Raw genomic sequence first — 213914 nt, forward strand, 5'->3', positions numbered from 1 at the left:
CAGCGTGGAGGACCCACATCATGGCGAAGGCTCTGTTTGGCCACGTCGGCGGCTCCGACCCTCGGATGGTCTCGGAGATGCGACGGCTTCAGAAGCGGGTACGCGACCTTGAGGACGAGATCAGCCGTCTTCAGGCCCAGAACGACCAGCTCAGCATGGCCGTCACCGACGTCGCCGCCAGCGCGACCGACCGCGAGCCCGCGCTCGCCTGACACCGTGTCGTCGTGAGGGACCGTGGTACCGGCCCGGACACGACACACCGTTGATGATCCACTGACGGGGACGCCGAACGCACGACTGGCGTCCCTGGCCGGATCACCACACGGCACCCGGTGCTCACCGAGAACGCGGTGTTCACCTGCGGCAGTGCTTACCTGAACACATGACGATCCGCCGCTTTTTCTTTCCCTTCACTTGCGGCTTCTTTTACCGTTGTACCCGGCGGGCTTTTACGCAACCCTCCGTGCCCGCCGGACATCCCCCCTTCCGGGCATTCCCTCGCATTCCCCATGCCCCGGGTCCGTGCCGAGGCCACGGTGGCGCAGCTCATCGGCCCTGTGTGCGCTCAACGACCCCCTTCGGTCACCGCTTCATGGCACCCTTGTTGTCGGCCCCGAGGTGAACCGCCCGTGGCGAGAACGGTGACCGTCGTGGGAGGCGCGGGTGTACCTGAAGAATCTGACGCTTCGCGGCTTCAAGTCGTTCGCGTCGGCCACCACCTTGCGCTTCGAGCCCGGCATCACCTGTGTGGTGGGGCCCAACGGCTCCGGTAAGTCCAATGTCGTCGACGCCCTGTCCTGGGTGATGGGCGAGCAGGGTGCCAAGTCCCTGCGTGGCGGCAAGATGGAGGACGTGATCTTCGCGGGCACCTCCACCCGCCAGGCGCTCGGCCGCGCCGAGGTCAGCCTCACCATCGACAACACAGACGGCGCCCTGCCGATCGACTACACCGAGGTCACCATCAAGCGGACGATGTTCCGCAACGGTGGCTCGGAGTACGCGATCAACGGCGACACCTGCCGTCTGCTCGACATCCAGGACCTGCTCAGCGACTCCGGTATTGGCCGCGAGATGCACGTCATCGTCGGCCAGGGCCAGCTGGACACCGTCCTGCACGCCGGCCCCGAGGAACGCCGCGCCCTCATCGAGGAGGCGGCCGGAATCCTCAAACACCGCAAGCGCAAAGAGAAGGCGATCCGCAAGCTCAACGCGATGCAGGGCAACCTGGACCGCGTCACGGACCTGACTGCCGAACTGCGCCGCCAGCTCAAGCCCCTGGGTCGCCAGGCCGAGCTCGCCCGCAAGGCTGCTGTCATCCAGGCCGACCTGCGTGACGCTCGACTGCGCCTGCTCGCCGACGACATCGTCACCCTCACGGAGCAACTGGCCAAGGAAGAGGCGGACGAGAAAGAGGTCCTGACGCGTCGCAGAGCCGCCGAGACCTCCCTCAACCAGGCCCAGGAACGCGAGACCGAGCTGGAGGAGGCCGCCCAGCAGGCCGCCCCCGCCCTGGCCAGGGCTACCGAGACCTACCACGCGCTGTCCCGCCTCACCGAACGCCTGGACGCCGTCCGGGGCCTGGCCACCGAACGCCACCAGAACCTGGTCGCCGTGCAGGGCGAGGTCATCCAGCGCCGCGACCCCGAGGAACTGGAGATGGAGGCCGAGGAGGCCGCCGCCCAGGAGGAGGAGCTCCAGACCCGGCTGGAGGAGGCCCGCGAGGTCCTGGAGACCAGCGTCACCGAGCGGGCCGCCGCGGAGGACGCCCTGCACCGCGAGGAGCGCCGACTCGAGTCCGCCTCCCGTGCCGCCGCCGAACGCCGCGAGGGCATCGTCCGGCTGAGCGCCCGGACGGAGAGCCTGCGAGGACGGCTGGCCTCCAACGAAGCCGAGATCACCCGGCTGGAGGAGGCCGCCCAGCAGGCCGCCGAGCGTGCCGCCACTGCCCAGGCCGAGTACGAGATGGCCGCGGAGGAGTCCGCCGGACTGGACGAGGGCGACGCCGAACTCGACCAGACCCAGGAGCGCTTCGCCCGCCGGCTGTCCGCCGTAGACGCCGAGCTCAACCAACTTCGCGATGCTGAGCGCACGGCGGAGGGTGAACGCGCCGCGCTGGCCGCCCGCAAGGAGGCCCTCGAACTGGGCCTGGCACACAAGGACGGTGCCGGAACCCTGCTGGAGGCTGGGCTGCCCGGCATGCTCGGCGGCCTCGCCGCCCTCGTGCAGGTCGACCCCGGTCACGAGACCGCCGTCGCCGCCGCCTTCGGGGTGGCCGCCGGGGCGGTCGCCGTCCGCGACGAGGCCAGTGCCACCGCCGCCCTGGAATTGCTCAAGTCCGAGGACGCGGGCCGGGCCGGGATCGTGATCGCGCGGGCCATCCCGGCTGTTGATCGTGCTGAGTGGCCGTCCCCGCCCGGCGGGGTCCGCTACGCGGCTGACGCCGTCGCCGCTCCGGCCCACCTGTCCGACGCCGTCCACGCGCTGCTCGACAGGGTGGTCCTGGCACCTGGCGCAGAGGTGGCACGGGAGCTGGTCAGGGCCCTGCCCGGCGTCCGGGCGGTCACCCCCGAGGGCGACGTGTTCGCCGCCGAGATGGTCCACGGCGGCACCGCCGCGGCGCCCAGCCTCCTGGAGGTCCAGGCCGCCGTCGACGAGGCCGCCGAACGCCTGGAGGCCGCCACCGAGTCCGCCAAGCGCGTTGCCGTGGAGCTGGAGGCCAAGAAGCGCGAGCGTGCCGAGACCGCCGCCGCCGCGGACGAGATCACCGCCCGCCGCCGTCAGAGCGACCGCAAGCGCAACGAGTCCGCGCAGCGCCTGGGCAAGCTGGGCGGCCAGGCCCGCTCCGCTGAGGCCGAGTCCGAACGCTACGCCGCGGCCGCCGCCAAGGCCGCCGCCGCGCGCGGTGAGGACGCCCACAAGCTCGAACGCCTGGAGGAGGAGCTGGCGGAGGCTGAGGAGATCGCCGCCGCGGTGGAGGAGGAAGCACCCGACGCCGACCACCGCGACGAACTCTCCGCCCTGGCCTCCCGGGCCCGCGCCACCGAGATGGAGCGGCGGCTGGCCGTGCGCACCGCCGAGGAGCGGGCGCGTTCGATCGCGGGCCGCTCGGACGCGCTGCTCGCCCAGGCGGCGGAGGAGCGCCGGGCCGTGGAGCGCGAGGCCGAGCGGCGCCGTAACCGGGCAGCCCAGGCCACCGTTGCCCAGGCTGTCGTGGAGAGCGCCCGGCTGTCTCTGGAGCGGATCGCCGTGTCCCTGGCGACGGCTGAGACCGAACGCGTGGCGGCGGAGACCGAGCGCGAGGCCCGCGACGGCGAGCTCAAGACGGTGCGGGCCCGGGTCCGGGAGCTCTCCGTGGAACTGGAGAAGCTCACCAGCTCCGCGCACAGCGGCGAGGTCGCCCGCGCCGAGCGAAGGATGCGTTTGGAGCAGTTGGAGACCAAGGCGATGGAGGAGCTGGGTGTGGACGTGCCCACCCTCATCGCCGAGTACGGGCCCCGTGTCCCGGTGCCCCCGGCGGCCGATGCCGACGAGCACGCGGTCCCGCTGCCGTACGTGCGCGAGGTGCAGGCCAAGCGGCTCAAGGTGGCCGAGCGCCAGCTCAACCAGCTCGGCAAGATCAACCCGCTGGCCCTGGAGGAGTTCGCGGCGCTGGAGGAGCGGCACGCCTTCCTCAACGCGCAGCTGGAGGATCTCAAGAAGACCCGCCGGGACCTGATGGACATCGTCGCCGAGGTGGACGCCCGGGTGCAGGAGGTGTTCTCCTCCGCCTACCTGGACGTGGAGCGCGAGTTCGCGGCGATCTTCGGCCGGCTGTTCCCGGGTGGTGAGGGCAAGCTGGTGCTGACCAGCCCGGAGGACATGCTCACCACCGGCATCGAGGTGGAGGCCCGCCCGCCCGGCAAGAAGGTCAAGCGGCTGTCGCTGCTGTCCGGCGGCGAGCGCTCACTGACGGCGGTGGCCTTCCTCGCCGCCATCTTCAAGGCCCGGCCCTCGCCGTTCTATGTGATGGACGAGGTCGAGGCGGCCCTGGACGACACCAACCTGCAACGGCTGCTGGTGATCTTCGAGGAACTGCGGGAGTCCTCGCAGCTCATCGTGATCACCCACCAGAAGCGCACGATGGAGGCGGCGGACGCGCTTTACGGCGTCACCATGCAGGGCGACGGCATCTCCCAGGTGATCAGCCAGAAGCTGGACCGTCCGGCCTGAGGAAGCGGACCATGTTGACGCTGCGCTCTTCGCTGTTCTTCGGCACGCTGCTGATGATCGGGCTCATCGTGCTCCTGGTGTGGGTCGTCCGGCGCAACTGGGGCCCGGCCCGCAGGGCACCCGTGTACGCGTCCTTCACCGGGGTGGTTCTGCTGCTCGTCATCCTGACGCTGCCGCCCGTCGCCTACCGTTCCGCCGAGGGAAACCTGCGGTGCGCCCCGGTCCTGGTCGCCGGGCACCCCTTCACCACGTCGGACGCGGGGTGGGATCGCGGAGCGCGTGTCCTGGCGGACGAACACCTGGTGCGCGAGCTCTGCGGGCAGGCCCGGACCCAGCGCCTGGGCGTGGGGCTGCTGGTGGCGGTCCCCACCGCCGCCGCGATCGCGGTCGCGTGGCGGAGGTCACCATGACTCGGGCACCCTGGTGACGGCTCGGGTGGGGCGGGCGCTCTAACCTGGCGGTTGGCCTGAACCCTTTCTGGAACGGACACCGTGTTCTTCATTCCCCTCCTGCTGTGGGCCCGACAGCGGATGCGCGACTACCCCGGCGCGGTCCGGGCCAGTCTGGTCGCCGGGGGTTCCGGTGTGTTCGTCATGATGCTGCTCCTGGGCACCTCCTACGGGGTGCAGCCCCCTCCGGGGGAGGAGGACCGGTTGCGCTGCTCTCCGGTCGTGTGGGTGGGCCCCGCCTGGTGGGACGACCGCCGTGACTGGGACGAGGACATCGAGCAGATGCTCCGCCAGGAGTGGGTGGACAGCTCCTGCTCTGAACGCCAGAAACAGCGGGCTCTGCTGTCGCTGGCCCTGGCGGTGCCCTCGACGGTGTGCTTCGCCTACGCCGTCATCCGGCTTCCCCGCGCCAAGGACGGGGAGTCCTGATCGGGTGCGCCCTTCTCACACACGTGAAGGGCCGCCCTCCCGGAACTGCGAAGGACGGCCCAGGTGAGGCTGTGGATCAGCCCCGGTCGAGGGTGATGACCGGGGAGGTCCAGGTCTCCCAGTGGTCCGGGTTGGCCGGGTCGCCGAGCGCCTTCAGAGCTCGGGCCTCCAGCCGGTAGTTACCGTCGCGGACCTCGGTGACGCGGTCGCGCGAGTCCACCACGGTGCCGTCCCAGGCGTAGCTGAAGAAGGCGGTGCTGCTGGCGCTGCGGTTGACGTAGTCCACGTCGACCGCCACGTTGCGGTCCGGGTGCACCGGGCGGCCGGTGCGCTCGTTGATGACGATCATCTCGAGCTTGGTCACGTGGTGGTCGAAGTGCGCGATCACGTACGGGACGTCCGGCAGACCGTCCACCCAGTCCAGCGTGTAGGTGGCGCCGTCGGGCTGGTTCTCGAAGGTGCCGCCGTTGCTATCGGCGCACTCCAGGCCGGTGAACACGTCGCAGCCGGTGATGCGGGTCAGCCACGGCAGCTCGTGTACGTTGCCGTCCCCGTCGGTGATCGGGGTCATCGCCTCGATCTCCTGGTAGTCGCCGTTGTAGGCGGCGTAGGGGACGCGGACGGCCTCGCCCTCGCCCTCGGTCACCGTGAGGTAGCCGCCGTAGAGCATCTGCGCGTAATCCCGAGCGGGCGGGGTGATGGTGACGTCGACGTCCACGGAGGCGCCGGGCTCGACGGTCACTTCGGTCCTGCTGAAGGCCGCCTCGGCGTAGGCGTCGTTGAAGGACGGCGCGAAGGTGCTGCCGTGCGTGCCCAGCGCGGGCTCGTGCGAGATCTCGTAGGTGGCCTTCTCGTCACCGTCGTTGGCGATGGTGAGTGTCTCGGTCACCGGGCCCTCGGTGGCGCCCAGGGGCAGCTTCGAGGGGTAGAGGTTGGTGGTGGACAGGATCGAGCCGGGGACGTCGAGCATGCCCGCGCCCTGGCGGTGGACGTTGTCCAAGGCGTCCATGCCCGGGTTGCCCCACCAGGCGGTCGGGTCGGCGGTGTTCTGGAGGACGCCGCGCACGTCGTGCGCGTCCAGGTCGGGGCGGGCCTCCAGGAGGAGGGCGACGCCACCCGCGACGTGCGGGGCGGACATCGAGGTGCCGCTGACGGTCGCGTAGCCGCCCTTGGCCATCGGGTAGGTGGAGTTGATCAGACCGCCCGGGGCGCCGATGTCCGGCTTGAGGTCCAGGTCGGGGGACATGCCGTAGGAGCTGAAGCTGCTGATCAGTCCGCCGGTCGGGTTGGGGATCGTGGTCTCCTCGCCGGTCCAGGTGAGGGTGACCGGCCCGCCGTCCTCCAGGAGTTCGCGGATGTGCGCACCGGACTCGTCGGAGATACCCACGGCGAAGGCGCCCTGGTCGACGATGCCGCCGCCCGCGAACATGCCGGGGATGTTGTTGTACATCACGACACCGGTGGCACCCGCGCCGAGGGCGGCGTCGTACTTCTCAGCGAAGGTGCACTCGCCGCGGACCATGAGCGCGGTCTTGCCCTCGGGGTCGCCTTCGAGTTCGTCGCCGAGGGACAGGCAGCCCCGGCCGATGTACACGAGCTCGTCGGTCTCACCCGAGGCAGGAGGCGGGGTCGCCTCGCCCATCTCCATGTAGGCGACGGTCTCACCGCTCTGGGTGACGTCGGCCGAGGAGGCTCTGATGTGGGTGTTGTCGTAGGCCGCGACACCGATGACGTCGGCGCCCAGGCCCGGGGCTCCGGCGGAGTACAGGCCGGTGGCACCGGAGTTGCCGATGGAGGCGACCACGACCATGCCCTCGTCGACCAGGTTGTCCGAGGCGACGGCGGTCGGGTACTGGGGCCAGGAGTGAGCGGAGCCGATGCTCATGTTGAGCACGTCCATGTCGTCGGCCAGCGCCTGCTCCATGGCGGCGATCATGATGTCGGCCGTGGTGGAGCCGGTGCAGCCGAACACCTTGTAGGCACCGAAGACGACGTCGGGCGCCACCCCGGTGACTTCGCCCTCGGCACCGACGATGCCCGCGACGTGCGTGCCGTGGCCGTTACAGTCCTGGGGGTCGTCGCCGGGAGCCGGGGTGCTGTTGTTCGGGTCGCCGGCGTTGAAGTCGTCGCCGACGAAGTCGTACCCCGCGACCACGCGCTCGGACGGGAAACTGCCCGGGCCACCGAGGTCGGGGTGGGTGTAGTCGACCCCGGTGTCCATGATGGCCACGCGCAGGCCCTCACCGGAGTACCCGAGTTCGTTCTGTGCGATGTCCGCGCCGGTCATGCCGAGCGCGGTGTCCATCTCCGGCTCGCTGTCGTCGTGGTCGGGGATCTCGTGACGGACGACGGGGTGGATGGCGGCGACGCCGGGGATCTCCCGGGCCGTGCTCACCTGGGCGTCGTCCATCTCCACGGAGAGGCCGTTCCACAGCTCGCTGAAGGACAGTCGCTCGGTGTACTCGAGCCCGTGGTCCTCGGCCTCGGCGTGGAATTCGGCGTGCTCGTCGTCGATGAGCGTGGAGGCCGTTCCCTCTGAGGCGGGCGGGCTCTCCAGTTCGATGAACCACAGGTCCTGAGCCTGGTGGGTCAGTTCGCCGTTTTCCGCGGTCGGGGCCGGGTGGAGGGGTGCGAGTTCCGAGCCCTCGTTGGCGCTGGCCGGTGTGACCGCTACCAGGCCCGCGATCATGGTCAGCCCGGCGAGCGGCGCCAGGCGTGATCGGTGGGGTGCCACCTTGTCAACACATCCCTTCTCGTGCGCGCCTCAGGACACTGGGGGAACGACGCCCCACGGGGTACGGGTGTACACGCACGGGGGATACGCCGCTTCATGTCCGTAGTCGGATAATCGGCGCGCATGGCAACGAGATCATTGCTGTGTGCGATAAAGGTGTCAATGTGGATTGAGACTCAATATGGCCACGCAGTGGGTTCTAGTGGTGCACGTTTCCCCTGAGGGCTCAGTGGTCAATAAAGCGGACATAAAGTACTTGCAGGTAATAATCTCCGTATAAGGGTCGCATTGGGGACTCGGTTCCGAATCCCGTTCCGTAGTGGGTCGGCCCAAGAAAAGCACAGGTCGGAGCAGGAATCACGGAGGGGCAGGGGCGTGGGGCGCCCCCTGGTGCCGCTGTGGCCCCCCAGTACAGTGGAGGGGTTGCGCCGCCCTCCGGCGGCACGACCGGTGTCGAACGAGCGAAGTCCGGTCCGGCGGCCGCAACCGGCCGCCCAACCCGGCGCTGTCCCGCAACTGTGAGGCCCCGTGTGCGAGCACGGGGACGAGCCAGGCCGCCTCGTCGGTTCCGACGAACCCGTCCTCGTGGGAAGGACCGGCCGTCCCCGACCGGGCCGTGCTCTTCCCCGGCTCACCGAAGGAGCACCGCACCGTGCGGATCGCCCACACACTTCCCGTCGCACTCCTGGGCGTCACGCTCGCCCTCACCGCCTGTGGCACCTCCGACCCCGAGCCCGACTCCGGCTCCGGGACCGAGCCCGCCGGTGACGGCGCCTTCCCGGTCACCGTGGAGCACGTGCTCGGCGAGCTCACCATGGACGAAGAGCCCGAGCGCATCGTCTCGCTCTCGCCCAGCAACACCGAGATGCTCTTCGCGATCGGCGCGGGAGAGCAGGTCGAGGCGGTCGACGAGTACTCCAACTACCCCGAAGAGGCCCCCACCACGGACCTCAGCGGCTTCACACCCAGCGTCGAGGCGATCAGCGAGTACGACCCGGACCTGGTGATCCTCTCGGACAGCGCCATCGACACCGCGGAGCAGCTCGACGCCGTGGGCATCCCCACCCTGGTCCTGGGCGGTGCCGCCGACCTCGACGGCGTCTACGAACAGATCCGCCTGCTCGGCGAGGTCACCGGCAACACCGAGGAGGCCGACGCCGAAGCCGAGCGGGTCGAGACCGAGTTCAACGAGGTCGTCGAAGCCACCCTCGCCGAGCTCGGCGACGTCGATCTCACCTTCTACCAGGAGCTCGACGAGACGCTCTTCTCGGCGACCTCCGGCACCTTCGTCGGTCAGATCTACGACGCCTTCGGCCTGGTCAACATCGCCGACCAGGCCGACGACGACGAGAGCGGCGGCTACCCGCAGCTGTCCGCGGAGTTCGTGGTCGAGGAGAACCCCGACCTGATCTTCCTGTCCTACGGGGACGAGGCCGCCGCCGAGGCCGTCGCCGAGCGCCCGGCCTTCGACACCGTCTCCGCGGTCGAGACCGACTCGGTCTACCTCCTCGACGCCGACATCGCCTCCCGATGGGGACCGCGCGTGGTCGACTTCGCCGAGGCCGTCGGCGAAGCGGTCAGCGAGACCGCCAACCAGTAGCGGCAACGGCAGCAGCGGCCGGAGAACCGGCAGCACGAAGATCGGGGAGAGCAGGGCGTGAAGGGCTTCGGGGTGCCGTTGGGCTGGCTCCTGGGCAGTGCGGTCGCACTGTTCGTGGCCGGGGTCTTCGGTATCTCCGCGGGTGCCGCCTCGATCTCCGCGGCGGACATCCTCCGCCACCTGCTCAGCCTCCTGCCGTTCGGGGTGGAATCACCGCTCACCGAACGGCAGGAGGCGCTCCTCATGGAGCTGCGCCTGCCCCGCGTGGTGATGGGTGCCATCGTGGGCGCCCTCCTGGCCACCGCGGGCGGCGCCTACCAAGGTGTCTTCCGTAACCCGCTGGCCGACCCCTTCCTCCTCGGCGCGGCCTCCGGGGCCGGGCTGGGCGCCACCATGGTGATGGTCTTCGGTCAGGAGCTGACCGCCGACCCGCGCGCACTGGTCCCCGTCGCCGCCTTCTTCGGCGCCCTCGCCGGGGTGGCCGCCGCCTACATGCTCGGCTCCACCGCAGGGGGAGGGGGAACCGCCGCCCTGGTGCTGGCCGGGGTCGCCGTCTCCTCCTTCCTGTCCGCCGCGCAGACCCTCGTCCAGCAGATGGGCGTGGACCAGCTCCAGCGCATCTATGCCTGGCTGCTGGGCGGACTCGGCCGCGGCGGTTGGGACGACGTCCGCCTCATCGCGCCGTACGCGATCGTGGGGCTCGTCGTCCTGCTGCTCAGCGGCTATCTGCTGGACATGCTGGCCCTGGGCGACGACAAGGCCGTTAGCCTCGGACTGAACCCCGGGGTCGTGCGGATGGTCGTCATCGCCGCCGCCTCCCTGGCCACCGCGGCCGCCGTCTCGGTGAGCGGGCTCATCGGCTTCGTCGGCATCGTCGTCCCGCACATCGTGCGCCGCCTCGTGGGCTCCAACTACCGGGCCATCCTGCCGGTCACCGTGCTGATGGGCGGCGCGTTCCTCGTCACGGTGGACATCGTGGCGCGCACCATCGTCGCCCCCGCGGAACTGCCCATCGGGGTGGTCACCGCCTTCCTGGGCGCGCCCTTCTTCGTCCTCATCCTGCGCACGACCCGCCACCGCGGCACCTGAGCCGGGCAGGGTTGTGCCCGGCGCGCCACCGGAGCGTGACGCGAACGCGTCGGACACTCTGGGAGACTGGTGCACGCTATGGACATCACCTTGCTCGTAAGCATCATCGTCGTCGTCGCCCTCCTGGCGGTTGGCGGGTTCTTCCTGGTCAGGACCCGAAGCTCGGTCGAGCCGGGCAAGGAGGAGACCAAGCCCGAGGTCACCCAGGAGCCCAAGGCCGCCCCGCCGCAGGAGGACCGAGAACGGGAGGAGGGGGCGGTCAGCACGCCCCCCGCCCACGCGCCCCCCGCGGAGGACACCGCCGCTCCGGCACCCGTCGAGCCCGCCGCCCCCGAGATCGAGACCCCGCCCCCGTCGGCCGGGCGCATGGTCCGCCTGCGCGCCCGCCTGGCCCGTTCGCAGAGTTCCTTCGGGCAGGGCCTGCTCACCCTGCTCTCCGCCAAGACCCTGGACGAGGACACCTGGGAGGAGATCGAGGACACCCTGATCACCGCTGACATCGGTGTCACCTCGGCCACCCAGATCGTCGAGAACCTGCGCACCCGCGTCAAGGTGCTCGGCACCCGCGACACCGAGGAGGTCCGCGGCCTGCTCCGCGACGAGCTCCTCAAACAGCTCGGGACCGACACCGACCGCGTCGTGCGCACTGAACCGCACGGCGACCGCCCGGCCGTCATCATGATCGTGGGTGTCAACGGCACCGGAAAGACCACCACCACCGGCAAGCTCGCCCGCGTCCTGGTCGGTGACGGCCGCAGCGTGGTCCTGGGCGCCGCGGACACCTTCCGCGCCGCCGCCAGCGAACAGCTCCAGACCTGGGGCAGTCGTGTCGGCGCCCCGGTCGTGCGCAAGGACGAGGGCGCCGACCCCGCCAGCGTCGCCTTCGACGCCGTGGCACGCGGCATCGAGGACGGAGCGGACACCGTCATCATCGACACCGCCGGACGCCTGCACACCAAGACCGGCCTGATGGACGAGCTGGGCAAGGTCAAGCGCGTGGTGGAGAAGAAGTCCCAGGTCGACGAGGTCCTCCTCGTTCTGGACGCCACCACCGGCCAGAACGGCCTCCGTCAGGCGCGCGTGTTCGCCGAGGTCGTCAACGTCACCGGCATCGCCCTGACCAAGCTCGACGGCACCGCCAAGGGCGGCATCATCGTCCAGGTCCAACGCGAGCTCGGTGTGCCCGTCAAGCTCGTCGGGCTCGGCGAGGGCCCCGACGACCTCGCGCCCTTCGACCCCGAGGTCTTCGTGGACGCCATCCTCGGCTGACCCCGAACCGCCGACGAAGAACGGCCGGACACCCGCACACGGGTGTCCGGCCGTTTGCTGTTGGGGGCCACAGGCCCTGGGCCTCGGATCGCTGGGCTCGGCCCCGCGAGCGGGTTCAGCGGCTTTATCCGGGGGCAACCCCGGTGAAACACCGGGCGCCGCATACCTGACACCGTCGTCGTTATTGATGTGAGATCTCACTCCATGTGTTTGGAGTACTCCGCTCCGCTCATGTGAGGTGTGCCTCCTGTGCCGATGCATGAGCATTTGCGCGACCTGCACGGTCTGTTCACGACCCCTTAACACTTCTGTCTGTCCTTTTACGCCCGCGCAACATGTCGCATCCGGCCGAGAAACACCCCGGTCAGACAGTTGTCGCCGTGGTGATCTGCATCGGGCCCGATGATGCGCTCGCTGACTGCCGCCCTTCCAGACAATCCCCCGTCCGTCCCATGGAGGCGACGAAATGATTGACACCGGCAACACCGCGTGGCTGCTGATGAGCGCCGCGCTGGTGATGCTCATGACCCCGGGCCTGGCCTTCTTCTACGGAGGTATGTCGCGGGCGAAGAGCGTCCTCAACATGATGCTCATGAGCTTCAGCAGCATTGCGATCGTCAGCGTTCTCTGGGTCCTGGTCGGCCACTCACTGACCTACGCACCCGGTCAGGGCGCGCTCGACATGTTCATCGGCGGTTTCGACTACGTCGGCCTGAGCAGCATCCTGACCGAGGTCGAGCCGATCGACGGCACCGACGGAGGCTTCCCGCTGCTCGTCGACGCCGGCTTCCAGCTCATGTTCGCGGTCATCACTGTGGCCCTGATCAGCGGTGCCATCGCCGACCGCGCTAAGTTCGGCGCCTGGCTGCTGTTCGCCCCGGTCTGGGCGCTCCTGGTCTACTTCCCCGTCGCTCACTGGGTCTGGGGCGGCGGCTGGATCGCCAGCATGCACGAGTGGACCGGCCTGCCCGAGGTCATCGACTTCGCCGGCGGTACCGCCGTCCACATCAACGCCGGCATCGCGGCCCTGGCCCTGGTTCTCGTCCTCGGCCGCCGCAAGGGCTTCGGCTCCGAGTCGATGCGTCCCCACAACCTGCCCTTCGTCCTGCTGGGCACCGCACTCCTGTGGTTCGGCTGGTTCGGGTTCAACGCCGGATCCGCCTATGGTGCCAACGAGCAGGCTGCCCTGGCACTGGTCAACACCCAGGTCGCCACCGCCGCCGCCACCGCCGCCTGGATGCTCGTCGAGCGCTTCCGCTACGGCAAGATCAGCGCCCTGGGCTTCGCCTCCGGTGCCATCGCGGGACTGGTCGCCATCACCCCGGCGGCCGCCAACGTCACCCCGGTCGGCGCGATCATCGTCGGTGCCCTGTCCGGTGCGGTCTGTGCCTACGCGATCAGCTGGAAGTTCAAGTTCAAGTACGACGACGCCCTCGACGTCGTGGGCATCCACATGGTCGGCGGCATCATCGGCTGCCTCGCGCTCGGCTTCCTCGCCGCATCGGCGGTGCCCGGCGGCGGCGACAACGGCCTGTTCTACGGCGGCGGCATCGGCCTGCTCGCCGCCCAGGCCATCTCGGTCGTCGGCGTGATGGTCTACACCTTCATCGTCACCTTCATCATCGCCAAGGTCATCGACCTGCTCATCGGCTTCCGGATCGCCGAGGAGGTCGAGACCAACGGACTCGACCACGAGCTGCACGCGGAGTCGGCCTACGCCTTCGACGAGCTCGACGAGCTGGAGGAAGAAGCGGTCTCCTCGTCGACGCCTCCGGGCGGGGAGACGGCCTCACCGCAGGTCAAGTCCTAGGACCTCAATGTCGAGGCCGCGGGCCTTGCACCGCTGACGCGGTGAGGTGATTCAGGGGCCGACGGGGAATCCCCCCGTCGGCCCCGTTCGCGTTCTCCCTGCTCCTTCCTGCTGCCCTGGTTCGGAACCGATGGAATCGGCGCATATGTACGTGTTCATGGAGTGGTGTTGGCCGTGAGCCGTGCCCGCGTTCGATACTCTTTCGAAGCGATGCGGCAGCCGGCCCGGTGCTACGGGGAACGGCGAAGAGCGTCGAGGGAGGGCTGGAGACAGGCCCATCGGACGCAACCGGCAGGCCCGCAGCCGCATCTCATGTCATGGAGAGGTCAGGCGGTGACGGCACCGCCCGGGACCCTCCCGATGACCCAATCTTCACGCGCATTCGGATCAGCACCCCACAGGTTCGGGGTCAGGAGGCAAGATGGCGCCGGTTACTCGCAACAGGGGCCCCAAGGGCGCAGGACTCGCCCTCGTCGCGGTGGGCACGATCGCCGCGCTGGGACTGGCCGGCTGCGGCTTCGGCGGCGACGACGACGAACCGCAGCCCACCGAGGAAGCCGCCGAGCCGGTCGACGCCGCGCCCCTGCTGGAGGAGGCCCTGGCCGACCTGGCCGGCTACCCCGCGCTCACCGCGGACGGGCAGGTCGCCACCAGCGTCGGCGGGGAGATCCAGGAGACCACTCTGACCGTCGCCGACGGCGGCGCGTCCAGCGGAACCGTCCGCGCCAACGGTGTCGAGGCGGAAATGATCGCCGCGGACAACAAGATCTTCCTGCGCGCCGACGAGGAGTTCTGGCTCGACAAGGGGGTCTTCGGCCCCGACAGCGACCAGTTCGGCGGCACCTGGGTGCGCTCCAGCACCGGCCAGGCCGGTATCAACCCCCAGAACACGCTCGCCCCGCCCGCGCTCGCGGCGATCCTCGAGGAGATCGGGCTGGAGGGCGACGAAGCGGTCGAGGAGAACCTCGACGACACCCGCGCCTACAAGATCGACCTCAACGGCGAGCGCAACCAGCTGTGGGTCGACGCCGAGACCAACCAGATCCTGCGCATCGAGATCGAGGAGCTGATCCCCGAGGGCGGTGAGTCCGGCCCCCAGGTCCGACTGGACCTGGCCCAGGCCGACGAGGCCGCCGCCGAGGAGCTGTACACCAGCCTGACCACCACCACCGAGGAGGAGCTCACCGGCTCCCGAGACGCTCGGATCGAGGTCAGCTGGGACGGACAGCCCGCGATGGAGTGCGAGGCCGGCCCGCACTGCACCTGGTCCGGCACCGTGCGCGACGCCGGCGCCTCCGGCAGCGGAACGGTCCTGGTTCGCATGGACGTCACCTTCAGCCAGGAGGAGATCGGCGAGGAGGAGTGCTCCGACAACGGGTCGCTCGAGGCGGGCGGCACCCTTGCTTTGTCCTGTGACGCCAACTACAACATCGTCACCTCCGAGCCGCAGACCTACGAGGACATCCAGGGCGAGGCCCGGCTGTCCACCCGCGGGCTGAGCGCCGACCAGCAGGAGGAGATGCTCGCCGCCCTCGCCGAGCAGCGCGAGGCCACCCTCGCGGGCGACACTGGGGACGCCGAGGACGCTGAGGGTGCCCAGGACGGCGAGGGCACCGACGGCGGAGAGGGTGCCGACGGCACCGAAGAGGGCACCGAGGAGACCGAGGGCGAGTAGTTCTCGGTCGCTGAACGACTGACGAAGCCGGGGCGGGGGCCTGGTCCCCGCCCCTTCCTCTGCCACCTCCCGAGCCCTCTCTCGGGCCCCAGGCCCGGATATCGTTCCGGGTGACGGGTGGGAGGTAGGCTAAGGAGTCAATTCCGACGACGAAGGACTGGCCAAACTCGTGTTCGAGACGCTTTCCGACCGGCTCACATCGGTCTTCTCCTCGCTGCGCGGCAAGGGGCGGCTGTCCGAGGAGGACATCAACGCGACCGCGCGGGAGATCCGTCTCGCGCTGCTCGAGGCGGACGTCGCGCTGCCGGTGGTCCGTGAGTTCATCTCGCGGATCAAGGAGCGCGCCCGCGGCGAAGAGGTCTCCAAGGCCCTCAACCCGGCGCAGCAGGTCATCAAGATCGTCAACGAGGAACTGGTTCAGATCCTCGGTGGCGAGACCCGGCAGATCCGCTTCGGCAAGACCCCGCCCACCGTGATCATGCTCGCGGGTCTGCAGGGCGCTGGTAAGACCACCCTGGCGGGCAAGCTCGCCAAGTGGCTCTCCGACGACCGCAACACCCCGCTGCTGGTCGCCGCTGACCTCCAGCGCCCCAACGCCGTCACGCAGCTCCAGGTGGTCGGTGAGCGCGCGGGCACGCCCGTGTTCGCCCCCGAGCCCGGCAATGGCGTGGGCAACCCCGTCGAGGTCGCCCGCGAGTCCATCGAGCACGCGCGGCGCAACAACCACAACGTCGTCATCATCGACACCGCGGGCCGCCTCGGTGTGGACACCGAGATGATGCAGCAGGCCGCGGACATCCGCGACGCGGTCAACCCCGACGAAATCCTCTTCGTCGTCGACGCCATGATCGGTCAGGACGCGGTCAACACCGCCCAGGCCTTCCTGGACGGTGTCGGCTACGACGCGGTCGCGCTCACCAAGCTCGACGGTGACGCCCGCGGTGGTGCGGCCCTGTCCATCCGGCACCTCACCGGCCGCCCGATCATGTTCGCCTCCACCGGCGAGAAGCTCGAGGACTTCGACCTCTTCCACCCGGACCGGATGGCCTCGCGCATCCTGGACATGGGTGATGTCCTCACCCTCATCGAACAGGCCCAGCGCACGTTCGACGAGGCCGAGGTCGAGAAGATGGCCTCGACCATGGCCTCGGACGACGACTTCACGCTGGACGACTTCCTCCAGCAGATGGCGATGGTCCGCAAGCTCGGCCCGATCGGCAACCTGCTCGGCATGATGCCCGGCATGGGTCAGATGCGCGAGCAGATCGACGGCATCGATGACAAGGACCTGGACCGCATCCAGGCGATCATCCAGTCGATGACTCCGGGCGAGCGCGCCAACCCGAAGATGATTAACGGCTCCCGTCGTCTGCGCATCGCGAACGGTTCCGGTACCCAGGTCAGCGACGTCAACGGCCTGGTCACCCGTTTCTTCGAAGCGCAGAAGATGATGCGCAAGATGAAGAACGGCGGCGGCATCCCGGGGATGCCCGGGATGCCGGGCATGGGCGGTGCCAACAAGAAGAAGGCCAAGGCCCAGGCGAAGAAGGCCAAGAAGGGCAAGCAGCGCAGCGGCAACCCGATGAAGGCCCGTCAGCAGGAGGCCGAGCGCGAGGCCGAGCGCAAGCGGCGCCAGGAGGAGGGGCCGCAGGAGATGCCGCAGCTGCCCCCGGGCCTTGGCGGTGGCGGCGGTGGCCAGCCCAACCTCCCGCCCGGCTTCGGCGGCCCGAACATGCCGGACCTGTCGAACTTTAAGCTGCCGAAGAAGTAGCGCGAAGCAGCCCGTCTCAAACTGCCGAAGTGGCAGCGGTGGCGGTGTGGTGAGAGTGAGACCGACCACGGCCCGCACCGGGACTTCCCGGGCGGGCCGTGTCTGTTCTCTGATAAAGCCGGGCGGGTAGTGGTGTCCTGTCCAAGGAACACGTCCGCGTCTGGCACAATGAGTAGTCGACTAACGGTGGACGGGCCGGCCCTCTAACTAGCCCGCCACCCACGTCCTGCCTCGACGGGTTCCACAACCCCACGTGGGCCGCCTGTCAGGCGCCTAACACCGTTAATCGGGAGAAGACCACTCCAGTGGCTGTCAAACTGAAGCTCAAGCGTATGGGCAAGATCCGTACGCCCCAGTACCGTGTCATCGTCGCCGACGCCCGCAACAAGCGTGACGGCAAGGCGATCGAGGAGATCGGCAAGTACCACCCCAAGGAGCACCCGAGTCTCATCGAGATCGACTCCGAGCGGGCCCAGTACTGGCTGTCCGTGGGCGCCCAGCCGTCCGACGCGGTGAAGGTCCTCCTGCGCAAGACCGGTGACTGGCAGAAGTTCAAGGGCCTTGCCGCCCCGGCTCCGCTCCAGGTCGCCGAGGCCAAGGACCCCGAGGCCCAGGAAGCCGCCTTCCAGGCCGCGCTGAAGGAGCTCGTGCTCCCCGGCCAGGAGAAGAAGGCCAAGAAGGCCGAGAAGAAGGCCGACAAGGCGGAGAAGGCGGCTGACAAGCCCGCCGACAAGCCCGCCGAGGCCGCTGAGGCTGAGAAGAAGTCCGAGGGCGAGGCCTAATCGTGCTGGAAGAGGCGCTTGAGCACCTCGTGAAGGGGATCGTTGCGAACTCCGACGACGTCCAGGTGAGAGCCAAACGGCTCCGCAAGGGCAAGGTTCTGGAGGTCCGGGTCCACCCAGACGACCTTGGCAAGGTCATCGGCCGCAACGGCCGGACCGCCAAGGCACTGCGGACCGTCGTCGGCTCTCTCGCCGGCGGCCGTTACGTCCGTGTGGACCTGTTGGACCTGAACGAAGTGCGCTGACGCGCCTCTTGGGGCGCCGACCGCTGACGGTCGGCGCCCCGCACTCGTGCCCGGGGACCGTGCGAACGGCCCCGGGCACGGCCTTCCCAGGGGGAGGCATCCCTTCTTCCGGAGCGGGGACCGACACCCGGAAGAACCCGGAAGAACTCAGAGACGATCGAAGGAAAGCACTCATGCGACTCGTGGTGGGCCGGATCGGCCGCGCGCACGGTATCCGCGGCGAGGTCGCCGTCGAGGTGCGCACCGACGACCCCGACGCCCGGTTCACCGTCGGCGCCGAGCTCCAGACGGACCCGGCGAACGTCGGTCCGTTGAAGCTCGCCGCGATCCGCCGGCACAGCGGCAAACTGCTCATCCGCTTCGAGGGCACGGCCGACCGCGACGCCGCCGAGACGCTCCGGGGCACCCTCCTGCTGGTGGACTCCGCGGACATCGCCCCGCTGGACGACCCCGACGAGTTTCACGACCACGAGCTGATCGGCCTGACCGCCGTCACCACCGGGGGCGAGACGGTGGGCAGTGTCGATGACGTCCTCCACCACGCCCAGGACGTGCTGGTCATCACTGCCGAGGCCGGCGGACACGAGGTCCTGGTGCCGTTCGTCGCCGCCCTGGTTCCCGAGGTCGACGTCGCCGGCGGCCGCATCGTGCTCGACCCGCCGCCCGGCCTGCTCGACCTCCAGAACACCGACTGAACGAGTACGCAGTGCGCATCGACATCATCAGCATCTTCCCCGACTACTTCGCTCCGCTGGAGCTGTCGCTGATCGGTAAGGCGCGCGAGGCGGGCCTGCTCGACGTGCGCGTCCACGACCTGCGCGGATGGACCCACGACCGGCACAACACCGTGGACGACACCCCCTACGGCGGCGGTCCCGGCATGGTGATGAAGCCCGAGCCGTGGGGCGAGGCCCTCGACGAGGTCATGGCGGAGCGGCCCGCGAGGCTCATCCTGCCGACCCCGAGCGGGCGCCCCTTCACCCAGGCCGACGCCGAACGGCTCGCCGGGGAGGGGCACCTGGTCTTCGGCTGCGGGCGCTACGAAGGCATCGACTCCAGGGTGGCTGTCGACGCCGCCCAGCGCATGCCGGTCGAGGAGATCAGCATCGGTGACTACGTCCTCAACGGGGGCGAGTCCGCGACACTGGTGATGGTGGAGGCGATCACCCGGCTGCTGCCCGGTGTGCTCGGCAACCGGGAGTCGCACGTCCAGGACTCCTTCGCCTCCGGGGGGATGGAGCACCTGGTGGAGGGGCCGGTGTACACCAAGCCCGGCACCTGGCGCGACCAGGAGGTCCCGCCGATCCTGCTCTCCGGGAACCACGGTGCGGTCGACCGCTGGCGCCGGGACCAGGCGCTGCGCAAGACCGCGCGCAACCGCCCCGACCTGATCGAGGCCACCCCGGCGGAGGGTTTCGACAAGCGCGACCGCGAGGTCCTCGCCGAGGTGGCGGAGGCCGAGGCGGCCAGGACCGCTGGGGCTGCTGAGGTAGTCCAGACGGCGAAGTCGGCCGGTACCGACTAGCGCGTCCGGGCAGTGACGAACAGCCGGTTCGGGTCGGCCGGGATCATATGGCAAACTAGGTGAGTTCCCCCCTGGTGGCCCCAAGGCATCCGCATGCCGGCGGCACGACGTCGGCCTCTGTGTTGGTCACCGGGTGGTTCGACTGTTCAGACCCAACAGGGCCTCGCCCGCGCACCCCCTCCCCGGAACAGCTGGGGGGCAGGACGCGGCGCGCTATTGATGAGGATTCGCGAGATGCACACCGCCATTCAGGAGCTTGAGAAGGCTCAGCTTCGCACCGACGTTCCGGACTTCCGCCCGGGCGACACCCTCAACGTTCACGTCCGCGTGACCGAGGGCACCCGCACCCGTGTCCAGGTCTTCAAGGGCGTTGTCATCCGCCGCCAGGGCTCGGGCAACCGCGAGACCTTCACCGTTCGCAAGGTGAGCTACGGCGTGGGCGTGGAGCGTACGTTCCCCATCCACACCCCGGCCATCGAGAAGTACGAGGTCGCCGCCCGCGGTCGCGTGCGTCGCGCCAAGCTGTACTACCTGCGCGACCTGCGCGGCAAGGCCGCCCGCATCCGCGAGCGCCGCGAGCCCATCAACAAGTAGGTCTTGCCTGATCCGGCCGGAACCGCGCCGCTCCCTCGGGTGGCGGTATAGGCTTCGGCCGATGAGCAAAGACGAGAAGGACCTCGGCGCGGACGGGGTCCAGGACGAGGATTCCGCCCGGCCCGGCCCGGAGGAGCACAGCTCCGCTACTGGCTCCCAGACGCATCAGCGCCTGGGAGCCAGTGGTGTATCCGACGCGGCTGGTCAGGAGCCGGAGGAAGAGGCGGGCGCCGACATGAGCAAATCCCAGAGCAGTGCCAAGAAGGGGTCGTTCTGGAAGGAACTCCCCATCCTGATCGTGATCGCCCTGGTGCTGGCGTTCGTGATCAGGACCTGGGTGATGCAGGCGTTCTACATCCCCTCGTCGTCGATGGAGAACACCCTTCTGGTGGGTGACCGCGTCCTGGTGAACAAGGTGGTCTACCAGGTCCGCGACATCGAGAGAGGCGAGGTCATCGTCTTCAACGGCGACGGGTCGTGGGACGACCCGACCGTCGTGCAGCCCCCGGAGTCGAGCAACCCGATCAGCCGCGGGTTCACCTGGGTGCAGCAGCAGCTGGGGGCGGCGCCCACAGGCAAGGAGTACATCAAGCGGGTCATCGCCCTGCCGGGCGACACCGTGGAGTGCTGTGACGACCAGAACCGTGTGCTGGTCAACGGGGTGCCGCTGGAGGAGGACGACTACCTCTTCCCGGACAGCGTCGCGAGCCACAGCGAGTTCGGCCCCATCGAGGTGCCGGAGGGGCACCTGTGGCTGATGGGCGACCACCGGGCCATCTCCTACGACTCCCGGGCCAACCAGAACAACCCCGGCGGCGGTGCCGTGCCGATCGACCACGTCGTGGGCCGGGCCTTCGTCATCATCTGGCCGTTCAGCCAGGCCGGGTCGCTGAGCGTCCCGCCGTCCTTCGACGAGCTGAACGCCGCCGACTGACCTTGCTCTCGATCATCGTTGCAGGTCACGGCGTTTCCTCCGGTCCGGGTGATTGATTCGTCCAAGGAAATCCGCTCGACGGGGCACAAAAGTGCGTTCCGTGACGCATGATGGATCTCGGATCGTATCGGCGTTCTTCGAACACGTGGCCCGGGTCCATCGGCGGGAACAAGCTGGACGGCCGCGGTGTCCACGTGAGGGGAACCGGCACACCATGACCGGAGAGTGCTGACGAAAGCGAGCGCGCACATGAGTTCTGAGGACCTGGAGAAGTACGAGGCCGAGATGGAGCTCCAGCTCTATCGCGAGTACCGCGACGTCGTCGGCCTGTTCGGCTACGTGGTGGAGACCGAACGGCGTTTCTACCTCACCAACCACGTGGACCTTCAGCCCCGCTCGACCGAGAACGGGGAGATGTACTTCGAGGTCGTGATGGAGGACGCGTGGGTCTGGGACATGTACCGTCCCGCCCGGTTCGTGCGCAACGTGCGCGTGGTGACGTTCAAGGACGTGAACGTCGAGGAAATTACCAAGTCCGACCTCGAGATGCCCCCTACCGATGGTGGACGCCCCAGTGAGTAGAGGTTCCGCCGAGTAGGGCTGTGACCTGGGAACGACCCCTTCTGTTCCCTGTTGTCGAGTCGCTCCGCGGCGGAAGTTATCCACAGAAAAAACTGACCCCTGGTGCGCCACCTCCCGATGACCGACCGTTGTCATCGGGAGGTGGTCTCCGGTGGATCGGTGGGCCGAGTACCGAAGGAAGACGGGACGCCGCGGCGAGGAACTCGCCGCGGCGTACCTGGAACGCGCCGGGATGCGGGTGGTGTCCCGTAACTGGCGCGCCCCGGGCAGGGCCGGGGAGATCGACATCGTGGCCAGGGACGGGCCGGTCCTGGTCGTCGCCGAGGTCAAGACCCGCACCTCGCTGCGGCACGGCCATCCTGTGGAAGCCATCACCGCGGACAAGCGGCGCCGCCTGCGCGCACTGGCCCGGTCCTGGGCCGAACAGTACCGCTGCCCGCCGTTCCCGCTGCGGATCGACGGGGTCTGTGTGCTCGTCGTCGGCGGCCGGGTGTTCGTCTCCCACGAGCGGGGGATGACCTGATGTCCCTCTCCCGCACCTACTGCGTCAGCCTGCTGGGCGTGCAGGGGCACATCGTCGAGGTGGAGGTCCACCTGGGCGGCGGCGACCCCGGAGTCACCCTGGTGGGTCTGCCCGACGCCGCCCTGCGCGAGGCCCGCGACCGGATCCGCGCGGCCGTGGCCAACAGCTCCGAGAGCTGGCCCAGCGGGCAGATCACCATCAGCCTCTCCCCGGCCAGCCTGCCCAAGTCCGGCAGCCTCTTCGACCTGGCCATCGCTGGCGCCGTCCTGTCCGCGGCCGGTGAGGTGCCCGCGGACCGGCTCTCCGACGCCGTGCTCCTGGCCGAACTCGGCCTGGACGGCCGGGCCCGCCCCGTGCGCGGGGTACTCCCCGCCATGGTCTCCGCCGCCGACCAGGGGTTCAAACGATTCGTGGTGGCCACCGGCAACGCGGCCGAGGCCCGCCTGGTCCCCGAGGTGGAGGTCACCGCGGTAGCCGACCTCGCGCAGCTCTGCGACTGGCTGCGCGGGGGAGACGAACCGGAGAACCCCGAGGAACCGGGACCGGCCCGGGAGGAGACGGGGGACAGGGGCCCGGACCTGGCCGACGTACTGGGCCAGCCGGTGGCCCGGCGGGCGGTGGAGATCGCCGCGGCGGGCGGCCACAACCTGATGATGTTGGGCCCGCCCGGAACAGGGAAGAGTTTGCTTGCGGAGCGCCTGCCTACGGTGCTGCCCGCCCTGTCCTCGGCCGAGGCGCTGGAGACCACGGCGATCCACTCGGTGGCCGGGCTGCTGCCGCCGGGCGCCCCGCTGGTCACCGTGCCGCCCTTCGCCGCACCGCACCACACCTCCAGCCGGGCCTCGATCATCGGGGGCGGCCACGGGAACCCTCAGCCGGGCTGGGTGTCCAAGGCCCACCACGGAATCCTGTTCGTCGACGAGGCGCCGCAGTTCGGCCGCGGGGTGCTGGACTCGCTGCGCGAACCGTTGGAGCGCGGCGAGGTGGTGATCGCCCGCGCCTCCTCCACAGTGGCCTTCCCCGCCCGCTTCCAACTGGTGATGGCGGCCAATCCCTGCCCCTGCGCCAAACCGGGCAACCTCTGCACCTGCCCGGCGGGCGATCGGCGTCGCTACCTGTCCCGGCTGTCCGGTCCGCTGCTGGACCGGGTCGACCTCAAGGTGGACCTCCAGCCGGTGGCCCGCGCCGAGCTGCTCGCCGACCGGGCCTTCGCGGAGTCCTCCGAAACCGTGGCGGCCCGGGTGACGCAGGCCCGCAGCCGGGCCCGGGAGCGGCTGGAGCGCACCCCGTGGAGTACCAACGCGGCTATCCCCGGGGCCCGCCTACGCCGGGACTTCCCGGTGGAGCAGTCGGCCCTGCGCGTGCTGGGCCGGGCGATGGACCGGGGTCAGATCAGCGCCCGGGGTGTCGACCGTGCACTCCGGGTCGCCTGGACCCTGGCCGACCTCGTGGGCCGTGACCGCCCGGGCGAGGAGGAGACCGCCTACGCCTACGCCCTGTGGTCCGGAAGGGCCTGGTGACGCCGGTGGACGCCGTACTCACGGAGTTGTGGCGCCCCGGCCCGGAGCTCGTGATCCTCGTGTTCACGTTGGTGACGTTCGACCTGATCCTCGTCCTGGCTGTGGCCTGTCTGGTCATGACCGCGCGGGCCCGAGACGACGACGAGGACCCCCGAAGACCCGGGGCCGGACATGGACGCGGGGCGTGCAGGGGAGTCGGTGGGGCCGGAGTGGTGGGAGGTCGTGTGGGGGACGAGGACGAGGTGCGGGCGCGGGTGTGTCTGACGGCGGTGGGGCCGCCGAGCGACCCGTGGCTGGGGACGATGGTCGCCGAGCACGGGGCCGGGGCGGTGTGGTCGGCTCTGGTCTCCGGGGGACCGCCGCCCGGGGCTCCGCCGTTCGGGGGCGAGTTGCCTGGCAACCTGTTGCTGCGCTGGCAGCGCTGGTCGGCGCGGTCCGGGAAGGCGGATCCGGACCGGTTGCTCGACGCCTCGGCCGAGGCCGGGGTGCGGTTCGTCGCCCCGGGCGACCCGGAGTGGCCCGGGCGGCTCGACGAGCTTCCGGGCGGGCGGCTCTGCTACGGGCTCTGGGTCCGGGGCCGGGGCGACCTGCGCAACCTGTGCCTGCGGGCGGTGTCGGTGGTGGGAGCACGGGCCGCCACCTCCTACGGGTTGCACGTGGCCTCGGAGCTCTCCTACGACCTGGCCGGGCGCTCCTTCACGATCGTCTCCGGCGGGGCCCTGGGGATCGACGGGGCCGCGCACCGGGCCGCGAACACGGTGGGCGCAACCGTGGTGGTGCTGGCCTGCGGGCTGGACGTGCACTACCCGAGCGCGCACTCGGCCTTGTTCGCCGATGTGGCGGGCAAGGGGGTGCTGGTCAGCGAGTGGCCGGTGGGCCGCACCCCGCGCGGCCCGGACTTCCTGGTCCGCAACCGGCTCATCGCCGCGCTCACCCCCGGCACAGTGGTGGTGGAGGCGGGCAGGCGCAGCGGGGCCCTGAACACCGCCGCCCACGCCGTCGAACTGCATCGGGCACTGATGGCCGTGCCCGGCCCGGTGACCTCCGCGATGTCGGTGGGCTGCCACCGCCTGTTCCGCGAGGGCAAGGCCGTCTGCGTCACCCGGGCGGACGAGGTGGTGGAGCAGATCGTCCCGTTGGGCGAGGCCGAACCGGAGGAGCCGGGGCCGCTGCTGGTCCCGGCCGCGTTGGACCAGGGGACCGCGGAGGTCCTGGCCGCGGTCACCCGCAAGGGCCTGGGCCCCGCCACGGTGGCCAGGAAGTGCGGTCAGGACCTGCCGGACGCCATGCGGTCACTGGGTCTACTGGCCGCGGCGGGTCTGGTGGAACGCTGCGAGGCCGGCTGGCGCCTCCCCGCGAGGAGTCCGCGGATGCCTCCGGTCTGATCCGACGGCGGCGCCGCGCATCCCGCGGGGCGCCGCCGTACGGGCGAGGAGGCGAGCGGTGATGGGCCCGGAGCGTGGTGGGGCAGCATGCGCCGTGGCCGACTTCAGTCCGGATAAAGCGTGCAGTAGGCGTGCTGTAAATGCGATCAGGGACAGTGAAGAGCGTCGATCACTCGACATCTGGTCAATGCTTCGAAGAAGAAAGGAGGAAAGTTATGTCCATTGACGCCAAGGGTCTCTCCAGTAGCCTCGGCGACCTCCCGGTTGAGGAATTCAGCGCGAGCAGTGAGGGTGTCGTCGGCTTCGGTGCCAACCAGCCCGGTGGTATCGAGTCGCTCGGTTCCACGCTGGCCATGATGGAGGTCGGCGCTTCGGGCAGCGGTGAGTGCTGCAGCTGCTGTAGCTGCTGCCCGTGCTGCTGCTGCAGTTGATACGTCAGACTGGGCGTTTGCTTGGCGGCCGCAGCGGTGAGCGGCCCGGTCTGACGGAGTGAGGGCTGGCGGGCCGGTCGGGGCAGATTCTCCGATCGGCCTGCTGGTCCCGTGTTCGGGACCGGAGCCGCTGCGGACCAGGCGTGCCGGGCGCGCCTTCAAACACACGGATCCATTATCCGGATGCTTTCCGTGCGGCCCGAACGAAGGTGCAAACCCGGTGTAGGCGTGCTGTAAGTAGGTGCGGGGATCATGGTTGCACGCCGACACCTTTCGGTTTCGGCGGTTCATTCAAGGAAAGGGAACGGTTTCCATGTCGATCAAGGCTGACCAGCTTTCCGCTGGCCTCGGTGACCTTCCGGTCGAGGAGTTCAGCACCAGCAGCGAGGGCGTCCTCGGCTTCGGTACTGACTCCCCCGGTGGTATCGAGTCGCTCGGTTCCACGCTGGCCATGATGGAGGTCGGCGCCTCCGGTGGCGGCGGTTGCTGCAGCTGCTGCAGCTGCTGCCCGTGCTGCTGCTGCAGCTGACCCGGTGGGACGGTCCCGGCGCGGTTCCCCGTGCCGGGGCCGTCCCCTCGCAACGGTGAGAGAGAAGAGAAGGGCGCGGATGCGACCGAAACTCCGGCCAGACGTCTACTACGTCCCTACCTCCGACGGGGCCTTCATCATCGACAGCGTTCGATCGGTGAATCTGCGCGGTGGATCGATTTATCAGTGGGTGGAACTGCTGGCGCCGAGCCTGGACGGCTCCGCGCAGCTCGACGACCTGGTCTCCGGGCTGTCCCCCGCACATCAGAAGATGGCCCGTGACCTGGTGGCGTTGCTCGAACGCAACGGGTTCGTACGGGACGTCGGCGACGACCTGCCGCACACGCTGACCGAGTCGGAACTGACGCGCTACCAGGCAGAGATCGCCTACGTGGACTTCCGGTGCGAGTCCGGGCCCGCCCGGTTCGAGCGCTGGCGCGGCACCCGTCTCGTGGTCGTTGGCCAGGCCCCGCTCGCCGACTCCGCCGCACGCGCCGCCTGGCACCTGGGCTGTCGCCGGGTGGAGGTCGTCGACTCCGCGGAGGATGCCGGCGCCCGCGCCTCGCGCGCCGCCGACGTCGAGGCGCTGAGGGAGGAGGACCCCTCGCTCGAACTCGTCGAGACCCCGGTCGCTGACCTCGCCGCGAGCGTGGCCGCCGCCGATTTCGTGGTCGTGCTGACCGAGGACCCGGCGTTGGTCGACACCGTCGCGGACGCCTGCACCGCACCCCTGCTGCCGGTCCTGGTCACCCGGGACACGGCGTGGGTGGGCCCGGTTCCGGGCGGCGCCGCCGGTTGGGCCGACGCCAAGACGAGGCTGACCGACACCGGGGCGCTACCCGTGGGCCCCTCCACCTGGCTGCGCGGTCCCGCCGTGGGAGTACCCGCTAATACTGCGCTCTTCTCGGTCTTTCGGGCCGTCACCGGTGCCTACCCGGAACCGGTCGCCGGTGAAGTGGAGCGCATCGACCTGCAGACCCTGGAGTCCCAGACCGGGCGTGTGCTCGCGGTCGGCTCCGACGCGGCGCCCGGGACCCGGGAGTCGTCGGCACCGGTCGACAGCGAGTCGTTCTCCCGGGCCGCGGCCGAGCTGTTCGACGCGCTGACCGGCCCCTTCCTGGAGATTGAGGAGCACCCGGTCCAGCTGCCGCTCCGGGTCGCCGTGGCGCGCATGGTCAAGGGCGGTGAGACCAGCGACGTGCTCGGTGCGGCCGACGCCTTCGTCGAGGCCCGGCACAGTGCCACGCTGGCCGCGCTCGGCCGCCTGGCCGCCGCCCATCCGTCGAGCGGGCCCGCCCGGGACCTCGTCAGTGGCGAGCCGGGGCCGGTGGTCGCTCCGGTGGGAATCCGGCACCCCTACGTTCCCGGCATCGGGGCCGCGCTGGACCGTGAGAGCGCGCTTTCCCAGGCGGTGTTCGACTACGCGGCCGAACGGGCCGTGCCGGTCCCGGAGGAGGCCCCGCTGATCGGTCGGGACGACCTCCCCGAAGCCGTCGCCGAACAGGCGCACCGACTGGACCTGCTGACCCGGTCGACCGTACGCCTCTTCCAGCTGGACGCCGAGTTGCCGACAGTCCTGGTCGCCACCGGCGGCCAGCCGCTGGCACGGGCCTCGGGCAAGGACCTGGCGAGCGCCGCCGAGCTGGCCCTGATCCGGGCCACCACGGCGGTGCAGTGCGCGCCGGAACCGGGCACCGCGCCACCGCCCCCGGACAGGATGCCCGAACCGGTGGGCACGGCCGCTGCACTGGACGGACACCTGCTGACGACGGAGGGTGCGGTCAAACTGCTGGCCGCGCGCGGGATACGGCTCGGAGCCGTGGAACTGGACGGTGAGCCGGCCCTGCGGACGGCAACGCCGCACCTGGTCAGGGTGGTGGAGCTGTGACCGAGTCGATGACGGCGGCCCCGACCGTGGTCGGGACCGGTGTTCTTGCCGAGGCCCTGCGTGCCGCGGTTCCGCCGGAGTACACGGTGGTGGTCGGCGAGGCCGGGGTACTGCCGCAGATCCCCGCCGGGAGCGGACCGGTACTGCCGGTGCTCGCGCGCCGGGACCGGCTCTACATCGGCCCGGTGGTCCGTGAGGGCCGCCCCGGGTGCCCCGAGTGTCTGGAGTCGCGTCTTCTGCTGGCCCGGGAGTTCCCCGAGCCCATGGCCGAGATCGACCGGCGGGACCCGGAGCTCCTACGCCGGTGGCGGCCGCCGGCGCTGACCGGCCTCCACGCCGGGCTCGCGGCCCAGGTCGCGAGCAGGCTCATCGAGCTGGACCGGGAGGCCGGGGACCGGCTGCCGGTGATGGTGGTGCGGCTGGTCGGCCTCGGCGTGCGGCGTGCCGTGCTCCTGCCGGACCCGCTGTGCGCCGTGTGCGGTGCGCTTCCCGAGGACAACCCCGAGGACACCGAGGTGCTCATGCCGAGCGCCTCGCTGTCCCGCAAGCCGGGTTCCATGCGGACCAAGTCCCTAGTGGACGACGAGTCCTTCCTCCCGACCTACGTGGACCGGGACATGGGCCTCGTGCGCACCCTCTTCAAGTACGGCGGCGGCGTGTTCCCGAACATGACCGCGCCGCTGGGTCTGCGCAACTCGACCGACGTCGAACAGGGCATCGGGCGCACCCCCTCCTACCGGGAGTCGGGTGCCGCCGCGGTCGCCGAGGCGGTCGAACGCTGGGGTGGGATGAGCCCGTCCGGCCACCGGAGCGTGGTCACGGGCGCCTACCGGGACCTTCCCGAGGCGCTCGACCTGCGGCGGCTGGGCCTGCACGACGAGCACCGCTACGACGAGGAGGGTTTCCCCTGGCAGCGGTGGACCGAGGAGTCGGAGCTGGACTGGGTCTGGGGCAGGTCCCTGACCCGTGACGCACCGGTGCTCGTGCCGGAGACCTACGCCTACTACCGCACCCGCCTGGTCCGCCCGGACCGCCCCCGGTTCCTCTACGAGGTCTCCAACGGCTGCGCGGTCGGCGGTTCGATGCCGGAGACGATCCTGCACGGGCTGATGGAGGTCATCGAGCGTGACGCCTTCCTGATGACCTGGTACTCGCGCCGCACTCCGGAGCGGATCGACCTCGGCACTGCCCGCGGCACCACGGTTCCCCTCCTGCTGGAGCGGATCGAGCGGCTGACCGGGTACACGGTGCACGCCTGGGACACCACGGCCGAGCACGGCGTCCCCAGCGTGTGGATCGGGGTCGTCGACGAGCAGGAACGCGACGGGTACGCCCGCTTCCTGTGCGCGGCCGCGTCCCACTTCGACATGGAGGAGGCGGTAGCGGCCGGGCTCCTGGAACTCGCCCCGATCATCGCCCAGCACCAGGACGAGCCAGCCGAGGTCCAGGACCTGGCCCGTCGCATGGTCGACGACGGCGACCTGTGCACGTCGATGCTGCACCACAGCCAGCTCAACGGTCGGCCCGAGGCCCAGGACCGCCTGGCGTTCCTGTTCGGTGGCCCCGAGCGGTCGATGGCCGCACCGGATCCCCGGTTGCACACGGGCGAGCCGACCGACCTGAAGGCTCTGCTCGACGACACCGTCGAGCGGCTGGGACAGCACGGTCTGGAGGTTCTGGTGGTCGACCAGACCACCCCCGAACACCGGGCGGGCGGCCTGTTCTGCGTGAAGGTAATCGTCCCGGGGATGCTGCCGATGACCTTCGGGCACAGGTTCCGCCGCGTGCGCGGGCTCGACCGGGTGTTCGAGGCGGCGGCCGAGCAGGGCTTCGACGATGTGAACCCCGACCCGCACCCGTTCCCATGACGAGGACCCATCCGAACACAACGGCGGTACCCGTGACCGGCGACGGGGACGCGGCCCTGGTACGCGAGTACCTGTACGACGTGCACTACCGGTGGCAGGCGATCCACGCGCAGGGGCAGGGCGGGCTCGACGACCCCGCCCGCCCCCCGCTGTTCACCCGCCCCGCCGAGCCGCGGCGCAGGTTCCGGCTCCCCGCCGGGCCGCGTCACCGGATCGGCCCGCTCGGGGCCGCGCTCCGGGAGGAGCAGACGCCCCCCGGAGCCGGCGCCGACCGCGCCGGCCCCGGCCACGTGTCGGACCTGGAGCGGTTGGGCGAGCTGCTGTTCTACGGTTACGGCTTCTCCCGGATGGACATCGGCCCACAGGTGGAGTGGCCCTGGCACCGGACGGTGGCCTCGGCCCGGTGCTTCTATCCGGTGGAGCTGGCGGTGTGGTCGGACGCGGCGCCGGGCGGGGTCCACCGTTACGACCCGGCGCATCACGAGCTCTCCGAGTTGCGCGAGGACGTGGGACGGTCCGACCTGGCCGCCGCCTCGGCGGCACGGCTCGACGGAGCGCGGACCGTGCTGATCGTCACGGCGAGGCTGGGCAAGACCGCCTTCCGGTACCGCAACTACGCCTACCGGCTGGCCACCCAGGAAGCCGGGCTGGTCCTGGGCAACCTCCGGGTCGTGGCCTCGGCCCTGGGCCTGGGCGGCCACACGCGGCTCCGCTTCCTCGACGAGGCCCTCGCCGAACTGCTGGCGCTGCCCGACGACGACTCCGAGTCCGTTCTGGCCCTCCTGCCGCTGTGGGACCGCGCAAACGCTCCGACTGAGCCGGGCTACCGCCCGGCGGCTCCGGTTCCGCCGAGGCGGACCGTGGTCCCCGTGGCTGGCGGAAGCGGCCTCGAACCGGTGCTGAGCCACCGGACCCTGGCGGTCGAGCGGGCCTCGCGGCTGCACGACCCGGCGGAGCTGGAACCGGTCAGGGCGGCGGCCGGTCCCCCGCTGGCCGGTGCTGAACCGGCGGCGGGCTGCGACACCGACCTGCCGCTGGCGCCGCTGCGGCAGGAGAGCGGAACTGACACGGGGGCGGCGGTGCTGCGCCGCGACTCCGGCCCGGACGTGTTCCTGCCTGCCGCCAAGCCGGTGCCGCTGGGGGTCGTGGCCGACATCCTGCTCGACGCGGTCCGGCCGGACGCCGATGACCTGTGGCACGAGGCGGCCCCGCCCGAGGTGGGGCTGCACGTGATCGCGGGAGCGGTCACCGATCTGCCGCAGGGGCACTACCGCTACGTGGACGGCGCTCTGCGCACCGTGAGCCGCGCAGACCTGCGCCTCCCGTTCCAGACCATGGACGTGTGGCGGACGGAGATCAACGTACGGACCGCGCCGCTGATGGTAGCGGTCACCGCGGACACTGCGCGGCTGCTCGAACACCACCCCAGGCGTGCCTTCCGGGCGACCCAGCTGCTCACCGGAGTGGTGGCGCAGCGGGTCTCGCTGGCCGCGGCCGCACAAGGCCTGTCCGCGCGGGTGACCAACAGCTACGACGCCGACGAGTGCGCCCGCCTGCTGGGGCTGGACGGTGAACGGGAGATACCGGTGTTTCTTCTGGTACTGGGCGAGCCCAACGCGCCCTGGCACCTGGGGATGAGGGTGCGGCCTTGATCGTCGTACGCGTAGCGGGCCTGCCCAGCGGCAGCGCACGGGTAGGCGAGCTGCCCGGCACTGCCCGCCTTCTGAACGACCTCGACGCCCTCCGGGGGGACCTGGGCCGCCGGGGCGAGGAGTTGGCGGACCTGATCCACACGGCGGTGGGCGGCTGCGAGGACCGGACCGTGCGCCGGGCGCTGCTGGCCTGCCGCCGGGCGGTGCACAACGGCCGAGCTCCCGGTGCACTGCCGCAGGACGCCCTGACCCGGTTGCCGGAACCGGCGCGCAAACTCCTCGGCCAGCTGGGTTCCGACCACGAAGCGCTGGCCCGGGGCCGGGAGCGGGCCCGTGCGTCTTTTCGCGCGGAGAGGTCCCAGGCCGAGCACCGACTGGCCGGCCTGGTCGGGGACCCGGACTTCCGACGTGCCCTAGCGATGGCCAGCGACGCTCTGTTCCCCGACGTCGAGGCGTGGCTCTCGGGCCCTCCGGACGCGCCCGAACACCTCAACACCCGCAGGCGCGTGGTCAACTACGTGCTGCGGACCGCCCTGAAGACCAGCCCCTTCTCCACCCTGACCACCGCCGGGCCGTTTCCCGCCGCGGGCGGGGCCGCGGGGGAGGGCGTGCCCGGCGCTCCGGAGGCGTATCAGGTCCCGGCCCCGGCCGGGCTCTCCCGCCGCCTGGAACTCAACGCCGAGGTCGAGTTCCAGCTGGAGCGCCTTCTGGTGTCCGAGCACGGACCGCTGTTCCTGCGCACCAACCCGACCCTGACCCTCACGGGGGAGCGTGCCGTGGTCGCGCACGCGGACGGGCGCTGCGTGGGGGTCCCCGCCCGCCCGTGGCTGCTCGCGCTGGTCCGGCGGGCCCGGGACGGCGCCTCCCCGGCCGAGCTCACCGGATTCCTCACCACCGAGTTCGGTGCGGCGGCTACCGAGGCCGAGGCGATGCTCGGCCGGCTGGTCACGGCCGGGGTCCTGCAGAGCGACCTCGGCGTGCCGGACCAGGCGCCGGACCTGCTGACCGAGGCGGCCGACCGCCTCGGGCTGCCGCCGGACTCCCCGATCCGGCGGGTCGGCGATACGGTCCGCGAGGCCGAGGCCGCCGAGGCGCCGGCGGACCGGTGGCGGTCCCTGGGCCGGCTGCGCGCGAGGGTCGGGGAGGCCATGACCGCCGTCGGGGGCGATGCGTCCCTGATCCCCGGCAAGTACCTGTGCTACGAGGACGTCCTGCCCAGCTGGCCCTCCCCGCCCCGGACCCCGGACTGGTCGGCGCTCGACGACGACCTGCACCGGGTCCGGCGCCTGGTGTCGGTGTTCGACGGTGCCCTGCCCGGCCGTCTGGCCATCGCGGAGCTGCTCCGGCGCCGGTTCGGGGACGGCGCCCGTGTGGGGCTGTTGGAGGCATGGCTGGCCTGGAACGAGGACGATTCCCCCGGCGATTCCCCGGACGGGTGGCCGGAGAGGGCCCGGCTGCGCGGGCTGCGCGACAACCCCTTCTACCTGGCGGACAGCGGTGTGCCTGGGGTCGAGGAGCTGCGCCGGATCCAGAGCGGGCTGCTGGAGCTCCTCACCCCGCCGCTTGACTGCGGCCCCGGCTTCGACGCCGACACCGACGCCGTGGACCGGCTGCTCGACGCCCTGCCCGCCTGGCTGCCCCGCGACCACCCCACGACCCTTTTCCTCCAGCCCTTGGCCGATGGCACCGTGGCCTTCAACGCGGCCGCTCCCGGACACGGGACGGCGGGCTCGCGGGTCCGCCGCTGGTCAGGTTCGCCCGCACCGCGGGGGGACGAGGCAGGGCCCCTTCTCGTCGAGGTGGCGGGCCTGTTCCGCAGCTCCCTCAACCGGGTGGCGCCCTACGCCGCCCACGAGCTGGTCTGGCCCGGGTGCGTCCCCTCCCTGCCCGCGGAGCGGCGCGTGCGCCCCGCCGACCTGGAGATCCGACTGGACCGGACCGGGCTCCCGGACCTGTGGTGGCGCCCCGAGGACCGCCCGGTGCGCCTCATCCACCGGGGGACCATGGGCCGGTACTGGTTCCCGCCGGTACTGCGCTTCCTGCTCGACCTGACCACACCCATGTCCGAGGCGTGGGCTCTGGTCGGCCGGGCCCGCGCTCTGCACGTGGACCCTCGACCGTCCGAGGTCTCGGTCCTGCCGCGGCTGCGGGTGGGCGGGGTCCTCATGGAGCGCCGGAGTTGGATCGTGCCCCGCGCGGAGCTGGATCCGGGCGAGGGGGGCGACGACTTCGACCGCTTCGCCCGCCTCCGCCGCGGGGTCCGGGAACTGGGACTGCCCGACATCGTCTTCGCGCGGGCCGCCGACACCGTCGACTCCACCGAACGGGTCATGGAGAAGGCCAAGGACCGCAGGCCTCGCCCGCTGGACCTGTGTTCCTGGTGGGGCGCCGAGGAACTGGCCCGGTTGTCCAGGGGGCGGGACCTGCTGTTGTTCCAGGAGGCCGCGCCGGCCGTGTTCGGCCCTGAACGGGTCGTGGAGTACGCCGTCGAACTACCGGGGGACCGCCCATGAGCAGCTGGATCGCCGCTCACTGCTACTACCACCAGGACCCGTCGGAGGTGGTCACCTCCGTTGTCGCGCCGACCGTGCGGGCGCTGGGCGACCGGGCCCCGCGCTGGTTCTACGTCCGCTACTGGACCGGCGGGCCGCACGTCAGGTTCCGCCTCCGGGTGCCCGACCCCGCTCACCGTGAGTTCGCGCGCCGACAGGTCCGGGACCGGTTCGCGGAACTGGTGCGCACGCACCCCTCGCGAACCCGCGCCGACCCCGCCGAGTACCGGCGGCTCGTCGGTCTGATCGGTGAGCCGGGCGAGGAGTCGGGCGGCGACCTGCTGCCGGACAACACCCTCACCTGGGAGGAGTACCGGCCTGAGACCGGGATGTACGGCGGCCCCGAGGCCATGGAGCACGTCGAGGAGTTCTTCACCGCGTCGAGCCGTGACGCCCTGGCCTACGCCGGAACCCCGACCGACTCCGTGGCCCGCGCCGTGTGGTGCATGGCCGGCGGACTGGCGGCGGTCGGTGACGCGGACTGGGCGCACGGGTTCGTCGATCACATGGTCGGGCGCTGGATCGGTGAACGGATCGGTGCCCGGTGGCAGGGGATCGTCGACCAGTCGTGGCAGCGCTCCGGGGAACGCGTCCGCCAGCTCGTCCGACACGCCCTGACCGCGAAGCCCACAGGCGGCGAGGGGGAGTGGCTGACGGCCTGTCGGCGGCTCCAGGACGGGCTCGGGGACGTAGCGGCGCGTGGTCTGCTGAGACCGCCCGAGGGCAGCGCACCGCACGACATCGAAGACCTGGACCGGGGGATGGTGACTCTTTCCGCGCTGCACATGCACAACAACCGACTCGGGGTTCACATGGAACGTGAAGCACTGGTGATGGAACTGCTCAGGCTGGCCCTGGCCGAGACCGTGTCGGTGAAGCCGTGACGGCTTCCCGGCGGCTCCGGGTCGCCTACCACGACCCCGACCCCGCGCCGCTGCTGCGGTCCGGGGTACGACCGCTGATCGGGGAACTGGCGGCCGCGGGCCTACCCGCCTTCTGGACACGGCACTGGCGCCGGGGACCGCACCTGAGGATCGTCGTGGACGCCGATGACGCCGCCTGGGAGCGGATCGTGCGACCCGCCGCGCAACGCCACCTCCGGCCCGCGCTCGCCGCCCACCCGTCCACCACCGTGCTCGACCCCGAGCCGCTCCGGGAGACCTACCGGCAACTGGCCGAACGGGAACGGGAGCACGGCCCGCTGGAACCCCAGCAACCCGACAACACCGTCGAGGAGGAGCCGCACGACCCGCGCCTGCACGTACTCGGTACGCACGACGCGGTGGAGCTGTTCGAGGGCTTCCAACAGCGGACCGGCGAGGCCGCGCTCACCATAGCGGTGGGCGAGGGCCCCCCGCAGAGCACCCACGTCGTCGACCTGATGCTGCTCATGGCGCGGCAGGTGGGCGGCTACCTCGAACGCGGTTTCGTCTCCTACCGCTCCCACGCCGAGGCGCACATCATGGGCAGCCCGGATCCGCGGGCGGTCCGGTCGCTCTTCGACGAACGCTCGGCCCGACTGCGCGACCCCCTGGTGCGCCGGGTACGGGCCCACGCCGAGGGGCCCGCCTCCCACGTGGACCCGCTGACCGCGTCCGTGGGCCGGGAGCTCGTCAGGGCCGCCGACGACGCCCGACCGCTGCTCGCGGACGGCCGGCTCGACCTCGACGGGCCGATCGCGACCGGCGGGGGCGGTGAGGGCGGCGGCGCGACAGTGGAACAGACGCGCCACAGCGCCTTCCACCGCACCCTGCGCGCTTCCGGGGACTTCGAGCAGACCCTCCGCGAGGCCCCCTGGTTCCTCCGCTACCGGGTGGCGCTGAACCTGCTGTACCTGCACCTGGCGCGGATCGGCATCCGCCCGGTGGACCGATTCCTGTACTGCCATGTCGTCGCCGACGCGGTGGAGCAGGCCTGTGGGGTCGACGCCGTGGCGATGGTGGCCGCGGGCAAGACCGAACTCGTAGAAGGGCATTCATGAGCACGGCCGAGCGCACGAACGCGACCGACGCCGACCGGGACACCGTCCTGGCCTACCTGGCCGACCGCGAGCTGCCACAGGTGTCGGGGGCGTACCAGCTCTATCCGACGAGGGCGGGCCGACCGGGCATCGGTGAGCACCCCCTGCCCCGCCCCGTCCGCCGGCCAGCCGGACCGGTCGACCGGATCTCCCGCATGCTGGCCACCGGCAACGGTCTCGCGCGGCACCGCTTCCTGACCGTCTCTGGGGCACGGGCCTTCCTGCCCACCGGAGCTCCGGGGTGGGGCTTCGACGAACAGCACGTGATGACCACTTTGCTCCGGCTCGTCGCCAGCGGCGGTGCGGCCTACCCGGTCGATCTGTGGCTGCTCTCGGGCGGGGTGCCGGGGCTGCCGACCGGCGCCCATCGCTACAACCCCGTCCACCACGCGCTGACGCGTGTCACCACCGGCGATCCGCGGCCCCGGCTGGCGCGGGCCCTGGGCGGACCGGTCTCCGACCTGACCATCGTGCTGACGACCCGGCTGGAGCGCACCACCGGCCGGTACGGGAAGTTCGCCCACCGGCTGCACCTGCTGGACACCGGCCACACACTGGCCCAGCTGCTGATCGCCGGTCGCGACCTGGGCTGGGAGTGCGCTCCCCGGCTGTCCTTCGCCGACGACGAGATCGAGTATCTGCTGGAGCTCGGCGACGAGACCGAGATCGCCTTCGCGGTCGTCACAGTCGGGCCGACCCACGAGGTCGCGCCCGCGAGCGAGCCGGCCCCGGTGCGGGTGCCGCCGGTTCCCGACCGCTACCCCCAGGACGTCCTCATGGCCGCCCGCCGGTCCGCGCCGGGGCCGGAACTGGAGTTCGGCGAGATCACGATGCCCCGTGACCCTGAGCGGGCCATGCTGCGCCGCCGTAGTCCGGTAGGCGGATTCGTGGCGCCGCCGCCGTCAGCCGACGACCTCGCACCGGTGGCTGCCGCGGTCGACTCGGTACTGGCGCCGCTGGGCGGCTACGGGGAACTGGTACCGCCGAAGGACCCGCGGGTGGCCACCCGGATCGGGGCTCCGGGCCACCGACTCAACCTCTCGCTCGCCGGGGTGGTGGTACCGGTCCTGGACCTGCCCGCGCTGGTCCAGGAGCACGGGCCGGGCGCCTTCAGGGTGGGGGCCGTCGCCACCGGCGTCGCCTTGCAGGCGGCGGCACTGGTTGCGGCGGACCGGGGCTTGGGAACCTTCCCGCTCTGTGCCTACGACGGCCCGGGGATCGAGGGGAACCTGGAGTTGCCCGACGCCTCCACAATGTGCGTGGCACCGATCGGTGTGGCCGCCCACGTGGGGGCCTCACTGGAGGTACCGCTCTAATAAATCGTTGACGGGAGCTTTTCGGAACTCCTGCGCCCACGCCCGAGGGCGTCGAGGACCGGTGTGTGATGACCGGCCCCGGCGCCCTTACGAGCACGCTCCACGCCTACCTGGACGACCACGTCCTACCCTGGCGTGCCGGCCCACGCCTGGGCAGAGACGCCTTAGCCCCCATATTCCCCGTGATCTTGCTACCAGGAGCAAGTTCGGCGCCGAACTTGCTCCTGGTAGCAAGATCATCTTCGAAAAGGGGGCCGTGTTGCGGTCCCGGGGTGCGTCAGGCGCCCTCGAAGAGAGCGCGCACCTGCTCCCTCGTCCTCGGTTGCAGCGGCTCGGACCAGGCCCGCCATGTCTGCTCGGTCAGCTCCTCGGCGGTGGTGTCCAGGCCCAGCTCCTCGAACTCGGTGGGGAAACCCCACCGCCGCAGGAGGCCGACCAGGGCGTCGGCGGCTTGCGTCGGGGTGACCGAAGCCCCCGTGAGGCCCAGCGCGCGGCCGCCCAGATCCGCGAGCCGGTCCGCGTGCCCGGCCAGTTTGTCGCCGTCGACGACCAGGCGCGCCCACCGGGTCAGCAGAACACCCAGGGCCGGGCCCTTGCGCAGGCCGTGCGCGGTGAGTGTGTTCGTCGGGTACCAAATCCAGAACGAGTGCTGGTGGCGGCCGATCTGGTGAACAGTGAACGTGCTGACGCTGGCGGCCAGCGCGATTGTGCCCCGCGCCTCAAGGTCGTCTCCATCGGCCAGGGCCCGGTCCGCGGCCGGGACCACCGCTCTGATCTGGCCGACCGCGATCTCGTCGGGCAGGGCCGTGGTGGGCGGGTCCGACACCATGGGGACCAGGAGCCGGGCGACCGTTTCGAGGGCCCCCTCCGCGGTCAGGGCGGGTGGCAGTGACGTGTGCAGAATCGGGTCGATCACCGCGACTCTGGGGAACAGGGACCAGTGGACCAGGAAACGGCGGTCTCCACCGTCGGCCAGGCTCGCTTTGGCGTTGACCTCGCTACCGGTCGCCGCGGTGGTGGGCACCGCCACCACTGGCAGACCGCCGCGCGTCACGGGCTGGGGGAGGACGAATCCGCCGCCGGGTCGCCACCCCGAGAGCAGCCCGGGCAGTGCAGCTGCGGCAGCGGCCGCCTTGGCCAGGTCCAGTACCGTTCCGCCGCCGACCGCGCAGACGGAGCGGACACCGGACTCCCGCAGACGCTTGGAGAGTTCTTCGGCCTCCTGCCGGGTCGGCGTGCTGGCCGCACGGCGGATGAGCAGTTCGGGCGAGAGACGCTCCAACAGTGGTGCGATCCCGGGAGCTGCCGCCTCGGCGCGCTCGTCGACGATGACCGCGACCGGGCGGCCGGCCCGCTCGACCTCCAACGGTACGTCGCGTAGGCGGCCAGCACCGAAGTCGATTCTGGTGGGCACCCACCAGTGGGGGTTGGTTCCAGCACTGGTGGCTGTCATCGCGACCTCACCGCCTTCAGCGCTCCGGTCAGCCGGGCCGCTATCTCGTCCACTTCGGCGTTGGTGACTACGAGCGGGGGGAACAGCAGGAGGCACCGGCGGCTCAGATGGACCAGGAGGCCGTTGCGCTGGCACAGATGGCTGACCATCGCCATCTCCATCGGGGACAGCGGCTCCCTGCTCCGGGAGTCCCGCACCAGTTCCACGGCCAGGGCCAGACCCTCACCGCGAACCTCGCCGACGATGTCGAGTTGGAGGAGGGAGTCGAGGTGCTTGCGCAACCGGGCCCCGGCCTCGGCCGATCGCCGCACCAGGTTCTCCTTCTCCACGACCTCCAGCGTTGCGAGCGCGGCGGCGCAGGCGGCGGGGTTGCCGGACTGGGTCTCACCGTGGGTGAGGTAGGCCCCCGAGCTCTCGTAGGCCTCGTAGACCTCGGCAGGGAAGAGCGTGGCGGCCAGAGGGAGGTAGCCGCTGTTGATCCCTTTGGACATGGTGACCACGTCCGGCCGGATACCGGTGTGCTCGGCCCCGAACATTCTTCCGGTGCGGCCGAAACCCGTCGCCACCTCGTCGACGATCAGGTGGGCCCCCATCCGTTCGGTGGCAGCGGCGACCTCCTCCAGGAAGCCCTCCGGCGGCATGAGGACGCCGCCAGAACAGAGGATCGGCTCGACGATGACCGCCGCGACCCGGTCTCCCTCGGTCCGTTCCAGTTCGGCCAGGGCCTCTCGGCAGGCCGCCTCGTCCGGCCCCAGCCCGCGCTCGGCGGCGAACGAGTCCGGGAAGGGGAGCAGACGGTTCCACCGGCGGTCGACCCCGTACTCCTCCTGGTCGAGGTCCTCGCCGGTCAGAGCCATGGCGCCGATGCCTGTGCCGTGCCAGGAGTGGGTGTCGAACGAGACGACCAGGCGGCGTTCGGGCTGGCCGATGAGGCTGCGGTAACGGCGCAGCACCTTGACCGCGGTCTCGTTGGCGGAGGACCCCGAGGTGGAGAAGTAGACCCGCTCGAAGCGGCCGGGCGCGATGTCCAGAAGCCGTGCCGCGAGGGTACGGGCGACGTCGTGGTCGTATCGGAACAGGGTCCCGTAGGAGAACCGGCGCAACTGCTCGGAGACGGCGTCGACGATCACGGGGTGGTTCCACCCGCAGGTCACGTTCCACAGGCCCGAGGTCGCGGAGAGATAGCTGTTGCCCGCGTCGTCCCGGACGCGCACTCCCTCACCGGCGACGAGGGTGGTCCCTCCGCGTTCGAACATGTTCATCGAGGTCATCGGCAACCACAGGGGAGAGGGTGCCGATGCTTCTGGGGGAGCGGCGGGCCGCCCGTTAGCGTTCATCTCGCACTTTCTTCCCTGGGTTCGGTCGGCGCTGGACCCAGCATGGGTGAAACCACTTACACCTCGATTACTGCCCGGTTGCACCGTAAGAGGTATTCGTCCTATTTTCTTCACGTACAAACGTCACCACCGGCGATGACTGGACACGGAAAGTGATAAGTAGGCTGGCCTGTTCCGGACACATGGAGTTGGGTAAAGCATCTCCCGACAGGAGGCGACGTGATTGAGTTCGGCATTCTCGGCCCACTCGTGATTTATCGGGACGGCGTTCCCATTGAACTCCGGGCCCCCATGCTGCGCCGCCTGTTGGCGGTGCTGTTGAGCCAGGGCGGGGACCGCCTGTCCCTGGACGAACTGGCCGAGGCCCTCTGGGAGGGGAACCCGCCGGGCGGTGCCCGCAGCACCTTGCAGGTGTACGTGCACCGGCTGCGCAAGGCTTTGGGCGACAGCGGCCGCCTGGCGCGGGACGGCCTCGGCTACCGTATGGAGCTGTGCAGCGCCCAGGTCGACGCGAGGTATTTCGAGACCACCGTGACCCTCGCCCGCAGGGCTCGAAGCCAGGGCGAGCTGGGGCAGGCCGCCGAACTCTACGGCCGGGCCGCGGGGCTGTGGCGGGGCAGACCGTACTCCGACATTCCCAACAGCGGCGTCGTGGGGAACGAGATCAGGCGGTTGGAGGAACTCCGGCTGCTGGCCAGCCAGGAACGGATCGAAATCGACCTGGACCGGGGGCACCACGCACGGCTGGTTCCCGAACTCGCGGAGCTCGCCTCCGCACATCCCTACCGTGAGAGGCTGCTCGCCCTGCTGATGCTCGCGCTGTACAGGTCGGGCCGCCAGGCCGAGGCACTGGAGGTCTACCGCGCGGCCCGGATCCGCCTGGCCCGGGAGCTGGGCATCGATCCCACCTCGGTCCTGCGCAGACTCCATGAGGCGATCCTGCGGGCCGACAACCAGCTCCTACTGATCACCTCCGACACGCTCGACGGCAGATGGGAACCGAGCGCCGCCTAACAAGCTTCTCCGCGCCCTGCCGTGGCACTGGGAGCGATCCCGGTAACGACTCCGGGTGGTTTCTGGAGAGTTTCGAACGTTTCAGTGTCCCATTAATGCGGCGTTTTTCTTCTCCGGAAAGGAATCCCCTCCCGGAACCAGGGGTGCAGATGTTCTGCGCTGTTTCGCCCGACCGTTGAGAACACCGGGGAGTTCACGGACTCGCCCGGCTGGGCCGCCGCGCCTGGTGGCGTGTCTTCCCGGCCGCCGGGCACCGAACACCGGAGAAGTCGCTGGCCGGGGCCTTCGTGCAGCAGCTGGAGAAAGGAGGGAGCGGCACGGGTCCCGCCCGGCTGACGCGCACCGGGGTACCCGTGTCGTGGGTTGGGTACGGTCCAGCTATGGCCAAACCCTACAGCGACGCCCTGGTGGCCGACGGTCCGCTCCTGTTCGTCTCCGGGCAGACCCCGCAGGCCCCCGACGGCGGTGTCGTCGGTGACGCAGGCGGGCAGACCCGGCAGATCTTCCGGAACATGGAGGCCATCCTGGCTCGACACGGGGCCGACCTGAGCCACGTGGTGAAACTGACCTACTATCTCCGGCACATCGCCGACCTGGACGAGTTCCGCTCCGCGCTCCTGGACTCCCTGCCCGACGGACACCGGCCCGCGGCCAGCCTGGTGGAGGTGAGCGGCCTGGTCGACCCGCGCTTCCTGGTGGAGATCGACGCCGTCGCCTGCCTGCCCAGGGAGAACGCTTGACCGCCCCCGAACCCTCCGTCGGGGTCCTGGAACGCTTCGCCGCGCACCTGTCCAGTGAACTGGGCCGGTCCCCGCACACCGTGCGCGGCTACCTGGCCGACGTCAGGTCCCTCCTCCGCGATCTCGACTCCCGCGGCCACACCCCGGCCGACCTGGACGTCCCCCTGATCCGCGCCTGGCTCTCCCGGGCGCGGTCCACCGGGGCGAGCCGTTCCACGGTGGCCCGCCGGGTGGCGGCGGTGCGCGCCCTGACCCGCCTCCTGCACCGCGAAGGGGTCCTGGCCACCGACCCGGGTCCCCGTCTGTCCGCGCCCAGCCAGCAGCGCTCCCTGCCCGCTGTGCTGGACGAGGAACAGGCGGCGGCCGCGCTGGAGGGCTTCGTGCCGCAGACCCCGGTGGAGCTGCGCCGTCACGCGGTCGTGGAACTGCTCTACGCCACCGGTATCCGGGTCGCCGAGCTGTGCGCCCTGGACCTGGACGACCTCGACCGCTCCCGGAACACCGTGCGGGTGCTGGGCAAGGGGGACAAGGAACGCACGGTCCCGGTGGGCGCTCCGGCCCTGGACGCCCTGGACGCCTGGACCGCCCGGGGCCGCCCGGAACTGGCCGCCGGTGCCAGCGGAGCCGCACTCCTCCTGGGTGCCCGCGGCGCCCGCCTGGGTGTACGCCAGGCCCGTGAGGACGTGCACGCCCACCTCCGGGCGGCGGGCCTGGACAGCGCCCCGCACGGTCTGCGCCACAGCGCCGCCACCCACCTGCTGAACGGCGGAGCGGACCTGCGCAGCGTCCAGGAGTTCCTGGGCCACTCCAGCCCGCGGAGCACCCAGATCTACACGCACGTCTCCGTGGACCGCCTGCGCAGCGCCTACCAACAGGCCCACCCCCGCGCCTGAGCTGCTGCGGCGCCGCTTGCATCAACGGTGACGGGCCCAGCGGGAGCAGACGGACCTCACCCTGGCCCACCAGGCCCAGGGGGTCGAGGTAGGTGGTGTCGCGGAGCAGGCCCCAGTGCAGGCAGGGGCGGTGCGGGCAGTGCTGCGGGGCGGCGGACAGGGTGCCCAGGGGTTGGTCGCCGACCGGGTCCCCCCGGGTGACGGCAGGGTCCACCGGGAGGTAGGTGGTGCGCAGGTCGCCGTGCGAGACGCTGACCACGCCCACACCGGCGACCCTGCCGGCGAAGTGGACCCGGCCGGGGCCCGCCGGGTGGATCGGTTGGCCGGGGCGGGCCGCCAGGTCCACGCCGAGGTGGCCCGGCAGCCAGCGCTGCGCGGGCGGGTCGAAGCGGCGCAGGACCTCCACGGGAGCGTCCACCGGCCAGCGCCAGGAGGGCTCGGGCGAGGTCGCCGAAAGCGCGGTTCGGTGAGGGAAAACGGGGAAGAGCAGGATCGAGAGCGACAGCAGGAGGTGCCAGATGCGGCGGATGCCCATGAATCCAGAATGCGCTCGCCGACCGCTCTTCGCCAGAGGAAGAGCGGGCCTGTGGACAACCCCCGCCCGAGCCCTCCGGACGAGTGTCGCGCTCTCGGAGATCTGCCTGGACACAAGGCTGTTCCGTGGTGTGTCCGACGGAGGATAGAATCATCCGTGGCCCGTAGGGCCAACCCACAATACGCACGCCCACCCGCCTCCTCCGGGAGGGGTCGCACCCACGGTCCACACCGCTTCGGCGGGGTGGCGGTACGGCCGGGGCGTCAGGATCAACCGAAGGCGGAGAAAGCATCCGCCACCGCAAGGAGGACCAGTCATGGCCACAGTCGTGACCATCCGCCAGCTCCTGGAGAGCGGCGTCCACTTCGGGCACCAGACCCGTCGCTGGAACCCCAAGATGAAGCGCTTCATCTTCACCGAGCGCAACGGCATCTACATCATCGACCTCCAGAAGTCGCTGGCGTACATCGACCGCGCCTACGAGTTCGTCAAGCAGACGGTCGCCCACGGTGGCACCATCCTGTTCGTCGGCACGAAGAAGCAGGCGCAGGAGGCCATCGACGAGCAGGCCCGCCGCGTCGGCATGCCTTTCGTCAACCAGCGTTGGCTGGGCGGCATGCTTACCAACTTCTCCACCGTGCACAAGCGGCTCCAGCGCCTCAAGGAGCTGGAGGAGATCGACTTCGACGACGTCGCCGGCTCCGCGCTCACCAAGAAGGAGCTGCTGAACCTTCGCCGTGAGAAGGACAAGCTCGAGCGCACCCTCGGTGGTATCCGCGACATGTCCCGCGTGCCCAGCGCCGTGTGGATCGTGGACACCAAGAAGGAGCACATCGCGATCAGCGAGGCTCGCAAGCTGAACATCCCGGTCGTCGCGATCCTCGACACCAACTGCGACCCGGACGAGGTCGACTACCCGATCCCGGGTAACGACGACGCCATCCGCAGCGTCAGCCTGCTCACCCGCGTCGTCGCCGACGCCGTCGCCGACGGTCTGCTGGTCCGCTCCGGCGCCTCCGGCGCGACCGAGGAAAAGGCCGCCGAGGAGCCCCTGGCCGAGTGGGAGCGCGAGCTTCTCGAGGGCAAGAGCGAGACGGCTGCCGCCGAGGCCGCCGCCGAGCAGGCCCCGGCCGAGACCGCCACCCTGGCTCCGGCCGACGAGGTCGCCGCCGAGGCTCCGGCCGAGGTCACCGCCGAGGACTCCCCGGTGGACGCCCCCGAGCAGGCCCCCGAGGCTCCGGCCGAGGACAAGGCCGAGGACAAGGCCGCCGAGTAGTCAGCGGTTCCTTCCGGGAACTCAGCGGCCCGGGAAGACCGTCGCCTGTGTGCCGCCTCGCCCCTGTGGGCGGGGCGGCCCGCGCGGTACTCACCCGGGCCGTTCCACTGCCAGATCAGACTTCACTTCAAGGGAATCCGAGAACAGTCATGGCGAACTTCACCGCCGCGGACGTCAAGAAGCTGCGCGACGCGACCGGCGCCGGCATGATGGACTGCAAGAAGGCCCTGACCGAGGCCGACGGCGACTACGACAAGGCCGTCGAGGCCCTGCGGATCAAGGGCGCCAAGTCCGTCGACAAGCGCGCTGACCGCACCGCAGCCCAGGGCATGGTCGTCCTCAAGCAGCAGAGCGAGGGCAAGGCCACCCTCATCGAGCTCAACTGCGAGACCGACTTCGTCGCCAAGAACGACGGCTTCATCGCCCTGGCCAACGAGGTCGCCGACTTCGTCGTCGCTCAGGACAGCGATGACATCGCCGTCGTCGCCGCCGCCGAGATCGAGCCGGGCAAGAGCCTCCAGGCCTACATCGAGGCCAAGAGCGCGATCATCGGCGAGAAGCTCGAGTTCCGTCGCATCGCCAAGTTCGACGGCGCCTTCGTCGCGAGCTACCTGCACAAGTCCGACCCGGACCTGCCCCCGACCATGGGTGTCCTGGTCGAGCTGGACAAGAAGGACGAAGAGGTCGGCAAGGACCTCGCCCAGCAGATCGCCGCTCTGGCTCCGCAGTACATCAGCAAGGACGAGGTCCCCGCTGAGGTCGTGGCCAACGAGCGTCGCATCGCCGAGGAGACCACCCGCGAGGAGGGCAAGCCCGAGCAGGCTATCCCCAAGATCGTGGAAGGCCGTCTCAACGGTTACTTCAAGGACGTGACGCTGCTCGGCCAGCCGTTCGTCAAGGAGAACAAGAAGACGGTCCAGAAGGTCGTCGACGAGGCCGGCGTGACCGTCAAGCGCTTCGTCCGCTTCAAGGTCGGCCAGGCCTAGGGGTTTTGACATGATGGAGGTGCCGGGGAGACTTCTCTCCCCGGCACCTTCTGGTGGATATGGGCGAATTCGAGGCGCTGAATGCCTCGTCCGCCCGCAGCAGGAGTACTCGGGGGACCCTGTGCCACTCGGGGAGAACAAGGGAGGCCACAGGCCGTGTCGGAGAACGAAGCGTTGACCAGCGAACCCGCCATGCACGATTCCGGTTGGAAACGCGTCATGCTCAAGCTCTCGGGGGAGGCCTTCGCCGGTGGCGGCGGGCTCGGTATCGAGCCCGAGGTCGTCCAGTACGTGGCGGAGTCCATCGCGGAGGCGGTCTCCGAGGGGATCCAGGTCGCCGTCGTCGTCGGCGGCGGCAACATGTTCCGCGGAGCGCAGCTCACCGAAGGCGGGATCGAGCGCGGCCGTGCCGACTACATGGGGATGCTCGGCACCGTCATCAACTGCCTCGCCCTCCAGGACTTCCTGGAGCGCCTGGGCGTGGACACCCGCGTGCAGACCGCGATCCACATGAGCCAGGTCGCGGAGGCCTACATCCCGCGCCGCGCCATCCGCCACCTGGAGAAGGGCCGCGTGGTCATCTTCGGTGCCGGCCTCGGTTCGCCGTTCTTCTCCACCGACACCACCGCCGCCCAGCGCGCGCTGGAGATCGGCGCCCAGGCGGTTCTCAAGGGCACCCAGGTCGACGGCGTCTACGACGCCGACCCGCAGCGCAACCCGGACGCGGTCAGGTTCGACAAGCTCAACTACAACGAGGTCCTCACCCGCGGCCTCAAGGTCATGGACGCCACGGCCGTCAGCCTGTGCATGGACAACGGGCTGCCCATCGTCGTCTTCGACCTCATGAGCCAGGGCAACATCCTGCGCGCGGTCCGCGGTGAGAAGATCGGCACCATCGTCGGTCCGGCCCCCGCCTAGGCGGCGGACCGGTCGGACGCGACAGTAAGCCACGAACACCCAGCCGAGAACCCGGGAGCGCCACAATGATCGAAGAAACCCTCCTTGAGGCCGAGGAGAAGATGGAGAAGGCCGTGACCGTGGCGAAGGAGGACTTCGCGACGATTCGCACCGGCCGCCCCACCCCGGCCACCTTCAACAAGATCACCGTCGACTACTACGGTGCCCGCACGCCGATCAACCAGCTGGCCTCCTTCTCTGTGCCCGAGCCGCGCATGGTCGTCATCTCCCCGTTCGACGTCAACGCGCGCACCGAGATCATCAACGCGATCCGCAACAGCGACCTGGGCGTCAACCCCTCCGACGACGGCCAGGTCATCCGCGTGGTTTTCCCGGACCTGTCCGAGGAGCGCCGCAAGGAGTACGTGAAGGTCGCGCGCACCAAGGCCGAGGACAGCAAGGTCTCGATCCGCAACGTGCGCCGCCGTGCGAAGGACAGCTTCGAGAAGGGCGTCAAGGCGGGCGAGCTCGGCGAGGACGAGGCGCACCGCGCCCAGGTCGAGCTGGACGAGCTCTCCCAGAAGTACGTCGCCGCCATCGACGAGCTGTTGAAGCACAAGGAATCTGATCTTCTCGAGGTTTAGCCGGTGAGCACACCTTCCAAGGGCTCCGGAGGCGATGACCACTCGCTGGAGCACAGACCCGACGACAATCCCCCGTCCGGGGCGGGCGACCCCGCCGCGGACACGGCCGCCGGGCAGCGCTTCGTGCTGCACAAGCCGGGGGGTGAACCGGTCAAGACCGGTCGTAACCTCCCGGTGGCCATCGCCAGCGGGTGCGCCCTGGGCGCACTCGTCTTCTTCTCGATCTTTCCGTGGCCGCAGCTATTCACGATCATCACCTCCCTGGGGGTGCTGATCGGGCTCCGCGAGCTCAACCGGGCGTTCGGCGGCAAGGGCATGACCCTGGCCGTGGCCCCGTTGGCCGTGGGCGGTGTGGCCATGCAGGCCGGGGCCTACTTCGGTGGGGCGGACTGGCTGGTGGGCATCACCGCCGTCACCGCCATCGCCTGCCTGGCCTGGCGGTTGAGGGGAGGGGCCGAGGGGTTCGTCGCCGACGCGTCGGCGAACCTGTTCGTCCTGGTGTACCTGCCGTTCCTGCTCGCCACGTGGATGCTGCTCATCGCGCATCCCGAGGACGGTCAGTACCGGCTCGTGGTGTTCATCGTCGTGACGATCTCCAGCGACATCGGCGGTTACTTCGCCGGGATCCTGCTGGGTCGGCACAAGATGGCGCCGGTGATCAGTCCGAACAAGACCTGGGAGGGCTTCGGCGGCTCCGTGGTGGGCTGCGCGGTGGCGGGCGCGCTGTGCGTGACCCTGCTGTTGGACGGCCCCTGGTGGGTCGGCGTGGTCCTGGGTCTGGCCGTGGTCCTGGCGGCCACGGTCGGCGACCTCATCGAGTCGCTCTTCAAGCGCGACCTCGGGGTCAAGGACATGGGCCGGTTCATGCCGGGCCACGGCGGTCTGATGGACCGCATCGACTCGCTGCTCATCGCGGGTCCCGTGGTCTGGATCGTGCTGAGCCTCCTGTTGCCGTAGGTAGTGACAAAGCCGGGCCCCCGGCCTCGTTGCACCCAGCGATGGGCTGGGCGCCACGAGACCGGGGGCCTTCGCCGTGTCCGGCGCCTGAGCCCACCGGGAGCCGGGGTGCGGGGGATGCCCTCGCGCAGGCGTGTGGATACGCTCGACGGGTGGAAGAACCGCTGATCGAGAGAATGCGCGAGTACGGCGAGACGATCTTCGCCGAGATGACTCGCCTGGCAGTCGAGACCGAATCCGTCAACCTCGGGCAGGGTTTCCCCGACACCGACGGGCCGCGCTCCCTCCTGGAAGGCGCGACCCGCAACATCATGGCGGGGGTGAACCAGTACCCGCCCGGCCCGGGCCGCCCCGAGCTTCGCCAGGCGGTGAGCCGCTACCGCTTCCGCCACTACGGGCTGGACTTCGACCCGGACTCCGAGGTCTACGTGACCGTGGGCGCCACCGCCGGGATCGCCGCTTCGATGCTGGCACTGGTGGAGCGCGGGGACGAGGTGGTCGTCTTCGAGCCGATGTACGACTCCTACGCCGCGATGATCTCCCTCGCGGGCGGGGTGCGCCGCCCGGTCGCGCTGCGCCGCGAGCCGTCCAGCGGACGCTTCACCTTTGATCCCGCCGAACTCCGTGCCGCGATCACTCCGCGCACCCGGCTGATCATGGTCAACACCCCGCACAACCCCACCGGCACGGTCTTCACCGAGGCCGAGCTGGCGGAGGTCGCCAAGGTGTGCCGCGAGAACGACCTGATCGCGGTCACCGACGAGGTGTACGAGTTCCTCACCTTCGACGGCCGCCCGCACATCCCGCTGGCCTCGCTGCCGGGCATGCGCGAGCGGACCCTGTCGATCTCCTCCGTGGGCAAGATGTTCGCGGTCACCGCCTGGAAGACCGGCTGGGTCACCGGCCCCGAGCCGCTGGTGCGCGCCGTGCGCACGGTCAACCAGTTCCTCACCTTCTCCGCCAACGGCGCCCTCCAGCTGGCCATCGCCGACGCGATGGACAACGAGTGGGAGTGGATCCAGCGACAGCGGCGTGCGCTCCAGGACAAGCGGGACCGCCTCGCCGAAGGGCTGACCGCGACCGGGTTCGACGTGAACGTGTGCGAGGGCACCTACTTCCTGATGGCCGACATCCGGCCGTTGGGCTACCTGGACGGCGAGGACGTCGCCCGCGCCCTGCCCCGCGAGGCTGGGGTGGCGGCCGTTCCGGCCAAGGTGTTCTACGACCACCAGGAGGAGGGCCGGCACCTGCTGCGCTTCGCCTTCTGCAAGAAGGACGAGGTCCTCGACGAGGCGGTCCGCCGCCTGACCACCTGGCACAAGCGCGAGAACTAGACCGGGCGGGCGGGGACGGCCCGCCCGGCCCGGTCAGCCGAGCCTGCCGAACACTGGTGCGGCCGGGGGCAGCCGGTCGCCGTCCCCGCCCAGCTGCGCGGTGAGCCGTGCGGCGGCGCCGGGCAGGAAGGGCCGCAGCAGCCGGGCCAGTTCCCGGCAGGTGGCCACCAGCTCGCCGAGCACCGTGTCCAGAGCCTCGGGAGCGGCCTGTCCGGTGCGCTCGGCGCGGGCCAGAACCCACGGCTCGTGGTCGGCGACGAACCGGTTGCCCTCGTCGGCCAGGGCGACCACGGCGCCAGTGGCCGCCCGCAGGTCGAAGGCGCGCACGGCCGCGTCCACCTGTTCGGCAGCGGCGGCCCGGGCCTTGGCGAGAGAGGGCTCCCCGGTCCGGGAGTCCGCCCCTGACACCACCCCGGAGCGGTACTTGGCGACCATGGTCACGGTCCGGTTGACGAGGTTGCCGATGGTGTTGGCCAGGTCCTCGTTGTGCCGGGTGACCAGGCGGGCCTCGGTGTAGTCGGTGTCCCCGGAGCGGCCGACGTCGCGCAGCAGCCACCAGCGCAGCGCGTCCGTGCCGTGAGCCCCGGTGATGGCGACGGGGTCGACGGAGCGGCCCGCCGACTTGCTGATCTTCTCGCCGCCGGCGGTGAGGTACTCGTGCACCAGCACCGTGGTGGGCAGAGCGATCCCGGCCGAGAGCAGCAGGGCGGGCCAGTACACCGCGTGGAAGCGCAGGATGCCCTTGCCGATCACGTGCACCCGCTGGTCGGCGCGGGTCCACCAGTGGTCGTATCCCTGGGGGTCGGTGCCGTAGCCGGGGCCGGTGATGTAGTTGGCCAGCGCGTCGTACCAGACATAGATGACCTGGCCGGGGTCGCCGGGGACCGGGATGCCCCAGCCGCGTGCGCGCTCCACGCTGCGGGAGACACTGAAGTCCTCCAGCCCGGACTCGATGAAGGAGAGCACCTCCCGGCGGCGGAAGTCGGGTTCGACGAGCAGCTCACCGGAGGAGATCAGCTCCCGGAGCCGGTCCTGGTAGCGGCTGAGCCGGAAGAACCAGTTCTCCTCCGCGACCTCCTCCGGGGCGGTCCGGTGCTCCGGACACAGACCCTCGGGGAGTTCGTCGGGGGAGTAGAACTGTTCGCAGCCGGTGCAGTAGAGCCCGGTGTAGCTCCGGCGGTACAGGTCGCCGCGCTCCAGACAGGCGTTCCAGAGCTCCTCCACCCCGGGCCGGTGGCGCGGGTCGAAGGCGGTGCGCACGGAGTCGTCGAACGAGAGCCCGAGCGGCCCGGCCAGATCAAGGAAGCGCCGGGAGACCAGATCCACGTACTCGGCGGTCTCCAGCCCGGCCGCACGGGCGCTGAGCACGTTCTTCAAAGCGTTGTCGTCGGTACCGGTCTGCGCCCGCACCTCGTCGCCGACCTCCCGGTGGTACCGGGCCAGCGTGTCGGCCTGCACGAGCTCCAGGGCGTGCCCGATGTGCGGCGCGCCGTTCACGTAAGGGATGGCGGTGGTGACGTAGTAACGATCCATGGCGGGAACCTTTTCCGGCCCCGCCGGGAACCCTCCGCAGGGAAGGCCCAGTGGGGCCTTTCCGCGGACAGGGGTGGTCAGAGCACGCGGGGAAGGCCGGATGACATCATCATCCGGCTCATCATGGTGAAGCACACCCGCGTCATGCCCCGCATGCTACCGAACCCCGCCCCGCCCGCGCCGGCCTTTCCCACGAGGAACCGTTCGGCCGCCCGCTACTCGGTGGCGGGCCTACGTATCACTGCTTCTCCCAGATACCGCAGCCCTGACTGGTGAAGGTGTGGTCAGAGGCCTGGATGGTCACCTCGACGCGCGTGGCCGAAGCGGAGAAGTGATTGTCGATCGTTCCGCCGTCGGCGTCGGTGCGTTCCCAGTAACAGTTACTGAAGGGTCGGTCGCCGCTCTCGGTGACGTAGGTTCCGGCCTCGATGTCTTCACCGACCCGGTAGGTGCCGTTGCCCAGGGGAAGCGGAGGCGGGTCGTCCAGGTGGTTCTGGGCGGTCTCTGACAGCGTTTCGGCGTCGGGGTGCTCCGGGCAGATCAAGAAGGCCCCGAGGACCTCCTTTGCGTGCGCCTCAGTGGTGATCTCGTGCTCGCTCAGGTCCCGAAGGCAGAACAGGTAGAGGTCGCTGTAATCCTGGGTGCCGGAGTACTCGGCCACCTTGGCGGCTTCCTCCTCCAGCTTGTTCGCGCGCGGCGGGTTGATGACCTCACAGGTTCCGATCCGGACATGGGGAACCGGGCGCCAGACTTCTTCCCAGGCGAGCACCCGGGTACGACCGCTGCCCCTGGTAGAGCAATTGATGTTGATTCCGGCGGGGATGAGCACACCCTCAGGCTCGGGCTCCCCGCTCGGCGAGGGAGAAGCTGAAGGAGAGGGGCTGGGTGCCTCAGCCGCCTGGGCCGGTTCCTCGGCCGGTTCCGCTTCGGAGGGCGCTTCACAGGCGGAGGCCAACAAGAACAGGGGAAGGAATAGCAGCGCGGCGATTCTGCGCATGGGGGAGTTTGTCCTCTCAGGGCTGGGCCTCATGGGTGGGCCTGGGTATCAGGACGCACGAGGAACCGCGTCGGTTGCACCACGGGTGGGCGAAAGCCTCAGAGGACGCTCACCACGAAACAATCGGAGGCGCAGCCGTCCTCTTGCGGAGGGCTTTCCGCTCGGTCACCCAGCCAAAGCACAGGGCACAGCTGATGGAGCGAAGCTAACATGCTGTTCTGAGAGCGGAATGGCCGCCTTGCGCAGGAGGGAACTGTCATGAGCCGAGTCGTGACCGTGCACTACACCGTTGAGGAAGACCCCGACGGCGGGTTCTCTGCGGCGGCCAGTCTGCGTCCCGGATCGATCGCCGTGGGCGAGGGGGAGACCAGGGAGGAGGCGGTGAACGACCTGAGAGAGGCCCTGAGCGTGCTCATCCAGGAGAGCGGTATCCCCGATGAACTCGCAGTGGAGGTGGCCTGATGGCTCCTCTCTCCCACTATCCAGCGGTGACCGGGGACCGGCTCATCCGTGCCCTGGGGAAAGTTGGTTTCGTGGCCCGACCCAAGCGGGGCAAGGGAGGCCACGTCGTTCTCCTGCATCCGGACGGACGACAGGCGGTCGTTCCCGTGCACGGTGGGCGCGATCTGAAACGGACGACGGTCAGGGCGATCGTAGAAGGTCTGGGGATGGGGCCCGAGGAGCTGAAGAAGCTGCTCTGAGACTGGGCCGGAAAGGCCCTGACGAATCCGGTTGGACCTGTGTTGCGGGGCTTGCGAAAGCCCCGGGGCGTTGCCTGCGGGCAACTTCCCGGGGCCTGTCACCTCAGAGCCCGCTCCGAGGTCAGCGTTCGGGTTCGAACCAGACCGCGCCCAGCGGCGGAAGCGTGATCTCCGCGGAGAACGGCTGGCCGTGCCACTCCTGCGGCTGGGCCTCGACCGCGGCGGGCGCCTCGTGACCGGAGCCGCCGAAGCGGGGGTCGTCGGAGTTGAGCACCGATGTCCACCGGCCCTCGGCGGGCAGGCCCACGCGCCAGTTCGGGCGGGGCACCGGCGAGAAGTTCACCGCGCAGGCCAGCACCGAGCCGTCCTCGCCCCGGCGCAGGTAGCTGAGCGTGTTCCCCTCGTGGTCTCCGCCGTCCAGCCAGCTGAAACCGGCCGGGTCGGTGTCCAGGGACCACAGCGACGAGCGGGGCCGGTAGGCGTCGTTGAGTGCCTTGACCAGCTTCTGGGTCCCCGCGTGGTGCTCGAACTGGAGCAGCCACCACGGCACCCCGGCCTCGTGCGACCACTCGTCGCCCTGGGCGATCTCGCCGCCCATGAACAGCAGCTGCTTGCCCGGGTGCGACCACATGAACGACAGCAGCGCCCGCAGCGTGGCAGCACGCTGCCACTCGTCGCCGGGCGGCTTGTTGAACAGCGACTGCTTGCCGTGCACCACCTCGTCGTGGGACAGCGGCAGCACGTAGTTCTCGCTGTACGCGTAGACCATCGAGAACGTGATGTCGTTGTGGTGGTACTTGCGGTGGATCGGCTCCTTCTTCACGTACTCCAGGGAGTCGTGCATCCAGCCCATGTTCCACTTCAGCCCGAAACCGAGCCCGCCGTGGTCCACCGGGCTGGTCACGCCCGTGTAGGCCGTGGACTCCTCGGCGATCATCGCCACGTTCGGGTTGCGCCGGTAGACCGTGGTGTTGAGCTCCTTGAGGAAGTCGATCGCCTCCAGGTTCTCCCGGCCGCCGAACAGGTTCGGCTCCCACTGCCCGGAGTCCCGGGAGTAGTCCAGGTAGATCATCGAGGCCACGGCGTCCACCCGCAGGCCGTCGATGTGGAACTCCTCCAACCAGTACAGGGCGTTGGCCACGAGGAAGTTGCGTACCTCGGTCCGCCCGTAGTTGAAGATCAGCGTCCCCCAGTCCGGGTGCTCACCGCGCCGCGGGTCCGGGTGCTCGTACAGCGCCGTCCCGTCGAACCGCGCCAGCGCCCACTCGTCCTTGGGGAAGTGCGCGGGCACCCAGTCCAAGAACACCCCGATCCCGGCCCGGTGTAGCGAGTCCACCAGGTGCCGGAACTCGTCGGGTGAACCGAAGCGGGGGGTCGGCGCGTAGTACGACGTGACCTGGTAGCCCCACGAACCGTCGAAGGGGTGGCCCGCCACCGGCAGGAACTCCACGTGCGTGAAGCCCATGTCGCTGACGTACTCCACCAGCTGCTCGGACAGCTCGCGGTAGTCCAGCCCCGGCCGCCAGGAACCCAGGTGCACCTCGTAGACGCTCATCGGCGCGCGGTGCGGCTCCGAGCCCTTGCGCTCGGCCATCCACTGCTCGTCCGACCACACGTGCTCGGAGGTGGTGACGACGGAGGCCGTCGCCGGCGGCATCTGGGTGCGCCGCGCCATCGGGTCGGCCTTGTCCCGCCAGTGCCCGTCGGCGCCCAGGACCTGGAACTTGTACAGGTCGCCGTCGCCCACGCCGGGCACGAATAGCTCCCACACACCGCTGGATCCCAGGCTGCGCATCGGGTGCGCGATCCCGCTCCAGTAGTTGAAGTCGCCGATCACCCGGACCCCGCGGGCGTCCGGGGCCCAGACCGCGAAGCCCGTCCCCGAGACCTCGCCCATGGGGCCGTCGGCGGTCGTGGTGTTCGCCCCGAGGGCGCGCCACAGCTCCTCGTGGCGGCCCTCGCCGATCAGGTGCAGGTCCAGCTCGCCCACGGTGGGCGCGGCCCGGTAGGCGTCGGCCTCGATCAGTTCGGGCCCGCCCTCCTCGTAGCGGACGGCGATCCGGTAGTCCTCGGTCTTCTGCGGGAGCCGGGCGGCGAACACGCCGCGGTGGCGGTGGGTGAGCCCGACGCGGGTGTTGTCCGGCAGCACGGCGTCCACCTCGACGGCGCCGGGCCGCAGGACACGCAGGTCGCGGCCGTGCAGACCGAGCACGGAGTGCGGGTCGTGGTGTCGGCCGTCCACCACCCGGTCGAGCTCGGCGACCAGGTCGGCGGAGATTCCGGCGGGCGTACGGGTCCGCTTGGGCGCCGCCTTCGCGGGCGCGCCCTTGGCGGGTGCCGTCTTCTTCGCGGCAGGCTTCTTGGGTGTCGCCTTCGCGGGCGAGGTCTTGGCGGTGGCTGTCTTCGCGGCCGAAGCCTTGGCCGCGGGCTTCTGCTCGGCCGACTTCTTCTGGGCTGGCTTCTTCTGGGCGGGCTGCTTCCGGGTGGGCGCCTTCTTCGCCGCCGCGGGCTCCGCTGCCGCCGGTTGCTCGTCGGCTGTCGCGGACTTGTTGGTCGTGCGCGGTGACAATTCGACTCCGTGGTTGTGGTGTGCGGATGGCGGGGAGGGGCGGTGGTCAAGCAGGGGGACGCGGAAGGCGGCCGCCGTGCGCGAACGGCGGCCGCCCCGGACTCAGCCGGGCACCTGGGGTGCGCCGGCCACTGTGGTTCCTGATCCGGCGGTGACGCCGCTGGCCGCCGTGGCGATGGACTCCAGCGGCACCCGGAGCCAGTTGGGTCGGTTGCGCGCCTCGTACAGGACCTCGTAGACGGCCTTGTCGAACTCGAAGGCGCGCAGCACGGTCAGGTGCTTCTCCGGGTCGGCCCCGCCGCCGTCGGCGTAGCCCCGGCAGAACGCGTCCCGGTTGCGCCGGGCCCAGGCCCGCGCGGCCCACGACAGCTCCGGGTCCTCGTCCTGCCCGACCAGCAGGTACCCGGCCGCGTAGTCGAAGGAGCGCAGCATCCCGGCCACGTCCCGCAGCGGGCTCGACAGCCGCTGGCGCTCGCGCACCGGGACGGTCGGCTCACCCTCGAAGTCCAGCAGCACCCACCCGGACTCGGGCCGGATGACCTGCCCCAGGTGGTAGTCGCCGTGGATGCGCTGGATGGGCAGCGGCTCGTCCACCCGGGCGAAGTCGGCGTAGGCCTCCATCACCCGGGGCGCGTGCTCGGCCAGTTCGGGCACCTCCGCGCTGGCCATGGCCAGGCGTTCCACCATGGCGTCGGCCAGCTCGGCCGCCGCCGAGGGCGAGAGCACGTCCGTGGGCAGTGCCCGCGCCAGTGAACTGTGTACCTCGGCGGTGGTCCGCCCGAGCCGGGCGGCCTCCTCGCTGAAGTCGGCCTCCGCCCCCTCCAACAGGGTCCGGACGTTCTCCGTGGCCAGCACCCACCCGTCCGTGGCGTCCGGGACGAAGGTCTGCAGCAGGGCCAGCGTGGTCGGTGTGGAATGGCCGGACAGGTCCGCCTCGATCCACCCGCACGGGCGCGCCACGTACGGCGAACCGGACAGCGCCATGTTCAGCTCCAGGTCCGGATTGTGCCCGGGCCAGAGCCTGCGGAAGGTCTTGAGGACGTAGTCGCGCCCGTAGACCAGCGAGGTGTTGGACTGCTCACCGGTCAGCAGGCGCCCCGGACCGCAGGCGGTCACGGTGGTCCCCGGCAGAGTGCGGAACCGTACCCTGCCGCGCCGTCCAGTGTTCTCCTGTGCGGTGAACCGTTCCAGCAGCAGCGCCGTGAGTTGCGGGTCGTGCGCGGCGTCGTAGACCACCCGGGGCCGGCCGCCCGCGACCTGGCACACGCCGATGGCGGTGCGGGCCAGGTCCGGGGGTAGGGACCGGGGCGGGCGCGAGCCGAGCAGCACCTGGTAACGGGAGCTGAGGCCGCGCTGCCCCGCCTGGATGACGAGCACGTTCAGGTCGGGTCCGCCGGGACCGGCCGAGACCAGGGTGTACCTGCTCTCGATCCGGACCTGCCGGATCGGGATCCCCTTGCCGGAGAACCATCGTTGTCGGGGTAGCCAGACTGCCAGGAGTTCTTCGAGCTGTGACATCTCAGAGAGGCCTGTATCCCTTCCCGCCACCGCCACCGCCCCCGGGCCGGGCGCCGGATTTCGTGGTGGCCGTGGTTCGGTGACCGGTGTCGAAGGCGTCTCGGGTGCTGACCCCCGCCGCGGGCAGTCCGTAGGAAGGCGCGCCCTCGTGGCCTTCCTGGTGCGGTTCACGGGTGCGCTCCGGCGGGAGCTGGAACCAGTAGAAGCCGTGGCCGGGCAGGGTGAGCAGGTACGGAAGCTCACCGATCTCCGGGAATTGCACCCCGCCCACGCACTCCACCGGGTTCACCCCGGCGTAGCGGGACAGGTCGAGCTCCACGGGCTGCGGGAACTTGGAGAGGTTGTTCACGCACAGCATGCGGTCGTCGCCGTGCTCCCGGATGAACGCCAGCACGCTGGGGTTGGTGGCGTTCAGTTCGGTGAACTCCCCGGTGCCGAACACGGGGTGGCGCTTGCGGATCTGGATCATCCGGCGGGTCCAGTTCAACAGTGAACCGGGGTTGGCGCGCTGGGACTCGACGTTGAGCGCCTGGTAGCCGTAGACCGGGTCCAGGATCAGCGGCAGGTACAGGCGGGCCGGGTCGCCGCTGGAGAACCCGGCGTTGCGGTCCGAGTTCCACTGCATGGGGGTGCGCACGGCGTCACGGTCGCCCAGCCAGATGTTGTCGCCCATCCCGATCTCGTCGCCGTAGTACAGGACTGGCGAGCCCGGAAGGGAGAGCAGCAGCGCGGTGAAGAGCTCGATCTGGTTTCGGTCATTGTCCAGAAGCGGGGCGAGCCGCCGCCGAATCCCCACGTTCGCGCGCATGCGGGGTTCCTTGGCGTACTCGGAGTACATGTAGTCGCGCTCCTCGTCGGTGACCATCTCCAGGGTCAGCTCGTCGTGGTTGCGCAGGAAGATCGCCCACTGACAGTTGCGGGGGATCTCCGGGGTCTGGGCGAGGATCTCCGAGATCGGGAATCGCTGTTCCTGGCGCACCGCCATGAACATCCGCGGCATCAGTGGGAAGTGGAAGTTCATGTGGCACTCGTCGCCGCCGGACTCGAAGTCGCCGAAGTAGTCGACGACCTCCGAAGGCCACTGGTTGGCCTCGCTCAGCAGCACCCGGTCCGGGTACAGGCGGTCCACCTCGGCGCGCACCCGCTTGAGGAACTCGTGGGTCTCCTTGAGGTTCTCGCAGTTGGTGCCCTCGCGCTCGTACAGGTAGGGCACGGCGTCCAGGCGGAACCCGTCGATGCCCAGGTCCAGCCAGTAGCGCAGGACCTCCAGGATCGCCTCCTGCACCGCCGGGTTCTCGAAGTTGAGGTCGGGCTGGTGGGAGAAGAACCGGTGCCAGTAGTACTGGCCGCGGACCTCGTCGTAGGTCCAGTTGGAGGTCTCGGTGTCCACGAAGATGATCCGGGCCTCTTCGTAGCGGTCGTCGGTGTCCGACCACACGTAGAAGTCGCCGTAGGGGCCGTCCGGGTCCTCCCGGGAGGCCTTGAACCACGGGTGCTGGTCGCTGGTGTGGTTCATGACCAGGTCGGTGATGACCCGGATGCCGCGGCGGTGCGCCTCGTCCAGGAGCTCCACGAAGTCGGCGGTGTTGCCGAACTCCGGGAGGATCTTGAAGTAGTCGGAGATGTCGTAGCCGCCGTCGCGCAGCGGTGACTCGTACATCGGCAGCAGCCAGACGCAGTCGATGCCCAGCCACTGGAGGTAGTCCAGTTTCTGTACGAGCCCGGCGAGGTCGCCGGTGCCGTCGCCGTTGGAATCGAAGAACCCGCGGGCGAGTACCTCGTAGAAGACGGCGTGTTTGAACCAGTGGGGGTCACTGGTGCCGCCGGAGGACATGAGCGGGCCGGTGGCGGCCCCGGTGGCCGGGGCGAGCGGACCGTGTTCGGCGTGTTCGGGCGCGCCGAGTCCGGGCTCGTCGTTGCTCATCTACTGCTCCCCACCAAGAATGTTCGACGTCGGATCCACAGGCTTCGCGGGCAGGGGAGAGGGGCGGCGCTCCGGCCGGGTGCCCCCTCCTCGCCCGAGCCCGTCATCTGCCGTGGACGGTGAACACGTGCGCGGGTCCGGTCGCCGGGTCGAGGCGGACGTAGTTGTCCGCTCGCCAGGTGTATTCGCGGCCGGTCAACTCGTCGGTCACCCTGAGGTCCTCCTCCCACGTGCGGCCGATCGACGGCAGGTCCAGGTGCACCGTCGCCTCGCGGGCGTGGTGCGGGTCGAGGTTGACGACGGCGATGACGACGTCGTCGGGCTCACCGGGGGCTCCGGGGCGGTGCTTGGAGAAACAGATCAGCTCCGGCCGGTCTACGCGGTGGAAGCGCAGGTTGCGCAGCTCGTGCAGGGCTGGGTGGGCCCGGCGCAGTTCGTTCAGCCTGGTGATCAGCGGTGCGATGGTCTCGCCGGCGGCGTCGGCGGCGGCCCAGTCGCGCGGCCGGTACTCGAACTTCTCCGAGTGCAGGTACTCCTCGCTGCCCGGTGCGGCGGGTGTGTTCTCGCACAGTTCGAAGCCCGAGTAGATCCCCCAGGTGGGCGAGAGCAGCGCGGCGAGGACCGCGCGCGCCTCGAAGGCGGGGCGGCCGCCCTCCTGGAGGTAGGCGTTGAGGATGTCCGGGGTGTTGGCGAAGAAGTTCGGCCGCAGAACGTGCGCCGTCTCCCGGCTGAGCTCGGTGAGGTACTCGGTGAGCTCGTCCTTGCCGTTGCGCCAGGTGAAGTAGGTGTACGACTGGTGGAAACCGATCTGGCCCAGGGCGCGCATCATCGCGGGGCGGGTGAAGGCCTCGGCGAGAAAGAGCACGTCAGGGTCGCGCTTGGCGACGTCGGCGAGCAGACGCTGCCAGAAGGCGACCGGCTTAGTGTGCGGGTTGTCGACGCGGAAGATCCGCACGCCGTGGTCGATCCAGTGCCGGACCACCCGCAGGCACTCCTTGTAGAGGCCCTCGAAGTCGTTGTCGAAGCAGAGCGGGTAGATGTCCTGGTACTTCTTGGGCGGGTTCTCGGCGTAAGCGATGGAGCCGTCCGCGCGCTTGCTGAACCACTCGGGGTGATCGGCCACCCAGGGGTGGTCGGGCGAGCACTGGAGCGCCAGGTCGAGTGCGATCTCCAGGCCGTGCTCGGCAGCCTCGGAGACGAAGGCGTCGAAGTCGGCGAGGGTGCCTAGTTCCGGGTGGACGGCGTCGTGGCCCCCGTCGGCCGACCCGATCGCCCATACCGAGCCGGGGTCGCCCGGTCCGGCCTGGAGCGTGTTGTTGCGACCCTTGCGGTGGGTCTTTCCGACCGGGTGGATCGGCGGCAGGTAGACGACGTCGAAGCCCATGTCGGCGATGGCCGGAAGGCGTTTGGTGGCGGTGGCGAAGGTGCCGGAGACCTCTTGGCCGGGGGCGGTGTCGATCTGGGCGCCCTCCGAGCGGGGGAAGAACTCGTACCAGGAACCGAAAAGGGCGCGTTCGCGGTGGACCGTGACCTTGGTGCGCTTGGACCTGGTGACCAGCTCGCGCAGGGGTTTGCCTTCCATCGTCGCCAGGACCTCATCGGTGACGGCAGCCGCGAAGCGTTCCAGGGGGGTTCGGGAGGTGTCGCGCAGCGTCTTGGCCGCGCTGGTCAGGGCGGGGGTGCGGGGGACGCGGCGGCCGGCGCGGGCCAGCAGTCGGGCGCCCTCCTCCAGCACGAGTTCGGTGTCGGTGTCCAGGGGGAGTTTCACCCGGGCGACGTGGAGCCAGGTGGTGAAGGGCTCGCTCCAGGACTCGACCGAGAACGACCAGTTTCCCTCGCGGGGCAGGCTGATCTCGGCCTCGTAGCGGTCGGTTCCGGGGGCCTTCTCGCGCATGGGGACCAGGGCCTCGCGGCGGCCCTTGGGGCAGTGGACGACCACGCCTGCGGCGAGGGAGTCATGGCCCTCGCGGATCACGGTGGCGCCCACGGTGAAGCGTTCCCCGGGAACGGCTTTTACCGGGCCGAGGTCGTTGTCTGGAGAGATATCGAGGATGGGCAGTCGTCCGATCACTGGCTACACCGTAATTGTCGTGGTTCGGGCGTTATGAGGTAGCACGCGGTGAGGCGCGTGCGGAAATAATCGGAAGTTAATCCAATGCAAGACGGAGTTAACGGAGAGCTGGAACAGAAACTGTCCAGATTGCGGCTTCGGTGCCCTCCACTGTCTATCGTCAGGCCTCTAGTGGGGTTTGGCGGAGTGCCGGGGCCGAATAATTAATGTGATCCTCATCACACTAGGCGCAAGTGCAAAGACCTGGTATTTGCCTGGATTCTCCCTAGTGAACCTCTCAAAACGGGCATAAGGCAACACCTGATTCAGGGGCCTCTGCGGTTGTTTTGGCATTGCCCTTCATGAAAAGTCGGAAAATTCCAGTCGGATGTTGGTGGGGGTGCTGGGGTGGGTAGGGATGACCGAATGCACCCCGTGGGTGCGGGGCCGTATTCCGGACATCCCCTTGTGTCCGATGGAACCTCGTACGTTGCATTGGCCCCATATTCGGTCGCTCTGTCGCTGGGGTGGTCGAGTTCGTTGGCTAACTCATCTTGATGTCAAGAAATAGGCCAGTGGATTTCAGGTGATGCGTCCGCGTGTGTGTTACTTGGGCGTTCTGAGAGCTTTGCCGTGGATTGAGGAAGCTTTTCGGTGACACGCCCGATTTGACGGAGTTCCCTTTGCGTGCGCCCTGCGAGGGTGGTCGATGGAGTGGCCGCCCCCGTGGGGCGGCCCGCGCACGACGTAGGGGGACGACGTGAGCGAAGCGAGCCAGGGAGGCCTAGGAGGGTCTTCCATGAAGGGGTTCCGGGGCTGGTTCCGGGGGATCCTGGAAGAAGTCGACCGGAAACGCGACGCACGCGGCACGGTCCTGCGGCTGTCGGGGCTCGGGGTCGTCGCCGGACTCCTGTCGGCGGCCCTGGTCATGCCCTGGGCCGGCAGCACCGGACTGGTCGCCAGGGACGCGGCGGCCAGCTTCATGGCTCTGCCCGGCGACATCGAGGTACCGCACCTGTCCTCGCGCATCCTGCTCACCACCGACGACGGAACACCCTTCGCGGAGGTCGCCGAGCGCGAGCGCGAGGTCATCGGCCTCGACGAGATCAGCCCGTGGGCGACCAAGGCCCTCATGGCGATCGAGGATGACCGTTTCTACGAACACAGCGGCCTGGACCTGCGCGGTGTGCTGCGTGCCGCGACCCGTACCGCCCAGGGCGATATGCAGGGCGGTTCGACCATCACCCAGCAGTACGTGAAGAACCTGCTCATCGAGACCGCCGAGAACGAGGAGCAGGTCGAGGAGGCCAGCGCCCGGACCCTGGGCCGCAAGCTCACCGAGCTGCGCTACGCCATCGACATCGAGGAACGCCTCACCAAGGACGAGATCCTGGAGGGCTACCTCAATCTGTCCTACTTCGGCGCGGGTGCGCACGGGATCGAGGTCGCGGCCAAGCGGTACTTCTCCGTCTCCGCCGCCGACCTGGACCCCGGACAGGCCGCACTGCTGGCCGGGCTGGTGCGCGGGCCCTCGTTCTACGACCCGCTCAACAACCCCGAGGACGCGCTGGAGCGCCGCAACCTCGTGCTGGATCGGATGGTCGCCACCGAGATGCTCAGCGCAGAGGAGGCCGACGAGCACAAGGTGAAGGATCTGGGGATCGACGCCACCCCGCGCGGCGGCAGCTGTTCCGAGAGCGACTACCCGTTCTACTGCGACTACGTCATGCGCTGGCTGCGCAGCTCGGACCTGCTCGGGGAGACCGTCGACGAGCGCGACCAGCGCCTGGTCCAGGGCGGGTTCACCGTGCGGACCGCGCTCGATGCCGCCGCCCAGGACGCCGCCCAGGAGGCCATCGACAAGCGGGTCCCGCACGAGGACTCCACGAAGTTCGCGGCCCAGGCGCTGATCGAGCCCGGTTCCGGCCGGGTGCGCGGCCTGGCGCAGAACCTGCGCTACGGGTTCGACGACGAACAGGTCGGCACGACCTCCATCAACCTGTCCGTGGACCGGGCCGACGGCGGCTCCACCGGCTTCCAGGCCGGGTCGACCTTCAAGACCTACACGCTGGCCGCGGCCCTGGAGAAGGGCATGGGGTACGGCACCAGCTTCAACTCCCCCAAGAGCATGTCGGTCAGCGGCATGGCCAACTGCGAGGGCGGCACGATGACCTCGTGGAACGTCCGCAACGCCGGGGAGAGTGACGAGGGTAGCCACAACATGATCAGCGCGACCAAGGGGTCGGTGAACACCTACTTCGCCCAGCTCCAGAAGCGCGTGGGTCTGTGCGCCACCGCGAAGATGGCCGAGAAGGCCGGGGTGCACCGCGCCGACGGTGAAGAGATGGGAGTGTGGAGCTCCTTCACCCTCGGTGACCAGGAGGTGTCCCCGCTGAACGTGGCCGCCTCCTACGCGACCTTCGCCGCGCGCGGCGAGTACTGCGAGCCCTACCCGGTCCGTACGGTGACCGACGACGGCAGCGGTGAGGAGCTCGAGGCCAGCACCCAGTGCGAGCAAACCGTCAAGCAGGAGGCCGCGGACGGGGTCAACCACCTGCTGCAGCAGACCTTCAATGGCGGTACCGCCAACGGTCTGGGGCTGGGCCGTCCGGCCGCGGGCAAGACCGGTACCACCGACAGCGCCGCCTACGCCTGGTTCGCCGGGTACACGCCCAACCTGGCCTCGGCCGTGGTGGTGGGCGACGTGCGCGGCGGTGAGCAGAACCCGCTGCAGGGCGTGACGATCGGCGGCCGCTACTACGGCATCGTCTACGGCGGCACCCTGCCCGGCCCGATCTGGCAGGAGACCATGCGCGGAGCCACCGCGGGGCTGGAGGCCGAGAGCTTCGCCGGTTCGCCGAGCTCCTTCGGTAACCCGAACGCCGCACCGCCCAAGGAGAAGGAGGACGACTCCGACTCCGACGCATAGGCGCTGTTCCCTGCAAGCGGGGGAGGGGCGACCCCTGGAGCCCGGGTCGCCCCGTAACCGTTTTCAGTAAACCGTGTCTGGGGATCTTGACAGGTCTAGACCACTCTTGCTTGGGTGACGTCACCCCCTCGCGGCGCGCGATCGAGCGCGACGCCGCGCCCTAGGAGTGTGTTCCCGTGATCCGACGTCTCCTGAGCCAGCTGACCGCGATCGGCGCGATCGCCGCTGTGCTCGTCGCCCTGCCCACGGCCGTCGCGCAGGCCGCTTCCTGCGCTGGCGCCTGGAACCCTGACACCGTCTACACCGGCGGCGGCCAGGCCTCTTACGAGGGCCGCAACTACACCGCCCAGTGGTGGACGCGGAACGAGCGCCCCGGCGCCTCGGACGTCTGGGCCGACCAGGGCCCCTGCGGCACCGACGGAGGCGGCGAGCAGCCGGGGCCGAGCGACTTCCTCGTCAGCGAGGCCCAGTTCAACCAGATGTTCCCGCACCGGAACCCCTTCTACACGTACAGCGGACTCGTCGACGCCCTGAGCTCCTACCCGGGCTTCACCAATACCGGCAGCGTCGAGGTGCAGCGGCGTGAGGCCGCCGCGTTCCTGGCCAACGTCAGCCACGAGACCGGCGGGCTGGTGTACATCAGGGAGATCAACGAGGACAACTACCCGCACTACTGCGACTGGAGCCAGCCCTTCGGCTGTCCGGCCGGCCAGGACGCCTACTACGGCAAGGGCCCGATCCAGCTGAGCTGGAACTACAACTACAAGGCCGCCGGTGACGCCCTCGGCGTCGACCTGCTGAACAACCCCTACCTGGTCGAGCAGGACTCGGCCATCGCCTGGCGGACCGGTCTCTGGTTCTGGAACACCCAGTCCGGCGCCGGGACGATGTCGGGGCACACCGCCATCGTCGACGGCCACGGCTTCGGCGAGACGATCCGCTCCATCAACGGCTCGATCGAGTGCAACGGCGGCAATCCCGGTCAGGTCCAGAGCCGCATCAACACGTTCACGCAGTTCACCCAGATCCTCGGCACCACCACGGGATCGAACCTGAGCTGCTGACCCGCTGCCGCCCGCGCGCACGTCACTGGGCGGAACCTCCAAGTAAGAACAAGGAGGGCTGTGGGTTGAAAACATCCCACAGCCCTCCTTGTTGCCTCATAATGGAGTGATTCCGACAGGGGAGCGCGTGAGCGCTGAGAGTGCGGCACCCGGCCGCAGACCCTTACACACCTGATCTGGGTCATGCCAGCGAAGGAAGTCGTAGGAAACCGTCATCGTGCGCGCGTCCCCGTGCGCACAGGTGGCGCTCTTGGCCACATGGGCCCTCGTCACCTCCGACGAAGGGACTTGACCAGCATGAGTACCGAAAGCGGTCGCGAGACCGACCCCGAACAGACCGGCACCGAGCGGATCGGGTTCGTCCAGGGCGTCCAGGCCGGACTGCGGAGCTGGCGCACCGTAGACATCGTCGTGGCCGCCGTGATCGGCGTCGCCGTGGGCGTCGTCTTCTGGCTGTGGAACATCGTCTGGTCGGTCACCACACCGCTGTTCGTCGCCTTCCCGCCCGGGCAGGCCGTCGTCTACGGCATGTGGCTGATCTCGGGCGTGCTCGGCGGCCTCATCATCCGCAAGCCCGGGGCCGCCCTGCTCACCTCGATCGCGGCCGCCTCGGTCTCCGCGGTCCTGGGCACCCAGTGGGGCATGCAGGTCATCCTGGACGGTGCCCTTCAGGGCATCCTGCCCGAGCTGGTCTTCCTCGCCTTCGCCTACAAGCGCTGGAACATGGGCGTGGCCGTGCTCGCGGCCGCTGTCGCCGGTCTGTCCCCGGCCCTGCGCGACAACATCGTCTACAACGTCACCTGGCCGCTGCACTACCAGCTGACCTACGGGGTGATCGTGGTGATCAGCGCCGCGCTCATCGCCGGTGTGGGCGCGCGCCTGCTCACCACCGCGCTGGCCAAGTCCGGCGCACTGGCCCCCTTCCCGTCGGCCAAGGGCTGACACGTGGCCGCACCGAACGCACGCGGCGGGAGCAGCGCGAGCCCGGGGAGCGGAGTGCGGGTGGAGCTGTCCGGCTGGGGTTGGAAGCACTCCGGCCGCGACACCCACGCTCTGCGCGGGGTGGACCTGACCATCGAACCCGGGGAGCGGGTGCTGCTGCTCGGCGCCTCGGGCGCGGGCAAGTCCACCCTGCTGCACTCCCTGGCCGGGCTCACCGGTGAGGACGCCGCCATCAGCGGCGATCACGAGGGCTCGCTGCTAGTGGACGGTGAGCCCGCGAACCGGAGCCGGGGCGGGGTCGGGCTGGTCAGCCAGGACCCCGAGACCCAGCTCGTGATGGCCCGGGCCGGGGACGACGTCGCCTTCGGCCTGGAGAACCTGGGTGTGGACCCGGAGCTGATCTGGCCGCGGGTCGAGGCGTCCCTGGACGAGGTCGGTTTCCCCTACGGGCTCCGGCACTCCACCGGAGCCCTGTCCGGCGGCGAGAAGCAGCGCCTGGTCATCGCGGGGGCGCTGGCCATGCGGCCACGCCTGCTGCTGCTGGACGAGCCCACCGCCAACCTCGACCCGGCCGGGGCCGAGCTGGTCCGCGCGCTGCTCGCCCGGCTGCTCGCCGAGACCGAGGCGACGCTGGTGCTGGTCGAGCACCGGGTCGCCGAGGTCGTGGAGCTGGTGGACCGGGTCGTGGTGGTCGAGCCCGGTGGCGGCGTGATCGCCGACGGCACCCCGGGAGCGGTGTTCGCGGAGCACGGCCGTTCGTTGGCCGACCAGGGCGTGTGGATCCCCGGGAACGAACCCGACCCCGGGCTCCGACCCGCCCCCGGCGGGGCGCCCTTGGTGGAGACCGTGGACGTCACCGCGCGTACCCCCTTCCAGGTGGGCGTGCGGGCCGCGCCCCGCAGGGTGGTCCTCGAGGACGTGAACGTGGCGCCGGCCGCCGGGACGGCCACCGCCCTGACCGGTCCCAACGGCGCGGGCAAGTCCACACTGCTCACCATGCTGGCCGGGCTGAGCAAGCCGTACCGGGGCCGGGTGCTGCCGCGCGGACCGCTGGCCGAGGCGGACCGGCGCCCGCTCGTGCGCTGGCCCGCCCGCCGCCTGGCCCGGCACGTGGGCACGGTCTTCCAACACGCGGAGGACCAGTTCGTCACCCCCACCGTCCGCGACGAACTCCGCTTCGCGCCGTTGCGCGCGGGGATGGGCGAGCACGCGACCGAGGCCTGGGTGGGCGAGCTGATGGAGCGGCTGCGGCTGACCCGCCTGGCCGACGTGCACCCGTACACGCTCTCCGGCGGGGAGAAGCGGCGTCTGTCCGTGGCCACCGCGCTGAGTTCGGGCCCCTCGCACGCCCCGGACATGCTGGTCCTGGACGAGCCGACCTTCGGCCAGGACACCCGCACCTGGACGGAGCTGGTGGAGCTGCTGGGCGCGCTGCGGGCCGAGGGCCGGGCCGTGGTCATGGCCACCCACGACCAACTGCTCCTGCGCCATCTGACGGACGTACGCGTGCGGGTGGCGGACGGGCGGGCGGTCCAGTCCGGTCAGGGTTCGGGCAAGCAGGCCGCTTCCGACGCGGTACGAGAGGGGAAGGCGTGAGAGCGGCACATGACACTCGCGGGACGAGCGGGGACACGCTCACCCTGGACGTGCCCGAGGACGGGGGAGCCCGCTACTGGCTGACCGGTCTGAACCCGGCGGCCAAGCTGCTGGCCGCGCTGGCGATCGGGATCGGGCTGATCCCGGCGGTGGACGCCGTCACCGGCGGCGTGGTGCTCTTCGTGGTGCTGTTGACCGTGCCGTTCAGCGGCGTGGACCGGCGCACCCTGCTCGTGCTGGGCGGGCCCTTCCTGCTGATGGGGCTCAGCAGCGGAGCGGTCAACTACCTGTACGGCGAGCACGGTCTGGAGGGTGCGGTGGGCGCCGCGGTGCGCCTGCTGGCCATCGCCCTGCCCGGGCTGCTCGCGGCGGTCAGCAGCGACCCCACGGAGATGTCCGACGGGCTCGTGCAGCGGCTCAAGGTGCCCGAACGCCCCGCCATGGGCGTCCTCGCGGCGCTGCGGCTGATCCCGCTGCTCGCCGACCAGTGGCGGACCATCACGCTCGCCCGTCGGGCCCGCGGGCTGGAGGCCGGACGCAACCCGTTCCGGATCGTCTCGCTATTCTTCGGGCGGCTGTTCGCGCTGCTGGTGCGCTCCATCCGCACCGGAACCCTGCTGGCCACGGCGATGGACGCGCGCGCCTTCGGCACCGGGAAGCGTACCCACGCCCGGTACAGCCACTGGCGCAGGGCCGACACCCTGCTGCTCGTGGGCACTGCCCTGCTGCTGGTCGGCGCCTACGCGCTGTCCGCGCGGCTGGGGACCCTGGTGCTGCTGTTCGGCTGACCCGGGTGATTAGGTAAGCAACTGACACTGACGTCGAAGTGAAGAAGGTGTGCAACGTGGGCGAGTTCGTGCGCGTCGAGGCCGACCCGGAGAACCCCGGTGTGGCCGTCATCCGGATCGACCGGCCCAAGGCGCTGAACGCGCTGAACGGCCAGGTCACCCAGGAGATCGCGGAGGCGGCCGCGGCCGCCTCCGCCGACCCTGCCGTGCGCGCGGTGGTGCTCTACGGCGGTGAGCGGGCGTTCGTGGCCGGGGCCGACATCAAGGAGATGGCCGACCTTACCCACGCGCAGATGCTGGAGTACTCGCGGGCGCTGCAGAACGCCCTGACGGCGGTCGCCCGCATCCCCAAGCCGGTGGTCGCGGCGATCAGCGGCTACGCGCTGGGCGGCGGCTGCGAGCTGGCGCTGTGCGCGGACTTTCGGGTCGCGGGCACCAAGGCCAAGCTCGGCCAGCCGGAGATTCAGCTGGGCGTCATCCCGGGTGCGGGCGGCACCCAGCGCCTGCCGCGCCTGGTGGGCCCGGCCAAGGCCAAGGACCTGGTGTTCAGCGGCCGGCACGTGCGTTCGGACGAGGCCAGGGAGATCGGCCTCGTGGACGAGGTCGTGGCCGACGAGGAGGTCTACTCGGCCGCCGTCGCCCTGGTCGCCAAGTACGTCGACGGCCCGGCCGTGGCGCTGGCCGCCGCGAAGGAGGCCATCGACCGCGGGCTGGAGACCGACCTGGACACAGGTCTGGAGATTGAGCGCCTGCACTTCTCCGGGCTGTTCTCGACCGAAGACCAGAAGACCGGGATGCGCAGCTTCGTGGAGCAGGGACCGGGCAAGGCCACCTTCAACGGCCGCTGAGGCCGGTCGGCCCACAGCGTCCTCGAGGGGGTTCGTGACGGCCGTTCACACAGTTCGAGGCGGGTAGTGTCGGGGCGTTCGCCCCGGCGCCCCGCCTCGTTCTTCCGTTGCGGTTTGCTGTCCTTTGTCATCGCTTTGACTTTTTGTCGCGTTAAGTGGTGATACGGGACACTGGGAAGACGTCCGGAACCGGCCAACCAGGACGAGGAGCGGGGAACCGCTCGCGCGGTTTTTCCGTCATACTCGACACTGGTCGTCCGAGAACGGACGGTCCGCTCGGAGCCCCCGGTGGCGTGCGTCGCGCCCACTCTCTCCGGCGGGACCGAACAGACCACACGGGCCCCTCGGAGGGGCCACACAAGCCAATGTTGACCCATCCCCCGGCCGATAAGCTGGACGTGGTGGTATGTGGTCTTTTGAGGGGATGAGTTCTCGATGGCAATGTCGGCAGGTTTCCCCACGGGTGAAGAGCTGCCGGAGCGCATCGGCCACTACGTGATCCGTCGTCGCATCGGTGCCGGTGGGATGGGCGTGGTGTACCAGGCCGAGGACCCCCGGACCGAACAGTTCGTCGCGGTGAAGGTCCTCAAGCCCGAGGTCGCCGGAGACCACATCGCACGCGCCCGGCTCGCCCGCGAGGTCGAGACGATGCGCCGTGTGCAGAGCCCCAACGTGGCCGAGGTCATCGACGCGGACACCCAGGCCGAGCTGCCCTGGGTGGTCACCGAGTACATCCCCGGGCCCACCCTGGACGCCACCGTCACCGACCACGGACCCCTGCGCGGCCGCGCTCTGACCCGCTTCGTCACCGGTATGGCCCGGGCGATCAAGGACATCCACGCGGTAGAGGTGATCCACCGCGACCTCAAGCCCGGCAACGTGATCATCTCCAACGGCGAGCCGATCGTCATCGACTTCGGCATCGCGCACGCCGTGGACGGCGCCAAGCTGACCCAGACCGGCACGTTCGTCGGCACGCCCAGCTACCTGTCCCCGGAGGTCATCGAGGGCACGGACCTGGGCCCGGCCACCGACGTGCACGCCTGGGGCGGCACCGTCGCCTTCGCCTCGACCGGGCGCCCGCCCTACGGGGCGGGTTCGTTCGAGGTCATCTTCTTCCGGATCCTCAACGGCGAGATCGACATGGACGGGATGCACGAGGCCCTGCGCCCGCTCGTCAACCGCGCTGTCTCCCGGGACATGTCGGCCCGTCCGACCGCCGCGGAGCTGATGGTCGAGACCGGACGCCTCAACCTCGACCTGCCCTGGACCGAGACACCCGGCACGCCGCCGTCCACCGGGGAGACCGGCAAGCACACCATGCAGGCCCCCACTCCGACGCAGAGCCCCGCCGCCTCGGGCGGCCACGGCGGCTCGGGCCGGGGAGGAGCCGCCGCGGCGGGTTCCGCGGGCGCCGTGCTCGGCGGTGCGGGGGGCTACCTCGCGGGCCGGGCCTCCGAAGGCTGGGGTCCCGCGCACACGCGTGGCGGCGTCCCCAACACTTCGAGCGCCTGGGGCAGCCCTTCGGCTCCCCAAACCAGTCACGCCCAGTCCGGGGGGCACACCAGCCACGCCCAGTCCGGTGGCTGGGGTGCGGTCGACGACGAGGCGACGAACGATCTGAGCGGCGGACGGCCCAGCGGCACGGGTTCGGGCTGGGGTTCGGCTGACGACGAGGCGACGAACGATCTGAGCGGCGGACGGCCCACCGGCACGGGTTCGGGCTGGGGTCAGGACGACGAGGCCACTGACGACCTGAGCGGCGGGCGAGCGACCGGTTGGGGCTCCGCCGATGAGGACGCCACGGACGACCTCAGCGGAGCGCGTTCCACCGGATACGGCCGGGCCCCGGGCGGCGTGAACGTCACTGGCGGTGGCCGGGCCACCGGCTGGGGTCAGGACGACGAGGCCACCGATGACCTGAGCGGCGGGCGCGCCACCGGTTGGGGCCACGATGACGAGGCCACCGACGACCTGTCCAACATGGCCGGGACCGAGCGGATCACCCCCGGCTCCTCGAGCGACCTCGACGACCCCCAGGGCACTCAGCGGATCCAGCCCGTCCAGGACGACGTGCAGGGGACCCAGCGGATCAACCCGGGCGACCTGGCCCGGCAGGACCCGGCCGGGACCATGATGATGGGACCCGCCGAGACCGGCCGCCACCAGCGCGACCAGGGCGAGCCGGAGGGCCCCGCGCACACCCAGTTCTTCAACTCCCCGCTGGACCCGAACGCCTTCCAGGACATCCTGACCCCGGTCGGCCAGGACAACCGGTCGAACAACACGCAGGAGTTCGACGAGGACGACTACCAGGAGCGCGGCGGCCTGCTCGGACGCTTCAGGCGCGGTAGCACCGACAAGTTCGGCGACTACTTCCGCGGCGACGGACACGGCGACGAGTACGACGAGTACGAGGACGACGAGTACTACGACGAGTACTGGCGGATGCACCCGCTGGTGCTCATCCCGATCATGCTCGCCCTGGCCGGTGTGGCCCTGTGGTTCCCGTGGATCGGTATCTTCCTCGGCATCGTCGTCATCGCCGGTCTGAGCGCGCTGGACGTGGTCAAGTCCGAGCACGCGCGACGCCTTCAGACACGGGGCCCGAAGAGCTCCGACAACATGGTGGTGGTGCTCAGCTTCCCCTGGGCCTTCGGGCGGATGGTGCTGCGCACGGTCGGGTTCGGACTGATCTACCTGCTGGGCGGCATCCTCATCGGGATGGTCTACGCGACGATCGTGGACGCGCCGGGGGAGGGCGCCAACTACACGGCTGCCTTCGCGGTGTTCGTGATGATCCTGCTGAGCTACATCATGCCCAGCGGGCGTGAGGCTCGTCACCAGGCGGTCTGGATGGTGGAGCGGATCAAGTTCAGCAACCTGTACGTGTACGCGGGTGTGGTGATCGCCATCATCCTGTTCATGATGCTGATCCTGTCGACCGGCCTCACCTCGGCGCCGATCTGGTCCACGGGCGGGCCCGGCGGTCCGTCGGACTGGCTCAACAACTAGGCAGGGACTCGGCCACCGGGTGCGAGCTGCGCGGACGCTCCTTCTCCCGCTGGGAGGGGGAGCGTTCGGCGTTTGGGGGCGGTGCGCCAGCGAACGGCGTGTGTCCTGTCACTAAAGTGGGAGGCGGGGGCACCGCGCCCCGGCCGGTCGACGGCCGGTAGTGCCTGGTTGTCGCCGTAGCGGCGGCCCGGCGACGGCCGCCGAGCACGTTTTGGTTAGGGTTTCCTAAGTTGAATGTGGGGGCGCGGGTTGGCCTTCAAGCTACTTGCGAGTAACATAAGTGTTATTAGCACATGAGCGGGGCGGCTGTAGACGTGTACACCGGACCCGCCGTCGGATGGCCGAACGGCATTCGGCATTGTTGGCAGTAACGGGGCGCGCCAGCGCCCACCCGCCTGACGGCGGCTATGGGAGTGCAGGGAGGTCGGCCACCGGCCATGAATATTGTCGTTTTGGTCAAGCAGGTCCCGGACACGGCGACCGAACGGAAGCTCAACGCCGATGACAAGACGCTGGACCGCGCAGCGTCCGACGGCGTCATCAACGAGCTCTGCGAGTACGCCATCGAAGAGGCGCTCCTTCTCAAGGAGAAGCACGGCGGCGAGGTCACCATCCTGACGATGGGCCCGGACCAGGCCACGGACTCGATCCGCAAGGCCTTGTCCATGGGTGCCGACAAGGCCGTCTTCGTCAACGACGACGCGCTGCACGGCTCCGACGCGGTCCAGTCCGCCTACGCGCTCGCGCAGGCCCTGGGTACGCTCGAGTTCGACCTGGTCGTCCTCGGCTCGGAGTCCACCGACGCCCGCACCGGTGTCCTCGGTGCCGCGCTCGCCGAGTACCTCGGCCTGCCCCAGCTCACGCTGGCCGGCAAGGTCGACGTCGACGGCAGCGCCATCAAGATCCAGCGTCAGACCGACTACGGCTACGACGTGGTTGAGGCTCAGCTCCCGGCGGTCGTCTCCGTCGTGGAGAAGATCAACGAGCCCCGCTACCCGTCCTTCAAGCTGATCATGCAGGCGAAGAAGAAGCCGGTCGACAAGAAGTCCGCCGCTGACGCGGGCATCGACACCGGCAAGGTCGGTCTGGCCAACGCCACCACCGAGACCGTCGACTTCGCCGCCGCGCCGCCGCGCGCCGCGGGCACGATCGTCAAGGACGAGGGCGACGGCGGTACCAAGGCCGCCGACTTCCTCGCCGAGAAGAAGTTCGTGTAGGTCAGGCGAGAGACTCAGGAAGGTTCAAGGATTATGGCTGAGGTCCTCGTCCTCGTCGACCACGTCGACGGACAGGTCAAGAAGGTCACCACCGAGCTGCTGACCGCTGCGCGCCGCATCGGCGAGCCCGCCGCGGTGTGGGTCGGCGAAGGTGTGGAGTCGGGCAAGGCCGCACTGGCCGAGTTCGGCGCCGAGAAGGTCTACGTGGCTCCGGCGGAGGTGAACGACTACGTCGTCGCCCCCAAGGCCGAGCTGCTCACCAAGCTCGCCCAGGAGAAGGGCGCCGCCGCCATCCTCGTCTCGGCCACCGCCGAGAACAAGGAGATCGCCGGCCGCACCGCCGTGAAGCTGGGTTCCGGTGTGCTCACCGACGTCGTCGACGTCAACGCCGAGCTCGTCACCGAGCACAGCATCTTCGGTGGCGCCACCGTCACCCACGCCCGCGTGCGCACCGGTGTGCCGGTCATCGCGGTCCGCCCGAACTCCGTCGTCCCGGAGGCCGCCGCCGGCGCCGCCGCCGAGGAGGCCGTTTCGGTCGAGATCTCCGACGCCGCCAAGACCGCCAAGGTCGTCGAGCGCGTCGTCCAGGAGAAGGGCGAGCGCCCCGAGCTCACCGAGGCCGCCATCGTGGTCTCCGGTGGTCGCGGCGTGGGCTCCGACGACTTCGCCGTCGTCGAGAACCTGGCCGACTCCCTCGGTGCCGCCGTCGGTGCCTCGCGCGCCGTCGTCGACTCCGGCTGGTACCCGAACCAGTTCCAGGTCGGTCAGACCGGTAAGACGGTCAGCCCGAACCTGTACATCGCCCTGGGCATCTCCGGCGCGATCCAGCACCGGGCGGGTATGCAGACCTCGAAGAACATCGTCGCGGTCAACAAGGACCCCGAGGCGCCGATCTTCGAGCTCGCCGACTTCGGTGTCGTGGGTGACCTGCACACGGTCGCCCCGCAGCTGACCGAGGAGATCAACAAGCGCAAGTAGTTACGAGCGCTTCGCGAGTTCCAAGCCAACGCCCGACCGGAGGAGACTCCGGTCGGGCGTTGGCTTTTCGGTGTGCTCGTCGTCGCTGATCTGGAGCGGGGCCACCAGGTCGACGAGGAGTTCGCTCTCCCGCTCCACGTCGGTGACCGCGAAGGATTCCAGGGGCTACGCGTAGGGCGTGCGGGTGGGTGCCCGGGGACAGCCCGTGGGGCATCAGGGCAGGTGGTTTGCCCTATATGAAAGGTTCGGTGTGGTTTTCGGGGGGTGCGTCCGGGTAGATCCGGCGCACGAAGACCCAGACCGGAGGAGGTTCGGTTGATGCGGACGACGGTGCGGGCGGGGCGGCGCAAGGTGGAGGTCAGACACGCCGACAAGTCCCTCTTTGGGCCCGGTGGGGCGACCAAGGCCGATCTGGCCGACTACTACGCGAGGATCGCGCCTCTGATGCTGCCGCTGGTCCGGGGGCGTCCGGTGGCGCTGGAGCGTTACGTGGAGGGCATCGGCTCCCCGGGGTTCCTGGTCCAGCACCCGTCGCACCCCAAGTGGATCCGCACGGTGTGGACCTCCTCGGGACGGATGATGGAGTGCCAGGAGGCGGCCGCCTTGGTGTGGTGCGCTGATCAGGACGCCATCACCCTGCACACCTGGTCCTCGCGCACCCCGCGCCTGGGGCTGCCGGACCGGATGGTGCTGGACCTGGACCCGGTGGACTCGGGGGAGGACTCCTTCGACTCCTGCCGTGACGCTGCCTGGAACGTACGCGAGGTCCTGGGCGAGCTCGGCCTGGCCGCGTACGTGATGACCACCGGCTCCCGCGGCCTGCACATCCACTCGCCGCTCCGACCGGAGGTGGACGACCAGGACGTGCGAAGGCTCGCCAAGGCCGTCGCCGACCGGGTGGCCGCCCGCGCCCCCGACGAGTGGACCACCCGCGTGCGCAAGGCCGCCCGCCACGGCCGAATGTTCGTGGACTACCTGCGCAACGGCCCTGCCCAACTCGCTGTCGCGCCCTACTCGGTCCGAGCCAAACCCGGCGCCCCAGTGGCCACCCCGGTGACCTGGGAGGAACTGGACCAGCTCACCTCCTCCCAGGACTTCGGCATCGGCCTGGAACGGGACGAGTGCCCGTTCGCCGGAATGCGCAGACACGCCAGATCGCCACGCCGTGCCCTCTCCCTGCTGGACCGCAGAGAGGGAGGCGTGGTCCCCCGGCCCCGACCGGAAGAGGGAGGCTAGCGGGCGGGCCCGACGGAAAGCCGGCCCCGGGGATCAGGCGGCCTCAGGGGCGGAGATGGGGACGTAGGTCAGGGTCAGTTCCTGGCTGTACCAGGCCCCCGTCACCAGGACCAGGCCTCCAGGCAGGGGCACCAGCGTTGCGGGCTCGGCCTCGGGGTCGATGATCACCCCGGAGGTGCTGATGGCCGTCACCGACGTACGCAAGTGATGGCCGAGGACGATGGCGCCGCTACCGAAAGAACAGGACACATGGTCGTTGTCGCCGCGGTGGCTCCAGAGCACGGTGCCGGCCCGCAGGTCCACCGCGTGGACGGCCTGGGCGTTCCGGTTCTTGCCGAGGGCCAGGAAGTGCCCGTCGAAGACCTTGCCACCGCCTTGGGGACAGCTGTTCAGGGAGGATCCGTACAGCGGCCCGCCCTCCTCGACCACGCCGTCGCCGGAGGAGCTCCACAGCTGCTGGCCGGTGCTGTCGTAGGCGGTGAGGTAGCCCTCCGCGTCGTACTCCCGGTCCTGGCGGGCCGAGGCCGGACGCCCGATGTGATCGCCCTGGAAGGAGACCACCGTGATTCCGTCGGCGGTGACCACCCCGTCGATCCTCCGGGGACGGACAGCGGGCTCCCTCCGGGCGGGGGTCGTCACCTCATGGGTCGGTTCCGGGACCTCGTCCGCCACGGTGAACAGTTCGCGTCCGCTCCCGAGGTCGTAGGCGCTCAACCGGGTCCCGTTCCAGATCAGGAAGCGGTCCTCGGTGAACTCGAAACCCGCCTCGGCGTCCCCCCGGTTCCGTCTGCTGACCGCGGACCGCTGCTCGTCGTCCAGCAGGGGCCAGGAGTCCCAGGCACCCTCGGACAGCACTGCGACGACAGAGCCGTCCGCGCTGTCGAACAGGGCGGTCTCTCCCCGGGAGGTGAGGGCCGCGTAGCGGTCGGGGGCGTACGTCGAGGTGACCGGGGAGCGGGAGCCGGAATCGCACCACAGGCGCTCACCGGTGAGTTCGTCGAAGGCGGCCACGAACCGCGGGCCCTGCGAGGACCCGGCCCCGTACTCGACGAGGACGGTCGATCCCGCATGGTGGACCCGTTCGGAGGAGTAGGCGTTCCTGTCCCCGGGGACGGTGGATTTGCGCAGGTAGTCGGTGTCCAGGTGCCAGAGCGGGTCGCCGTCCCGGGTGTCCAGGGCGAGGACCCCCCGGTGGGTGGCGAGGGTGAGGACCTTCTCGGAGCCCCCGACCAGACGGGCCTCCCGGCTGACCGAGTTCTCGTGGTACGGCTCGACCTCCGGGGCCAGGGCCCACTGGTCCGACCCCGGGTCGAGGGGGAAGTCGTGCGGGACCGGGGGCGAAGGGTTTCCCTCCCACCAGTCAGCGGCACCCTGGTCGGTGCGCAGCCAGGAACAGGCCACGGTCTCCCGAAGCGGTCGGGTGTCCAGGGCGGAGAGCGCGGTCGTGGTCACCACCAGTACGAGAAGGCAGACCGAAAGGACCACGACGGGGGAGCGCGTTACCCGGGGGCCCGGTTCCCGGGCGTTCTCCGCGCTGCCCTCTCCACCCGGGCCGGCAGGTAGACCCCAACGCAGGGACACCGCGCAGAGCAGGACGATCACCAGCACCACGAGGGTCAGCCGGGACTGCCCCCGGAGCAGGAGCAGGGCCGAGCCGAACAGGACCGCGACGGTGAGCAGGTCGCCGACCACCACCAGGGCGGCGTGCGGGTGCAGCCTGCGCTTCGGCGGGTCCCCCGGGCCGCGCAGCAGGTGCAGCGCCACGGCGAACAGGGCCGGGAGTCCCACGGCGATGCCGGGATACACGTGCCACCAGAGCAGCAGCCCCAGGGCGAGCACGGCCAGGACACGGAGCGCCCACCACAACGAGCGGGAGAGGGGCACAAGCCAGGAGGGGAAGTCACGGTTCACGGTGTCTGAGTGTCCCAGATGAAGGCGACGTCCGTAGGGTCGCGCACCGCGCGGTGACGGGTCCGGAGGCCTGGCCCGGGGGTACCAGAGGCGGCTACCAGAGGCCGGAGCGGTCGGGGACGAGCATCGCTTCGTGGACCGTGTCCCAGCGGACGAAGCGCATCCCGGCTCCCTCGTTGAGGTCCTGTACGACGGCGTCGATGGACTGGCGGTCGAACTCGTCGGTCAGCTCTTGGTCGCCGTCGTGGTAGTCGGCGATGAGGCCGGTCACGTACTGGCGGAGGGGAGTGATGCCGAGGCGGGCCGCTGCCCGGGCCTGTTGTTCCCAGCGGGCGTCGTGGGGGATCCACGCCGCGATCACTTCGGTGGGGGTGGGGACGTACTCAGATGCGGCCATGCGGCAACCGTAGAACGAAAGGGGGTGGTGGGCACACGGATTCGTGAGTTGGCCACCGCAGGTGGGCAGTGCTCAGCTTTCGGCTTTGCTGCCCGAGTCGGCCTTCAGCATCATCGCGCGCAGTTCCACGGCGGCGGGGTGCTCGCTGTCGAAGTCGAAACCGGTGGTGCTGTCGCCGTCCCTGATCAGGAGCCGCTGGCAGCGGTAGCAGAGGACCACCTCGAACAGTGCCCGTTCGTTGGCCAGGGCCCGGAGGGCGTAGCGGGGAAGGAAGCACCGCCGGGCCTGGCCCGGCGGAAAGCCGCGCAGAAGAGACAGAGCTCTGCGCAGGGTGTCACCTTCCCAGGAGACGACGACCTTGCCGGGAACGGGGTGGGGCGGATTCGGGTGCGCGGCGGAGCCCGGGATCCGGACCAGGTGGAGGTGGGTGGCCCGTCCGGCGTCGGCGGGCACCTGGGGGTGAGTGCTTGACGCAGACATGGTCGGTCAGCGTTTGCGGAGGACGATCAGGAGGTTCCAGGTGACGATCTCGCGCAGCAGGGGCACGTGGACGATGGGCTTCATCCAGGTGGGCAGGTAGCGGGGCCGCAGGTCGACGACGTCGACGTCGGTCTGTGCGCGGACCCAGCGGATCATTTCCTTGGCGTGGGCGGCGTACATGGTGCGGCCGAAGTCGTTCTTGGGTCGGCGCCCGTTCTTGCGGGTGAACCGCTCGGCTGCGTAGGTACCGCCCAGGTAGTGCCAGGGAGAGGTCTCGTGGCCGCCCCACGGGGAGAGCCAGAGGGTGTAGGAGAGGTAGACGAGCCCGCCCTGGCGGGTCACCCGGACCATCTCGTCGGCCATGCGGGTCCGGTCGGGCACGTGCTCCAGGACATTGGAGGAGAAGCACACGTCCACGGTCCCGGTGCGCAGGGGGAGGTCGAGGGCGCTGCCCTGGACGGCGTTGGCGTCGGCCTCGCGGCCGTGCAGGGTCATCTCGTGCGCGTCCGAGTCCACGCAGAGGCAGCGGGCTCCAGAGGCGCGCAGGGCGTCGGCGAAGTAGCCCGGACCGCCGCCCACGTCCACGACCAGTTTTCCGTCCAGGGGCGTGTAGGAGCGCAGCTGGTCGACGGTGTCGCGGGCCAGCTCGCCGTAGAAGAACGCCGGGTCGGTCTGTTCCTTGCGGAAGGCCGAGAACAGCCCCACGGAGCGGGCGAGGGTCGCCCGGAACGGCACGGTCCCGTCTGGTCGGGTCTCGGCAGAGGTCATGCCCGCACCTCGATGTAGTGCCGCAGGTGCCGCCAGTGGTCGCCGCCCCAGTACTCGTCGGAGGCGGTGATCCGGGCCTCGGGGAGGAGCTCGGCGACGCGCTCGGTGCGCAGGGTGTGCATCCGCATCGGTGCCGGGTAGCGCAGGATCACCCGCTGGGCGAGGGCGACCAGGGGCCAGGGCGCGTACTTGAACACCAGACCCTTGAAGGTCCGCCGCTCGGACTCGGGCACGCCGACCACCAGGGCGCCGCCGGGTCGCACGACGCGGGCGAACTCACGCAGGTAGCCCTCGGCGAGGTTGGTGGGCAGGTGCTGGAGGACGAGGTCGGTGTAGACCAGGTCGAAGGAGTCGGTGTCGAACATCGACAGGTCCGGGCGCTCGTTCAGGACGAAGTCGATCCGCCCCTCGGAGCGGTCCAGGCGGCGTGCCTCCTCCAGCATGGGCGCGGAGATGTCCACGCCCACCACCCGGTCGAAGTGTGCGGCCAGGGCGTTGGAGAGCCGCCCGGCGCCGCAGCCGAAGTCCAGGACGCGGCCGCGCCGGGGCGCGAGGCCGAGCTCGTCCAGGCGGGCGATGGCCGGGGCGATGTCCGAGCGGCCGGAAGCCAGGAACTCGTCGTCGTCCCACCCGCCGTCACGCTTGGCCGGATCCACGCAGACCGCCCACAGCGGCTCGGTGGAACCCAGTCGGGTCCAGTCGCGGCGGACTTGTTCGAGCCCCACCGACATCACCCCCACAATGCTTGTGACCACCCGTTGCTCACCACTCCGAACAGCTCTGACTGGAGCTTGTTCCTGTTCTGGGTGCGCTGGCCATCAGGACCTGCGGCAACGGTCGAGGAATAAAGTGGAACGTGTTGTATTCTGGCACCCATTTTCCGGGTTGGCCAACCTACGGCGGGGAGAGTACCCATGTCGCCTGATTCCCCCACTGCGCGAGACGCGGACGGCGGGGCGGCTCCCAGCGTACGACGGGCGGTCGAAGAGCTGGACGACCAGGACCCCACCTACGGTGACGTGCTGGGGGCCTCCCTTGCTTCGATGCGCGGGCTGTGGCGGGACCGGATCTTCCAGGTTGGGCTCCTGGTCGTGCTCGGCGCGCTCCTGCTCAAGGTCTACGTGCTGAGCCAGTCGTACTTCGTTGAGGACGACTTCCTCTTCTTCGCCGCCGCGAACGCGGGCGACCTCTCCCCCGAGTACCTGCTGGAACTGCACAAGGGGCACTTCATGCCCGGCGCCCTGTTCCTGGTGTACGTCCAGACGGCCTTCGGCCCCTACCACTGGATGTCCGCCGCGGGCACGATGCTCATTCTCCAGGGCGCCGCGATCCTGGCCTTCTTCCGGTTGGTATGGGAATTGTTCGGCCGCCGCTGGGCCCTGCTCGTGCCGTTGACGGTGTACGCGCTGGCCCCGCTGACCATCCCGGTCCTGGGCTGGTGGTCGGCCGCGCTCAACGCGGTGCCCTTCCAGTTGGCGATCGTCCTGGCGCTGTTGTGGACCGTGCGCTACCTGCGCACTGACAATTCTCTCTTCGCCTGGTGGGCGGGGGGCGCGGTCGTGTTCGGGATGCTGTTCTCGGTCAAGGCCGTGTTCCTGCCGCCGCTGTTGCTCGCGGTCGCGGTCGCCTTCCTGTACCCGGGCGGGCTGCTCTCGGCGGTGCGGTACGCCTTCTGGCGGCACCGGGCCTTCTGGCTGGCGCTGGTCGGGTTTAGTGCGGGCTATCTCTTCCTCTACCTGTCCAGGCAGAACGCCTCCACCACCGGGGAGGGCGCCTCGGTGCCGGTGTCCGAGGTGGCCGGGCAGCTGGTGCGGCGGATGATCGGCGAGGTGTTCCCCACCGTCGCCCTCGGCGGACCCTTCCAGTGGGGCCCGGTCACCCCGGCCGGCGGTCTTGTGGATCCCCTCGGATACGTGCTGATCGGCGCGTGGATCGCACTCGTCGCGATCGTGGTCACCAGCCTGCGGGTGCGACGCGCGGCCTGGCGGGCCTGGGCGATCCTGTTCGGCTACCTGGTGTTCGCGGACGTCGTCCCCACCATCATCGCCCGGGGCAGCGTTTACGGCGAGGTCGGTTCGGACCCCCGCTACGTCGCCGACGCTGCGGTGGTGTTCGCCCTGGTCCTGGCCCTGGCTTTCCTCGCGACCCGGGAGGAGCGCGCACGTGAGTGGGTGGGCAACGCGGGGGAGGAGCGCCGCCGCGGCCGGATGCAACTCCTGCTGCCGTCCCGGAGCGTGTGGGTGGTCGCGATCGCCGTCACGCTGGTCTACGCGGGTTCGGCGTCCTACTCCACCTACACCTACGCCCAGACCCTCAGTGGGGATCGGCAGCGCGAGTACCTGGCCAACGTCCGGGAGTCCCTGGAGGACGTGCCCAGGAGCGCGGGCCTGTACAGCCGGGCGGTCCCCGACGACATTGTCCTGGACTGGAACGGGCCCCGCAGACTCAGCTCCTACGTCCTGTCCCCGCTGGCCGACCGCGACGTCGCCGCGCGGATGTACTCGCCGGAGGAGTCCGACAGCGCGTACGTCTTCGACGAGGAGGGACATCTCGTGGAGGCGGCGCCGACCGCCTGGGCTAACGCCTTCCGCCCCTCGGAGGACGAGGACTGCATGAAGAGCTGGGACGGCCTGATGTCCTGGAGCGTGTGGGAGGTCGGCGGGATCGAGCAGGTCGCGACGATCGGCTACACCTCGGAGGAGGACGCCAACCTGCTGCTGGTGGTCGGTGAGGTGGAGATCGAGACCGAGCTCCCCGCGGCTCCCGACGGCGGGTTCTGGTACGTGCCGGTCAGTGAGAGGGACAGCAAGTTCACCCTGTTCACCGACGCCGAGAAGACGTGTGTCACCTGGGCCTCGCTCGGTCACCTGTTCCCGGCTGACCAGGTCGCGGAGGAGGACGAAGAGGCCGAGGAGAGCGCCGAGTCCGAGGAACCGGAGGACGAGGACAGCGAAGCGGCCGAAGAAGGCTGAGCCCCGGGCCGGGGGCGGCGGGAAGCACTCGCTTCCCGCCGCCCCCAGCCCTCAGCGTTTCTTGGTGCTGAAGAACTTCCGCGACCACTTCCGGCTCGGTTCCTCCACCAGGTGGTAGGTCAGTTTGCCCAGCAGCACGCTGCCGATGATCACCGGGATGACGTCCAGCCAGAACGATCCGGTGAAGATCTCCTGTCCGGTGAAGTCGCGCCACAGGTACAGGACGATGAACTGCCACAGGAACACGCCGTAGCTGATCGGCGCGAAGTACACCATCACGGGGTGCCGCATCAGCCCGTCTAGCCAGGCGCCGTCGGTCCAGGTGTCGACGGAGCGCAGGCGGCGGCGCGGGCCGTCCGGGGCGGGCGGGGCCAGAGCAACGGGGGCGACGACGAAGAACGCGAAACCGATGCTCGTGGTCGCCTCGATGACGGACACCCACAGGTTGCCGGGTTCGAAGAACCGCCCGCCAGCGGCGGGCGTGGCCTCCAGGACGTAGAACGCGGCGGCGACCAGCCAGCACAGTCCCGGTGAGGTGCCGATGGTGCGGCAGAACCGGCGGACCGGGCCGTCGGGGCCGCTCTCCCGCCAGGCCCACTCGGAGAGGGTGGCCAGCGCCATCCCGACCGCGAACATGCCCATGCAACGCGGCAGCCACGAGTGCATGAGTTCGCGGGGCTCCGGATAGTACTGGGGGACCAGCGCCAGGTAGGACAGCGCCGTGATCACCACCAGCCCGCCGATGATCCTCCGGCCGCGCGCGTCCACCGTCTTCCCGCCCTTGGCCCACAGGCTGAGGAAGACCGCGAACAGCGGGAGCGTGAGGTAGAAGGCGACTTCGACCGACAGACTCCACATCTGCCCGAGGCCCTCGGGGCCCGGACCGGCCCAGTGCGGGCTGGTGTTGAACGGGAACGTCAGGGTGAGGACCTCCGCCCAGTGCCGGACCGAGGTCAGGTGCTCGCCCGCGTACAGCAGCAGGGCGGCGACGGCCACGACCCAGTAGGCGGGGAAGACGCGCATGACGCGGCGCCACAGGTAGGCGCGGGTGTCCGGCCCCCGGGTGCCGTCCAGCGCGGCCCGCGCCCAGGGCCGGTACAGCAGCACACCCGATAGTGCGAAGAACAGCGGTACCGCCAGGGCGGAGGCGCTGAGCAGGGCGCCGACCGGTCCGGGGGCGAGGGCGTCGCCGGTCTCGGTAGACACGTGGACCACCAGGACCATGAGGCAGGCCAGGGCGCGGATCCCGTCGAGGGCGTGGTGTCGTCCGCTCACCTGCGGAAGCAGGCGCGTGGGGTCGACGACGGGTGTTCGGGTGCTGGCCGAGGCGGGGTCCTCGGACGCGGCGGGAGTGGGCGCCATGGGGCCTTCCAGAACAGGAGGGAACCGAAACGCGTTCTACTAGAACGTGTTATAAAAATTCAGACACGCCCAGGTGACGTCGTTCACTACTGGGCAGTACTCTACCCGGAACTGAACCTAGTTCCAGATCTGACTCTCATCCGCCCAGGAGGGCACATGCGCCGTACCGTTGCGGTTGTTCTCATCGCGTTGGGGGTCTTCTGTCTCGCCCTGGCACCCATGATGCGTACGTGGGTGTCCAGTTCCCTGATGAAGACTCCGCTCGACTACTACAACCCCACCGTCAACGTCGGAGAGGTCACCTACTTCAACATCGAGGACGTCGAGCTCGTCGAGGACGCCGACGTGGAAGCGCACTCGACCATCCGGGCCGACGTGGCCTCCAGCAGCGACGACGTGGTGGTGTGGGACCAGTTCACCTGGATCAAGGACGCTGACACCGACTTTGGCATCAGCTCCACCAACCGCCGGGCCGGACACGACCGGGTCACCGGGGAGCTCGTCGACTGCTGCGACGCCATGATCAACGACCAGTCCGTCACCCAGACCGGGCAGGGCTGGAAGTTCCCCTTCTTCACGGAACAGCGTGACTACGACTTCTTCGAGACCACCGTCCAGGAGAACGTCCCCATGGAGTTCGAGGGCGTCGAGGAGATCGAGGGCGTCGAGGCCTACAAGTTCGTCCAGACCGTCGAGCCGACCGCGATCGACGAGCGCGAGCTCCCGCGCGAGGTCGCCGGACTCGAGGGCGAGGGCGACGTGGTCGGCGACGAGATGTTCTCGATCGTCCGGACCTACTGGGTCGAGCCGGTCAGCGGTTCTCCCATCAACATCAGCGAGGAGCACCACCGTGCCGTCGTCGTTGACGGCGAGGAGGTCCTGACCCTGCTCAGCGGTGAACTCAAGTTCGACGACGCCACCCGCGCCGCCGCCATCGAGAACACCGCGCAGGCTCGCGCGGTCCTGCCGCTGCTGCAAACCACCCTGCCGATCGGAGCGCTGATCGTGGGTGTCGGGCTCATCGGTATCGCGGTCGTCCTGCTGGTCACCGGTCGCCGTCCCGAGCACCACAACTAGAACCACCACCGAGGCCTTCGCCCGCTGTTCGCGGACCGATCTCCGCGCACGCGAAGCGCCTTCCCCGCACCTTCCCCCATCCACCCCCGACCCCGAAACCCACCCCGGCCGGGCCGCCCGACACCCCCACGGGCGGTCCGTCCGCACACACGGACACGAACCAGGGCACACACGGAGGGGGCGCGCATGACCCCGATCACGAGCCCCGCCAACGAGACCGAGAACGGGTCCGGGCGGAGTGCCACCGCGGGACCGCTGCATTTCCTCCTCCGGGCCGGGGAACTGAGCCACGCGCTGGTGCGGGCCTGCCGCCCCCGCCAGTGGCTGAAGAACCTGCTGGTGTTCGCCGCCCCTGCCACCGCCGGGGCGTTCGGGGACCCCCACACCTTGCTGCTGTGCGCCGCCGCCTTCGCGCTGTTCTGCGTAGCTGCCAGTGGCACCTACCTGCTCAACGACGTCCGCGACGTGCACCGCGACCGCGAGCACCCCCGCAAACGACGTCGGCCCGTCGCCTCGGGAGACCTTCCGATCCCCTTCGCGGCGGTCACGGGCGTGCTGTTCGTGCTCGCCGCCCCGCTGGCCTCGCTGGCCCTGGGTAACTGGCGGCTGACCCTGCTGTTCACCGGGTACGTGTTGCTCACCCTGGCGTACACGCACTACCTCAAGGACGTCGTCATCTGCGACCTGGTCGCCGTGGCCTCCTGCCACATGCTCCGGGCGATGGCGGGCGGGTACGCGGCGGGGGTGGAGCTGACCTCGTGGTTCGTCATCGTGGTCGCACTGGCCGCCCTGCTGGTGGTGGTCGGCAAACGCGAGGCCGAGCTCCGGACCGCCAGGCCGGAGGGCCCTGCCGGGCCCGAGACCCCCGCCGAACACTCCGCCTGCCGTACTCGCGCGGCCCTGCACGGGTACACCGTCGGCTACCTTTCGCAGATGCGCGTCATGGCCTCCGGCGCCATGGTCGTCACCTACTGCCTGTGGGCGCTGGAGCAGGGCGGCGGTCCGCAGTCGGTGTTCCACGCGGCCAGTATCGTTCCGTTCATCATGTTCGTCCTCCGCTACAACCTGCTCGTGGACCGGGGCGCGGGCGAGGAACCCGAGGAGATCGCGTTGCGGGACCGCCCGCTCCAGCTCGTCCTCCTCGCCCTCGTCCTCCTGGTCGGACTGGGGATCTACCTGTGAGCCGCCGCACCCTCCTCAGCGGTTGGGGCCGCACCGCCCCCACCGTCGCCCACGTCACGCATCCGCGCTCCGCCGAACAGGTCGCCGAGGCACTGGCCCAGGCCGGACCGCGCGGGGCCCTCGCCCGAGGGCTGGGTCGCTCCTACGGCGACGCCGCCCAGGCCGCGGGCGGGCTCGTGCTCGACTGCACCGAACTCACCGGACAGCCCCGCCTGGACACCGAACGCCAGGAGGTCACCGCGCCCGCCGGGACCAGCGTGGAACGGATCATCGCGCACCTGCTGCGCCGCGGACACTTCCTCTCCGTCACCCCCGGGACCAGCCACGTCACCCTGGGCGGGGCGATCGCCGCGGACGTGCACGGCAAGAACCACCACGCGGACTCCTCCATCGGCGCCCACGTGCGCTCCCTGACCCTGATCACCCCCGACGGCCGGACGCACCGGCTCGGCCCGGACCACGGCGACACCGAACTCTTCTGGGCGACCGTCGGCGGGATGGGCCTGACCGGTGTCATCACCGAGGCCACCGTCGGCGTGCACCCGGTGGAGACCGCCTACGCCCGCGTGGACACCGACCGCACCCGCGATCTGGACTCCACCCTGGAGCTCATGGCGCGCACAGACCACGCCTACCGGTACACGGTCTGCTGGGTGGACCTGCTCGCCAAGGGCTCCTCCCTGGGCCGCGGGGTATTGACCCGCGCCCACCACGCCCAGCTCACCGACCTGCCCCTACCGCAGCGCCGCGACCCCCTGCGGCACCGGACCGGAACCTCGATGACGGTCCCGCCCGGAGTGCCGCTGGGGCTGTTCAACCGGTACACGGTGGGCGCGTTCAACACCGCCTACTACAACGCCGCTCCGCACCGCAGGCGCGGGCAGGCCCAGCCGATCGGCGGTTTTTTCCACCCGCTGGACGCGGTGTCCGGCTGGAACCGGGTGTACGGGCGCAGCGGGTTCGTGCAGTACCAGTTCGTGGTGCCCTTCGGCGCGGAGGACACCCTGCGGGCGGTGGTGGAGGGGCTCTCCCGGGCGGATGCGCCGTCGTTCCTGGCCGTGCTCAAACGGATGGGCGAGCCCACCCCGGGGCCGCTGTCCTTCCCGCGCCCGGGCTGGACCCTCGCCCTGGACCTGCCCGCTGACCTGCCCGGCCTGGCGCGGTTGCTGAACGGGTTCGACGAGCGTGTGATCGAGGCGGGCGGTCGCCTCTACCTGGCCAAGGACAGCCGGGCCAGGCCCGAGACCGTGCACGCCATGTACCCCGGACTCGATGCCTGGCGGGCCACGCGCGCACGTGTGGACCCCGACGGCGTGCTGATCTCCGACCTCGCCCGCCGCCTCGAACTCGCCTGACCCCCGCTGACTCTGTCCCGGACACCTCCAACCCCTAAGGATCCCGCCATGCGTGACTCGCTGGGAAGCGTGCGAACCGTCCTGCTGCTCGGCGGACGCAGCGAGATCGGCCTGGCCGTCGCCGAACGGCTGGTGCGTGAGGGCGCCCGCGATGTGGTGCTCGCCGCCCGGGGCGGGGTGGGCGACACCCCGAGCGTGTTCAAGGCGCTCGGTGCGACTACCCACTCGCTGGACTTCGACGCCGAGGCCTCCGAGACCCACGCCGCCACGGTGGCCGCCGCAGTGGAGCTGGTCGGCGACCTGGACGTGGTGGTGGACGCCTTCGGGGTGCTGGGTGAGCAGGCCGAGTACGAGGCCGACCCGCTCGCCGCCGCCCGCGCGGCCGCCGTGAACTACACCGGGCACGTGTCCGTGGGCCTGGCAGTTGCCGCCCGCCTGCGCGAGCAGGGCCACGGGGCCCTGGTGGTGCTGTCGTCGGTGGCCGGGGTCCGGGTGCGCCGGGCCAACTTCGTGTACGGCTCGGCCAAGGCCGGGCTGGACGGGTTCGCCCAGGGCCTGGCCGACTCCCTGCACGGCAGCGGGGCCCGGGTCCTGGTGGTCCGACCGGGCTACGTCGCCACCCAGATGTCCCGGCACGTGGACCCGGCCCCGTTCCCGGCCACCCCCGGCCAGGTGGCCGAGGCGGTCTCCAAGGGCCTGCGCGGCAGCGCCACCACGGTCTGGGCCCCGCGCATCCTCCAGCCGGTCTTCGCCGGGATGCGCATACTGCCCCGAACCCTGTGGCGCCGCCTCGGCCGCTAGGTGAGGTCGGGGCGGGTGCTCGGCAGGAACATCGCGGGGACCATCGCCGCGGCGGTCAGGCCGGTCATCCAACAGAAGGTGGCCTGGAAGGCGGTCTCGGGTTGCGCGTTCCCGGCCAGCAGGGAGGACAGCAGCAGGGCCAGGGCGGCGGTGCCGATGGCGGCGCCGAGCCGCTAGGTGACGTTCAGGGCACTGCTGGCCCTGGGCACCTGGTCCGAGGGCAGCCGTCGGTAGGCGGTGGCCAGCATCGGCAGCATCGCCGCGCCCAGCCCCAGACCGCGGACGAACATCGCGCCGACCAGTAGGACGGCGGCGAGCTTGAGCAGCGGACCGTCGATCTTGTGCGGTGCTGGGGTCGTCGTCGGGGCCGCCGACCACGCCGCGATCGCCGCCCGTCACTTCGGGGACGCGAGGGACGCCCGCGAGGCGCTGGTGGGGTTCGGGGACGAGTGGCTGTCCCGGAAGGGCCGTCGCGCCGACCACGCGGCCCTGGTCCGGCTGCTGATCGGGGAGGCCGCGCACTTCCCCGACGCGGCACGGGCGTGGTCGGACAACGGTTCCGAGCTGGTCCTCAAGGATTTGGCCGCGCACCTGCGCACCCTGGCCGACCGAGGGCTGCTGGAGATCGGCCCGGGCGCCGAGGAGACCGCCGCCGGGCACTACGTGGCACTGGTGCGCAGTCCGGCCAACGGCCTGACCTTCTTCGGGGCGCTCCCGCTGCCCGACCAGGAGCGGCTCGCGGTGGTCCGCTCCGGGGTGGACGCCTTCCTGCGCATCCACGGTCCGGGCCGGGGCTGAGCAGGAGGGCGGGGCCCTCGCCACGGCCCCGCCCCGAACTCACCTCAGCTCACTTCCTCGAATCCGCTCCCGGGTCCCGGAGCCGGTAGAACATCAGCGGCATCAGGCAGCACATCATCACCGCGGCGGGCAGCAGGGTGCTCCCGATCAGCATGCCGCGCAGCGCCGTCCCGCTCTGCTGGACGACCTCGCCCGCGCCGGACTCCACGTAGCCGCTCAGGGCCAGGGAGAGCGACAACAGGCCGGTGCCCACGGCCTGGGCCATCGCCTCGCCCGATGTCCACACGCCCGACAGCACCCCGCCCTGGCGGCGGCCGGAGCCGTCCTCGGCGGCCATGCAGTCCGCCAGCATGGAGGCGGGCAGCATCATGGTCCCGGACAGGCCCACGCCCACCAGCACCGACGAGAACACCGCGCCGGGCACACCCCACAGCGGGATGAGCAGCAGCCCCAGGCCGCCGAGCGCGAAGACCACAGCGGAGCAAGCGGCCGCGCGCTTCTTGTCCACCCGCAGCGAGAGCCGCTTCCACAGTGGGGCCGCCGCCATCAGCGGGACCAGCACGCACACCATCAGGATGCTCGTGTACGCGGGCTCGCCCATGATGTTGGCCGTCACGTACGGCACGCCCGCCACCATGGTGCCGCTGGCCACCGCCATCAGGAGGTTGGCTGGGAACAGGACCCGGAAGTGCCGGTGGGCGAAGGCCACCCGCAGCTGGGCGAGCAGCCCTTCGGATCGCGGTCGGAAGACCGGGCGCGGTGCCCGCCGGGTGCCGACCACCGTCCCCAGCATGGACAGCACCAGCACCGCGCCCATGAACAGCCCCATAAGGCGGTAGCCCGTCACCGGGTCCTCGGGGACGTTCTGGATGACCGGGGCCAGCGCTCCGCCCAGCAGCAGGGCCAGGCCCGCGAAGGCGGTCCGCCAGGTGTTGAAGGTGGAGCGCTCGTGGTAGTCGGAGGTGATCTCGCCCGGCATCGCCGTGTAGGGCACGACGAACATGGATGAGGCCAGCGCGGCCAGCACGAACAGCGCCGCCACGTAGGCGGCGGCGCCCGCGCCCTGGAGCGGTGGACCGGCGAACATCGCCGCGAAGAGCAGGGGGAGGGTGAGCGCCCCGGCCAGCATCCAGGGGCGCCGGGGACCCCAGGAGGACCGCGTCCTATCGGACCAGATACCGATATACGGACTGACCAGAAGGTCGATCAACTTGGGGAGGAAGATCACCGCACCGGCCAGGGCGGGGCTCACCGCCAGGGTGTCGGTCAGGTAGATCAGGAGCAGCAGGCCGGGGACCGTGTTGAAGACCCCGAGGGCCACCGCGCCGGTGCCGTACCAGGCGTGCACCGAACGGGGGAGCGGCCGGGGTCGCGCTTCGGAGCCGGTCATACGAGGGGCCCCGTCCTCGGACGGGGCCCGGTTGGTCGTGGTCACGCGCGCTCGTCCACGGGGTTCTTGATGGTCTCAGCAGGCCCGGCGTCAGCAGCCCCAGTGCCCGCGGGGCAGGACCCGGCCGGAGCCGCCTCGGCCGACCCTGCCTCAGCGGACCCAGCGTCTGCGGGGCAGGACTCCGCGGCGGCCTCGGCGGGGCGGTCGCCCTCCTTGCCGTACAGGTCCTCGTGGGCCACCGGGTCCACGTTGTGCTGGACCGGGCAGGTCGCCGGGAACGTGCCGAGCTGATCCACGTCGTACCCCTTGGGGTAGCTGCGGATGTTCGGGTTCATGTCCGCCCACAGCGGCTCCTCGCGCGGCTTCATCCGCCGCACGACCTTGGCGCGCAGCTTCAGCGCGATGTCCGCGGACTTGCGCATCGCCTTGCTCGGCGGGTCGTACCGGAAGGTCGTGATCAGCGACTCGTCCAGGATCGCCATCGAGAACTTGCGGGCCAGACCGGCCACGCGCGGCGGGTAGAACGTCACCATGAGGTCGAGGGTGGAGTCGGAGACCTTGCGGCCGCCCTCGGTGTAGGCGAAGTGGTCGCGCTCGTAGTTGTCGAGCAGATCGCGGAAGCCCTCGTAGGTCTCGGGGATGTCCTTGATCCCCATGTACTTGCCGAGCTTGCGGTAGTAGTGCGTGATCGCGCCGATCTCGTGGTCGCTCAGCTTGCGCCAGCCGTAGCCGTAGTCGTTGAGCCAGCGCACCGGCATGACCACGAAGGTGCTGAGCACGTACCGGTAGTCGTCGTTGCTGATGTCGTAGGACCGGTGCATCTGGTTCATCCGGCGCAGGGAGTCGCGGCCCTTACCCGGATCGAAGCCGTGCCGGATCATGTTGCCCAGGATGAGCGCGGTGTCGTCGTAGCGCTTCTGGGTCTTGCCGGTGAACTGGTCGGTCTTGCCCAGCAGCTCGCCGATGGAGGGGACGGCGTAGGTGCGGTACAGCGCGATGCCCAGAGCCCGGCCCATGTCCCACGGGAACTCGTGGGAGTTGAGGATCTGCATGATCCGCACGCAGTCCGCCTCGGCGTCCAGGCGGTGGATCTCGTCGCGCCAGTCGAAGCGCTTCATTCGCGGTTCCTTCAGGGGAAGTGGGGATGGTGAACAACGGGGGATTCGGGGGGCAGGGTTCGGTGGGGGCTCTGGGGCTCCGGAGAGGGGTTCGGGGGCGGGTCGGGACGCGGGTTCAGTTCTCGCTCGGCTCGGTGCCGGCCGCCTCTGTGCTGGCCGACTCGGTGCCGGCTGAATCGGGGGCGACGGCCTGCCCCGGTGCGGGAACCTTCGCGCCGGTCCCGGGGACGTCCTGGGTGCGCAGGTCGTGCGGGACCGGGCAGCCCTGCGGGAAGGTGCCGATGCGGTCCGGAGCGTAACCGTCCGGGTAGCTGCGGATGTTGGGGCTCATCCGGGCCCAGCGCGGCTCCTCGCGCGGCTTCATTCGCCGCACGACCTTGGCGCGCAGCTTCAGCGCCACATCACCCGACTTGCGCCAGAACGCCGAGGGCTCCGGGTACTTGAAGGCCTTGATCAGCGGGTCGTCCAGCAGCCCCTGGGTGAAGGGGCGCACGAGGGGGCGCTGCCAGGCCGGGTAGAAGCCGACCATCAGTTCGAGGGTGGAGTCGGAGACCGCGCGGCCGCCCTCGGAGTAGGCGAAGTGCTCGGCCTCGTAGGAGTCCATGAGCTCGCGGAACTCGGCGTAGGTCTCGGGGATGTCCTTGATCCCCATGTGCTGGCCGAGCTTGCGGTAGTAGTTGGTGCTGGCCGCGATCTCGTGGTCGCTCAGTTTGCGCCAGCCGTAGCCGTAGTCGTTGAGCCAGCGCACCGGCATGACCACGAAGGTGCTGAGCACGTACTGGTAATCGTCGTTGCTGATGTCGTAGGACCGGTGCATCTGGTTCATCCGGCGCAGCGCGTCGCGTCCGCGGCCGGGACCGAAGCCGTGCTCCATGATGTCGTTGAGGATGAGCGCGGTGTCGTCGTAGCGGTGCTGGGTGCGCTCGGTGAATTCGAGGGTGTGCCCGAGCAGCTCGCCGATGGAGGGAACGGCGTAAGTGCGGTACAGCGCGAGCCCCAGGGCCTGCTCGATGTCCCAGGGGAATTCGTGCGTGCCCAGGATCTGGACGATCCGCTCGCAGTCGGCCTCGGCGTCAAGGCTGTGGATCCTGTCGCGCCACTCGAAACGCTTCATCTGAACTCCACCTCGTCCGGGCCCGCCCGAACGGGTCCATGGTCGTCGGGTACCGCGAAACGCCCACCAGGAAGACGTTTCACCGCCTGGCACTTTACCTGGACGCTTCGTGTGTACAGCTGGTGGAGGGGTGCTGTCCCGCCTCGGGCGGCGAACCGTGTCCGGAATGTTCCCAAAAACGCGGAAAGGCGGGCGAGGAGAGGCTCCGGACCCCCCTCACCCGCCCATGCCCGCATACCTGCGCGGTGACACGTCCCGCCGAGCGGTGACGCCTTCCGCGTTCCTACGCGGTCACACGCTCCGCTACCCGGTTCACCAGGGTCAGCAGGACCTGCTTGGCGGACTCGCGTTGGCGGGCATCGCACAGCGCCACCGGGATGTCGGGGCTCAGGCTCAGAGCCTCACGCACCTCGTCCGCCTCGTACTCGTGGGCGCCCTCGAAGCAGTTCACCGCGACCACGAACGGCACCCCGCGCCGCTCGAAGAAGTCCACCGCGGCGAAGCAGGTCTCCAGGCGTCGGGTGTCGGCGATCACGATCGCGCCCAGGGCGCCCTCGGACAGCTCCTCCCACATGAACCAGAAGCGCTCCTGCCCAGGTGTGCCGAACAGGTACAGCACCAGGCTCTCGCTGATGGTGATGCGGCCGAAGTCCAGCGCCACGGTCGTGGTGGTCTTGGACTCCACGCCGGACAGGTCGTCGACCCCGTAGCTGGCCTCGGTCATCACCTCCTCGGTGCTCAGCGGGGCGATTTCGCTCACCGCGCCGACCAGAGTGGTCTTGCCTGCGCCGAAACCACCGGCCACCAGGATCTTCAGTGCCGAGGGGACGGGGGCCTCGGGGCCCGGGTCAGAGTCTCTGGATGCCATCGAGAACCGCCTGGAGTACGTCCCGGCTGACCGGGCTCTTTGCTGTGTAGGGGGCGCGGGCCAGGGCCAGGCCGCGGTTGAGCAGGTCGCTGAGCAGGACCTTGACGACGGCGACCGGGATGTCCAGGTGGGCGGACACCTCGGCCACTGACTGGGGGCGTCGGCACAGTTCCAGGATGCGGAGCTGCTCCGGTTCGAGCGCCATCTCGTCGACCTCGGCGCGCTTGGCCGCGATCACCACACTGATCATGTCCAGCTGGATGGCGTCGGCGTGGTCGCGGCCCTGTGCGATCACGTACGGCCGGACCAGCGGTCCCGCTTCCTCGGCTCCCGGGGCGTCGTCGCCGTAGCCGCCGATCGCGTCGCGATGCGGCAGGCCGTGCGGCGATATCCCCGGATCGAACTCGTTGTGCGCTTGCATACCGACCCCTAACGCGTGGCTTCCCCGGAAGCGCCCTCGTGGCGGGGCGCGGCGTCGAGATAACGGCCGACCTGATCGACCAGGACGTTCATCTCGTAGGCGATGAGGCCGACGTCGGAGCTCTCCTCGGCCAGGACGGCCAGGCAGGCGCCGCGGCCGGCGCCGGTGACGAAGAGGTAGGCGCTCTCCATCTCCACGACGGTCTGCAGGACCTCGCCGCCGCCGAAGTGGCGGCCGGTGCCCCGGGCCAGGCTCTGGAAAGCGGAGGCCACCGCGGACAGGTGCTCGGCGTCCTCCTTGACCAGTTCGCGGGAGCGGCCGATGAGCAGGCCGTCAGCGGAGAGGACGATCGCGTGGCGGGAGCCCACGGCGCGTTCGAGCAACTCGTCGAGCAGCCAGTCGATGTCCTTCTTGCCCGCGGCGTTTCCGCTGCCGCGCTCGGCGCTTTCGGTACTCGTCACGGTTACGCGTCCTTGTCGGTGTCGTTGGTGTTCTGCTGGCCGTCGCGCCGTCCGCGGTCCGTCCCCTGCTGGAACGCGGACATGTTCCGGCGCAGCCGGGCCAGCCGTTCCTTGCCGTCGAGGGTCGACTCGGAGGAGGAGCTGCCGCCGGCCGCGGGGCCGGAGTTCCCCGTGTCGGAGGGATCGGTCGCCAGCTGGGGGGCCAGGTTCTCCTGCGGGCGACGCTTGGGCAGTGCGGGGCGGCCGCCGCCGGCCTGAACCTTCTCGGCCGGTTTGGGTTCCTCGGCAGGGGACCCCGCGGGGGAGTCCGGAACCGCGCTGATCCGGGAGTTGCGGGTGGGCAGGGAGGGACGGCGGTCGTCGTCCTTGGCGGGGGTGCTGAGCAGGTCGCTCTCGGGCGCCTCGGCCGGGGCGGGGGACGGAGCGGAGGACTGGGACGCTGCCTCGGGCGCGGTCGAAGCCTCGGCCCGTGCCTTGGCGTCGCCGCCCCTGTCACCGCCGGTCCTGCCGCCGTCAGCCCTGTCTGCGCCGGACCGGTCGCTCTCGGGCGCCGGAGACGTGGAAACCGAGGTCAGCAGCGGCTTCCCGGGCCGCTTGGTGCGGCTCGCCTCCAGCGCGGCGCCGGGGGTGCGGTCGACGATCTCGCGCACCTCCCAGATGTCCTCGCCGCTGTCCTCACCCGCGGGCAGCGGGGTGCGGTCACCCGAGATGAGGTCCTGCGGAAGCAGCACGATGGCCTGCACGCCGCCGTACGGCGACGGGCGCAGGTGTACGCGGATACCGTGGCGGTGCGCCAGGTGCGAGACCACGAAGAGGCCGAGGCGCATCTTCTCGTTGAGCCGCATCACGTCGAACTCGGGCGGGTCCGCCAGCAGGGCGTTGGCCGAGGCGAGCTCGCCGTCGGTCATGCCCAGGCCCCGGTCCTCGATCTCGATGGTCACGCCGTTGGGTACGTCCTCGCTGCTCAGTCGTACCTGGGTGTGCGGCGGCGAGAACATGGCGGCGTTGTCGACCAGCTCGGCGACCAGGTGGATGACGTCGGCGACGGCGGGGCCGTTGAGGTTCACCCGGGCGATGCGCTCGCGCTTGACCCGGGTGTAGTCGCCGGACTCGGAGATAGCGCCGCGCAGGACGTCGATCAGCGGCATCGGGCGGTGCCAGGTGCGGCCCGGGGCCTCACCGCCGAGGATCAGCAGGTTCTCGGCGTTACGGCGGGAGCGGGTCGCGAGGTGGTCCAGTTTGAACAGCTGGGCGAGCTGGTCCGGGTCCTCCTGCTCGCGCTCCATCTTGTCCAGCAGGCGCAGCTGGCGGTGGACCAGCGTCTGGCTGCGGTGGGCGATGTTGAGGAAGACGCGGTTGACGCCCTGGCGCAGCTCGGTCTGCTGGACGGCCTCCTCGATGGCGGCGCGCTGGGCGGTGTTGAACGCCTGCGCAACGTCACCGATCTCGTCGTCCCCGGCCTTGAGCTCGGGCAGCGCGGTGGAGGTGTCCACGCGCTCGCCGCGGTGCAGGCGGTCCATCATCTCCGGCAGCCGCTTCTCGGCCAGGTCCTGGGACTCCGTGCGCAGCGTGAGCAGTCGCTCGGTGAGGTTACGGGAGGAACGCCGGGCCAGGAAGAACGCCACCGCGATGACGGCGGCGACACCGAGGCTGCCGCCAGCGGCGAGGGCCACGGCGCGGTTGGCGGCCTCACGGGTCATCTGCGCGGAGTGCAGCGCCTCGCCCGCGCCCAGGTCGGTGAGCTCGGTGAGCACGTGGTCGTAGGCGGTGCTCCACTCGGCCTTGTCGACCGGCATGGTCAGGTCGTCGACGGTCTCCGGGACCAGCGTGATCGGGTCGGTGACCGTGGTGGACTCGATCTCACGCTCGACGATCTCGTCCGAGAGCCGGGTCAGGGTGGCGAACTCGGGGCTCTCCAACAGGGCCTCGTAGCGTTCCAGGTGGCCCTCGCCCCCCAGGTAGGGGGCGTTGGCGTCCAGGAGGGTTTCGAAGGCGCCCAGCAGGGCGGTGAACTCGCGCTGGTCCTCGAGGGAGAGGTCGCCGGTGGCGAAGGCGCGGGCGATCTGGGCGTCGAGCTTGGCGCCCACGTCCACCGCGCGGAACATGTACACCGCGGTGAAGCCGGGGCTGACGGAGGCGCCCTCGTTGCCCTCGCGGCCCTGGGTGTCGAAGCTGTCGGCGCCCTGCAGGACGAGCTCGTTGTAGTAGTCCAGGACGTCGGCGCGGCCAGCGTCGCCGTTGTCGACAGCCTCGCGGATCTCGCCGATCTCCTGATACATGCCGTGCAGCATCTCGATGTGCATGCCGGCGTCGCCGGGGGCGAGGTCGGCGAACCCGATGAGGTCCTCGACGACGGCGCCCAGGGATTCGTCGGTGGCCTGCCGGGTCTGCTCCAGCTCCTGGACGAGGTCCGCGTCACCGGGGTTCTCGATGTAGGCGATCGTCGCGGACCGCTCCGTCATCGCGTCCACGAGGCCGACGGCGGCCGGGGTGACCAGATCGTCGGTGGCCTTGGACCGGATCAGTTTCAGGGCCGCGTCGCCGCCGAGGGCGAAGGTGAGGATCAGCCACAACGCGACCAGCGCGGTGGTGGGGATCATGACCATGGCGCGGATACGGGCGGTGATCGTCCGCCCACGTTTCTTCGGTACTGCCTGCACGGTTCTCCTGTCGATCCGCGTCAAAGTCTTCTCGGGGTGGTGGCGGGGCCGCGTGGCCGCCTGTTCCCGCTTCTTGGGCGGTCGGCGCGCTCGCACGTGGGGGCTCCACCCCGCGGGCCGTTCTCGTCCCGTCGTGGGGTGGTCGAGGCCGGGCCTACCGCAGAGTAACCACAAACGGGGGTTTCGGCGTTGGGGATGGTATCTCGCCTGGGAAACAACGGATTATCCGGGTACCGCTGGCAGTCTGCCATGAAGTTGCGAAATGTTCACCTAAGGGAAGGTATGGCGCTTGTGGGGACGGTGTTCCAGGAGGGGGCTATGTCCTATAGGGCGAACGTCACATGTGGTTCCCGGTTCCGCTTTGTGAGGCGCTACCGGATACCCGCCGAACTACTCTTCGGAGGTGATGTCGCCGTTCCCTCCCCGTATCGGCGCGGGGCGTACTAGCCTGGCGCCCCGGGAACGAGCAAGGGGAACGCACACGCCATGGGGCAACCGTTCGGCGGAGGTCAGGCCGCCATCGAGGTGGCGGTCGCCGCCATACCGCTGTTGATGGTCATCGGATCCGCGCTCTACCTGCGCGGACAGCACCGGCGCTACGGGCGCCTGGTGGGCTGGCCCGGACAGCTCACCCTCGCCGCCCTGCTTGTCGGGCTCGGCCTGGCGGTGTACGCGGTGTGGCCGCTGCCCGCCTCGGCCGACGGGCTCTGCCCCATCGAACCCGCACCTGCCCCGCCACTGGAACTCCGTGACGCCGCCCTGGCCCTGGGGCTCTTCCTGCCGGTGGGGATCCTGGCCCGTTCCAGGTTCCGTCGCGGAGTGTTCACCACGGTGGCACTCGGCACCGGCCTGGCCGTGGCGGTGCACGCGGTCCGCGCCACCGGTGTGTTCGGCCTCTACCCGTGCGCCTACAACGCCGCTGCCCTCGAGATCGCCGGGATCGCCGTGGCCGGAACCCTCCTGGGCTGGCTGCTCGCCCGCTGGGTGCCCGCGGTCTGGCCGTTCGGCCCGCACCGCTCCTGGCCCGTGGCCGTCCCCGACCGGGTCGCCCCGGACCTGGCCCGGCGCATGTTCGGCACCCTCATCGACCTGGGCCTGTGGTGGTTCGGCGCGGCCACGCTCGTCGCCCTGCTGAACGCCTACGGGATCATCCGCCCGGGCACCCAGGAACAGGTCCTCACCGGCACCCTCCTGGGACTGGCCCTGCTCTTCGGCCTCTTCCTGCCCCTGCTGCGCCGCGACCGCAGCACCCTGGGCCGCGCCGCCGTCCACCTGGCCTTGACCGAGTGGAGCCTGCCCCGCCCGGCCGTCCGCCGCCGCGTCCTGGCCCGCGCGGCGCTGCTGTACGCCCCGGTCACCGCGCTGATCGCGTTCGGCCTGCCGTGGTTCGCCCTCGCGGTGGCCGTCCTGCACGCCTGCACCGCGGTGGTCCGCCCCGACGGTGCGGGCCTGGCCGACCTCATCTGCCGCACCCGCGTCCGCACCCGCTCCAGCCTGACCGGGTCCCTTCCCCAGCGCTTGGTTCGCTACGTCCCGCCCAAGGAGGACGTCCCCTCTCTGTCCTGAGCCGCAGGGGTGTTCTTTCTCAGGGCCTCAGCCATGGATGCCTTGACCACAGGAAACTCTCCTGCTCACCTCGGCCACAAGCGGAGAGCTCACCTGGGAAGCCCAGCCACAGGGAGTGTTCCTTCCCGTTCGTGCGCCGGGGAGGCCAATCTTCTGAAACACAGTGCAAGACGAGTCAATCCGCTAGCGAGGAACGAGCGTCAGGCGCCGGCGAGGATGAAGCATCCCTCCGCAAAGGCGGAGAACACGCGCCGAAGCGGAGCGGAGGCGCAAGGTTACACGGTCCAGTGGAGGTAGCCCAGGAACGCTCCGATGAGGACCAGGAGCAGGCCGAGGGAGCCGAACATGCCGCGGACCCAGTGGCTGAGCCAGGGGGCGGAAACGATGCGGGCGTGTTCGGGGACCTCGGGGTCGTAGGAGACGGTGACGATCTCTCCGGCGCGGGAGGCCATCCAGCCGGTGTTCTCGTGTTCGGCGTGGATCTCCTTGCCGTCCTCGGTCTGGAACTGCACGATCATTCGGGAGGCCACCGACGTCTCGTGGTAGCCGATGACCCTTCCCTTGGCGCGGACGCCGTTGCGGACCAGGCGCAGTTCCATCCGGGTGTCGCGGGTGACCATCCACAGCAGGATGGCACCGACGATCACCGGCAGCAGCGGGTAAAGGTCAGCCATGGCGGGGGAGTCCTCTCCGGGGTTCTTCATGCGGGGGATCAGCGCGGGGAGGCTGGCCGATGAGACCGTCGGCCATGTGCGCCAGGGTGGTGTGGATGTCCTCCACGGGACGCTCTGGCTGGAGGGTACGCCAGTCCAGAGCCACTGTGACCACCATGCCGAAGAGAGCGGATCCCGCAAGGGAGGTGTCCAGGTCCGGCCGGGTCAGGCCGCGTTCGACCATGGCGTCGAGCTGGTCCGTGATGACCCCGATCGCCTCGGTGCGGATCTGTCGGACCGCCTCGTACCAGGCGCGGTTGGTACGCCAGGCCTCGGCGATGAGCAGCCGGGCCAGCGCCTCGTGGGTGCTGATGAACACCACCCCGGCCCGCAGTACCTCGGCCAGGGCTTCGCGGGGCGCGGCGCCCTGGCCGGGGTCGGGCACGGAGTCCCGAAGCGTGTCGGCCAGGCGGGTCACGCCCCACTCCATCAGGGCCGCGTACAGCTCGTTCTTGCCCCCGAAGTTGTAGTAGACGGTGCCCTTAGCGACGCCGGCCCGTTCGGCGATCTCGTCGACGGTGGTGGCGCCGTACCCCTGTTCCGAGATCAGGGTGACGGCCGCTTCGAAGAGTTTGCGCCGGGTGGCTTCACGGCGGCCGCTGAGGGGCCGCCCCGGTTCGGGGGTGCTCACGTTCATTCCTCCCATTGTGCCCGTGACCGGGTCACCCGTCAGATCTTCAGCGCCGGGTAGAGCGTGGACATCGTCCATTCGCGCTTCTTGGCAACGGCACGCCAGGTGAGGAGCATGGGCACCACCAGCCACAGCGCCATCACCCCGAACGCCTGTGCGACCACGGTCATGTCGCCGCCGCCGACCAGGTGCCGCATGGCGGTCACCCCCCAGTGCAGGGGCAGGTAAGGGCCGATGGCCTGGAAGAACGCCGGGCTGGTCTCGATTGGGTAGGTGCCGCCCGCCGAGGTCAGCTGCAGGACCAGCAACACCAGCGCGACCACCCGGCCCGCGGCGTTGAACTTCACGTTCAGGTACTGCACGGTCGCGGTGAACGCGGCCGAGGTCAGTACGAGGAAGGCGATCAGCAGCAGCCAGTTCTGGGAGTCCAGACCCAGCGCCAGGTGCAGGACGGTCAGCATGACCGCCACCTGGGCCCAGCCGAGGATCAGCGGGACGATCCGCCCGGAGAGGGCGACCCGCCAGGAGGCAGCGGAGGAGGCCAGCGCGCGGCTGGACAGCGCGGGCAGCACCATGAACACCATCATGGCGCCCACCCACAGGGACAGCGGCACGAAGAACGGTGCGAACCCGGTGCCGTAGTTGGGCACCTCGTTGTCCACCTCGCTGTCGAGCCGGACCGGCTCGCTCATCATGTCGGAGGCGGTGACCCGGCCCTGGTCGGAGTAGGTGGGGATCTCCTCGACCCCGTCGGCCAGACCCTCGGCGAGCTCCTCCGTGCCCGAGGAGAGCTGGCCCAGGCCGTCATGGAGGTCACCGGCACCGCCGCTGAGTGTGCCCAGCCCGGTGTTGAGCTCCCCGGCACCTTCGGCGGCGCCGGAGAGACCGTCGCGCAGGTTGCGCGTGCCCTCCGCCAGTTCCGCCAGGCCCTCGGCGAGCTCGTCGACCTGCTCCCGGGCGTCCTCGGCGTCCTCGACGATGTCGGGCAGGTCCTCGGACAGGCTCACCGCCTTCTGGCTGAGGGCGGCGGCCTCGGCCGCGGCGGAATCGATGTCCTCGCGGTTGTCGTTGACGAACCCGGCCACCTCCAGGGCGGTGGCCATGCCCTCCTGGAGGTCGGTGAGCAGCTCGTACAGCTCGGGCTGCTCCTCCTCCAGCTCGGGGTGGTCCCCCAGGTAGTCGGCGAGCCGGCCGTCGACGTCGGTCAGCGCGGTGACATCGATCTCCTCAGGCAGCTCGCCCAGGGCCTCGGACACCGCACCGGAGACCTTCGCGGCCTCCTTGGCCTTCTTCTGAACGTCGGGGATGTCCTCTTCGAGCTGGGGCAGCCACTCGTCCACGAGGTCGTCGAGCGCGCCCACCTTCTCGTTGACCTCGTTTGAGGCCTCGGTGGCACCGGTGGCGATGGTCTTCGAGCCCTCGTAGAGCTGGCCGATCCCGCCGCTCAGCGACCCCGCGCCCTCGTGTGCGCTGTCGATCCCCTCGGAGAGCTCCCCGGAGCCGGTCTCGGCGTCGTCGGCGCCGGTCGAGATCTGGTCGGCCCCCTCGGAGGCCTCCTCGGTCTTGCTGTGGATCTCGTTGAAGCCCAGGAAGATCTGGTCGAGGTAGTCGCTGATGGCGGAGGTCGCCGCCGCCTCGCGGATCTCCTTGAAGGCGCTCCCTGCGAGCTGGCGGACGATGTAGCTGTTGGAGTCGTTGTAGTTGGCGACGAGCAGCGCGGGGACCGGTTCCTCGCGGTCGCGGGAGGGCGAGGTGATGGCCTCACTGAAGTGTGCGGGGATGGTGAGGGTGACGTAGTAGGTGCCGTCGTCCAGGCCGACGGCGGCCTCCTGGGCGTCCACGAGGTGCCAGTCCAGGTCCCCGCGGTCCAGGAGGGTCTCGGTGAGCTCGTCGCCAGCGTTGACCTCCTCGTCGTCGACCTCGGCACCCTCGTCCGCGTTCACCAGGGCGACCGGCAGGTTCTCCATCCGGTCGAAGGGGTCCCAGAACGACCACAGGTACATGCCGGAGTAGAGCAGGGGGATGAGCATGAGCGCGGCGAGTGCCGCGGTGGGCAGCGGCGACCGCAGGAAGGACCGCATGGTGAGCAGTCCGAGCCGGGGGACGGCCAGGAGGCGGTAGCGGGGGGCGCCGGGTTTCCTACGAGTCTTCACGGTGCGCACCCCCACCGGTGTTCTCCGTCGCCGATCCCTCGCGGTCGAGCAGTTCGTCGATACCGATCACTTGCCCGGTGTCCTCCGCCCCTGAGTCGTGGGTGCCAGCGTTGTGGGTTCCGGTGCTGCCGGTGTCCGTACTGTCGGCGTCCGTGCCGTTCCCGGTCTCGTCCTTCCCGCCGCTACCGTCCTGTCTGATCGGGAGGGGGCCCTGGGTGTCCTGATCGGCCACGGTGTCGAGCTCCCGGGAGTCGGCGCAGGTGGCGATCACGGTCAGCCCTTCGTCGGCGAGATCCTTCAGCGACCGCCACATCCGGGCCTGGTGTTCGTCGTTGAGCCCGCTGTCCACGTTGTCCACCACGAGCAGCCGGGGTTCGGAGACCAGGGCGAGGGCCACGCCGAGGCGCCGCCGCTCCAACATGGAGAGCTCCTTGACCATGGTCCGGCGGTCTAGGTCGGCCAACCCGGCGGCGCTCATCGCTGCGTCCGACACGGACCGGGCCGAGGGCCGCAGTCGCAGTAGGCGGGCCTCGGAGAGGTGTTCGCTGACCCGCAGGCGTTCGTCGAGGGCGTTGACGTCGTCCATCAGCCCGAGCGCGCTGATCCGCCGTACCTTCCGCGCCTGCTTGGGCAGGGTGTATCCGTCCACGTGCAGGGTGCCCCCGGTGGGTTTCATCCGGCCGGAGAGCGTGAGCAGCAGCGCGCTGCGACCGCCCCCGGAATCGGCCTGGAAGACGGTGAGCGTCCCCGGGCGGGCGGTGAAGTCGACCCCCGTGTAGACGGGCCCCTCGCGGGTGGTGAGTGTGACGCCTTCTGCGTGCACGCGAGCTCCGGTGGCCCGACGCATCCTTGCGGCCTCCCCCATTTTTGAACTGACCAGTCAGTACAAATTCACGGCTCCACGGTACTGGCCCGGGACGGTGGTCCCGAGCGTTCGGGCCTGTGGCCTCTGGCACAACCAGGCGCACCAGGGGATGTCGGGATCAGCGGTCGAACTTGGCCCGCGCTTTTCCGTGGGTGAAAGGTGGGATACGTTGATACGTAATTACGTAATAATGCTTATCTGGCTACCGTGAACCGGGGAGAAGACATGGCGAAGACCGCACGGGTACTGCAACGGCTCTATCTGCTGAGCATCCCGGTGGTGTTCCTGCTGCTCGTCCTCAGGCAGAGCCTCGGCCTCTCTCCCTGGTGGAACCTGGCCGCGGTCGTACTGGTCGGAGCACTCTTCGCGGCCGCGGCCACGGCCCGGGCCGTGTGGCACAGGGCGGAACGGAAGCGGGAGGCGCCTGACCCGTTGGAGGTCGCCCCGCCGGTGAGCGGTGAGTGGACCGCGGTGAACAGCCCGGCCGACAAGGTCCCCAGCCACGGGGTACGCGGTACCGGCCAGGAGTACGCCATCGACGTCTTCGTGGACTCCGGCCGACCGCTGGTCGACGGCTGGTGGCCCATGACCCGGCGCCCCAACGACGGCTTCCCGGCCTTCGGCCAGCCGATCCTGGCGGTCGCCGACGCCACGGTGGTGCAGGTGTCCGACGGTCAGCGCGACCACCGCAGCCGCAACTCCTACCCGGGCTTGCTCTACCTGTTCGGTGAGGGCTGCGTCCGCGCCTTCGGCGGGGTGCACCGCATCTTCGGCAACCGCGTCGTCCTGGACCTGGGGGGCGGTGTCTATGCCGCTTACGCCCACCTCAAGCGGGGTTCGATCGAGGTCGCGGAGGGGGCCCGGGTCGCTGCCGGCCAGCGGATTGGTCTTTGCGGGAACTCGGGCAACTCCAGCGAGCCACACCTGCACTTTCAGCTGATGGACCACCCCGAGATCCCCCTGGCCACGGGTGTCCCCTTCCGCTGGACTGGGATCGGCGTCCCTGGGGCCGGAAAGCCCTTCGCCGCCGCGCCCGCTCCCCGCTGAACCCGCCCGCCGAAACGTCTACCGAACGGCCTCGCTCCGCGTCCGTGTACGGGACGCGGACCGAGGCACTCCAGGCCTAGACTGCGCCTCGGCAGGACACCGGACGGGGTGCGGACGAGGCAATCGGGGGAGATCACGTGAGCAACATCGAGGAGCGGGCGGCCAAGGCTCTGGACGACCCGGAGAACTGGCCCGCCGAACCCAAGGAGGCCGTAGCCCGCCAGCGTCTGCTGGCCGACCGGGTGCGCACCGAACCCCTCGACCCCGACTCCGTGCGCTACGTCGCCGGGCTGGACGTGAGCTACGGCGTGGGCGACACCGAGCTCGCCGCGGCCGCCGTGGTCCTGGACGCCCGCACCCTGGAGATCGTCGACACCTCCCTGGTCGCCGACACCCCCTCCTTCCCCTACATCTCCGGGCTGTTCGCCTTCCGGGAACTGCCTCCGGTGCTCAAAGCGATCCAGGGGCTGTCCGTGGCCCCCGACGTCTTCGTCTGCGACGGCTTCGGGCTGGCTCATCCCCGCCGCTTCGGGATCGCCAGCCACCTGGGCGTTCTCATCGACGCTCCGGTGATCGGCTCCGCCAAGTCCGTGCTCTACGGGCGCAACTCCCCGCCGGGGGAGGAGCGCGGCTCGTGGACGCCCATGGTCGCCGGGCGCTCCGAGCTCGTGGACGACACCGAGACCCTCGCCGCGGAGGGGGCCGAGGTGGTCGGCCGGGTCCTGCGCACCCGCGCCAGGACCAAACCCGTCTACGTGTCCGTGGGCCACCGCGTGGACCTGGCCGGTTCGGCCGACCTCATCCTGCGGCTCTCACCCAAGTACCGGATCCCCGAACCCATCCGGCACGCGGACCGCCTCTGCGGCCAGTACCGCAAGGAGCACAAGGAACGCCTGGAAGGCTCGGTCGAGGGCTGAAAGCCCTTCGTGACAGGAGGTTGAGTACCCATACTCAGGCGGGGTGGGGGCATCGGCCGCGAAGATGAAGCATGACCTTCTGGAAGAAGCACACCCCCTCCGCCCCCGCCCTCGCCATGACCCTCGGCGCGATGGCCCTCATGGTGGGAACAGCTGGTTGCGGTACCACCGAGGAGATCGAACCCAGCTCCGCCGCCGCGGAGGAGGCACTCCCCGAGCTGAACCCGGACGGCAGCGCACCCTCCGAGCGCATGACCCTGGAGGAGGCCGCCCCGTACCTGGAGGCCCAGGGGTACTTCCCCGCTGAGGGCGACCTCAGCGGCTACGAGATCACCTACCTGCCCGACGCCGTGGAGGGCGCCCCCTACGACCACGACGCCAACGCGTGGCTGATCCAGGAACTGGGCGAAGGGGCGGCTCTGCCCTACGACGAGGAGATCGAGCGCTCCTGGCTGCCCGACATCATTGACGTAGACCACCTCGTGGACGACGACGGCCGGGTACTGGCCGCGCGCGAGGCGTTCACCCCCTCCGACGTGTCCGTCACGGTCCTGCGGCAGGAGGACTTCACCGGCGTCGACGCCTACCTGGATCCGGAGGCCGAGGACGGCACCGCACTGGAGGAGGCCCTGCCCGGAGGCGGCATCCAGGAGCTCCCGGACGGCACCGGCTACTACAACGGAGCCGGAGCCCTCTTCGTCCCCGAACCCGGAGTGGTGATCGAGGTCCTCTACATGGACGAGGTGGTGCTGGACGAACTGCTGGAGCACCCCGACGGCATCGTTGAGGGCCACCCCGAGGAGGTCCTGCTGATCGTCGAGGGCATCGAACCCGTCTAGAGCCCAAGCAGCCAAGGAGAAGGGGAGGGGCCTTCAGGCCCCTCCCCATCATTTCTGCTGTACTCGGACTACCAGCCGTTCTCCACGGGGCGGCCCTCGTTGTACCCGGCGGCGCTCTGCACACCCACCACGGCGCGCTCCTGGAACTCCGCCAGCGACGTGGCGCCCGCGTAGGTCATGGAGCTGCGCACACCGGCGATGATCTGGTCGATGAGGTCCTCGACCCCGGGACGCTCGGCGTCCAGGTACATCCGACCGGTGGAGATGCCCTCCTCGAACAGCGCCTTGCGGGCCCGGTCGAACGGGGAGTCCTCGGACGTGCGCAGCCGCACCGCGCGGGCCGAGGCCATCCCGAAGCTCTCCTTGTACTGGCGGCCCTGGGCGTCGCGCATGACGTCACCGGGCGACTCGTAGGTCCCCGCGAACCAGGAACCCACCATCACGTTGGACGCACCGGCGGCCAAGGCCAGGGCGACGTCGCGCGGGTGGCGCACCCCGCCGTCCGCCCACACGTGCTTGCCCAGCTCACGGGCGGCGGCTGCGCACTCCAGCACGGCGGAGAACTGGGGGCGGCCCACGGCGGTCATCATCCGGGTGGTGCACATCGCGCCCGGGCCCACGCCGACCTTGACGATGTCGGCCCCGGCCTCGATGAGGTCCCGGGTGCCCTGGGCGGTGACGATGTTGCCCGCGACGATCGGCACGTCCGGCGAGAGCGCGCGGACCTTCTCGATCGCGGAGATCATCTTCTCCTGGTGGCCGTGCGCGGTGTCGATCACCAGGGTGTCCACACCTGCGGCCAGCAGCTCGGCTGCCTTGCCCGCCACGTCGCCGTTGATGCCCACGGCGGCCGCGATGCGCAGCCGGTTCCGACCGTCCACGGCGGGCTTGTACAGGGTGGAGCGCAGCGCGCCGGTGCGGGTGAGCACACCCACCAGGGCGCCCTTGTCGTCGACGACCGGGGCGAGCCGGTGCCGGAAGTCGTGCAGTATCCCGAACGCCTCCTGCGGTTCGGTGCCCGCGGGGATGGTCAGCAGCTCGGTGGACATCACGTCGCGCAGCTGCGCGAAGCGGTCCACGCCCGCGCAGTCGGCCTCGGTGACCACGCCGACCGGGCGGCGCTCGTCGTCGACGACGATCACGGCGTTGTGCGCCCGCTTGGGCAGCAGGTTGAGGGCCTCACCGACGGTGCTGGCAGGGTTCAGGGTGATGGCGGTGTCGTAGACCAGGTCGCGCTGCTTGGTCCAGGCGATGACGTCGGAGACCACCTCGAAGGGGATGTCCTGCGGGATGACCGCGATACCGCCGCGGCGCGCGATGGTCTCGGCCATTCTGCGGCCCGCCACCGCGGTCATGTTCGCGACGACCAGCGGCACGGTGGTGCCGGTGCCGTCCGGGGACGACAGGTCGACGCTGAGCCGGGAACCCACGGCGCTGCGGCCCGGGACCATGAACACGTCGCTGTAGGTCAGGTCCTGGCTGGGGACCTGGTCGTTGAGAAAACGCAATGCCTCTACCTCGGTCGAGACCGAAGGGGGTGGACCACTCCGCCGCGTCGCCGCTGGCGGCACCCTGTTGATCCCCCTCTTACCAGTCAAGTATGCCGTCACCCATTAGGTTGGGGGTACCCCCGTCTGGCATGATGACTCGATCCCACCTCTACTCGGCCCTCGCCCCTGCCTCGAATCGGCGACCGCATTCAGTGCGCCGTAGGCCTTCTCGGGCTCTGGGCTTTCCAGGAGAACTCCCGCATGTCGCGTTTCACTCTCGCGCAAGTCAAGGAAGAGACCTACAAGGCGAAGGACGCCTGGTGGACGGTCTTCCTGGTCGATCCGCTGGCAGGCCGGCTGGTGGTGTGGACGGCGAACCGGACCAACATCACACCGAACCAGCTGACCCTGGGCGCCGGTGTGCTGGGCCTGCTGTCCGCGATCTGTTTCGCGGCCCCCGTCTGGGCGGGTGACCTGGGCTGGGCGTGGCTGCTGGCCGGCGCGCTGCTGTTCCACCTGAGCTTCGTCCTGGACTGCATGGACGGCAAGATCGCCCGGCTGAAGCACAACGGGTCGGTCTTCGGTAGCTGGGTCGATTTCGTCTTCGACCGGATCCGCTTCTTCGGCTGCGTGATGGCGCTGCTGATCGGCCAGTGGCTGGTCACGGGTAACGCCGCCTACCTGATCGTCGCCCCGGTGGTGGTCTTCTTCGATCTGCTGCGCTACCTCAACGGGTCGCAGGTCGCCAAGACGCGCAAGAGCATGAAGCAGGCCCTGGCGGTCGCCTCGGGCGACACCGACCGGCTGCGCGCGGAGGCCGCCAACCCTGACGTGTCCGACCCCGAGGACGACGAGATGTCGGACGCCCCGGCCAACGCGGAGACCCCGGCGCCCAAGGGCCTCTATCCGCGGGTGCGGAACTTCCTGCTCCAGCACCGGGTGCGCCCGCACCTGTTCAGCGGCATCGAGTTCGAGATGTTCCTGTGCGTGGTGGCGCCGGTGACCGTGCTGGTGGCCTTCTTCACCCCGCTGAACAGCCTCATCATCCCGGTGGCGGTCTTCTCCGTGCTGGCTCTGGCCTTCTTTGAGGTGGTGCTGGTGGCCCGCCTGTACCAGGAGTCCCAGCGCTTCGAGGTGCGCCGCCGTGAGCTGGCCGCCGCGACCCCGGCCACCGCGGGCGGCGGCAGCTGAGCCGAGGCGGCCCGAAATGAGCTGAGCCGACTTCTCTGACAAGCAGAAGGGGCGTCCCGCACCGCGCGCGGGACACCCCTTCTGCTGTGCCTTTCGCGGGAGGCCGGGAGGTGTCGGGAGGTTCTGCCTAGACGGAACTCTTCTCCCGCTCGGTCCTGCTCCCGGCCGCACGCTTCCTGGCGTCGGCCTCCTTCCGGGCGAGGCCCTTGTCGTCCTGGCGCAGGAACCAGGTCGGCTGCGGCTCGACCGCCCACTGCAGGCACTTACGCACCAACGGGGTGCACAGCAGCAGGGTCAGCCCCACGCTCGCCGCGAGTGTGGCAGCCAGCCCCACCGGGCCGGTCATCACGTCGTACCAGGGCGTGTTCTTCAGGATGAGCAGGACCACCGAGTGGCCCAGGTAGACGAAGAGCGTGTAGGCGCCCAGCGACGTGTACCAGGTCTGCCGCTTCGGGGTGAGTGCCAGGACCGCGATGGTCATGGCCAGGGCCAGACCCATGAAGGCCAGCCGCAGACCGATACTTGGCAGCAGCGGGTCGATGTCGCGGTCGGTGAGGCTGTCCCGCCAGAACAGCCAGTCCCGGCTCAGGTGGTCCGAGATCGGCACGGCCAGGACGGCCGTGACGCCCAGCACCAGCACGGAGCCGACGCGCACCCAGAGCTTGTTCAGGTAGGCGAAGTGCTCGCGGCGCAGGCTCAGGCCCAGCACGAAGAAGGGCAGGAAGCTCAGCACCCGGCCCAGGGACAGGGTGGTGCCCAGGTCCGCCGTGGCGGCGAACAGGGAGATGATGATCGCGATCGCCACCGGCCAGCGCAGCCGCTGCCACACCGGCACGCTCAGGCGCCACAGGAACAGGGCGACTAGGAACCACAGGGTCCAGGTGGGCTGCAGCACGGACAGGGAGTCCGGGAGCTCGCCGCGCTCGGCCGTGTAGATCGCCTGGTGCGCGGTCCAGAAGATCAAGTAGGGGACGGCCAGCGTCAGGACCAGCTTCTCCACCCGGTTCGACGAGGCGTCGAAGGATCGGGAGAGGTAGCCGCTGATCAGGATGAACGCGGGCATGTGGAAGAAGTAGATCCAGTAGTAGAGGGCACTGGCGGGCCCGTAGTCGGTGAGCGGCTGGATCGCGTGGCCGACGACGACCAGCGCGATGAGGATGAACTTGGCGTTGTCCAGGCGGGCGTCACGACCCGGCGGCTTCTCCTGCGCGGCCTTGGCCGTGGCCGCGGAGACCCGGGCTGTCGCGCTGTGCCCGTTCTCCGGGGGCTGCGGTGCGGGACTGGTCATGGATGAGGCCACAAAGGACTCCGAGATCACATTTCGGGGCTATGGGTGTCGGTCCCGCGACCCTCCGTGCGGGATGGAGGTCGTCCGGCCGGCCGAGGGCGGGGATCAGGTGGTGCGGTGCCGCGTGGCGCGCGAGGGGGTACCGGGCGAAGCCGTTCGGCGAATATGCTTCCGTTACGCTACTGAGACATACTGCGGTATGCCAGTAGTTCGCACAAATCAGGTAAAGGTTCCCGAGGCGCGCTCAGGCTCGGGTGCGGGTCTCATGAGGGCCCGGGGGCCGGTGGAGACGGGCATGTGATGGCTTACCGTGCGCAGACCCTAACCCATGGGTTCCACCAGGGGACACCACGGCACGAATGTGGCAGTGTGAACCGGCGGCGGCCTCGCCGATAGGCTGCTCCCAGGCGGCTGAACCCCCCTGACAACCATTCATCCTTCAGCGCCCGCAGCCGAGAACGAAGAAGGCGGTGGAAACCGTGCCGCACGCGGTGGACCCGAACCGTGCAGCTCAGCACGGCAGCGTGGTCATGCGACTCCTTGACGAGCTCTTCCCGCTCGTGGAGGGGGTCTACGTCGACCTGCACAAGAACCCGGAGCTCTCCCACTCCGAACAGCGCACCGCCAGCGTCGTCGCGGAATGGCTGAACCGAACCGGCTACGAGGTCCACAGGGGCGTCGGCGGCACCGGTGTGGTCGGCATTCTCCGCAACGGCCCCGGCCCCACGGTGATGCTCCGCGCGGACATGGACGCCCTCCCCTTGGAGGAGAAGACCGGTCTGCCCTACGCCAGTACCGCCAAGGCTCAGGACCCCGACGGCGTCGAGGTCCCGGTCATGCACGCCTGCGGCCACGACGCTCACACCGCCTGCCTGATCGGTGTCGCCGACCTGCTCTCGGAGACCCGTGAGGAGTGGGCCGGAACGGTCATGGTGGTGGCCCAGCCGGGCGAGGAGACCCTCGACGGCGCCCAGCGGATGATCGACGACGGTCTGTACGACCGCTTCGGCCGCCCCGACGTCATCCTCGGCCAGCACCTTGGTCCGCAGCCCGCCGGGCTCATCTCCCACCGGGCCGGGATTATCCTCGGCGCAGCCAACGCCTACCGGGTGCGGATCTTTGGCGAGGGCGGCCACGCCTCCCAGCCGCACACCACCGTGGACCCGGTGCTCATCGCCGCCAACATCGTCACCCGCCTGCAGGGCGTGGTCTCCCGCGAGATCAGCCCCAGCGAGATGGCGGTGCTCACCGTCGGCAAGCTCCAGGCGGGCACCAAGGCCAACATCATCCCAGACGAGGCCTACCTGGAGATCAGCACCCGCGCGCTCAACGAGAACATCGCGGACCAGCTGGAGCAGTCGATCGAGCGGATCGTGCGCGCGGAGGCCGCCGCCTCCGGTGCCGGTCGCGAACCCGAGGTCGAGCGCTTCCAGGGCAGCGGGGTCACCCACAACGACCCGATCGCCACCGGGGACGTGGCCGCCGCTCACCACGCCTACTTCGGTCCGGACTACGTGATCCACCTGCCGGACCCCTCCCCGGCGACCGAAGACTTCTGCCGCTTCGGTCTGCCCGAGGACCCGCAGCCCATCCCGTACGTGTTCTGGTTCGTCGGCGCCACCCCGCACGACGTGTGGGACAACGCCCCCGGTGACACGCCCTACGAGAAGATGGGCAACGTCCCGAGCAACCACTCGCCGTTCTTCGCACCCGACCGCGAACCCACCCTGCGGGCCGGGCTCGCCGCGCTCACCGTGGCCGCCCTGTCCTACCTGGGCAGTGAGAACAAGAACCCGACCGCCATGGCCTCGGCGCCCGCGGCCGCCCCGATGGGCAACTCCTTCCCGGGGCCGGCACCCACCGAGACCGCGGACCCGCGGAGCAACACCGACCCCAGCGCGAGCTTCGGCGGCGACCCGCTGTCGGACATGCCGCCGCCGGTGCCCACGCCCACGAACGCGCCGGTCGACCCGTTCTCGGACCCCCTCACCGGGCCGCGCCCCGCGGAGCCCAGCTTCTCCGACGAGGCCAACGACGCCTACGACAGCGCGTTCCTGGCCGCCGGCGCCTGGCCGGAGGAACCCGCCCAGTCCGCCTACTCCACCCACGACGCCGACATGGACTCGGTGATGGGCCGGCAGGACCAGGAGATCCGCGACGAGTGGCGCAGTGATAAGGCCGAGGAGTCGACCCTGTCCGCCGACATGGCCGCGATCATGGACGAGGACGAGGCCCCCGCTTCACCTTCGGGCCCGCCCGCCGGGCCGTCCTACGGCGGGCCGCCGCCGGCGGGCAACGCGCACTCCGCGCCGCCGCCCCCCGGACCGGACGACGATCTGCCCGACGCCCAGTACCGGCTCTGACCACACGTGGGGGACATCCCTTGGCAATGGGGTGACCCCCGCGTGCGTCGGTCCCTGCGACATCACCGGGAAACCGCCCTTTTGGTGGGTTGCGTCCTTGTGACGCTGCTCGCGGTCGTGGGGGCTGTCAGCCGGGCCCTGTCCGGGGACCCCAACCAACCGCTGCTGCTCCTGAGTATCCCCGTGGTGGTGTACTTCGTGCGCGGGCAGCTCTACGCCCGCCAGCGCGTCAACGGGGTGCGCATCACCGAGGCGCAGTTCCCGGAGGCCCACCGGATGGTCGCCGAGGCCGCGGAGTTCTTCGGGATGCGCCGCGTTCCGGAGGCGTACATCGTGCTGGGCAACGGCACCATCAACGCCTTCGCCTCCGGGCACGGATTCCGCCGCTACGTGGCGATCCACAGCGACCTGTTCGAGGTGGGCGGACGCCTGGGAGACCCCGACGCACTGCGGTTCGTGATCGGCCACGAGGTCGGCCACATCGCGGCCGGGCACACCTCGTTCTGGCGCCAGTTCGCCATCTCCATCGCCCAGGTGATCCCGGGCGTGGGCAGCACCCTGGGCCGCGCCCAGGAGTACACCGCCGACAACCACGCCTACGAGTTCTGTCCCGAGGGCGTGCAGGGCATACGCGTCCTGGCCGCGGGCAAGTACCTCTACCCGGTCGTGGACTTCGACGACATCGCCGCCCGCGCCCACACCGACACCGGCTTCTTTGTGCTGCTGGTCAACCTCCTGTCCAGCCACCCGGTGAACACGTTCAGATTCGCCGCCCTGGCCGACCGATCCACCCCGGGACGCGTCCTCTGACCTGGATGATCTTGCTACCAGAAGCGCTGTACCAACGAAACCCAAGGCGCCGAACCTGCTTCTGGCAGCAAGAAGCGTCACGGGCAGGAGCGCGTCAGTGTGCGGCGCGCTCCTTCGTGAGGCGGCGTTCCACCTGTTCGGGGAGGCGTTCGTGGCGGAGGTAGTCGCGGCTGAAGACCCCCGTGCCGTGGGAGACCGAGCGCAGCTCCACGGCGTAGCGCACGATCTCCAGTTCGGGTACCTCCGCCCTGATCACCACCCGGCCGCCCGGCGCCGTCTCGGTGCCCACCACCCGGCCGCGGCGGGCGGACAGATCGCTCAGGACCGCGCCCAGGTAGGCGTCGTCGACCTCCACCGTCACCGTGTCCACCGGTTCCAGGACGGCCAGCTCCGAGGTGGACGCGGCGTCGCGCAGGGCGAGGCGCCCGGCTTTCTGAAAGGCCATGTCCGAGGAGTCCACCGAGTGCGCCTTGCCGTCGTACAGGGTCACGCGCAGGTCCACCAGCGGGTGGCCGTCGTCCACGCCGTCGGCCATCTGGGCGCGCACACCCTTCTCCACCGAGGGCACGTACTGGCGGGGGACCACGCCGCCCACGACCTTGTCCACGAACTCCAGCCCGGCGCCGGACTCCAGCGGCTCCACCCGGATCCGGCACACCCCGAACTCGCCGTGCCCGCCGCTCTGCTTGACGTTGCGGCCCATACCCTGGCTGGGACCGGTGAAGGTCTCCCGCAGCGGGATACGGACCTCCTCGGTCTCCACCCGGACCCCGTAGCGGTGTTCGAGCCGGTCCAGGGCGGCGTCCAGGTGGGCCTCGCCCAGGCTCCACAGGACCATCTGGTGGGTCTCGGGGTTGATCCGTACCCGAAGCGACGGGTCCTCCGCCACCAGGCGGGACACCGACTGGGACAGCTTGTCCTCGTCGGAGGCCGAGGCCGCGCGGATCGCCACCGGCATCATCGGATCGGGGAAGTGCCACGGCGAGACCCGGAACGGCAGTTCGGGCGCGGACAGGGTGTCCCCGGTTCGGGCCGCGGGCAGCTTCGAGACCAGGCACAGGTCACCGGCGATCACCTCACCCACCGGGCTGGTCTGGCGGCCGAGCGGCACCGAGAGCGAACCCAGCCGTTCCTCGTCCCCGCTGCGGTCGAGCTCATCGGAGTTGCCCAGTCCGGTGCGCACCCCGTGGCCGTGCAGGTGGACGTCGACGTCGGGCACCAGCGTCCCGGAGAACACCCGCACCAGGCTGACCCGGCCCACGTACGGGTCACTGGTGGTGCTCAACACCTCGGCGACCAGCGGCCCCGCCGGATCGCAGGACAGGCCCTCGACCGGGCGGCCGTCGGGGCGGTTCACCGACGGGAACGGGCGCCGGGTCGGGTCCGGGCAGGACAACGGGAGTTCGCGCAGCAGCTCGCGCACGCCCACGCCGCGGGTTGGGCTCAGCGCCAGCACCGGGTGGAAGCCGCCCGCGGCCACCGCCTTCTTGAGGTCGGCGATGAGCAGGTCCGGATCCAGCTCGCCGCCCTCCATGTAGCGCTCCATGAGCGCCTCATCCTCGCTCTCGGTGATGACCTCCTCGATGAGGGTCTCCCGCAGCGGGCCCGCCTGCTCACGCAGCCAGTCGGGTGCCGGACACGAAGCGGGGGCGGACTCCAGCCCGCCCCCGTCGGAGTAGTCGTAGTAGCGCTCCGAGACCAGCCCCCAGAGCCCCACGAGTTCGCGTTGGTCGCCCGATCCCTCCACTGCGGGGACGTAGGCGGCGTGTACCCCGGACCCGAAGGCCTCCTGACACTGCGCGACCACCTCGTCGAAGTCGGCGCGCGGGTGGTCGATCTTGGTGACGGCCACCGCCCGTGGCATGCCGATGGCGGCGCACTCCTCCCACAACATGCGGGTGCGCCCGTCCACGCCGTCCAGGGCGGAGATCACGAACAGGGCGGCGTCCGCGCCGCGCAGTCCGGCGCGCATCGCCCCGATGAAGTCGGCGTAACCGGGGGTGTCCAGCAGGTTGACCTTGACGTCGCCCACCATCACGGGGTTGACGGTCAGGTGCACGGAGCGCTTCTGGCGGACTTCGACCTCGTCGTGGTCGCTGACGGTCGTGCCCTCCTCCACACGGCCGGGGCGCTTGATCTCCCCGGCGGCGAGGAGCAGCGCCTCGACCAGGCTCGTCTTGCCCGCGCCGGTCGGCCCGACCAGCGCGATGTTACGAATGTCCTGGGGCCTGGCGGCCCTCGGTACGGCTACGGCTCGGTCTACCATCCTTGCCTACCCAGCCCTTCGGGGTTTGGCGGTGGCCGACCAAGACCACCGAAAGTGTGACCTGTGACACTCTCTACGGTCGCTCTTCGCGGCCCCGATAACAAGAGGTCACCTGGTCGATATCCCGGATGGGGCCTTTCGGGATCTATGACCCGGGATGTTCTTCTAGGCTGTGCCCGTGCCATGGTCGGAAAGTCTTCCTCAATTCAGTCTCGCCGGGACCCTTCTGACGGTCCTGCTGCTGTTCTTTGCGGCGTTCGGCGAGCCCCTGCTCGGTCGGCGTGCGTTCTCGTGGCTGTCACGTCGCAGAGACGGCGACGAGCGCGCCCTCGGCCTGCTGTACGCCGTCACGGTGGCGATCCACGTCCTGTGGGGCCTGATGGTCCTCGTGGTGCTGCTCATCTCGCCCGCGCTGAACCTGGTCGATCTGGGACTGCGCACCCCTGACGCGTTCGGGCCCATCGTGGGCGCCGCGGTCGGCGGGCTCATCGCGTTGGCCGCCTTCTGGGTACTGGTCAACGGCCTACCCACCAAGGAACGCTTTCCGGTCCTGGGCAAGCTGTCTGGCGGTAAGGGCGGCAAGGGGAAGTCCGGGCGCCGCGCGAAGCCCGGTGACGCGGACGCGGAGAGCACCGAAGACAGGGGGAAGAAGGGCCACCGGGGCCACCGGGGGCGCCGCGGCGCCGCCAAGCCCATGACCCTGCCCGAACCCGGCCGACAGCAGTATCTGCTCCTGCCGCGCACCGGCCGCGAACGGGGTCTGGCCGCGGGCATGGCGGTCACCGGAGGCGTGTTCGGCGAGCTCCTCTACCGAGGGCTGTTCATCACCCTGGTGGCCAGCATGGGCGTCCCGCTGTGGGTCGCCGCCGTGCTGTCCATTGTGGTCTTCGCCGTGGCCCACGCCTACCAGGGCTGGTGGGGTCTGCTCAGCGCGGGCTTCTCCGGAACCCTGTTCACCATCCTGTACCTGGGGACGGGCAGCCTGGTCATCCCGATCCTGGTCCACGTGGCGCTGAACCTGCGCTCGGTGGTGTTCCCACCCGCGGCGGACCGGGAGGCGGCGCAAGAGGCCTACCGCTCCGGGGACCACTACGACGACGAGTACGACGAGTACGACGAGTACGAGGGCCAGGGTCACAGCGACCAGGGTTACAGGGACACGGAGTACGGCGAGGACGACTACGGTCGGACAGGGGAGTTCGAGGCGGTCGAGGGCAACCGGACCGAGAGCGAGCCCGCGACCGCGGCCGCACCGGCCGGCCCACCCGCGCCGCCGCTTCAGCAGGGTCCGCCTCCTGCTGGTACCCCGCCGTTCGGGCAGTCTGCGCCGTACCCGGGTCCCCATAACCCGGGCCCCCGGCCGCCTCAGCCCGGGCCGGGCCACTTCCAGCAGGGCCCGCCGCCCCCGTACCAGCCGACCCCACCGCAGCCGCCTCAGCACCGGCCGCCGCAGGGCCTCCCGCAGGGGCCGCCACCCGGTTACGGTCAGCAGCCCTCGCAGTTCCCACAGGGTCCGCCGCCCGCGTACCCCCACCCGTCCGCTCCGCCCGCGTCGGACGGCGGTGACTTCCTGTCCGGTCCTGGATCCGCCGCTGACCAGAGCGGACACCGCCTGTACCCGGACGAGTGGATCGACCGCCACCACGGCCCCGAAGGCGACACACCGGGGCCGGGCTCCCCGCACCGCGACTGATCGTGCACGATGGAGTGGTGTCCGATGCCATTGACCACCCCATCGCCCAGCCCCAGGAGAACCGTTTCTGGCTGACCACCTCGGACGGAGTGGGGATCGACGCCGTGCTGCTGCGCCGCGCCCAGCCCCGCACCACCGCGGTGGTCCTCGCCAACGGCTTCACCGGCACCTACCGCAGCCCGCACACCCGCGCCATCGCCGAGGGTCTGCTGTCCGTGGGCGACGTGATGACCTTCGACTTCCGGGGCCACCACGGCTCCGGAGGCCGCAGCACGGTGGGCAACGCCGAGATCCACGACCTCGAAGCGGTGGTGAGCCGCCTGCGCGAGCTCGGCTACACCCACATCGCCGCCGTGGGCTTCTCGATGGGCGCGGCGGTCGCGATCCGGCACGCCGCCATCTACGGCGGCACCAGTGCCGTGGTGTCCGTGAGCGGGCCCAGCCGTTGGCACTACCAGGGCACCCGGGCGATGCGGCTGCTGCACATCGGGATCGGCAAGACCTTCGGCCGCGCCTTCCTGAAGCGCTTCCGCAAGGTCCGGGTCACCGACCAGCGCTGGAACCCGACCCCGGCCGAACCCCGCGAGATCGCCGGCGAGGTCGCACCGGCCCCGCTGCTGGTCGTGCACGGCGATGCCGACGGCTACTTCCCGGTCTCGCACGCCACCGCCATCTACGACGCCGCCCGCGAACCCAAGGACCTGTGGATCATTCCGGAGATGGGCCACGCGGAGCGGGCCGTCAGCTCTGACCTGGTGGCCCGCCTGCGCGAGTGGCTCGGCGAGCGGCTGCCGCAGAGGGAGCGACCCGCCTGAGGCTCTGACTGGTTCGGGTACGGGAATCAGGCCTCAGCCACCGGGGCAGGTGACCCGCATCGACAGGCCACAGCGGCTCGGTTAGAAAGGACGGATGATCCGATCTCGCTCCTCCGCTGCCGGGAAAGGTGACCCCGAGTTCACCGAGGCCGACCTCCCCGGCCTGAAGGGGCGCGGCTTCGCACTGCTCATCCTGGCCACCGCGGCCGGACTGTGCGGGTTCGCCGCCGTCCTGCCCCTCGTGCCCCTGTGGGCCAGCCGGGGCGGCGCGGGCGAGTTCGGGGCGGGCGCCACCACCGCCGCGTTCATGCTCACCACCGTCATCACCCAGCTGGCCATGCCCTGGCTGCTGGACCACGCGGGCGGCTACCAGTGGGCGTTCCCGGTCGGATCCCTCATCATGGGCCTGCCCATGCCGCTGTTCGCCCTCACCACCGACCTCGGGCCGCTGGTGGCGATCTCGGCGGTGCGCGGGGTGGGCTTCGGGATGGTGACCGTGGCCGGGACGGCGCTCGCCGCCCGCCTGGTCGCCAAGGAACAGGTCGGCCGGGCCACCGGTTACTACGGCCTCGCGGTCGGGCTCCCGCAGATCGTCATCCTGCCCGGCGGGGTGGCGCTGGCGCTCAGCATCGGATTCGATACCGCCTTCTGGCTCACCGGAATCTGCGGCGTGCTGGCGGCGGCACTGGCCTCCGGGATCTGGTTCGCCGACGGCGGCCGCAACCGCGCGGCGCTGCGCGGAGCGGCCCCCGACGACGGGAAGGGGGCCGTCGAAGCGCCGAGCGCCCCGCGCGGTCTCCCGCTCCTGACCGCCCTGGCCGCTCCGCTGATCATCATGCTGGTGGTGTCCTCGGCCGCCAGCGCCGTCGTCACCTTCCTGGCCATCCCGCTCGAACAGGCGGCCTGGCTGGTCAGCGCACTACTGGCCGCCTATGCGCTCATGCTTGTGACCGGCAGGTGGACCGCCGGGGTCCTGTACGACCGCCACCGGCGCACCGTCCTACTGCTGCCCGGAACGCTCGCGGCGGTCGCGGGCATGGGGCTGCTCACCGCAGGGCTGTGGGCCAACGGCGACGGCTCGCCGGGGGCGGGCGTTGCCCTGCTGGTGCTGGGTGGGACGGCGCTGTTCGGGCTCGGGTTCGGCGCGGTGCAGAACGAGGCCGTCACCATGATGCTGGAGCGCGCCGGACCGACCGGCTACGGGCGCGCCAGCGCGTGGTGGAACATCGGCTACGACGCGGGTACCGGGGTCGGGGCGATCGGCCTCGGCCTGGTCATCCAGCTCATGGGTTACGGACCGGCCTTCGCGATCGTGGCTGTGTCCCTGGCCGCGGTCCTACCACTGGCCCTGCGCCGGAAGTGAACCCTGTGCCGCCCCGACCTCGCGCGGATCAGTACGAGCTGATGTGCACGTGGTCGTAGTGGTTCTGGGTGAGGTCGCCGCGGTCGTTCATCCAGGTCCACTGGCGCGAGGTGGACTGCCAGATCTGCTGTTCCCAGATGATGTACTTGATGCCCAGCCGGTCCGCGTTGGCGATGCCGTAGTCGGAGATCGCCTGGCCCAGGGCCTTGTTCTCCGCTGAGGGCGCGGCGCCGTTGGCGCTCATCATGAAGTCGCAGGCGGTACCGGTGCCGTGGTCGTCGTTGCTCGGCCGCCAGCAGCCCACCGGGAAGGGCGCGCCGAACTCCATGATGATCTCGTCGCGGATGGCCGCCATCCGGGGCTGGGTCTGCTCCCAGCCGCCGCCGCGCGCGCTGTCGGGGATCGTGCCGTTGCCGCTACCGCCGCCGGCACCGGGGGTCTCCGGCTCTGCCGGGACCTGCTCGGCCTCGTACTCCTCGATCCGCTTCTCGACCTCCTCGCGCTGCTCCTCCAGCTCGTCGATCAGCTCGGAGGCCTCGGCCAGCTCGCCCTGGAGTTCCTCGGTGAGCTCGGCCTGCTCGTCGCGGAGAGCGATGAGCTCGGAGATCTGCTCGGCCTGGTTCTGCCCGAGGTAGTCGACGTTGGCGGCGTCGACGAACATGTCCTCGGGGTCGCTGGAGAAGACGACCTGGAGGGTGGGGTCGAAACCGTCGCCCTTGTACCGAGCGGCGGCGATGGCCGACACCCCGCCGCGGGACTCCTCCAGGCGCTCCTCGAGCTCCTCGAGTTCGGCCTCGGCGGCCTCCGCCCGGTCCTTGATCTCGGTGTACTGGAGCAGCTCGCCGTCGTAGGTCTCCTCGAGCTCCTCCGCGCGCTCGGTGAGTTCGTCGATGTCGACGTCATCGGGGTCTGCATGGGCGACACCGGGCAGGCCGGTGAGCATCACGGCGGTGACGACGGCGACGGACGCGGTGAACCGGCCGCGACGAGGGGAGTTGCGAGGAGTGGAAGTCATATCTGCTCCGTGGATGGTCTGAGAGCATCCGCATCGCCGGGGGACGGCTGTGCCGTCACGGGAGGGGAGTTACTCAGCAGACCATACGAGATCTTGGCGTTACGTGCACAGTGAGTTGACTCGCGTTGCTGTGGGGGTTGAGCGGGGATCTGTCCAGAAGATACCCGGACTGGGTGACCGGACCGAACGCCAAGGGGAGGGATCGGTCCGGTCACCCGCAGGTCAGCCGCCGCAGAGCTGCGGTGGGAGGGATCGGGAGGGTTCAGCCGTTTCCGCCGAAGGCGCTGGGCAGGCGCACGGAGGTGGTGGGCGCGGGCTGCTCGGAGGGCAGGAACCAGTCCGAGCGGCGGATGTCTCGCAGCGCCCGCTTACGGGTCTCGGAGTCCAGGCGGTCGATGTAGAGCATGCCGTCCAGGTGGTCGGTCTCGTGCTGGAGGCACTGGGCCATGAGTCCGGTGCCCTCGACGGTGACCGGCTCGTTGCGCAGGTTCACACCTTTGACCACGGCCCGCTCGGCGCGCTTGGTCCGGTACCAGAGCCGCGGGATGGACAGGCAGCCCTCGTCGCAGTCCTGGAGCTCCTCGGAGAGCTCGACGATCTCCGGGTTGATCACGTACCCGATCCGGCCCTCGACGGCGTAGCTGAACACGCGTGAGCCCACACCGATCTGGGTGGCGGCCACCCCGGCCCGCCCGGGGGCGTCCACGGTGTCGAGGAGGTCGCGGACCAGCTTCTCCGTGCGCTGGTCGAAGGTGGTCACGGGGGCGGTCTTGGTCACGAGAACGGGGTCACCGAAGCGGACGATGGGGCGCATGGTCATGAACCCAGATTAGTTCCCCGACGTCATGGCTTGCTCGTCCTTGTGGACAACCTGTGGACAGAGCACGGGGGAGGTGGTCAGGTGGCCAGGCCGGGGCGCAGGGACTCGTCCAGGACCATCTCGATGTAGTCGAGGGCGGCGCGGCGGCGGGCCAGGGCGCTCTCGTACAGGGAAGGGGTCTGGGCGCCGCGGCGCACGCGCAGGCACTCGTTGACGATGCGCTGCCAGCGCTCGGGGAAGGCGTGCAGAGCGTAGGCGCCCGCGCCGGACTTGGAGGTGATCTCGCCGGTCTTGAGCGTGAAGTGCAGGCGGCTGACGCTCAGCACGCTCCACGACGGGGCCAGCGAGCCAAGGACGGCCAGACCGCGCGGGGTAACCAGCCGGCCGGCCTTCTCGCGCCAGCGGCACCACTGCTCGTCGAGCGAGCCCAGGGACCAGTCGCGCAGGCTCTCCGGCTCGTCCCACACGTCCAGTTCCACGGGGTGCGGGCCGCGGACGGTTACGCCGCGCTCGGCCAGGATGTGCCAGGTGACCGGGTTGACGTCGACGGAGGCGCTGGTGCGGAAGCGTCCGTTGATCACGGAGGGGACGGGGCCGCAGTCGCCGGGGGCCTGGTTGAGCTCGTCCCAGGTGACGTGGACGCCGTTGAACTGGGGGCGGGGGACCTCGCCGCGGGTCCGTGCGTGGATGCGGCGCAGGGCGTCGACGTCCTCCCCGGAGCGGCGGCCGGTGACGATGACGAAGTCGACGTCGCTGGTGTGCGGACGGAAGTCGCCGAGGGCGACCGAACCGGTCAGGTAGAGACCCTGGACCAGCCCGGGGGCCTCCTGATCAGCGTTGGCGAGGAAAGCCTGGGTCAGCGTCTGCACCCGAGGGTGGACGACCATGCTCAACTCCAGTCTGGGGGCGGTTCGGTGGGTTTCGGTGCCGCGCGGTGTCGGGGCCGTGGGGAGGCCGTCCGAATCGCGTGCGGGAGGGACAGCGGGGTGCTGGTGGGACCCGAAGTCCCTTCCGTCGGTTTCCAAGTGTGGTCCGGGTGCGGGGTGATCGCAAGTGATCACGCCGGACTCGCACCCTGTCTCCCCACGTCAAGTGGTGTGCGGTTATGCGGAAGAGGGGGAGCGAACACCCTTGACAAAGGGGCCGACGGTGTGGCAAAAGGCCGTGGTTCGGGTCGTGCGCGCCCCGGGCCCGGCGCGGCGCAGTCTACTCGGGGCGCCGCTCCGGTTTCCCGTTCGTCGGAGTGCCGGGCGGTTGCGCATTTGGACGCACATGCACCTGCCGCGTGCAACTGTCACGTGCACTTGCCCCGTGCACTTGCCCCGTGCACTTGTCGCGTGCATTGGCATCGGCAGCCTTGAGGGGATTTCTCTGGAGAGCTTCCGTGAATTCTGAGGGTTTGTCGCTCTGGATATGCGGGAAAGTGGTTTCTGGCACTTTCTACCCATTGGTAGTGGCATGGCTGGACGGAGAATTGGGTTGTCCTGCGAGGTCAGCGGGTCTGGTGCGGAAAGAGTGGGCTTTTGTCCGTCTTCTCTGACTCCTGTTCGGAGACGCACGCCACCCCCGAGAGAAGTAGACACGCCGTACTTTTTCGGGGATTGTTGTGGTTCACCAAGACTTCCCCAGGTGATAACCATCCCAGCCATTGTCTGCTGTTTTCCTCCGCGTAACACATGGGAACCCGCCTGAAACTACGCAGCTTTACGCTCGGTGGACAACGGCAGAACTCTCAGCGATTCCAAGGAGCCGTGCATGGTCCCCACGATGGTTCTCGTAGCCGATGACTCGCGTGACGCCCACCGACGTGAGGCCCTGTGCGGGCTGGCGGAGGCAGTGGCCGAACGCGGCGAGGCACCCGTGAAGGCGGCCTTTGGCAGTCCCGACGAGGTCAACGCCACGCTCCACTCCATCCGCGGTCCCAAGGTGGTCGTGCCCGCCTACGTCGCTGGCGGCGACGTAGCCAGCTCCCACCTGCTCTCCCGGCTCGATCTCGCCGGCCTGGCGAACTCCTGCCAGACCTCGCCCCTGGGCGCTGTCCCCTCCATCGTGGCCGACCTCGCCGGCCGTCTCGCCGACTCCGGTTGGAAGTCCGAGGACGGGGTGGTTCTGGCCGCCGACGGCACCACCGGAACCGAGGAGCGGCAGGTGGTCATGGACGTGGCCCGGATGCTCAGCCGACGGCTGTCCTCCCCGGTCCAGGTCGGCTACCTGCGCACCTGGGCGCCCTCGGTCTTCGACGCCGTCGACCGGCTGCGCCGCGATGACCGGGACCGGGTCGCGGTGGCCGCGTGGCGACTGGTCGACGGCCCCGACTTCGACCTGCTCCGCGGGCTCGACGCCACCGCCATCACGGCCCCGCTGTGGCCCTCTGACCTGGTCGTGGACACACTCCTCGCCCAGCACCGGGCAGTGAAGGGGAGGCTCACCTGACGTGCCCGACCGGGAACCCAGCGTGATCTCGTCGCCGAGATCAGCCGAGACACCGTTACCCGGACCACGAGGATGGGTATGTGCCCCACGGGCGGGAACTCCCCGCACCCACAGTGCGGAATCCGCTGCCGTAGCGACACCCACGCGGTGCGGTGACGGTTCGGGCACGCCCCTTCGCGAAGGTTCGTGCATGTCAGCCCGGTGTGGAGCTCCCCCCGTAGCCGGTCCATGCCCCGAAGACGCTCTCCCGCCGCGGACCTCCCCGTCCGCCGAACCGAGACGGGGCCGGCTCCGGCAGGCATCGACGTGAGCGAACCGAAGGTGGATGTATGAACGACGTCACAGCGCAGTTCGTCGATGACCGGCAGCGCCGCCGCCTGGAACGGCGCTTCGGGAGCCAGGTCACCGAGTGGCTGGCGGAGCTGCCCGCGATCGTCGAGAAACTGGCCGCCGAGTGGGGGCTGACCATCGAGGGGCCCGCCCCGCACGGCCGCACGTCCGTGGTGCTCTACGTCCGTCACACCGACGACGGCGAGGGTGTCCTCAAGATCTCCCCGGACAGCGGCCTGGCCGTCTCCGAAGCCGGACTCCTGCGGATGTGGGAGTCCTCCCACCGCGTCCCCGACGTGTGGGGTGTGGACGCCGAACGCGGCGCCGTGCTGATGGAACGGATCGAGGGCGACACGATCTCGGCCAAGGGGGTGGTTCCGCCGATGGAGACCATCGGCGGCCTCATCGCCCAGCTGCACGCCGTCCAGGTCAGTCCGGCCGAGCGGATGGAGCTGCGCCCGCTCTCGGCCCGGGTGCAGTTCGTGTTCGAGATGTGGGGCCGCGAGCGCGAGGAGGGCCCCGCCGCAGACCTCGTCCCGGCCGCCATGATGCACCGGGGCGCGGCCAAGGCCCGCGACCTGGCCATCGGGGAGGTCGACGTGGTCCCGCTGCACGGGGACCTGCACCCCGGCAACGTGATCGACGGTGGCGCACGCGGGCTGGTCGTCCTGGACCCGCGCGCCTGCCTGGGCGACAGCGCCGTGGACGCGGTCGAGTGGGCCGTGTGGAAGGCCGACAGCATCAGCGAGGTGGAGCGCCGCGTGGGTGTGCTCTCCAGCGTGATGGGGGTGGACGGCGAGCGGATGATGGAGTGGGTGCGCGCCTTCGCTCCCTGCTTCGCGGTCTCCAAGGCCAACCGCGGTCAGGCCGACTCGTTCGAGTTCGACCTGATGATGAGCCTGTGCGGGGTGAGCGTGTAGGGCGACCGGAGCGGTGGGGCGGCCCCGGCGGGGACCGCCCTACACCTACCGTTCCGGGACGCGGTAGCCCGGGACCGAGGGCCAGCGGACGGTCAGCACCACCGACTCCTCCTCGGCGTACCAGGAGTGGCCGACCCCGCGGCCCCAGACCACGTAGTCGCCCTGCTGCTCCAGTAGCACGCTCTGGCCCGGGATCTCCACCCGGAACCGGCCGCTGATCAGCACGAGCAGTGCCGTGCGTTCTTCCGCGCTGACCCAGACGGACCGTTCCTCACCCGCCTCGTGCACACCCCACTTGATCTCGACGTCCTCGCTGTGGCGGGGATCGCCGGAATCCTTGAAGTGCCCGAGCAGCCAGCCCTGGTCCAGGGCCGCGTCCTTGCCCGCGTTACCCACGTACACGCTGCTGTTCAAAGCGCTGTCCTCCACCGGGAAACTAGCCCTCCCGCTCGAAGCGGTATCCGCGTCCGGCCTCGGTGATGAGGTAGCGCGGGTGGGAGGGGTCCGGCTCCAGCTTGCGGCGCAGCTGGGCCAGGTAGACCCGCAGGTAGTTGGTCTCGTTCTGGTAGCTCGGCCCCCACACGTCGTGCAGGATCTGGCGCTGACTGACCAGCTGCCCGGTGTTGCGGGCCAGGAGTTCCAGGATGTGCCACTCGGTGGGGGTGAGCCGCACCTCCTCGCCGTCGCGCATTACCCGCTTGGCGCCCAGGTCCACCTCGAAGGAGTCCGTGCGCACCACCGGGGCCTCCTCGACCGGGACCGCCCGGCGTTCGGCGGCGCGCATCCGGGCCAGCAGCTCGTCCATCCCGAACGGCTTGGTGACGTAGTCGTCCGCGCCGAAGTCCAGGCAGCGCACCTTCTCCCCGGCCGAATGCCGGGCCGACAGCACGATGATGGGCACCTGGGACCAGCCGCGCAGCCGCTGGATGACCTCCACACCCTCCATGTCCGGCAGTCCCAGGTCCAGCAGCACCACGTGGGGGTGCTGCTCCGAGGCCAGCCGGAGCGCGCTCGCCCCGTTCGCCGCGGTGTCCACGTCGTAGCCGCGGGCCCTCAGGTTGATCCGCATCGCTCGGATGATCTGCACGTCGTCGTCAACGACCAGGACCCGCATGCCTCTCCTCTTCGTCTTCGCCCTCGTCCACCGCACGCAGGGTGAACACCATCGTTAGTCCGCCGCCCGGGGTGTCCTCGGGGGCGAGGGTGCCGTGCATCGCCTCAACGAAACCACGTGCTACCGCCAGTCCCAGGCCGACCCCCGTTCCCTGGGGAGCGTCGCCCAGGCGCTGGAAGGCCTCGAACATCCGTTGTTTGGCCTCGTCCGAGACGCCCGGGCCCCGGTCCACCACCCGCAGCTGCACGCTGTCCCCGTGCGCGCTGGCCGCCACGAGCACCGGGGTTCGGGGATCGGGGTTGTATCGGACCGCGTTGGTGACCACGTTGGCCACGGCCCGGTCCAGCAGACCGGCGTCCACCCGTACCCGGGGCAGGTCGCCCGGGACGTCCACCACCACCGCGTCGGTCGGCACGCCCAGCAGGGTCGCCGGAAGTACCTCCTCCAGCGCCACGGCATGGAGGTGGGGCCGCACGCTGTCGGTCTGCACCCGGCTCATGTCCAGCAGGTTCCCGATCAGCCGGTTCAGTCGGTCCGCGGATTCCTCGACGGTCTCCAGCAGCTCCGCGCGGTCCTCCTCCGAAAGCCGGATGTCGGTGGCTCGCAGACTGGACACACTCGCCTTGATGGAGGTCAGCGGGGTGCGAAGGTCGTGCGAGACCGCCGCGAGCAGCGCGGTGCGCATCCGGTTGCCCGCCGCCTGGCCACGGGCCTCGGCCGCGTCCCAAGCCAGCCGCCGGTGTTCCAGCGCGATCCCCACGTGGGTGGCGAAAGCCCCCAGCACACCCCGGTCGGCGGCGGGCAGCATCCGGCCGCGCAGCCCGAGCGCCACCGTGTCCGAGACCGACACCAGGGCGTCCGCCTCCTCGGGCGACTCACAAGCCGGGGCTCCCACGCTGTGCACCGCGTGCCAGCGGCCGTCGTCCAGCCGCTCCAGCAGGGTCGCCGACCGCTGCCCGAAGGTCTCCCGGATCCGCCGTAGCAGCGCCTGGAGCGGTTCGTTCCCCGATAGCACGCTCGCCGCCAGCAGGGTGACCGCGTCCGCCTCGGCCCGGCCGCGCACCGCCTGCGCCGACCGGCGGGCGGCCGTCTCCACCATCACCGCTACCAACGCGCCCACCAGCACGAACGCCGCCATCGCCAGGAAGTTGTCCAGGGACACCGACGGCCGCCCGTGCAGCGGTGACAGCAGCACGGTGAGCAGGAGCGCGCTCCACAGCGCCGAGGCCAGTGCCGGGGGCAGACCGCCGACCGCCGCCGTGGCCACCGTGATGAACAGCAGTAACAAGGGATCCGAGGCAGGTCCGACCTCAACGAAGACCGGCAGCGCCAGCACCAGGGTGAGGAACGGCGGGGCCATCAGGGCTAGCGTCCACCCCCACAGCCGACGGTGCTCGTTCAGGCCCCGGCCCACCGCGGGGAGCGGCCAGCGGCCCCGGCCCACCTCCTCGTGCGTGACGATGTGCACGTCGATGTCGCCGGACTCCCGGGACACGATCGTGCCTACCCCGGGCCCGAACACGTACTGCCAGGGGCGCCTGCGGGAGGAGCCCAGCACGATCTGGGTGGCGTGTGCGCCGCGCGCGAACTCCAGCAGGGCCGAGGGCACGTCGGTACCCACCACCTGGTGGTAGGTGCCGCCCAGCTCCGCGAGCAGGTGCCGCTGCCGCAGCAGCTCCCCGGTGGGCTGTTCGCCGATCCCGCTCGGCGGCACCACGTGCACCGCGAGGAGGTGGCTCGGCTGGGGGCGGCCGCCCCTGGAGCGGGCCGCCACCCGGGCGGCGCGGCGGATCAGCGTCTCGCCTTCGGGGCCGCCGGTCAGCGCCACCACCACCCGCTCCCGGGCCTCCCAGGTGTTGCGGATATCGTGCTCGCCCCGGTAACGGGTGAGCCCCTCCTCGACCCGGTCGGCGGTCCAGAGCAGGGCGAGCTCGCGCAGGGCCGCCAGGTTGCCCTCGCGGTAGTAGTCGGCCATCGCCGCGTCGACCCGCTCCGCCGGGTGCAGGTCGCCGTGGGCCATGCGGCGGCGCAGCTCCTGGGGTGTGACGTCGACCAGCTCGATCTCCGCGGCCCCGCGCACCACGCGGTCCGGGACGGTGTACTCGGGCCGGGCGCCGGTGATCTGGTGGACGACGTCGTAGAGCGAGTCCAGGTGGTGGATGCCCACCGTGGACAGTACGTCGATCCCCGCCGCGAGCAGCTCCTCCACGTCCTGCCAGCGCGCGGAGTTGGGGGAGCCGGGTCCGTTGGGCCGGGCCAGGTCGTCCACGAGCACCACCTGGGGCGCCCGGGTGATCACCGCGGCGGTGTCCACGGCCCCGGAGGGGAGCGGCGGGACGGTCTCCAGGCCTTCGAGCAGCGCCGAGGTGTGGATTCGGCGATGGGTGTGCACCGCGCCGACCACGACGTCCACCCCGCGTTCGGCCCGGCGCCGCGCCTCGGCCAGCGCGTGGTGTGTGGTGCCCACACCCGGGGCCGAACCCAGGTGGATACGGAGAGTTCCTTTCACGTCCCCCATTGTGGGTCCGGCGCGGACCCGGCGGTCCGGGTCCGCCGCCGTTCCGGTGTGATCCCGCCTGTGCTCCTTCGTGATCCGAGCGCTGGGAGGTGACCGGAACAGGACCGAGGATGACTCTTCGCGGCTTGTGTCCGGTAAAACTGAAGAGCCCTTTTCCAACAGAGCAGACCACGAGGTAACCCCATGGGACAGCCCCCGACCCCGAACGGCCCGCAGGGCCCCTACCCGGGGCAGCCCAGCCCGCCGCCCCAGGGCCCGCCGCCCGGGTTCGGACAGCAGCCGCCCCAGGGCCCGCCTGGGCAGTTCCCGCCGCAGGGGATGCCTCCGCAGGGGCCGCCGCCCGGTTACGGCCAGCAGCCTCCGGGATATGGCCAGCAGCCTCCGCAGGGCCCGCCTGGGCAGTTCCCGCCGCAGGGTCCTCCCGGGCAGTACCCTCCCGGTTTCGGACCGCAGGGGCCCGGGGCCGGTGCTCCGAAGAAGAAGACCGGTCTGATCATCGGCGGTGCGATCGGCGCCGCGGTCCTGCTGGTCGTGGCCGTCGGCGGTGTGCTGGTCCTCGCCAACTCCGGCGGTGAGTACGTCTCCTTGCCCAACGACTGCTCCGAGGCGGTCGACAGCTCGATCCTCGACCCGTTCTTCGAGGACGGACCCCCCACGCTCAGCGGTAGCTTCGACGAGGACAACCGCAGCATCGATTCCTCCTACGGGACCCTGAACTGCAGCGGTGAGTCCGGTGGCGTCACCGTCGAGATCAACGCCGAGCTGGTCGACCTCGAGGACCCGGAGACCATGGAGGAGTTCGAGGAGATCTTCGACGGGACCATGTTCAACGACGAGTTCATGGACGAGCAGGCCCTGCCCGGCGAGATCCACGAGGAGGACTTCGGTTTCGGCATGACCGCCTCGTACCTGTGGGATCAGACCAACGTGGGTGACCAAGGCATCACGCTGGCCATGGCCACCGACGCCGGTGAGGAGTTCTCCGACGTCCCCGGCGCCTCGAACAACTTCGCCATGGGCGTCTTCCTCACGGACAATATCGCCGGTGGCATCATCGTGAACGACAGCGAGGGCGGGCGCGACGTGCAGGAGCTGTTCAATACGATCGACTCCGCCAGCGGTGACCTGGCCAGCCAGCTCAAGCGCGTGGCCGACAAGTAGAGACGTGACCCGCGGGGCCGTGCGGAGGCCGTAAGGGTGCCCGGTGGCCAAGAGTGGCCGTTAGGGGCCTGTGGTCGTTCGGGCACCTTGGGTGTCCGGTAGAAGTGGGGGGTTCGTTTCCTCCCCTTGTGAAGACTCCGGTCGTCGGTTGACGCGGATCTTCCAGTGACATGGATCCACGAGGCATCTCCATGGGACAGCCCCCGCCCCCGTACGGCCCTCAGGGGCCGCAACCTCCGTACCGCCCTCAGGGGCCTTACCCCGGTCAGCCGGTTCAGCCGGGTCAGCAGCCCCAGGGTCCGCCGCCCGGGTTCGGGCAGCAGCCTCCGGGATATGGCCAGCAGCCGCCGCAGGGTCCTCCCGGCCACTTCCCGCCCGGCCAGCAGCCGCCCGGTTTCGGGCCCCAGGGTCCCGGCCCCGGTGGTCCGAAGAAGACCGGCCTGATCATCGGCGGTGCGATCGGCGCCGCGGTGGTGCTCATCCTCGGCGGCACCCTGGTGTCCGTCAACGCTGGCCGGGAGTACGTCTCCCTACCCGATGACTGTGCGGCGGTGATCGCTGACGACGTTCTCGACGACGTCTTCGACGGCCCGTCGCCGCGCCTGGAGGGCCAGTACGAAAGGGCTCGCCGCGGTTTCGACGACTTCGACGCGTCCTTGCGCGGGGTCCTGGCCTGCTATGCGGAGAACGATGACGTGGAGCTGGCCGTCTTCGTCATCCTGGTCGACCGTGAGAGGTCGGACCGGGACATGGATCACTACTTCGAGATCGCTATCGAAGACGAAGCCGGCCTGCTCGACCAGGACCTCCCGCGTGGCGAGATCATCGACCGAGGTTTCGCGCTCGGGAACGAGCAGGCCCGGGGGTACTGGGACGAGCCCTCGATCGGTGACCGGAGTCTTGTCTTCGGGGCCGATGACGGTGAGGACGGCCGCTACATGTCGGAGTTCGGTATGGCGGTCGCGACGAAGAACAACGCCCTCGTCGGGCTGACCGTCGACTACTCCGGGTCCTCGCGGCCGCCGGACGTCGACGAGCTCTACAAGATCGCGGAGGCGGCTACGGGTTCGGTCGTCAAACAGATCCCGCGCGTGGCCGAGCGCTAGGGCGGTTCAGTACCGGGAACGAGTCCGGTTAGGGACCGTTTCAGGCGGGAAAACATCCTATTCTGTCGAGATATCGACCGTTGTCGACCCACCTGTGAGGAGGTGTGGCGCGTGCTCCCCGTGGCCTGTCCGGGTCCGCCCGTCCATCGGGGAGGGACGCCGCGACACTGATGACCGGACATCCCCCTGGTAGTGACGGGTTCCCCGGGCGACCGGGAGAGCCGCCGTTCCCCGGCCGCCCCGGCCAGCCGCCGCACAGCCCCCCGCCGCCCGTCGGGTTCCCGCAGCCCCAGCAGCCCTACGTCCGGCAGCCGTTTCCACAGGCCCCGCAGCCGTACCCGCCGTCGGCCCGGCGGTGGGCACCGCTGCTCGGCGGGATCGGGGCAGCGGCCCTGCTCCTGGTGTCCGCGGGGGTGGTGGTCTGGTCGCTCTCGGGCACCAACGGTCCCTACACCGCACTGCCCGGGTGCGGCCCCCTCGTGTCGGAGGAGATGCTCGCCACCGTGCCCGTCCCGGTCCGCCCCAGGGTCTCCGGTGAGTTCGTCGACGTCGGAGACCCGCACTCCCTGGACGAGCGGTACATCGAGGAGATGGAGATCCGCGGCTACCTCCAGTGCAAGGTCATCGACCGGGACTACCGCGAGGTGCTGTGGCTCTCGATCTTCCTGCACGAGGCCCACGGCCAGGACCAGGAGGCGGCCGGGGAACTCAACGAATACCTGGTGGGTGAGATGGAGGACCACCGCCAGGAGTGGGCGGGCGGTGAGATGAGCGACTCCCCGCCCGGCTGGGTCAGGCGCGGCTGGCGGGAGACCTCGACCGGCGACGGCGGGATGGTCGGGTTCTACGAGGACAACAGCGAGTTCTACAATCGCGACGGCCACGGGGTCCTGACCTTCGTCACGGACAACGTCACCGCCCAGGGCTCCTACAGCCTCTACGACTCCTACGAAGAGTCCGATGTCCTCGACTACATGGAATTGCTCTCCGAGCAGCTCTACGAACAGATCACCCGAGAGGCGGAACCGGCGTGACCGAGGCAGAGCAGGCCCCGGAGCGGGAAAGACGCCGCGACAGGTCGCGCGCCCTGCCACTGATTGGGGGCGCGGCGGCCGCCGCGGTGCTGGTGGCGGGCGGGGTGTTCGTGTGGGACCGGGCGACCGACGGCTACACCAGCCTGACCGGGGACTGTGAGGACCTGCTCCCGGATGACCTGCCCGACCGGCTGCCCGGAACCGGTGACTTCGACCTCCGCGGCGGCGCCGCCGACCCCGGCGAGGACGGGGTACTCCAGCTGGTGCACTGCGAGGCGGCGGTGGCGGTCGACGGCGGTCCCGCCGACTTCAGCCTCCAGGCCGTCCTGTACGACCCCGAGGAACGCGAGGGCGTGCGCCGGATGCAGGCCATGGTCGCCGAGGGACAACTGGAGCGGGAAGCCGACGACTTCGAACTGGAGTACTCGGACCCGCCCATGCGCGCGGTGGAGTGGCGCTCCCTCCCGGTGGGTGACGGCGGTTACGCCACGGTCTCCCGGGGCCAGGAGGGCGAGGACCCCGAACTGTGGACCTCACTGGAGTACTCGGTGGCCAACCTGCGGGTGAGCCTCTTCCACCAGACCGCTGAGCCGGTCGAGCCCCTGGACAGCCTGGAGGCCCTGGAGGCGCTCGCCGAGGAACTGGTGGAGCGCCTGCCGGAGCTGGCCGGGGAGTGACCCTCGGCCAGAGCGCGCAGAGCGGTCTATCATAGCTGGTAGAGACGCTGTTCTTGGGTTGACGCTGTGCTTTGCCGCCCGGTTGTCACTTCCGTCGGACGGTTCTGGGAGAGGCGGGTCCTGTGAGTGACCATCGTCTTGGAGACCCCGACCCCCGGCGTGCCGGACAGCCTCGTCCCGGGCTACCCTTCGGCCCGCCCGGCCCACCTCTACCGCCGGGCCCCCCTGCGTCTGGTGGTTACCCACCAGCTCCCGGAGGGCGCTCCCGGCGCAACCTACCGCTGCTGTTCGGCGGCATCGGAGTCGCGTTGCTCCTGCTGGTCTCCGTGGCCGTGGTCGTGTCCAGCCTCTCCGGAGGGCGGGGTCCCTACGCCGAGCTGCCGAGCTGCCGGACGCTGTTTCCCTTCACGGTGCGCTCGGAGGTGCCCGCGCCAGGGACCGGGACCGTGATGGTGACCGGGAGCTATGAACCCGAGTCCTCCGATGTCCACATCGGGTTCGGGGGCCTCCAGGACGGTTTGCTCGGTCGGCTCACCTGCCTCGGGCAGGACAGCCGGACGGACACCGTGCTGCTGACCATGGACGTCTACCTGCACGACCCCGCGGACCCCGGCATGAACGACAAGCTGCTGGAAAGGTTCGACGTCATGCGCTCCGGCTGGGAAAGCGGGAGCTTCGAGGAGACCAACGACGTCTGGGTCGGACACCGGTGGCGCGACACGGAGGTGGCCGACGCGGGCATGGTGGGTGTCTTCGACGATGTGATGGTGCCCTCCTTCCGCGACGGTTACGCGTTGTCCCACTTCGTCACGGACAACATCGGCGTGTATCTGGGGCTCCACCTGTACGGCCCCTACGACAAGGACGAGATCCTGGATTCCATGGAGGAACTCACCCGGCAGATCGACGACCTGCTGAGGACGGAGTCCATCCCGGCCTGAACGGTCCGGCCGGGCACGGGCCCGGAACGCTCCGGGCCCGCCGCGCTCACAGCCCCGGCCGCGCACTCACGCTTCGGGGATGAGCTTGCCCGGGTTGAGCACGCCCTGCGGGTCCAGCGCCGACTTCACCGCGCGCAGCACCTCGCCGCCCAGCGGGCCGAGCTCCGCCGCCATCCACGGGCGGTGGTCGGTGCCCACCGCGTGGTGGTGGGTGATGGTGCCGCGGTTGGCCACGATCGCGTCCGAGGCCGCCCGCTTGGCGCGGTCCCAGCGCGCGGCCGGGTCCGTGCCCGCACCCGTGGCCACGGTGAAGTACAGCGAGGCGCCGGTCGCGTAGGTGTGCGAGATGTGGCACTGCACCACGGCGCCGCTCTCGTCGTCCTCCAGGGCGCCGGTCAGCGCGCCCACCACGGCCGCATACAGCGGCAGCAGGTCGCTCCAGGACGCGGCGGTCTCCAGGGTCTCGGCGAGGATGCCCGCGGACAGCAGGGTGTCGCGCAGATAGGGCGCGTGGAAGCGGGTTTCGCGCCAGTGCGCCACCGGGTCCGGGCCCAGCGCAGTGCCGCCCGCGGCCTCCATCACCTTCCGGACCACGGTCGCGCGGGCCTCGACCTCGGCGTCGGTGCCCTCGAAGCCCAGCACCGCCTGGCAGCCCGGGACGGCCTCGCGCCCGCCGATGGCGGCGTTGACGAAGGTCTCGGTCTCGTCCGAGAGCCGTGCCATGGTGGGCCGGGTGTCCGACTGCGCGAGAGTGCGCAGGGCGTCCACCCCGCTGGCGTAGTCGGGGAAGGACCAGGCCTCGTCCAGTACCCGCTCCGGAACGGGGCGCACCCGCACGGCCACCTCGGTGATCACGCCCAGCGTTCCCTCGGAGCCCACGAGGAGGCGGCGCAGGTCCGGCCCGGCGGCCGAGGCCGGGGGGCCGCCCGCGTCCAGGGTGCCGCGCGGGGTGGCGACCTTCAGGCCCACCACCATGTCCTCGAACCGCCCGTACCCGGCGGAGGCCTGCCCGCTGGAGCGGGTGGCGGCGTACCCGCCGATGGTCGCGTACTCGTAGCTCTGCGGCATGTGGCCGAGGGTGAGCCCGTGCTCGGCCAGCATCGCCTCGGCGTGCGGGGTGCGCACGCCCGCGCCGAGCACCGCGGTCAGCGAGGTGGTGTCCAGGGAGACCAGGCGGTTCAGCCGGCGCAGGTCGAGGGTGACCACGGCCTGGAAGCCGCCGTCCAGCGGGGAGACCCCGCCCACCACGCTCGTACCGCCGCCGAAGGGCACCACGGCCACACGTTCGGCCGAACAGAGCTCCAGAAGCCGCTCCACCTCGTCGTGGTCGGCCGGGTACAGCACGGCGTCGGGAGCGGGGGAGGCCTGTCCGGCCCGGCGGGCGAGCAGGTCCGGGGTGCTCTTGCCGCCGCTGTGGATCAGGCGGGTCGCGTCGTCCACGAGCACGTGTTCGGCGCCCAGGAGCTCGGTGAAGGCCTTCAGCAGGCCGCCGTCCAGCCGGGAGGCGGGCAGGGCCACATCCGCCTTGGCCACCGGGGGCATGTCCTCGGTCCGGGCGCGCAGCACCTGGGAGATGAGGTCGCGCAGTCCGGGTTCGAGCTCCTTCGCCTTGGCGGGGTCGCCCCAGGCGAACCAGCTCATGTCCGGCGCGGTAGCGGCGGTGTCGGCGAGGCTGACGGAGGTGGGTTCAGTGCGAGGATCGTGGGTCATGCTCTACAGTTTTACACATGGCGTCAAAACGTAACGTAGAGGACGAGATCCTGGACGCGGCCCGCGCCTGCGTCGAAGCCTTCGGGGTGCGCCGGACCACCCTGACCGACGTGGCCCGGCGCGCCGGGGTCAGCCGCCCTACCGTCTACCGGCGCTGGCCGGACGTGACCGCCCTGGTCGCCGACCTGCTCACCCGCGAACTCAGACGCATCCTCATCGCCGAAGAAATGGAGGCGGACCGCGAGGCGGCCGCGGGGGACGCGGAGAACACCCGGACCCAGCTGGTCCGGCACGCCGCCGGGGTGGCCCGCGCGATGCTCGCCCACCCACTGGTCAACCGCATCGTCGACACCGAACCCGAGCTCCTGGCCACCTACACGTTCCACCGCCTGGGCAGCAGCCACCGCGCCGCACTCGACCTGCTCGAACCGGCCATCGCCGCGGGCCAGACCGAGGGATCGGTCCGCGAGGGCGACCCCGGAGCCCTGGCCCACCTGTTCATGGTCACCGTGCAGAACACCGTGACCTCCCACCGCCTCTTCGCCGACGTATTCGACCAGGACGGACTGGTCGAGGAACTGTCCGTCCTGCTCGACGGCTACCTGCGGCCCTGACCCACCCTCTCCGGAAAGGACGCCCCGATGCGTCAGCACACCCGGTCCACCGCACTCAACGCCTCCCGGCGCACCGCCGACCTCGCCGAACTGGAGGCATGTCCCGAGGTGGACGTCCTGGTGGTCGGCGGGGGAGTCACCGGCACCGGAGTCGCCCTGGACGCCGCCTCCCGCGGCCTGTCCACCGTGCTCGTCGAACGCGAGGACCTCGCCTTCGGCACCAGCCGCTGGAGCTCCAAACTGGTCCACGGCGGGCTGCGCTACCTCGCCAAGGGCCAGGTCGGCATCGCCTACGAGAGCGCCCGCGAACGCGACGTCCTCATGCGCGTCACCGCGCCCCACCTGGTCCGCCCCATGCCCATGGTGGTCCCCGTCCACCGGGACACCGGCCTGGCCCGAGCCCTGTTCGTCCGCGCCGGGATGGGCATGGGCGACCTCCTGCGCGTGCTGTCCCGCACCCCCGCCTCGGTGCTCCGCCCGCCCCGGATCCTCAACGCCCGCCAGACCACCCGCCTCCTCCCCGGCGTCAAAACAGAGGGACTGCTCGGCGGAATCCTGTCCTTCGACGGCCAGCTCGTCGACGACGCCCGCCTCGTCATCGGGATCGCCCGCACCGCGGCCGGTCAGGGCGCCCGGATCATCACCCGCTGCTCGGCCGAGAGCATCACCGCGGACGGTGCCGTCCTGCGCGACGAGACCACCGGCCGGATCATCCCGGTGCGGCCGCGCGCGGTGGTCAACGCCACCGGGGTACACGCCGACGCCCTCGACCCCGGCATCCAGCTGAGCCCCAGCCGCGGCACCCACCTGGTCCTGGACGCGGCGACGCTCGGCCACCCCAAGGCCGCGCTGACCGTGCCGATCGAGGGGAGCACCAGCCGGTTCGTGTTCGCGCTCCCGCAGCCCGACGGTCGAATCTTCGCCGGACTCACCGACGAGCCCGTGGACGGCCCGGCCGCGCGCGTCCCGGAAGTCCCCGAGGAGGACGTGGACTTCCTCCTCACCCAGTTCAACCGGGCGCTGTCCACCGAGCTGACCAGGGCAGACGTCATCGGCTCCTTCGCCGGGCTGCGCCCGCTGCTGCGCGGCGACGAACACAGCTCCAACCTGTCCCGGGAGCACTCGATCTCGGTCGCCCCCAATGGTTCGGTGACCGTGGTCGGCGGCAAGCTCACCACCTACCGGGCGATGGCGGAGGAGACCGTCGACGCGCTGGTCGCGGCGCACCGCATGCCCGCCGGGCCCTGCCGCACCCGCGAGATCCCGCTGGTGGGCGCCGCCTCCCACGAGGAGCTCGACGCCCTGGACGCCCCGCGCCACCTGGTGGCCAGGTACGGGACCGAGGCGGTCGACGTGCTGTCCACCGCCGGGGGAGACCCCGCCTTGCTGGCCCCGATCACCCGCGGCATCACCCCGGCCGAACTCCGCTTCGGGGTGAGCCACGAGGGCGCCCTGAATGCCGATGACCTGCTGGAGCGCCGGACCCGGATCGCCCTGGTCGACACCGACCGCGACCTCGCGGAGACCGCCGCCAAGGAGGCCCTGGCCTGGGGCGAACAAACGGAGGCGTGACAGGTTCCGGTGTGGCAGGAGTTCACCGGCGAATTCGGGGAACTCACCACACCGGCCTCCCCTGTTCCGAGACGATGTGATCGCGTAAGGTCATACCGGTTCGAGCCTCCCTCCTCGGACACTCCAGCAGCCGCCCCCGTTTCGGCTCGCCCGTCCACTGAGCCGCCCCGCCGAAGGAGTCAGCCATGCCCACGCTCGTTGCCGTGCCCACTCTCATCAAGAACGAGGACAGAGTTCTTGAGCGGGTCCCGGACGAGTACCGGCACTACTTCAACGGCCGAGTACCGGTCCCGTTCACCAAACGCCGCTGGGAGTTCAGCGGCGAGCCGGTGAGCGTACCCCTGGTCCGCGCCTTCCTGGAGACCTGCGCGGCCGGGCGGGACTCGGACTACCAGTACGTGCTCACGCTGCTCGGCGCAGAGCTCGCAACCAACGCGATTCGGCACAGTCGCTCGGGGGAGCCGGGCCAGACCTTCGTGGTCCGCGTGGACCGGGGACCGAACGGGCTGACGGTCACCTGTCGGGACAACGGAACCCCCGTCAGCGCGCTCAAGGACGCGGGAGGCCAGCTGTTCGCGTCACCGCCGGAGGAGAGGCTCACCGCCGAGGACGGGCGCGGCCTGGCACTGATCGACAGCTTCGCCACTACCTGGGGCGACAACGGGCACCCCAGTATCCGCAAGGTGTGGTTCCACCTGGCCTACGACATGACTGGCAGCTCCTGGCCCGCCGCCTGACCAGGGGCGAAGGCGCCCCCGCCCTTGCCAGTGCGCGTGACGCATGCCACTATTTCCTACCTACAGGTAACTTTGTGGTGTGGGTCACGGATCGGCGCGATTCCGTCACCCTGCCGGACGTCTCCGGGATGCTCCGGGCGTTTCCGGGACACTCCGGGCGGCACAGGTCACCTGTGCGCAGGCACCGTTCACCGAACGCGGTCCGCGATTGTCCCGACCGCCCGTGCCGCCCTCCCCGCGGCCCGTCCCCCAAGGTGCCCCATGGACTCCGCCCTCACGACGATCGGCCTCCCGATCGCCCTCGGCATCATCATGCTCGGCCTGGGTCTGTCCCTCACCGTCAAGGACTTCACCCGGCTGATCTCCATGCCCTGGACCATCGTCCTGATCCTGGGCTGCCAGATCGTCCTGCTGCCGATCTTCTGTTTCGGCCTGGTCCTGGTCTTCGTCAACTACTTCGACCTCTCACCGCTGCTGGCGGTGGGCATGATGATGATGGCCGCCTCCCCGGGCGGAACCACCGCGAGCCTGTACAGCTACCTGTTCAAGGGCAACGTCGCGCTCAATATCTCCCTGACCGCGATCAACTCGCTCACCGCCATGGTGACCCTGCCGCTGATCACCGGCTTCTCACTCGGCTACTTCACCGAGGGCGGGTCCATCGGGCTCCAGGCCGACAAGATGATCCAGGTCTTCGCGGTCATCCTCGTCCCCGTTGCCATCGGCATGTTCATCCGCGCGAAGATGACCTCCTTCGCCGAACGGATGGAGAAGCCGGTCAAGCTCGGATCCGTCTTCGTCCTCGTCGCCGTCATCGTCGGCGCGATCGCCGCGGAGTGGGCCAACCTGCCGCAGTACATCGTCTCGGTCGGCCTGATGGTCCTCATCTTCAACATCGTGAGCCTGACCATCGGCTACTGGGCCCCGCGCATGGTCGGTACTAAGCGCCCCGAGGCCATCGCCTCCTGTATGGAGATCGGTCTGCACAACACCACCCTGTCGCTGACCATCGCCGTGACGGTTCTCGGCAGCACCGAGATCGCGATCCCCTCGGCGGTCTACGGCGTGCTGATGTTCTTCACGGCGGCCGCCGCCGGGGTCCTGCTGACCCGCCGCGACGTCCGGGAGGCCAAGGCCGAGGCGGAGACCGTGTAGTCGGTCAGCGGTCCCGGCGGGCCGGGTCAGGCACCTGACCCGGCCACGGTGACTTCGAGCCCCGTCCCATCCCCGCTGCCCGGGAGACCCGCCTCAGCTCCGGTGGCTCAGGTAGGTGAGGACCGCTCGGACCCGGCGGTGGCCGGTGTCCGTGGGGGCCAGGTCCAGCTTCTGGAAGATGTTGCCGATGTGCTTGTGCACGGCGTTGTTGGTGACGACGATCCGTTCCGCGATCTCGGTGTTGTCGTGCCCCTCGGCCATGAGGGCGAGCACCTCGCGTTCCCGGGCGGTCAGGGACTCCAGCGGGTCCCGCTCCCTGCGGGCCAGCAGCTGCTGGACGACCGCCGGGTCCATCACCGTGCCGCCCCCGGCCACCTTCCTCAGAGCGTCGACGAACTCGCTCACCCGGCCGACCCGGTCCTTGAGCAGGTACCCCACGCCGCCCTGGCCGTCCGAGAGAAGCTCGCCCGCGTAGTCGCGTTCGACGTACTGGGACAGCACCAGTACCGGCAGGCCGGGGTGGGCGCTGCGGGCGGCGATGGCGGCGTGGATGCCTTCGTCGCGAAAGTCCGGGGGCAGGCGCACGTCCACCAGGGCCAGGTCCGGCCGGTGCCGGTCGACGGCCTCCGCGAAGGCGGGAACGTCCTGGGCCACTGCCACCACTTCGTGGCCGCGGGTGGACAGCAAAAGCTTGAGGCCTTCGGACAACAGCACGTTGTCCTCGGCGATCACGATCCGCACGGAAGCTCCACCCCGATCACCGTCGGTCCGCCCTCGGGGCTGTGCACGGACACACGTCCGTCCAGGGCGGCGACCCTCCTGCGCAGGCCCTGGATCCCGCTTCCGGCGGTCTCGTCGACCCCGCCCCGTCCATCGTCGGTCACGGTCAGCGCCAGCAGATCCCCCTGCTTCCCCTCCGCCCCCGTCATCCCCTCCCGGGAGAGCCGTACCGTCACCGAGTCCGCACCGCTGTGCCGGACCGCGTTGGTGACGGACTCGGTGACCGCGTAGTAGGCGGCGGTCTCCACCGCCACCGGAAGCGTCCCGGGGTCGGTGACGTCCAGTCGCACCGGCAGCGTGGTCCGACCGGCCAGCGCGGCGAGCGCCCCGGGAAGCCCGCGGTCGGCGAGGATGGGCGGATAGATGCCCCGGATGACGTCGCGCAGCTCGGACATGGCCTCCTCCGTGCCCGTGTGGGCCTGTTCCAGGAGAGCGGCGACCGTCGGATCCGCCACCGCCTCCTTCGCCACACCCAGCTGCATCGCGATCGCCACCAGCCGCGCCTGGGTGCCGTCGTGCAGATCGCGTTCGATCCTCCTCAGCTCCGCGCCGTGGGCGTCCACCACGCCGGCCCGGGTGCGCTGGAGCTCGTCGACCCGAGTGGCCAGCTCCTCCCGCCGCTCCCGTTCGGAGGGCGCCAGCAGCCGGACACACAGCCGGGCGTGGAGTCTCGCGGCCGGCGGGACGACCCACACGGTGATCACCGTCCCCGCCACCAGCTGCACGGCGGCGACACCGAGCGCGATCCCCCAACCGTCGATGGGGAGCCCGAACTGCATCGGCTGCAGGTCCGGGGGGAAGGCCCACCACATCAGCATCTGCGCCGGGTTGAGCATCATGCCCGGGCCGAGCAGTCCCAGGAGCCCGAACACCATGCTCACCAGCGCGAACACCGGAGTCCAGAGTAGAAGCCGGAGCATCGCCGGTCTGCGCAGCAGAGCCAGAACGCTCTGCTCCGCGGGCAGGGAGAGTTCGGGGACCTCGACCCGGAGCAGCCTGGCAGCCCGTCCCCGGTTCCAGTCGGCCCATCGGGCCACCAGCCGCAGCCACCTGGGAAACACGAACAGCCCCACCCCGCTGACGGGGATGGTCAACGCCACGACAAGGGTGAACGGAAGCACCAGGAGGGTGAGCATCCCGGCTCCCAACGCCAGCAGCAGGTAGCCGCACGCTCGTAATGCCCGACCCCAGACGTCCCGCATCCCGCACCCCTCGATCTTGTTCGCGTGTCGACCCGGTTTCGTCGACACCGAACAGTCTGGGGTACCGCGATCGTGCCGGACACTACAGCTGGCTACCGGAACCCGGAACCCGGAACCCGGAGCCCGGCCACCGCTCCGTCCGGAGTTGTCCACACCCCGCGGATCACCCTCCCGTTCGTCGCTGTTACGGCGCAGACTGCAAGCATGAGCCAGATCCCGCCGCAGAACTTCGCGGGTGTGTGGCCCGCCGACGACCGTCCCGCCCCGCCCCGGGTAGGGACGGAGGCCGAGGTCCTCACCGCCTACCTCGACTGGCACCGCACCACCCTGGAGGCCAAGTGCGAAGGGCTGAGCCCCGAGCAGCTCTCCGCGCGGGCCGTCCCCACCTCCGCCCTCAGCCTGCACGGGCTGGTCCGCCACCTGGCAGGGGTGGAGCGCTGGTGGTTCCGGATCCAGTTCGCGGGGGAGGACCTGCCGTTGCTGTACTACGCCGACGACGACCCCGACCAGGACTTCGACGACCTCGGCGGGGACCCGGCCGAGGCCTTCGCGACCTGGCGGGCCGAGGTGGACCGGTCCCGGGAGATCGTCGCGGCGGCGGGAACGCTGGACGCGGCGGGGATGGAGTCACGCTCCGGCGAGCCCATCCAACTCAGGTCGGTCCTGGTGAAACTCATCGCCGAGTACGCCCGTCACAACGGTCACGCCGACCTGCTGAGAGAGAGCATCGACGGCGCTACCGGAGTGTGACCGACCCCCGAGAGGAAGGCGGAGCCCCGTGCCCGCAGACCCCCCGACCCGTCCACCGATCCACCACCCGTTACCTGACGCGCTCCCCCTGACCCGCGCCGTGCCTCGCCTGTACGGCAGGATCATCCGACAGGGCTGCGGCGGAAAATTCGCCGTGGTGTGGGCGGAGGCCCTGCCACTCGGGCCCGGCCGTAGCGGGGTCGAGATCGTCGATGAGGTGACCCACCGGGTGGAGGGCGACAGCTTCCCCGAGGAGTACCTGGAGGCCCTGGGCGACGGTGTGCACAGATCCTGGACGCTCGGCGACGGGCCCAGACCGGCCTACTCCGCCCGTATCCGCGTCACCGACGCCCGCTGGCACCCCGTGGACTCCAACCCGATTTCCTTCAGGGCGGTCGGCGAGTACCTGGCAGCCGAGATCACCGCCTGCCTGGGTGAAGGCCGCGCGCCCCGCCCGCTGATGCTGCCCGGGACCCGCCCACCGTTGCCCTGGGAACGCGAACTGCTCCACCCCGAGCATGGCGGCGCGCCCTGACCTCGCCGAGCTTCGGCGCTGGGGGCGTCCCAGCCCGGTACGGAAGGGGGAGCGGAGCAACGGCCTAGCTGTCGTCGCCGTCGTCGTTGGTGAGGGCGTCGACCGCCACCGCCACGCTGATGACCAGGGCCGGGTCACCCGCGATGTCCTTGCGATGGGTGTTGACGTCCACCGCGTAGGTGTCGCGCATCCGGAACCACTTGCGGGAGACCACCGCGACGGTTCCCTCCTTGTCGCCGATCGAGTACTCCTTGTCGAAGAAGCTCCCGACCACCTCCCAGTCGGGGCCGCCCCTGACCTCCACGGCGAGCTTGTCCCGGAGGGGATTGAACAGCCTCTTGCGGACGGTCGCGACGGTCTTGCCGTCGTGCTCCACCCGCATCTGGTCGCGGACCTTGAAGAGCTTCTTGCGGATCACCATGAGGACTTCGCCCTTGGGATCCTTGAGCTCGAAGGTGGTGCGCACCCGCAACGCCTTGCCGTCCACCCAGAACACCTTGGCGCCCTGTTCGTCGGTCACCCAGAAATCGTCGCCGATGTCGAACACGCGTTCACGTACCAAGAACTTCATGACCTGACGCTATCCGGCCCCGACCCCGGCCACCAGAACCACGGTTGTGCGGGATCCCTCGCCTCGCCGCGCTCTGGGCGGTCAGGTCGCGGGCTGGGCCGGTTCCTGTTCCCGTGCGACCTGCCCCGGCTCCGGGGTGAGCTCGCGCAGGGCGCCCACCAGCGGGGCGAGTTCAGGTGTCTGCGCCGCCTCGTCCAGAGCCTGGCGCAGTACCTCGTCGTGGGTGGGCCGGGCCCGGGTGAGGAGCTCCATTCCGGCGGGGGTCAGCTCCGTGTAGATCCCGCGCCGGTCATCGGCGCACAGGATGCGGGTGAGCAGCCCTCGATCCTCCAGTCGGGTGACCAGACGGGTGGTGGCGCTGTTGGACAGCGCGGCGGCGCGGGCGAGCTGTCGCATCCTCATGTGCCAGCCGTCCTGCCGGTTCAGGGCGTCCATGACGGTGTACTCCACGACGGAGATCCCGTGTTCCGACTGGAGTGCGCGCTCCAGGGCGGTCTCGATGAGTCCGTGGACGGCGGCGAGCGTTCGCCATCCGTGCGCGCGGATCTCTACGGCGTCGTCGGCGATCCCCATGGACGCCCCACCTCCTCGTGGCTGGTCACACATCATCTTAGCTTGCGCATGTAGAACGCGCATGCAACTATTTCTGTTGCGTGTGCAACTAGTGCACGCGCAACTACCCTTCTCTCTCCGAGGAATACTCCTCATGCCGCTCGCGCTCTACGCCCTCGCCATCGGGGGCTTCGGTATCGGACTCACCGAATTCGTCATCATGGGTCTGCTGCCCGAGGTCGGCGCCGACTTCGGGGTCACACCCACCGTCGCCGGGTACCTCATCTCCGGCTACGCCCTCGCCGTCGCGGTCGGCGGGGTCGGCCTGACCGCGCTGCTCAACCGGGTGGACCGCAAACGCGCCCTGCTCCTGCTGATGGTGCTGTTCATCGCGGGCAACCTGACCTCCGCGCTCGCGCCCACCTACGAGGTCATGCTCGCCGGACGCATCCTCGCGGCCCTGTGCCACGGTGCGTTCTTCGGGATCGGCGCGGTCCTGGCCGCCGGGCTGGTCCCCGTGCACCGCAAGGCCGCCGCGATCTCGATCATGTTCGCCGGGCTCACCACCGCCACGGTCCTCGGCGTGCCCTTCGGGACCTTCCTCGGCCAGGCCTTCGGCTGGCGCTCCACCTTCTGGGCCATCACCGTGATCGGCGTGGTCGCCTTCGCGGGTATCACCGCCCTGGTCCCGGCCACCAAGACCGCCGCCACCTCGGCTGTGCCCGCTGCTCAGGGCGCCACCAGCGCGACCGAAGCCGCTCCGTCGGCCTCCGCGCCCAGCCTGCGCACCGAACTCTCCGCCTTCCGCAGTACCCAGGTCTGGTTCTCCCTGGTGGCCACCGTCCTCGGCTTCGGCGGCATGTTCGGCGGGTTCACCTACATCGCCTTCACCCTCACCGAGGTGAGCGGATTCGCCGCCACCGCCGTGCCCTGGCTCCTGGTGCTCTTCGGCGTGGGCCTCTTCGCCGGCAACATCCTCGGCGGGCGCGCCGCCGACCGGAACCTCGGCCGGACCCTGTTGGTGCTCTTCGCCCTGCTCACCCTGGTCCTGGCCGGCTTCGCACTGGTCGCACACCTCAAGTGGGCCGCCCTGGTGGCCCTGTTGCTCATGGGCTTCGTCGGTTTCGCGACGGTGCCGGGGCTCCAGATGCGCATTATGGACTTCGCCGCCAAGGCCCCCACGCTCGCCTCGGGCGCCAACATCGCCGCGTTCAACGTCGGCAACGCCCTGGGCGCCTGGGCCGGGGGTCTCGGCCTGACCGCCGGTCTGGGCTACACCTCGCCCTTGTGGGCGGGCGCCCTGATCACTCTGGTGGGGCTGGCCGTGATCGCGGTCGCGGTGCGCCTGCGCGGAGGGGAGTACGCCCGCCCCGCCCTGAAGCCGGTTCAGGTGCTCTGACCGGACCGGGGACTTCGCCGCTGGGACAGCCAGATCGCCAGAACCACCAGCACGCAGCCCGCCAGTTGGACGGGGGTCACCCGCTCACCCAGGAAGACAGCGGCCATGGCCACCGCCAGGACCGGCGGGAGCACGAGGATCGCCGCGCCCGTGCTCGCGGGCAGCCGGGGCAGTGCCGAGCCGACCAGCAGCCAGGTCAGCACCTGCCCGGTCAGTGCCAACAGCGCCAGCCACATCCAGGCCCGCGCGTCCAGTGACGCCAGGTCGATCCCGCTCCACAGCGCACCCAGCACACCCGCGGCCAACGTCGCGGCGGCGGTGGAGACGCACACCGGGGTCACCGTGTGCCCCTGGCCGCCCGCGAGTCGGGACAGGAAGAGGTACCCGGCGTAGGTGGCCCCGGCCGCGCAGCCGTAGGCCAGGCCGAGCCACGGGTCACCGTCGGGAACCGCGCCGGTGCTCCCGGCCGGGTTGAACACCCCGGCGGTCAGGGCGACCCCGGCCAGCATCACCGGTACCGCCAGCAGCAACCGCAGCGGTGCGCGGTCTCCCAGGAACACCCACGCCAGCAGAGGGAAGGCCACCACCTGGATATTGAGCAGGACGGTCGCCATCCCCGCGCCCACGTGCTGGATGCTCGCCGCCCAGAACACGTAGTCCACGCCGAGCAGCAGCCCCGCCGCCGCGTCCAGGCCCAGTAGCCGCCGCGCCCGCGGGCCGATCCGGCGGAGTTCGGCGGCGGCCATCGGGACCAGCAGGAACAGTGCGAGCCCGCACCGTAGGAAGGCGGCGGTTCCCGTGTTGGCCCCCGAGAGCTTGACGAACACACCCGTCGCGGAGGTGCAGCCCGAACCCGCCACGGCCAAGGCCACGGGGTTGATCCGGTCCAACACCGAACCCTGTCGGGGCTCCCGTTTCGTCTCCGTGCTCGCCACCGACTCCGCGTTCCTCACCGTCGCTCCCATCGTTTTCCTGAGAACCAGCCTGCCGCCCACAACCCAGAAACAAAAGCGATGATTTGTCTGACGTACTCGGTAGCATTACTGATGTGTTCAGCATCGAACGACTGAGGGCGTTGGCCGCCGTGCGGACCCACGGCTCCATCGCGCGCGCGGCGAGGGTTCTGCACCTCACCCCTTCGGGGATGTCCCAGCAGCTCGCCAAACTGGAGCGGGAGGTGGGCCAGCGACTGCTCGAACCCGACGGTCGGACCGTGCGGCTCACCCACGCTGGCCGGGTTCTGGCCGGGCACGCCGACCGGGTGCTCGCCCAGGTTGCCGAGGCGCAGACCGACCTGGCCGCCCTGGAGAGTCAGATCCTCGGGCCGCTGCGCCTGGGCGGTGTGGGCAGCGCGGTGCGCACCCTGCTTCCGGGCGCGCTGTCCGCCCTGCTCGCCGAACATCCCCGACTGACCCCCACGGTCCGCGACGGAGAGGTGGTGTCCCTGCTGCCGCCGCTGCTGCGCGGGGAACTGGACCTGGTCATGGCCGAGAGCTGGTCCAGCCGCCCGGTCGCGCTCCCCGCGGGGGTCCGTACTGTGCGGCTCCTGGACGAGCGGGTGTGCCTGGCCCTGCCCTCCGGCCACCCCTTCGGCGACCGGGACACGGTCGATCTCGCCGACTTCGTGGCCCCGGGTTCCCAAGCCCCCACCGAGTTGCCGTGGGCGAGCTGCCCGGCGGGCACCGAACCCTATGAGGCGATCCTCCAGGCCCTGCGCGCCCGGGGCGTGGAGCCCGACATCAGGTACACGCTCGCCGAGATCCCCTCCCAGCTGGAGCTGGTGGCCTCCGGGCTCGCCATGGCGCTCGTCCCGGACCTGGGCCGGCGTACCGCACCCGAAGGTGTGCGGTTCCTGCCCACGGAACCGCCGCTTCGTAGGACCATCGAGGCGGTGTGGCGGGCCGACGCCGAGACCCCGGCGATCCGCGCCTGCGTCACCGCGCTCACCGACATCACCAGTAGGACCGACAGCGGTACCAGCAGCACCAGCGCCACCATCGAAAGCAGCGCCGCCGGCGCCGACCACACCACCGCACCGAACAGAGGAAGCACGTGAACACTCCCTGGCACACCCGGCCCATGGCCGCCTTCGACATCGAGACCACCGGCCTGGACGTCGAGGGGGACCGGATCGTCACCGCCGCCCTGTGGCGCATCGACCCCGGGCGGGGCGCCAAGGAGGTCACCACCTGGTTGGCCGATCCCGGGATCGAGATCCCGGCGGAGGCCGCCGAGATCCACGGCGTCACCACCGAGCAGGCCCGTGCCGAGGGCCGTCCCGCGGCCGAGGTGGTCACCGAGATCGCCGCCGCGCTGGAGGCCGTCACCGCCGACGGCATGCCCGTGGTGGTCTATAACGCCCCCTACGACCTCACCCTCCTGGACCGCGAGATCGCGCTCCACCGCCCGGGTGCGCCGCTGGGCGCCCAGCCCCTGGTGGTGGACCCGTTCGTCCTGGACAAGCATGTGGACACCTACCGCCGGGGCTCCAGGAAGCTGGTCGACGTCTGCGCCCACTACGACGTCCCCCTCGCCCAGGAGGAGGCGCACGGGGCGGCTGCCGACGCCCTGGCCGCCGCGCGCCTGGCCTGGCGGATCGCCGCCGCCCACCCCGAGATCGCGGAGATGTCCGCCGAGGACCTGCACCGGGCTCAGGTCAAGTGGAAGGCCGAGCAGTCCGCCAGCTTCCAGGAGTACCTGCGCCGCCGGAACCCCGAAGCCGTGGTCGACGGCACCTGGCCGATGATCCCCGCCACCTGATCTGACCGCTCCTGGCCGAGACCGCGGCCACGGTCACGCCCGCGGCACGGGTTGTCGTTCCGCGGGCGCCTGCCGACGACGGCCGCGCCGGACACGCACGTAGTGGGCGAGGACCGTGGTGGCCGCCGCCACGAACACCACCTGCATGGCGGTGCGGACGGGCAGGCTTTCGGTGAGGCCGGTCGAGACCCCCTCGGTGATGGCGTACACGTTGGCCGGGAACATCGCCACCAGCATCAGGGCCAGCCCCGCGGCCGCCCAGGGCGCGGTGCGGTGCCACAGCAGTCCGGCGGCCCCCGCGAGTTCGAGGACCCCGGTGACGGTGACCAGGAGCTCCGGTGCGGGCAGGGACGGGGGGACCATGGCGATCAGGGTGTCCCGCAGTCCCACGAAATGCGCTATGCCGGTCATGGTGAACATGGCGGCCAGCCCGCCGCGCAGCGCCACCGGCCAGGGCCGCAGGCGCCGGAAGCCCAGCAGTCCCAGCACCGTCAGGAGCGCGGTGGTGCCGACCAGGGTGATCAGGGGTGCCATGACTGCTCTCCCTCTCCAACTCTCTGCGGCCCTCTCCGGGCCAGCAAATCTTTCCACTGGAAAGTCAACGCGAAACGCCCCCATCTTGTCAATGGAAAGATTCAGTGGGCAGGGCGTATCCGACTGCCAGGACAGGCCGAAACAAGGAAAAAGAGAGGCCGGGGAGGCCTGGGGGAGCAGTGGGGCCCAACAGTCGAGAAGTCACCGGAAAGCAGAAAAGGCACCCCGTAGGATGCCTTTTTGCTGCGTTTTCGCTGTGCCCCCAGGAGGATTCGAACCTCCGCACCCGGCTCCGGAGGCCGGTGCTCTATCCCCTGAGCTATGGGGGCGCGCTGCTGCGTGAACAACTGTAGCAGGGGTTGTGGGTCGGTCGACCACTCCTCCGGGGCACACGCCGCCCGACACCGCCCGATACTGGATTCCAGTGGTGCCGCCGCGCTCGGCGGCGGTAGTGTCACGGTCGTGAACGCCCTTCCCACACGGGTTCTCGTCGTCGAGGACGACGAGGTGATCCGCGAACTCATCCGCCTGAACCTCGAATTGGAGGGGTTCGAGGTGTTCACCGCCATGGACGGTCAGGACTGCCTGGACCGCGTGGGTCACGTCGAACCCGACGTGATCACCATGGACGTGATGATGCCCCGGCTCGACGGCTGGTCCACGGTCGAGCGCCTGCGCTCGGACGGTTACGACCGCCGCATCGTCATGGTGACCGCCCGAGCCCAGGCCGACGACCGCAGACGCGGGGAGCGGATCGGGGTGGACGACTACCTGACCAAGCCCTTCGACCCCGACGAACTGGTCGACCTGATCCGTGCCCTCCTGGGGGAGGGCGACGGCGGGATCGGGGGCACGGCGTGACCCCACGCGGGCTGGAAGCGGTCCTGCGGCGCGCCGCCCTGCGCGCCTTCGACCTGTCCGAGGCGGACGTCCCCTTCGTGTGGCCGCGCAACGACCACGCGGCCGACGGGGCCGACGCCGCCGTCGCCCTGGCCCCCCGCCTGGTCTGCCGGGTCCGCGACACCCTCCCCAAGGGCCGGGAGGACAGCCACCGGCGCGTGGTTTGCGAGCGGATCTCCGACGAGGTCGACGCGATGGCCGAGGAGGGCGAGCCCGACGCCGGGTTCGCGCGGGTCCTCGCGGACAAGCGCGGCTTCACCAACGTCACCTTCACCTGCGAGCAGCGCCAGAGCCTGCTCCGCGCCGCCGCCGACGGGCCGCGCTACCTCACCGGCCGTCCCTGGACCGGGACGGGGGAGTGGCCCCGCTCCGAACTGCACGAGGCCGGGCCCCTGGCCCAGGCCCGCCGGTACGCCCGCGCCGACGCCCGGGCCCGTATCGCCCTGGCCGTGGGTGAGCAGGCCCCACCGCCCGGCCCCGAGGGCGAGGCCTCCTGGCGGGACCGCTACCTGGACACCGACCACGCCGAACTGTTCACCCCCGCGGGCCGCGTGCTGGGTCGGATCGGGGAGGACAGCGCCCGCGTGGCCTTCTGCCGCTCGCTACCCGAACACCCCCGCGAGAGCGAGACCACCGGGCGCGACCTGCCGGTCCTGCCCTCGGCGGACAAACCCGGGGCCTGGGTCCGGCTCACCGACGCCAACCCCGCTTTCCGGCTGCGCTACGCCCACGCGCACGCCCTGAGCAGCCTGCGCTGGGCGGACCGGACCCCCGCCCCAGGCGCGCGCGGCTGCCACCACGGGCATGGGGCGAAGGTGCGCGGACTCCTCTTCGACGGCCCCAGCGTCCTGGACACCGCGGCCCGCCGAGAGGAACCCCATATCCTGGTCAGATACCTGGAGGCGCTGACCAGTGCCTACGATGAGTGGCGGACGGGTTCCACCACTGCCGCCGAACCGGCCCAGGGGCCGGAGCCGACGTGGGCCGCCCTCGACCCGGCGCTGCCCGCCGCCGTCGCCGGTGTGATCGGCACCGGACTCTTCCTGCTCGGGGTGTCAGCGCCCACAAGGCTGTAGACACCCCTGCTGCCGCGGGCCCACACCACGGGCCCGTCCGCGGATCCGTACCGCGGACCCGATGGGACCAGCCCAACCCCTGTGTTCCGATCGGCTTAGTGGACAATGAGTACCGGAACATGCCCCGGTCGCCTTCCCACGCCGACCGCCGGTCAACACAGCACAGCCAGAACTATCGAAGTCCCAGCCGAAAGACCGTCATGAGCCGCTACGCCCACCCCGCCGGATCCCGCCACGCGGAGGTCCTGCCGGAGGAGAACCCGCCGCTGCCGCCCGAGGACCTCAACGCGCTGAACCCGCGGGTCTGGCCCGCCACCGCGCGTCGCTCGAACGGTGAGGTCACCGTCGGCGGCGTCGGCGTGCGCGCCCTCGCCGCCGAGTACGGCACCCCGCTCTTCGTCATGGACGAGGAGGACTTCCGCGCCCGGGCCCGTGACTACGCCAACGCCTTCACCGACGCCGACGTCTACTACGCGGGCAAGGCCCTGCTGACCAAGGCCGTCGCCCGTTGGGTGGTCGAGGAGGGGCTCAAGCTCGACGTCTGCTCCGGCGGCGAACTGGCCGTGGCCCTGGCTGCCGAGGTCCCCACCGACCGCATCGCCATGCACGGCAACAACAAGTCGGTGGCCGAGCTGCGCCGCGCCGTGGAGGCCGGGGTCGGCCGGATCATCCTGGACTCCCTGGACGAGATCGACCGCCTGGAGGCCGTGGCCGCCGAGTCCGGCGCCCGCCCCAAGGTGCTCATCCGGGTCACCACCGGTGTGGAGGCGCACACCCACGAGTTCGTGGCCACCGCGCACGACGACCAGAAGTTCGGCTTCGCGCTGAGCACCGGCGCCGCCGCCGAGGCGGTCCGCCGCGTCCTGGCCGCCGAGCACCTGGAGCTGGTCGGCCTGCACTCGCACATCGGCTCGCAGATCTTCGACACCTCGGGCTTCGAGGTCGCCGCCCGTCGCCTCACCAAGTTCCTCACCCGGATCCACGAGGAACTGGACGTCACCCTCGCCGAACTCGACCTCGGCGGCGGCCTGGGCATCGCCTACACCGCCGGTGACGACCCGCTCGACCCCAAGACCATCGCGGCCAGCCTCACCGCCATCGTGCTCCGCGAGTGCACCGACGCGGGGCTGCCCATGCCGCGCATCGCGGTCGAGCCGGGCCGGGCCGTGGCCGGTCCGGCCGGGATCACCGTCTACGAGGTCGGTACCGTCAAGGACGTCGAGGGCATCCGCACCTACGTCAGCGTCGACGGCGGCATGAGCGACAACATCCGTACCGCCCTGTACGGCTCGGAGTACACCGGCCAGCTGGTGTCCCGGGAGAGCGACGCCGAGCCGATGCTCTCCCGCCTGGTCGGCAAGCACTGCGAGAGCGGTGACATCATCGTGCACGACCTCTACCTGCCCGCCGACCTGCGGCCGGGTGACCTGGTGGCGGTCGCCGCCACGGGTGCTTACTGCTACTCCATGGCGAGCAACTACAACCACCTGCCCCGCCCCGCCATGGTGGCGGTCCGGGACGCGAACGCACGGGTGATCGTGCGCAGGGAGAACGAGGAGGACCTCCTCCGCCTCGACGTAGGCTGAACCGTCCGCACCGCGGGCGCCGCACCGGTGCCCGGCAGGGTTCGGACACGAGAGAAGTGGGAGTCACGCCCAAATGGCGATGAAGGTGGCGCTGCTCGGATGCGGCGTTGTGGGTTCGGAAGTCGTCCGCCTGGTCAACGAGCAGTCCGGGGAACTGGCCGCGCGGATCGGCACGCCGATCGAGATCGGCGGCATCGCGGTCCGCCGGCTGGACCGCGACCGCGGCGTCGACCCGGCGCTGCTGACCACCGACGCCACGGCGCTGGTCACCCGCCCGGACATCGACGTCGTGGTGGAGGTCATCGGCGGGATCGAACCGGCCCGTTCGCTGATGCTCGCCGCGATCAAGGCGGGCAAGTCCGTGGTGACGGCCAACAAGGCCCTGCTCGCTGAGGACGGTCAGACACTTCAGGCCGCGGCCCGCGACGCCGGGGTCGACCTGTACTACGAGGCGTCCGTGGCGGGTGCGATCCCGCTGCTGCGCCCGCTGCGCGACTCCCTGGCCGGGGACCGGGTCAACCGGGTCCTGGGCATCGTCAACGGCACCACGAACTACGTGCTGGATCGGATGGACTCCCTGGGGGCCGGGTTCACCGAGTCACTGGAGGAGGCACAGGCCCTCGGGTACGCCGAGGCCGACCCGACCGCCGACGTCGAGGGCTTCGATGCCGCCGCCAAGGCCGCGATCCTGGCCCGGCTGGCCTTCCATACCCAGCGGGTCACCGCCGCTGACGTCCACCGCGAGGGCATCACCGGGGTGTCGGCCGCCGACATCGCCAGCGCCCGCGCGATGGGCTGCGTCGTCAAACTCCTGGCGATCTGCCAGCGCTCCGAGGACGGCGAGTCGGTGGGCGTGCGCGTCCACCCGGTGATGCTTCCGGTCGAGCACCCGCTGGCCAGCGTCAAGGAGGCCTACAACGCGGTGTTCGTGGAGGCTGAGTCGGCCGGTCGCCTGATGTTCTACGGAGCCGGGGCCGGCGGCACGCCCACCGCCAGCGCCGTCCTGGGCGACATCGTGGCGGTGACCCGCAACCGCCTGGCGAACACGTCGGTGGGGGAGGGCGCTCACGACACCGGTCTGCCGGTGCACGACATGGGTCAGACCATCACCAGCTACCACGTGGCGCTGGACGTGGCCGACCGCCCCGGTGTGCTCTCCAAGGTCGCCGAGATCTTCGCCGACCACGGGGTGTCCATCAAGAACGTGCGCCAGGAGGGGACCGGGGACGACGCCCAGCTCGTGCTGGTCAGCCACCCCGCCCCGGACTCCGCGCTGAGCAGCACCGTCGAGGAGCTCAGCGTGCACCCGATGGTCCGCGACGTCGCCAGCGTCATGCGCGTGGAGACCTTCCAGGAGTAGCTGGACCCCGCCGGGGCCCGTGTGCGCACGGGCCCCGGCGCCCGGTCAGGACGACGGTCGGGAAATCCACCGGATGTCCACATGGTGAGAAAATTATGCCCGGGATGCAAGACGACTCGGGCAGGGTCATAGACTCGTAGCAGGTGGGGGCGGATCGCCTCCGCGACGCCCCACCCGCATCCCGCGCGCGCCGAGTCCGGCCGCGCGTCAAGCGCAACCGCATCCACCCGAAAGGGACACCGTCGTGAGCATGGCACGGGCGTGGCGAGGCATCGTCGAGGAGTACCGCGACCGCCTTCCCGTCAACGAGAACACCCCCGTCGTCACCCTCCAGGAGGGCGGCACCCCCCTGCTGCCTGCCACGCGCGTATCCGAACTCACGGGATGCGAGGTCCTCCTCAAGGTCGAGGGCCTCAACCCCACGGGTTCGTTCAAGGACCGCGGTATGACGATGGCCATCACCAAGGCCGCCGAGGACGGCGCCAAGGCGGTCATCTGCGCCTCCACCGGCAACACCAGCGCCAGCGCCGCGGCCTACGCCATCCGCGCCGGCATGACCTGCGCCGTGCTGGTGCCCCAGGGCAAGATCGCCATGGGCAAGCTCGCCCAGGCCCTCGTGCACGGCGCCCGCCTGCTCCAGGTCGACGGCAACTTCGACGACTGCCTGGAACTGGCCCGCAAGCTCAGCGTCGACTACCCCGTCGCCCTGGTGAACTCGGTCAACCCCTACCGCCTCCAGGGGCAGAAGACCGCCGCCTTCGAGATCGTGGACGCCCTCGGCGACGCCCCGGACATCCACTGCATCCCCGTCGGCAACGCGGGCAACATCACCGCCTACTGGATGGGCTACACCGAGTACGCCAAGGACGGGATCTCCACCAAGGCCCCGCGCATGCTCGGCTTCCAGGCCAGCGGTTCCGCCCCGATCGTCAACGGCGCACCGGTCACCAACCCGAGCACCATCGCCACCGCGATCCGCATCGGCAACCCGGCTTCCTGGAAGCTCGCCGAACAGGCCCGCGACGAGTCCGGCGGCCTCATCGACAAGGTGACCGACCGCCAGATCATGGCCGCCTACAAGCTCCTCGCCGCTGAGGAGGGCGTGTTCGTCGAACTCGCCTCCGCCGCGAGCGTGGCCGGGCTCCTCCAGGCCGTCGAGGCCGGGCAGGTCCCCAAGGGCAGCCGGATCGTGTGCACCGTGACCGGGAACGGCCTCAAGGACCCCGATTGGGCGCTGGCCGGAGCCTCCTCCGCCACCACCGTCCCCGTCGACGCCCAGGCCGCCGCCAAGGCCCTCGACCTCGTCTAGCCGACCCCTGCCGACCACCGGATGATCTTGCTACCAGAGGCGCGGTGCCTCTGGAACCCAAGGCGCCGATTTCGCCTCTGGTAGCAAGATCATCGCCTGTATGGAGCCCACTGTGACCTCTCTGCGCCCCGACCGGGTGTCCGTCCGGGCACCGGCGACCAGCGCCAACCTCGGCCCGGGCTTCGACGCCCTCGGGTTGGCCATCCAGCTGTACAACGAGTTCGACGTCGCGGTCCGCGCCGACGGCGAGCTCCGCATCCGGGTCGAGGGGGAGGGTTCGGGCGAGGTGCCGCTCGACCGGCGCCACCTCGTCGTCCGGGCCATGCACGAGGCCTTCGAACGGGTCGGGGAGGAACTGCCCGGCCTGGACCTGCACTGCGTGAACCGCATTCCGCACGCCCGGGGCCTGGGCTCGTCCTCGTCGGCGATCGTCGGCGGGGTCGCCGCGGCCGCCGCGCTGCTGGGCCGCACCGGACCCCAGGGTGGGCCGGACCGGGACTGGATCTACCAGATCGCCGCGGACATCGAGGGCCACCCGGACAACGTGGCCCCGTGCGTCTACGGCGGCTACACCGTGGCCTACCGCGACGGCGACTCCTGGGGTGCCGCCCGGCTCACCCCCCACGCGCGGATCCTGCCCGTGCTGTGCGTGCCGGGGTGGAAGCTGTCCACCGAACGCGCCCGCGGGCTCCTGCCCGAAACCGTCTCCCATGCCGACGCAGCCTTCAACGCGGGCCGTGCCGCGCTGATGACGGCGGCCGTTTGTGGCCAACCCGAATCCCTGTACGCGGCCACTGAGGATCGGCTACACGAGGTCTACCGGGCCCCCGCGATGCCCCGAACCCTGGACCTCATCGCTGACCTGCGTCAACATGGGGAACTTCCGGCCGTGGTCTCCGGTGCGGGGCCCACGGTGCTCGTGCTGTGCTCGGTTCCGGAGGGTTCGGCGCGGGAGGATTCACCGGAAATCGTCCGGCAGATTGATTTGATCCGTCAGCGGGCGGGTAATGATTGGGACATACGCCCCCTGCACATCGAGCCGGCGGGGGTGCGGACCCCATCTCCCCATCCGTAGCATCTGTGTCGAGGAATAGCCGTGGCCTCTGGTGATGTTAGGCTGGGTGAAGCACCAGATGCCCCGTTGCGGGGCGTGTGCTCATCCGCCACAACGGCTTCCGCGTCCCATAATCCGGCGGTCCGATCTCTCGACCTGTCGGAAGCGGTGGCCCAAGTGTCGAGTCAGCGGGATCCCCGCTGTGCCCACGTCTCCACAGTCCACTCCTCCTTGGATGAGTGTGTCAGCGCGGTCGACGGGCATCACCTCCGAGCCATCCGCCCCGACGTCTGGCTGTACCCAGAGCCCGCCGCGATTGGGTAGGGGACCGTTTTCGCCGGTTTCCAACATCCACGTGGGGCACGCCCTACCCGGCCCCTGCCGGTTCGCACCATCGGGCCGGCCGATCAAGCAATCCGCTGACGGCCGAAGCCCGCTCCTTGGGAAGGACCCTTAGTGAGCGACACCACCGAACTCCGAACGGACGCGGCGGTCGACAGCAAGAAAAGTGCCGACGCCTCCTCGGAGGCCGGCGAAGCCGCGTCCGCCACCCGGCCCCGCACGGCCTCGCGCGGTACCGGTCTCGCCGCCCAGAAGCTCCCCGAGCTCCAGAAGCTCGCGTCGAGCATGGGTATTACCGGCACGGGGCGCATGCGCAAGAGCGACGTGATCGCCGCGATCGAGGCCAAGTCGGGCGGCCCTGTCGGCGGCCCCACGAAGGCCAAATCCGCAAAGAAAGCCGACACTGCGCCCAAGGCCGGTAAGGTCGAGGCAACTGACGGCCCGGCCGAAGCCCAGTCTCCCGCCCAGTCGGGCACGGACGAGGCCCCGCGCAAGAGCGCGGGAGAGCGGTCGTCGGACCAGGCCGTGACCGAGACACAGGGTGGGAAGGGCGAGAAGCCCTCCCGTAGCCGCCGCTCGTCCCGCAGGCGCGGCGACGAGTCCGGTGAGCAGCCCCGCTCGGTGGACGGCACCGACTCCTCAACCTCCGCGAGCAGCGTGACCAAGACATCCAGCACCCCCCAGAAGAACGGCCCCGACTCTGAGGACCGTGACACCAGGTCCGGGCAGGGTCGCGAGCGCCAGCGCAACCGTCGCAACCGCAACCGCGGCGGTGACGACCAGAACACGAACAACAACTCTGACCGCCAGCAGGACCGCCAGCAGGGCGGTGGCGGAGGCGGCCAGAACCAGGGCCGCGGCCAGGGCGGCAACAACCAGAGCGAGGACGACGACTTCGGCGGCCGCCGCCGCGGACGCCGTCGGGACCGCCGGGACCGCCGCGGCGGACGCGGCGGCGGCCAGGAGCCGGAGCCGGTCATCAACGAGGACGACGTCCTCCTGCCGGTCGCGGGCATCCTGGACATCCTGGACAACTACGCCTTCGTCCGGACCACCGGCTACCTGCCCGGCCAGAGCGACGTCTACGTCTCGCTGGCCCAGGTGCGCAAGCACGGCCTGCGCAAGGGCGACCACATCATCGGTGCGGTCCGCCAGCCCAAGGACGGCGAGCGCCGCGAGAAGTTCAACGCGCTGGTGCGCCTGGACTCGGTCAACGGCATGTCGCCGGACCAGGCCCGCGGCCGCCAGGAGTTCTCCAAGCTCGTCCCGCTCTACCCCCAGGAACGCCTGCGCCTGGAGACCGAGCCGAACATCCTCACCACGCGCATCATAGACCTCGTCGCGCCGATCGGTAAGGGCCAGCGCGGCCTGATCGTCTCGCCGCCCAAGGCCGGTAAGACGATGGTGATGCAGTCGATCGCCAACGCGATCACCGAGAACAACCCCGAGTGCTACCTGATGGTCATCCTCGTGGACGAACGTCCCGAGGAAGTCACCGACATGCAGCGCACGGTCAAGGGCGAGGTCATCCACTCGACGTTCGACCGCCCGGCCGAGGACCACACGGTCGTCGCCGACCTGGCGATCGAGCGGGCCAAGCGGCTCGTGGAGATGGGTATGGACGTGGTCGTCCTGCTCGACTCCATCACCCGCCTGGGCCGTGCCTACAACCTCGCCGCCCCGGCCAGCGGACGCATCATGTCCGGTGGTGTGGACTCCACCGCCCTCTACCCGCCGAAGCGCTTCTTCGGCGCCGCTCGCAACATCGAGGGCGGCGGCTCGCTGACCATCCTGGCCACCGCACTGGTCGAGACCGGTTCGCGCGCCGACGAGGTGATCTTCGAGGAGTTCAAGGGCACCGGCAACATGGAGCTCAAGCTCAACCGGTCCCTGGCGGACAAGCGGATCTTCCCGGCCGTGGACGTGGACGCCTCCAGCACGCGTAAGGAGGAGATCCTGATGTCGCCCGAGGAACTGGGCGTCGTCTGGAAGCTCCGCCGGGTGCTGCACGCGCTGGACACGCAGCAGGCCATCGAGCTGCTCCTGGACAAGATGAAGGAGTCCAAGAGCAACGCGGAGTTCCTGATGCAGATCCAGAAGACCACCGTGGGTCCCGAACGGTAACCACGAGGCTTCTAAGGCCCTCTCCCCCACCCGGGGAGGGGGCCTTTTCGTGTTCTCTCGGCGCTCACCGGCCTGGTTTTCGTCTTCCGGAAGCCCCATGTCACCAGTGTGTCTCGGATCACATTTGGGGGCTGGTGGGAGCGCTCCTGCCTGCGTAAGGTCGCGCGAACTAAAGTGCACACCCCCGACCAGGGAGCCGCCTGGATGGACAACCTCGCACTGCTCAGTCTTCTCGCGCTCGCCCCGATCCTGCTCGTCGGAATCCTGCTGGTCGGGTTCCGACTCCCCGCCATGTACGCGATGCCCGCCGGGTACGTCGTCGTGGTCGGGATCGCCGTCGTCTTCTGGCAGACCGACTGGATGGCCGTCGCCGCCGCCACCCTCCAGGGCCTGATCCTCGCCGCGGGCCTGCTCTACATCATCTTCGGCGCGCTGCTCCTGCTCTCGACCCTCACCAAGAGCGGTGCCGTCGCCACCATCCGCGCCACCTTCACCGACATCACCCCCGACCGCCGCGTCCAGGCGATCATCATCGGCTGGCTGTTCGGCAGCTTCATCGAGGGCGCCTCCGGGTTCGGCACCCCCGCCGCCGTGGTCGCACCTCTTCTTCTCGCCCTGGGCTTCCCCGCCATGGCCGCCGTCATGGTTGGTCTGGTCATCCAGAGCACCCCGGTTAGCTTCGGCGCCGTCGGTACCCCGATCCTGGTGGGGGTCGCCGGCGGTCTGGAGGGATCCGACCAGGTCGCCGAACGCGCCTCCGTCCTCGCGCTCACCCTGCCCGAGTTCGTCAACACCATCGGGTTCCAGACCGTGCTGTTGCACGCCGTCGCCGGGACCTTCGTCCCGCTGATCATCTGCGTCATGCTCTGCGGCTTCTACGGCGAGAACCGGCGCTTCTCCGACGGTCTCGGCGTCTGGAAGTTCGCCCTGTTCAGTGCCTTCGCCATGACCATCCCGTCGATCCTGTACAACTACTTCCTCGGGGTCGAGTTCACCAGCCTCCTCGGCGGGCTCACCGGACTGGTCATCGTGGTCCTCGCCGCCCGCAAGGGCTTCCTGATGCCGAAGAAGATCTGGGACTTCCCGCCCCGGGAGGACTGGCTCGCCCGCTGGACCGGCAAGATCGAATCCGGCAACGGGGAGGAGGTGGCCGGGCGCCGTATGGGCCTGCTCCAGGCCTGGGCGCCCTATCTGCTGGTCGCCGCGGTCCTGGTGGGCACCCGCACCATTGACCCCCTCCAGGAGTGGCTGAGCGGCATCTCCGTCGGGTCCGACGACATCCTCGGCACCTCCGTCGCCCAGACCATCGAGCCGCTCTACTCGCCCGGCGCTACCTTCATCCTGGTCTGCCTCATCACCTACGGCCTGCACCGAATGAAGGGCCGAGAGATCCTCGCCTCCTGGAAGATGGCCGGATCCCAGCTGGCCGGGGCCGCCGTAGCCCTGCTCTTCGCCGTCCCGCTGGTCCGGGTCTTCATCAACACCGGAGCCCGGTTCGGTGACACGACTCTGGAGAGCATGCCGCTCACTCTGGCCATCGGAGCCGCGGAGATCGGCGGTACCAATTGGCCCCTCCTCGCCCCCTGGATCGGTGCGCTGGGCGCCTTCGTGGCGGGCTCCAACACCGTCTCCAATCTGATGTTCTCGCTCTTCCAGTTCTCCACCGCCGAGCGCATCGGCATCCCGCCGGAGACCGTGGTGGCCACCCAGGCCGTCGGCGGAGCCGCCGGGAACATGATCACGGTGCACAACATCGTGGCCGCCTCCGCCGTGGTCGGCCTGGTCGGCCGCGAGGGTGACCTCATCCGCCAGACGATGATCCCGATGACCTACTACGTGCTCCTCGCCGGATCGGTGAGCTACGTGTTCGTCCATGGGCTCGGAGCCAACACGGGAACGGTCGTGCTCGCGCTGCTCCTGGCCGTCATGGCGGGGTTGGTCCTGTTCATGCGCAGGGCGGACGCGAACAAGCCCCTGCCCAGTACGATGCGCGACGCGGTGGAGCTGAAAGGGGGCCGGGAATAGGTACTGGTCCCGGCATGGTTGTTGGTCTGGCAAACTGGTATCAGGGAACGGCAGTCCTCTGCGCTCGCGGAGAGCACGCCGCCCTCTTACCTGGATCGCCGCGGCACCGGTTCGCGCATGGTCAACACACCGCCCCACCCCCGACGGTGGTGCGGTCGTCATGCGTCCGGCGGTCGCGCCCTGAGAAGGAGACACACATGCAGGCCGACATTCACCCCACGTACGTCCCGACCGAGGTGACCTGCACCTGCGGGGCCAAGTTCGTGACCCGCAGCACGAACCCCGAGGGCAAGGTGCGCGCCGACGTGTGCTCCGAGTGCCACCCGTTCTACACCGGCAAGCAGAAGATCCTGGACACCGGTGGCCGGGTCGCCCGCTTCGAGAAGCGCTTCGGCAAGCGCCAGTAGCGCTGCCCTTCGTCCGGTGGCGCCGCCTCCCCGCGGGGCGTGCGCGGCGCCACCGGATCAGGCGGTCCCTCGGGTGAGGGAGACGACGGACAGGGCAAGCGACAAGACGGGAACGTGGGAAAGTGAAGCTGGACGACCTCCTTGGGGAGTACTACGAGCTGGAACAGCAGCTCGCCGACCCCGAGGTGCACGCCAACCAGACCAAGGCGCGCACGCTGGGCAAGCGCTACTCACAGCTCACCCCGATCATCGAGGCCTACCGTCAGCTCAAGGAGGTCGAGAACGACATCGACGCCGCCCGTGAGCTGGCCGCCGAGGACTCCTCCTTTGCGGAGGAGGCCGACCGCCTGACCGAGCAGGCCGAGCAGCTCACCGAGCGCCTGCGCGTCCTGCTCGTCCCGCGCGACCCCGCCGACGACAAGAACCTCATCATGGAGGTCAAGGCCGGCGAGGGCGGCGAGGAGTCCGCCCTGTTTGCGGGCGATTTGGTCCGCATGTACCTGCGCTACGCCGAGCGCCAGGGGTGGAAGACCGAGGTCATCGACGCCACCCACTCTGACCTGGGCGGGTACAAGGACATCACGATCGCCTTCAAGAACAGGGGCACCCCCGAACCCGGCGCGGGCGTATGGCCCCAGCTCAAGTTCGAGGGCGGCGTCCACCGGGTCCAGCGCGTCCCGGTCACCGAGTCCCAGGGCCGTATCCACACCTCCGCGGCCGGGGTCCTCGTGGTCCCCGAGGCCGAAGAGGTCGAGATCGTCATCAACGCCAACGATCTGCGCATCGACGTCTACCGCTCCTCCGGGCCCGGCGGCCAGAGTGTCAACACCACCGACTCCGCGGTGCGCATCACGCACCTGCCGACCGGCATCGTGGCCTCCTGCCAGAACGAGAAGAGCCAGCTCCAGAACAAGGAGCAGGCCATGCGCATCCTGCGCGCCCGCATCTACGCCGAGGCCCAGGCCAGCGCGGACGCCGAGGCCTCCGCCGAGCGCAAGAGCCAGGTCCGCACCGTGGACCGCTCCGAGCGCGTGCGCACCTACAATTTCCCGGAGAACCGCATCTCCGACCACCGGGTCGGCTACAAGGCCTACAACCTCGACCAGGTCCTCGACGGGGAACTGGACGGGGTCGTCAAGGCCCTGGTGGACGCGGACACCAAGGAGAGGCTCGAAGCCGCCCAATCATGAACTTCCTGCTCGACGAGGTCGCCCGCGCCACGCTGAGGCTCGCGGAAGCGGGCGTGGCCTCACCACGCACGGACGCCGAGGAACTCGCGGCGTTCGTGCACGGTGTCCGTCGAGGGGAACTCCACACCGTCGCCGACGCCGACTTCGACGCGCGCTACTGGGAGTGCGTCTCCCGCCGCGAGGCCCGCGAACCCCTCCAGCACATCACCGGGCGCGCCTACTTCCGGTACCTGGAACTCCAGGTGGGGCCGGGCGTCTTCGTGCCCAGGCCGGAGACCGAGATCATGGTCGACTGGGCGATCGAGACCCTGCGCTCCATGGACGTGGCCGACCCCCTGGTCGTTGACCTGGGCGCGGGTTCGGGCGCCATCGCGATCTCCATCGCCCAGGAAGTCCCGCGCTCGCGGGTGCACACCGTGGAGATCGACCCCGCGGCCCTCGAATGGGCCCGGCGCAACATCGACGCCAGCGGGCACGCCGACCGCGTTACCGCCCACGAGGGCGACATGCGCACCGCGCTGCCCGAGCTCAACGGCCGCGTCGACCTGCTCATCAGCAACCCGCCCTACGTCCCCACCGACGCCGCGGGCGTGATCCCGCCCGAGGTGCGCGACTACGACCCGGCGCCCGCCCTGTGGTCCGGGGCGGACGGCCTGGACATGATCCGCGACCTGGAGGCGGTCGGCCGCAGGCTGCTGCGCCCCGGCGGCGCCATGGCCGTCGAGCACCACGACGGCCAGGGCATCGATATCCCCTGGCTGTTCCCCGAGGACAAGGGCTGGCGCGACGTCCTCAACCGCAAGGACATGGCCAGGCGCGACCGCTTCGTGGTCATGCGCCGAGCCGACGGCGACGGTTAGCCGGCGCCGTGCCAGTCGAACCCCACCCCCCATACCCACCGCTAGACCGGCAGCCGAGACCGGTCGACCGAGATCGAGGTGAACGCAGGTGAGCCGCATCTACGACTGCGCGGACGAGACCGCCCGCAAGGACGGCATCGCCGACGCCGCGTCCGCGGTACGCCGAGGCGACCTGGTGGTGCTGCCCACGGACACCGTGTACGGCATCGGCACCGACGCCTTCAACCCGAAGGCCGTGGCTAACCTGCTGGAGACCAAGGGCCGCGGCCGGGACATGCCGCCGCCGGTCCTGGTGGGCTCCATGCGCGCCGCCACCGCTCTCATCGACGACCTCGGCAACCACGGCCGGGACCTGATGGAGGAGTTCTGGCCCGGCCCGCTCACCCTGGTGTGCACCGCCACCCCCAGCCTGTCCTGGGACCTGGGCGACACCAAGGGCACCGTGGCCGTGCGGATGCCGATGGACCCGGTGGCCCTGGAGCTGCTCAAGGAGACCGGTCCGATGGCGGTGAGCAGCGCCAACAAGTCCGGTCAGCCCGCCGCGGTCAACGCGGGCGAGGCGATCGAGCAGCTCGGTGACGAGGACGTCGCGGTCTACCTGGACGGCGGGGAGACCGACAGCCCGGTCGCTTCCACCATTGTCGACCTCACCTACGCGGTCCCGCGGGTGCTGCGCTCCGGCGCGATCTCCATCGAGCAGCTGCGCGCGGTGTGCGGCACCGTGATCGGGGAGCTGCGCAAGGGGCGCACCAAGCCGAAGAAGGCAGAGGGGGAGGAGGACGCCGAGCAGGCGGCTGAGACCACCGAAGCCGAAACCACCGAGGCCGCAACCACCGGAGCCGAAGCGCCCGCATCCGAGACTTCCGCATCCGAGGCATCCAAGCCTGAGGCGCCCGAGGCCGGGTCCGCGGCCACCGAACCGGAGACCGACGGGTCCCAGGGCACCGACCGCTCCGAGAGCTAGAGGGATCAGGCCGTGCGGGAGTACGCGCTCACCTTCGTCATCGCCGCCGCGGTGACCTACCTGCTGGTGCCGTTGGTACGCCGCCTGGCCATCGCCTTCGGCGCCGCGCCCGCGGTCCGCGACCGCGACGTGCACACCGAACCCATCCCGAGGCTGGGCGGGCTGGCCATCTACGGCGGGTTCGCGGCGGCGCTGCTGATCTCTGCGCAGCTGCCACACCTGCAGAACGTGTTTGTCGCCAAGACGTGGATCGGCCTGCTGCTGGCGGGCGGTCTCATCACCGTCATCGGGGTCATCGACGACCGGTGGGGGATGGACGCCCTCAGCAAACTGGCCGGGCAGATCGCCGCCGCGGGCATCCTGGTCTGGCAGGGGGTACAGCTGCTGTGGCTGCCGCTCCCCGGAACCCAGCTGTCCCTGGGCCCCTGGCTCGGCGCGATGGTCTCGATCCTGCTCATCGTGGTGACCATCAACGCGGTCAACTTCGCGGACGGCCTCGACGGGCTGGCCGCGGGCATCGTCGGCATCTCGTCGCTGGCGTTCTTCGCGTACTACTACGTGGTCGCGGTCGAGCAGGGTTTCGTCCGCCAGTCCTACCCCGCGATGATTGCCATCATCCTGGCCGGTACCTGTGTGGGCTTCCTCTTCCACAACTTCCACCCGGCCCGGGTGTTCATGGGCGACACCGGCTCGATGCTGCTCGGGCTGCTGCTCACCTCCATCACCATCACGGTGACCGGGCAGTTCGACGCCAACACCGCCCGCGAGGAGTTCAACTCCTCCGGTCTGGTGGTCTTCCTGCCGATCGCGCTGCCGCTGCTGGTGATCGCGCTGCCGCTGGCCGACCTGGTCCTGGCGGTGCTGCGGCGGACGCTGTCCGGACGTTCCCCGTTCGCCCCGGACCGGGGGCACCTGCACCACCGACTCCTCGACATGGGCCACACGCACACCCGCGCGGTGCTGCTGATGTACCTGTGGGCGGGGATCGTCGCCTTCGCCGCGGTGTCGCTGTCCATCTTCGATTCGGCGTTCATCGTCCTGACGGTCACGGTGCTGGTGGCCACCTGTGCGGTGGGTCTCATCGCCCTGCCGCGACTGCGCCGTCGCGGGCTGTTGCCCTGGGGCAGGAAGAAGAAATCCGCAGTGAGGTCAGATCACCATCAGCCAACCGATGGATAAATGCGCGGTCACGTTCGGGACCGAGGTCCCGTCCCGGTCGTTGAATGTGCGCTGGTGTGAAGGTCGCGGCAAGTGTGGTCAAGGTGACACAAGGTCCGAAGCGGCCACAGAACGGGCCTTTCGCGAGGCGTTAAGAGCGCGTTAAGGAACCCCTGGATTTGGCACCAAAAACCTTGTGATAGCTTTCACGAGCAGGTATCCACTGAACCCCACGGAGCTTCGTCATGCAGGAACACGACGCCCGGATTCTCCGCGGCGCCGCGCTTCCCAGCGCCGCGTGCGGGGTCCTGGCCATCGCGGTCTCGGCCCTTTTCGCCGGTGCAGCCGGAGCTCTGAGTTCGGCCCTCGCAGCAGTCATCGTGCTCGCCTGCTTCGGTCTGGGGCAGTGGGCGGTCATCCTGGTGACCCGTCGGAACAAGGACCTGTTCCTCGCCGCGAACCTCCTCGGCTTCGTTGTCAAGATGGCGCTGCTGGGCGTCCTCCTGGTGACTCTGGGGAACAGCCCGCTCATGGCTGACCTGAGCCGGAACGCCTTCGTCTACAGCGCTCTGGCGGTCGTCCTGGTGTGGCTGGGCGGGCAGACCTTGGCCACCAGCAAGGCGAAGATCCCGCACGTCGAACCGGACGAGAGTCCGGGGAACACGTGATGTGCCGCCCTGTTGCCGCCCGTCTGGACGGGCGTAATAACCTGTTCCACGGCAGGCACCCGACCAACGTCCAGTCGAGCCCCACATGCTATATTCCGGAGCGAGATGAGCAGCGAACCAGCCAAGGAAAAGGACTCCAGCGTGCCCCCGGCGCCGCGAGAGTCCGACGGTTGGGCCCTCTTCTCCACTCTGCTCGCGGGTGTGCTCGTGTGGAGCGCGATCGGATGGGGCGCGGACAGGCTCCTGGGTTTCCAGGCTCTCTTCCTGCCCATCGGGGCCGTTCTCGGCATGGTCGGGGCGATCTATCTGATCGTTGCCAAGACCAGGCATACCTGAACACCCCGCAGTCCCGCGTCGCCCGCAGTCGCGACGACGCTAGCAGTAACAACCATCAACGAGGCTTTCTTGCGTCACGACGAAAGGATTCGCCGTGAGTGCTGACGTGCGCATTCTCGCGGCCGAACCGGGTTGCCACCTCTTCGGCGACAACGGTTGCGGGTTTGAGGCTCCCACCATCGGGATGTTCTTCCCGGAACCGTGGTTCGCCAACATCCCCGGCAGCGCGGGCATCGACCTGTACCTGGTTCTGTTGCTCGTCGCGGTCGGTGCGACCCTGCTCCTGTGGTCGTGGTTCAGCAAGAAGCTGAGCCTCGTCCCCGGTCGCAGGCAGAGTGTCGGTGAAATGCTGGTCCTGTTCATCCGGGACAACATCACCCGGCCGACCATGGGTGCCAAGGGCGACAGCTTCATCCCCTTCATGACGGGCATCTTCACGCTCATCCTGGCCATGAACTTCACCGGGTTGATCCCGGGCATGCTGCCGGTCAACAGCAACCTCTCCTTCACGGTGATGTTCGCGCTGACCATTTACGCGATGACCATCGTGATCGGCATCAAGCACCAGGGCGGTTGGGGCTACTTCCGCAACCAGATCTTCCCGCCCGGGATGCCCAAGTGGATCTACGTTCTGGTCACGCCGATCGAGATCCTCTCGGTCTTCCTCATCCGCCCGGTGACGCACGCCCTGCGTCTGTTCGCGACCATGTTCGCGGGCAGCCTGCTGCTGGCCGTGTTCGCCTACGGCGGCTGGTACATGCTCAACCTGACGGCGGAGCCGATGCTCGCAGCGGTCTCCGTGGTTTACTCCGGTGCTGCTCTGCTGGGTTACATCGCCTTCTTCGTCTTTGAGATCGTGATCATGCTGATCCAGGCGTTCGTCTTCACGCTCCTGGCGAGCCTGTACATCAATCAGTCGCTCGAAGCGGCTCACTAATACCACCTGCTCGTTCCCCCGGCTACGTGGCCGGACCAGGGCCGAGTAGTGCTTCACACCCGTCCAGACCGGCGAACTGACCAATCGCAGAACGCGACGCCGGACGTCGAGTAAAGGGAAACACAATGGACATCGCTGCGATCACCGGCAACATCAACACCATCGGTTACGGCATCAGCGTCATCGGCGCCGGTATTGGTGTGGGTATCGTCTTCGGTCTCGGTATGCAGGCCATCGCGCGTCAGCCCGAGGCCCGCGGCCCCCTCCAGACCAACATCTACCTCGGCTTCGCGCTCATTGAGGCTCTCGCCATCCTGGGCTTCGTTCTCGCCTTCGCGGCTCCCACTGCCTAGTCGGAACTGCCAACCGTTTTCTGATGGCAACTGACGCGAAGGAGGGCTGACCATGTTGGTGGAGTTGGCAGCCGAATACAACATTCTGCGGATCGACTGGGTGAAGTTCACCTTCGGTGCGATCGCTCTTGCCGTGATCTACTTCTTTGTGGTCCGTAAGTCGGTCCCCAAGGTGATGAAGGTCCTCGACGAGCGTCACGACGCCATCGAGGGCGGCATCGAGCGCGCCAAGAAGGCCGAGGCTGAGGCCGAGGAGATCCGCCAGCAGTACCGCGAGAAGCTCGAAGAGTCGCACCGCGAGTACGCCCAGGAGCTCGAGAAGGCCAAGGAGCAGCGCGCGGCGATCATCGCCGAGGCTCGCGAGGAGGCCCAGGCCGAGGCGGCCCGCATCATCGAGTCCGCCAAGGCGCAGATCGAGGCCGACCGCCAGCAGGCGTTCGTCCAGCTGCGCGGCGAGATCGGCACCCTGTCCACTGAGCTCGCGAGCCGCATCGTCGGTGAGACGCTCAGCGACAGCACCGCTCAGACCCGTGTGGTGGACCGGTTCCTGGAGGAGCTGGAGCAGGACGAGAGCGCGAAGCAAGCCGAGGTGCGCTGATGCGTGGTATCAGCCGTAACTCCCTGGCTGAGGCGACCCGGCGCCTGGACGAGAACGTCCTGGCGTCGGCGGACGCCTCTCAGCACGCGGTCTCGCTCGGCGGCGAACTCTTCGAGGTCGTCGCCCTGCTCGGCGGCGAGCACTCGCTGCGCCGCTGGCTCGCGGACCCAGCCAACCCGGTGGAGAAGAAGACTGGCCTGATCGGTCAGATCCTCGAGGGCAAGGTGTCGCCGTCCACGGTCATCGTGGTCAACGACGTCGTGTCCCAGCCGTGGTCGGCCCCCCGCGACATGGTGGACGCTCTGGAGCGCCTCGCGGTCTACGCGACCGTGGCCTCCGTCGAGGGCACCCGCCTGGACGAACTCGAGGACGAACTGTTCCGCTTCCAGCGGATCGTCATCGCACAGCCGGACCTGCGTGCGGCGCTTACCCGTGACGGCGTGGCCGCCTCGCACCAGCACTCCCTGATCGAGAACCTGCTTTCGGGCAAGGTGAGCTCCGCGACGCTGGCTCTGGTCAGCGAAGCGGTCACCCGCCCCCGGGGACGTACTCTGGAGCAGGCGCTCGACAACTTCGGGCAGCTGGTCGCCGAGCGCGCCCAGCGCTACATCGCGGTGGTGCGCAGCGCGGTTCCGCTGAGCGAGGCGCACCAGGACCGTCTTCGGACGCTCCTCCAGCGCAAGTACGGCCGCGAGATCCATCTGAACACCGAGGTCGTCCCCGAGATCGTGGGTGGACTCTCCATCCAGGTGGGCGACGAGGTCATCGACGGCACCATCGCCGGGCGCATCGCTGAGGTCCAGCGCCGTCTGGCTAGCTGACACACGCGAAAAACGCAAGGCAAGCACGCACGGCGCCAGCCCGGCGCCATTTGAGAGCAAGGACAACGTAGAGATGGCGGAGCTGACGATCCGGCCGGATGAGATCCGGGACGCGCTACAGCGCTTCGTCCAGTCGTACGAGCCTGACGCCACCCGCGCGGAAGAGGTCGGAACCGTCACCTACTCCGGTGACGGCATCGCCCGTGTCGGTGGCCTTCCCTCGGCGATGGCGAACGAGCTGCTGGAGTTCGAAGACGGCACCCTGGGCATGGCCCAGAACCTTGAGATCGGCGAGATCGGTGTCGTGGTGCTGGGTGACTTCACCGGTATTGAGGAGGGGCAGAAGGTGCGTCGCACCGGCAAGCTCCTCTCGGTCCCGGTAAGCGACAACTTCCTCGGCCGTGTGGTGGACCCCCTGGGTAACCCCATCGACGGCAAGGGTGAGATCGAGGCGACCGAGACCCGCGAGCTGGAGCTCCAGGCCGCGACCGTGATGGAGCGCCAGCCGGTTCACGAGCCGCTCCAGACCGGTATCAAGTCGATCGACACCATGACCCCGGTCGGCCGCGGCCAGCGCCAGCTGGTCATCGGTGACCGACAGACCGGTAAGACCGCGATCGGTATCGACGCGATCATCAACCAGAAGGCGAACTGGGAGACCGGTGACCCCGCGAAGCAGGTGCGCTGCATCTACGTCGCGGTCGGTCAGAAGGGCTCGACCATCGCCAGCGTGCGAGGGGCCCTCGAAGAGGCCGGCGCGATGGAGTACACCACCATCGTCGCCTCCCCGGCGTCCGACCCGGCCGGCTTCAAGTACCTCTCCCCGTACACCGGTTCGGCCCTGGGCCAGCACTGGATGTACGAGGGCAAGCACGTCCTCATCGTCTTCGACGACCTGACCAAGCAGGCCGAGGCCTACCGCGCCGTCTCCCTCCTGCTGCGCCGCCCGCCGGGCCGTGAGGCCTACCCGGGTGACGTCTTCTACCTCCACTCCCGTCTCCTGGAGCGCTGCGCGAAGCTCTCCGACGAGCTGGGTGCCGGTTCGATGACGGCCCTGCCGATCATCGAGACCAAGGCGGGCGACGTCTCGGCGTACATCCCCACCAACGTCATCTCGATCACCGACGGTCAGGTCTTCCTGAACTCGGACCTGTTCAACCAGGGCCAGCGTCCGGCGATCGACGTCGGTGTCTCCGTCTCCCGAGTCGGTGGCGCCGCGCAGACCAAGGCCACCAAGAAGGTCTCCGGCACGCTGCGTCTGGGCCTGGCCCAGTACCGCGAGCTCGAGGCGTTCTCCGCCTTCGGTTCGGACCTGGACGCCGTCTCCAAGCAGCAGCTGGAGCGCGGTGCCCGGATGATGGAGCTCCTCAAGCAGGGCCAGTACTCGCCCTTCTCCATGGAGAAGACGGTCGTCTCGATCTGGATGGGTAACACCGGTCTGATCGACGAGGTCCCGGTCGAGGACGTGCGCCGCTTCGAGGCCGACTTCCTGTCCTACCTGGACCGCGAGCACAAGGCCGTTCTCGACACCATCCGGGACAGCGGCAAGTTCGAGGACGACAGCCAGAAGACCCTGCAGGCCGCGATCGAGAAGTTCAAGCAGAGCTTCCAGACCACGGCCGGCACCCTCCTGGGCACCGAGGCCGAGACCGAGGCGCTCGCTGAGGAGAAGGTCGGCCAGGAGACCATCAAGGTCGCCAAGGGCGGGAAGTAACCCATGGGTGCACAGCTTCGCGTCTATCGCCGGAGGATCCGTGCGACGAAGGCGACGGCGAAGATCACCCGTGCGATGGAGCTGATCGCCGCCACGCGCATCACCAAGGCGCAGCGCGCGGCCGAGGCTGCCGGTCCCTACGCACGGGAGATCACGCGGGCGGTGTCGGCCCTGGCCAGCCGGGTGACGGATCACCCGCTGCTGACCGAGGCCGAGAACCCCACCCGTGCGGCCGTCCTGGTCATCACCAGTGACAAGGGTCTGGCCGGCGCCTTCTCGACCAACGTCATCAAGGAGGCCGAGGCCCTCACCCAGCTCCTGCGGGAGCAGGGCAAGGAGGTCCTCACCTACATGGTGGGTCGCAAGGGTGCGGCGTTCTACAAGTTCCGCGACCGCCAGGTCGAGGAGTCTTGGGAAGGTTTCACCGAGCGTCCGACCTACGCGCACGCCCAGGAGATCGGCTCCGCTCTCATGGAGAGGTTCTCCCAGGACACCGCCGAGGGCGGTGTCGACGAGATCCACGTGATCTCCACGGAGTTCGTGTCGATGCTGACCCAGCGGGCCGGGGCGGTTCGCGCCCTTCCGCTGGAGGTGGAAGAGGTCGAGGCCGAGGAACTCGAGGAGAGCCACGGTGGCCAGGCGCTGCCGCTCTACGAGTTCGAGCCCTCCGCGGAGGAGGTCCTGGACCAGCTGCTCCCGCAGTACGTGGTCAACCGGATCTACGCCTCCCTCCTCGAGTCCGCCGCCTCCCAGCAGGCGTCCCGTCGTGCGGCCATGAAGGCCGCGACCGACAACGCGGAAGAACTCGTCAAGAACCTGACCAGTCTGGCCAACCAGGCTCGTCAGGCCGAGATCACCAATGAGATCAGTGAGATTGTCGGCGGTGCCGATGCACTCTCTGGGTCCAGCGCGGGAAGTGAGTAAGAGAAGTGACTGCGACAGTTGAAGGTACGGCCGGCGCTGGCACCGCCACCGGCCGGATCGCCCGGGTCACCGGCCCGGTCGTCGACGTGGAGTTCCCCGTCGGCTCCCTGCCCGGCATCTACAACGCCCTGCACACCGATGTGAGCATCGGCGGCACGGAGAAGGTCGTGACCCTGGAGGTCGCCCAGCACCTGGGTGACAACCTGGTCCGCGCCATCTCCCTGGCCCCGCAGGACGGCATGGTCCGTGGCGCCGAGGTGCGCGACACCGGCGCGCCCATCAGCGTGCCCGTCGGCGACGTCGTCAAGGGCCACGTGTTCAACACCCTGGGCGAGTCCATGGACGTGCCCACGGCCGAGCTCGGTGTGACCGAGCGCTGGCCGATCCACCGCAAGGCCCCGGCCTTCGACCAGCTCGAGTCCAAGACCGAGATGATGGTCACGGGCATCAAGGTGATCGACCTCCTCACCCCGTACGTGCGCGGTGGGAAGATCGGCCTCTTCGGTGGCGCGGGTGTGGGCAAGACGGTGCTCATCCAGGAGATGATCACCCGTATCGCCCGTAACTTCGGTGGTGTGTCCGTGTTCGCCGGTGTCGGTGAGCGCACCCGTGAGGGTACGGACCTCTTCCTGGAGATGGACGAGATGGGCGTCCTCCCGGACACCGCGCTCGTCTTCGGCCAGATGGACGAGCCCCCGGGCACCCGTCTGCGCGTGGCGCTCTCGGCTCTGACGATGGCGGAGTACTTCCGTGACGTCCAGGGCCAGGACGTGCTGCTCTTCATCGACAACATCTTCCGTTTCACCCAGGCGGGTATGGAGGTCTCCACGCTGCTGGGCCGTATGCCCTCGGCCGTGGGTTACCAGCCCAACCTGGCTGACGAGATGGGTCAGCTCCAGGAGCGGATCACCTCGACGCGTGGTCACTCGATCACCTCGATGCAGGCGATCTACGTCCCCGCGGACGACTACACTGACCCGGCTCCGGCGACCACCTTCGCCCACCTGGACGCGACGACCGAGCTCTCCCGCCCGATCTCGCAGAAGGGCATCTACCCGGCGGTCGACCCGCTGGCCTCCACCTCCCGTATCCTCGACCCGCAGTACGTGGGCGAGGAGCACTACCAGGTGGCCCAGCGCGTCAAGGAGATCCTGCAGCGCAACAACGACCTGCAGGACCAGATCGCCATTCTGGGTATGGACGAGCTGTCCGAAGAGGACAAGATCATCGTCAACCGGGCCCGTCGCCTGGAGCGCTTCCTGTCCCAGAACATGTTCGTGGCGGAGAAGTTCACCGGCACCCCGGGTGTGTTCGTGCCCCTCGAGGAGACCATCGCGTCCTTCAAGGGTCTGTGCGACGGCGAGTACGACCACCTTCCCGAGCAGGCCTTCCTCGACGTCGGCAACATCGACATGGTCGTGGAGAAGGCCAAGAAGCTGCAGGAAGGCTAGGACTGCGCGTCAATGCCCCCGACCGCGCGGCTGACCGACAGGGTCGGCCGCACGGCCGGGGGTGACGGGCGGGTCTAGTTCTCGGGCGGGGTCGAGTATCGGTTCGTACTCGACCCCGCCGAACCCACCCGCTAGCCGAGGAGTTTGTGGCAGTGTCGAAGAAGCTTTTCGTCGAGATCGTCTCTCCGGACCGTGAGGTCTGGGCGGGCGAGGGCGACATGGTCATCGCGAAGACCGTCGAGGGCGAGATGGGCGTCCAGCCCGGGCACGTCCCGGTGCTGTCGCTTCTGGCCGAGGACGCGGTCGTTCGCGTTCTGGGCGCGCGTGAGTCCGGAGAGATCCGGGCCGCAGCCCACGGCGGGTTCATCTCGGTTTCGGGTGAGGGTCGGATCTCCATCCTCGCCGAGACCGCGGAGCTCGCCGAGGACATCGATGTGGACCGTGCGCGCGAGGCGCTGAAGGGTGCGGGCGAGTCGGGCGACAGCCAGGCCGCGGCCCGTGCGCGCAGCCGCCTGCGTGCCATCGGCGAGGAAGTCGCCTAGCAAAGCCGGGAGGCACGGGACGTGGGTGTGGAACCGCTTCAGGGAATGCCGTGGTTGGAGTCCTTGGGGTGGGTGGTCATTGCCCTGCTCGTCACCCTCTTTCTGGTGCTGGGCGCCGGTGTGATGCGACGGTTCGTGCTGCTGCGCAGCGGCGGTGCCGTCGAGTGTTACCTGCGTGTACGCGGAGGGAAAGGGCGTCGGGGCTCCTGGCGGATCGGCTTCGGCCGGTACGGTTCGGATGCCTTCGGCTGGTTCCCGATCCTCTCGCTCAGACCGCGGCCGACAGCGAGGCTGTCGCGCCGCGGTCTTGTCGTTGTGGGGCGCCGTTCCCCGGGTCCGGGCGACGTTCACCTGCCCGCGGACGCGAACCTGCCCGCGCACGTCACGGTCCTGGAGATCGGCTGGACAGCCACGGACGGCAGCGACCCCGAGGAGGCGACCCACGAGGTCGCCATGGGCGAGAGCGCTCTCACTGGGTTCCTGTCCTGGATCGAGTCGATGCCCCCGGGGACCCGCTGGGAGGCCTGACTCGGGGCTGCGGCCTGGAGTGTCGGACCCGCCGGGCGCGGCGGTTCACAGGGGCGCGCCCGGTGTGTTTGCATGGGCCCATGAGTACCATCGTGGCTTTCTCCGTTTCCCCGCTCGGCTCCGGCGAGTCCGTCGCTCCGGCCGTGGCCCGTGCCGTCAAGGTCGTGCGCGAGAGTGGTCTGCCCAACGAGACCTCGGCCATGTTCACCACCGTCGAGGGTGAGTGGGACGAGGTCATGGACGTGGTCAAGCGAGCTGTCCAGGCTGCGGGCGAGGGCGCGTCCAGGGTGACCGCGACCCTGAAGGTGGATGTCCGCGAGGGCGTCACCGACGGCTTGCACAGCAAGGTGGCGGCCGTCGAGCGCGAACTCGACAGCCTCCAGTAGCTCCTTGGTGAACCAGAGGGGACGGCACCCGAGAAGCACGGGTGCCGTCCCCTTTCGGATCAACCCACCACTGGATCAGCCGCGCGGGCGGTGAAGTACTCCTTCGCGGACCTGTTGTAGAGCAGGGCCACCACAGTGAAGGCGAAGATGGCCGAGATGATCGCGCCCAGGCTGTAGGCGGGGGCGATCAGCAGTGCCAGGATGATGACTCCGGCGGCGGCGTTGACGCCGATGGAGGCGGTTCGTGCCTGAGGGCGACCCTTACCGACCAGCACTGCGAGCACGACGGCGGCGATGCCGTAGACCAGGGCGAAGGCGGCCCCCAGGTAAGCGGCCCAGATGTACTCGCCGAGCTCCTCCATCTGTTCGGCCTGACCTGGCGGCAGCATGTCGTTCAGGGCTCCCGAGTCGATGGTCGCCGCCCCGACGAGGCTGAAGACCCCGTAGAAGATCTGGTAAACGGCGATCAGGATCAACAGCACCAGAACGGTGACCACACTGCCGGGCTTGGCTCTCGTGTTCATGTGGCTTCTTCCTCTCCTGATAGGGGGGAGTAGCTCACTCAGAGCCCTAGCCGTTTTCCCGCCGTTGACACCTGTTCGCCGGAATCGGGCCCGTTCTCGCAGACGAGAGGGTACGCCCGTGGTGCCCGTGATTCGGGCTTTCGGCTGGTAGCGCGCCTTACCGCTCGCCGCCGGGCTTCCACAGGATCTCGTCGCCGTCCTCGGCGACGTAGCGGCCCAGGATGAACAGCAGGTCGGAGAGACGGTTCAGGTACTGCGCGGTGAGCGGGTTGACGCTGTCCCCGTGCTCCTCGATCGCGGCCCAGACCGCGCGCTCGGCGCGGCGGACCACGATGCGGGCGGTATGCACGAGGGCGACGGTCGGGGAGCCGCCGGGCAGGATGAAGCTGCGCAGGGTCGGCAGGTCCGCGTTGTAGGTGTCGCAGGCCTCCTCCAGGCGCGTGACGTACTCCGGCAGGACGCGCAGCGGCGGGTACTCGGGGTCGGGCACGATCGGGGTGGACAGGTCCGCGCCGAGGTCGAAGAGTTCGTTCTGGACGCGCCGCAGCAGGGCGCTCACGTCCTCGGGGAGCTCGCCCAGGGCCAGCGCGACACCGATGGCGGCGTTGGCCTCCTCGGTGTCCGCGTAGCCGATGAGGCGGGTGTCGTTCTTTGAGGTCCTGCTCATGTCGCCGAGCGCCGTCGTTCCGGCGTCACCGGTGCGCGTATAGATCTTCGACAGCACTACCGGCTTGTCCGTGTCCCTTTTGGTCATGCCCTCACCCTAGAGCGTGTTTTCGAGGGCCCTGTGCGGGCGAGGTCGCAGCCGCTCTGAACTCGACTGTGTCACGGAGGATAACTGTTCAGTATCAGGGGGTGAAGGTGACCTGTGCCACTGATACCTTATGGAGCAAGGGAGCTACACACAGTAGTTGCCAGCGGTGTTGATGCATGGACACCTGGACGGAACTGAGGGGGGACGTCCGGGGAGGGCCTGCGAGGGGGAGACACCGTGTGATGAGGGCGGCGTGGAACCGGGGGGTTCACGCCGCCCTCACACCTTTTTCGGGGCTTCACGTCACGGCTGGCCGTGAGCGCGTGGGCGGACTAGCGGAGCCAGGCGTCGCCCTTGCGGGGCAGGTCCACCTGGACCGCGGACAGGCTCAGCACGCCGTTAACCGGCAGGGTGCTCTCGGCGAAGAACTCCACGCCGTGCGCGCCCGCGGCCGACAGCTCGGCCACCGAGTCCCAGTTGATGTTCTCCATCGTGTCCTCGGGTGTGTGGTAGTACGGGTCGAACATCTCGCCCGCGGTACCGCCGTACCACTCGACCTGCTCCTCGGACTTGATGCCGTCGGCGCCGCTGAACAGACCGCCGGAGGGCACACCGGCCTGCATGAAGGCGAAGTAGTCACTGCGGCCGCTGAGCACGCCGGGTTCGCTGACCTGGCCCTGATCCTCGAAGTAGTCCTCGAAGACCTTGGCGATCGCGCCGGAGCCGGACGGGGCACCGCCGGAGCCCGGCAGCTCCATTCGGCCGTCGAGCACGAAGCGGCCGTAGTTGTGCGAGCCGATCATGTCGAAGTTGAGGTAGAGCGCGATGTCGTCGAGCTCGCCCTCGGTCAGATCGGCCACGTACTCGTTGGAGCCGACCAGACCGGACTCCTCGGTGCCCCAGAAGGCGAAGCGGACCTTGTTGTTCGGGTCCTCCTGCTTGGCCAGCTGGATGGCTGTCTCCAGCAGGAAGGCCGAGCCGCTGCCGTTGTCGTTGATGCCCGGGCCCTCCTCGACGCTGTCGAGGTGGCCGCCCACGACCACCACGTTGTCGGCACGGCCGCCGGGGGTCTCGGCGAGGATGCTGTAGGAGCTCTCCACGTTGACCTCGGAGTCCACCTCGACCTTGAGGCGCAGGTGGCGGGTGAGCGAGGCGAGCTCCTCACCGAGGACCCCGGAGACACCGATCGCCGGGATGTCGGACAGCTCGCTCACGGTACCGAGGAAGACCTCGTCCTCGTTGTTGAAGACCAGGGCGGCCGAGGCTCCGGCGTCGGCGGCGTTCTGGACCTTCTCTCCGAAGGGGCAGCTACCGCGCTTGATCAGGGCAATGTTGCCCTCGGGGAAGTCGGCGAACTGTTCGGCGGCGCAGCCGCTGTCCCCGGCGTTGGGGTTGACCGCGGTCACCTTGTTGCCGCGGACGCTGCCCGCCCCGGAGTAGGACATGGTCTCGAAGTGTTCCCCGAGTTCGTAGTCGATCTTCTCCGGGGTGGTCTGGGAGAGCACCGCGGGGGAGTTCTCCCGCCAGGCCTCGTAGTCGTACTCGTGGCGGTAGGGCTCGTACCCGGCCCGCTTGAGCTGGTCCTCGACGTACAGCGCGGCCACGTCGTAGCCGGGGGTGCCGGTGGCGCGGTTACCGCCGTTGTACTCGGCGATGGTGTTGAGGTTGGTCAGGTGCGCCTCGATGGCCTCGGCGGTCACCAGGTCGGGCAGTGGGACCTCGTCGGCGTGGGCCGGGGAGGTCGCCAGGGCGCCCGCGGTCATCAGCAGGGCCGCGAGCCCGGCGGTGACGGCGGTGCGCCGCCTGGTGGGGGACGAACCCGCTTTCTCGGGCGGGTTCCCAGGGTTGCTCGGATGCACGATCTTCCTCCGGTTCACGGGGGTCCATCGCTCCGTGGTGTTGGGGGATGGACACCTGGGGTGGGCGAGATACCGGAGAAGCCTTGCAGGAGGCCGGGACCGAGGCAAGGGATGGCACGGGACATTGCCACAATCAGCCATGGACCTTACGTAAAGGTGTGCAATGTGATTGGATGAACGGCCCGAAGTGCACAGAACGTCTTATGTGCCTGAGTTGTGGCGCCTTGGCGATTTCCGGTGGTTGCGCCCTAGTCGTCCTCGTCCTGCTGCTGGTGCTTGCGCGCCCGGTACTCGACCACGACCCCGCCCATCATCGCGAGACCGCGAATGTGCACGATCGGCGCGTCCGGGTCCACCACGCTCGGGGTGTTCCCGTCGATGCCGAAACCGCCCATGATCGGCAGCCCGTGCACGCGCACCTGGATGTCGTCGGGCACGACGATTCCCAGGCCGCCCATGACTGCACCGACCCAGATGGTGGTCTCACGTGCGGTGAACCGGGCCTCACGCAGGTCGATCTCGGCACCGCCCATCATCGCGAGGGAGACGAATCGCTTGGGTACGATCCAGTTCCCGGAGCGGTCGGCACCGCCCATGACGACGATGGCGCTGTGGCTGGTGGGGCGCTCGTTGACGATCCGGCTCGCGCCGTACACCGGGCGGGGCGAGCGGAAGTCCGAGGGTGCGGGGGCACGTGTGGGCGTCGAGCCGGTGTCCGGCAGGTCCTCGGTGATCGGGACGAGCTCACCGACGGTCTTGGCGCGGTAGACCGCGTCCAACCGGTCGCTGTGCTCGTCGGGGTCCAGGCGCCCCTCGGCCAGGGCTTCCCGGAGCAGGTGCGCGACGGTGTCACGGTCGGCGTCGGAGGCGCGCATCCGACCGTTCCCGCCTTCTTGGGGGGTGAGCTCGCTCATCGGTTCCACCATATTCTGATTCTTCACCAAGGGGCAGGGGCCGGACATCGGGGAAGTCCCCCAACCGACCCCTACTTCTCCGGGAGCAGTCCCCGGCGGATCGCCTGGGAGACCGCGGAGGTCCGGTCACCCACACCCAATTTTTCGTACACCCGCATCAGATGCGTCTTGACCGTCGTCGCGCTGATGTGCAGGGCCCGGCCGATCGCCGCGTTCGTGAGCCCGTCCGCGGCCAGCCGCAGCACCTCCACCTCGCGCGGGGAGAGCGCGGGCCCCTCGGGCTCGGTGCGCTGCCGCACCCCGGTGAGTAGCTTGCCTGCCAACCGGCCGCTGAGCACCGTCTCGCCGCGCGCCGCCGAACGCACCGCGTCGGCCAGCTCGGCCCGCGGAGTGTCCTTGAGCAGGTAGCCGGTGGCACCCGCCTCGACCGCGCGCAGGATGTCGGTGTCGGTGTCGTAAGTGGTCAGGACCAGCACGTGGACACCCGGGTGCTCGGCGCGGATGCGTTCGGTGGCCTCGGCGCCGTCACCGCCGGGCATACGCAGGTCCATCAGGACCACGTCGGGGTCCAGGGCCGCCACCCGGACCACCGCCTCGGGGCCCGAACCGGCGTCGCCGACGATGTCCAGGTCGGGTTCGGCGCTGAGCATGCCGCGAATGCCCTCGCGGACCACGGGATGGTCGTCCACCAGCAGGACACGGATCATGACACGTTTTCCTCTCGGGCCTCGCGGGTCTGTTCGTGGTGCACGGCCCCGTCGGCGTCATGAGTCCCGTCCTCACTCTCGGAGTCGTCGTGGGGCAGGGCCAGGCGGACGGTGGTGCCGCCGCCGGGTGCGGAGCTGATCTCCAGGACGCCGCCCACGCTCTCGGCGCGGTGGCGCATGTTGGCCAGGCCGTTGCCGTGGGCCGGCCCCGCGAAGTCGAATCCGACCCCGTCGTCCTCGACGGTCAGACGCACGCCGACGTCGGTGTAGGCGAGTACGACCCGGGCGTTGTCGGCTCCCGAGTGCTTACGGACGTTGGCCAGGGCCTCCTGAGCGGTACGCAGCAGGCAGATCTGGAGATCGTTGGGAAGTGTCTCAGGGGTGCCGGAAACCTCGGCGGTCACGGAGATACCGAGTTCGCGGCCGAGGCGTTCGGAGATGCGTCGGATCGAGGCGTCCAAGCCGCCGCTGTCCAGCCGGACCGGCTGGCGGGCGGCCACCATCGCGCGGGTCTCGGCGAGGTTCTCCGCGGCGGTCTCGCGCATCAGCGCCAAGTGGCGGCGGGCAGTCTCGGGGGCGCTGTCCAGCTCTGACTCCACAGCCTGGGTGAGGGTGATGATGCTGGTGAAGCCCTGGGCGAGGGTGTCGTGCATCTCCCGGGCCAGGTGTTCGCGCTCGGCCAGCGCCCCCGCCTCCTGGGACAGGCGGGAGACCTCCTCGCGGCTGCGTTGCAACGCCTCTATGAGCTCATACCGTTCGGCGCTCTGCACCACGATCCGCTCGATCCAGGTACCGAACCACAGCGCGTAGCCAAGGATCGCGCCGTTGATCAGCAGGCCGACTCCGACCTGATCCCAGCTCTCCCGGCCCTGGAGGCCGGAGACCAGGTTGGGCAGGATCAGGATCGCTCCCACCGTGGGGACGGCGAGCAGGCTGCCCGCCGTCATGAAGCAGACCGGGGCGATCGCGACCAGGGAGAGGACCAGGGTCGGGTTGATGATCACCGCGGGCAGGGTGGGCAGGAGGATCAGAGCCATCAGAACCAGCGAGTGGCCCCTGCTCGGGTAATCCTTCTCCGGGCTGACCAGCGGTTTGGCGAAGACGAAGTAGACAGCCACGACGGAGCCCAGCAGCACTGCCGTCAGCCACCGCCACTGTTCCGGGCCGGTGAGCAGTGCCAGCGCCACCATGACCGCCATGATGGCGCTGAAGGCCACGTGCCACCAGCCGCCCAAGGCCCATGCGTGCCGCTCCTGGTCCGTCATCGTCGTTATCCGTCCTTACGCGTCTTCCAGCGGAACGTCAGCAGGGTCAGCACCAAGCCCACCACACACCAGGCGCCCAGGGCGAGGGCGACCATGGGCAGATCCCAGGCGCCGGACTGCTCCAGCGCGGCCATCTCGTCGGGGAAGAACCCGGCGCGCATGCCCTGGGCCATCCAGAGCAGCGGGAACAGGGAGGCCGCGTTGAGCACCCAGTCCGGCAGCACCATCACCGGGACGAAGATGCCGGAGGTGAACTGGAGGATGAGGAAGGGCACGACCACCACGGCGGAGGCGGCCTGGGCGGTGCGGGCCAGCGAGCTGATCGCGATGCCCAGCAGGGAACAGCCGATGGTGCCGAGCATCAGCACCCAGGCGATGGTGGCCCACGCCTGCGCGGTCGAGGGCAGCGTGGCGTCGAAGAACAGCCCGGCCACCGCAAGGAGGAGGGCCAGCTGACCGAAGGCGAGGAACAGCACCAGGACCGTCTTGCCGACGAAGTAGGCGCTGGGCGGCATCGGGGTGCCGCGCAGACGGCGCAGCGTGCCGTACTCGCGTTCGGCGGCGATGGCCGTGCCCAGCGTCTGGAAGCTCACCGACATCAGGCCCATGGCGATGATGCCGGGCAGGTAGTAGTCGACCGTGGGGATGCCCATGTCGTAGAGGCCGTCGAAGATCGACGCGAACATGACCAGGATCAGGGCGGGCAGGGAGAAGGTGAAGATCACGCTCTCCCACTCGCGGGCGAAGGTGCGGATCTCCATCCAGCCGCGGGACAGACCCACCCGGACCGGGCCGGGCGGGCGACCCCGCGAACCGGTCGGAGCGGCGGTGCGGCGGGCACTGGGTCCGGTGCTCCGCGGGGCGGTGGCGTCGGTGGTGGGGTCGGTGGCGGGGGTGCTCATACCGCGGCCTCCTCGGCCTCGTCGTCCTGGATCATCCCGAGGTAGGTCTCCTCGAGGGTGGGGCGGTGCACGCTCAGTTCCGGGACCTCCCCGACGAAGCGCGCGGCCAGCTCGGAGACGGTCCGGGTGGGTTCGTCGGTGCGGATCTCACGGCGCCGGCCGTCCTCCAACCAGCCCACCGTCGCCTGGGCGGAGGCGCGCCCGTCGAGCGCGGCGGGGGCGTCCACGGCCCGGATACGGCCGCGCGCGATCACGCACACCCGGTCGGCCAGCTCCTCGGCCTCCTCCAAGTAGTGGGTGGTGAGCACGACGGTGGTGCCGCCGTCGGCCAGGTCCCGGATCAGGCCCCAGAACTCACGCCGGGCCTTGGGGTCGAAACCGGTGGTCGGCTCGTCCAGGAAGAGGAGTTCGGGCCGGCCGATCATGCCCAGGGCCACGTCCAGGCGTCGGCGCTGCCCGCCGGAGAGGGACTCGGCCAGCTCCTTCGCCTTGGGGGCGAGCCCGACCCGTTCGACGACCTCGTCGGGGTCGTGCGCGAGCGGGTAGTAGCCCGCGAAGTGCCGGACGACGTCGCGCACCGGCAACTTGGGGACCTGAGTCTCCTTCTGCCAGACGATGCCCACCCGCGAGCGCCAGGCGCGCCCGGCCTTTCCCGGGTCCTCACCCAGCACCCGGGCGCTACCGCCGTCCCGGTGCCGGAAGCCCTCCAGGATCTCGACGGCGGTGGTTTTCCCGGCGCCGTTGGGGCCGAGGAAGGAGAAGATCTCGCCCCGTCGGATACTCAGATCGATCCCGGCGACGGCTTCGGTGTCGCCGTACTTCTTCCTGAGGCCGTTGACCTCGATCACTGTGTCGCTCATGCTCCGAGCTTCCCGCTGGGCCGGGAGCGGGGGTATCCGCCGTGAAGACGCGCCCGTGTCCTCCAAACGGAGGACACGGGCGCGGGGTTTGGCGGGAGCGACTCCCGGGTGCGGACCCCGGGAGAGGCCGGGGCTAGAAAAGACGCAGCGTGTCCGGCTCGATGCCGCGCAGTTCGTCGTAGTCCAGGACCACGCAGGTGATCCCGCGGTCCTCTGCCAGGACCTTGGCCTGGGGTTTGATCTCCTGGGCCGCGAACACCCCGGTCACCGGGGCCAGGGAGGGGTCCCGGTTGAGGAGTTCGAGGTAGCGGGTGAGCTGCTCGACGCCGTCGATGTCCCCGCGCCGCTTGAGCTCCACCGCGACGGTCTTGTTCTCTCCGTCGCGGCACAGGATGTCCACGGGCCCGATGGCGGTCGGGTACTCGCGGCGGATGAGGGTGTAGCCCTCGCCGAGGGTGGTGATGTGTTCGGCGAGCAACTCCTGGAGGTGGGCCTCGACGCCGTCCTTCTGGAGACCGGGGTCCTTGCCGAGCTCGTGTGAGGAGTCATGGAGGATCTCCTCCATGGTCAGCACGAGCTTCTCACCGGATTTGCTGTGCGTGACCGTCCACACGTCGGGACCGTCCTCGACGGTCTCCTCGCGCAGCTTGCACGGCGGGTTCATCCAGTTCAGCGGCTTGAACGCCCGGTCGTCGGCGTGAATGGACACGCTCCCGTCGGCCTTGATCAAAATCAGGCGGGGAGCCATGGGCAGGTGGGCGGTGAGCCGGCCGGCATAGTCGACGCTGCACCGCGCGATGACAAGACGCACGGGACGTCACGTTACCGCCTCCGCCGGGCTTCCGAGGCCGGTTCGGAGGTCGGACCCGGAACCGGGGCGGGCGGGGCGGCGGGGAGAGCCGGGCCGGTTCTCCCTAGGCTGTCGGGATGCTCGTTCGCAACCGTTGGATGATCCTGTCGGTCAGCATGGTGGCGCAGGTGGCCAGTGTCTCGGCGATGTTCGGGGTTCCGGTTGTCCTGCCGCAGCTGCGCGAGGCCTTCGGGGTCACCACGGCGCAGGCGGGGATACTCGCCGGGCTGCCCTCGTTCGGGCTGCTGCTGACCCTGCTGATGTGGGGCGTGGTGATCGACCGGGCGGGGGAGCGGGTCACCATGGCGCTGAGCCTGCTGCTCACGGCGGGCGCGCTCGGCCTGCTCTGGACGGCTTCGGAGCTGTGGAGCGTGGCCGCGGTAATGCTGCTCGTGGGCGCGGTGGGCGGTCCGGTCAACGCGGCCAGCGGCCGCCTGGTACTGACCTGGTTCGAACAGAGTGAACGCGGGCTGGCCATGGGGATCCGCCAGTCGGCGCTGCCGTTGGGGGTGGGCCTCGCCGCGCTGGTGCTGCCCCGGGCGGCGGACGCGTGGGGGTTCGTCGGGTCGATGCTGCTCCCCGGGGCGCTCGCGCTGGTCGCCTTCCCCCTGGTACTGGCGATGGCGAGCGCGCCCGAGAAGGGGAGTTCCCGAGAGCGTGCCGCAAAGCCCGAGGAGGCCGCCCCGGCCCCAGCCACCCCGACCTCGCGCCCTGAGTCCCCGTACCGCCGGTGGACCATCTGGCGGGTGCACGGCGTGAGTATGCTCCTCGGCGTTCCCCAGGTCACCCTGATGGTCTATACAGTCATCTACCTGGTCCAGGAGCAGGGCTGGAGCCCGCCCGCCGCCGGGGCGGTGGTCGCGGCCGCGCAGGTCCCGGGGGCGGCTGGGCGGCTGTTGCTCGGGGCGTGGTCGGACCGGACCGGGAACCGCATGCGGCCGGTGCGGTGGCTGGCGGTGGTCTCCGGCATCACCCTGGTCCTGCTCACCCTGCTGCCGAACGCCTGGGGGTGGTCGGCCGTCCCGCTGGTCCTGCTCTGCCTGGTCCTGACGATGTGGCACAACGGCCTGACCTTCCTCTCCGTGGCGGAGATCGCCGGGACGGCCTGGGCCGGGCGCGCCCTGGCCGTGCAGAACTGGCTCCAGGCGGTCAGCACGACGCTGACCCCCGTGCTGATGGCCGCCGTGATCACCCTCGCCGGACTGCCCGCGGTGTTCGCGGTGGGCGCGGTCTTCTCGGCGCTGGCCGCCGCCGTCGTCCCGGTCCGGGCCAAAGGGCTGGGAAGCGGCCAGGAAGGCGGTGCTACCGGCCAGTAGTAAAGATCTGGTCCCGGTGCGCGAGCCAGGTGCGAGGGGCGTCTAAGGTGGGGCCCATGGTGCAGGAATTTAAGAAGGTCGGCGTCGTAGGACTGGGCACGATGGGTGCGGGCATCGCGGAGGTGTTCGCCCGGGCCGGCTTCAACGTCGTCGGGGTGGAGATCAACCAGGACGCCCTCGACCGCGGCCGTGGTCACATGGACAAGTCCCTTTCGCGTGCGGTCAGCAAGGGCAAACTCACCGAGGAGGAGCGCTCAGCGATCGAGTCCCGCCTCACGTTCAGCACGTCCCGCGAGGACCTCTCGGACGCGGACTTCGTCATCGAGGCCGTCCCCGAGCGCATGGAGATCAAGCGCGATCTGTTCAGCGACCTCGACCGGATCTGCCCGCCCGGCACGATTCTGGCGACTAACACCTCCTCGCTGTCGGTCACCGAGATCGCCGCGCTGACCGGCCGCCCCGAGAAGGTCGTCGGTCTGCACTTCTTCAACCCGGCCCCGGTCATGAAGCTGGCCGAGGTCATCACCACCGTCTCCACCAGCCCTGAGACCGTCGACGTCGTCACCGAGGTCGCCAAGCGCATCGGCAAGACCCCGATCACGATCGGCGACCGCGGCGGCTTCGTCGCCAACGCGCTGCTGGTGCCCTACATCAACGACGGGATCCGCCTCTACGAGCGCGGGATCGCCACCCGTGAGGAGATCGACGAGTCCGTCAAGAAGGCCGCCGGTCTTCCGATGGGCCCGCTCACCCTCGCCGACCTGGTCGGCCTGGACATCTGCCTGGCCGTCATGGACGTGCTCTGGGAGGAGTTCCGCGATCCGCGCTACTCCGCCTCCCCGCTGCTGCGCCGCATGGTCACCGCGGGCCGGCTCGGCCGCAAGACCGGCCAGGGCTTCTACGGTGCCAAGGACGAGGCCCCCGAGCCCCAGCGCACCAGCCGCCTCGCCCAGATCGTGCGCGAGGAGGAGACCCTCGACCTGGGCGAGATGCTCATCGCGCCGCAGATCGACGACGCCATGCGCATGATCGGCGACGGCTACGCCACCGCCAAGGACGTCGACACCGCCATGCGGTTCGGTTGCGGCTACCCGAAGGGTCCGACCGAGCTCCTGGAGGAGCGCGGCGCGGAGAACGTCATCACCACCCTGGTGGCGATGGGCGAGTACAGTCTCACCAGTGTCCTGGTACCCGCCCCGCTGCTCATGGACATGCTCCCCGACGCCGAGGAGGACTCCTCCCACGGCGGCGGTGGCTGCGCCTGCAACGGCTGAGGGGTTCCGGGCCTGCCATGGCCAGCGCTTCCAGCCTCTGACTGACCGGTGGCCGTCGCCGCACCCTTGTGGTGTGACGGCGGCCACTGTCTGTTTTCTCCTACCCTTGAAGGGTGAGCCCGCGCCGTAACAGCCCCCGCCGCAAAGCCGCCCGGGGCAACAACGCCCCCGGTGGTCCTCCTGACGAGGACGCCCTCATGTTGCGCATCACTGGAGGGCAGCGCAGAGAGACGGGGCCGGACGGTGAGTGGGTGACCCGCCGGATCCCCGGCGCCGCCGCCACCAAGGTCTACCGGTGCCCCGGCTGCGCCCAGGAGATCCCCGCCGGTATGCCCCACGTCGTCGCCTGGCGTCCCTACGGCGACGGCGGCGACCGGCGCCACTGGCACTCCTCCTGTTGGGAGCGGCGTTCCCAACGCTCTCCCAGGGCCCCCAGATACTGACCCGGACCAGACGGAAGAGGAGCCATGGAGATCCGAGCCACCACGGTGCTGCCCGCCGTGCGACGACCTGTCACACTGCACACCGCCGACGGTCTGGAACTGATCGGGGAGCTTGCCCTCCCCGAGGGGCGAAAGCCCGCCGCCACCATCATCTGCCTGCACCCGCTGCCCACCGCAGAGGGCATGATGGACAGCCACGTGATGCGCAAGGCGTCCTTCCGGCTGCCCGCGCTGGCCAACATCGCCGTGCTGCGCTTCAACACGCGCGGCACCACCTCGCGCCACGGCACCAGTGAGGGCGAGTTCGGCGAGGGGGAGACGGAGAAGTACGACGTCCTTGCCGCCATCGAGTTCACCGAGTTCGAGGATCTGCCCGAACCCTGGCTGCTGGGCTGGTCCTTCGGCACTGAGCTCGCCCTCAAGTGGGGCTGCGACCCGCAGGTCCGGGGGGCGCTGCTGCTGTCCCCGCCGCTGCACCGCGCTGGCGAGGCGGACATGAAGGTGTGGGCGGACTCGGGCAAGCCGGTCGTGGCGCTGGTCCCCGAACACGACGACTTCCTCAAGCCCGATGAGGCCCGCGAACGCTTCGCGCCGCTCACCCAGGCGGAGATCATCGGCGTCGACGGCGCCAAGCACCTGTGGGTCGGCGAGCCCTACGTGCGCCGCGTCCTCGACGAGGTCGTCCAGCGGGTCAACCCCGAGGCCTGTCCGCTGCCGACGGAGTGGGACGGCCCCTGGGAGAAGGACACCGCGTAGCGGACCACCGGCCCGCCCCCAACCGGGGGTGGACACGACGAAGGGCCCGGCCCCCAGAGAGTGTTCTGGGGACCGGGCCCTTCGTCGTGTCGGAACGACTCAGCCGTGGCGGCCGGTCGTTACTCCTGCCACCAGTCCTCGTCGTCGGAGCCCTTGCCGGAGTGGGCCGGCTGCTTGGGCTCCTCCGCCGCGGGGGCGGCGGGGGCGGCCGGAGCCGCCGGAGCGGCCTCCTGCTGGATCGCGGCGGGGGCCGCGGGAGCCGCCGGAGCGGCCGGGGCGCCGCCGCCACCGCCGAGCAGCTGGCGCAGCTGCTGGAGGTGCGACTGGATGCTGTCCCGCTGGCGGTTGAGCTCGTCGACCTCCTTCTTGGCGGCCGTCAGGATGCGGTTGGCCTCGGACTTGGCGTCGCTGAGCTGGTGCTCAGCCTTGGACTTGGCCTCGGCCTCGATCTGCCCAGAGTTCTTCTTGGCGTTGCTGACCAGCTGCTTGGCGTGGTTCTCGGCGTCGCGGCGGGTCTGCTCGGCCTGCTGGCTGGCGTTGGTGGCGCGCTGCTCGGCGCTGGCGGCGCGCTCCTCGGCCTCGTTGACCATCTTCTGCGTGGCGGCCTGGGCGGCGGCCAGGCGCTCGGCGTCCTGGCGCTCGGCCTCGGCGCGGCGGTCGGCCAGCTGGAGCTCGAACTGGTCCTCGGTCTCGGTGCGGCGCGCCTCGGACTCGGCGAAAGCCCGCTCGGCGTTCTTGCGCAGCTCCTCGGCCTGGCTCTTGGCCGACTGGATCGTCTCGTCGCGCTCGCGCTTGGCGGCGGCGCGGGCCTGGGCGCACTCGCGCTCGGTGGTGGTCCGCAGCTTGGCGATTTCACCCTCGAAGGTGGCGCGCTTCTCGGCGATCTCGTGGTCGACGGCCGAACGCTTCTTCTGTACCTCGCGCTCGGTGGTCGAGGCCAGCTCGTCGGCCTCGCGGCGGGCGGTGGTGCTGATCTCCTCGGCCTCGGCCTCGGCGGCCTGGCGCTGCTCGTCGGCCTCGCGCTGGGCGAGGGTGCGCACCTCGGTGGCTTCCGATTCGGCGGCGGCGCGCATCTCGGCGGCCTCGATCTGAGCGGCCGAACGGATGTCGTTGGCGTCGATCTGGGCGCTCTGGACCAGCTCGTTGGCCTGCTCTTCGGCCAGGCGCAGCAGTTCCTCGATACGCGAGCCCAGACCGGAGTAGGAGGGGCGCTCCCGCTCTTGGAGCTGACGGTTCTTGGCGTTCAGCTCGTTCTTGGCCTTTTCGAGCTGCTTGTTGGACTGCTTGACCTCGTTGCGCAGGCCGTCCAGGTAGTCCTGCACCTGGGTGCGGTCAAAGCCACGCAGCACCACGTCGAACTCGGGCGGAGTGTTGTCTTCGTCGAAGATGTTGTTGAGCTGGGTGTCAATGTTGTTTGACGACATGTGGCGGAATCCTGAACGGGTGCGAGACGGCTACTTGCGAACTTGCCAGGGGCAGACAGGAGGGCGGCTGCTGTGCCCCCGGTGGACGGGTTGTGCCCGGGGAGTGCGGGCCGAGGCGCAGGCGGATTGGTGCGACGGGCTCTCGAGTGACCCTGACCGCCTCCGACGGTCGTCCCGGTGCGGTGGGCACGTGCGGGTACGACTGACCCGGCTCACTGACCGGACTGCAAGACATGGACCAACGCCGGAAGAAAAGCACATCCGGCAGCTAGCCGACTTTATCAAGCGTGGAACCCCTGGGAAGGGGGTTTCGGGTAACTTCCGGTGGGGTCTGTGGTCAGCCGCACCGGTGGAACTCAAGCTGTGATGTGTCCGGAACGTCCCCGTGACGTGAATCGGACGAATCACACCTTGGGCGTGTCCCTAGTTGGTGCTTTGTACCAACTCGGTGAGGACACCGCCACAGTCCTTGGGGTGTAGGAAGACGATCTGCGAACCCCCCGTGCCGGTGCGCGGCTCGGCGTCCAGCACCCGCACCCCGCGCTCGCCGATTCCGGTCGCGCTCGCGGCCACGTCACCGGTGCCGAACGCGATGTGGTGCACGCCCTCGCCATTGCGGGCCAGGAACTTCGCGACAGGGGAGTCCTCCCTGGTCGGTTCCAGGAGCTGCAGATACGTGGCGCCGCCGTCGTCCGTGCCGTTGATCCGGAGCATCGCCTCACGGACGCCCTGCTCCTCGTTGACCTCTTCGTGCTCCACCTCGAAGCCGTAGGTGGTCCGGTAGAACTCGATGGACGCGTTGAGGTCGCGGCAGGCGATCCCCACGTGGTCCAACCGGGTCAGGCCGGAGAACGGGCCGGTGGGGCTGGGTGCGTCACTCACTGGCGAACCTCTCGAACTTCGATGTGGTCTGTGTGGGTATCGTTGCAGACCAGGTGCGTCACCCATCACTTGGAGGCCAGTTAAGATGCCCGGTTCCGTCATTGTCGGTGGGGCTCGTACCCCCACCGGCCGACTCCTCGGCTCTCTCGCCGGGTTCTCCGCCGCAGACCTGGGCGGCTTCGCGATCAAGGCCGCGCTGGAGCGCGCCGGGATCAGCGGCGAACAGGTCGGATACGTGGTCATGGGACAGGTGCTGCAGGCGGGCGCCGGTCAGATCCCCTCCCGCCAGGCCGCCGTCAAGGCCGGCATTCCCATGGACGTCCCGTCCGTGACCATCAACAAGGTCTGCCTGTCCGGCCTGGACGCCATCGCCCTGGCCGACCAGCTCGTGCGCGCGGGCGAGTTCGACATCGTGGTCGCGGGCGGCATGGAGTCCATGACCAACGCTCCGCACCTGCTGCCCAAGTCGCGACAGGGCTACAAGTACGGCTCCATCGAGGTCCTGGACGCCACGGCGCACGACGGCCTCACCGACGCCTTCGAGGGCGACTCCATGGGTGCCTCCACCGAGCGCCACAACAGCAAGCTCGGCATTGAGCGTCCCGAGCAGGACGCGTTCGCCGCCCGATCCCACCAGCGCGCTGCCGCTGCCGCGGAGAAGGGCCTGTTCGACGAGGAGATCGTCCCCGTCGAGATCCCACAGCGCAAGGGCGACCCGGTCGTCTTCTCCGCCGACGAGGGCATCCGCCCCGGCACCACCGCCGAGAGCCTGGGCAAGCTGCGCCCGGCCTTCGACCGCGAGGGCACCATCACCGCCGGTTCCTCCTCGCAGATCTCCGACGGCGCCGCCGCGGTGGTCGTGATGAGCCGCGCCAAGGCCGAGGAGCTCGGTGCCCCGATCCTCGCGGAGATCGGCGCGCACGGGAACGTCGCGGGCCCGGACAACTCGCTGCACTCCCAGCCCTCTAACGCCATCAATCACGCGCTGGCTAAGGCGGGCAAGGAGGTCGGGGACCTCGACCTCATCGAGATCAACGAGGCTTTCGCCGCGGTCGGCATCCAGTCCACCAAGGACCTCGGGGTCTCGGAGGACATCGTCAACGTCAACGGCGGCGCCATCGCGATCGGTCACCCGATCGGTGCCTCCGGCGCGCGCATCGCCCTGCACCTGATCTACGAGCTCCGTCGCCGCGGCGGCGGGCTCGGCGCGGCCGCCCTGTGCGGTGGCGGCGGCCAGGGCGACGCCCTGCTGTTCACCGTTCCCGCCGAGTAGGACTGCGAGGACACCACCCCCGGTCCGTGCGCGGGCCGGGCCGAGGTGAGAACGTACTGGGCGGGGGCCACAAGCCCCCGCCCCTTCTCTTATCTGCTCGTCACAATCGAGGAGTCGCATGAACGCCCCCCAGCTGGTCGAACGGGTTCGCGGGGGTGACCGCCGGGCGCTGGCCCGCGCGATCACCCTGGTCGAGAACGGTGCCGCCGAACTGCGCGAGATCATGGCGGGTCTGGCGCCCCACACCGGCCGGGCCCGCGTAGTCGGGTTCACCGGGTCGCCCGGGGTCGGCAAGTCCACCACCACCAACGCAGTGGTGCGCGCAGTGCGGGCCAAGGGCCTGACCGTCGCGGTCCTGGCGGTGGACCCCTCCTCACCCTTCACCGGCGGCGCCCTGCTCGGCGACCGGGTGCGGATGCAGGAGCACGCCACCGACCCGGGGGTGTACATCAGGTCCATGGCCAACCGCGGGCACCTGGGCGGGCTGTCGTGGGCCACCCCGCACGCGCTGCGGGTGCTGGACGCGGCCGGGTTCGACGTGATCCTGGTGGAGACCGTCGGCGTGGGCCAGGCCGAGGTGGAGATCGCCGGTCAGGCGGACACGACCGTCGTGCTGTGCGCGCCCGGCATGGGTGACTCGGTGCAGGCGGCCAAGGCCGGGGTGCTGGAGGTCGCCGACGTGTTCGCGGTGAACAAGGCCGACCGTGACGGCGCCAAGGTCACCCTGCGCGAGCTGCGCCAGATGGTCGCGATGAAGGACCGGGACGAGGCGGAGTGGAAGCCGCCGATCGTCATGACGGTCGCCGCCAAGGACGAGGGGATCGACGAGCTCTGGGCGCGGGTCGAGGAGCACTACGCCCACTTGGAGAAGTCCGGTGAGCTTACCGCCCGGCGTCGCGAGCGCGCCCGCGACGAGGTGCAGGCGATCGTGCTGGACCTGCTGCGCGCCCGGATGGGCGGAGTGGGCGCGGACAGCGGCCTGGACGGGCTGGCCGGAGAGGTCGCGGCGGGGGAGCGAGACCCCTACGCCGCCGCCGACCTGCTGCTGAAGGAACTGGGAGCCGACCCGAGCGAGTGACCCGGGCCGGCGTCGCTCGCCGGTGTGGAGACACAGCGGAGAACCCCAGTGCCCCGGTGACACCTCGGGACACAAGGCGGCCGGGGCGGACCGTCGCACGTCGGTCTGCCCCGGCCTTGGCGGCGGTGCTCCCCGGATCAGAGCACCGACGCCGCTGGTTCCCGCTCCGGCCGAGACCGGAGGCGGGGGTCTGTGGGCGCTACTTTCCCAGCGCCGCGTCGATGGCGGTCAGCAGACTGCCCTCGGAGTCATCGCCGTCGATGGACCAGATCATGACCCCGCCGAGACCGTTGTCGGTCACCCAGTCGGTCTTCTGGGTCATGGAGACCTCATCGTCGAAGGTCCAGAAGGTCTCACCGTCGTAGAGCCAGGCGGTGCCGAGGTCGTCGTTGCGGTAGAGGTCGAAGCCGGAGAGCTCCTTGAGGTTGCGGTACTCCTCGGTGCCGTAGGCGTAGGTGCCCGGGGCCGGGCCCGCGGCGGGCTGGAAGAGTCCGTCGCCCTCGGGTCCGGGCTCCACACCCGTCCAGCCCTGGCTGTAGAAGGGCACGCCCAGCACGATCTTCTCCGGGTCGACCCCGCGGTCCAGGTAGGCCTGCACGGTGGTCTGGGTGGAGATCACGTCGCCCGGGTCGCGTGGGTCCGGGGCCAGGTTGGACTGGTGGTTGGTGACGCTCTCCCAGGTGCCGTGGTAGTCGTAGCCCTGCACCGTGATGAAGTCGAAGTTCGACATGATCTCGTCCAGCTCGTAGCCGGTGTCGATCCGCCAGGGGCCGGCGGGCATGAACGAGCTGAGCTCGAAGTGGCGTCCTGTCTCCTCGCCGAGCTCGTCGATCTGGTCGCGGAACTCCTGGACCAGGGCGGTGAAGTTCTCCCGGTCCTCGGGGCGGACGACGTTGTGCGGGTTGCCGTCGGAGGCGGGCCACTCCCAGTCGAGGTCGATGCCGTCGAAGACGCCGTAGCCGACGCCTTCGCCGCCCGCGCCGTCGATCAGCGGCAGGTCGCCCTTCAGGTACAGGTCGACGCAGGAGCTGACGAAGCGCTCGCGGGACTCGGCGGTGAGCGCGGCGTCGGAGAAGTGCTCCGACCAGTTCCAGCCGCCCAGCGAGACGCTGATGAGCAGGTTCGGGTACTGCTCCTTCAGCTTGCGCAGCTGGTTGAAGTTGCCGCGCAGGGGCTGGTTCGGGCCGTCGGCGGCGCCGTCGACGCTTTCCGAGGCGGGGACGAGCCGGCCGTAGTCGGCCTGTGCGTCGCCCTGCTCGGGCTCGTTGGTCATGAAGCACTCGCCGTCGGCGCTGACGTTGCCGAACGCGTAGTTGATGTGCGTCAGCTTCTCGGCGCTGCCGGAGTCGATGAGGTCGCGGACCTGGTAGCCGCGCTCCTCGACTCCCCACTGGGTGAAGTAGGCGACGCTGAGGTCACCGTGCTGGGGGCCCTGGTGGGGCTCACCGGCGCAGGGGGAGCCGTTGACGGTGCAGTTGAGCAGGTGGCTGTTGCCGTCGGTGTGAATCCCGTTGAATCCGAACTCGTAGGTGCCCCCGGCGGGGATCGTGGCGCCCCAGTGCGGCGGGGTCACGGTGTAGCCGTCCTCGGCGGAGCCCTCCAGGGTGGCGTTCCACAGCTGGTGGACGCCGCTGCCCTCGGGGAGGTTGAACTCCAGGGTCCAGTCGGACAGGTCCGTGCCGGAGGCGTTGTGGACGGTGATCTCGCCGGTGTAGCCGGTGTTCCAGCGGGCGGACTCCACGTAGGTGACCCGGAGGTCGGCGGTGTCGGCCTCCTCCGCGGTCACGGGTGGCACGAAGAGGGCGATCGGTGCCACCACTACGGTGGCGACCACCACCGCGAGGCGGTTTCTGAGTCGTCGTGAGCTCACGTCGCGAGTCTCCTGTGGGGGGCGGAGTCGGAGTCAGGGGCCTGAGGGCTTCTCGCTGCCCTGACGTGGGGGGATAAATTTTTAGGAAACTTAACTAATAATTACGGGCGGCGTCAACGCCCTACGGGGAAGTTTCTCCGCCGGATCTCGGGTTTTCACGGTGGCGCCTCGCTCTTCCAGCGGATCTGCCGAGTTGGCGGACTGGACCAGTGGCCCGAGTCCGGAACTGTCCCCTTGCGGCCATGAGAAAGCCTTGACTTTGGTCCGCTTGAGAGATAGGAGCCCCGGCCGAAGTGGTCGGGGCTCCGGTTTCTCATGTGGTTGATGATGCGGGGGAGGCAGCGTGAGCGGTTGAGTGCCTAGCTGCTGAGGGCGGCGTCCACGGCGGCCATCAGGCTGCCGTCCGCGTCGTCGCCGTCGATGGACCAGATCATGACCCCGCCCAGACCGTTGTCCACGGCCCAGTCGGTCTTCTGCGTCAGGGCGATCTCGTCGTCGTAGGTCCAGAACGTGGTGCCGTCGTACAGCCAGGCCGTACCGAGGTCGTTGTCGCGGTGCAGCTCGAAGCCGGGCAGGTTCTTGACGACCTTCCAGTCCTCGATGCCCGGCTCATAGCTGCCGGGAGCGGGACCGGTGCCGTCCTGGAAGAGGCCGTCACCGTTGGGTCCGGCCGGAACCCCCGTCCAGCCGCGGCTGTAGAAGGGCAGGCCCAGCACCATGTCGGCCGGGTCGACCCCGCGGTCCAGGTAGGCCTGGATGGTGGTGTCGGTGGCGAAGACGTTCGGCCCCGGGTCGTCGGGGTGCTCGAGCAGGTTGGACTGGTGGTTGGTGGTGTCCTCCCAGGCCCCGTGGTAGTCGTAGCCCTGGATGGTGACGAAGTCGAAGTTGGGCATGAGCTGGTCCATCTCGAAGCCCAGCTCGATCTTCTCCGGGTCGGCGGGCAGGAAGGCCGTGAGCTCGAAGTCGCGCCCCGTGTCGGCCTCCAGGTCGTCGAGCTGGTCACGGAACTCCTGGACCAGGGCGGTGAAGTTCTCCTTGTCCTCGGGGCGCACCACGTTGTGCTCGTGGCCGGAGGAGGCGGGCCACTCCCAGTCGAGATCGATGCCGTCGAAGACGCCCTTGGCCGACCCGGGGCCGCCCGCGCCGTCGAAGGTGGGCAGGTTGCCCTTCAGGTACAGGTCGATGCAGGAGCTGACCATGCGCTCGCGGGACTCGGGGGTGAGCGCGGCGTCGGAGAAGTGCTGGGACCAGGTCCAGCCGCCCAGCGAGATGTTGACCTTCAGGTCCGGGTGCAGTTCCTTGAGCTTGCGGAGCTGGTTGAAGTTACCGCGCAGGTCCTGGCTCCACACGTCCCCGACCCCGTCCACGCTCTGGGCGGCGTTGAAGGAACGGCCGTAGTCGGCCCAGGCGTCTCCCTGGCCCAGCTGGTTGGCCATGAAGCACTCACCGCCGGCGTTGACGTTGCCGAAGGCGTAGTTGATGTGGGTGAGCTTCTCGGCGGTGTCTGAGGTCTCCAGGTTGTTCACCAGGTAGCCGCGGTCGTAGATGCCCCACTGGGTGAAGTAGGCGACCCGCAGGTCCTCGTTCGGGTCGATGGGCCCACCGCCGTTGCTCTCCTCCGTGGTGACGGTGACCGGTTCGCTCTCCGGGCCGCGGTTGTTGGAGGTGTCGTAGGCGCGGACGGTGAAGGTGTACTCGGTTTCGGCGGCCAGGCCGCTGACGGTGGCGCTCAGGGTCTCGGCGCCGACCGCGCGGACTACCTCGTCGTCGGAGATCACCTCGTACCCGGCCACGGCGACGTTGTCGGTCGCCGCGCCCCAGGACAGGGAGACGGCACTGGCGGTGACCCCGGTGACGGTCAGGCCGTCGGGGGCCGTGGGCGGTTCCTCGTCCGGATCGCCGGGCTCGCCCGAGCAGGGGTTGCCGTTCACGGTGCAGTCCTGCGGGATGGTCTCGCCGCCGGTGTGCGCACCGTTCCAGCCGATGGAGTAGCTGCCTCCGGCGGGAACGGCGGCTCCCCACGAGGGCGGGGTGATGGTGTGGATGCCGCCGGAGACCGAGTGGGAGGCGTTCCACAGACTGGTGATGGTGCTGCCCTGGGGGAGGGTGAACCGGACCGTCCAGTCGGACAGAGGTGCGCCGGAGGCGTTGTCGATGGTGAGCTGGCCGCCGTAGCCGGTGTTCCAGCGCCCGGACTCCACGTAGGTGACCGTGACGTCCGAGGTGTCGGCGGAGGCGGGGGTGGTGAACAGCGCGAGGGGGATGACGAGTAGCGCGGCGAACAGTGCCGCGAGCGGGTTTCTGATGCGTGGGGTTCTCACGTTGTGAGGTCTCCTGGTGCGTGAGCGGCAGTGGGGGAAGGGTGCCGACCGTCGGCGAGAGGATGCCGACAGCGGGGTTCGGGTGCACAGGAACATGACCGCGAGTGTGGGGGTGGTGAGCGAGACCGGAAACGGTGCTGAGTCATCTCGACGCCTCTGACATGGGGAATTAAATTTTTAGGAAACTTAACTAATAGTTTCTGGGCTCGTCAATGAGCTCCGCTCGGCTTTTTTCACGTGTGCCTCGTGTCCGACCCCTGTGAGGTGCGCAACCAGTGGCGTTTCCGAGGTGGGGGTGCGGACCAGTCGACTCGGTGGACTTCTGTCCCCTTGTGGCCATGGAAAGCCCTTGACAGGGAGGCGTTGATGTGAGTGGAAGGCGTTTCCGAAGCTCGATTCTGAACACGGACGCCGTTCGGCATCTGCGGAAGACGGCCTAGAGTGACGGCGTGGGAAACCCTTTGAACCTTCCGTTCGACCCGATCGAGCGCGCTCACGACAACTGGAGTCAGAGATGGGGTGCCTCGCCCGCCATGGCGGCGGTCACCTCCCTCATGCGCGCGCAGCAGATCCTCATCGGCGAGCTGGACGGTGCCCTCAAGCCGTTCGGTCTGACCTTCGCCCGGTACGAAGCCCTGGTCCTGCTCACCTTCAGCTCCTCCGGCTCGCTGCCGCTGGGCAAGATCGGTGAGCGCCTGATGGTGCACCCCACCAGCGTCACCAACACCATCGACCGGTTGGAGGGGCAGGGCCTGGTGCTCCGCCGCCCCAACCCGAGCGACGGCCGCGGCGTGCTGGCGGAGATCACCGACGCCGGGCGCGAGGTCACCGAGGAGGCCACCCAGGCACTCCTTGGCATGGACTTCGGTCTGGGCTGCTACTCCGACGAGGAACTCTGGCGCATGCACGAGATGTTCACCCGGTTGCGGGTGGACTTCGGTGACTTCCCCGCCCCGGTCGCCGGGGCCGTCGAAGGGCGCTAACCAGGGGCGGTCCGGGCGCGCAGGCGCCACGGACGCCTCTTCTGTACATATTTAGTTGGACGTCCTACTATCTTGGTATGGCGAACACCACAGGAGACCCCACCAACGGCGGCGGGGCCCACCACATTGAGGCCGGACGCGACCGCTGGCAGCGCCGCTACGATTCCGCACGCAAGCGCGACGCCGACTTCACCACGCTGTCCGGACGCACCCTCGAACCCGCCTACGGCCCCCGGCCTGGCGCCGAGGTCCCCGGCTTCGAGCGGATCGGCTGGCCCGGCGAGTACCCCTACACCCGCGGCCTCTACCCCACCGGCTACCGCGGCCGCGCCTGGACCATCCGCCAGTTCGCCGGCTTCGGCAACGCCAGGCAGACCAACGAGCGCTACAAGATGATCCTCGCCCAGGGCGGCGGCGGACTCTCGGTCGCCTTCGACATGCCCACCCTCATGGGCTACGACTCCGACTCCGCGCAGGCCCTCGGCGAGGTCGGCCACTGCGGCGTCGCCATCGACTCGGTCGCCGACATGGACCTGCTCTTCGACGGCATCCCCCTCGGCGAGACCACCACGTCCATGACCATCAGCGGACCGGCCATCCCGGCCTTCTGCATGTATCTGGTCGCTGCCGAGCGCCAGGGCGTGGATATCGGCGGCCTCAACGGCACGCTCCAGACCGACATCTTCAAGGAGTACATCGCCCAGAAGGAGTGGCTGTACCCGCCCGAACCCCACCTGCGCCTCATCGGCGACCTGATGGAGTACTGCGCCGAGCACATCCCCGCCTTCAAACCGCTCTCCGTCTCCGGCTACCACATCCGCGAGGCCGGAGCCACGGCCGCACAGGAGCTGGCCTACACCCTGGCCGACGGGTTCGGCTACGTGGAGCTCGGCCTGTCCAGAGGCATGGACATCGACCGTTTCGCGCCCGGGCTGTCCTTCTTCTTCGACGCCCACATCGACTTCTTCGAGGAGATCGCCAAGTTCCGCGCCGCCCGCCGCATCTGGGCCCGATGGATCCGTGACACCTACGGCGCCAAGACCGAGAAGGCCCAGTGGCTGCGGTTCCACACCCAGACCGCCGGGGTCTCCCTCACCGCCCAGCAGCCCTACAACAACGTCGTGCGCACCGCCGTCGAAGCGCTCTCCGCGGTGCTCGGCGGCACCAACTCCCTGCACACCAACGCCCTCGACGAGACCCTAGCCCTGCCCACCGAGCAGTCCGCCGAGATCGCCCTGCGCACCCAGCAGGTCCTCATGGAGGAGACCGGGGTGGTCAACGTCGCCGACCCCCTGGGCGGCTCCTGGTATGTGGAGGCCCTCACCGACGAGATCGAGGCCGAGGCCGAGCGGATCTTCGAGCACATCCTCCAGATGGGCGGGGGAGCGGATGCCGAGCACCACATCGGCCCGATGACCTCCGGCATCCTCGCCGGGATCGAGAACGGTTACTTCAGCTCCGAGATCGCCGAATCCGCCTTTCAGTACCAGCAGGCCCTGGAGAAGGGCGACAAGCGCATCGTCGGCGTCAACTGCCACACCGCAACCGTCTCCGGTGAGCTGGACATCCTCAAGATCAGCCACGAGGTCGAGCACGAACAGAAGCGCGTCCTGACCGAACGCCGCTCCGCCCGCGACAAGGACACCGTCGACCGCGCCCTGGCCCGCCTCCTACAGGGCGTGCGCGCCGACGACGGCAACCTCATCCCGCTCATCATGGACGCCGCCCGCGCCGAGGCCACCCTTGGTGAGATCTGCGCCACGATGGGCGAGGAGTTTGGGACGTACACGGAGGACCCGCAGTTTTAGTTTCGCGCCTCCGCTTCGCTTTGGCGCGTGTTCTCCGCCTTTGCGGAGGGATTCTTCGTCGTCGGCGGCGCCTGACGCTCGTTCCTCGCTAGCGGCTTGCCTCCTCCTGCACTGTGTTGCAGAAGATTGGCCTCCCCGGCGAACGAACGAAAAAGAACACCCCCTGGTGCAGGGGTTCGCTAAGGGCTTCCCGGGGCGGTCCTCGTGCCGTCCCGGGATGCGGCAGGATAGGGAACATGCAGCCTTCGGACTTTTCACCGAACAGTGCGGTTGACCTCGGGGCGCGCAAGGCGGCCTTGGAGCGTGAGGCCAAGCAGCGCGCCGAGGAGTCGGCCGGTCGATCCAACCCCTACTCCGTCAACGCCGACGAGTCCAACTTCCAGCAGGTGCTGGAGCGGTCGATGGCCGCCCCGGTCGTGCTGGCGGTGCTGGCGAGCTGGTCCGAGCAGTCCAAGCAGGTCGAGGCGGTCCTCGACAAGCTCTCCAAGGGCTCCGGCGGAAACTGGCTCCTGGCCAAGGTGGACAGTGACGCCAGCCCGCAGCTGGTGCAGGCGCTCCGGGTCTCCGGTACACCCACGATCATCATCGCCGTGCAGGGCCAGGTCATGCCCCTGATGCAGGGCCCGGCCACCGAGGAGCAGCTGCGCGAGGCCCTGACGCAGGTCTTCGGCGCACTCGCCCAGCAGGGCATGCTGCCCCCCGGGCACCCTGGCACGGTGGACGGCGACCCCGCCGTGATGCCGGAGGAGGAGCTCGGCGGCGAGCCCGAACCCGAGGCGGACCCGATCAGCGCGCAGGCCCAGGCGGCTCTGGAACGCGGTGACTTCGAGGCCGCCGCGGCCGTGTTCGAGAAGGCGATCGACGCCGACCCGAAGAACAGCGACCTGCGGGCCAAGCTCGCGCAGATCCGGCTGATCGGCCGCCTCCAGGACGTGGACGGCCCCGCGGTGCGCCAGGCCGCCGCGGACGACCCGGCCGACGTGGACGCGCAGATTACCGTCGCCGACATCGACATGTACGGCGGCAAGTTCGAGGACGCCTTCGACCGGCTCATCCAGACGGTCAAGCAGACCGCCGACGAGGACCGCGACCGGGTGCGCGCGCACCTGCTGTCCCTCTTCGAGCTGCTGCCCGCGGGCGACCCGAGGGTGAACGCGGCCCGCCGCAAGCTCACCTCGGCACTGTTCTGACCGGTGCCGGTCTGATCAGTACCCCCCTGCCCCGGAACGATTCGGTTGATATCGGTCGTTCCGGGGTGCTTTATCCCATTGAGTCACTATGAGTGGGAAAACAGCACGTATTTGCTGTTTTGGCGATGGTGGGGATAGCGGCCCGCTCAAGGGGTAGAAAAATGGGGTAGAAGATTCGCAACAGCTGCGGTCCACCGGTCCGCACGGCGAACCCGGCAGGTGCCCCATGGCGATGAACGACGCACCGCGCGCGCACGGCGGCGAACCCGTGGTCACGATCTCGGCGACCTTCGGGGCCGGGGGGAGCGTGATCGGCCCCGCCGTCGCCGCGCGGCTCAACGTCCCCTTCCTCAACCGGGCGGTGCCCAGCGCCGTGGCGGCCGAGATCGGCTGCTCCCTGGACGAGGTCCTCCAGCGCGACGACCGTGCCCCCGGTGGGCTCGAACGCCTCCTGTCCAGCGCCGCCCGCCTGCCCACCGTCACGCTGGGCAGTGTGGACACCGCCTTCATCGGCACCACCAACGACGAGGGCCGGCTCCTCTACGACCACGAGTTCGTCGAACAGACCGAACGCGTCATCCGCGACGTCGCCCGCGACGGCGGGGTGATCCTGGGTCGGGCCGCGGCGGTGGTCCTGGCCGATCATCCGGGCGCGCTGCACGTGCGGTTGGACGGAAGCCGGAAGGCCCGGCTGCGCAGGGCCAGGAAACTCTGGGACGCGGGCGACCGGGAGGAGTGCGGCGGCCACGGCTGGGGGCCCGACCCGCCCACACTGCGGCTGCTGGACGACAACGACCGGGCCCGGGCCTCCTACGTGCGCCGCTTCTACCGCGTGGACCCGGCCGAGCCCGACCACTATCACCTGGTGATCGACTCGACCGCGCTCTCCACCGACGCCTGCGCCGATGTCGTGGTGCGGGCGGCGGCCGACCGGGCTCAGGGGTCATGGGGCGGTTAGACCCCGGCAGGCATCCAATGGACACTGGATCCTAGTGGGAATTTATGAGATTTTTTCCGAAAGCGTTAATTGTCACCTTGTGCTGACGTTACCCGCTTGACTCGGGTAGGGTGAGGCGACTCGGTCGTGGGCTCCTGAGTACCGCCCCCGCCCACCGGCCGAGGCCCGTACCGGACACCCGATGACAGGGTGTTCCAGGGCGGGACGCGCAACCGTCACGGACCCGGGTCCGATCGGCGCGCAGGCGCCGACGAGCTTCCACCGGGCCAGGCCACGGAGTGCAGGCCGTTCGCCCGACCACCCGGTGGAAGAGTCCCGACGTCGGTCCGTACGTCCACGGGAGGGGCCGCCGGTGTGCCCCGCGGACGCATGACATCAGCAAAAGCCAAGGAGCAATACGTGGCCACCCTTCCCAGCGTTTCGTACTCCATCACCGTCCGACTCGAACTGGACGCCGGAGGCAGCGCTGTCGGCAGCCTCACCAACGCGGTGGAGCAGGTCGGCGGAATGATCACCGCCCTGGACGTGGCGGCCGCTGGGCACGAGCGCATCCGCATCGACGTCACCTGCGCCGCCCGCGACACCGAGCACGCCCAGGCCATCGTCGACGCCCTCGGCGGGGTCGAGGGGGTCGTGGTCCACAAGGTCAGCGACCGCACCTTCCTCATGCACCTCGGTGGCAAGATCGAGATGAAGTCCAAGGTGCCGCTGCGCAACCGCGACGAGCTCTCCATGGCCTACACCCCCGGTGTGGCCCGCGTCTCCCAGGCCATCGCCGCCAACAAGGACGACGCCCGCCGCCTGACCATCAAGCGCAACAGCGTCGCCGTGGTCACCGACGGCTCGGCCGTGCTCGGCTTGGGCAACATCGGCCCCGAGGCCGCCATGCCCGTCATGGAGGGCAAAGCCGCCCTGTTCAAACGTTTCGCCGACATCGATGCTTGGCCCATCGCCCTGGACACCCAGGACGTGGACGAGATCGTCCGCACCGTCCAGCTGATCGCCCCGGGCTTCGGCGGCATCAACCTGGAGGACATCTCCGCCCCGCGCTGTTTCGAGGTCGAGGCCCGCCTGCGCGAGCTGCTGGACATCCCCGTCTTCCACGACGACCAGCACGGCACCGCGATCGTCGTGCTCGCCGCCCTGCGCAACGCCTTGCGCGTGGTGAACAAGAAGCTGTCCGAGGTCCGCATCGCCATGTCCGGCGCGGGCGCGGCCGGTACCGCCATTCTCAAGCTGCTGATGCACGCCGGTGCGCGCGACGTCATCGTCAGTGACGTCCACGGCGCCGTACACGTGGGCCGCGAGAACCTGGACAGCAACCTGCGCTGGATCGCGGAGAACACCAACCCCGAGGGCTACAGCGGCGACCTCAAGGGTTCGGTGGCCGGGGCCGACGTCTTCATCGGCGTCTCCGCCCCGAATGTGCTCGCGGGCGAGGACATCGCCGAGATGAACGAGGGCTCGATCATCTTCGCGCTGGCCAACCCCGACCCCGAGGTCGACCCCGAGGTCGCGCACCTGCACGCGGGCGTGGTCGCGACCGGCCGCAGCGACTACCCGAACCAGATCAACAACGTGCTGGTCTTCCCCGGGTTCTTCCGTGGCCTGCTGGACGCCCAGAGCCACCACGTCACCTCCGACATGATGGTCGCTGCCGCCGAGGCCCTGGCCGACGTGGTCACCGAGGACGAGCTGGGCCCGAACTACATCATCCCGAGCGTCTTCCACTCGGACCTGTCCCACCACGTGGCCACCGCCGTGCGCGAGGTCGCCCAGCGCGGCCAGGCCGAGTAACGGACGAACAGGGGATGTGGGGAGAGCATGCCGAGGGGGTGACCACCGGCGGGTTTTCCGGGTAAAGGTGGACCATGGACCAGTCGACTCTGACCGGGCGCCTGCTGGTGGCCGCCCCCCTTCTCCAAGAGGACACCTTCCGTCGCTCCGTGGTGTTCGTCGTGGACGATGCCGATGACGGCACCCTGGGGGTGATCCTCAACCGTCCGCTGGAACTCCCGGTGGACGAGGTGGTGACGGACTGGGGCGCCTACGCGAGCGCGCCCGCCGTGATGTTCTCCGGCGGGCCGGTGGGCACCGACTCCGGGCTCGCCCTCGGCACCGCCGTCCCGGAAGACGCGCCGCCGGGCTGGGCTCCGCTGGAGGGGACCGGCCCGGGACCGGCGCTGGCCGGGGTCGGGATGGTGGACCTGGGCGCCCCCACCGAGGTCCTCGGCGCCTCCCTGAGCGCCCTGCGCGTGTTCGCGGGCTACGCCGGATGGAGCGCCGGGCAGCTGGAAGGCGAAATCGGGGACGGCGCCTGGTTCGTGGTCGACGCCCTCGCCGACGACCTCTTCGGCGGCTCTCCGGAAACCCTCTGGTCACGGGTGCTGCGTCGACAGGGGGGTGAGTTGGCCCTGTTGTCGACCTATCCTGACGATCCCACCATGAACTGATGGGGTGGAGCGCGGCACCCTATACCGTGGAACGCAGACGTTGAAAGGTGTGAGGACGATGGCGATGGATGTCCTGAACAAGGTTCTTCCCGATAGCGAGACCCGGCCGGATATCTCGCACGACGACGGTGACCGGGAACGGTTCGCCCACTACGTGCAGAAGGACAAGATCACCCAGAGCGCGGTGACCGGCGACCCGGTGATCGCCCTGTGCGGCAAGGTCTGGGTGCCCAACCGCGACCCGAAGAAGTTCCCTGTGTGCCCGGACTGCAAGCGGACGTACGAGGAAATGATGAAGTAACGACCTCACGGTCGAACGGCCCCTCGGCCGTACGCGAAAGGCCTTGACCCAACCCTTCCGGGTGAGCCAAGGCCTTTGTCGTGTCCGGGCACGGGGGCCGGGATCTCGACCCCGGGAGCTGAACCCCCGGGGCCGGAGCGGAGGATCAGACCTGCGCGCTCTCCTGCGCGCTCTCCTGCGCGCCCTCTTCGGCGCCCGCGCGGCGGCGGGCGGCGACCAGAGCGGTACCGCCCGCGGCCACGGCCACCGCGGCGGCGGTCAGCAGGCCGGTCAGGGCCACACCGGTGTTGGGCAGACCGGGCTTGCCGCCGCCGTCACCCGGGCCGGGGGTCGGCTTGTCATCGCCGTCACCCGGGCCGGGGGTCGGCTTGCCGTCGCCGCCACCGGGGGTGCCGGTGCCGCCGCCGGGAACCTGGACGTTCTCGTCCACGCTCACGGTCAGGGTGATCGGGTCGAGCTGCTCGCCCGCGGCGTAGAAGTCGGCGAAGGCGGGGACGCCGTCAGCGGTCAGAGCGGCCGGGATCGGGTCCCAGGACAGGACGCCCTCGGCCAGCTCGTACTCCACACCGGACAGGTCCAGGTCGGCGAAGGCCACGTCCTCGTAGGTGAGGAGCTCCTCGTTGCTCAGGGACTTGCTCACCACGTCGGCGTAGAGAGTGCCCTCGGCGCCGTCGATCTCGACCCGCGGGTCGGAGACGGTCATGTACAGCAGCGGGTCGGCGCCGCCGTAGACGTGGCCCTCGAAGAGCACGGTGCCGCCGAAGTCGATCTCGGCGACGGACTCGTCCAGGTTCACGGTGCCGCTGCCGTCGGTGAAGGCGAAGGTGCCGTCGTCGTTCTTGCTGGCGCCGTCGCTGGTGCTGATCTCGCCCTTGGCGATGTTGCCCACGATGTAGCTGCGGAAGGACTCCTTCACGCCCCAGTCGGCGCGGCCGTTGTGCACGGTCAGGTCGCCCTCGGGGGTCTCGCCGTCACTGTCACCATCTCCGTCGCCGTCCTCGGTGGCGAAGGAGATCGGGGTCCACACGTCCTGGTCGCGGTTGGCCAGGTCGTGGCGGTCGTTGAAGACCGCGACGTAGCACTGGTCCTCGACGCAGTCGTAGGCGTTGCCGCTCTTCTCGAAGGCGCCCACGACGTCGAGGCCGGTGCTGAACGTGCCGTCCGCGGCGGGGGCGGAGCCGTCGCGCAGCCACACGCCGCTGCCGTACCAGTCAGCGGGGTGGGAGCTGTCCGACTGGGCGATGCCGGTCAGAGCGACGTAGATGCCCGCGCCGGGACGGAAGCCGGTGCCGTCGACCTGGACGACCTGGCCTTCGGGGTCGAGCTCGGTGGTCTGGCTGACCTGGACCTGGGGGTTGTGGACCGGCTCCTCGGGGTCCGTGGGGTCGGTCGGGTCGGCACCCTCGACGGCCACGGTGCTGAAGGAAAACGGGTCCATCGTCTCGCCGGCGCCGTAGAAGCTCGCGAACGGCTCCACGGCGTCGGCGTGCATGGTGCCCGCGGCGGAGGTGAAGACGATCTCGTCGCCCTCGACCTCCACCTCGGCGCCGGTCAGCTCAGTGACCGCCACCTCGCCGTACGAGATGAGGTCGCCCGGGGGCAGCGCCGGGTTGGCGCCCTTGAACTCGCGGCTGGTGATGTCGGCGTAGACCGTGGCCGATCCCGCGCCGTCGAACTCCACGCGAGGGTCGTTGACGTGGATCTCCAGGACCGGGCCCTGGCCGTAGTCGTGGCCGGTGAAGACCACACCTCCGAAGAAGCTCACCTCACCGGAGGAGTCCTCCTTGGAGACCGAGCCCTCCGCGGTGGGGAAGTCCAGGGTGCCGTCGGCATTGACGGAGGCGCCGTCGACCGCCTCGTAGCCGCCGCCCGAGATGGGGCCGGAGATGTAGTTGCGGAAGGACTGCTTGACGCCCCAGGTGGCGGAGCCGCCTTCGACGGAGACGGGGGCTTCGTCGGCCAGGGCCGGTGCGGCGCCCAGGGTGAGCGAGGCGCCCAGGACGGCCGCTCCCGCCAGGGCGGTGAGGGAGCGCAGCGGGCGGGTTCTGCCCGCGGCCGCGCCCTCACGGCTGGTGGTGGTGTTCATGAGATGGATGTTCCTGTTCGTGTCGGGGGATGGACGGGAGCCGGACCCGGTCGCGCACCGGGGCCGAGCGGGGTGTGGGGCGGCGGCCCCGTGCGGAACGGGAGCGGCGAGGCCGCCGAGGGAGAACGTGGTCGGAGGGTGCCCAGTGGGTGCCCGGGACGAGGGGGACCCGGACCGGGCGGATACGGCTGGTTGAGAGAGGGTGTCTAGGCCGTCGTGGCCGGCTCCTCGCTGGTGCGGCGGCGTGCGGTGAACATCGCCGCGGCGCCGGCCAGGGCGGCCACTGCGGCGGCCAGGACCAGGCCGGTCAGGGCCGCGCCGGTGGTGGGCAGGGAGCTGCCGCCGCCCGAACCCGAACCGCCCGTGCTGCTGCCGCTGCCGGAGCCGCTGGAGCTGCCGCCGGAACCGTTGCCGGTGCTGTTGTTGCCGGAGTCACCGGAGCCGCTGCCCGAGCCGCTTCCGGAATCACCCGAGCTGCTGCCCGGGCCACCGGAACCGCCCGAGCCGGGGTCGCCGGTCTGGCCGCTGAAGGTGACCGGGACGAACGTGTCCTGGCCGCGGTCGCTGGAGCGCGTGTGGTCGTTTCGGGTGACCACGGCGCAGTCGGTGGCGGCGGAGAGGCAGTCGGTGTGCTCGTCCGAGCCCTTGACCGTTAGCTCGACGGTGAACCCGCCGTTGGTTCCGCTGCCGGTGTAGGGGGTGGCCAGGCCCTCGCCGTAGGGCGGCGGGTTGCTGGAGATCCAGGCGGAGGCCCCGCCCTCGCCGTCCATGTCTACGCCGCCGATGCAGGGGCTGGGGGCCTGGGTGGCACTGGCGTTGGCGGTGTCGCACAGGGCGACGTAGATGCCCTTGGACGTGTCGTAGCCGCTGCCGGTCACGGTGACGCTCTCACCGTCGGGGTTGAGCCCGCTGGTCTTGGAGACCGTCAGCGTCAGGTTGGCCGGGTTCTGCGGCAGCATCTGCGGCGCGGCCTGGGTCTGCGGAGCGTTCGGGGACTGGGGCGCGTTCGCCGGGGCGGCGAAGCTCACCGGAACCACGGCGACGACCGGAGCGGCCTGTACCGGAGCGTTCTGGGGTGCCGCCGGGGCGAGCACGGGCGTGCTGCGGCCGGGGCCCGGGGCGGAGACGACCTCGTCCGGGGAGGGCTCGGCCTGCGTCGTGCTCTCCTCAGGGTCTTCGACCGGGGCGTCGATCTCGGCCCAGCCGCCCCGCTCGGGCGTGGCCCCGGAGCCCTCGCCGGATTCGGTGTTGCCGGCCTCGGCCTCGGTCAGGACGATCTCGAAGGGGTCCTCGGTCGCGTCCAGACCGGCCTCGGCGGCGAAGTCGACGCCGGTGTTGAGGTCCACGGTGAAGAGCCCGTCCTCGTCGACCTCGGTCAGGACGGTGTTCTCGGTGTCCAGGACCGCGGACTCGCCGGCGTCCTCGGTGTCGGCCGCCTCGGCGGGCACGGCCCGGGTGGTGATCTCGATCCGGCTGCCGGGGTCGTGTCCGATACCGGAGACCGTGACGGTGTCGCCCTCGGGATCGAGCCCATCAGTGCGGTTCACGGTGGTGATGCGGGGGTGGACGATGTCGTCGACCGGGTCGGCGAACGCCGTCGCGGGGACGGAGGCGGAAAGAACCGTCGCCGCCGCCACGGCGGCCATTGGTGGGAGAAGCCCACGGAGGGGAACCGCTGCGTGCATCAGGGGCCTTCGCGTTCGTGCGGGTCAGACGGCGTTCCGTCACCCGCGAGACCTGGGGAAGAATTTAGGTTACGCTTACCTTGGCGAAGTGAGCCTTACCTAACTCGATCCCGCGCCGGAATAGTTGACCACTGAACCGTCAGGGTTGTCAAGATTGTGACGACCTGTCATATAAAAGGTCGTGTCGCGCCCCCGCTCCCAGGCGACACCCCGGTACACGGATCAACCGAAAGCGACCGCCATGCCCCACGCCGTCCCCCGTCCCCACCTGCGTGGACGACCCAGACCGGGCCGCAGCGCCGCCGCTCTGCTGGCCGCTGTATGCACCCTCGCCCTCACCGCCTGTACCGGCGCGGTCGCTCCCGTGGACGAACCGGCTGACGAGGGTATCCCCGGACTCTCCGAGAACCGCCTCCAGATCCTGGCGGAGACCGAAACCCCCGAGCTCCCCGTCACCGTCGACTCGGTGATCCTGGACCCCTACCGCACCAGCTCGGACCCCCTCGAGTACGAGGAGGTGGAGGTCACCGACACCAGCCGGATCCTGCCACTCACCGGTGGCCTCGCCGAGATCGTCTTCACCCTCGGGCTCGGCGACAGCGTGGTCGGCCGCGACGTGGCGGCCACCTTCGACGAGGCCGCCGACCTGCCAGTGATTAGCGAGGGCCACGACGTCTCCGCCGAGTCCGTCCTCGCCCTCCAACCCACGGTGATCCTCGCCGACACCCAGACCGGTCCCCCCGAGACGATCGAACAGATCCAGGGCAGCGGCATCCCCGTGGTGATCGTCGAGGAGGCCTGGTCCTTCGACGAGATGTACCCGCGCTTCGAACGCGTCGCCGAGGTGCTCGGCGTCCCCGAGTCCGGCACCCGGCTGGTCGAGCGCACCCGGGAGCAGATGGCCTCGGTCCGCGAGACCTCCGTCGAGGCCAGCGGTTCACCCCTGGTCGCCTTCCTCTACCTGCGCGGTACCGCCGGGGTCTATCTCCTGGGCGGGCGGGGCTCCGGCGCCGACGCCATGCTCGCCGAGATCGGCGCCCGCGACGCCGGGGTCGAGATGGGCCTGGACGTGGCCTTCACCCCCATCACCACCGAGGCGCTCATCGAGGCCCAGCCCGACGTCCTGCTGGTGATGACCAAGGGCCTGGAGTCCGTCGGCGGCATCGAAGGGCTGGTCGAGATCCCCGGTGTCGCCCAGACTCCGGCTGGCCGGAACGGCGCCGTCATCGACTTCGAGGACGGGGTCCTGCTCAACTTCGGCCCCCGTACACCCCAGGTCATCACGGCCATGGCCGAGGAACTCGCGGCCATCACCGGCGAAGTCGAGAACGCCGAGGGCTCGGATGCCGAGGACACGGCTGCAGAGGACGACACCCCGTGACCGCCCTCTCCGAACGCTCCGCAAGCAGCGACACCACCACCGAACCCGATCCGGACAGCGGCGGCCGCGTCCTGCGCCGACTGCGCGCCGGACTCCTCCTGGGCGGCCTCACGGTCAGCCTCGTGGCCGTCGCTGTCATCGCTGCCGGGGTCGGCGCCTACCCCATCCCCGCGGGCCAGGTCGCCGCGTCGATCCTGCGGGCCATGGGCCTCGATGTGGGCACCGCCCCGGACCAGATCGCGCACACCGTCCTGTGGGACGTGCGCCTGCCCCGCGTCGTGCTCGCGATCATGGTCGGCGCCGCCCTGGGCAGCGCGGGCGCCATGATGCAGGGCATCTTCGGCAACCCGCTGGCCGAACCCGGTGTGATCGGTGTCTCCTCCGGGGCCGCCGTCGGCGCGATCGTCATCATCTTCACCGGACTCACCGTCTTCGGCCACTGGACGATCATCGCCTCGTCCTTCGTGTTCGGCCTGGCCACGACCCTGTTCGTGTACGTCTTCGCGCGCTCGCGCGGCCGCACCGAGGTCGTCACCCTGCTGCTCACCGGGATCGCGGTCAACGCCATCGCCGGGGCCGCGATCGGGCTGATGACCAACTTCTCCCAGGACGCCGAGATCCAGACCATCACCTTCTGGCAGCTGGGCAGCGTCTCCACCGCCACCTGGTCCAAGGTCGCCGCGATCGCGCCGTGCCTTTTCCTGGGCTTGCTGGTCATCCCGGTCTACGCCCGCCGCTTGGACCTGCTCGCGCTCGGCGAGGGACCCGCCCGCCACCTGGGCGTGGACGTCGAGCGCATGCGCCTGGTGCTCATCGGCGCGATGGCCCTGCTCACCTCGGCCGCGGTCGCCTTCGCCGGGATCGTCGCCTTCGTCGGCCTCGTCGTACCGCACATCATCCGCATGATCACCGGACCCGGCCACCGCGTGCTGCTGCCTGCCTCCGCCCTCGGCGGCGGCCTGCTGTTGCTCGCCGCCGACCTGCTGGCCCGCACCGTCGCCGCCCCGGCCGAGATCCCACTCGGGGTCGTCACCGCGGCCCTGGGTGGACCGTTCTTCTTCTACCTGCTGCACCGCACCCGCGCCAAGCAAGGAGGCTGGTCGTGACCGGCACCGCCACCACCCTGGCCGCCGAGACTACGGCCGACACAGTCAGCGCTTCGGCCGCCTCGCCGTTGCGCCGGCGGCTCCGGCAGCGGTTCAGCACCGCCGTCGCGCCGCTGACCCGTGCGCCCGCCCGCCCCGAACCCGTCGAACCCGGTGCCGAGGTGGTCCGCGCCGAGGGCGTCACCGTCCGCCGGGGCGGGCGCGCCCTGCTCGACGGTGTGGACCTCACCGTCCGTGCGGGCGAACTCCTCGCCCTGGTCGGACCCAACGGTGCGGGTAAGTCCACCCTGCTCTCCGCGCTGTCGGGGGATGTTACCGGCGGCCCCGCCAAGGGCGAGCGGGATTCGGGCACGGTGAGCCTGTTCGGCCGCGAGCTGGGGGAGTGGAACCCGCCCCAACTCGCCCTGCGCCGCGCCGTCCTGCCCCAGGAGGCCGCGGTCAGTTTCCCGTTCTCGGTCACCGAACTCGTCGCCATGGGTCGGGCGCCCTGGGCCGGCCTCAGCTCCCCGGCCGAAGACGACGCCCTCACCCGCTCCGCCATGGAACAGGTCGGCGTCACCCACCTGGCCGACCGGCGCTTCCCCACGCTTTCGGGGGGTGAACGGGCGCGTGTGATGCTCGCCCGGGTCCTGGCCCAGGACACCGGCCTGCTGTTGCTCGACGAACCCACCGCCGCGCTGGACATCCGTCACCAGGAACTTGTACTTTCCATCGCGCGTACGCTGGCGTCCCACGGTGGGGCGGTTATCGTGGTCCTGCACGATTTGGGGCTTGCGGCCGCGTACGCCCATCGTGTGGCGGTACTCTCCGGAGGACAGGTCGCCGCGCAGGGAACCCCCGCCGACGTGTTCAGTGCGTCGCTCCTCAGCGCTGTGTACCAACACGAGGTCGAAGTCCTGCCGCATCCGCGTACGGGGGTCCCGCTCGTCGTCCCCCTCCGGTCACCCGGGTGCACACGAAAGCGTCCACAGGAGTAGGTCGTATTGGTGTCCACAACTGAACGGCAGTCCCACGATGAGCCCCACCCCTCGGACGAGGGCCGGGAGCGGGCCCCGCGGGGCCGACGGCGTCGTGCCCGCAAACCGAAGACCACCCCGGGCGACGTCGTCCGCGGGTTCGTCCGGTTCTTCGGCGAGATCCTCCTGACGGCGGGTCTGCTGATGCTTTTCTACGCCGCCTACGAGGTGTACGGCTCCCAGTGGGAGACCGACCGTGAGCAGCAGGGTCTGGCTGACGGACTGGACGAGGCGTGGGCCGTCGCCGATGAGCGGGGACCGGACTCCGAACCCCTCCCGGGCAGCGCCGACAGCCGCCTCTACGTCCCGGACCTGGACCTGGACTGGGTGGTGGTCAACGGCACCGAGCCCGACGACATCCGCTACAGCCCCGGCCGCTACACCCAGTACGACAGCGCCCCCGGCGAACTCGGCAACTACGGGGTCGCGGCGCACCGCACCCCCGGCCTGTTCTGGGACCTCGACCTGCTGAACGAGGGCGACGTCATGGTGCTGGAGGACGGCGAGAACTTCTACACCTACGAGGTCTTCCGCGAGGAGACCGTCCTGCCCGAGGACTTCTGGGTGGTCACCCCGGACCCCTTCGAGGAGGCCTCCGAGGAGGAGCCCGGCCGGGCCCTGCTCACCCTCACCACCTGTGCCCCCAAGCTGAACAACACGCACCGGCTCATCGTGTGGGCGGAACTGACCGAGACCACGCCCAAGTCCGAGGGCATGCCCGACAGCATCGCCCACATGGCGCCGGACGCGTAGGGGAAGGGACACACGAATGTACGGACTGATTTGGCACATCCTGCCCGGCCCCTGGGCCTCCAAGTTCATCATGGCGGTGGGCCTGCTTGCAGGTGGAGCCGCGCTGCTGTGGTTCTTCGCCTTTCCGGCGATCTCCCCGCACATGCCGTTCAACGACGGCGCGGTGGACACGACCGGGATCGGCGGCGCCGAGGTACCCGAGGGCGAGGTCGACCCCGAGGCTGTCGAGGTGGAGGGGGAGCCTGAGGCCGAGGAGGGCCCCGGGGCGGAAGAGGTGTCGGCGGAAGGCGACGGGGCCTAGAACGGACGTTGCGGACGAGGGCTGAGGTAGGCCTGGAGCAAGGCTTTCGAGACGGTTCTCGAACGACGGCGCGGTGCGGTGCGGCAAGCACCGTGCCGTTTGCCGTTGGGCGAGGTGGCAGCCGGTACCGGGACGGCACGGGCGTGTCCTACCGGATACGCCCGGGGACGGGCGTTGTGCGCGGCACCACTGCCGGGGCTCCCGGATCGGTCTCCGGCGGCCGCTAACCTCAAGCAGGTGAGCAACGGGGGACAGAACGAATGACGGTGACGCAGACCACGGCGGAGGATCGCCTGAGCGGCCTTCGGGCCTGGCAGCGGGAGGCCTTCGAGGAGTACTTCCGCAGGCAGCCACGCGATTTCCTCGCGGTGGCCACACCCGGCGCGGGCAAGACCACCTTCGCCCTCACACTGGCCAGCGAACTCCTCCGGCAGCACGCGGTACGCGCGATCACCATCGTTTGCCCCACCGAGCACCTCAAGAAGCAGTGGGCCGAGGCGGCGGCCCGGTTCGGCATCGCCATCGACCCGGACTTCAAGAACGGGCAGGGTGCTCTCGGCCGCCAGTACATCGGTGTGGCCGTCACCTACGCGCAGGTCGCCGCGCACCCGATGCTGCACCGCAACCGCACCGAGGCGCGCAAGACCCTCGTGATCTTCGACGAGGTCCACCACGCGGGCGACGCCCTGTCCTGGGGCGACGCGGTCCGCGAGTCCTTCGACCCGGCCACGCGCCGCCTGTCGCTGACCGGAACCCCGTTCCGCTCCGACATCAACCCCATCCCGTTCGTGGACTACGTCCAGGACTCCGCGGGGGTGCGCCGCTGCTCCTGGGACTACAGCTACGGCTACGGGCCCGCGCTGGAGGACGGCGTGGTGCGCCCGGTCATCTTCATGGCCTACTCCGGTGAGATGCGCTGGCGGACCCGGGCGGGCGACGAGCTCGCGGCCAGACTCGGCGAGCCCCTCACCCAGGACGCGCTCTCCCAGGCCTGGCGGGCCGCCCTGGACCCCAAGGGCGACTGGATCAAGAAGGTCCTGCAGGCGGCTGACCGCCGCCTGACCGAGGTCCGCAAGACCCACGCGGACGCGGGCGGCCTGGTCATCGCCAGCGACCACGAGAACGCCCGCGCCTACTCGCGCATCCTGCGCCAGATCACCGGCAAGGGCGCCACCGTGGTGCTCTCCGACGACCCCACCGCCTCCAAGAAGATCACCCGCTTCTCCAAGAGCGACGACCGCTGGATGGTCGCGGTCCGGATGGTCTCCGAGGGCGTGGACGTGCCCCGCCTGATGGTCGGCGTGTACGCGACCTCCACCAGCACGGCGCTGTTCTTCGCGCAGGCCATCGGCCGCTTCGTGCGCGTGCGCAAACGAGGCGAGGTGGCGTCGGTGTTCCTGCCGTCGGTGCCGACCCTGCTGGAGTACGCGGGGGAGATGGAGCGCGAGCGCGACCACGTCCTGGACAAGCAGCCCTCGGACGACGAGTACCCGGAGGAGGACCTCCTCAAGGAGGCCAACAAGAAGAAGGACACTCCGGACGCGGGGGAGGAGCTCCCCTTCGAGACCATGGAGTCCGCGGCCGAGTTCGACCGCGCGCTCTACGACGGCCTGGAGTACGGCGGCGGCGCGGCCGGTTCCAGCGAGGAGGAGGACTTCCTCGGACTGCCCGGGCTGCTCGACCCGGAACAGGTCTCCCAGCTGTTGCGCAAGCGCAAGGCCGACATCCACGCGAGCCAGCGCAAGGCCAAGGGCAAGGCGGAGCCGGAGGAGGAGTCGGGGCCCACCCACGAGGTCCTCGCCGAGCTGCGCAAGGACCTCAGCAACCTGGTCGGCGCCTGGCACCACCGCACCGGGAAGCCGCACGGGGTGATCCACAACGAACTGCGCCGGGCCTGCGGGGGGCCGCCGGTCGCGCAGGCCAGCCCACCGCAGATCCGCGAGCGCATCGCCAAGCTGCGGGCCTGGGCCGTGGGCCAGAAGTAGGTTCCGAGGCCAGGGGCGGGGGTAGAGCCACAGTGGTCACCCGTTGGTCGAATCGGGCAAATACTTAGCAAGACTGCGCAAGGCTCCCAATCGCAAAGCAATCGGACAACTACAGTCCGTGAGGTGATTGGACGAAGCCCGCGCGGAGGCTCAGCCGCGACCTGGTCCGGCCTGACCCTGTGCGCACTCGCGCTGACCGGTCTGGTGGCGACCACGCTGCCGGAGCCCGCCGATCCCGAGCCCCCGGGGCCCGGACCGGTGGCCGCGTTCGACGACTACTGTCCTCCCGGGCAGGAGCCCCGGGCGCCCGACAGCGCCGACACGGCTGCCCGGGAGTCGCAGAACCGGGTCGCCGACCCCGGTGCGGGCACCGCCGAAGGGGTGGAGGTCACCCCGGAGCAGGCCGTCGAGTACGAGGAACAGTTGCGCGAGGCCCTGGTCGCCCAGCGCGGCCGCGAGCTCGCCCCACCACACACGGTTCCGGTGGTCGTCCACGTGATCTCCGCCGAGGACGGCCGGGGTGACGTGAGCGACCGGCGGATCCGGGACCAGATCGACGTGCTCAACCGCGCCTTCCGGGGGGACTACGCGCGTGGCTCCGAGGGAACCGACACGGGCTTTCGCTTCGAGCTCTCCGCCGTCACCCGCCACGCTGACAACGTCTGGTTCGGCGACTTCAACCGGCACCGCGACACCATCCGGTCCCGCCTGCGCCAGGGCGGCCCCGAGACCCTGAACGTCTACACCACCGCACTCGACTCCGGGCTGCTCGGTTACTCGACCTTCCCGCAGAACTACGCGAACCACTCGGCGCAGGACGGCGTGGTCATCGCGCACGACACCCTCCCGGGCGGTGAGCGCGACCGCTTCAACGAGGGTCACACCGGCACCCACGAGGTGGGCCACTGGCTGGGGCTGTTCCACACGTTCCAGAACGGCTGCCAGAGCCCGGGCGACTACGTGGACGACACCCCGTACGAACGTGAGGCCGCGGCGGGTTGCCCGAAGGGCCGGAACACCTGCCCCCACCTGCCGGGCAAGGACCCCGTCACCAACTTCATGAACTACAGCGACGACGCCTGCATGACCCACTTCACCCAGGGCCAGGCCCGCCGCATGATCGACCACTGGACCGCCTTCCGCGGCTCCGACACCCGAGCCTGACCCGAGCGAAGAAGTGCGGCGCCCCGGAACCTTCCGGGGCGCCGCCCGCTGCTACCGGGCATCCGTTTCCGCCCGGCCCCGATGTCACGGATGCCCTTGGCCGCTGTGAACGCCCTGGTCTCCGCCGGTACCCCGAAGGCCCATTTCACCTGCTTGTTGGCGAGGAGGCCCGGGCGTTCGCGCCCGGGAGGAATCGCCTTGCCCGCTGAACCATGAGCGCAGGCAGCAGCGCGCATTGGGTTTCAGGGGAGTTTTGTGGTTTGGCCCCGCGGGCGGGGGTGGTGTCGTTAGTGTGTTCGATCATGAAGGTGGTCGTGCGGGTGAAGTTGTTGCCCTCGCCGGTACAGGCGAGGGTTCTTGAGGCGACCCTGCACGCCTGCAACCGGGCGGCGAACCACGCTTCGCAGGTGGCCCAGGACAGC

Annotated in this window: 185 protein-coding genes, 1 tRNA gene, 1 pseudogene and 1 riboswitch; of the genes and pseudogenes, 128 read left to right on the plus strand and 59 right to left on the minus strand. The window is 69.9% G+C overall.

What is annotated here, in order from left to right:
* The first annotated feature begins 20 nt into the window (after positions 1–20).
* From D457_RS0111040 to D457_RS0111055, 4 genes are all read left to right on the plus strand, one after another.
* A complete protein-coding gene (locus D457_RS0111040) occupies positions 21–212 on the plus strand; it encodes a hypothetical protein (protein WP_017580722.1) in 192 nt (63 codons plus the stop codon).
* Positions 213–663: 451 nt separating this feature from the next.
* Positions 664–4209, plus strand: a complete 3546-nt coding sequence (gene smc / locus D457_RS0111045) for a chromosome segregation protein SMC (protein ID WP_017580723.1) — start codon at positions 664–666, stop codon at positions 4207–4209.
* 11 nt (positions 4210–4220) lie between these two features.
* Positions 4221–4619 (plus strand): hypothetical protein, encoded by a 399-nt coding sequence (locus D457_RS0111050; RefSeq protein ID WP_017580724.1) that lies wholly within the window; start codon positions 4221–4223, stop codon positions 4617–4619.
* 81 nt (positions 4620–4700) lie between these two features.
* On the plus strand, positions 4701–5087 hold the full coding sequence (locus D457_RS0111055) for a hypothetical protein (RefSeq protein WP_017580725.1): 387 nt from the start codon (positions 4701–4703) through the stop codon (positions 5085–5087).
* Positions 5088–5163: 76 nt separating this feature from the next.
* Here the strand turns inward: D457_RS0111055 and D457_RS0111060 are convergent, their stop codons facing one another.
* On the minus strand, positions 5164–7821 hold the full coding sequence (locus D457_RS0111060) for a S8 family serine peptidase (protein WP_017580726.1): 2658 nt from the start codon (positions 7819–7821) through the stop codon (positions 5164–5166).
* A gap of 652 nt (positions 7822–8473) precedes the next feature.
* On the opposite strand from D457_RS0111060, the gene D457_RS0111065 reads away from it, so the two are divergent.
* From D457_RS0111065 to D457_RS0111185, 25 genes are all read left to right on the plus strand, one after another.
* A complete protein-coding gene (locus tag D457_RS0111065; RefSeq protein WP_026116540.1) occupies positions 8474–9421 on the plus strand; it encodes an ABC transporter substrate-binding protein in 948 nt (315 codons plus the stop codon).
* 57 nt (positions 9422–9478) lie between these two features.
* On the plus strand, positions 9479–10510 hold the full coding sequence (locus D457_RS0111070; RefSeq protein ID WP_017580728.1) for a FecCD family ABC transporter permease: 1032 nt from the start codon (positions 9479–9481) through the stop codon (positions 10508–10510).
* 78 nt (positions 10511–10588) lie between these two features.
* Positions 10589–11779: a signal recognition particle-docking protein FtsY gene (gene ftsY, locus D457_RS0111075; protein WP_017580729.1), complete on the plus strand. Its 1191-nt coding sequence runs from the start codon at positions 10589–10591 to the stop codon at positions 11777–11779.
* Between the two features lie 466 nt (positions 11780–12245).
* Positions 12246–13589, plus strand: a complete 1344-nt coding sequence (locus tag D457_RS0111080) for an ammonium transporter (RefSeq protein WP_017580730.1) — start codon at positions 12246–12248, stop codon at positions 13587–13589.
* 421 nt (positions 13590–14010) lie between these two features.
* Positions 14011–15264, plus strand: coding sequence for a hypothetical protein (locus tag D457_RS0111085; protein WP_017580731.1), 1254 nt, complete (start codon positions 14011–14013; stop codon positions 15262–15264).
* A gap of 169 nt (positions 15265–15433) precedes the next feature.
* Positions 15434–17035 carry a signal recognition particle protein gene (gene ffh, locus D457_RS0111090; RefSeq protein ID WP_017580732.1) on the plus strand — a complete coding sequence of 534 codons (1602 nt, stop codon included), beginning with the start codon at positions 15434–15436 and terminating at the stop codon, positions 17033–17035.
* A 305-nt stretch (positions 17036–17340) separates the two neighbouring features.
* Positions 17341–17817 (plus strand): 30S ribosomal protein S16, encoded by a 477-nt coding sequence (rpsP, locus tag D457_RS0111095; RefSeq protein WP_017580733.1) that lies wholly within the window; start codon positions 17341–17343, stop codon positions 17815–17817.
* A gap of 2 nt (positions 17818–17819) precedes the next feature.
* Positions 17820–18062, plus strand: a complete 243-nt coding sequence (locus D457_RS0111100; protein ID WP_017580734.1) for an RNA-binding protein — start codon at positions 17820–17822, stop codon at positions 18060–18062.
* 173 nt (positions 18063–18235) lie between these two features.
* Positions 18236–18757 (plus strand): ribosome maturation factor RimM, encoded by a 522-nt coding sequence (gene rimM, locus D457_RS0111105; protein ID WP_017580735.1) that lies wholly within the window; start codon positions 18236–18238, stop codon positions 18755–18757.
* Between the two features lie 11 nt (positions 18758–18768).
* Entirely contained in the window at positions 18769–19587 is an 819-nt protein-coding gene (gene trmD / locus D457_RS0111110) for a tRNA (guanosine(37)-N1)-methyltransferase TrmD (protein WP_017580736.1), read from the plus strand.
* A 234-nt stretch (positions 19588–19821) separates the two neighbouring features.
* On the plus strand, positions 19822–20181 hold the full coding sequence (rplS, locus tag D457_RS0111115) for a 50S ribosomal protein L19 (RefSeq protein ID WP_017580737.1): 360 nt from the start codon (positions 19822–19824) through the stop codon (positions 20179–20181).
* A gap of 61 nt (positions 20182–20242) precedes the next feature.
* Positions 20243–21115, plus strand: coding sequence for a signal peptidase I (lepB, locus tag D457_RS0111120; protein ID WP_017580738.1), 873 nt, complete (start codon positions 20243–20245; stop codon positions 21113–21115).
* A 249-nt stretch (positions 21116–21364) separates the two neighbouring features.
* Positions 21365–21697, plus strand: coding sequence for a DUF2469 domain-containing protein (locus tag D457_RS0111125; protein ID WP_017580739.1), 333 nt, complete (start codon positions 21365–21367; stop codon positions 21695–21697).
* Positions 21698–21848: 151 nt separating this feature from the next.
* Positions 21849–22220: a YraN family protein gene (locus tag D457_RS0111130; protein WP_017580740.1), complete on the plus strand. Its 372-nt coding sequence runs from the start codon at positions 21849–21851 to the stop codon at positions 22218–22220.
* Positions 22220–23740, plus strand: coding sequence for a YifB family Mg chelatase-like AAA ATPase (locus tag D457_RS0111135; protein WP_017580741.1), 1521 nt, complete (start codon positions 22220–22222; stop codon positions 23738–23740). Before D457_RS0111130 ends, D457_RS0111135 begins: the two co-directional genes overlap by 1 nt.
* The gene (gene dprA / locus D457_RS0111140; protein WP_017580742.1) at positions 23719–25125 is read left to right on the plus strand and encodes a DNA-processing protein DprA; all 1407 of its coding nucleotides are present in this window, start codon (positions 23719–23721) and stop codon (positions 25123–25125) included. The genes D457_RS0111135 and dprA overlap by 22 nt, the downstream gene beginning before the upstream one ends.
* Before the next feature lie 215 nt (positions 25126–25340).
* Positions 25341–25556 carry a hypothetical protein gene (locus D457_RS0111145; RefSeq protein ID WP_017580743.1) on the plus strand — a complete coding sequence of 72 codons (216 nt, stop codon included), beginning with the start codon at positions 25341–25343 and terminating at the stop codon, positions 25554–25556.
* Positions 25557–25869: 313 nt separating this feature from the next.
* Positions 25870–26085: a hypothetical protein gene (locus tag D457_RS0111150; protein WP_017580744.1), complete on the plus strand. Its 216-nt coding sequence runs from the start codon at positions 25870–25872 to the stop codon at positions 26083–26085.
* A 79-nt stretch (positions 26086–26164) separates the two neighbouring features.
* Positions 26165–27973 (plus strand): hypothetical protein, encoded by a 1809-nt coding sequence (locus D457_RS0111155; protein WP_017580745.1) that lies wholly within the window; start codon positions 26165–26167, stop codon positions 27971–27973.
* Entirely contained in the window at positions 27970–29841 is a 1872-nt protein-coding gene (locus tag D457_RS0111160) for a TOMM precursor leader peptide-binding protein (protein ID WP_017580746.1), read from the plus strand. Before D457_RS0111155 ends, D457_RS0111160 begins: the two co-directional genes overlap by 4 nt.
* A gap of 32 nt (positions 29842–29873) precedes the next feature.
* Positions 29874–31493, plus strand: coding sequence for a SagB family peptide dehydrogenase (locus D457_RS0111165; RefSeq protein ID WP_017580747.1), 1620 nt, complete (start codon positions 29874–29876; stop codon positions 31491–31493).
* Positions 31490–34006, plus strand: a complete 2517-nt coding sequence (locus tag D457_RS0111170) for a lantibiotic dehydratase (RefSeq protein WP_017580748.1) — start codon at positions 31490–31492, stop codon at positions 34004–34006. The genes D457_RS0111165 and D457_RS0111170 overlap by 4 nt, the downstream gene beginning before the upstream one ends.
* On the plus strand, positions 34003–34929 hold the full coding sequence (locus D457_RS0111175) for a lantibiotic dehydratase C-terminal domain-containing protein (RefSeq protein WP_017580749.1): 927 nt from the start codon (positions 34003–34005) through the stop codon (positions 34927–34929). The genes D457_RS0111170 and D457_RS0111175 overlap by 4 nt, the downstream gene beginning before the upstream one ends.
* A complete protein-coding gene (locus D457_RS0111180; RefSeq protein WP_017580750.1) occupies positions 34926–36026 on the plus strand; it encodes a thiopeptide maturation pyridine synthase in 1101 nt (366 codons plus the stop codon). The genes D457_RS0111175 and D457_RS0111180 overlap by 4 nt, the downstream gene beginning before the upstream one ends.
* Positions 36023–37381, plus strand: a complete 1359-nt coding sequence (locus D457_RS0111185) for a SagB/ThcOx family dehydrogenase (RefSeq protein WP_017580751.1) — start codon at positions 36023–36025, stop codon at positions 37379–37381. Before D457_RS0111180 ends, D457_RS0111185 begins: the two co-directional genes overlap by 4 nt.
* Before the next feature lie 277 nt (positions 37382–37658).
* On the opposite strand, the gene D457_RS0111190 is transcribed toward D457_RS0111185, so the two are convergent.
* A complete protein-coding gene (locus tag D457_RS0111190) occupies positions 37659–38834 on the minus strand; it encodes an iron-containing alcohol dehydrogenase (protein ID WP_017580752.1) in 1176 nt (391 codons plus the stop codon).
* Entirely contained in the window at positions 38831–40105 is a 1275-nt protein-coding gene (locus D457_RS0111195) for an aminotransferase family protein (protein WP_017580753.1), read from the minus strand. Before D457_RS0111195 ends, D457_RS0111190 begins: the two co-directional genes overlap by 4 nt.
* Before the next feature lie 285 nt (positions 40106–40390).
* Between D457_RS0111195 and D457_RS0111200 the strand changes: the two genes are divergently transcribed.
* From D457_RS0111200 to D457_RS0111210, 3 genes are all read left to right on the plus strand, one after another.
* Positions 40391–41185 (plus strand): AfsR/SARP family transcriptional regulator, encoded by a 795-nt coding sequence (locus tag D457_RS0111200; RefSeq protein ID WP_239646071.1) that lies wholly within the window; start codon positions 40391–40393, stop codon positions 41183–41185.
* Positions 41186–41565: 380 nt separating this feature from the next.
* A complete protein-coding gene (locus D457_RS0111205) occupies positions 41566–41925 on the plus strand; it encodes a RidA family protein (RefSeq protein WP_017580755.1) in 360 nt (119 codons plus the stop codon).
* Positions 41922–42818: a tyrosine-type recombinase/integrase gene (locus D457_RS0111210; RefSeq protein WP_017580756.1), complete on the plus strand. Its 897-nt coding sequence runs from the start codon at positions 41922–41924 to the stop codon at positions 42816–42818. The genes D457_RS0111205 and D457_RS0111210 overlap by 4 nt, the downstream gene beginning before the upstream one ends.
* A gap of 139 nt (positions 42819–42957) precedes the next feature.
* On the opposite strand, the pseudogene D457_RS34680 reads toward D457_RS0111210, so the two are convergent.
* Positions 42958–43353, minus strand: a pseudogene (locus D457_RS34680) (peptidoglycan DD-metalloendopeptidase family protein); the annotation flags it as partial.
* Positions 43354–43669: 316 nt separating this feature from the next.
* Here D457_RS34680 and rpsB point away from each other — a divergent pair.
* From rpsB to D457_RS0111240, 6 genes are all read left to right on the plus strand, one after another.
* A complete protein-coding gene (rpsB, locus tag D457_RS0111215; protein ID WP_017580757.1) occupies positions 43670–44629 on the plus strand; it encodes a 30S ribosomal protein S2 in 960 nt (319 codons plus the stop codon).
* A 149-nt stretch (positions 44630–44778) separates the two neighbouring features.
* A complete protein-coding gene (tsf, locus tag D457_RS0111220) occupies positions 44779–45615 on the plus strand; it encodes a translation elongation factor Ts (protein ID WP_017580758.1) in 837 nt (278 codons plus the stop codon).
* A gap of 192 nt (positions 45616–45807) precedes the next feature.
* A complete protein-coding gene (gene pyrH / locus D457_RS0111225; protein ID WP_239646074.1) occupies positions 45808–46533 on the plus strand; it encodes a UMP kinase in 726 nt (241 codons plus the stop codon).
* A gap of 65 nt (positions 46534–46598) precedes the next feature.
* Positions 46599–47156, plus strand: a complete 558-nt coding sequence (gene frr / locus D457_RS0111230) for a ribosome recycling factor (RefSeq protein WP_017580760.1) — start codon at positions 46599–46601, stop codon at positions 47154–47156.
* Between the two features lie 3 nt (positions 47157–47159).
* Positions 47160–48113, plus strand: a complete 954-nt coding sequence (locus D457_RS0111235) for a phosphatidate cytidylyltransferase (protein ID WP_017580761.1) — start codon at positions 47160–47162, stop codon at positions 48111–48113.
* Between the two features lie 152 nt (positions 48114–48265).
* Positions 48266–49447: a pyridoxal phosphate-dependent aminotransferase gene (locus D457_RS0111240; RefSeq protein WP_017580762.1), complete on the plus strand. Its 1182-nt coding sequence runs from the start codon at positions 48266–48268 to the stop codon at positions 49445–49447.
* A gap of 33 nt (positions 49448–49480) precedes the next feature.
* Here D457_RS0111240 and metG read toward each other — a convergent pair whose 3' ends face one another.
* Both metG and D457_RS34075 read right to left on the minus strand, forming a co-directional pair.
* Positions 49481–50980 carry a methionine--tRNA ligase gene (gene metG, locus D457_RS0111245; protein WP_017580763.1) on the minus strand — a complete coding sequence of 500 codons (1500 nt, stop codon included), beginning with the start codon at positions 50978–50980 and terminating at the stop codon, positions 49481–49483.
* 238 nt (positions 50981–51218) lie between these two features.
* Positions 51219–51977: a hypothetical protein gene (locus D457_RS34075; RefSeq protein WP_152514215.1), complete on the minus strand. Its 759-nt coding sequence runs from the start codon at positions 51975–51977 to the stop codon at positions 51219–51221.
* A 258-nt stretch (positions 51978–52235) separates the two neighbouring features.
* Here D457_RS34075 and D457_RS0111260 point away from each other — a divergent pair, with 258 nt between their 5' ends.
* Both D457_RS0111260 and D457_RS0111265 read left to right on the plus strand, forming a co-directional pair.
* A complete protein-coding gene (locus D457_RS0111260) occupies positions 52236–52439 on the plus strand; it encodes a type II toxin-antitoxin system HicB family antitoxin (RefSeq protein WP_017580766.1) in 204 nt (67 codons plus the stop codon).
* The gene (locus D457_RS0111265; RefSeq protein ID WP_026116543.1) at positions 52439–52678 is read left to right on the plus strand and encodes a type II toxin-antitoxin system HicA family toxin; all 240 of its coding nucleotides are present in this window, start codon (positions 52439–52441) and stop codon (positions 52676–52678) included. Before D457_RS0111260 ends, D457_RS0111265 begins: the two co-directional genes overlap by 1 nt.
* A gap of 121 nt (positions 52679–52799) precedes the next feature.
* Here the strand turns inward: D457_RS0111265 and glgB are convergent, their stop codons facing one another.
* The 4 genes from glgB to D457_RS0111285 form a co-directional block, all read right to left on the minus strand.
* Positions 52800–54944 (minus strand): 1,4-alpha-glucan branching protein GlgB, encoded by a 2145-nt coding sequence (glgB, locus tag D457_RS0111270; protein ID WP_394297040.1) that lies wholly within the window; start codon positions 54942–54944, stop codon positions 52800–52802.
* Positions 54945–55349: 405 nt separating this feature from the next.
* Complete coding sequence (locus D457_RS0111275) at positions 55350–56765, minus strand: maltokinase N-terminal cap-like domain-containing protein (protein ID WP_017580769.1); 1416 nt, start codon at positions 56763–56765, stop codon at positions 55350–55352.
* A gap of 1 nt (position 56766) precedes the next feature.
* Positions 56767–58689, minus strand: coding sequence for a maltose alpha-D-glucosyltransferase (treS, locus tag D457_RS0111280; RefSeq protein ID WP_017580770.1), 1923 nt, complete (start codon positions 58687–58689; stop codon positions 56767–56769).
* A 103-nt stretch (positions 58690–58792) separates the two neighbouring features.
* Entirely contained in the window at positions 58793–60760 is a 1968-nt protein-coding gene (locus tag D457_RS0111285; RefSeq protein ID WP_026116545.1) for an alpha-1,4-glucan--maltose-1-phosphate maltosyltransferase, read from the minus strand.
* Positions 60761–61538: 778 nt separating this feature from the next.
* Between D457_RS0111285 and D457_RS0111290 the strand changes: the two genes are divergently transcribed.
* The 10 genes from D457_RS0111290 to ligD all read left to right on the plus strand — a co-directional run bounded on the left by D457_RS0111290 (position 61539) and on the right by ligD (position 75352).
* Positions 61539–63668, plus strand: coding sequence for a transglycosylase domain-containing protein (locus D457_RS0111290; RefSeq protein WP_017580772.1), 2130 nt, complete (start codon positions 61539–61541; stop codon positions 63666–63668).
* Positions 63669–63844: 176 nt separating this feature from the next.
* Complete coding sequence (locus tag D457_RS0111295) at positions 63845–64732, plus strand: glycoside hydrolase family 19 protein (protein ID WP_017580773.1); 888 nt, start codon at positions 63845–63847, stop codon at positions 64730–64732.
* A 107-nt stretch (positions 64733–64839) separates the two neighbouring features.
* Positions 64840–64947: riboswitch (TPP riboswitch) on the plus strand.
* A gap of 82 nt (positions 64948–65029) precedes the next feature.
* Positions 65030–65674, plus strand: a complete 645-nt coding sequence (locus tag D457_RS0111300; RefSeq protein WP_026116547.1) for an ECF transporter S component — start codon at positions 65030–65032, stop codon at positions 65672–65674.
* A gap of 3 nt (positions 65675–65677) precedes the next feature.
* Positions 65678–67270 carry an ABC transporter ATP-binding protein gene (locus tag D457_RS32345; protein WP_051072917.1) on the plus strand — a complete coding sequence of 531 codons (1593 nt, stop codon included), beginning with the start codon at positions 65678–65680 and terminating at the stop codon, positions 67268–67270.
* Positions 67267–68058, plus strand: coding sequence for an energy-coupling factor transporter transmembrane component T family protein (locus D457_RS0111310; protein ID WP_017580776.1), 792 nt, complete (start codon positions 67267–67269; stop codon positions 68056–68058). The genes D457_RS32345 and D457_RS0111310 overlap by 4 nt, the downstream gene beginning before the upstream one ends.
* 38 nt (positions 68059–68096) lie before the next feature.
* On the plus strand, positions 68097–68906 hold the full coding sequence (locus tag D457_RS0111315; protein ID WP_017580777.1) for an enoyl-CoA hydratase/isomerase family protein: 810 nt from the start codon (positions 68097–68099) through the stop codon (positions 68904–68906).
* A 435-nt stretch (positions 68907–69341) separates the two neighbouring features.
* Positions 69342–71921, plus strand: a complete 2580-nt coding sequence (locus D457_RS32350) for a protein kinase domain-containing protein (RefSeq protein ID WP_239646072.1) — start codon at positions 69342–69344, stop codon at positions 71919–71921.
* 437 nt (positions 71922–72358) lie between these two features.
* On the plus strand, positions 72359–73138 hold the full coding sequence (locus D457_RS0111325; protein ID WP_039831193.1) for an electron transfer flavoprotein subunit beta/FixA family protein: 780 nt from the start codon (positions 72359–72361) through the stop codon (positions 73136–73138).
* Between the two features lie 33 nt (positions 73139–73171).
* Complete coding sequence (locus tag D457_RS0111330; RefSeq protein WP_017580779.1) at positions 73172–74116, plus strand: electron transfer flavoprotein subunit alpha/FixB family protein; 945 nt, start codon at positions 73172–73174, stop codon at positions 74114–74116.
* 318 nt (positions 74117–74434) lie between these two features.
* Entirely contained in the window at positions 74435–75352 is a 918-nt protein-coding gene (ligD, locus tag D457_RS0111340) for a non-homologous end-joining DNA ligase (protein ID WP_017580781.1), read from the plus strand.
* A 33-nt stretch (positions 75353–75385) separates the two neighbouring features.
* On the opposite strand, the gene D457_RS32355 is transcribed toward ligD, so the two are convergent.
* From D457_RS32355 to D457_RS0111365, 5 genes are all read right to left on the minus strand, one after another.
* Positions 75386–77263, minus strand: a complete 1878-nt coding sequence (locus tag D457_RS32355) for an outer membrane protein assembly factor BamB family protein (RefSeq protein WP_017580782.1) — start codon at positions 77261–77263, stop codon at positions 75386–75388.
* A 94-nt stretch (positions 77264–77357) separates the two neighbouring features.
* Positions 77358–77660 carry a hypothetical protein gene (locus D457_RS0111350; protein WP_017580783.1) on the minus strand — a complete coding sequence of 101 codons (303 nt, stop codon included), beginning with the start codon at positions 77658–77660 and terminating at the stop codon, positions 77358–77360.
* Between the two features lie 72 nt (positions 77661–77732).
* Positions 77733–78140 carry a hypothetical protein gene (locus tag D457_RS32360; protein WP_152514216.1) on the minus strand — a complete coding sequence of 136 codons (408 nt, stop codon included), beginning with the start codon at positions 78138–78140 and terminating at the stop codon, positions 77733–77735.
* A 6-nt stretch (positions 78141–78146) separates the two neighbouring features.
* Complete coding sequence (locus D457_RS0111360; protein ID WP_017580785.1) at positions 78147–78908, minus strand: class I SAM-dependent methyltransferase; 762 nt, start codon at positions 78906–78908, stop codon at positions 78147–78149.
* Positions 78905–79663 carry a class I SAM-dependent methyltransferase gene (locus tag D457_RS0111365; RefSeq protein WP_338043048.1) on the minus strand — a complete coding sequence of 253 codons (759 nt, stop codon included), beginning with the start codon at positions 79661–79663 and terminating at the stop codon, positions 78905–78907. The genes D457_RS0111360 and D457_RS0111365 overlap by 4 nt, the downstream gene beginning before the upstream one ends.
* Positions 79664–79822: 159 nt before the next feature.
* Here D457_RS0111365 and D457_RS0111370 point away from each other — a divergent pair, with 159 nt between their 5' ends.
* A complete protein-coding gene (locus D457_RS0111370) occupies positions 79823–81880 on the plus strand; it encodes an ArnT family glycosyltransferase (protein ID WP_017580787.1) in 2058 nt (685 codons plus the stop codon).
* Between the two features lie 51 nt (positions 81881–81931).
* Here the strand turns inward: D457_RS0111370 and D457_RS0111375 are convergent, their stop codons facing one another.
* On the minus strand, positions 81932–83242 hold the full coding sequence (locus tag D457_RS0111375) for an acyltransferase family protein (protein WP_017580788.1): 1311 nt from the start codon (positions 83240–83242) through the stop codon (positions 81932–81934).
* 156 nt (positions 83243–83398) lie between these two features.
* On the opposite strand from D457_RS0111375, the gene D457_RS0111380 reads away from it, so the two are divergent.
* The 6 genes from D457_RS0111380 to D457_RS32365 all read left to right on the plus strand — a co-directional run bounded on the left by D457_RS0111380 (position 83399) and on the right by D457_RS32365 (position 88455).
* Positions 83399–84319 (plus strand): DUF3068 domain-containing protein, encoded by a 921-nt coding sequence (locus tag D457_RS0111380; protein ID WP_017580789.1) that lies wholly within the window; start codon positions 83399–83401, stop codon positions 84317–84319.
* A gap of 186 nt (positions 84320–84505) precedes the next feature.
* Positions 84506–85501, plus strand: a complete 996-nt coding sequence (locus D457_RS0111385; protein ID WP_017580790.1) for a decaprenyl-phosphate phosphoribosyltransferase — start codon at positions 84506–84508, stop codon at positions 85499–85501.
* Positions 85498–86856 (plus strand): FAD-binding oxidoreductase, encoded by a 1359-nt coding sequence (locus D457_RS0111390; protein ID WP_017580791.1) that lies wholly within the window; start codon positions 85498–85500, stop codon positions 86854–86856. The genes D457_RS0111385 and D457_RS0111390 overlap by 4 nt, the downstream gene beginning before the upstream one ends.
* A gap of 48 nt (positions 86857–86904) precedes the next feature.
* Positions 86905–87657: an SDR family NAD(P)-dependent oxidoreductase gene (locus tag D457_RS0111395; RefSeq protein WP_017580792.1), complete on the plus strand. Its 753-nt coding sequence runs from the start codon at positions 86905–86907 to the stop codon at positions 87655–87657.
* Between the two features lie 15 nt (positions 87658–87672).
* On the plus strand, positions 87673–87834 hold the full coding sequence (locus D457_RS36995; RefSeq protein WP_017580793.1) for a hypothetical protein: 162 nt from the start codon (positions 87673–87675) through the stop codon (positions 87832–87834).
* 141 nt (positions 87835–87975) lie between these two features.
* Complete coding sequence (locus tag D457_RS32365) at positions 87976–88455, plus strand: TetR/AcrR family transcriptional regulator C-terminal domain-containing protein (RefSeq protein WP_017580795.1); 480 nt, start codon at positions 87976–87978, stop codon at positions 88453–88455.
* Positions 88456–88504: 49 nt separating this feature from the next.
* Here the strand turns inward: D457_RS32365 and D457_RS0111410 are convergent, their stop codons facing one another.
* The 7 genes from D457_RS0111410 to D457_RS0111440 form a co-directional block, all read right to left on the minus strand.
* A complete protein-coding gene (locus D457_RS0111410; RefSeq protein WP_017580796.1) occupies positions 88505–89845 on the minus strand; it encodes an MFS transporter in 1341 nt (446 codons plus the stop codon).
* Positions 89846–89886: 41 nt separating this feature from the next.
* Positions 89887–90963: an oxygenase MpaB family protein gene (locus D457_RS0111415; protein WP_017580797.1), complete on the minus strand. Its 1077-nt coding sequence runs from the start codon at positions 90961–90963 to the stop codon at positions 89887–89889.
* Positions 90964–91078: 115 nt separating this feature from the next.
* Complete coding sequence (locus D457_RS0111420; RefSeq protein ID WP_017580798.1) at positions 91079–92077, minus strand: oxygenase MpaB family protein; 999 nt, start codon at positions 92075–92077, stop codon at positions 91079–91081.
* Positions 92078–92360: 283 nt separating this feature from the next.
* Entirely contained in the window at positions 92361–92945 is a 585-nt protein-coding gene (locus D457_RS0111425) for a GTP-binding protein (RefSeq protein ID WP_026116549.1), read from the minus strand.
* The gene (locus D457_RS0111430) at positions 92926–93366 is read right to left on the minus strand and encodes a DUF742 domain-containing protein (RefSeq protein ID WP_017580800.1); all 441 of its coding nucleotides are present in this window, start codon (positions 93364–93366) and stop codon (positions 92926–92928) included. The genes D457_RS0111425 and D457_RS0111430 overlap by 20 nt, the downstream gene beginning before the upstream one ends.
* Before the next feature lie 8 nt (positions 93367–93374).
* Positions 93375–93827, minus strand: a complete 453-nt coding sequence (locus D457_RS0111435; RefSeq protein WP_017580801.1) for a roadblock/LC7 domain-containing protein — start codon at positions 93825–93827, stop codon at positions 93375–93377.
* 2 nt (positions 93828–93829) lie between these two features.
* Positions 93830–96487, minus strand: coding sequence for a nitrate- and nitrite sensing domain-containing protein (locus D457_RS0111440; RefSeq protein WP_017580802.1), 2658 nt, complete (start codon positions 96485–96487; stop codon positions 93830–93832).
* Between the two features lie 486 nt (positions 96488–96973).
* Here D457_RS0111440 and D457_RS0111445 point away from each other — a divergent pair, with 486 nt between their 5' ends.
* The gene (locus D457_RS0111445) at positions 96974–98053 is read left to right on the plus strand and encodes an RDD family protein (RefSeq protein ID WP_017580803.1); all 1080 of its coding nucleotides are present in this window, start codon (positions 96974–96976) and stop codon (positions 98051–98053) included.
* 275 nt (positions 98054–98328) lie between these two features.
* On the opposite strand, the gene D457_RS0111450 is transcribed toward D457_RS0111445, so the two are convergent.
* From D457_RS0111450 to D457_RS32370, 4 genes are read right to left on the minus strand one after another with little or no spacing between them, the layout of a single operon-like run.
* Positions 98329–98727 carry a DUF3592 domain-containing protein gene (locus tag D457_RS0111450; RefSeq protein WP_017580804.1) on the minus strand — a complete coding sequence of 133 codons (399 nt, stop codon included), beginning with the start codon at positions 98725–98727 and terminating at the stop codon, positions 98329–98331.
* Entirely contained in the window at positions 98720–99403 is a 684-nt protein-coding gene (locus D457_RS0111455) for a TetR/AcrR family transcriptional regulator (RefSeq protein ID WP_017580805.1), read from the minus strand. The genes D457_RS0111450 and D457_RS0111455 overlap by 8 nt, the downstream gene beginning before the upstream one ends.
* Before the next feature lie 32 nt (positions 99404–99435).
* Complete coding sequence (locus D457_RS0111460; RefSeq protein WP_169542737.1) at positions 99436–101478, minus strand: YhgE/Pip domain-containing protein; 2043 nt, start codon at positions 101476–101478, stop codon at positions 99436–99438.
* A 58-nt stretch (positions 101479–101536) separates the two neighbouring features.
* Positions 101537–102397: an ATP-binding cassette domain-containing protein gene (locus D457_RS32370; RefSeq protein ID WP_017580807.1), complete on the minus strand. Its 861-nt coding sequence runs from the start codon at positions 102395–102397 to the stop codon at positions 101537–101539.
* A 243-nt stretch (positions 102398–102640) separates the two neighbouring features.
* On the opposite strand from D457_RS32370, the gene D457_RS0111470 reads away from it, so the two are divergent.
* From D457_RS0111470 to D457_RS0111480, 3 genes are all read left to right on the plus strand, one after another.
* Entirely contained in the window at positions 102641–103462 is an 822-nt protein-coding gene (locus tag D457_RS0111470) for a M23 family metallopeptidase (RefSeq protein ID WP_017580808.1), read from the plus strand.
* Between the two features lie 137 nt (positions 103463–103599).
* Positions 103600–104379, plus strand: coding sequence for an endonuclease V (locus D457_RS0111475; protein WP_017580809.1), 780 nt, complete (start codon positions 103600–103602; stop codon positions 104377–104379).
* A 71-nt stretch (positions 104380–104450) separates the two neighbouring features.
* On the plus strand, positions 104451–105218 hold the full coding sequence (locus tag D457_RS0111480; RefSeq protein WP_017580810.1) for a hypothetical protein: 768 nt from the start codon (positions 104451–104453) through the stop codon (positions 105216–105218).
* A 68-nt stretch (positions 105219–105286) separates the two neighbouring features.
* Here D457_RS0111480 and D457_RS0111485 read toward each other — a convergent pair whose 3' ends face one another.
* Entirely contained in the window at positions 105287–106726 is a 1440-nt protein-coding gene (locus D457_RS0111485) for a GuaB1 family IMP dehydrogenase-related protein (protein WP_017580811.1), read from the minus strand.
* A 243-nt stretch (positions 106727–106969) separates the two neighbouring features.
* Here D457_RS0111485 and D457_RS0111490 point away from each other — a divergent pair, with 243 nt between their 5' ends.
* Positions 106970–107899 carry a CDP-alcohol phosphatidyltransferase family protein gene (locus tag D457_RS0111490; protein ID WP_017580812.1) on the plus strand — a complete coding sequence of 310 codons (930 nt, stop codon included), beginning with the start codon at positions 106970–106972 and terminating at the stop codon, positions 107897–107899.
* A 127-nt stretch (positions 107900–108026) separates the two neighbouring features.
* On the opposite strand, the gene D457_RS0111495 is transcribed toward D457_RS0111490, so the two are convergent.
* A complete protein-coding gene (locus D457_RS0111495; protein WP_017580813.1) occupies positions 108027–109187 on the minus strand; it encodes an acyltransferase family protein in 1161 nt (386 codons plus the stop codon).
* A gap of 470 nt (positions 109188–109657) precedes the next feature.
* Here D457_RS0111495 and D457_RS0111500 point away from each other — a divergent pair, with 470 nt between their 5' ends.
* Together D457_RS0111500 and D457_RS0111505 are read left to right on the plus strand one after the other, a co-directional pair.
* Entirely contained in the window at positions 109658–111550 is a 1893-nt protein-coding gene (locus D457_RS0111500; protein WP_017580814.1) for an amidohydrolase, read from the plus strand.
* Between the two features lie 42 nt (positions 111551–111592).
* Complete coding sequence (locus D457_RS0111505) at positions 111593–112360, plus strand: M48 family metallopeptidase (protein WP_026116550.1); 768 nt, start codon at positions 111593–111595, stop codon at positions 112358–112360.
* A 94-nt stretch (positions 112361–112454) separates the two neighbouring features.
* Here the strand turns inward: D457_RS0111505 and D457_RS0111510 are convergent, their stop codons facing one another.
* Positions 112455–114626 carry an elongation factor G-like protein EF-G2 gene (locus D457_RS0111510; protein ID WP_017580816.1) on the minus strand — a complete coding sequence of 724 codons (2172 nt, stop codon included), beginning with the start codon at positions 114624–114626 and terminating at the stop codon, positions 112455–112457.
* 178 nt (positions 114627–114804) lie between these two features.
* On the opposite strand from D457_RS0111510, the gene D457_RS0111515 reads away from it, so the two are divergent.
* From D457_RS0111515 to D457_RS0111525, 3 genes are all read left to right on the plus strand, one after another.
* On the plus strand, positions 114805–116319 hold the full coding sequence (locus tag D457_RS0111515; protein WP_039831212.1) for a CPBP family intramembrane glutamic endopeptidase: 1515 nt from the start codon (positions 114805–114807) through the stop codon (positions 116317–116319).
* A 17-nt stretch (positions 116320–116336) separates the two neighbouring features.
* On the plus strand, positions 116337–117134 hold the full coding sequence (locus D457_RS0111520) for an alpha/beta hydrolase (protein ID WP_026116551.1): 798 nt from the start codon (positions 116337–116339) through the stop codon (positions 117132–117134).
* Positions 117135–117228: 94 nt separating this feature from the next.
* Complete coding sequence (locus D457_RS0111525; RefSeq protein ID WP_017580819.1) at positions 117229–118497, plus strand: MFS transporter; 1269 nt, start codon at positions 117229–117231, stop codon at positions 118495–118497.
* Positions 118498–118525: 28 nt separating this feature from the next.
* On the opposite strand, the gene D457_RS0111530 is transcribed toward D457_RS0111525, so the two are convergent.
* From D457_RS0111530 to D457_RS0111540, 3 genes are all read right to left on the minus strand, one after another.
* Positions 118526–119512, minus strand: a complete 987-nt coding sequence (locus tag D457_RS0111530; RefSeq protein WP_017580820.1) for a coiled-coil domain-containing protein — start codon at positions 119510–119512, stop codon at positions 118526–118528.
* Positions 119513–119774: 262 nt separating this feature from the next.
* Positions 119775–120332: a peptide deformylase gene (def, locus tag D457_RS0111535; protein ID WP_017580821.1), complete on the minus strand. Its 558-nt coding sequence runs from the start codon at positions 120330–120332 to the stop codon at positions 119775–119777.
* 77 nt (positions 120333–120409) lie between these two features.
* Positions 120410–121219: a nucleotidyltransferase domain-containing protein gene (locus tag D457_RS0111540; RefSeq protein ID WP_017580822.1), complete on the minus strand. Its 810-nt coding sequence runs from the start codon at positions 121217–121219 to the stop codon at positions 120410–120412.
* 868 nt (positions 121220–122087) lie between these two features.
* Here D457_RS0111540 and D457_RS0111545 point away from each other — a divergent pair.
* Positions 122088–122765 carry a sirohydrochlorin chelatase gene (locus D457_RS0111545; RefSeq protein ID WP_017580823.1) on the plus strand — a complete coding sequence of 226 codons (678 nt, stop codon included), beginning with the start codon at positions 122088–122090 and terminating at the stop codon, positions 122763–122765.
* Between the two features lie 329 nt (positions 122766–123094).
* Positions 123095–124015, plus strand: coding sequence for an aminoglycoside phosphotransferase family protein (locus D457_RS0111550; RefSeq protein ID WP_017580824.1), 921 nt, complete (start codon positions 123095–123097; stop codon positions 124013–124015).
* Positions 124016–124060: 45 nt separating this feature from the next.
* On the opposite strand, the gene D457_RS0111555 is transcribed toward D457_RS0111550, so the two are convergent.
* The 3 genes from D457_RS0111555 to D457_RS0111565 are packed head-to-tail and all read right to left on the minus strand — an operon-like array spanning position 124061 to position 127647.
* The gene (locus D457_RS0111555) at positions 124061–124429 is read right to left on the minus strand and encodes a signal peptidase I (RefSeq protein WP_017580825.1); all 369 of its coding nucleotides are present in this window, start codon (positions 124427–124429) and stop codon (positions 124061–124063) included.
* A 22-nt stretch (positions 124430–124451) separates the two neighbouring features.
* Complete coding sequence (locus tag D457_RS0111560; RefSeq protein WP_017580826.1) at positions 124452–125129, minus strand: response regulator; 678 nt, start codon at positions 125127–125129, stop codon at positions 124452–124454.
* The gene (locus tag D457_RS0111565; RefSeq protein ID WP_026116552.1) at positions 125110–127647 is read right to left on the minus strand and encodes an ATP-binding protein; all 2538 of its coding nucleotides are present in this window, start codon (positions 127645–127647) and stop codon (positions 125110–125112) included. Before D457_RS0111565 ends, D457_RS0111560 begins: the two co-directional genes overlap by 20 nt.
* A gap of 183 nt (positions 127648–127830) precedes the next feature.
* Between D457_RS0111565 and D457_RS0111570 the strand changes: the two genes are divergently transcribed.
* From D457_RS0111570 to D457_RS0111590, 5 genes are all read left to right on the plus strand, one after another.
* A complete protein-coding gene (locus D457_RS0111570) occupies positions 127831–128808 on the plus strand; it encodes a hypothetical protein (protein ID WP_239646073.1) in 978 nt (325 codons plus the stop codon).
* A 191-nt stretch (positions 128809–128999) separates the two neighbouring features.
* Positions 129000–129914 (plus strand): hypothetical protein, encoded by a 915-nt coding sequence (locus tag D457_RS0111575; protein WP_239646077.1) that lies wholly within the window; start codon positions 129000–129002, stop codon positions 129912–129914.
* Positions 129915–130084: 170 nt separating this feature from the next.
* Entirely contained in the window at positions 130085–130948 is an 864-nt protein-coding gene (locus D457_RS0111580) for a hypothetical protein (RefSeq protein WP_083926734.1), read from the plus strand.
* A complete protein-coding gene (locus tag D457_RS0111585) occupies positions 130945–131625 on the plus strand; it encodes a hypothetical protein (protein ID WP_017580831.1) in 681 nt (226 codons plus the stop codon). The genes D457_RS0111580 and D457_RS0111585 overlap by 4 nt, the downstream gene beginning before the upstream one ends.
* A 308-nt stretch (positions 131626–131933) precedes the next feature.
* Positions 131934–132566 carry a hypothetical protein gene (locus D457_RS0111590; protein WP_017580832.1) on the plus strand — a complete coding sequence of 211 codons (633 nt, stop codon included), beginning with the start codon at positions 131934–131936 and terminating at the stop codon, positions 132564–132566.
* Between the two features lie 66 nt (positions 132567–132632).
* Here the strand turns inward: D457_RS0111590 and D457_RS0111595 are convergent, their stop codons facing one another.
* A complete protein-coding gene (locus tag D457_RS0111595) occupies positions 132633–134276 on the minus strand; it encodes an FAD-binding oxidoreductase (protein WP_017580833.1) in 1644 nt (547 codons plus the stop codon).
* A gap of 17 nt (positions 134277–134293) precedes the next feature.
* On the opposite strand from D457_RS0111595, the gene D457_RS0111600 reads away from it, so the two are divergent.
* The 4 genes from D457_RS0111600 to D457_RS0111615 all read left to right on the plus strand — a co-directional run bounded on the left by D457_RS0111600 (position 134294) and on the right by D457_RS0111615 (position 138354).
* The gene (locus D457_RS0111600; protein ID WP_017580834.1) at positions 134294–134890 is read left to right on the plus strand and encodes a TetR/AcrR family transcriptional regulator; all 597 of its coding nucleotides are present in this window, start codon (positions 134294–134296) and stop codon (positions 134888–134890) included.
* A 27-nt stretch (positions 134891–134917) separates the two neighbouring features.
* On the plus strand, positions 134918–136462 hold the full coding sequence (locus D457_RS0111605; RefSeq protein WP_017580835.1) for a glycerol-3-phosphate dehydrogenase/oxidase: 1545 nt from the start codon (positions 134918–134920) through the stop codon (positions 136460–136462).
* A gap of 185 nt (positions 136463–136647) precedes the next feature.
* The gene (locus D457_RS0111610) at positions 136648–137199 is read left to right on the plus strand and encodes an ATP-binding protein (RefSeq protein ID WP_017580836.1); all 552 of its coding nucleotides are present in this window, start codon (positions 136648–136650) and stop codon (positions 137197–137199) included.
* Positions 137200–137460: 261 nt separating this feature from the next.
* Positions 137461–138354, plus strand: a complete 894-nt coding sequence (locus D457_RS0111615; RefSeq protein WP_017580837.1) for a bile acid:sodium symporter family protein — start codon at positions 137461–137463, stop codon at positions 138352–138354.
* Between the two features lie 93 nt (positions 138355–138447).
* Here the strand turns inward: D457_RS0111615 and D457_RS0111620 are convergent, their stop codons facing one another.
* Complete coding sequence (locus D457_RS0111620; RefSeq protein ID WP_017580838.1) at positions 138448–139095, minus strand: LuxR C-terminal-related transcriptional regulator; 648 nt, start codon at positions 139093–139095, stop codon at positions 138448–138450.
* Positions 139083–140336: a sensor histidine kinase gene (locus D457_RS0111625; protein WP_026116554.1), complete on the minus strand. Its 1254-nt coding sequence runs from the start codon at positions 140334–140336 to the stop codon at positions 139083–139085. The genes D457_RS0111620 and D457_RS0111625 overlap by 13 nt, the downstream gene beginning before the upstream one ends.
* Positions 140337–140540: 204 nt before the next feature.
* On the opposite strand from D457_RS0111625, the gene D457_RS0111630 reads away from it, so the two are divergent.
* Positions 140541–141086 (plus strand): DinB family protein, encoded by a 546-nt coding sequence (locus D457_RS0111630; RefSeq protein WP_017580840.1) that lies wholly within the window; start codon positions 140541–140543, stop codon positions 141084–141086.
* 28 nt (positions 141087–141114) lie between these two features.
* Positions 141115–141621 carry a hypothetical protein gene (locus tag D457_RS32375; RefSeq protein ID WP_083926735.1) on the plus strand — a complete coding sequence of 169 codons (507 nt, stop codon included), beginning with the start codon at positions 141115–141117 and terminating at the stop codon, positions 141619–141621.
* Between the two features lie 64 nt (positions 141622–141685).
* On the opposite strand, the gene D457_RS0111640 is transcribed toward D457_RS32375, so the two are convergent.
* Together D457_RS0111640 and D457_RS0111645 are read right to left on the minus strand one after the other, a co-directional pair.
* Positions 141686–142192, minus strand: coding sequence for an LURP-one-related/scramblase family protein (locus D457_RS0111640; protein ID WP_017580842.1), 507 nt, complete (start codon positions 142190–142192; stop codon positions 141686–141688).
* 81 nt (positions 142193–142273) lie between these two features.
* Positions 142274–142765, minus strand: coding sequence for a MarR family winged helix-turn-helix transcriptional regulator (locus D457_RS0111645; RefSeq protein ID WP_017580843.1), 492 nt, complete (start codon positions 142763–142765; stop codon positions 142274–142276).
* Between the two features lie 133 nt (positions 142766–142898).
* Here D457_RS0111645 and D457_RS0111650 point away from each other — a divergent pair, with 133 nt between their 5' ends.
* Positions 142899–144143: an MFS transporter gene (locus D457_RS0111650; protein ID WP_017580844.1), complete on the plus strand. Its 1245-nt coding sequence runs from the start codon at positions 142899–142901 to the stop codon at positions 144141–144143.
* Here D457_RS0111650 and D457_RS0111655 read toward each other — a convergent pair.
* Entirely contained in the window at positions 144131–145096 is a 966-nt protein-coding gene (locus D457_RS0111655) for a DMT family transporter (RefSeq protein WP_051072919.1), read from the minus strand. The genes D457_RS0111650 and D457_RS0111655 overlap by 13 nt on opposite strands.
* A 95-nt stretch (positions 145097–145191) precedes the next feature.
* On the opposite strand from D457_RS0111655, the gene D457_RS0111660 reads away from it, so the two are divergent.
* Both D457_RS0111660 and D457_RS0111665 read left to right on the plus strand, forming a co-directional pair.
* Entirely contained in the window at positions 145192–146199 is a 1008-nt protein-coding gene (locus tag D457_RS0111660) for a LysR family transcriptional regulator (RefSeq protein WP_017580846.1), read from the plus strand.
* Positions 146196–146903, plus strand: coding sequence for an exonuclease domain-containing protein (locus tag D457_RS0111665; RefSeq protein ID WP_017580847.1), 708 nt, complete (start codon positions 146196–146198; stop codon positions 146901–146903). The genes D457_RS0111660 and D457_RS0111665 overlap by 4 nt, the downstream gene beginning before the upstream one ends.
* A 33-nt stretch (positions 146904–146936) precedes the next feature.
* Here the strand turns inward: D457_RS0111665 and D457_RS0111670 are convergent, their stop codons facing one another.
* Together D457_RS0111670 and D457_RS0111675 are read right to left on the minus strand one after the other, a co-directional pair.
* Positions 146937–147437: a DoxX family protein gene (locus D457_RS0111670; protein ID WP_017580848.1), complete on the minus strand. Its 501-nt coding sequence runs from the start codon at positions 147435–147437 to the stop codon at positions 146937–146939.
* Between the two features lie 257 nt (positions 147438–147694).
* Positions 147695–147766, minus strand: a tRNA-Arg gene (locus D457_RS0111675).
* A 133-nt stretch (positions 147767–147899) separates the two neighbouring features.
* Here D457_RS0111675 and D457_RS0111680 point away from each other — a divergent pair.
* The 25 genes from D457_RS0111680 (at position 147900) to D457_RS0111800 (ending at position 173050) form a co-directional block, all read left to right on the plus strand.
* The gene (locus D457_RS0111680) at positions 147900–148298 is read left to right on the plus strand and encodes a response regulator transcription factor (protein ID WP_017580849.1); all 399 of its coding nucleotides are present in this window, start codon (positions 147900–147902) and stop codon (positions 148296–148298) included.
* Positions 148295–149413 (plus strand): DALR anticodon-binding domain-containing protein, encoded by a 1119-nt coding sequence (locus tag D457_RS0111685; protein WP_017580850.1) that lies wholly within the window; start codon positions 148295–148297, stop codon positions 149411–149413. The genes D457_RS0111680 and D457_RS0111685 overlap by 4 nt, the downstream gene beginning before the upstream one ends.
* A 200-nt stretch (positions 149414–149613) precedes the next feature.
* On the plus strand, positions 149614–150999 hold the full coding sequence (lysA, locus tag D457_RS0111690; RefSeq protein ID WP_017580851.1) for a diaminopimelate decarboxylase: 1386 nt from the start codon (positions 149614–149616) through the stop codon (positions 150997–150999).
* Positions 151000–151072: 73 nt separating this feature from the next.
* Positions 151073–152359, plus strand: a complete 1287-nt coding sequence (locus tag D457_RS0111695) for a homoserine dehydrogenase (RefSeq protein ID WP_017580852.1) — start codon at positions 151073–151075, stop codon at positions 152357–152359.
* A gap of 250 nt (positions 152360–152609) precedes the next feature.
* Complete coding sequence (thrC, locus tag D457_RS0111700; RefSeq protein ID WP_193374486.1) at positions 152610–153668, plus strand: threonine synthase; 1059 nt, start codon at positions 152610–152612, stop codon at positions 153666–153668.
* Between the two features lie 136 nt (positions 153669–153804).
* A complete protein-coding gene (gene thrB, locus D457_RS0111705; RefSeq protein WP_026116556.1) occupies positions 153805–154743 on the plus strand; it encodes a homoserine kinase in 939 nt (312 codons plus the stop codon).
* Between the two features lie 435 nt (positions 154744–155178).
* Complete coding sequence (gene rho, locus D457_RS0111710) at positions 155179–157188, plus strand: transcription termination factor Rho (protein ID WP_017580855.1); 2010 nt, start codon at positions 155179–155181, stop codon at positions 157186–157188.
* A gap of 204 nt (positions 157189–157392) precedes the next feature.
* Positions 157393–159213, plus strand: a complete 1821-nt coding sequence (locus D457_RS0111715) for an L-lactate permease (RefSeq protein WP_051072920.1) — start codon at positions 157393–157395, stop codon at positions 159211–159213.
* A gap of 197 nt (positions 159214–159410) precedes the next feature.
* Entirely contained in the window at positions 159411–159620 is a 210-nt protein-coding gene (rpmE, locus tag D457_RS0111720; RefSeq protein WP_017580857.1) for a 50S ribosomal protein L31, read from the plus strand.
* A gap of 122 nt (positions 159621–159742) precedes the next feature.
* Positions 159743–160810, plus strand: a complete 1068-nt coding sequence (gene prfA, locus D457_RS0111725) for a peptide chain release factor 1 (RefSeq protein WP_017580858.1) — start codon at positions 159743–159745, stop codon at positions 160808–160810.
* The gene (gene prmC, locus D457_RS0111730) at positions 160807–161670 is read left to right on the plus strand and encodes a peptide chain release factor N(5)-glutamine methyltransferase (RefSeq protein ID WP_017580859.1); all 864 of its coding nucleotides are present in this window, start codon (positions 160807–160809) and stop codon (positions 161668–161670) included. Before prfA ends, prmC begins: the two co-directional genes overlap by 4 nt.
* An 88-nt stretch (positions 161671–161758) precedes the next feature.
* Positions 161759–162634 carry an L-threonylcarbamoyladenylate synthase gene (locus D457_RS0111735; protein WP_017580860.1) on the plus strand — a complete coding sequence of 292 codons (876 nt, stop codon included), beginning with the start codon at positions 161759–161761 and terminating at the stop codon, positions 162632–162634.
* A 12-nt stretch (positions 162635–162646) separates the two neighbouring features.
* Positions 162647–163813 (plus strand): MraY family glycosyltransferase, encoded by a 1167-nt coding sequence (locus D457_RS0111740; protein ID WP_017580861.1) that lies wholly within the window; start codon positions 162647–162649, stop codon positions 163811–163813.
* A 224-nt stretch (positions 163814–164037) separates the two neighbouring features.
* Positions 164038–164460, plus strand: coding sequence for a hypothetical protein (locus tag D457_RS0111745; RefSeq protein WP_017580862.1), 423 nt, complete (start codon positions 164038–164040; stop codon positions 164458–164460).
* A gap of 105 nt (positions 164461–164565) precedes the next feature.
* Positions 164566–164796 (plus strand): AtpZ/AtpI family protein, encoded by a 231-nt coding sequence (locus D457_RS36645; RefSeq protein ID WP_026116557.1) that lies wholly within the window; start codon positions 164566–164568, stop codon positions 164794–164796.
* A gap of 106 nt (positions 164797–164902) precedes the next feature.
* Positions 164903–165733 (plus strand): F0F1 ATP synthase subunit A, encoded by an 831-nt coding sequence (gene atpB / locus D457_RS0111755; protein ID WP_026116558.1) that lies wholly within the window; start codon positions 164903–164905, stop codon positions 165731–165733.
* 125 nt (positions 165734–165858) lie between these two features.
* Entirely contained in the window at positions 165859–166086 is a 228-nt protein-coding gene (gene atpE / locus D457_RS0111760; protein WP_017580865.1) for an ATP synthase F0 subunit C, read from the plus strand.
* A gap of 52 nt (positions 166087–166138) precedes the next feature.
* Positions 166139–166684 (plus strand): F0F1 ATP synthase subunit B, encoded by a 546-nt coding sequence (locus D457_RS0111765; RefSeq protein WP_017580866.1) that lies wholly within the window; start codon positions 166139–166141, stop codon positions 166682–166684.
* A complete protein-coding gene (locus D457_RS0111770; protein WP_017580867.1) occupies positions 166684–167505 on the plus strand; it encodes a F0F1 ATP synthase subunit delta in 822 nt (273 codons plus the stop codon). Before D457_RS0111765 ends, D457_RS0111770 begins: the two co-directional genes overlap by 1 nt.
* 73 nt (positions 167506–167578) lie before the next feature.
* Entirely contained in the window at positions 167579–169219 is a 1641-nt protein-coding gene (gene atpA, locus D457_RS0111775) for a F0F1 ATP synthase subunit alpha (protein WP_017580868.1), read from the plus strand.
* 3 nt (positions 169220–169222) lie between these two features.
* Positions 169223–170143 (plus strand): F0F1 ATP synthase subunit gamma, encoded by a 921-nt coding sequence (locus D457_RS0111780; protein WP_026116559.1) that lies wholly within the window; start codon positions 169223–169225, stop codon positions 170141–170143.
* A 5-nt stretch (positions 170144–170148) separates the two neighbouring features.
* On the plus strand, positions 170149–171594 hold the full coding sequence (atpD, locus tag D457_RS0111785; protein WP_017546083.1) for a F0F1 ATP synthase subunit beta: 1446 nt from the start codon (positions 170149–170151) through the stop codon (positions 171592–171594).
* A 152-nt stretch (positions 171595–171746) separates the two neighbouring features.
* Positions 171747–172136 carry a F0F1 ATP synthase subunit epsilon gene (locus D457_RS0111790; protein ID WP_017580870.1) on the plus strand — a complete coding sequence of 130 codons (390 nt, stop codon included), beginning with the start codon at positions 171747–171749 and terminating at the stop codon, positions 172134–172136.
* Positions 172137–172181: 45 nt separating this feature from the next.
* On the plus strand, positions 172182–172664 hold the full coding sequence (locus tag D457_RS0111795; RefSeq protein ID WP_039831217.1) for a DUF2550 domain-containing protein: 483 nt from the start codon (positions 172182–172184) through the stop codon (positions 172662–172664).
* A gap of 80 nt (positions 172665–172744) precedes the next feature.
* Positions 172745–173050 carry an MTH1187 family thiamine-binding protein gene (locus D457_RS0111800; protein ID WP_017580872.1) on the plus strand — a complete coding sequence of 102 codons (306 nt, stop codon included), beginning with the start codon at positions 172745–172747 and terminating at the stop codon, positions 173048–173050.
* Between the two features lie 59 nt (positions 173051–173109).
* Here D457_RS0111800 and D457_RS0111805 read toward each other — a convergent pair whose 3' ends face one another.
* The 9 genes from D457_RS0111805 to nucS form a co-directional block, all read right to left on the minus strand.
* The gene (locus D457_RS0111805; RefSeq protein WP_017580873.1) at positions 173110–173574 is read right to left on the minus strand and encodes a hypothetical protein; all 465 of its coding nucleotides are present in this window, start codon (positions 173572–173574) and stop codon (positions 173110–173112) included.
* A 157-nt stretch (positions 173575–173731) separates the two neighbouring features.
* Positions 173732–174328 (minus strand): cob(I)yrinic acid a,c-diamide adenosyltransferase, encoded by a 597-nt coding sequence (locus D457_RS0111810; RefSeq protein WP_017580874.1) that lies wholly within the window; start codon positions 174326–174328, stop codon positions 173732–173734.
* A gap of 332 nt (positions 174329–174660) precedes the next feature.
* The gene (locus D457_RS0111815; RefSeq protein WP_017580875.1) at positions 174661–176187 is read right to left on the minus strand and encodes a M28 family peptidase; all 1527 of its coding nucleotides are present in this window, start codon (positions 176185–176187) and stop codon (positions 174661–174663) included.
* Between the two features lie 248 nt (positions 176188–176435).
* Positions 176436–177113, minus strand: a complete 678-nt coding sequence (locus D457_RS0111820; RefSeq protein WP_017580876.1) for a DUF1707 SHOCT-like domain-containing protein — start codon at positions 177111–177113, stop codon at positions 176436–176438.
* 59 nt (positions 177114–177172) lie between these two features.
* A complete protein-coding gene (locus tag D457_RS0111825; RefSeq protein ID WP_017580877.1) occupies positions 177173–177808 on the minus strand; it encodes a response regulator in 636 nt (211 codons plus the stop codon).
* On the minus strand, positions 177805–179073 hold the full coding sequence (locus D457_RS0111830) for a sensor histidine kinase (protein ID WP_017580878.1): 1269 nt from the start codon (positions 179071–179073) through the stop codon (positions 177805–177807). The genes D457_RS0111825 and D457_RS0111830 overlap by 4 nt, the downstream gene beginning before the upstream one ends.
* Positions 179074–179078: 5 nt before the next feature.
* On the minus strand, positions 179079–179975 hold the full coding sequence (locus D457_RS0111835) for an ABC transporter permease (protein ID WP_017580879.1): 897 nt from the start codon (positions 179973–179975) through the stop codon (positions 179079–179081).
* On the minus strand, positions 179972–180835 hold the full coding sequence (locus D457_RS0111840; RefSeq protein ID WP_017580880.1) for an ABC transporter ATP-binding protein: 864 nt from the start codon (positions 180833–180835) through the stop codon (positions 179972–179974). The genes D457_RS0111835 and D457_RS0111840 overlap by 4 nt, the downstream gene beginning before the upstream one ends.
* A gap of 133 nt (positions 180836–180968) precedes the next feature.
* On the minus strand, positions 180969–181646 hold the full coding sequence (gene nucS, locus D457_RS0111845) for an endonuclease NucS (protein WP_017580881.1): 678 nt from the start codon (positions 181644–181646) through the stop codon (positions 180969–180971).
* A 116-nt stretch (positions 181647–181762) separates the two neighbouring features.
* On the opposite strand from nucS, the gene D457_RS0111850 reads away from it, so the two are divergent.
* The 4 genes from D457_RS0111850 to D457_RS0111865 all read left to right on the plus strand — a co-directional run bounded on the left by D457_RS0111850 (position 181763) and on the right by D457_RS0111865 (position 185474).
* The gene (locus tag D457_RS0111850; RefSeq protein WP_017580882.1) at positions 181763–183001 is read left to right on the plus strand and encodes an MFS transporter; all 1239 of its coding nucleotides are present in this window, start codon (positions 181763–181765) and stop codon (positions 182999–183001) included.
* 56 nt (positions 183002–183057) lie between these two features.
* Positions 183058–184275 carry a 3-hydroxyacyl-CoA dehydrogenase gene (locus D457_RS0111855; RefSeq protein ID WP_017580883.1) on the plus strand — a complete coding sequence of 406 codons (1218 nt, stop codon included), beginning with the start codon at positions 183058–183060 and terminating at the stop codon, positions 184273–184275.
* A gap of 113 nt (positions 184276–184388) precedes the next feature.
* A complete protein-coding gene (locus D457_RS0111860; protein WP_193374488.1) occupies positions 184389–184718 on the plus strand; it encodes an ATP/GTP-binding protein in 330 nt (109 codons plus the stop codon).
* A gap of 24 nt (positions 184719–184742) precedes the next feature.
* Positions 184743–185474 carry an alpha/beta hydrolase gene (locus tag D457_RS0111865; protein WP_017580885.1) on the plus strand — a complete coding sequence of 244 codons (732 nt, stop codon included), beginning with the start codon at positions 184743–184745 and terminating at the stop codon, positions 185472–185474.
* A 119-nt stretch (positions 185475–185593) separates the two neighbouring features.
* Here D457_RS0111865 and D457_RS0111870 read toward each other — a convergent pair whose 3' ends face one another.
* Together D457_RS0111870 and mce are read right to left on the minus strand one after the other, a co-directional pair.
* Positions 185594–186898: a DivIVA domain-containing protein gene (locus D457_RS0111870; protein ID WP_017580886.1), complete on the minus strand. Its 1305-nt coding sequence runs from the start codon at positions 186896–186898 to the stop codon at positions 185594–185596.
* A 423-nt stretch (positions 186899–187321) separates the two neighbouring features.
* Positions 187322–187780: a methylmalonyl-CoA epimerase gene (gene mce / locus D457_RS0111875; RefSeq protein ID WP_017580887.1), complete on the minus strand. Its 459-nt coding sequence runs from the start codon at positions 187778–187780 to the stop codon at positions 187322–187324.
* An 85-nt stretch (positions 187781–187865) separates the two neighbouring features.
* Between mce and D457_RS0111880 the strand changes: the two genes are divergently transcribed.
* Together D457_RS0111880 and meaB are read left to right on the plus strand one after the other, a co-directional pair.
* The gene (locus tag D457_RS0111880) at positions 187866–189053 is read left to right on the plus strand and encodes an acetyl-CoA C-acetyltransferase (RefSeq protein ID WP_017580888.1); all 1188 of its coding nucleotides are present in this window, start codon (positions 187866–187868) and stop codon (positions 189051–189053) included.
* A gap of 118 nt (positions 189054–189171) precedes the next feature.
* Complete coding sequence (gene meaB, locus D457_RS0111885) at positions 189172–190131, plus strand: methylmalonyl Co-A mutase-associated GTPase MeaB (protein ID WP_017580889.1); 960 nt, start codon at positions 189172–189174, stop codon at positions 190129–190131.
* Between the two features lie 199 nt (positions 190132–190330).
* On the opposite strand, the gene D457_RS0111890 is transcribed toward meaB, so the two are convergent.
* Positions 190331–192001 (minus strand): glycosyl hydrolase family 18 protein, encoded by a 1671-nt coding sequence (locus tag D457_RS0111890; RefSeq protein WP_026116561.1) that lies wholly within the window; start codon positions 191999–192001, stop codon positions 190331–190333.
* A 359-nt stretch (positions 192002–192360) separates the two neighbouring features.
* Complete coding sequence (locus tag D457_RS0111895) at positions 192361–194322, minus strand: glycoside hydrolase family 18 chitinase (RefSeq protein ID WP_017580890.1); 1962 nt, start codon at positions 194320–194322, stop codon at positions 192361–192363.
* A 461-nt stretch (positions 194323–194783) separates the two neighbouring features.
* Between D457_RS0111895 and D457_RS0111900 the strand changes: the two genes are divergently transcribed.
* From D457_RS0111900 to D457_RS0111930, 7 genes are all read left to right on the plus strand, one after another.
* Positions 194784–195305, plus strand: a complete 522-nt coding sequence (locus tag D457_RS0111900; protein WP_017580891.1) for a MarR family winged helix-turn-helix transcriptional regulator — start codon at positions 194784–194786, stop codon at positions 195303–195305.
* Between the two features lie 77 nt (positions 195306–195382).
* Complete coding sequence (locus tag D457_RS0111905; RefSeq protein ID WP_017580892.1) at positions 195383–197113, plus strand: acyl-CoA mutase large subunit family protein; 1731 nt, start codon at positions 195383–195385, stop codon at positions 197111–197113.
* A gap of 236 nt (positions 197114–197349) precedes the next feature.
* Positions 197350–198303: a tetratricopeptide repeat protein gene (locus D457_RS0111910; protein WP_026116562.1), complete on the plus strand. Its 954-nt coding sequence runs from the start codon at positions 197350–197352 to the stop codon at positions 198301–198303.
* A gap of 226 nt (positions 198304–198529) precedes the next feature.
* Positions 198530–199261 carry a cytidylate kinase-like family protein gene (locus tag D457_RS0111915; RefSeq protein ID WP_017580894.1) on the plus strand — a complete coding sequence of 244 codons (732 nt, stop codon included), beginning with the start codon at positions 198530–198532 and terminating at the stop codon, positions 199259–199261.
* A gap of 399 nt (positions 199262–199660) precedes the next feature.
* On the plus strand, positions 199661–201058 hold the full coding sequence (locus D457_RS0111920; RefSeq protein ID WP_017580895.1) for an NAD-dependent malic enzyme: 1398 nt from the start codon (positions 199661–199663) through the stop codon (positions 201056–201058).
* A 74-nt stretch (positions 201059–201132) separates the two neighbouring features.
* The gene (locus tag D457_RS0111925; protein ID WP_017580896.1) at positions 201133–201714 is read left to right on the plus strand and encodes a YqgE/AlgH family protein; all 582 of its coding nucleotides are present in this window, start codon (positions 201133–201135) and stop codon (positions 201712–201714) included.
* Positions 201715–201772: 58 nt separating this feature from the next.
* Positions 201773–202015, plus strand: a complete 243-nt coding sequence (locus D457_RS0111930) for a DUF3039 domain-containing protein (RefSeq protein WP_026116563.1) — start codon at positions 201773–201775, stop codon at positions 202013–202015.
* Between the two features lie 145 nt (positions 202016–202160).
* Here the strand turns inward: D457_RS0111930 and D457_RS0111935 are convergent, their stop codons facing one another.
* Together D457_RS0111935 and D457_RS35345 are read right to left on the minus strand one after the other, a co-directional pair.
* The gene (locus D457_RS0111935; RefSeq protein WP_017580898.1) at positions 202161–204101 is read right to left on the minus strand and encodes an HtaA domain-containing protein; all 1941 of its coding nucleotides are present in this window, start codon (positions 204099–204101) and stop codon (positions 202161–202163) included.
* A gap of 206 nt (positions 204102–204307) precedes the next feature.
* The gene (locus tag D457_RS35345; RefSeq protein ID WP_017580899.1) at positions 204308–205747 is read right to left on the minus strand and encodes a hypothetical protein; all 1440 of its coding nucleotides are present in this window, start codon (positions 205745–205747) and stop codon (positions 204308–204310) included.
* A gap of 280 nt (positions 205748–206027) precedes the next feature.
* Between D457_RS35345 and D457_RS32385 the strand changes: the two genes are divergently transcribed.
* From D457_RS32385 to D457_RS32390, 7 genes are all read left to right on the plus strand, one after another.
* The gene (locus D457_RS32385; protein WP_017580900.1) at positions 206028–207167 is read left to right on the plus strand and encodes a heme/hemin ABC transporter substrate-binding protein; all 1140 of its coding nucleotides are present in this window, start codon (positions 206028–206030) and stop codon (positions 207165–207167) included.
* Positions 207164–208273, plus strand: coding sequence for a FecCD family ABC transporter permease (locus D457_RS0111950; protein WP_017580901.1), 1110 nt, complete (start codon positions 207164–207166; stop codon positions 208271–208273). Before D457_RS32385 ends, D457_RS0111950 begins: the two co-directional genes overlap by 4 nt.
* A gap of 17 nt (positions 208274–208290) precedes the next feature.
* Positions 208291–209250, plus strand: coding sequence for a heme ABC transporter ATP-binding protein (locus D457_RS0111955; protein ID WP_394297041.1), 960 nt, complete (start codon positions 208291–208293; stop codon positions 209248–209250).
* Between the two features lie 6 nt (positions 209251–209256).
* The gene (locus D457_RS0111960) at positions 209257–210042 is read left to right on the plus strand and encodes a class E sortase (RefSeq protein WP_017580903.1); all 786 of its coding nucleotides are present in this window, start codon (positions 209257–209259) and stop codon (positions 210040–210042) included.
* Between the two features lie 16 nt (positions 210043–210058).
* Positions 210059–210343 (plus strand): hypothetical protein, encoded by a 285-nt coding sequence (locus D457_RS0111965; protein ID WP_017580904.1) that lies wholly within the window; start codon positions 210059–210061, stop codon positions 210341–210343.
* Between the two features lie 260 nt (positions 210344–210603).
* A complete protein-coding gene (locus tag D457_RS0111970; protein WP_017580905.1) occupies positions 210604–212328 on the plus strand; it encodes a DEAD/DEAH box helicase in 1725 nt (574 codons plus the stop codon).
* A 123-nt stretch (positions 212329–212451) separates the two neighbouring features.
* Positions 212452–213492 (plus strand): zinc metalloprotease, encoded by a 1041-nt coding sequence (locus D457_RS32390; protein ID WP_017580906.1) that lies wholly within the window; start codon positions 212452–212454, stop codon positions 213490–213492.
* Positions 213493–213914 lie beyond the last annotated feature (422 nt).

The organism is Nocardiopsis valliformis DSM 45023 (assembly GCF_000340985.1).
GTDB lineage: Bacteria > Actinomycetota > Actinomycetes > Streptosporangiales > Streptosporangiaceae > Nocardiopsis > Nocardiopsis exhalans.

Bases quoted from the DNA above. Each gene is read 5' to 3' on its own strand.
- D457_RS0111510 (WP_017580816.1), bottom strand. From the start codon at position 114,626: ATGGTAGACCGAGCCGTAGCCGTACCGAGGGCCGCCAGGCCCCAGGAC.
- D457_RS0111360 (WP_017580785.1), bottom strand. From the start codon at position 78,908: ATGACCTCTGCCGAGACCCGACCAGACGGGACCGTGCCGTTCCGGGCG.
- D457_RS0111650 (WP_017580844.1), top strand. From the start codon at position 142,899: ATGCCGCTCGCGCTCTACGCCCTCGCCATCGGGGGCTTCGGTATCGGA.
- D457_RS0111135 (WP_017580741.1), top strand. From the start codon at position 22,220: ATGTCCCTCTCCCGCACCTACTGCGTCAGCCTGCTGGGCGTGCAGGGG.
- D457_RS0111880 (WP_017580888.1), top strand. From the start codon at position 187,866: ATGCCCGGTTCCGTCATTGTCGGTGGGGCTCGTACCCCCACCGGCCGA.
- D457_RS0111575 (WP_239646077.1), top strand. From the start codon at position 129,000: ATGGGACAGCCCCCGCCCCCGTACGGCCCTCAGGGGCCGCAACCTCCG.
- lepB (WP_017580738.1), top strand. From the start codon at position 20,243: ATGAGCAAAGACGAGAAGGACCTCGGCGCGGACGGGGTCCAGGACGAG.
- D457_RS0111545 (WP_017580823.1), top strand. From the start codon at position 122,088: ATGGTCCCCACGATGGTTCTCGTAGCCGATGACTCGCGTGACGCCCAC.
- D457_RS0111040 (WP_017580722.1), top strand. From the start codon at position 21: ATGGCGAAGGCTCTGTTTGGCCACGTCGGCGGCTCCGACCCTCGGATG.
- D457_RS0111450 (WP_017580804.1), bottom strand. From the start codon at position 98,727: ATGGCTGACCTTTACCCGCTGCTGCCGGTGATCGTCGGTGCCATCCTG.
- pyrH (WP_239646074.1), top strand. From the start codon at position 45,808: ATGCACGATTCCGGTTGGAAACGCGTCATGCTCAAGCTCTCGGGGGAG.
- D457_RS0111420 (WP_017580798.1), bottom strand. From the start codon at position 92,077: ATGAAGCGTTTCGAGTGGCGCGACAGGATCCACAGCCTTGACGCCGAG.
- D457_RS0111150 (WP_017580744.1), top strand. From the start codon at position 25,870: ATGTCGATCAAGGCTGACCAGCTTTCCGCTGGCCTCGGTGACCTTCCG.
- D457_RS0111410 (WP_017580796.1), bottom strand. From the start codon at position 89,845: ATGACCGGCTCCGAAGCGCGACCCCGGCCGCTCCCCCGTTCGGTGCAC.
- D457_RS0111855 (WP_017580883.1), top strand. From the start codon at position 183,058: ATGGTGCAGGAATTTAAGAAGGTCGGCGTCGTAGGACTGGGCACGATG.
- D457_RS0111970 (WP_017580905.1), top strand. From the start codon at position 210,604: ATGACGGTGACGCAGACCACGGCGGAGGATCGCCTGAGCGGCCTTCGG.
- treS (WP_017580770.1), bottom strand. From the start codon at position 58,689: ATGAGCAACGACGAGCCCGGACTCGGCGCGCCCGAACACGCCGAACAC.
- D457_RS0111550 (WP_017580824.1), top strand. From the start codon at position 123,095: ATGAACGACGTCACAGCGCAGTTCGTCGATGACCGGCAGCGCCGCCGC.
- D457_RS0111825 (WP_017580877.1), bottom strand. From the start codon at position 177,808: ATGATCCGTGTCCTGCTGGTGGACGACCATCCCGTGGTCCGCGAGGGC.
- D457_RS0111745 (WP_017580862.1), top strand. From the start codon at position 164,038: ATGCAGGAACACGACGCCCGGATTCTCCGCGGCGCCGCGCTTCCCAGC.
- D457_RS0111795 (WP_039831217.1), top strand. From the start codon at position 172,182: ATGCCGTGGTTGGAGTCCTTGGGGTGGGTGGTCATTGCCCTGCTCGTC.
- D457_RS35345 (WP_017580899.1), bottom strand. From the start codon at position 205,747: ATGGCCGCCGTGGCGGCGGCGACGGTTCTTTCCGCCTCCGTCCCCGCG.
- D457_RS0111080 (WP_017580730.1), top strand. From the start codon at position 12,246: ATGATTGACACCGGCAACACCGCGTGGCTGCTGATGAGCGCCGCGCTG.
- D457_RS0111350 (WP_017580783.1), bottom strand. From the start codon at position 77,660: ATGGCCGCATCTGAGTACGTCCCCACCCCCACCGAAGTGATCGCGGCG.
- D457_RS0111915 (WP_017580894.1), top strand. From the start codon at position 198,530: ATGGCGATGAACGACGCACCGCGCGCGCACGGCGGCGAACCCGTGGTC.
- D457_RS0111085 (WP_017580731.1), top strand. From the start codon at position 14,011: ATGGCGCCGGTTACTCGCAACAGGGGCCCCAAGGGCGCAGGACTCGCC.
- prmC (WP_017580859.1), top strand. From the start codon at position 160,807: ATGAACTTCCTGCTCGACGAGGTCGCCCGCGCCACGCTGAGGCTCGCG.
- D457_RS36645 (WP_026116557.1), top strand. From the start codon at position 164,566: ATGAGCAGCGAACCAGCCAAGGAAAAGGACTCCAGCGTGCCCCCGGCG.
- D457_RS0111830 (WP_017580878.1), bottom strand. From the start codon at position 179,073: ATGACGGACCAGGAGCGGCACGCATGGGCCTTGGGCGGCTGGTGGCAC.
- D457_RS0111495 (WP_017580813.1), bottom strand. From the start codon at position 109,187: ATGACCAGTCCCGCACCGCAGCCCCCGGAGAACGGGCACAGCGCGACA.
- D457_RS0111820 (WP_017580876.1), bottom strand. From the start codon at position 177,113: ATGGTGGAACCGATGAGCGAGCTCACCCCCCAAGAAGGCGGGAACGGT.
- D457_RS0111695 (WP_017580852.1), top strand. From the start codon at position 151,073: ATGGCGATGAAGGTGGCGCTGCTCGGATGCGGCGTTGTGGGTTCGGAA.
- D457_RS32385 (WP_017580900.1), top strand. From the start codon at position 206,028: ATGCCCCACGCCGTCCCCCGTCCCCACCTGCGTGGACGACCCAGACCG.
- D457_RS0111850 (WP_017580882.1), top strand. From the start codon at position 181,763: ATGCTCGTTCGCAACCGTTGGATGATCCTGTCGGTCAGCATGGTGGCG.
- D457_RS0111560 (WP_017580826.1), bottom strand. From the start codon at position 125,129: ATGCGGGTCCTGGTCGTTGACGACGACGTGCAGATCATCCGAGCGATG.
- ftsY (WP_017580729.1), top strand. From the start codon at position 10,589: ATGGACATCACCTTGCTCGTAAGCATCATCGTCGTCGTCGCCCTCCTG.
- D457_RS32370 (WP_017580807.1), bottom strand. From the start codon at position 102,397: ATGCGTCGGGCCACCGGAGCTCGCGTGCACGCAGAAGGCGTCACACTC.
- rplS (WP_017580737.1), top strand. From the start codon at position 19,822: ATGCACACCGCCATTCAGGAGCTTGAGAAGGCTCAGCTTCGCACCGAC.
- D457_RS0111840 (WP_017580880.1), bottom strand. From the start codon at position 180,835: ATGAGCGACACAGTGATCGAGGTCAACGGCCTCAGGAAGAAGTACGGC.
- D457_RS0111490 (WP_017580812.1), top strand. From the start codon at position 106,970: ATGTCGCGTTTCACTCTCGCGCAAGTCAAGGAAGAGACCTACAAGGCG.
- D457_RS0111905 (WP_017580892.1), top strand. From the start codon at position 195,383: ATGGCGAACACCACAGGAGACCCCACCAACGGCGGCGGGGCCCACCAC.
- D457_RS0111415 (WP_017580797.1), bottom strand. From the start codon at position 90,963: ATGAAGCGCTTCGACTGGCGCGACGAGATCCACCGCCTGGACGCCGAG.
- D457_RS0111185 (WP_017580751.1), top strand. From the start codon at position 36,023: ATGAGCACGGCCGAGCGCACGAACGCGACCGACGCCGACCGGGACACC.
- D457_RS0111380 (WP_017580789.1), top strand. From the start codon at position 83,399: ATGCGCCGTACCGTTGCGGTTGTTCTCATCGCGTTGGGGGTCTTCTGT.
- D457_RS34075 (WP_152514215.1), bottom strand. From the start codon at position 51,977: ATGCGCAGAATCGCCGCGCTGCTATTCCTTCCCCTGTTCTTGTTGGCC.
- D457_RS0111615 (WP_017580837.1), top strand. From the start codon at position 137,461: ATGGACTCCGCCCTCACGACGATCGGCCTCCCGATCGCCCTCGGCATC.
- atpE (WP_017580865.1), top strand. From the start codon at position 165,859: ATGGACATCGCTGCGATCACCGGCAACATCAACACCATCGGTTACGGC.
- D457_RS0111525 (WP_017580819.1), top strand. From the start codon at position 117,229: ATGATCCGATCTCGCTCCTCCGCTGCCGGGAAAGGTGACCCCGAGTTC.
- D457_RS0111455 (WP_017580805.1), bottom strand. From the start codon at position 99,403: ATGAACGTGAGCACCCCCGAACCGGGGCGGCCCCTCAGCGGCCGCCGT.
- D457_RS0111300 (WP_026116547.1), top strand. From the start codon at position 65,030: ATGAGTACCGAAAGCGGTCGCGAGACCGACCCCGAACAGACCGGCACC.
- D457_RS0111965 (WP_017580904.1), top strand. From the start codon at position 210,059: ATGTACGGACTGATTTGGCACATCCTGCCCGGCCCCTGGGCCTCCAAG.
- D457_RS0111765 (WP_017580866.1), top strand. From the start codon at position 166,139: ATGTTGGTGGAGTTGGCAGCCGAATACAACATTCTGCGGATCGACTGG.
- D457_RS0111430 (WP_017580800.1), bottom strand. From the start codon at position 93,366: ATGCAAGCGCACAACGAGTTCGATCCGGGGATATCGCCGCACGGCCTG.
- D457_RS0111935 (WP_017580898.1), bottom strand. From the start codon at position 204,101: ATGAACACCACCACCAGCCGTGAGGGCGCGGCCGCGGGCAGAACCCGC.
- D457_RS0111930 (WP_026116563.1), top strand. From the start codon at position 201,773: ATGGCGATGGATGTCCTGAACAAGGTTCTTCCCGATAGCGAGACCCGG.
- D457_RS0111770 (WP_017580867.1), top strand. From the start codon at position 166,684: ATGCGTGGTATCAGCCGTAACTCCCTGGCTGAGGCGACCCGGCGCCTG.
- D457_RS0111395 (WP_017580792.1), top strand. From the start codon at position 86,905: ATGCGTGACTCGCTGGGAAGCGTGCGAACCGTCCTGCTGCTCGGCGGA.
- D457_RS0111645 (WP_017580843.1), bottom strand. From the start codon at position 142,765: ATGGGGATCGCCGACGACGCCGTAGAGATCCGCGCGCACGGATGGCGA.
- D457_RS0111870 (WP_017580886.1), bottom strand. From the start codon at position 186,898: ATGTCGTCAAACAACATTGACACCCAGCTCAACAACATCTTCGACGAA.
- D457_RS0111625 (WP_026116554.1), bottom strand. From the start codon at position 140,336: ATGCGGGACGTCTGGGGTCGGGCATTACGAGCGTGCGGCTACCTGCTG.
- D457_RS0111265 (WP_026116543.1), top strand. From the start codon at position 52,439: ATGGCTCCTCTCTCCCACTATCCAGCGGTGACCGGGGACCGGCTCATC.
- D457_RS0111205 (WP_017580755.1), top strand. From the start codon at position 41,566: ATGGCCAAACCCTACAGCGACGCCCTGGTGGCCGACGGTCCGCTCCTG.
- rimM (WP_017580735.1), top strand. From the start codon at position 18,236: ATGCGACTCGTGGTGGGCCGGATCGGCCGCGCGCACGGTATCCGCGGC.
- D457_RS0111530 (WP_017580820.1), bottom strand. From the start codon at position 119,512: ATGACTTCCACTCCTCGCAACTCCCCTCGTCGCGGCCGGTTCACCGCG.
- D457_RS0111195 (WP_017580753.1), bottom strand. From the start codon at position 40,105: ATGACCTCGATGAACATGTTCGAACGCGGAGGGACCACCCTCGTCGCC.
- D457_RS0111175 (WP_017580749.1), top strand. From the start codon at position 34,003: ATGAGCAGCTGGATCGCCGCTCACTGCTACTACCACCAGGACCCGTCG.
- D457_RS0111800 (WP_017580872.1), top strand. From the start codon at position 172,745: ATGAGTACCATCGTGGCTTTCTCCGTTTCCCCGCTCGGCTCCGGCGAG.
- frr (WP_017580760.1), top strand. From the start codon at position 46,599: ATGATCGAAGAAACCCTCCTTGAGGCCGAGGAGAAGATGGAGAAGGCC.
- D457_RS0111570 (WP_239646073.1), top strand. From the start codon at position 127,831: ATGGGACAGCCCCCGACCCCGAACGGCCCGCAGGGCCCCTACCCGGGG.
- D457_RS0111145 (WP_017580743.1), top strand. From the start codon at position 25,341: ATGTCCATTGACGCCAAGGGTCTCTCCAGTAGCCTCGGCGACCTCCCG.
- D457_RS0111460 (WP_169542737.1), bottom strand. From the start codon at position 101,478: ATGCGGTCCTTCCTGCGGTCGCCGCTGCCCACCGCGGCACTCGCCGCG.
- rpmE (WP_017580857.1), top strand. From the start codon at position 159,411: ATGCAGGCCGACATTCACCCCACGTACGTCCCGACCGAGGTGACCTGC.
- D457_RS0111370 (WP_017580787.1), top strand. From the start codon at position 79,823: ATGTCGCCTGATTCCCCCACTGCGCGAGACGCGGACGGCGGGGCGGCT.
- meaB (WP_017580889.1), top strand. From the start codon at position 189,172: ATGAACGCCCCCCAGCTGGTCGAACGGGTTCGCGGGGGTGACCGCCGG.
- D457_RS0111630 (WP_017580840.1), top strand. From the start codon at position 140,541: ATGAGCCAGATCCCGCCGCAGAACTTCGCGGGTGTGTGGCCCGCCGAC.
- lysA (WP_017580851.1), top strand. From the start codon at position 149,614: ATGAGCCGCTACGCCCACCCCGCCGGATCCCGCCACGCGGAGGTCCTG.
- D457_RS0111425 (WP_026116549.1), bottom strand. From the start codon at position 92,945: ATGGCATCCAGAGACTCTGACCCGGGCCCCGAGGCCCCCGTCCCCTCG.
- D457_RS0111580 (WP_083926734.1), top strand. From the start codon at position 130,085: ATGACCGGACATCCCCCTGGTAGTGACGGGTTCCCCGGGCGACCGGGA.
- metG (WP_017580763.1), bottom strand. From the start codon at position 50,980: ATGGATCGTTACTACGTCACCACCGCCATCCCTTACGTGAACGGCGCG.
- thrC (WP_193374486.1), top strand. From the start codon at position 152,610: ATGGCACGGGCGTGGCGAGGCATCGTCGAGGAGTACCGCGACCGCCTT.
- D457_RS0111330 (WP_017580779.1), top strand. From the start codon at position 73,172: ATGGCTGAGGTCCTCGTCCTCGTCGACCACGTCGACGGACAGGTCAAG.
- tsf (WP_017580758.1), top strand. From the start codon at position 44,779: ATGGCGAACTTCACCGCCGCGGACGTCAAGAAGCTGCGCGACGCGACC.
- D457_RS0111640 (WP_017580842.1), bottom strand. From the start codon at position 142,192: ATGAAGTTCTTGGTACGTGAACGCGTGTTCGACATCGGCGACGATTTC.
- D457_RS0111540 (WP_017580822.1), bottom strand. From the start codon at position 121,219: ATGGTCGTCCACCCTCGGGTGCAGACGCTGACCCAGGCTTTCCTCGCC.
- D457_RS0111325 (WP_039831193.1), top strand. From the start codon at position 72,359: ATGAATATTGTCGTTTTGGTCAAGCAGGTCCCGGACACGGCGACCGAA.
- D457_RS0111290 (WP_017580772.1), top strand. From the start codon at position 61,539: ATGAAGGGGTTCCGGGGCTGGTTCCGGGGGATCCTGGAAGAAGTCGAC.
- D457_RS0111605 (WP_017580835.1), top strand. From the start codon at position 134,918: ATGCGTCAGCACACCCGGTCCACCGCACTCAACGCCTCCCGGCGCACC.
- D457_RS0111155 (WP_017580745.1), top strand. From the start codon at position 26,165: ATGCGACCGAAACTCCGGCCAGACGTCTACTACGTCCCTACCTCCGAC.
- D457_RS0111050 (WP_017580724.1), top strand. From the start codon at position 4,221: ATGTTGACGCTGCGCTCTTCGCTGTTCTTCGGCACGCTGCTGATGATC.
- D457_RS0111810 (WP_017580874.1), bottom strand. From the start codon at position 174,328: ATGACCAAAAGGGACACGGACAAGCCGGTAGTGCTGTCGAAGATCTAT.
- D457_RS0111445 (WP_017580803.1), top strand. From the start codon at position 96,974: ATGGGGCAACCGTTCGGCGGAGGTCAGGCCGCCATCGAGGTGGCGGTC.
- ligD (WP_017580781.1), top strand. From the start codon at position 74,435: ATGCGGACGACGGTGCGGGCGGGGCGGCGCAAGGTGGAGGTCAGACAC.
- D457_RS0111385 (WP_017580790.1), top strand. From the start codon at position 84,506: ATGACCCCGATCACGAGCCCCGCCAACGAGACCGAGAACGGGTCCGGG.
- D457_RS0111275 (WP_017580769.1), bottom strand. From the start codon at position 56,765: ATGTCACAGCTCGAAGAACTCCTGGCAGTCTGGCTACCCCGACAACGA.
- D457_RS0111835 (WP_017580879.1), bottom strand. From the start codon at position 179,975: ATGAGCACCCCCGCCACCGACCCCACCACCGACGCCACCGCCCCGCGG.
- D457_RS0111595 (WP_017580833.1), bottom strand. From the start codon at position 134,276: ATGACCCACGATCCTCGCACTGAACCCACCTCCGTCAGCCTCGCCGAC.
- D457_RS0111565 (WP_026116552.1), bottom strand. From the start codon at position 127,647: ATGGGGGACGTGAAAGGAACTCTCCGTATCCACCTGGGTTCGGCCCCG.
- D457_RS0111670 (WP_017580848.1), bottom strand. From the start codon at position 147,437: ATGGCACCCCTGATCACCCTGGTCGGCACCACCGCGCTCCTGACGGTG.
- D457_RS32360 (WP_152514216.1), bottom strand. From the start codon at position 78,140: ATGTCTGCGTCAAGCACTCACCCCCAGGTGCCCGCCGACGCCGGACGG.
- D457_RS0111600 (WP_017580834.1), top strand. From the start codon at position 134,294: ATGGCGTCAAAACGTAACGTAGAGGACGAGATCCTGGACGCGGCCCGC.
- D457_RS32350 (WP_239646072.1), top strand. From the start codon at position 69,342: ATGGCAATGTCGGCAGGTTTCCCCACGGGTGAAGAGCTGCCGGAGCGC.
- D457_RS0111125 (WP_017580739.1), top strand. From the start codon at position 21,365: ATGAGTTCTGAGGACCTGGAGAAGTACGAGGCCGAGATGGAGCTCCAG.
- D457_RS0111260 (WP_017580766.1), top strand. From the start codon at position 52,236: ATGAGCCGAGTCGTGACCGTGCACTACACCGTTGAGGAAGACCCCGAC.
- D457_RS0111480 (WP_017580810.1), top strand. From the start codon at position 104,451: ATGACCTTCTGGAAGAAGCACACCCCCTCCGCCCCCGCCCTCGCCATG.
- D457_RS0111470 (WP_017580808.1), top strand. From the start codon at position 102,641: ATGGCGAAGACCGCACGGGTACTGCAACGGCTCTATCTGCTGAGCATC.
- D457_RS0111375 (WP_017580788.1), bottom strand. From the start codon at position 83,242: ATGGCGCCCACTCCCGCCGCGTCCGAGGACCCCGCCTCGGCCAGCACC.
- D457_RS0111715 (WP_051072920.1), top strand. From the start codon at position 157,393: ATGGACAACCTCGCACTGCTCAGTCTTCTCGCGCTCGCCCCGATCCTG.
- D457_RS0111925 (WP_017580896.1), top strand. From the start codon at position 201,133: ATGGACCAGTCGACTCTGACCGGGCGCCTGCTGGTGGCCGCCCCCCTT.
- D457_RS0111610 (WP_017580836.1), top strand. From the start codon at position 136,648: ATGCCCACGCTCGTTGCCGTGCCCACTCTCATCAAGAACGAGGACAGA.
- rpsB (WP_017580757.1), top strand. From the start codon at position 43,670: ATGGCCACAGTCGTGACCATCCGCCAGCTCCTGGAGAGCGGCGTCCAC.
- def (WP_017580821.1), bottom strand. From the start codon at position 120,332: ATGACCATGCGCCCCATCGTCCGCTTCGGTGACCCCGTTCTCGTGACC.
- atpA (WP_017580868.1), top strand. From the start codon at position 167,579: ATGGCGGAGCTGACGATCCGGCCGGATGAGATCCGGGACGCGCTACAG.
- D457_RS0111190 (WP_017580752.1), bottom strand. From the start codon at position 38,834: ATGACAGCCACCAGTGCTGGAACCAACCCCCACTGGTGGGTGCCCACC.
- D457_RS0111780 (WP_026116559.1), top strand. From the start codon at position 169,223: ATGGGTGCACAGCTTCGCGTCTATCGCCGGAGGATCCGTGCGACGAAG.
- D457_RS0111805 (WP_017580873.1), bottom strand. From the start codon at position 173,574: ATGAACACGAGAGCCAAGCCCGGCAGTGTGGTCACCGTTCTGGTGCTG.
- D457_RS0111910 (WP_026116562.1), top strand. From the start codon at position 197,350: ATGCAGCCTTCGGACTTTTCACCGAACAGTGCGGTTGACCTCGGGGCG.
- D457_RS0111865 (WP_017580885.1), top strand. From the start codon at position 184,743: ATGGAGATCCGAGCCACCACGGTGCTGCCCGCCGTGCGACGACCTGTC.